Origin of the sequence: Pectobacterium sp. IFB5596 (assembly GCF_021432585.1) — a bacterium.
Taxonomy (GTDB): domain Bacteria; phylum Pseudomonadota; class Gammaproteobacteria; order Enterobacterales; family Enterobacteriaceae; genus Pectobacterium; species Pectobacterium punjabense.
The window spans coordinates 403,701-599,269 of sequence record NZ_LXFY01000012.1; the positions used below are offsets into that span (position 1 = coordinate 403,701).

A 195,569-nucleotide genomic window follows, 5' to 3' on the forward strand; every position below is an offset into this window, starting at 1 on the left:
AATTTGAGGTAGAGGGAGGATTGAGAGTCTTGGAGTCACATCTTTATGCATAATGCATATGCAGGCTCAGAGGCCGTTTCGTGCGCCACAATATCGTTATTCTCATGCTACCTCGTAGCACGCGCCCGACGCAGGGCGCTCAGTCGCCGCCGCCCTGCGAACCCTGGCTTCCGGCTAAATTATGTCGCTACGCGATGCCTTCGTCGGTATCAGGCTTAACGGACCGCTTACGACACGCTCCCTGCGTGGCGCAAGCTTGAGCCGCGTCCATGCGGCTCATCCTAAGCCTGCTATCTCCTCAGCATAATTTCTTACGCCGGATAACGGCAAACCTCACTTACGTCCCTGCATTATGTAAGAGACAGCCCCTGAGAATGGGGCTGCCACACCAAGCAGATATCTTAGTCACGCTGGTCTTAGCGCGCGCGGCCTACAGCCTCACCGAGTTGCCATACGGCCATCGCATAGTGCGTGCTGTGGTTGTAGCGCGTGATGGTGTAGAAATTCGGTAATCCGTACCAATATTGGTATCCCGTGCCGATGTCCAGCCGCAGCAGGCTGGCTTCACTGTATCCCGCCAGCGAATGCTGTGGCGTTAACCCAGCGGCCTGGAGTTCAGTGAGCGAATAGCGGGTATTAAAACCATTCGCAAGCAGCGGTGCCTGACCGTTTGCCTGCACCGCGACAGGCGCACCCTTCACCCAGCCGTGAGCTTTGAAATAATTGGCTACGCTGCCAATTGCGTCCACCGGGTCCCACAGATTGGTATGCCCGTTGCCATCAAAATCCACCGCGTAATTCTTGAAGGATGAAGGCATAAACTGCCCGTAGCCCATTGCGCCAGCATAAGAGCCGCGCAGGCTGAGCGGATCGTTGCCTTCCTTACGCGCCATCAGCAGAAAGGTTTCCAGTTCGCCCGCAAAGTAGTCGGCACGTCGCGGGTAATCAAACGCCAACGTAGCCAGGGCATCAATGATGCGCGTTTTCCCCATGACCCTGCCCCAGCGAGTTTCAACGCCAATAATGCCGACGATGATCTCAGGCGGAACGCCGTAAATGGCCTGGGCACGCTGTAGTGCATCCTGATATTGATTCCAGAACGCCACGCCGTTCTGCACATTATCTGGCGTAATAAACTGATTGCGGTAACGGTTCCAAGCACCGTTCGGCCCCGAAGGGGGACGCGATGTCGGAGCTTGCTTATCCATCAGGCGGATCACCCAATCCAGGCTTTTCGCCTGAACCAGCACATCATGCAGTTGCTGACGATTAAAACCGTGCTCCAGCACCATTTTATCGACAAACCGGGCAGTAGCCGGATTGGTCGCGAAATCGCCACCGAGCGGATGCACATTGTGCGCAGGTTCAAGTAGAAAACCACCGCTGAAAGGATTACCCGAAGGTGCTTCTGCCGGAGGGGAGGACGGCTGACTGCTACAGGCCGAGAGCAAAACAAGCAGAGGGAGAAAACGAACCAGATGACGCATCAGATATCCGTATAGCCAGGTAAGAAATCAATATCAGCTATGGTAAAGGATTGTCTGATGTGAAAAAACCAGCCAGAGGTGAAAAAGTGCCGCGCGCCAACCAGAGAGGAGACTGACGCGCGCGTCATCACATCAGGATCAGTTTTTCTTCACAAACTCAGATTTCAGCTTCATCGGTCCAAACCCGTCGATTTTACAATCAATATTGTGATCGCCTTCCACCAGGCGAATCCCTTTCACACGGGTGCCAATCTTCAATGGCGTCGAACTGCCTTTAACTTTCAGGTCTTTAATGACCGTTACCGTATCGCCGTCCGCCAGCAGGTTGCCGTTGGCATCTTTTACCACTAAAACGTCATCCTGTGCCGCTGCATCACCCGCCGCCGACCACTCATTTCCACATTCAGGGCAGTTAAGCATTTCGCCTTCTTGCCAGGTGTATTCAGAACTGCATTTTGGACAATGAGGTAACTGTTGCATGATAAACTCCTGAAAAATTCACAATAAAAAAGCAATAAATATCATTAGTTAACTACCCTATTCTCGACATTTTACCCTTTCATGCACATTTTTGATAGTGAAGCAGTGTTTATCGTGACTTTACTGCCCGCCTGACGTGGTTTCTCGCCTTGTTGCCAGAAACGCGAGTAACCCCTCTTGGGTGAGCGCTTTGGAATACAGCCAGCCCTGCGCATAGGCAACACCAAGATTTTTCAGATAGGCTTCCTGAATCGGGGTTTCGACGCCTTCGGCAACAATTTGTTGGTTAAGGCAGTGTGCCATGCTGACAATATGCGACAACACAATGTCGGTGGGGGAATGGTTATTAATATTCCAGACAAAAGACTTATCGATTTTGAGCGTATTGGCTTTGACCCGTTCAAGATACGACAGCCCGGCATAGCCAGTACCAAAATCATCAATCGCGACATCAATGCCTTTCTGTTGATACATCTCCACCATCAGCCCAGCTTTTTGTGGCTCGATCATTGATGACTCGGTTAATTCAACATTGATACTCGCCCCTTCAAGATCGTGTGCAGCAATATGCTCCACGAGATAATTGAAAATGGAAATATCTTCAAATTCCGCAGCCTCAAGATTGATGGAGACAAACATCTCAGGGTAAGTTTTCTTCAGTACGCAGGCCGTTTGGATCGCCTCATCAATGACATATAACGTCAGTGCTTTCATCAATCCCGTCTGACGCAGCATAGGGATAAACGAGTCCGGCATAATTACGCGTCCGTCTGAATGATGCCAGCGAATCAACGCTTCACACCCTACAACCTGAGCGGTATTCAGTGCAATAATCGGCTGATAATACAATTCAAACTCTTTTTGCTTCAGCGCCTGATTAAGAACATAGCGCGGGCTCTGAATAGTCAGCGTTCGTCGGGAGATCAACGCGGAAAGCAGCAGGGAAAGGAGAAGAAAAAGAGGCAACGCGGAGAAGAAAATCGTCAGATAACGTGCGGTACTCACAGGTTTATCCGCACTCACTACCAGAGCAAGATCGCTGTTTGATAGCGGTTTCAGGACATAATATTTATTATCAATATAAAATCTATCGGTTCGATTTTCTCCCGTTATCAGGCGAGAAAAAACACCGTCACCGATCGAATCCGACAAGATAACCTGCCCATCCTGTTTTTTTCTTTCCAGCAACGCACTCTGAATATTATGGCTATAGGAGGGAATATCCAGAAATGAGCGCGGATTCAACACCACAAGGTGATGCGTTGCGCCAACATAAATCATTCTCTTATTGCGGTTCAGCGGGCTTTCAACGTTATACCACACCCCATAGGCGTTTTTATAAACAAAATCGGGAGCAGGAAGAAACATCGTATTAATGTCGTTCAGCATCGAAGAACAGCGAGGCCGATTCCCGTCGATATAGACGATATCCTGGATGTAATCATTATCGAAAGCCACTTTGCGGAGCACATTGAGGTGGGGGGTATCGCAATAAGGCAAACGGTATTCTTCTAAATTATCGAGTGCAGAGGTCGCCTGCACCATTATTTCGCCAGCGTGTTCAAGCGTGAGGTCAGAAAACGTCTCCACATCCTCTTCAAACTGTTTGAGGGTGAAAGTCGAATGGAGCTCAAGTACCAACGCAAAAAGCGAAACCAGAATAAAAAATAGGCTGGCTGATAATAAGAAAAAACCTTTCTTAAAATAGAGCGTTTGAAAATAGGCTAACAGGTTTTTTCTCATAGGGAGAGCGACGTATCATCATCACGAGAAATCCAACATAGCACACAACGCTTCCCCACAATGTATGGATATCCTAAATAATTATAATTTCAGGACCTTGATAGCCGTCTGACTTGGCGTGCCTCCACGGCATAAGGCCAACAGACTTATTTGACCCTCCATTTTCTTTAAAAAACAGCAAGTTGCTTTCTACCCCGTTTATCGTGTCGATATCTCGCCGTGATTTAATTGTAATGAGAACCATTATCATATTAACATAGCGTCTATTATTTACCGCCGATATGCGTTTCTACTTTCTGACCATGATGTCTGACCACGCCACCACTTCTGCTGAATTGACGCTCGAATCGCTCTACGGTTCACATCACAGTTGGCTGAAGCACTGGCTGACGGGCAAACTCCAATCTTCTTTTGATGCCGATGATATTGCTCAGGATACCTTCCTGCGTGTGATGAACGGCGAGTCTCTCACTGCAATCCGCGATCCCAAATCCTTCCTGTGTACCGTTGCCAAACGCGTGATGGTCGATTTGTTTCGTCGCAATGCGCTGGAAAAAGCCTATCTGGATAGGCTGGCGCAGTTGCCGGAGGCGCTTGTACCCTCGCCGGAAATCCAGCAACAGCAGCTTGAGACGCTTCAGCAGGTGGATGCCATGCTCGATGGCCTTAACCACAAAGCACGGCAGGCATTTCTACTTTCCCAGCTTGACGGAATGGCCTACGGTGAGATTGCCGCACGGCTGAGCGTCTCCGTCAGCTCAGTTAAAAAGTATGTTGCCAAAGCCACGGAGCATTGCCTGCTGTTTCGTCTGGAGCACGGGCTGTGAGTCTTCCACTGACCGATTCTCAACGTCAGGCGCTGCGCTCTGCCTCGCACTGGTATGCGGTGCTGAGCGACGAACGCGTGAGCCCGCAGCAAACCGAGAAATGGCAACGGTGGTATGAACAAAATCAAGACCATCAATGGGCCTGGCTACAGGTAGAAAGCCTGCGCAGCCAGATGAACGTCGTGCCAGGCAACGTCGCCCACCGCGCGCTTCAGGATACTCAACTCACCCGTCGCCGCGTGATGAAAGGCCTGCTGCTGCTGTTAAGCGTGGGCGGCGGCTGGCAGCTTTGGCGTTCTGACGCCGGAACAGGCCTGCGGGCGGACTATACTACGGCGAAAGGTGCGATCCGCCAGCAGCGTCTGGCAGACGGCACGCTGCTCTCGCTTAATACCGACAGCGCCGTCGATGTTCGTTTCGATCCACAGCAGCGGCGCATTCATCTCTGGTACGGCGAAGTCGCGATAACCACCGGACAGGACTCCAACAATCGCCCTTTCTACGTGCAAACACGACAAGGGCAACTGACCGCACTGGGCACTGAATTTACAGTACGTCAAGAAGAAGGCAGTACGGTACTGAGTGTGCAACAACATGCGGTGAAAGTGGTACTGGCAGACAATCCGACTCAAACACGCATCGTGCGTCAGGGCGAAAGCCTGCGCTTCAGCGCATGGGAACTGGGTGAAACCCAATCCGCAGATGAAGAAGATAACAACTGGACGCAGGGTATTCTCAGCTTCAGCAATAAACCGCTCGGCGAGGTGATGGAAACGCTCTCGCGTTACCGTCACGGCGTACTGCGCTGTAGCCCAGAGGTCGCAACGCTACGGTTAAGCGGCACCTTTCCGCTGAAAAATACCGACACCGTTCTACACGTGATTGAGAAAACCCTTCCGGTTAAAATTCAGTATATTACGCGTTACTGGGTCAACATCCTTCCCGCAAACTAAACGATAACGAAAAAAATTATCATTCTTGATTGTCCTTTTTCTCCCTCCCGTTCGACTTAGGTATATACAACAAAAATGATGATGGAGACGTTATGACGCTCTTACGCGCCTTTCGCAAAGCAACCCCTTTAGCGATGGCGATACAGCTCAGCTTGCTGCCGACAGTCGGTATCACGACAGGGATAGCCTACGCCGCAACGGTGCCTGCCACTGCACGCTACGACATTGCGCCGGGTGATTTAGATAAAGCGCTCAACCACTACGCCGCCCGCAGCGGCATTACGCTGTCAGTGGATGCCAGCCTGACGCAGGGAAAACGTAGCAACGGCCTGCACGGCGACTACACCGTTGACGGCGGTTTGAAAGCCCTACTTACGGGGAGCGGTCTGCAACTGAAAGCGCTGGGCGATAACGCCTGGACGCTTGAACCGATTCCGGCAGCAGCAGAAGAAACGCTGACAGTCGTCGGCGACTGGTTGGGGGAAGCGCGTGAAAATGACGTCTTTGAACATGCAGGCGCGCGTGATGTGATCCGCCGTGAAGATTTCGCCAAGACCGGTGCCACCACCATGCGCGATGTCTTAAATCGCATGCCGGGCGTATATGCGCCAGAAAATAACGGTACGGGTAGTCACGATCTAGCTATGAATTTCGGTATTCGTGGCCTCAGCCCGCGTCTGGCTAGCCGCTCCACCGTTCTAATGGACGGTATTCCGGTGCCGTTTGCACCTTACGGCCAGCCACAACTGTCCCTCGCCCCCATCTCCCTGGGCAATATGGATGCCGTTGACGTGGTACGCGGCGGCGGTGCCGTGCGCTACGGGCCGCAGAGCGTCGGCGGCGTCGTGAACTTCGTCACCCGGGCGATCCCGAAAGCGTTTGGCATTCATGCTGGCGTAGAAGGCCAATACAGCCCGACGTCCTCACAGCACAACCCGAAAGAAACCCACAACCTGTTGGTTGGCGGCACGGCAGATAACGGTTTCGGTTCGGCGTTGCTCTATTCAGGCACACGCGGCAGCGACTGGCGCGAACACAGCGCGACGCGTATTGACGACGTGATGCTAAAAAGCCGCTACGCACCGAACGAGGTACACACCTTTAACAGCCTGCTGCAATATTATGATGGCAGCGCCGATATGCCGGGCGGCCTATCCCGTGCCGATTATAATGCCGACCGCTGGCAATCAACGCGCCCGTACGATCGCTTCTGGGGGCGTCGTCAGCTTGCTAGTGTAGGCTATCAATATCAGCCGGATCAGCAGCACAAATTCAATATTCAGGGTTTCTACACCCGCACGCTACGCAGCGGTTATCTGGAACAGAATTCGATCCTTACCCTGTCTCCGCGCGAATATTGGGTGCGCGGCATAGAGCCCCGCTACAGCCAAAGTTTTACCCTCGGCTCCTCAGCGCATGAAGTCGGCGTAGGCTACCGCTATGTCAGTGAATCCACCCATGAGGTGCGCTATTTCACCAATACCGCGAGCAAGACGCTGCCAAGTACCAATAGCCCCATCGACCGCGAAACCCGGGCGGGGACAGAGGCGCACGCCTGGTACATTGACGATCGCGTTGATATTGGCAACTGGACGATTACGCCGGGAATGCGTTTCGAGCACATCAAATCTCATCAGGACAATACGCTGAAAGGCACAGGCGAAGCGGTCAGCTACAACGCGCCGCTGCCTGCCCTAAACGTGCTCTACCACGTTAACGAAAGCTGGAATCTTTATGCGAACACAGAAGGATCATTCGGCACCGTACAGTACAGCCGAATTGGCAAGGCTGCTCAAAGCGGCAAAGTGGAACCAGAAAAAGCACGTACCTGGGAAGTGGGTACCCGCTACGACGATGGTGCGCTGACCGCAGAAATAGGCGTCTTCCTGGTTAACTTTAATAATCAGTATGATTCCAATCAGACCAACAACACCGTCACCACACGGGGAAAAACTCGCCATTCCGGGCTGGAAACGCAGGCACGCTATAGTCTCGCCGAGCTGTCACCCCGCTTAGAGGCGGTGTCGGTTTATGCGCGCTATGCCTACGTGAATGCTGAAATTCGCGAAGCGGGTGATACCTACGGTAATCAGGTGCCCTTCTCTTCAAAACATCGGGGGGGATTCGGCGTCGATTACCAACCGGGCAACTGGACGTTCAACCTAAACAGTGAGTTCCAGTCCAGCCAATTCGCCAATAACGCTAACACCATTGCCGAAAGCGCCGATGGCAGCGCCGGACGACTCCCCGGCTTTATGCTGTGGGGCATGCGTGCGGCCTATGACTTTGGCCCGCAGCTCTCCGATCTCAATCTGGCCTTTGGTGTGAAAAACCTGTTCGACCATGATTACTACACGCGCTCGAACAGCGATGACAACAACAAAGGGATTTATGCTGGCCAGCCGCGCACTTTCTACATGCAGGGCTCGCTGAAATTCTGACAGTCACACGTTCGCGCTGGGCAAATGCCCGGCCTGACTCTCGTTCACGATAATGACCATTATGGAGTTACGCTATGTCTGCTCTAATTCGCGTTGCACTGATTGCAACACTTTGCCTGTTCGGATTGAGTCGCGCCCATGCCGTCACGGTACAAGATGAACAGGGTTCCTTTACCCTCGACACACCGCCTCAGCGCATTGTGGTGCTGGAACTTTCTTTTGCCGATGCGCTGGCTGCAATAGACGTCAGCCCAGTCGGTATCGCCGATGACAACGATCCTGACCGAATTCTGGCGGAAGTCCGTGAACATCTTAAGCCGTGGCACTCCGTGGGAACGCGCGCCCAGCCGAGTCTGGAAGCTGTCAGCGCGCTGAAGCCTGATTTGATTATCGCCGACAGCAGCCGCCATAGCGGTATTTACGCGGCGCTGAAAGCGATCGCGCCGGTACTGCTGCTGAAATCACGTAACGAAACCTATGAAGAGAACCTGCATTCGGCGGAGATCATCGGCAAGGTGCTGGGGAAAGACAGCGCGATGCAGACCCGCCTTGCCCAGCATCGTGAGACAATGAAAACCTACGCCGACCAGCTTCCAAAAGGAACGAGCGTCGCCTTTGGCACCTCGCGCGAGCAGCAGTTTAACCTGTATTCCAGCGAGGCCTACACCGGCAGCGTGCTGGCTGCCCTCGGCCTGAGCGTACCGAAACCCATCAACAATGCTCCGATGGCCTCCATCAATTTGGAACAACTGCTGGCGATTAACCCACAGTGGCTCATTGTGACGCACTATCGCGAAGAAAGTATTGTGAAACGCTGGCAGCAAGATGCGCTCTGGAACATGTTGGAAGCCCAGCAAAAACAGCAGATTGCGGCCGTCGACAGCAATGCCTGGGCACGGATGCGCGGCATTTTTGCCGCGGAACGCATCGGCAGCGATACAGTGAAGATTTTTAAACATCAGCCCGTTAGCATCAGCAGCGAGCAATGAGGGGAGATTTCCATCCGTTCTGGCGTTGGGGATTGCCGATAGCAGTACTGCTGGGCGTATTCTGGCTCAGCCTGTTCTGTTATTCCGCCATCCCTATTCCCGCATTGGGTGCCATCAAAGTCCTGATGACGGGATCGCCGTCTTCGCTACCGGAGACGCTGGTACTCAACCTGCGCCTGCCACGCAGTCTGGTTGCCGTCTTGATCGGTGCCAGTCTGGCGCTGTCCGGCTCTCTGCTTCAAACCCTGACCCATAATCCTCTGGCCTCTCCTTCTTTACTCGGTATCAACAGCGGCGCAGCGCTAGCGATGGCACTGACCAGCGCCTTCACATCTTCGCTCTCCGGCTACCCTATCGCCTTTGTTGCCGCTATCGGCGGTGGTCTCTGCTGGTTAATGGTGATGGCCGCAGGCGGTGGCTGGCGACAAACGCTTGACCGCAATCGACTGATTCTGGCTGGCGTCGCGCTATCCGCATTGTGCATGGCCTTAACGCGGATTACGCTTCTGCTGGCGGAAGATCACGCCTATGGTATTTTTTACTGGCTGGCGGGCGGTGTCTCCCACGCACGCTGGGTGGAATTCTGGCAACTCTTCCCCTTTGTCATCATCGTCACTCCGGTTGTGCTACTGATGGCGAACCAGCTCAACCTGATGAATATCGGTGACGTGAGCGCCCATACGCTGGGCGTCAACTTAAGCCGTCTGCGCCTGCTCCTCAATCTGGCGGTACTGATACTCGTGGGAGCCTGCGTCAGCGTAGCGGGCCCGGTAGCATTTATCGGTTTGCTAATACCGCATCTGGCACGTTTCTGGATAGGTTATGACCAAAGAAAGATGCTCCCAATGAGCATGCTGATGGGTGCGGCGTTTATGTTATTGGCCGATCTGCTTGCCCGCGCGCTTGCCTGGCCGGGCGAACTCCCTGCCGGTGCCGTGCTGGCACTCATTGGTGCCCCCTGTTTTGTCTGGCTCGCAAGGAAACGAGGATAATGCGCCCCATCACGGTGTTTATTTCGATCGCGCTGATGCTTCTCACCATCTGCATTCTGTCACTACGTATGGGAGCGATTCCGCTACCGTGGTCAGCCTTGATAAACGGCTGGCACAACGCCAATGAACATCATTATGTGCTGACACAGTATCGCTTACCTCGTGTGCTGCTGGCGCTGTTCGTCGGCGCAGCGCTGGCCATTTCCGGCGTACTGGTGCAAGGGATTGTGCGTAATCCACTGGCTTCACCGGATATTCTCGGCGTGAATCATGCGGCAAGCCTGGCGACTGTTGGCGCGCTAATGTTGGTGCCAGCTCTGCCTGTGCTCTGGCTACCGCTTCTCGCGTTCATCGGCGGTATCGCCGGACTGCTGCTGCTTCGGCTTATCGCGGGAGCGTCATCCCCGATGCGGCTGGCGCTTATCGGCGTGGCGCTGTCCGCCACCTGGGCAAGCGTCACTGATTATCTGATCCTCTCCCGGCCACAGGATATCAACAATGCGCTGCTGTGGTTGACGGGTAGCCTATGGGGACGCGACGGGTCATTCGTCATGGTCGCACTGCCCGTCCTCTGTGTGCTGATTCCGCTCAGCTTGCGCTTTTGCCGCGACCTGGATTTACTGGCGCTGGGCGATGACCGCGCCAGCACGCTGGGTGTCAATATCAGACGTATCCAATTCTGGGGATTGGCACTCGCCGTAGCACTCGCCGCGACCAGCGTTGCCGTCTGCGGCCCCATCGGCTTTATCAGCCTCGTGGTGCCGCATTTGATCCGCCATTTGGTGGGAGGACGGCACCGCTGGCTTCTTCCGACTTCCGCCGTTGCTGGTGCGCTGGTGCTACTGCTTGCCGATCTGCTTGCCCGCACGATCAATCCGCCGATGGAATTACCCGCAGGGGTACTCACCGCGATTATCGGTGCGCCTTGGTTTTTCTGGCTTCTTATGAGAATGCGCTAAATGGAACTGACAACACAAAACCTGACGGCGGGCTATGGCGACAAACGCATTCTTGATAGCCTGTCGTTATCGCTCCCCAGCGGAAAAATCACCGCCCTGATCGGCCCTAACGGCTGCGGTAAGTCAACGCTGCTGAAGTGTTTAGCCAGGCTGCTTACCCCGAAATCCGGCGCTATCCTGCTTGATGGAAAACCGCTCTCTGCTTTCTCCGCTCGCCAGCTCTCGCGCCATCTGGCGCTGTTACCACAGCACCACCTCACGCCAGAGGGGATCACCGTACGTGATATGGTGGCCTACGGGCGCAGCCCTTGGCTATCACTATGGGGACGGTTATCACAGGACGATCGTCAGCGCGTGCAGCTCGCGATGGAGAAAACACACATTGTCGATCTGGCAGAAAGACGGCTGACCGATTTGTCCGGCGGGCAGCGCCAACGAGCGTTTCTGGCAATGCTGGTGGCGCAGGATACGCCCGTCGTACTGCTCGATGAACCCACCACCTATCTCGACATCAATCATCAGGTCGAATTAATGAAACTGCTGCGCGAACTCAATCAGGCCGAAAAAACGGTCGTGACCGTCCTGCACGATTTGAATCAGGCCAGCCGCTACTGCGATCATCTGGTCATGCTGGCGGGTGGGCGCGTGATAGCACAGGGGTCACCGCATGAGGTGATGAAACCGGAGCTACTGCAACAGGTATTCAGCATCGATGCGGAGATCCACGCCGAGCCGGTATCAGGCCAACCGATGTGTGTGGTGCGGTAATCGCAGGTCATGTTCTTATCCACCAGAGAAGATACAACCACCTTATAAAAATATTTATGCCCCTACAAAAATAGCCTTGTTAGCCGTGAATCATCGGAATCGCTACCCTACGTGTATTACCTGAAATCAATACACGTAGTAGCTCAAATCATCAGAATTTAAGGAAGCGTAATATGGGATTAAAATTACACCATCTTAATGATTCTCGGTCTGTTCGTATCCTCTGGTTACTTGAAGAAGCCGGGATACCTTATGAACTTGTCAGATATCAGCGAGATGAGAAAACGCATCTGGCACCCGCATCATTGAAAGCGATACATCCTTTAGGTAAATCACCGTTGATTGAAGAAGATGGCAAAGTCATCGCAGAATCCGGCGCGATTGTTGAATACCTGATCAATCGCCACGCAAAACACTTAGCCCCAGATGCAAGCACAGCCGAATATATTGATTATCTTCAGTGGGTACACTTTGCAGAAAGTTCCGCCATGTTGCCGGTTTTATTGAAGATCTTTGGCGAATTTGAAAAGAACACTGGCACCACACTGAATTTCCTTGAACGTTACGCTGACAACGAATTCGATAAAGTCTTTTCATTTTTAGACGACACACTGTCTTCAAGAGAATTTATCGTGGGCGATACGCTAACTGGCGCAGATATTATGTTCGGTTTCGTTATCAATACCGTCGTGGAAAGGCTCGTTCCAGCCGATCGTTTCCCCAATATTCAACGCTATGCACAGCGGCTGAAAAATCTGCCTAGCTGGCGGAAAATCCAGGATATTGAAGCAAACGCAGAATAAGGAATAAGCGCGAGGCATCACACCGATGTCGGGAAAACTTGCGAGCCGCCTCGCGCACTCCAACAATAGTGGAAAAATCGGATACGCATCCTTGTCTCAGTCTGGTAACGTCGCGTTGACGTCAAATAACGGCTATCAATGGTAAGATAGCGCACTCGCAGGTGATGTTTTTCATCTGCCAGCCAGTATACTTCTGGCATTCCATTTCAATGCTCAGGTGACGAGCCATCAGGAAGGTTGACCATCCAACCCTGCGCTATCATCTGAACGAACAAAAGCGTTAAGACTGAGTAAAATCAATATGAATGAAGCCACAGAGAAGGACTTCACCGCCCACACGCCGATGATGCAGCAGTACTTTAGGCTAAAGGCTGAGCATCCAGAAATTCTGCTGTTTTACCGCATGGGCGATTTTTACGAGCTGTTCTATGACGATGCCAAACGGGCTTCTCAACTGTTGGATATCTCGCTGACAAAACGCGGCGCTTCCGCAGGGGAACCGATCCCGATGGCGGGCGTTCCTCATCATGCCGTCGAGAACTACCTTGCCAGACTGGTGCAAATGGGTGAGTCCGTCGCTATCTGCGAACAGATTGGCGATCCCGCCACCAGCAAAGGTCCCGTTGAGCGCAAAGTCGTACGCATCGTCACACCGGGCACCATCAGCGACGAAGCACTGTTGCAGGAAAAGCAGGATAACCTGCTGGCAGCGCTCTGGCAGGACAGCCGGGGATTTGGCTACGCTACGCTGGACATCAGCTCTGGGCGTTTTCGCGTGAGCGAACCGGCAGACCGGGAAACCATGGCAGCCGAGCTACAGCGCACCAATCCAGCAGAATTACTCTACCCAGAATCCTTTGAGTCCATGGATTTAATCGAAAATCGTCATGGACTCCGCCGCCGTCCGCTGTGGGAATTTGAACCCGATACCGCGCGCCAGCAGCTTAACCTGCAATTTGGTACTCGCGATCTAACCGGTTTTGGCGTCGAGCAGGCAAAACTCGCGCTGCGGGCAGCAGGATGCCTGCTGCAATACGCGAAAGACACCCAACGTACTTCGCTGCCACATATTCGTGGCATTACGATGGAGCGCCAACAGGACGGCATCATCATGGATGCGGCGACGCGTCGTAACCTTGAACTGACACAAAATCTGTCTGGTGGTGTGGAAAATACGCTGGCTGCTGTGCTGGACTGCACCGTGACGGCAATGGGCAGCCGGATGCTGAAGCGCTGGATTCATATGCCTAGCCGCGATGTTGATGCGCTCAAACAGCGCCAACAGGCCATCAGCGCGTTGCAGGAGATCACGCCCGATTTACAACCCTATTTGCGGCAGGTCGGCGATCTGGAACGTATTCTGGCACGCCTTGCTTTACGCACAGCACGCCCACGCGATCTCGCGCGTATGCGCCATGCTTTCCAGCAGTTTCCCGATATTCGCGAACAGCTTGCGCCCTTGGAGACCGACTCCGTTCGCCGTTTGGTCAGCCTGATTGGCCAATTTGATGAACTGCGTGATTTGCTGGAACGCGCCGTTGTCGAAGCACCGCCGGTGCTGGTACGCGACGGTGGGGTCATCGCACCGGGCTACCATGCCGAATTGGATGAGTGGCGTGCGCTGGCTGACGGCGCCAGCGATTATCTGGACCGTCTGGAAATTCGCGAGCGTGAAAAACTGGGGCTTGATACGCTGAAAGTCGGCTTCAATGGTGTGCACGGCTATTACATTCAAGTTAGCCGAGGCCAGAGCCATCTGGTGCCGATCCACTATGTCCGTCGCCAGACGCTGAAAAATGCCGAACGCTATATCATTCCCGAGCTGAAAGAATACGAAGACAAGGTTCTGACCTCAAAGGGCAAGGCACTGGCGCTGGAAAAAGCGCTCTATGATGAACTTTTTGATTTGCTGTTGCCTCATTTAGCGGAACTCCAGCAAAGTGCAGCAGCACTGGCCGAGTTGGATGTGTTAGCAAACTTGGCCGAGCGAGCCGATACGCTAAATTACGTCTGCCCGACGCTGAGTGACAAACCCGGCATCAAAATTACAGGCGGTCGTCACCCCGTCGTCGAGCAAGTACTGCGTGAGCCGTTTATTTCGAATCCCCTATCGCTCTCGCCACAGCGTCGTATGTTGATCATTACTGGTCCCAACATGGGGGGGAAAAGTACCTATATGCGTCAGACGGCACTGATTGTGCTGATGGCGCATATCGGCTGCTTTGTGCCAGCGGATCAGGCGGTCATTGGCCCCGTCGACCGTATTTTCACCCGCGTGGGCGCCGCAGACGATCTGGCATCTGGCCGTTCCACTTTCATGGTAGAAATGACGGAAACGGCGAATATTCTGCACAACGCTACGGAAAACAGTCTGGTACTGATGGACGAAATCGGTCGCGGCACCTCAACCTACGACGGTCTGTCGCTGGCATGGGCCTGTGCAGAGAATCTGGCAAACCGCATCAAAGCCATGACGCTGTTTGCAACGCACTACTTTGAACTAACCACCCTACCGGAAAAAATGGAAGGCGTGGTGAATGTCCATCTGGATGCACGCGAGCACGGCGATACCATTGCCTTCATGCACAGCGTACAAGACGGTGCAGCCAGCAAAAGTTACGGTCTAGCCGTCGCCGCACTGGCGGGTGTACCGAAAGAAGTGATTAAACGTGCACGTCAGAAGCTGAAAGAGCTAGAAACGTTATCGAATAACGCGTCATCCAGCCATATCGATGGCGCGCAGCTAGCGCTGCTGAGCAATGATGAGTCGTCACCAGCCATTGAAGCGCTGGAGGCCATTGATCCTGATGCACTCACGCCACGTCAGGCGCTAGATTGGCTTTATCAGCTAAAGAAAATGCTCTAACGCGAGTCAGAACGAAAAAGGCACTGAAAATCAGTGCCTTTTTCTTTTAAATGCCGAATCAGTCTATCTGTGTATCGCAGTTTTCTCGTGCCTTCATACGTACTTTATCGCCCCCGTTAGGGACAACTGCCTTCACCATTTGCCCCTCTTCCATCGACGGAATAACGGCAAAATGCGCAGTGAGAACAAGTAATACCGGTTCCGCAGCTTTCTCTCTCACGCGAAAATATTCTCTTTCCAACTCCGCACTGTCATCCATCACAAAAGTCTTTCCTGTCGCGCAGTCAGAGAAGGTCGCAACATCCGCCATATAGCGGTACATTCCCTTCATTACCATCGGCGTATTTGGCAGCGGCTGCTCGGTTGCTGTCAGTTGACGAGGAAGAGATGAATTGATGGGCAAACCTTGTTGATCCAACATTTCAAGGGCGCTATCAACTGGGCGGAAGTAACGTTTTTCGCCCGCACTATCCGTCAGGACCAGCTTGTCCGCGGTGCGCCGCCATTGCCCATAGGAAGCGAACGTGTTGTTGCCTTCTCTCGTCGTTTGATACTGTTCACGCAGAACAAAAGTCCCGTCTTTTTCCAAAAACAGTGACGTATCAATCCCTCCGCAGTCTGCACAGGGTAAAACGCCACGATAGCTTTGCGCCATTGGTTTAAGGGGCTCTTCCTGAACTTGTGAACGGGTATGACACCCGATCAACCCAGAAATCCCCGCAATCAACAGCACACCGATAGCCAGTTTTTTCATCATTATTTTTCTGTCCCTCTGTCCTGTTTTCCCGTTCTTACTCAATACGCTGTAACGTACCCAACTTGTTATCATCCCTGAGTCTGAGGAATTTTCCACTCAGAAAATGTTATTTCAAGACTATTCTTATCGTCAGACAACCAGATCGTACCATCCTGGATCGTTGCCTGTAGTGACATGGTGCGCTGAACCAGTCCGGCAAGCTGAGCCAGTTGATTGTCATCTAAAAATCGGACAGCCAGATTCTTGTATCCAGAGACCTTATTCGATATCGCATTCCACCAAACCTGTGCCGCACGCTCGCTGTAGGCATACAGCACCACGGCACGGGACTGATTGCAGGCTTTCTTCAGACGTTTTTCGTCCGGCAGGCCTAACTCAATCCACAATTCCAGCTCCATCGTATCATTACGTCGCCAGATTTCTGGTTCGTCATCTGCGCTAAGCCCTTTGGTAAAGCGCAGATTTTCATCAGCGTGGCAGATCCATGCTAAAAGCCGCAGCATCATGCGTTGCTCAGTTTCAGAGGGATGCTGCGCTATCGTCAGGCTCGCATCGTGGAAAAAATTCCGATCCATATCGGCGATATTGATTGCTGCTTTGTAAACCGTTGCTTTTAATGCCATCAGTGACCTCGTTTTTATTCCCTCCTAGTTTACTTGAGTTAGCGCCATCCTCACAGTAAAGGTGATATCTGCCACGTATCCGATAGATTAGGCATCTAAGGACTACTGATATCCTGTTAATCCCTATGCTATAGTCGGTTTGATAAATAGAGTTTATCTTCGTAGGCTTACAACATCGCGCACCACGGCAAGTGATGATGCATGAATATCTACCGAGCTAAGCTTTTAAGGGAGGATATAGTGCAAGAATACTGTGAATTAGTACGTCGCTTATACGCAGAGATCGCCAGTGGCGATCTGGGCTATATACCCGATTCGCTGGGTTGTGTTTTGAAAACCCTGGATGGCATTGCCGCGAATGAGGCGTTGCCATCCTCCGTCAGGGAACAGGCCGCTTTTGCCGCCGCTAACTTATTGGTGAGTGATTATGTCAATGAGTAATGAATATCAACCCATCAACTGTGATGATTACGATAGCCTGGAAGCCACCTGTCAGCAGAATCTGACGCTGACGCTGGAACTACGCAATGGTGAAGTTGTGACCGGTAAAGCCAGTGATATGATCTCACGTAAACAGGTCGAATATCTGGTGATTGAAGCCTCCGGTGCAACGCGCGAACTGCGCCTCGACCACATCGTCAGTTTCAGTCATCCTGAAATCGGGAAAGTCGTTGTCAGCGAATCCTGACGGACCGTCCCTTTCATTGAGCGGCAAACGCTGAAGAAATGCTTCCCAAACGGACAACGCAAGTTGTCCGTTTTTATTTCAATGCTAACCAACATCAGTTTCTTCCCTAGGTTTTTTCCCCCTAGGCTTATTTTTCACAAACTTGTTTTTCCCACATAATGTGCCACACAGGCTGATCTTCTCTAACTTGCCCTTCTCGCGTGACAAATCGCCCCACAGCGGCAATCAGTTGATCGTTATAAAACACCAGCGGCGTCCGGTCACGCCACCAGGGCGGAACATCCAGCTCCTGCCAAAGCTTCTTAATTTGCCGACCGTGTGCTCTGCCAACAATATGCACAGTTCCGCTGGTTGAGAAGCGGATACTCACCGCCTCACCGTTTTCCGGCGCGCGAACCGCGATCCCACCATCAGCCAGCAACAGCGTACCGAGATTGTCAGGGAGAGATAACGGACATGACGTCGGTTGCCACGGCAGAATGCGGTCTTTTAGCGCCGGCATCAGCGGTAGCAGGTAGAGAAATTGGCGAAAACGGCGGATCTGCATCTGATTCAACTGCAATACCGGCTCCGCATCCTGACGGCTGGTCGCCACCTCATCCCAAAGCCGCTGCAACTGTTCACGTGCTGGCATCATCGCCCCTTGCTGCGCTAGCCAGCGGCGCAGCAGCGCAAAGCGACGTACCGGGCTTAGCGGCAGCAGACCACCAATGCTCAGCGCGCCATCCGGCTGGCATAACGCCTGCAATGACTCCTCCAGCAGCTCATCGAGCAGTTGTTCCTGTTCGGCACACAGCTGGGCGCTACGTGCCACGGCGGAGGAGAAATGCGGCCAGCGCTGCGTCAGTCGCGGTAAGATCTGGCGGCGTAGAAAATTGCGGTCAAAACGTTCATCCTGATTGCTGTCGTCTTCAATCCAATGAAGCTGATGCCGCTGCGCATAGGCTTCCAACTGGATACGAGAAAACCCTAACAGCGGACGAATGAGACGATGATGACCCAACATAGTGTTAGCCGCCATCGCAGACAATCCGGCAGGCCCGCTGCCGCGTTTAAGCGCCAGTAAAAAGGTTTCACTCTGGTCATCAAGGTGCTGTGCCGTCAGTAGGGTTTCCCCCTCTTGCAGATGCGTTTGCAGCGCCTGATAGCGCGCGGCTCTGGCTGCGGCTTCGATGCCGCCGTTCTGCGTCTCAACCGTCACAGGCAGCGAGGCAAACGGCACCTGCCAGCGTTCACACTGCTGGCGACAATGTTCGGCCCAGCTATCGGCCAGCGGATTTAAACCGTGATGGACATAAGCCGCACGAACAGTCACCCCAGCACGCTGACGCACGGCCACCAGCAGATGTAATAGTACGCTAGAATCCAGGCCACCGCTGTAGGCTAGCAGGATTGACCCGCATCCAGCCGTCTGCGTCACAATCGTCTGGATCAATCCATCATCAGGTTCAGTGTGGTTCACAGAATCAGATCTCATACAGTTCTAAAGGCAAGCCGTCAGGATCGGAGAAAAACGTGAACCGCTTCTGCGTTTCAGGATCGATCCGCACGGGTTCACAGATGACGCCAGCCTGCCCCAACGAGGCAATGGCTTGTTCAACGTCCGCCACGGCAAAAGCTAGATGACGTAAACCGCACGCTTCCGGCCGACTGACTCGCGATGGGGGATGCGGGAAAGAAAATAGCTCAATGGTGTAACGTCCATTCAGCGAAAGATCGCCTTTCCACGACTGCCGCGCTTCACGGTAAACCTCGTTGTTCAACGTAAACCCCAGCACATCACAATAAAATGCCTTGCTACGTGCATAATCAGCGGCAATCACCGCAATGTGATGGACATCAAGCAGTGTCAGCATGCTCTAACCCCCTATAGCAAAAAATCCGCTGTCATTTCTGACAACGGATTTTCAAAGTAACGCCCGAGTCGCCGGATTGATAACCCATCAATCAGACAATCACCTTGTCAGCAATAACCACAGTACTTAACAGTAACCATAGTTCATCAAACGCTGATAACGGCGGTTCAATAGCTCTTCTTCCGTCAGGCCATCGAGGTCGAGCAGATCGGCCAGCAACTGTGCTTTCAGAGATTCAGCCATCGCCGGAACGTTACGGTGCGCCGAACCCAACGGCTCAGGGATCACGGTATCGATCAGTTTCAGCTCTTTCAGACGCGGCGCAATGATGCCCATGGCTTCAGCCGCCAGCGGCGCTTTATCTGCACTCTTCCACAGGATAGACGCACAGCCTTCCGGTGAAATAACCGAATAGGTGCTGTACTGCAACATATTGACCTTGTCGCCCACGCCAATAGCCAACGCACCACCGGAACCGCCTTCGCCGATAACAGTACAGATAATTGGCACACGCAGCGTCGACATTTCACGCAGATTGCGCGCGATCGCTTCAGACTGACCGCGTTCTTCCGCGCCCACGCCTGGATAAGCGCCCGGCGTGTCGATAAAGGTCACGATCGGCATCTTGAAGCGATCGGCCATTTCCATCAGGCGCAGTGCTTTGCGATACCCTTCCGGCGCAGGCATGCCGAAATTACGGCGAATCTTTTCTTTGGTTTCACGTCCTTTCTGATGACCAATGATCATCACCGGGCGTCCATCCAAACGGGCAATCCCGCCGACAATGGCTTTGTCGTCAGCATAGGCACGATCGCCCGCCAACTCATCAAAGTCGGTAAAGATGTGCTTAATATAATCAAGCGTATAAGGACGTTGCGGATGGCGCGCTAATTGCGCAACCTGCCAGGCACCCAAATCGGCGAAGATTTTGCGCGTCAGTTCAACGCTCTTCTCACGCAGGCGCTGGACTTCTTCGTCCAGGTTAATATCTAATTTTTCGTCTTGACGGCTGACTGCGGTCAGCGAGTCAATTTTCGCTTCCAACTCTGCAATCGGCTGCTCAAAATCAAGAAAATTCAGACTCATAGTATTCCTATATTAGTCAAATTCCAGTTCCACCTGCTCATTACCCACTAATGTGCGCAGCTCGTTCAGTAGCGCATCGGCAGGCGTTACACGCCATGCTGCGCCGAAACGTAGTCGGGCGCGCGCATCTTCACGCTGGTAATAGAGATGCACTGGGATCGTCCCCGATCGATGGGGTTCCAACGATTGGCGGAGACGGTTTAATAGCTGGTCATCAATTTGCCTGTCAGTCAGCGAGATAGCAAGCCCGCGCGCGTATTTTTCCCGCGCTTCACTGATATCCATTAACTCTCGGACGGTCATTTTAAGCCCGCCGCTGAAGTCATCAAAGCTGACCTGTCCACTGGCGATAAGGATACGGTCTTTCTCAAGTAAATGCTGATATTTTTCCAATGCATCGGTAAACAGCATAATCTCAAGCCGACCGGAACGATCGTCCAAGGTACAGACACCAATACGGTTACCCCGTTTGGTGACCATGACGCGAGCCGCCAACACCAGCCCAACGGCAGTGGTCATTTTACCCCGATCCGTCGGGTGCATATCTTTCAAACGTACGCCACCGGCATAGCGTTCAATTTCCTTAATATATTGGGTGATCGGGTGGCCGGTCAGGTACAGCCCCAGCGTCTCCCGCTCACCATCCAGCACCACCTGCTCCGGCCACGGTGGCACAGTGCTGTAGGATTGCTCAACTTGCTCAGGTGCATCAGCCAGCACGCCGAACATATCCACCTGACCAATGGCTTCCGCTTTCGCGTGCTGATCGGCAGCCTTTAGCGCATCAGCCAATGCGTTCATCAGCGCGGCGCGATGCGGCCCCAAACGGTCGAACGCTCCGGACATAATCAGCTTTTCCAGCACGCGGCGGTTCAGCTTTTTAATGTCAGTGCGGGCACAAAGATCAAACAGTTCCCTAAAATAGCCACCCTGATTACGCGCTTCAATAATGGCCTCAATCGGACCTTCACCTACACCTTTAATTGCGCCGATACCGTAAACAATCTCGCCATCGTCGTTAACGTGGAAGTGATACAGACCGCTATTGATATCTGGAGGCAGGATTTTTAACCCCATCCGCCAGCATTCATCAACCAGCCCCACCACTTTGTCCGTGTTGTCCATATCGGCCGTCATCACCGCCGCCATGAACTCCGCAGGATAGTGCGCTTTCAGCCACAGCGTTTGGTACGACACCAGCGCATAAGCAGCGGAGTGTGATTTATTAAAGCCGTAACCGGCGAATTTTTCCACCAGGTCAAAAATCTTAACCGCCAGCTCACCGTTCACGCCGCGCGATTTAGCACCATCTTCAAAGCCACCACGCTGCTTCGCCATCTCGACCGGGTTCTTTTTCCCCATCGCACGACGCAACATATCCGCGCCGCCCAGCGTATAGCCCGCCAGAACCTGCGCAATCTGCATAACCTGTTCCTGATACAGGATAATGCCGTAGGTCGGTTCCAGTACAGGCTTGAGAGACTCGTGCTGCCATTCAATATCAGGATACGAGATCGCTTCACGCCCATGCTTACGGTCAATGAAGTTATCCACCATACCCGATTGCAGCGGACCGGGGCGGAACAACGCCACCAGTGCGATCATATCTTCAAAACAGTCGGGCTTCAGACGCTTAATCAGATCTTTCATGCCACGCGATTCAAGCTGGAATACCGCCGTGGTTTCCGAGCGTTGCAGCATGTCGAAACTTTTCTTATCGTCGAGTGGGATCGCGGCGATATCAATCGGTTCCTGACCTTGCTTCGCACGACGAGCGTTGATCATCTCCAGCGCCCAGTCGATGATGGTCAACGTACGCAAGCCAAGGAAGTCGAACTTCACCAGCCCAGCATATTCCACGTCATTTTTATCAAACTGGGTAACCGGATGATTTCCTTCCGAATCACAATACAGCGGCGCAAAATCGGTTATTTTGGTGGGGGATATTACCACCCCACCTGCGTGTTTACCGGCGTTACGCGTGACTCCTTCGAGCTTGCGCGCCATATCGATGAGGGCTTTAACTTCCTCATCGGCTTCATAAATTTCCGGCAACTGCGGTTCGGCAGCAAACGCCTTTTCCAGCGTCATGCCCGGATCGGGCGGCACCAGTTTTGAAATACGATCGACAAATCCATAAGGGTGCCCAAGCACACGCCCTACGTCACGAATCACCGCTTTCGCCGCCATCGTACCAAAGGTGATAATCTGCGAGACCGCATCACGCCCGTACATTTCCGCAACATGGTCGATAACCTTGTCGCGTTTTTCCATACAGAAATCGACGTCAAAGTCAGGCATGGAGACACGTTCAGGATTGAGGAAGCGTTCAAACAGCAGATCGAATTCCAGCGGGTCCAGATCGGTGATTTTCAGCGCGTAGGCGACCAATGAGCCCGCACCGGAACCACGTCCTGGGCCAACAGGCACATCGTTATCCTTCGACCACTGGATAAACTCCATGACGATCAGGAAGTAGCCGGGGAATCCCATCTGGTTGATAACGCCCAGCTCAATATCCAGACGCTCATCATATTCCGGCCGACGCGCAGCACGCACTTCCGGGTCGGGAAACAGGAATTCGAGGCGATCTTCCAGCCCTTTTTTCGAGCACTCAACCAGAAAATCTTCCGTGGTCATGTCGCCCGTCGGGAACTGCGGCAGAAAATATTCGCCCAGACGAATCGTTACGTTACAGCGTTTGGCAATTTCAACGCTGTTCGCCAGCGCTTCAGGGATATCTGCAAACAGCTCACACATTTCCTCTTCGGAACGCATATATTGCTGCGGGCTGTAATGACGTGGGCGTTTAGGATCGTCAAGCGTATAGCCATCGTGAATGGCCACGCGAATTTCGTGAGCCTCAAAATCATCCGTGCTGATAAAGCACACTTCGTTGGTCGCTACAACGGGCAAACCGTGCTTGGTTGCTAGCTCCACCGCCGCATGCAAATAGCTTTCTTCATCCGGGCGGGACGTACGGGTGAGCTCCAGATAGTAACGCTGAGGGAAGTGTTCCTGATAGAACGCCAGACTCTGCTCGGCCTGCGCCTGATTGCCACGCAGTAAAAACCGCCCCACATCACCTCGGCGACCACCCGATAGAAGAATCAGACCTTCCTGATGCTCAATCAGCCAATCACGGTCAATTGTCGGCCCGGCAGCGCCATAGCCTCGTTGATAAGCATGGGAAATCAGCAGCGTGAGATTCTGGTAGCCTTCATTGTTCATGGCTAACACAGTGAGATGCGCCAATTCATCCCCTAATTCATCGCTTTCGACATAGAAGTCTGCGCCGATGATAGGTTTGACCCCTGCGCCATGCGCGCCGCCATAGAATTTAACCAGCCCACACAGGTTGGTAAAATCGGTAATCGCCAGCGCGGGCATCCCGAGCGCCGCCGCTTTTTTTACCAGCGGACCGACTTTGGCCAGCCCATCGATCATGGAATAGTCACTGTGAACACGCAGGTGAACAAAACGTGGTTCGGCCATATCCAGATCCCAGAATTTATCGATTAGTCAGCATTGCAATAGTCATATCACAACACAGAGAGTGAATGATGATGTTTTACGCCAGGCCTAATGCACGCTTGACCGGCGCGAAGCTCCGACGGTGAAACTCAGTGGCACCCAGTGCAGCCAGTTTCTCCAGATGAAAAGCCGTTGGATAACCTTTGTGTTGGGCAAAGCCATAAGCGGGGAAGCGTTGATCCAATTCAACCATCTCACGATCGCGGGTAACTTTCGCCATAATAGAGGCCGCACTGATTTCTGCCACACGGCTGTCCCCTTTAACCACTGCCTGAGCGGGCATCGACAATGCCGGGCAACGGTTACCGTCAATGAGAACAAAGTCCGGCACAATAGACAACCCTGCCACCGCACGCTGCATCGCTAGCATCGTAGCATGCAGAATATTCAGTTGATCAATCTCTTCCGGTTCGGCACGGCCAAGACTCCACGCCAGCGCCTTTTCTTTGATTTCATCATAGAGCGCCAGCCGACGTTTTTCACTCAGCTTTTTGGAATCCGCCAGCCCGACAATTGGCCGGGTCGGATCAAGAATCACCGCCGCCGTCACAACTGCGCCAACCAAAGGGCCACGACCCACTTCATCAACGCCAGCGATACAGTTCGCCTGAGGGTAAATAAATATTTCGCTCATGGTTTTATTAACATGCTTTTATTAATAAGGCTTTACTAATTCCAGCACCGCCTGAGCCGCTTGCTCATCGGCGTTACAGCGGATCTGCTGATGCAAGTCCACAAATGTTGTGCGTAGCTCAGCCATTTTGTCCGTATCAGCAAACAGCGGCAACAGTGCGGCGGCGAGCTTATCCGGCGTACAGTCAGTCTGTAGCAACTCTGCCACCAGCTCACGCCCTGCCAACAAATTCGGTAACGACACCCATGGCGTTTTGACCAAGCGCTGCGCCAGCCAGAAGGTAAAGGGCTTCATGCGGTAGCCTACAACCATCGGGCATTTTGCCAGCATGCACTCCAGCGCCGCCGTACCGGATGCCAGCAGCGCCGCATCGCTGGCAATCATGGCTTCACGCGCCTGTCCATCCAGCAGATGCACACGCAGATCAGGTGCCACACTGCTTTTTATCCGTTCGAACTGTTCACGCCGTTTGTTGTTCACCAACGGAACCACGATTTCCAGATCGGGAAAATGCTGACGTAGTAGCACAGCTGTATTGAGGAAATCCGCGCTCAGCATTTCAACTTCAGCGCCACGGCTGCCCGGCAGCAGCGCCAGACAATGCACATCGGGCGCAATACCCAACGTCGCGCGTGCTGCCAGCTTATCAGGATGCAACGGCATCGCATCAGCCATCGTATGGCCGATAAAGCGACAAGGTACATTGAAACGATCGTAAAACGCTTTTTCAAAAGGCAAGAAAGCCAGCACCAGATTGGTCGCTTTACCTATTTTGAAAACGCGCTTTTGACGCCACGCCCACACGGATGGGCTGACATAGTGAATAGTATTGATACCGCGCTGTTTGAGGTTGCCCTCCAGCGTGATATTGAAATCAGGTGCATCAATACCCACGAAGACATCGGGCTTGAGATCGCTAAAGCGCTGGGTTAAATCTCGCCGAATTTTCAGCAGGCGAGGAAGGCGTCCGAGAACTTCAACAATCCCCATGACGGCCAGTTCTTCCATTTCGTACCAGGCTTCACAGCCTTCAGCCTGCATACGCGGCCCGGCTACACCAACAAATCGTGCGTTCGGCACCTTTTCTTTTAGCGCCCGGATAAGGCCCGCGCCAAGGATGTCGCCGGAAGTTTCTCCGGCGACCAGCCCAATAGTCAAAGGACGTGATGTCATGGATTAACGAATGATGCCGCGAGTAGAACGGGCAAAGAAATCGGTAAATGCCTGCACCGCGGGGTATTCAGCCGCCAGCGCTTCGATTTCCGGTTTTACCTCATCCAGCGTTTTACCGCTACGGTAAAGGAGTTTGTATGCGTTACGGATCGCATGCAGCGTTTCTTTTTCGAATCCACGACGCTTCAAGCCTTCAATGTTCAGGCCAAACGGCGTAGCGTGGTTACCCTGCGCAATGACATACGGCGGGACGTCTTGCGCCACACCAGAGCACCCACCGACCATAACGTGAGCACCGATAATGCAGAACTGGTGCACAGCCGTCATCCCACCAATAATTGCAAAATCATCGACGGAAACGTGGCCGCCCAGCGTAGCATTATTCGCCAGAATACAACGATTACCCACTACGCAGTCGTGTGCGATATGCGTGTTGATCATCAACAGGTTATCGCTACCGACTTTAGTCAACCCACCGCCCTGCGTCGTACCACGATGAATCGTGACGCTTTCACGGATGCGGTTACGATCGCCAATCTCAACGCGAGTCGGTTCCCCGGCATATTTGAGATCCTGATTCACTTCACCAATTGACGTGAACTGATAGATTTCGTTGTCGCGACCAATTTTAGTGACACCATTGACGACGACATGCGATTTCAGCACCGTCCCTGCACCGATCTCAACCTGAGAACCGATGTAGCAGAAAGGGCCAATATGAACGCCAGCACCAATAATGGCACCGTCTTCAACAATCGAACTAGGGTGAATAAAGGCGGTTTGATCAATCACGTTATCAGGACTCCCGACGACGAGCACACATCATTGACGCTTCACAGGCCACTTCGCCATCAACTTTGGCAACACCTTTAAAGCGCGCAACGCCGCGACGCTCTTTAATGAATTCAACTTCAAGGATCATTTGATCGCCTGGCTGTACCGGGCGCTTAAAACGCGCTTCGTCAACAGCTGCGAAGTAATACAGCTCACCTGGTTCCAGTTTACCCACGCTTTTAAACGCCAGAATACCGGTGGCCTGAGCCATTGCTTCCAGAATCAATACGCCGGGGAAAATCGGTTTGCCCGGGAAATGCCCCTGAAAGAAGGGTTCGTTGAAAGAGACGTTTTTCACCGCCCGCAGAAACTTCCCTTCTTCAAAATCCAGTACCCGATCAACCAGCAAAAATGGGAAACGGTGCGGTAATAATTCTAAAATCTCTTCAATATTCAGAGTATGAGTGTCAGTAGTCAAAATACTCTTCCTGTCCATAAAAAACTGATGCCATCAACAACACGGCCTGCGCAGACCCTAAATTAGGTGTCTTCAGGCAGGCCGCAAATAAAACGCGAGTGATTAAACGTTATCGACTTTTCGTTCAACGGCTTTTAACCGTTTGCTTATCTCATCAATATTCATCACCAGCGCTGCAGTTTTGCGCCATACTTTATTGGGTTGCAAAGGAATACCCGAAGAGTATACCCCAGGTTCAGTGATTGGTCGCATGACCATCCCCATTCCCGTTACCGTCACTTTATCGCAAATCTCCATGTGCCCGTTAATCACGCTAGCACCGCCGATCATGCAATAACGACCAATTTTCAAGCTCCCCGCCATAATGACGCCGCCCGCTACCGCGGTATTGTCGCCAATCACGACGTTGTGCGCAATCTGACATTGGTTATCAATGATAACACCATTGCCAATGACCGTATCATCCAACGCACCGCGATCGATGGTCGTGCTCGCACCAATCTCCACCCGATCGCCAATTCTGACCGTTCCCAACTGCGGGATCTTCACCCAGTTGCCGCGATCGTTGGCATAGCCAAAACCGTCAGAACCGATCACTGTCCCAGACTGGATCAGACAGTGCTCACCCAGCTCAACGCGGTGATAGATCGTTACATTTGCCCACAAACGGGTACCGGCGCCAATGCGGGCATCTTTACCGATAAAACAGCCTGGACCAATAACAACACCATCACCCAACTGTGCGCCAGATTCGATGACGGCATTGGCACCAACAGACACCTGTTGACCCAGCGTCGCATCGGGAGCAATGACTGCACTCGGGGCAATATCGGTTGCTGGTTGCGGTGTGGTATCCAACAGCTGAGCCATGCGAGCGTAGGTCAGATAAGGATTTTTCACTACCAGCGCAGCAACCTGACAGTAAGGTAAATCCGCTTCCGTCAGCACGACCGCAGACGCTTGCGTCCCGGCCAGTTGCTCACGGTAACGACTGTCGGAAAGAAACGTAATTTGCCCAGTTTTTGCAGAATGCATAGAAGCAACACCGGTGATGACGATATCGCCATCACCGTGCAATTGTGCATCCAACTGTTGAGCTAACGCGTCCAGTCGAATTGAATACATGTATTATTTAACCTGTTTCAGCACATCAGCAGTAATGTCTTTAGCATTGGCGACATACGCAACAGCGTTAGCGTCAATCACGACATCATAACCTTCTTTGGTTGCAACGGCTTTCACAGCATCCTGAATGCGGCTCAGGATTTTGTTGCGTTCTTCAGTCTGACGACGACGGTTGTCCTGCTCAAAAGCCTGTGCTTTCGTTGAGAACTGCTCGCGCTGTGCCATGACGTCTTTTTCCATTTTGCTGCGATCGCTCGCTTTCATGGTAGAGCCATCACGCTGCAACTTCTGCATCTTGGTCTGTAAGTCGTTTTCCATCGATTGCAGTTCAGAAGCACGGCCTTTGAACTCGTTTTCCAGTTGCTTGCCAACGGTTTCACGCTGTGGCAATTGTTGGAAGATGCTAGAAACGTTAACAACGGCAATCTTGTCAGCAGCTTGAACGCTGGCTGAAGCAGCCAATGCTAAACCGAGGCCTGCGGCACATAACCACTTTTTCACTATAAACTCCTCAACCTAACCTAATTTGTGTCTTAACACTTTAATGGTGGGCATCGCGCCATGGCGTTAGCTGAATTTCCAGCATTCACACCAATGAACAGCGATGCAACATTCCCTGCATACGACCTACGGACGTCACACTACCAGGTTTTGCCAATGTTAAACTGGAATTGTTCCGACTTGTCTCCATCGTACTTTTTAACCGGCTGGGCATAGGAGAAGACCAATGGCCCAAGCGGAGACATCCATTGTAACGCGATACCGCTGGAAACACGGAAGTTGGTCGCCTTGCTATAATCCGGCACGCCAGCATCAATCGTTGCTTGCGTATTTTTCCAGTTGGTATCCCATACCGTACCACCGTCCACAAAGAAGGACGTCCGTACGGAACTCGCGTATTTGTCACTAATAAACGGCGTCGGTACGATCAATTCCGCACTCAGCACGGCCATCGCGTTACCGCCTACGGCATCGTCCAGATTGGTTTTATCAATTGGGCAATTGGAATAAGACGTTGCGCCCGTAGTACAGTTATAATACGCCGCTTTAGGGCCGATCGTATTCGACTGGAAGCCACGTACCGTGCTGGAGCCACCGGCGTAGAAGTTATCGTAGAACGGCACTTCTTTACTCCCGATGCCATCGGCAAAGCCTGCACGCGTACGGCCCATTACCACCCATTTACCGCTATCAGTTAGCGGATAGTAGCTCGCCGAATCAAACGTCAGTTTGTAGTATTCGTTGTCCGAGCCCGGCACGGCGATCTTGGCATTCGCCGATGCGCGCGTCCCTTTGGTCGGGAAGTAACCGCGATCCAGATTGTTATACGACCATCCGGTATTCAGGAAGAAGTCGTTCGCTTTGAAATCTGCACTAGATTTATTGTTAGTACCCGCCACAACGTCTGGGTTAACCCCCACGGAATCCAGATAACGCCACATTGCCACCTGCGGTCTCATATCCGACAGATCGTTGTGCACATAATCCAAACCGACGCGCAGTGAGTTATTCTCGTTAATCGGGAAACCCAAGGTGCTGCCAACGCCATAACTCACGTTGGTATAGTCAGAGAGATCGGCGTCGGACGCTTCAAATTTGTTATAAAAGACGCGACCACCAAGGCTAACGCCATCGACGGTGAAATACGGGTCAGTCAGCGACAGCTCGACATACGTCTGGTAGTCGTTTTTAGTCCCACTGATACCAACAGAATTCCCCGTTCCCAGCCAGTTATCCTGCTGAACGCCCGCCTGGAAGCTCACGCCACTTTCCGTACCAAAGCCGACACCAAAGTTGAATGTACCCGTATTACGCTCTTTGACTTTATACGTCACATCAACCTGATCGGCCACACCGGGAACGCGCTGCGTTTCTACATCAACGCTTTCAAAGTATCCCAGTCGGTTTAGACGTTCTTTACCCTGCTCAACCAGATCGTTACCTAACCAGGCACCTTCCATCTGGCGCATTTCACGGCGCAAAACAGAATCTTTAGACGTGTCGTTGCCATCAAAGCGCACATGACGCACATAGAAACGGTTACCTGCATCAACGTTGATGTTTAATCTCACCGTCTTGTCTGCGTCATTAATTTCCGGCTGTGTTACTACACGCGGATAGGCATAGCCATAACGACCCAGCAGTTTCTTGATGTCCTCTTCCATGCGGGTCACTTTTGTCCCGTTGTAGAGTTCACCAGGTTCGATTTTCGTCAGCCCTTCGATTTCCGCAGAGTGACCCGCCAAATTACCTTTCACCGAGACGCCAGACAGTTTGTACTGCTCGCCTTCCGTCATATTGACGGTGATATAGATACCTTTTTTATCTGGCGTCAAACTCACCTGAGTGGAATCAATGTTGAAACGTGCATAGCCGCGATCCAGATAGAAACTGCGTAGGGTTTCGAGGTCGCCAGACAATTTTTGTTTCTGGTATTTACGATCGCCGACCACGTTCCACCACGGCACTTCATCACGCAGTTGGAAACGAGAGATCAATTCGTCGGAACTGAATGCTTTGTTACCGACAATATTAATCTGTTGGATTTGGGCAGACACGCCTTCAGTGAAGACCAGCTTCAGGTCTACGCGGTTACGCGGCAGTGGCGTGACAACGGCTTTCACCGACGCACTGTATTTACCCACGCTATAGTAGAAATCTTCCAGTCCTTTTTCGATGCTAGTGAGCGCGGTGCGGTCTAACGCTTCACCAACGCGAACGCCCGAAGCTTCCAGGTTTTCTTTCAGCATGTCGTCTTTGACTGACTTATTGCCGGAAAACGTGACGCTGGCGATTGTCGGACGTTCTTTCACCTGCACAATCAGCGTTTCGCCATCGCGCAGGACACGAACATCTTCAAAATTTCCGGTCGCAAACAAGGCACGGATGGTGTTTCCGATATCATCGTCACCGATGGTATCACCAACGCGGACAGGCATACTAAGTAGTGCCGCCCCGACGGCAACCCTTTGCAGGCCCTCGAAATGAATGTCCTTCACTACGAACCCGTCTGCACCGTATACGGTTGCGCTGCTAAACAGCAGCGACGCTATGAGCAACTTTTTGATCGCCATCGTTGTTATGCGTTTTTCCTAACCTAATCCCGCGCCTAGAGACGAGAGAAATCATTGAAAAGTGCGAGTCCCATTAACAACATCAGCAATACTGTGCCAATACGATAGCTAATGTCCTGCACACGCTCAGAAACCGGCCTACCCTTCAGCTTTTCAACCGCAAGAAAGAGCAGGTGTCCACCATCCAATACCGGCAGAGGAAACAGATTGATGATCCCTAAATTGACGCTGATTAAGGCCAAAAACATCAGGTAATAAATCAATCCATAATCTGCTGACATTCCTGCGCCCTGAGCAATCGAAATGGGACCACTCAGGTTGTTCAGCTTAACATCACCCATAACCAGTTTGCCTAACATACTGACGGTCAACTTCATCAGTTGCCAGGTTTTATCTGTTGCCTGATAGACAGCGCTGAACGGCCCATACTGGCGCACAGTCCTGTATTCTTCGGGCAGCGGCGTCACGCTTGGCATAACACCGGCCAACCCTTCAACTTTGCCATTTCCCACAGATTTGCTGTCTGGCGTTAACGTTAACGGCACTATTGCGCCATTTCGTTCCACCTCCAGAGCGATAGATTGTCCGGGGTTATCACGCACGGCGATGACGAAATCACGCCAATGCGCTAAAGCTTGCCCGTCGACTTTAACGATCCTATCTCTGACTTGCAAACCTGCTTTTTCCGCCGCAGATCCAGCCTGCACCTGATTCAGTACCGGTTCGATTTGCGGACCGCGTGGGATAATCCCGAGCGAGGCCGCTGGATCTTGCTTATCCGGCTCAAACTGCCATTCGCGTAAATCCAGGGTTTTCTGGACGATACGGTCAGAACCTAAAGGAGCGGTTCCGATCACGACATCGCTGTCACCGATTTTACCAATCATTGCCAGACGCGCGGTATCCCAATCAGGCGTTTCGATACCATCAACGGACTTTAGTTCCATTCCTGCCGACATTTCCGCTTGCGCTGCGATGGAGTTGGGCAGTATTTCACCGACGACAGGACGTACGCCCGGCACGCCGAGAATGAACACCAGCCAGTACGCCACAATGGCAAACAGGAAATTGGCAATCGGACCCGCGCTGACGATAGCTGCACGCTGCCAGACCGTTTTGCTGTTAAAGGATTGATGGCGGAATTCTGGCGCTACCGTGTCAACACGCTCATCCAGCATCTTCACATAGCCGCCAAGCGGGATCAGCGCAATCACAAATTCCGTACCGGTACGATCGCGGCGACGCCATAGTGCGCGACCGAAACCGACGGAGAAGCGCTCCACCTTCACACCACAGCGTCGCGCCACCCAAAAATGTCCAAATTCATGGACGGTGACAAGCACACCCAGTGCGATGATAAACGCGGCAAGATTCCAGAAAAAACTCAACATAATAGCTCTACCGCTTTATTCTAAGCCACTTTAAACAGCAGCAGCATCAGGCAAGAGAACACAGGAACCGCAGCTGTCAGGCTGTCGATACGATCGAGCACGCCACCATGCCCCGGAATCAAATGGCTACTGTCTTTGATGCCAGCCTCACGCTTAAACATGCTTTCCGTCAAATCACCCAATACCGAGGCCAGCGCAGCGGCGATAGAACAAATCAACAACGTCGCTGGCGCTACCGTTAACGGCGCATAGAGGCTGAACAGCACAGAGATTAGCGCTGAGGTTGCCAGACCGCCGAGAAAGCCTTCCCAGGTTTTGCCCGGCGAGACTTTTGGTGCGAGCTTGCGCTTGCCAAACAGTTTGCCGAACATATAAGCACCGCTGTCTGCTCCCCACACCAACAGCATCACGTACAGCAGCCACCAGGCACCCGCGAAGGGATTAATCGCGTAATTGTAATGGCGAAGCGCGACCATACCCCAAAAAAACGGCACGATCGTCATGATGCCGAACACAAGCCGCAATGCGCGTGAGTGACGCCAAAATGAGGCTGAGGCCGGATAAAACAGAACCAAAAACAGCGCAACACCCCACCACACCAGTGATGACCAGAGTGCGATACTGATTTGCGGAATATGGACAGAATAATGGTAGGCCGGGAGCGATAACAGCATCAGCGCCAGCAAGAAACCACACAAGATCGCGAGCCACAGGCGTTGACCATAAGAGGCAAAACCCGCCAGTTGCCCCCATTCCCATGCAGCCAGCATACAAACAGCCAGCGTAACAAGCGTGAACCCCAGAGGCGGCAGCAAGAACAGTGCAGCAATAACAATCGGGATCAAAATAAAAGCAGTAATCAGGCGATACTTCAGCAAAAGTTCCCCCTAGGATGCATCAGCATCGATAGGTGTTGTTCCCCCGAAGCGGCGCTCGCGTTGTGCAAAAGCATTCAGCGCACCTTCAAAGACTTGTTCATCGAAATCAGGCCAGAGGACATCAGTAAAGTAAAGTTCAGCATAAGCAATTTGCCACAGAAGAAAATTACTGATGCGGTGTTCTCCACCGGTTCTGATCACCAAATCAACCGGAGCCAGATCATTCAGACAGATGTACTGACATAATGACGCTTCATTAATGCTATCAGGGCGAAGAATGCCTTCCTGCACCTGTTCTGCAAGTTGCCGTACTCCCTGAATAATATCCCAACGGCCGCCATAATTCGCGGCAATATTGAGTGTGAGCCCCTGATTCTTTTCTGTCAGCGTCTCTGAACGACGGATTCGCTCTTGTAAGCGCGGGCTGAAGCGGCCGATATCGCCAATCACCCGCAGGCGGACATTGTGCTTGTGCAGGCTTTTCACTTCACTGTCCAGCGCCCGAACAAACAGTTCCATGAGTGCGGAGACTTCCTGCGCTGGACGGTTCCAGTTTTCACTGCTAAATGCATAAAGTGTCAGTGCGTCAAGCCCTTGGCTCACGGCGAAACTGACAGAACGCCGCACAGCCTTTACACCAGCCTTGTGGCCAAAAATCCGCATTTTCCCCCGGCTTTTCGCCCAGCGACCATTGCCATCCATGATGATAGCAACATGCCGCGGCACGGCGGGTGGCAGATCGTGAGTATTTTTTTGATTATCGGACGGCATAACGCGTACTTATTTCCTCAAGCAAGAAATACAACAGTCCTTCCGTAACATCAGACCCCGTTAGCGCAAAAAAAGCCGTGAACGATCACGGCTTAGCATCACAGTCGATTATACATTCGCATAATCAACCATTGAGTGGCGCAGACTATACCACCTCAACCGCACATGAACAAATCGTGCCACGGGTCTATCCGGGCTATCGCGCGTAATGTGTCAGAGTCTGTGTTGCGACCTGTCTGGCCCAGTTGTCGATGAACAGAACATCATCAACGCTGCCGGGTTCTGGCAATGTAAGCTGTTCAATAACATGACGATTTACCGCCGCAATATCCGTAAAGCGTATCTGCGACTGCAAAAATGCCGCTACCGCAATTTCATTTGCTGCGTTCAATGCCGTGGTGGCCGACTGACCATGATTACAGGCATCAATCGCCAACTGTAAACAAGGATAGCGCGCATAGTCCGGCGCTAAAAATGTCAGCGCACCAATTTGGCAAAAATCTAACGATTTTACGCCCGACGTCACACGTTCAGGATAAGCCATTGCATGGGCAATCGGCGTACGCATATCGGGCGAGCCCAACTGCGCCAGAACGCTGCCATCACGGTAACGCACCATAGAATGAATGACCGACTGCGGATGAATAATCACTTCCATCTGTTCGGCAGAAGCATTAAACAACCAGCGCGCTTCGATATACTCCAGCCCTTTGTTCATCATCGTGGCAGAATCAACCGAAATTTTGCGTCCCATTGACCAGTTTGGATGCGCACACGCCTGATCCGGCGTCATGTCCGCCAGCGCCGACACCGATGTTTCGCGAAAAGGTCCACCAGAACCGGTCAAAATAATACGTTCGACCCCATGCTGCGACAATGAAGCGTAACCTAATTGGCGTTGAATTTGCTCAGGCAAACTCTGAAAAATCGCATTATGTTCACTATCAATCGGTAAAAGCTGTGCGCCACTTTGCGCCACGGCGTCCATAAAGAGGCGTCCACAGGTGACAAGCGATTCTTTATTTGCCAACAGCACCTGTTTTCCAGCATGAATTGCAGCCAATGTTGGCAATAGCCCAGCGGCACCCACAATCGCAGCCATGACCTGATCGACACCATCCAATGCAGCAAGATCACACGCCGCTTGTTCCCCAGCCAAAACCTCTGTTTTGCAACCGTATTCCGCTAACTGCTGGCGCAGGGCAATTGCAGAAGCTTCATCAGCCATTGAGGCATAAGCGGGTTGGAAAGAGAGGCATTGTTCCACCATCAGCTTGACGTTGTATCCAGCAGATAGCGCGCGTACGGCAAATTTATCGGGATTGGCTTTAATCACCGCCAGCGAACTGACGCCAATAGAACCAGTGGAACCAAGAATTGTCAGTTGCTTCATTAAAAATGCTCTGAATAACCGGATTCGATGACAGGAAGGTACACGAGTCTGAGACGATTACCATGATATATCTCTGCGATTGATCACAGTCACGATCGTTGCAGGCATATACATAGCAAAAAATTGTTTACTGCCCAGAGGGGCTAGCCTTCACCCATTCATTGCATAACTACGGTAATAGTTAAAAATAAAGCGCCGCCGGAAAAAAGGGCAAGTCCCCGTTTCCTGCGACGCACTATCTAGCAGGCTGATTAGAACTCCATCAGCTCCGCTTCTTTTTCTGCCAGTGCGGCGTCCACTTTCTTAATGAAGTTGTCAGTCAATTTCTGCACGTCGTCCTGAGCACGACGTTCTTCATCTTCGCTGATCGCCTTGTCTTTCAACAGAGCTTTAAATTTGTCGTTAGCATCACGGCGCACGTTACGTACAGAGATACGCCCCTGTTCTGCTTCGCCACGAACGACTTTGATCAAATCTTTACGACGTTCTTCCGTCAGCGGTGGCAACGGAACACGGATTACGGTACCAGCAGAAGACGGGTTCAGGCCGAGGTCGGAGGCCATGATCGCTTTCTCAACCGCTGGGCCAAGCGTACGATCGAATACCGAAATCGCCAGCGTACGTGAGTCTTCTACCACGACGTTAGCGAGTTGGCGTAATGGCGTTGCACTGCCATAGTATTCAACCTGAATGCCATCAAGAATACTAGGCGATGCACGGCCAGTACGGATTCTGTTGATCTGGTTTTTAAACGCTTCAACACATTTGTCCATGCGCGTTTCAGCATCTTTTCTGATTTCATTAATCACGGTGTGAACCCTTGAAAACTGGTTGCCTGGCAGGCCATGTCAGTGCATGACCCGGTGAATAATTAATACCAGCGCTAGGCTGGCGTATGGCGCAATACTGACAATATATTACCCCATAATTTGAGTTACTGACTGATTAACGTCCCTTCTTTTTCACCCATGACAACACGACGCAGTGCGCCAGGTTTGTTCATGTTGAAAACACGGATCGGCAAATTATGGTCACGTGCCAGCGTAAACGCAGCAAGATCCATCACTTTCAGTTCACGTTCTAACACGTCTTGATAGGTTAGCGTTTCGTACATCGTCGCCGCAGGATCTTTTACCGGATCGGCAGAATAGACACCATCGACCTTGGTCGCTTTCAATACGACATCCGCTTCAATCTCAATGCCGCGCAGGCAAGCCGCGGAATCCGTGGTAAAGAAAGGGTTACCGGTTCCGGCGGAGAAAATCACCACGCGATTATTACGCAGCAGGCTGATCGCTTCCGCCCAGCTGTAGTTGTCACAGACGCCATTCAGGGGAATCGCAGACATCAGGCGAGCGTTCACATAGGCACGGTGCAACGCATCACGCATTGCCAGACCATTCATGACGGTCGCCAGCATTCCCATGTGGTCGCCCACAACGCGGTTCATACCCGCTTTAGCCAGACCCGCGCCACGAAACAGGTTACCACCGCCGATAACCACACCGACTTGAATGCCTAACTCAACCAGTTCTTTCACTTCCTGAGCCATGCGATCCAGAATGCTCGCATCGATACCAAAACCTTCAGTTCCCTGTAAAGCTTCGCCACTGAGCTTCAGCAGGATTCGTTGATAGACGGGTTTTGCGTTGGTTGCCATGGTGTTCTTATCCTACAGGCTGTCGTCGTATTGGGGGGTTGTAAAATCAACACTGTTCCACTTGGCTCCTATCTGAATACAGGAAACCAAGCGGACTAAAACTCTTGGGGCTGGATAAAAAGGAACCGCCAACTGGCGGCTCTTTTTTACTATTAAGACTGCTTACTCATTGCTGCAACTTCAGCGGCAAAATCAGTCTCAACTTTCTCAATACCTTCACCCACTTCGAAACGGATGAAGTTAGTCACGTCAGCGTTATGCTCTTTCAGCAGTTGACCAACAGACTTGGCTGGGTCCATAACGAAAGGCTGGCCAGTCAGAGAAACTTCGCCGGTGAATTTCTTCATACGGCCTTCAACCATTTTCTCTGCGATTTCTTTCGGCTTGCCAGACTGCATCGCGATTTCTAACTGAACCTGGTACTCTTTCTCTACCACTTCAGCAGACACGTCTTCTGGCTTAACGAATTCTGGTTTGCTTGCTGCAACGTGCATAGCCAAGTGTTTAACCAGCTCTTCGTCAGCGCCTTTAGCAGCGACCAGAACACCGATGCGCGCACCGTGTTGGTAGTTACCCAGAACTTCGCCTTCCAGAGCAGAAACACGACGAATATTGATGTTCTCACCGATTTTGGCAACCAGTGCAACACGCTCTTCTTCGAACTGTGCTTTCAACACGTCAACATCAGTGATTTTGCCTGCAACCGCAGCATCCAGCACTTTGTCAGCAAACGCCTGGAAACCACCATCTTTAGCAACAAAGTCGGTCTGGCAGTTAACTTCCAGAATCACAGCGTAGTTACCGTCGATCTTAGTTTTAATCACACCGTCAGCAGCAACGTTGCCTGCTTTCTTAGCAGCTTTGATCGCGCCAGATTTACGCATGTTTTCGATTGCCAGCTCGATATCGCCGTTAGCTTCAACCAGCGCTTTCTTACATTCCATCATGCCTGCAGCGGTACGCTCACGCAGCTCTTTTACCAGGGATGCGGTAATTTCAGCCATTCTAAAATCCTCGGAAGATTTGTCCTGCCCGGTCGTCAAGACCAAACAGCTTTAAAAGTGAAAAAGGGGCCATAAAAAGGCCCCTAACCAAACTAGTACTACCTGGTTAATAAGGGCTCGACGAGCCAGACTTATTATTCAGCTTCGACTAAGCCTTCTTCTGCCTGCACAGCCAGATCTTGAGAACGGCCTTCACGGACAGCAGTAGCAACAGCGCTCAGGTACAGGCTAACTGCACGGATTGCGTCATCGTTACCAGGGATGATGTAGTCAACGCCATCTGGATCGGAGTTGGTATCAACCACTGCGAATACTGGAATGCCCAGGTTGTTAGCTTCTTTGATTGCGATGTGCTCGTGATCGGCGTCGATAACGAACAGCGCGTCTGGCAGACCGCCCATATCTTTGATACCGCCCAGGCTGTTTTCCAGCTTGTCCAGTTCACGAGTGCGCATCAGCGCCTCTTTTTTGGTCAGCTTGTCGAACGTGCCGTCTTGAGATTGGGTTTCCAGATCTTTCAAACGTTTGATGGACTGACGAACGGTTTTCCAGTTAGTCAGCATACCGCCCAACCAACGATGGTTCACGAAGAACTGATCGCAGTTGTTGGCCGCATCTTTTACCGCTTCGCTTGCTGCGCGCTTAGTACCAACGAACAGAATTTTGCCTTTGCGAGAAGCAATTTTGCTCAACTCAGCCAAAGCGTCGTTGAACATTGGTACAGTTTTTTCAAGGTTGATGATGTGAACTTTGTTACGTGCACCGAAGATGAATGGCTTCATTTTCGGGTTCCAGTAACGGGTCTGGTGACCAAAGTGTACGCCAGCCTTGAGCATATCGCGCATGGAAACAGTTGCCATGATTACCTCTATTAATTAAGTATGGGGTTATGCCTCCACATGTCCCATTGCGCCGACCCCATCCGGTGAAACACCTCAGGAGCACCCCGGCGAACGTGCCGACATGTGTGTGTTATTTACACAAAGTGAGTTTAGTCGATGTGGTTGAATACCGTATAACCGCTATCCAGCCGGATCATCGGCGCGCTTTATACCATAAATCCCCCCGCGACACCAACATTTGTTATTCAATGGTCTAGAAATCAGAATGATAATTTGGCAAGCCAGCGGCATGGCTGGTAACATAAGTTATTAGTTATCGCTCTTAATTTTCGTGCTTAACAGGCACCTGCGGACAATTATCAATGGCAATTTCAATCAAAACCCCTGAAGACATCGAAAAAATGCGCGTAGCTGGTCGCCTGGCTGCCGAAGTCCTGGAAATCATCGAGCCTCACGTCGTACCGGGCGTGAGCACCGCCGAATTGGACAGAATCTGTCACGATCACATCACCAACAAGCAGCAGGCCATTTCTGCTTGCCTGGGTTACCACGGCTTCCCGAAATCCGTCTGCATTTCCATCAATGAAGTGGTATGCCACGGCATTCCTAGCGAAGAGCGAATCCTGAAAGACGGCGATATCGTCAACATCGACGTCACCGTAATCAAAGATGGCTTTCACGGTGATACGTCAAAAATGTTTATCGCGGGCAAGCCTACCATTCTGGGCGAGCGTCTCTGTCGCATCACTCAAGAAAGCCTCTATCTGGCGCTGAAGATGGTTAAGCCGGGTATTCGCCTGCGCACGCTGGGTAAAGCGATCCAGCAGTTTGCGGAAGGGAATAACTTCTCCGTAGTACGTGAGTATTGTGGTCACGGCATCGGCAAAGGCTTCCATGAAGAGCCACAGGTTCTGCACTACGATGCAGATGACGGCGGTGTGGTGTTGCAGGCGGGTATGGCATTTACGATCGAGCCCATGCTTAACGCAGGTGATTACCGCATCCGTACGATGAAAGACGGTTGGACAGTAAAAACCAAAGATCGCAGCTTGTCGGCACAGTACGAGCATACTATTGTGGTAACCGATAACGGCTGCGAAATAATGACGTTGCGAAAGGATGACACCATCCCCAACATCATCACGCATGAACAGTAAACACTAAGCCGGCAGATGCCGGCTTTTTTATGGCGTGCAGAAAGCACGCCCCCTTCGGGCCGTCGCAAGCGACGTTGAAAAACGCGCTCTGCGTTTTTTTATGGGCTGCGCTATGACAGATAAACGCTTTTCGCCAGACAATACGCCACCTGATGCGTCCTCACCAGACAGCCCTGTAAACACTATTGCGGCACAGCCCCCCGCTTCACCGCTAACCTACGCAGATGACATGTTGAACTGTCAGGCGTTAAAACAGCAGTTGGAGCTCTTCCAACTCTGGCTCGGTGCAGAATTCCGCTCCGGCGTCAGCGCGGAAAAGCTGATTGATGCCAGAACGTTGTTCATCGATCGCCTGTTGCAGCGGCTGTGGTACTTCCATGGTTTTGAAAATATTGCTCAAACCGCACTCGTCGCCGTCGGTGGATATGGCCGCGGTGAACTGCACCCGCTTTCCGATATCGACGTACTGGTATTGAGCCAGACAGAACTTAGTGAAGAACACTCCCAGCGCGTCGGCCAATTCATTACTCTACTGTGGGATTTAAAGCTGGAAGTTGGCCATAGCGTCAGAACGCTAGAAGAGTGCTTACAAGAAGGGCGTGCGGATATCTCCGTCGCGACCAACCTGATTGAATCCCGCATGATATGCGGCGACGTTGCCCTGTTTCTCACGCTGCAAAAACACGTATTCAGCGATGAATTTTGGCCGTCCTCCACCTTTTTTCCGGCAAAAATTGTCGAACAACAGGAGCGCCATCAACGCTATCACAGCACTAGCTACAATCTGGAGCCCGATATCAAGAGCAGCCCAGGTGGGCTACGTGACATTCACACGCTGCTGTGGGTGGCAAGACGCCACTTTGGCGCGACGTCGCTCAACGAAATGGTAGGTTTCGGCTTTCTGACAGAGGCCGAGCGTAAAGAGCTCAACGAATGCCAAAGCTTTTTGTGGCGCATCCGCTTCGCCCTTCACCTGATCCTGCCGCGTTACGACAACCGACTGCTGTTCGACAGGCAGCTTAACGTCGCACAGCTGTTGCAATATCAGGGCGAAGGCAACACGCCAGTCGAACGCATGATGAAGGATTTCTACCGCATGACGCGTCGCGTCAGCGAGTTGAACCAGATGCTGTTACAGCTCTTTGACGAAGCGATTCTGGCGCTGGATGCAAGTGAAAAACCGCGCCCGCTTGACGATGAGTTTCAGCTACGCGGCAATCTGGTGGATCTGCGTGATGAAAATCTGTTTATCAAAAAGCCGGAAGCCATCATGCGCATGTTCTACCTGATGGTGCGCAACCGTGAGATCAGCGGCATCTATTCCACCACGTTGCGCCAACTGCGCCATGCACGTCGCCATCTCGCCAGCCCGCTTTGCACTATCCCAGAAGCGCGTCAGCTGTTCATGAATATTTTGCGCCACCCACATGCGGTAAGCCGTGCACTCTTGCCGATGCACCGTCATAGCGTGCTGTGGGCGTATATGCCGCTGTGGGGGAACATTGTCGGCCAAATGCAGTTCGACCTGTTTCACGCCTATACGGTGGATGAACACACGATTCGCGTTCTGCTCAAGCTGGAAAGCTTCGCCGACGAGGATACGCGACCACAGCACCCACTGTGCGTAGAGCTCTACCCTCGCCTGCCTCAGCCCGAATTATTGCTGCTGGCTGCGCTGTTCCACGATATCGCCAAAGGCCGTGGGGGCGATCACTCTGAACTCGGCGCGCAGGATGTGTTGGAATTTGCGGCGCTGCACGGGCTGAACTCACGCGAAGCCCAGTTGGTTTCCTGGCTGGTGCGTTGCCACTTGCTGATGTCCGTCACTGCGCAACGCCGCGACATTCAAGATCCCACGGTTATTCAGCAATTTGCTACGGAAGTACAGAGCGAAACCCGCTTACGCTATCTGGTGAGTCTGACGGTTGCAGATATCTGCGCCACCAATGAAACGCTGTGGAACAGTTGGAAACAGAGCCTGTTGCGTGAACTCTATTTCGCTACCGAGAAACAGCTACGCCGCGGCATGCAAAATACGCCGGATTTACGCGAACGCGTCCGGCATCACCGATTACAGGCGCTGGCGCTGCTACGTATGGATAACATTGACGAAGAGGCGTTGCACCATATCTGGAGCCGCTGTCGGGCCGATTATTTTCTGCGCCATTCGCCAAATCAGCTTGCCTGGCATGCACGCCATCTGCTGGAACATGATACCAACAAACCGCTGGTGCTGATCAGCCATCAGGCCAGCCGCGGCGGCACCGAAATTTTCATCTGGAGCCCGGATAGACCTTATCTGTTCGCGGCCGTTGCCGGTGAGCTAGACAGACGCAACCTCAGCGTGCACGACGCGCAGATTTTTACCAGCCGTGACGGTATGGCGATGGACACGTTCATCGTGCTGGAGCCAGATGGCAGCCCGCTGGCACAGGATAGGCATGAAATGATACGCCAGGCGCTGGAGCAGTCGCTGACCCACCGACACTACCAACATCCACGGGTGCGTAGGCCATCGCCTAAACTGCGTCACTTCAGCGTGCCAACCGAAGTCAACTTCCTGCCAACGCATACGGACAGGCGCAGCTATATGGAGCTCAGCGCACTCGATCAACCGGGGCTACTGGCACGAATCGGTGAAATTTTTGCCGATCTCAATCTGTCGCTACACGGTGCACGTATTTCGACAATCGGCGAACGGGTAGAGGATCTTTTCATCCTGGCCGACAGCGACAGGCGAGCATTGAAGCCGGATTTGCGCCTTAAATTGCAAGAACGGTTGACAGAAGCCCTTAACCCAAACGATAAAGTACCATTGAGTTAATTTTTACAATCAGGAAAGAGAAATCAGGATGCACCAACAATTACAGAACATCATTGAAACGGCTTTCGAGCGCCGCGCAGAAATCACTCCGGCAAACGCAGACACCGTCACGCGTGAAGCCGTTAATCAGGCCATCAGCCTGTTAGATAGCGGCGCCCTGCGCGTTGCAGAAAAAATCGACGGCCAGTGGGTTACCCATCAGTGGCTGAAGAAAGCCGTGCTGCTCTCTTTCCGTATTAACGATAACCAACTTATCGAAGGCGGAGAAACGCGCTTTTTCGACAAAGTGCCAATGAAATTCGCTGACTATGATGAAGCGCGTTTCCAACGTGAAGGCGTGCGCGTTGCACCGCCAGCCAGCGTACGTCGCGGTGCTTATATCGCACGTAATACCGTGCTGATGCCGTCTTACGTCAACATCGGTGCTTATGTCGATGAAGGTACGATGGTTGATACCTGGGTAACCGTCGGCTCCTGCGCCCAAATCGGTAAAAATGTTCACCTGTCTGGCGGTGTCGGCATCGGTGGCGTTTTGGAACCGTTACAGGCTAACCCAACTATCATTGAAGACAACTGCTTCATCGGTGCGCGTTCTGAAGTGGTAGAAGGTGTTGTCGTTGAGGAAGGTTCTGTTATCTCCATGGGCGTATTCATCAGCCAAAGCACCCGTATTTACGATCGTGAAACGGGCGAAATTCACTATGGCCGTGTACCAGCGGGTTCCGTTGTGGTTTCCGGCAACCTGCCATCCAAAGATGGTAGTCACAGCATGTACTGTGCCATCATTGTGAAGAAAGTGGATGCAAAAACCCGCGGTAAAGTGGGTATCAATGAGTTATTACGCTCCATCGACTAAACTAGAAACGGCGGGCTAATTAACCCGCCGTTTTTTTACCGAGAAGGTGACGCTATGTATGACAATCTAAAAAGCCTGGGCATTACCAATCCCGATGATATCGATCGCTATAGCCTGCGTCAGGAAGCCAACAACGACATCCTGAAGATCTATTTCCGTAAGGATAAGGGCGAGTTTTTTGCTAAAAGCGTGAAGTTCAAATATCCACGCCAGCGCAAGACTATCGTGGCCGACAACAGCGGACAGGGCTATAAAGAGATCAACGAAATCAGCCCAAACCTGCGCTATGTGATTGATGAACTAGACAAGATTTGTCAGCAGGAGCAAGTTGAAGTCGATCTGAAACGTAAAATCCTCGACGATCTGCGTCATCTGGAAAGCGTCGTGTCCAACAAGATCACCGAAATCGAAGCAGATTTAGAGAAATTGACCAAGAATCGCTAAGCGCGGTCATTTCTAAACTCCACCGCCGCGAGAACACACTGCGATGATGGGCTGCAACGAAAACGGGAGCCTTGTTAGCTCCCGTTTCTTATCTCAGCGTGACATCACTGTGCATCAACCAAATCAGCCCATTCTTCGACCCACGGGCATGAAATCACTTCTGGTTCAGGATGTTCGACGGCATCAATGTCCAAAACATCGCCCAGGCGCTTAGCACCTATTTCCTGCAATAACGTATCGAAAAGATGGCCGCCCGCACAGAAATTCGGGTAGCTGCTGTCGCCCAACGCAATGACGCCATAGCGCAACGTGGGCTGATAGCCGCCTTTGTCCCGCAGAGCCGCGTAAAGCGGAACAATAGAATCTGGCAGTTGGCCTTGCCCCGTCGTCGACGTCACAACTAACACTGCATGTTCACGGTAGTCCAGCCAGGATTCCAGCGTCGCATCTTCAAAGACCTTAACCTCATGGCCACGATCCTTGAGAATATTTTCGGCTTCTTCGGCCACCAGCAATGCATTCCCGTAGACCGTACCAACAAAAATACCAATCTGCGCCATGCTTCTGACTCCCTTTTTAATTCGATGTATTTAATACGGCAGTAAGAGTAATTCGACAGAGATTACTCAACAAAATGCTCGCTATCCTGACCTGACTCGGCAGGAAACTCAACCCCTTCAAACTCAGGGAGAATCCCTTGCCAGCCAAACTGCCTCATCACCCCCTGCCACGGCGCATCCCAGCGTGCCTGCAACGTCAATGGCTGTCCGCTCACGGGATGATTCAACTGTAATTCGCTGGCATGCAGCATGAGCCTGCCGCAGGAGAAGTGCGTATCCATACCTCGATTGTGTCGCAGGTCACCGTGCGCAGTATCACCGATAATCGGATGGTGGAGATGTGACATATGACGGCGTAGCTGGTGTTTACGCCCAGTCTGCGGCTTCAGTTCCATCAAACTGTAGCGCGCCGTAGGGTAACGGCCGATGGCAACCGGCATCTCCGCCTGCGCTAAAGAACGATAATGCGTGACGGCAGGCTGTGGCGCTTTATCAGGATTGGCAAACTTGTCGGCAATCTTGTCCAACTCTTCGGTGAGCGCATAGTCGATTACGCCATCATCCATCACATAGCCGCGCACAACAGCATGGTACATTTTCTGCATCTGGTGCGATTCAAACTGCTGAGATAACGCTCGTGCCACGTCGCTGGACAGCGCGAGCAACAACACGCCGGATGTTGGCCTATCGAGGCGATGAACGGTATACACATGCTGACCAATCTGATCGCGCACGGTTTGCATCACCACGACCTTCTCTTTGCGATCCAACCAACTGCGGTGGACGAGCCAACCGCTGGGTTTGTTGACGGCAACCAGATGCTCATCCTGATAAATAATCTCAAGCATCGTGCACTGCGCCATCCTGTACATCGGGATTGAATAGCTCATCGAGCTGCTTGAGACGCAAAAAAACCGCTGCGGTCTGTTCTGGGGTGCCTTCTAATGCATCTTCAAAATAGGGAAGCAGCGCCAGCTCGGCAGGCAGCGCTAAATCGCTGTCCAACAAAGCGTGCATACGCGGCAAAAAAACCCACTGCAACCATTCTTCAGGACGCATGGTATCAAGGCTGAAGGGCTCAGTGCTGTTAAATGCCTCATCTTCCGGTGGAACAACCTGCCAGAAAGGGCTTTCCCTCAATGCGCGCTCAATATCGAATAATGACTGACGAACCTGATTCTCTCTACTCATGCGGTTTCTCGCCCTTGAAGCCAACAATAATGGCGGCAAGCATAGCATTGATATCAAGCTGACCCAATCGCCAGTAAAAGAAGGCCGCTCGACTACTCACTAGCCCCTGAAACATTATCCATTTCTTGTTCAAACACCCTGCAGAATCCCTCTAAATTGGAGAAAAGCTGCTGCGTTTGTTCCTGGCCCAAAGCCCCGAAAGCACGTTCACTTAATATCTGCGATTGCGTCAAAATCGGCTGAGTGCGTTTTTTCCCCAGTGCAGTTAACGTCAGAACCTTTTCTCGCTTGTCGTGTTCACTTTCAGCGATGTCAATCAGACCTTGTTCTTTGAATAACTTGCAGATGCTAAACACCGTTTGCTTAGGCAAGCTCCATCGCTCACAAATATATTTTTGCGTACATTTTCCATCTGGAGATACCGCCAAAGAATGCAGAACCGCAAAGGCATTTTGATTAAAACCTAGCTTCTTCATCCATTGTTGAAACAAGTTATCGAGGTGATTGAGCTGTCTGCCTAATTCATCTAATCGATGCATGTGAAATATCCTACAAATGGGCTAATCGTTCACAATCGCCAAGGCAATGAAATCCAATCACCGCATACACGACCTACCCGACACATTTCGGGTTACAGGTGCGTTGATATGATTATCCGGCCCATCCATAGGCTTCGTGCTATTGGGGAAATGGCAGCTTCCGGGGAATTCATGCGGTTGCTGCCTTTCCACGCGGCCAAAGTATATTGGATACCGTGTGCCTTAGTACACTTTTTCCCCTTTGAAATAGGTTGCCAACACCTTGGTATTTTTCAATTTTTCCAGGTCTGCACTGCCAATATCGGTATCCACAATAATAAAGTCCGCGTTTTTCCCTTTCTCAAGACTCCCAGTTATCTCACTGATACCAAGCTGCTTCGCCCCATTAATCGTATAAGCCTGCAAGCTTTGAGCGAATGTCATTGCCGCCTCGGTTGGGGGGAGATAGCCAGCATTTGGCTGGCCGCGTTTGATGGCATGATACATCTGGCTGAACGGGTTCACTGCATCAAAGGTATTGGCGGGATAATCTGAACCGAAGGTTACCGCGACACCCTCACGCGCAGCTTGCCCGAGCAGATATTGGTGGTGATAAGCGTCATTACCAATTTTGGATTTGGTCTCATCTTTTTCATTTACCACCGTCCAGTTTGGTGTCGTTTGCAGGAAGAGATTGTCCTTCATTGCGGCAAATTTCTGCACACCCTGTGGCTCAAACACTTGGTTATGGGCAATCACGCGAGCCAAATGCGGGTTAATTTTTTTGTTAGCCTCAAAGGCGTCTAAAATCGACTGCTGCGCTTTATCACCTATCGCGTGTACATGCACTGAGAAACCCGCTTTCAACGCCGCGGCGACATTGTCGTTAATCTGTTTCTGGCTTAAAAAGGGTTCGACGACCTTGCCGTTGGGATAAGGCCGGTACATCGCCCCCGAATCCATTTCAATCGTGCCATCCATAAATAGCTTATACAGATTCATCGACAAATTGCCCTGGTGATATTTTTCACGCAGGACGTTAAGACTGGCAATATTTTGTTCGGTCGATTTGGCAGCATCATAAAAATAGCCGCGCTGATAATAGACTTTCAGTTTCCCCTGCTCGTTTAAGCGGGCAATGGCAGCCACTGTCGTGCTAAACGTATCGCCAACGTCAGTAATCGCCGTAAACCCCAGCGAGTGGTAGGTCTTTAGAATTGGTTGAAGTTTCTCAGCAACGTTTTCTACCACGTTAAATTGCTGCGCGTCGACAACAAGGTGCATCGCGCTTTCGTGCATGAAGCCTGTAGGATTACCTTTGTTATCGCGCTCAAAATAGTGTTTCCCAGGAATAGGGTCAGGCGTAGTCGCATCGACGTGGGCAACCTTCAACGCTGCACTATTCGCCCACCCCGCATGCATGCCGCTGTCATAAACTACGATCGGAACACGCGTGGACACCGTATCTAAATCAGCAGTCGTCGGCAGCACTCCTTGTGGTAAACCAAGTGAAGCAACGTTAAATCCTTGTGCCAACAAATAGTTCGCGTTCGGATGTGCGGTTAAATAATCTTTTAATTGGCTAAGAATCTGCGTCAGCGTTGCCGCACCGTCAACATACACAAAATCGCCCGCCTCCATCACAGCTACCGTTGCTGGATGAGCGTGACTCTCAATAAAACCAGGCAGTACGGTTTTTCCTTCTAAATCAACCGACTCAGCAGCGGTCGCTTTAAATGGCTTCGCACCATCACGTCCACCGACATAGATAATTTTTCCCTGATCCACGACCAGAACTGAGGCCGTTGGCTGTTGATCGTTAACGGTATAAATCCGTGCATTTTCATAGACGGTGTGTGCGAAAGCATGGCTGGTAAACAAGCCAAGCGTGACTGACAGCATTTTTACATTGAATTTCATCACTGCGTTTTCCTTTGCTAAATAGTCCGATAAATTACTAAAAATCTAAATTAGTAAATTTTCAGACTAATTGCAAATTCTGGACGCAGGCTCAACCTTCAGCAGTCCTTCAGGCATGACGTTTTAAACATTTTTTCTTCGTAGCATGGGTGCAACATCAATGCGTTCAGGGAGGGAAAGACTTGTCTTACAGGCAAAAAATTGGGGGTACTGATTGCTCAGTACCCCCCGTTCGTTTTATAGCTATCCCGCTACACATTTGCATCCCTGCTCATCCGTGAAAACTTTTCCTTTTTGGTCTTCCTGACCCACAATCCTTGCTGGCGTCCCACTTTCGTCCTGACGTTTCCATCCTGTATCTTCCGTGATTCAATCCCTTTAGGCTCCTGCCCCACCGACATTCCTAATCGGCTCTCGGTCTCCTTCCTGGAGGTGTCCCTGATTTCATCCTGAAATCGTGTTTCTTCCTGAAATCGTGTTTCTTCCTGAAAACTGTGCTTCTTCCTGAAACGACTGTTTCTTCCTAAAACAATGTCTCTTCCTAAAACAATCTGATTGCGGTAACAGCATTTTGTTACCGATAGTCACTGTTACACACACTGTAACCGGTTACTAACTTAAGTAATAAGATGTATTAATTGTCAGCTTTCGGCAAGGGGTAAGTGACAATCTTTCTCATCACACCCTAAGCAATACTGCTATTTTTTATTATAATTCGCTAATTAATAATGGAAAAATAAAAATGAAACGTATTTTCAACATTAAAGATAAGACATTTCTTACAGCAAATGTAAGAGATCTCTTACAAAGCAGAAAGTGAAATTCGATTAACCATTAGACTGCTAACGGGTTAAGGCTTGAAAGGAACGCCGCCAGCGTCGGGGCTAAGATTTGACGCTTTTTCGTGCCGAACGCTTCCAGAACGATCTCCCCTGAAACATTACACAACGACACCATTGTCATCTCAGAATCCGTCGTTGCCAAAAACAGCGTCGGCGTGAGTTTAAGGCGCTTCTGCGTTAACAAATGACCAATCAGGTTCTCCTGCATACGGGTGAAATCCTCTTCACTCCACACTTGCAGTAGTTGGCAAGATAGTGAATCAAACTGCGCCGCCATATCCCCGGCATACTGCGCGGTGTAGAAAGCGTGAACATCTGGATGCAGACTGATTTCCAGCGCACGCTCCACCCCATCCAATGCGGCTGAAGGAACAAAAGGCTGCGGCGACCAGTAAACCGTATCTTCATGATTTTCGACAATACACGGGGAAGGGACACCGTAAAGTGCTTCACTGGCAGGTAGATGCCCCTTCTCCTGCTGCCAACAGTCAACATAACGCTGGGTAAACGCCGCTAGCGCCGAAACAACTTCATGATCCATAATTTTTCTCATCACTCTTTTAGTCAGGTTACACTATTCGCCATCACGCTTACTTATCACATCAAGGTAACAGCATGTCCGTTTATGACAAGCACCAGGCCCTAAGCGGGCTAACACTGGGCAAACCCACGCCTTATCACGACCACTATGATGCTGCACTTCTGCAACCCGTGCCACGTAGCCTGAACCGCGATCCACTCGGCATTTACCCTGATAGCCTGCCTTTTCATGGCGAGGATATCTGGACACTCTACGAGCTCTCCTGGCTGAACAACCGCGGCGTGCCTCAGGTAGCCGTTGGTGAAATGCACCTTAATGCAGAAAGCCTGAATTTGATTGAGTCAAAAAGTTTTAAACTGTATCTGAACAGCTTTAACCAGACGACATTCGACAGTTGGGAAAGTGTACGCACAACGTTAGCCAACGATCTGGCACATTGTGCACAGGGTGACGTCAGCGTTACGCTTTTCAAACTCAGTGAGCTTGAAGGCCAACCGTTAGCCGGGTTCACGGGTGAGTGCATCGACGATCAAGACATTCAGATCGACAGTTACGACTTCAGCGCAGACTACCTGGCAACAAACGAACAGGATGCCCCTGTCGTTGAAGAAACGCTGGTCAGCCACCTACTGAAATCCAACTGCTTGATCACCCATCAGCCCGACTGGGGTTCAGTACAAATTCACTATCGCGGCAACCGCATTAATCGTGAAGCGCTGCTGCGCTACATTGTTTCATTTCGCCATCATAACGAATTTCACGAACAGTGTGTGGAACGAATTTTTAACGACATCATGCGCTACTACCAGCCGGAAAAACTCAGCGTCTACGCGCGCTATACCCGACGCGGTGGGCTGGATATCAACCCGTGGCGCAGCAATACCCCGTTTAACGCGCCAAATGGCCGCCTGCCGCGCCAGTAACCGACCGATAAATCGCAGCTCCGCACGATAAGATACCCTAAATAATTTGAGTTTCAGGAAGGCGGCAAGCGAAGGAATCCCGATGAGCTTACTCAAGTAAGTGATTCGGGTGACAAATCTGCCGGGAGCAGATTTGAACGCTGCTTGCAGCGGCCCTTCAGGGCGAGGCCCACGACGGGCCGAGTATTTGAACGCAGCCAACGCACATGCAACTTGAAGTATGACGGGTATATGCGTAGCGTCACGCAAGTTAGGGGAGAGACTGGCGTCAACATTGGAAAAAATGATGGCAGCGCGTTAAGGTGGTATACCAGACAACACAAGATCCATAACGTCTGAACGGTGCTCAAGTAGGTTTCATTTAGGTTCGCTGTATTTAACTTATTCGCATAGCGGCTTAAATGAATGACATTCGTGCCATGGTGCTGAAACGTCGAGCGTGCAACAACGGATCGTGCTCTCGGCTGCCAGCATGGCATCGCGATTATATTGCGTTTCAAGGAGCAAAATTGATTACACATATCAGCCCATTGGGATCGATGGATTTGTTATCGCAGTTGGAAGTCGACATGCTGAAAAGCACGGCCAGCAGCGACCTCTACCGTTTGTTTCGCAACTGTTCCCTCGCCGTACTGAATTCAGGTAGCCAGACAGATAACAGCAAAGAGCTGCTGTCTCGTTATGAAGACTTTGATATCAACGTGCTGCGCCGCGAGCGCGGCGTCAAACTGGAGTTGGTGAACCCGCCTGAAGACGCCTTCGTTGACGGCAACATCATTCGAGCCCTGCAAGCTAACCTATTCGCCGTATTGCGCGACATTTTGTTCGTCAACGGCCAAATCGCCAGCGCAGGTCGCTATCAGAATCTGAATCTGGAAAATTCCGCCCATATCACCAATCTGGTATTTTCTATCTTGCGTAATGCCAAGGCGCTGCACGTCGGCGAAGAGCCGAACATGGTGGTCTGCTGGGGGGGACATTCGATTAATGAGATCGAATATCTGTATGCCCGCAAGGTGGGTAGCCAACTCGGCCTGCGTGAACTGAATATCTGTACGGGCTGCGGTCCGGGCGCGATGGAAGCCCCCATGAAAGGTGCCGCCGTCGGCCACGCACAGCAGCGCTACAAAGAAGGGCGCTTCATCGGCATGACCGAACCCTCCATCATCGCCGCCGAACCGCCGAACCCGCTGGTCAATGAACTGATCATCATGCCGGACATCGAAAAGCGCCTGGAAGCCTTTGTTCGCATCGGGCATGGCATCATTATTTTCCCTGGCGGCGTTGGAACAGCGGAAGAGTTCCTCTATCTACTGGGCATCATGATGAACCCAGAAAACAGCGAACAGGTGTTGCCGATTATCCTGACCGGGCCGGAAGAAAGCGCCGACTATTTCCGCGTGTTGGATGAATTCATCGTTGGCACACTAGGCCGTCAGGCACGTCGCTACTATTCGATCATCATTAATGACGCCGCAGAAGTCGCCCGTCAGATGAAGAAAGCCATGCCGCTGGTGAAAGAGAGCCGTCGTCACACAGGTGACGCTTACAGCTTTAACTGGTCACTGCGGATTGCACCCGATCTGCAACTGCCCTTTGAGCCTAGCCACGAAAACATGGCCAATCTCAACCTGCATCCGAATCAGCCCGCAGAAGAGCTTGCTGCCGCGCTACGTCGGGCATTCTCCGGCATTGTGGCCGGTAATGTGAAGGAAGTCGGTATTCAGGCGATAGAGCAACGCGGGCCATACAAAATTCATGGCGACCCACAGATGATGAAAAGCATGGATACCCTGCTACAGGGCTTTGTCGCACAGCAGCGCATGAAGCTGCCCGGCAGCGCCTATATTCCCTGCTACGAAATCTGCTCATAACCGTTCGCTCAACCAACACCTACGTGGGGAAGCTTAGCTTCCCCCCTTCTTTCAGGAATGATGCGATGCCCGTCCATTTGCTGATTGTCGACGCGCTCAATCTGATACGTCGCATTCATGCGGTACAAGGTTCGCCCTGTATCACAGCGTGCCAACATGCGCTGCATCAGCTCATACAAAATAGCCAGCCTACCCACGCGGTGGCCGTCTTTGATGATGAAGATCGCGATACCAGTTGGCGTCACCAACTTTTGCCGGACTACAAGGCGGGACGCACGCCAATGCCGGATAATCTGAAACAGGAACTCCCGCAGATTAAAGCGGCATTTGCCACCATTGGTGTAGCAAGCTGGCATAGCCCCGGTAATGAAGCCGACGATCTCGCCGCTACACTGGCCGTCAAGCTGTCATCCACGGGTCATCAGGCAACGATTGTGTCGACCGATAAAGGCTACTGCCAGTTATTGGCACCACACATTCAGATCAGAGATTACTTTCAGAAACGCTGGCTGGATCTGCCGTTTATCGAACAGGAATTTGGTGTTTCACCACAGCAGCTCACAGACTACTGGGGGCTGGCAGGTATTAGCAGCAGCAAGATTCCGGGCGTTGCGGGTATCGGCCCTAAAAGTGCTACACAGCTCTTACAACAGGCAGGAAGTCTGGAGTCGCTATATCAGCAGTTAGATACGGTGCCAGAGAAGTGGCGTAAGAAGCTGGAGCAACATAAAGAAATGGCGTTAATCAGCCGTCAGGTTGCCACACTGCGTACCGATTTAACGCTTAATGGTAATCTGCAACAGTTGAGGTTACCTGTGCAGAATAACGCTCAACCACACTCCTACTCACGGCAGGATTAATACGGATGCGCACCTGAATAGCTCCAGGTACGCATCAGCACACGACTATCGCTCGTCGCGACGGCCTGGCACCGCGCTCCAAAAACGACGCACATGCACAGTGACTTCTTCACGGTCATGGTATAAATGCTTAGCACGCACTTCCGCGTTAATCCCATTTTCGCTCAGGCGTTCACGCAGCAGCGCCAGATTCTGCGACACTTCTTCGTAACGCTTCTTCATCGGTAACTTCAGGTTGAATATCGCTTCACGACACCAGCCTTTAATTAACCAATCACTCATCAGGCTCGTGACTTTGGCGGGTTTTTCCACCATATCGCACACCAGCCAGTACACATTGTTGCGCGGTGGTTCGAAACGGAAGCCATCCGCCTGATGGTGCATTACCTGCCCTGTCTCCATCAGGCTTGGTGCCATTGGGCCGTTGTCTACCGCATAAACCATCATGCTGCGTTTGACCAACTGATAAGTCCAACCGCCGGGGCATGCACCTAAATCCACTGCGTACATTCCGCTGCCCAGACGCTCATCCCACTCATCAGCAGGAATAAAGACGTGAAACGCCTCTTCTAGCTTAAGTGTCGAACGGCTTGGTGCATCAGAAGGGAACTTCAGTCGTGGAATGCCCATATAAAACGGTGAATGGTTATTGCTATAAGAGTAACCGACATAGCAGCAGCCTGGCGCAATAAACAGTACATGTAGTACCGGCCGATCGGCTTTTTCATAGCCCAGCAGAATGTTATGTTCGCGTAACGCGGCGCGCAATGGCACGGTGAATTTGCGGCAGAACTTCATCAACTCTTTGCTTTCATTGGTGTCAGGGACTTCAACACGCAGCTCCCCGGCACGTTCAATGGCACCGGTCAACATACCCACGATCGGTGTAATACGGTCTTCCGGCGGCAGGTCGCGCAACAGTTCACCGCTGACAAACATCTGACGGACAAAAATCAGCTCATGGAACGGCAGCGTTTTTACCAAACGGTCGGCGTCTTCATGCTGATAGCATTCGAATACGACGTAACCGCTGTTTTCTTTTACCCGCGCAAAGCCGAAGGCATTATGCTGCGTGGCTTTTTCGGTTATCTCTGCCGCACACTCTTTCTCAAATCCAGGGCGGCAATACAAAATGACTTTATTCATGGCGTTCAGCCTTTATCTTCAGACGCAGTGCGCCAATCAACATTAATATCCATCCCACCAGAAAACAGGCTCCGCCAATCGGCGTCACATAAACCCACAGTTTCAGATGAGAAAGCGCCAGACAGTACAAACTTCCACTGAAGAGTACCGTTCCCAACGCCAGAAACACGCTGCTCCAGTAAAACCACAGATTGGTTCGCTGTTGCATCGCAACCGCCAGCGCCAAAATCGCTAGCGTGTGAAATGCTTGATACTCAAGGCCGGTTTTCAACCACCCTAGTTCCGTAACGCCCAGCGTTTTGCTGAGGACATGGGAGCCAAACGCGCCTAGCGCGACAAAAATAAACCCGCTGATAGCAGCAAACATCAGCATGAAACGACTATTCATCGTAGTTACCTATTATCGTAGTGACCTGCGTAAATGATTCGATCCATCAATTTTCGATAGTCAACGATGCGACCTCAGCGCGTACCGCTGTCATAGCGGAAGCGAAATTTTTCCTGCTCGCTGGCCGCCCGCGCCAGAATCCAGTGGCGAAAGGCGGCTATTTTACCCAGTTCTGCCTGACTGTCATGACATACCAGATAAAAAGCATTCCGGCTCACCAATACATCGTTAAACGGACACACCAGTCGCCCGGCTTCGAGTTCCGTCTGCGCCATCACATTATTCGCCAGCGCCACGCCCTGTCCGTGAATCGCCGCCTGCAACACCATCGCGCTATGGCTGAAAATTGGCCCTTGCTGCACATTAATTTGCACGCCAAGCTGGCGCGTGTAGGATTGCCAATCACGGCGCGACGCATCGTGCAGCAGTGTGTGTGCCGCCAAGTCGTCTGGCGTCTTCAACGGGTGCTCCCCTGTCAGTAATACCGGTGAGCAAACCGGCAAGAGATACTCAGCGTAGAGTTTCTCCACCCGCAACCCAGGCCAGTTTCCTCGACCATAAAAAATGGCGACATCCACATCGTCCGCCAGACGATCTTCATCGCGATCAACCGCCTGAATACGAACATCGATCCCCGGATAGTCGGAGTTAAAGCTCGAAAGACGCGGCACCAGCCAATGGATAGCAAAACTGGGCAACAGGCTGACCGTTAATGCCCCCTTCGCGCTGCGAGATTGCAGCTTACGAGTGGCGTCATTCAACGATGAGAAGATCTCTTTGATATCAAGGTAATAACTTTGCCCTTCTTCCGTCAGTAACAGGGAACGATTACGACGGCGGAATAATTTAAGCCCCAGGAAATCTTCCAGGGATTTAATTTGGTGGCTGACGGCAGCCTGCGTGACAAACAATTCCTCTGCCGCTTTGGTAAAACTTAAATGGCGAGCCGCCGCATCAAAAACGCGCAATGCGTTGAGCGGAGGTAGACGTTTTGACATGAATGAAATCTTTTTGTTTACGCTAGGTCAGCGATTTATCAGGCACATTCGTACCCATTAAATCTTAAGATGCAGAAAGGCGATGACGGGAAAGATCGCCAGCCAATTAGCTGGCTAAGCGATGAATACCATCAGCAACAACCAGACTCTCTGCAACAAAAAGATGACGGGTACATCTATTAGTTTTTGTAATCCGAGACATTATAATTTGTCCATTGAGGATGTACCAGCAAATACCTATATTAGCGCAACTTCCTGAGCCGGAACGAAAAGTGCGGATGGGTGACCTGAGGTGCTTTTGGCTTGTGGTTGTGATGTTGTGTTTGCTATTTGTTTGTCTGCCTTTTGCAGATGTGGTAGCGAGTCTACCCTATTCACTTCCTGTACATTTACCCTGTCTGTCCAAAGTGATTTTTTGTGTAGCACCGCAAATTGCGGTGCTTTTTTTTGCTTACGTTTCACACCTTAACGCCACGATAGCCTTATTTAAATCTGGCTCGGCTTGGCAGGTGACGGGCAAACGGTACTACTTCCCTTTCGCCATTTCTTTCACATTATCTCGGTTAATTTGCTGCTGCTGACCGTAAGCGTCGGTATAGCTGATCATACCCGTCTCATCGTCAACCTTCGGTTTCCCCTCAGCCACAATGGTGCGCCCATCATTGGTATGCATGACATAATTACTCGAACAGGCTGCCAGAGAAAACGCCATCACGATGGCGGCAAAAATAGAAATTTTATTCTTCATAGTTAACTCCCAATGAATTTAAATGTTTTCTAGTTAACCCTATGCATCAGGAAATCCTGAAAATTAACACTTTAAAGCGTAGCAATAGTTGCTTTTTTTTCCATAAAATCGGATTAGGCATAGTCCTAAACTTGTCTCTCCTGACAAAATGGGACAGGATCTGCCCTCTATAAGAGGATGCAAATGACACCGTTTAACCCTGCTACTTTTCGCCAACAGTTTCCCGCACTCCAACATTCGACGGTCTATCTTGATAGCGCCGCGACCGCGCTGAAACCGCAGCCTGTTATTGATGCAGTGCAGCAGTTTTATTGCAGCGAGAGTGGCACGGTGCATCGCAGCCAGCATCGCGGCGCACAGGCGCTGACCCAGCGTTTTGAAGGCGCTCGTGAACACGTCGCAGCCTTACTCCATGCAAACGATCCACGTTCAATTGTCTGGACCAGAGGCACAACGGAAGCAATCAACCTTGTCGCACAGAGCTATGCCCGCCCTCGCCTTCAACCGGGCGATGAGATTATCGTTAGCGAAGCGGAGCATCACGCTAACCTTATTCCGTGGCTCATGGTGGCACAGCAAACTGGCGCGAACGTGGTGAAGTTACCGATCGGTTCAGACTTCTTACCGGATATTGAGCTGCTAACCACGTTGATCACGCCAAGAACTCGCCTGTTGGCGCTGGGCCAAATGTCAAATGTGACGGGTGGTCAGCCCGATCTGGCGCGCGCAATTACGTTGGCTCATCGCTATGGCGCGGTAGTGGTGGTTGACGGTGCACAAGGTATCGTCCACTGTCCACCTGATGTACAGACGCTGGATATCGATTTCTACGCGTTTTCCGGGCACAAGCTTTATGCGCCCACCGGAATCGGCGTGCTGTACGGCAAAACCGCCTTGCTGGAAAGCATGATGCCGTGGCAGGGCGGCGGGAAGATGATGACGCAAGTGTCCTTTGACGGCTTCGTGCCACAGGCGATCCCGCAGCGATTTGAAGCGGGAACGCCGCATATTGCTGGCGTGCTCGGTCTGTCTGCGGCCTTAGACTGGCTGACCACGCTGGATTGGCACACCGCAGAGCAGCACAGTCGGCAGTTGGCAGAGCTTGCCGAAACACATCTGGCGCAGTTTCCCGGTTTTCGCAGTTTCCGTAACCCGCATTCCAGCGTATTGTCCTTTGACATTGCCGATGTACACCACAGCGATCTGGTGACACTACTCGCCGAAAGCGGCATCGCACTGCGCGCCGGACACCACTGTGCACAGCCGCTAATGGACGCACTCGGCGTCAGCGGTACGCTCCGCGCCTCGTTTGCCCCGTATAATAACCAACAAGATGTTGCTGCGCTGATCGCTGCGGTGGGCAACGCCCTTGAATTACTGATCGACTAAACCATGACCAAATCAACTGACACGACGCATCCTTTTGGCCACCCCATCTCCGTTGCCGAGTTGCAGGAGCGCTTCGATACCTGCCGCGCATGGGAAGATCGCTATCGGCAGCTCATTTTGCTGGCAAAAGCGCTGCCAGCGCTGCCGGATGCACTAAAAACCGAGGATATTGCGTTATCCGGTTGTGAAAATCGTGTCTGGCTGGGTTATCAACGTCAAGAGGATGGCAGGCTACATTTTTACGGCGACAGCGACGGGCGCATTGTGCGGGGATTACTGGCAGTATTATTAACCGCCGCTGAGGGAAAAACGCCAGAAACGCTATTACAGCACGATCCATTGGCGCTGTTTGATACGCTGGGGTTACGTGCTCAGCTCAGCGCTTCGCGTTCAAGCGGGCTGACAGCGCTGGCCGCAAGAATCAGAGACATTGCCGCACAAGAGGCCGCCGCCAAGTAGAAGCATTCAGGCTATTTCTACATAGCAGAGGCTCTTTAGCACTTACGCCGCAGCTGTCCTGTCCATTTTCGCGATCATCTTCTTCAGCGCATGGGATACCGCAACAAACCCGAAGGTTGCGGTGACCATCGTTGCGGCACCAAAGCCAGACGCACAGTCCATACGCATCACGCCATCAGCCGTACTGCGAGATGCGCAGACGGAACCGTCAGGCTGCGGATAAACCAGTGGCTCACTGGAAAACACACAGTCGATTCCCAGTTTTCCTTTGCTGTTTTTCACCACGTTAAAATCGTGCTTGAGCCGTTCACGCAGCTTAGCGGCGAGCGGGTCCTGGATCGTTTTGGCCAGATCGACGACCTCAATCCGAGTTGGATCGATCTGCCCACCCGCCCCACCGGTTGTCACGACTGGGATCTTATAGCGTCGACAGTATGACAGCAGCGCCGCCTTCGGGCGCACGCTATCGATGGCGTCAATCACATAGCTAAAGTTTTGGTCGAGCAGTTCCGCCACGTTTTCCGCACTGATGAAATCATCCACGCAGGTGACGTTGCATTCCGGGTTGATCGCCAGAATACGTTCCGCCATCACTTCCGTTTTTGACTGCCCGGTATGTTGACGCAAAGCATGAATCTGGCGGTTGGTATTACTGACACACACATCATCCATATCGATCAGCGTGATCGCACCGATGCCGGTACGCGCCAGTGCCTCAGCCGCCCAGGAACCGACGCCACCAATGCCAATGACACAAACGTGAGCTTGAGAAAACAGCGCCAGCGCCTGTTGACCATATAACCGCGCGGTGCCGCCGAAGCGTTGCAAATAGGCTTCGGATAATTGCGTATTCATTCAACCAACCTTACGAAAACAAAATCACAGGAAAATAACACAGCGAAAAAGCGGCTCAGGATAGCGCTAAACCCGCACCACATCCACCAGACAGCTCATGGCATTCGGCCCCTGCGTCAGCGGCGATGTGCCAATATCCAGCGTCAGTACATTCGCATTGCCTGATTGTTCAACCGGATGCCACGTTTTCTGGCCGAAACCGGGCTCAAACCAGGCACCGGTGGACATGATCACTACACCCGGTTTTACGCCATCGGTAATCTGTACGCCAGCCAGAATACGACCACGCGCATTTCTGACTTCCACCTGTGAACGGTCGACGATATCTCGCGCGGCAGCGTCCTGCGGATGCATGTACAACGTCTCTTTTCCTGCGGTCTTATTCGCGGCAACCTGCGGTGTAGCAGCTAACTGGCTGTGCAAACGGTCAGATGGCTGAATGGAAATAAAGTGCAGCGGCCACTCTTCCGTACTTTTTGCTCCCAGCCATTCAACGGGAGGTTGCCACTCAGGATGCGGCGCAAAATCGGCGTATCCATAGCTGGCGATGGCTGAGCTGAACAGTTCAATTTTACCGCTTGGCGTGCTCAAGGCATGCTGCTGTGGATCGCGACGGAAATCCTCAAAGAATACAAACGGCTTTTCATCCATCGGGATTTCCACATAACCCTGCTGCCAGAACGCCTCAAATGACGGCCAACTGTCAGCGATATCTCGCTGCTTTGAGCGACATTCGTCATAGAGATGTTCCAGCCACTGCTGCTCGCTGCGGTTTTGCGTGAACGCGGCGTTATATCCCAAGCGCTCCGCCAGCTCGCTGAAGATATCCACGTCGTTACGCGCCTGATGCTGCGGCGCAATCGCCTGATGCATGGCAAAAATAAAACGATCGCGGGACGACCCACCGATATCATTACGCTCCAGCGTGGTGGTAACGGGCAGCACGATATCGGCCATCTGCGCGGCTGGCGTCCAAACGATATCTTGCACAATCACCGTATCCGGCTTACGCCAACCGTCCACCAGACGGTTCAGTTGCTGATGATGGTGGAACGGGTTACCGCCCGCCCAGTGAATCAGGTGAACATCGGGATAAGTATGGGTTTCACCCTGAAAGGTATAAGGCGTTCCCGGGTGCAGTAACATATCCGCGATACGCGCCACGGGGATAGCCCGTCCTGCGTTCGGCGTGGACGGCGAAGCGGGCGCAGGCGTTGAAATCCGTTCGTTACCGACGCTGTTCATCGAACCGTGTCCAAAGGAGAAGCCACCGCCCGGTAGCCCCACCTGCCCCAGCATGGAAGACAACGCGATCATCATCCAGTACGGCTGTTCACCACGGTGCGCACGCTGCACGGAGTAAGAACAGGTAATAAAGCTGCGTACGCCAATCAGTTGTTGCGCCAGACGCCGGATACGATCGGCAGGAATGCCCGTGATGTCGCTGGCCCATTCGGGGGTTTTCACCACGCCATCGCCGCGGCCGTGCAAATAGTCGCTCAACTGCTCATAACCGACGCAGTAACGTTGCAGGAAATCCTTATCGTCAGCGCCCAAACGCTGAATTTCATAGCCCAGCGCCAGCATCAGTGCGACATCAGTATTCGGGCGGATGGGAATCCACTCGGCATTCACAAATTCAGGGCAGTCGTCGCGCATCGGGCTGATGTTAATAACCGGAATGCCTTTCGCCACCAGCGCTTCCAATGCAGGCTTCAACGTATGGTGCCCGGCACCGCCGGAGGCTACCTGCGCGTTTTTCAGCGCCAAACCGCCAAACGCGAGGAAAATATCACAGTGTTCAGCAACGCTACGCCATTCAGTCACCTTGCCCGTCAGCGGATGGAAGGTGCCTATCACATAAGGCAGGAAGAACTGTGCCGCACCCCAGCTGTAATTTCCCTGTTGGTCGACCGCGCCGCCGCCGGAGAAATAGAAGCGGCGCACCTGAGATCGCGCGTGGTGATAACGCCCGGCTGACGACCAGCCGTAGGAACCGGCAAACAGGCCGTCTGCACCATAGCGATCGCGAATACGGCGATTTTCCTGCGCGACCAAATCGAGCGCCACGTCCCAATCCACCTCAACAAAATCCTCCCGACCGCGCAGCGTTTTATCGCTGTTTTCTCGTTTCTGGAGCCAGGAACGGCGTACAGACGGACGACGAATACGTCGGTCGGAATACACCAGCGGCACGATGGAATCAAGCATGGGGGAAGGAGCCGGATCGCCCGTAAACGGCTCGCATCGAATCAGCCTTCCGTCTTCAACCACAGCGGTAAACGCGCCCCAATGCGCAAGATGTGGATAACGTTTAATCGCCATGACAACCTCAGGATAAGTAATTAGCAGGGTGGATAATAACCTGAATTATCCACCTCCCCAACAGCAAGAAGCGTGAATAGCTTATGCATAATTCGGCATTCGTTATCCATATTTAAACGTTCGTTTAAAACGCATGTTGGGCTAGGGTTTAACCAGAAAATAAAGAGGTGGTTCAGGACAATGCCGATCATTTAAGAACCGAGATACACGGAGCGACCACGGGGCGAGGTGTCCCTGCGGGAATCCCATCCCCGTGTTTCTCCTAAAATGAGGCTTAAGTGACCCACTTTAAAATTCAGGCAATTTTATTCTTTGTTCGTTATTCAAACCAGGAACACAGCATGAAAACCATTACGCCACACAGCAACGGTAATGACGTTATTTCATTACTGCCCCGATGTTGACTTAATTCAGCCTGATTTCTCTTCCTCCTGAAGAGAACGGTTTTTTGTCACCCAAAACACATCATTCAAAACACGCCATTAAAAAAATAAAGGCGGAGCGCACACCTCTGCCCTCTGCATACGGATGGGAAATATGAAAAAAAATTTCTTCTTGTCAGCGCTGATTCTGACCTCTTCGCTCTTCGGCCTTGCCGCACAGGCGGAAACGTTGACGCCCAAGCGCGGCGGCACGCTGAATTTTCTGGCCGAGCCTGAGCCACCGGTGCTAACCAGTCTGGTTAGCACCAGCGGCGCGGTAATGAAGATCAACGCCAAAGTGATTGAAGGGCTACTGAATTACGATTTCGATATGAAACCGACCCCGCAACTTGCGACCAGTTGGTCAGTTAGCCCGGATGGTAAACAATATACGTTCCATTTGCGTAAAGGCGTGAAATGGCATGATGGGCAAGACTTCACGTCTGCGGACGTTGCGTTTTCCATTCTGACCGTCAAAAAATACAATTCACGCGGTCAGGGCACCTTTGCCAACGTCACCGAAGTGAAGACACCCGATCCGTATACCGCGATCCTGGAACTGTCAAAACCCGCGCCTTATCTGCTGAGCGCGTTTTCCGCCAACGAAGCGCCTATCGTGCCGAAGCACTTATACGAAGGTACAGACATTCTGTCTAATCCTCACAATACCGCGCCGATTGGTACTGGCCCGTTTGTGTTCAAGGAATGGGTGCGTGGCAGCCATATCCTTTATGAACGCAACCCGAACTACTGGGACAGCCCCAAGCCATACGTCGATAAACTGGTGGTGAAAATCATCCCTGATGCCGCCACTCGCACGATTGCTCTTGAAACCGGCGCATTGGATCTGGGAAGTGACTCTCCCGTTCCGCTGAGTGAAATTGAACGCATCAAGAAGAACCCCAAATTGGGTATTGAAACGGCTGGCTATGGCTACAGCCCAACGCAAACGCGCATCGAATTCAATCTGGATAATCCTTATCTGAAGAATTTGAAGGTTCGCCAGGCCATTGCGCACAGCATCAATATCGATGTGTTGAAAAACGTGGTGTGGTACGGCTATGCGGTAAGCTCACCAACGCCGATTACGCCGGAGTTGGCGCAGTTCCACGATACAACACCGTCACCTTACAGTTTCGATATTGCCAAAGCGAACACGCTGCTGGACGAAGCAGGCTTCCCACGTCAGGCAAACGGTATCCGCTTCACGCTGGTACATGATTTCATGCCTTATGGCGACAGCTTCAAACGCGTCGCGGAATACCTCAAATCGTCGCTGGCTAAAGTCGGTATTGACGTCACCATTCGCTCTCAGGATTTCGCCACCTTCGTTAAGCGCGTTTATACCGACCGCGACTTTGACTTCAACAATGGTTCCATCTCAAACCTGTTCGATCCTGCCGTGGGCGTCCAGCGCCTGTACTGGTCAAAAACCTATCAACCGGGCGTGCCTTTCGGCAACGGCTCACATTACAGCAACCCGGAAGTCGACCGTCTGCTTGAGCAGGCTGCGGTGGAAACCAATCCTGAAAAACGCGTGGAATTGTACAAACAGTTCCAACGCATCATCGCCACGGATATTCCTGATTTGAACCTGCTCCAGATTAAGCGCCAGACCATTTACAACAAGCGTGTGCATAACGTCGTCACGGATATTCAGGGCGTTAACGGCAGCCTGGCCGACGTGTGGCTGGATCAGTAATCGTAATACAGCATTCCCCTGCACTGGCAGGGGAACTCTCATGAAGGTATGTGATGAATAAAGTAGAACGAATCGGGCACGTACTGTGGCGTACCCTGCTTCATGCGCTGCCAACAGCGATTGGCATTATCATTCTGGTGTTTTTCCTGTTGCAGTTGGTGCCGGGAGACGCCGTTGATGTGCTGGCCGGCGAGTCAGGCAATGCAACCGAAGCGACCATGGCACACCTGCGCGCCCAATTCGGTCTCGATCAGCCCATACTGCAACAACTCTCGGTTTATTTGAGTAACTTGGCGCAGTTCAGCCTCGGTTTTTCTCCCCGCTACAACGCACCGGTGATGGATCTAATCCTATCACGGCTACCGGGCACGCTATTCCTGATGCTGCTATCACAGGTATTCGCCATTGTTATCGGCATAACGTTGGGGACGATAATGGCGGTATGGGCGGGCAAATGGCCCGATCGGCTGCTTTCACTGATCGCGCTGCTGCTCTATTCCACTCCAGGATTTTGGATCGGCCTGATGACGCTGATTGTGTTTTCTGTTCATCTTGATTGGTTGCCAAGCGGCGGCAACATCACCATCGGCGCAAGCCTGACTGGCTGGGCGTATTTCAAGGATATGTTGCAGCATGCCATTCTCCCGGTACTGGCGCTGAGCAGCTTTTTTATCGCCATTTACGCCCGTCTGACCCGCGCGGCCATGTTGGAAATTGCTCAGCAGGATTTCGTTCGCACCGCACATGCCAAAGGACTGTCGCCGCTGTGGGTTACCGTCAGGCACATTCTACGCTGTGCGCTGCTGCCTATCACGACCGTTGCGGGTATGCACTTCGGCAATCTGCTGGGCGGCGCGGCGGTGGTCGAGACGGTCTTTAGCTGGCCGGGACTGGGTCGTCTGGCGCTGGAAGCGGTAATGGCTCGCGACTTCAACGTCTTGTTAGGCGTCCTGCTGCTTTCCGCCTTCTTAGTCATTTTGGCTAACGTGCTGGTGGACTTATTGCAATCCTGGCTCGATCCCCGAATTAAGGCTCGCTGATATGAATAACCTTTCTCCTGAAAACCTGGTGCCGAAGAAAGCCGCAGCAGATAGCGCTCGTTCAACATCAACGCGTCCGTTAAAAGCGCCTTTTCGCCTGTCACCGGAGGTGCGTGCATTTATCCGTAATCCCGCGGGGATGGCTGGTCTGCTGCTGCTGATTACGGTATTTCTGATGGCGACATTCGCGCCGTTACTGTATCCCGGCGATCCGCTGGATATGGTCGCCCAGCCTTTCTTGTGGCCGGGTGAAAATCCTGATTTCCCATTGGGAACCGATTCGATGGGCCGAGATGTTGCTGCTGGCATCGTCCATGGTTCACAGGTTTCCTTGCAAATCGGTTTCTCGGCCGTGATGGTCAGCCTGTTAATTGGCACCGTCGTCGGTGCGCTGGCGGGCTATTTTGGCGGTCGGGTGGATGACCTGCTGGTTCACATCACCGAGCTATTCCAGACCTTCCCGACCTTTTTGCTGGTCGTGGTATTGGTCGCCATCGGTTCCCCTTCGGTTACGCTGATTTCTCTGGCCATCGGTATCGCCGCTTGGCCGACGATTGCACGTCTGGTGCGGGCTGAGTTTCGCTCGCTGCGTGAAAGCGATTTTGTGTTAGCCGCACGCAGTCAGGGATTTTCCAGCCTGCGCATCATCTTTCAGGAAATGCTGCCGAACGCGCTGCCGTCGATCATCGTCACCACGTCAGTCATGGTCGCCTCGGCCATTTTGATTGAATCCGCTTTATCTTTCTTAGGGTTTGGCGATCCGAACCGCGTGAGCTGGGGCAGCATGATCGGTGCTGGCCGAGAATCGCTGCGTACCGCTTGGTTTCTTACTGCCCTACCCGGCACCGCGCTGGTCTTAACCGTACTGTCACTGAATCTGGTGGGTGATGCGCTGAACGATGCCCTGAATCCACGCTTACGAGGGAGAAGCGCATGAAGCCGCTGGTCGATATTCAAGATTTACGCGTCGATTTTCCCGGCCATCAGGCCGTTCGAGGGCTAAACCTGACGATTAACGCCGGAGAAACGCTGGCGCTGGTCGGTGAATCCGGCTGTGGTAAATCCGCAACGGCGCTGTCCCTGATGCGACTGGTCGCCGAACCGGGAAAAATCAGTGGTCGCATTCTGTTTGACGGACACGATCTGCTTACCCTGCCGGATCGCAAGATGCGTCAACTACGTGGCAGCGCGCTGTCGATGATTTTTCAGGAACCGATGACCTCGCTCAATCCGGTGCTCTCTATAGGGCAACAAATTAGTGAAACCCTACGGCTGCATGAAGCGCTAACACCTGCACAGGCAAGGGCTCGCACTATCGAACTGTTAGATCTGGTCAAGATCCCAGAACCGGCCAGACGAGTAGATGACTATCCACATAACCTGTCCGGCGGCCAGCGTCAGCGCGTCATGATTGCCATGGCGGTGGCGTGCCGTCCGCGCTTGCTGATTGCCGATGAACCAACCACCGCGCTGGACGTCACTATTCAGGCACAAATTCTGGCGCTGCTGGATAATTTGCGGCGTGAATTCTCGATGAGCCTGCTGCTGATTACCCACGATCTTGGACTGGTTGCACAGTGGGCCGACCGCGTCGCAGTGATGTATGCCGGGCAAAAGGTAGAAGAAGCACAGGCAGCTGACCTGTTTCAGTCATCCACGCATTACTTTTCCCCCAAACATAACTACACGCGCGGGCTGCTGGCGACATCGCTACATATGGATCAGGACAGGCATTATCGTACGCATCGGCTGGCGGAAATCCATCACGCCCCGACGGACGAAGGCGCCGATTTTACACTGCTGACGCCACCCAGCTTGATTCACCGAGCTACCGACACGGATCAGCAGCCGCTGCTCTCGCTGAAAAATATTCGGACCCGCTATTCAACACCGCAGGGCAAGGTGCTGGCGGTTGACGATGTTTCACTGACTATTTTACCCGGTGAAACGCTCGGTCTGGTGGGGGAATCCGGCTGTGGCAAATCGACCCTGTCCAAAACCATTCTGCGTCTGTTACCACCGTCACACGGGCAGATCGTCTTTGATGGGCAAGACATCACCACGCTAAAAGAATCACGGTTGAAAGCGTTACGTCAGCGGGTACAGATGATCTTTCAGGACCCCTACGCCTCGCTGAACCCACGCCACAGCATTCAGCATATTCTTGAAACACCGCTGATTGTGCACGGCCTTGGCGATCGTCCGCAGCGACAGCAGGCGATCAACACTATCATCGATCGCGTCGGTCTGCCGCAAAGCAGCCTGAATCGCTATCCCCATGAGTTTTCCGGCGGGCAGCGTCAGCGTATCGGCATTGCCCGTGCGCTGGTGGTGCGTCCTTCATTGGTGATTTGCGACGAGCCCGTATCTGCGCTCGATGTCTCTATTCAGGCACAAATTCTCAATCTGCTGGTGGAGTTAAAAAACGAAATGGGTCTGTCGCTGCTGTTTATTTCCCACGACCTTGCAGTGGTGCGTTATATCGCCGACCGGGTCATGGTGATGCAAAACGGGCGCTGCGTGGAAAGCGGCGATCACCACAGCATCTGGCATCAGCCACAGCATCCGTATACCCGCAAACTGATCGATGCCGTCCCCGGCGGCGGGCAGCGCGAAGCGTCTGTGTCCCCACAGCCGATGAGCAGGCAGGCGCATGGATAAGCACAGTGAACGCCAAGTGAGTACCTCGACCTTTATTGACCAAACGGTAATGGAATCGGTCATTCAGGATTTTTTACCTGAGCTGGTTGCGATTCGTCACCATATTCATCAACACCCAGAAATCGGCTTCGAAGAATTTGCTACCGCGCGGTTGGTGGCAGAAAAACTGACCGCATGGGGGCTTGCTGTCACTACAGGCATCGGCGGTACGGGCGTGGTCGCGACCTTACGCGGCCGTTATCCCGGTGAAGATAGCATCGGCCTGCGGGCAGATATGGATGCGCTGTATATCAGTGAAAAAACAGGTCTGCCGTATGCCTCGGTGCATGCTGGAAAAATGCACGCCTGTGGACATGATGGACACACCACCATGCTACTGGGTGCCGCACGCTATTTGTCTCTACACCCCGATTTCGCAGGTACCGTGCACTTTATTTTCCAACCGGCAGAAGAAGGATTAGGCGGCGGGCTTGCAATGTTAAATGATGGCCTGCTGACCGCGTTCCCCTGCAATCGACTGTTTGGCCTGCATAACAAGCCCGGTATCGAGGTCGGTAAGTTCGCGATTCGCAGCGGCCCGATGCTGGCAGCCAGCGACACCTGGCAGGTCACGTTTCACGGCACAGGCGGACACGGCGGTTCAGGCGTCCACCTTTCTATCGACCCAACGCTGCCTGCCGCACAATTTATGCTGGGACTGCAAACGATCGTCAGCCGCAACGTCCCTGCGATGGAGGCGGCAGTGCTCAGCATCGGCCATGTTCAGGGCGGCGATATCCATGCCCCGAACGTTATCCCCGATAGCGTCATCCTTAAAGGAACCGGACGGAGCTACTCGCCGAGCGTTCGCGATCTACTGGAAAAACGCCTGCGAGAACTGGCGCACAGCACCGCACAGGGTTTTGGTGCCACGGCCGACGTGCACTACGAACGGCAATATCCCACGCTAGTTAACGATACACACGCCACGCAGCTCGCCGTTAATGCTGCCGCGCAGGTGGTTGGACTCGAACAGGTGGAAACCGCCATGACGCCGCTGCTGGGCGCAGAAGATTTTGCCTACATGCTGGAGCAGCGCCCCGGTGCCTTCATGATGCTGGGAAACAGCAACAAAGGTGCGGCCAACGTGCATCACCTACACACTCCACACTACGACTTTAATGATGCGCTGATCCCATTAGGTATCCGCTATTGGGCAACCTTGGTTTATCAAGAACTGGTTTATCAAGAGCTAGGGTTATCAAGACAGGGTATAGGCAAGAACGACAGCGCATTACCCCACGATCTAAACATAACAACGCATGGCGGCTGCGCACCCGACGTCGAGCGAGAGTCAAAAGGATGAATCATGGTGGAGTTATTGAAAACCAAAGCGCAAAGCAAAGAAAAAGAAGCGGACATCAAACAGCGCATCCTGCGTGAAGCCATCACGATCTTCGCCTGCAAAGGGAGTGAACTGACGACTATTCGTGAAATCACCGAAGCCACTAACGTAAACGTGGCATCGGTGAATTATTACTTTGGTTCGAAAGAAGGATTGCTGCGTGCCGTGCTGGACCATGTTCTCGGCCCGCTAAATGACGAAAGAACGCGACTGCTGGATGAGGTAGAGAAAACCAATCAGGGTGATGATCTTCCCGTTGCCGCGCTGCTGGATGCGCTACTGCGCCCGCTGGTTAAAACAGCACGCACACCCGATGGGGGTCGCATCGTCGTGCGCCTATTACAGCACCTGCGCGCGACGCCGGGTCTGGAAGTCACCGCCCTGCTTTCGGCGCAGTTCGATCAGGTCGCCCACCGTTTTATTGATGCCTTTACGCGTGCGTTGCCCGCGTTGTCGCGCGCAGAGGTGATCTGGCGCTATGAATTTGCCCGCGGAGCCGCCATGCACGTGCTAACTGATGCCGATCCGCGTTCTGGCCGTCTGGCGCTGCTCTCTAAAGGGCTATGTGACAACCGCGATGACGACCGCGTGCTGTCGCACTTATTACGTTTTGTCGAGGCCGGCTTTACCGCCGAACCGCTGACTGAGGCCTCTTAACTCCGCACTGATAGCGAGTCATCGTTCTGATCTTTATTTATCCGTAGTACGCATAAACCGACAGGAAACAGATATGAGCAGAGAAAAAATTGAAGGGTCTTTTGTTGCCCTCATCACGCCTTTTAATGACGATGGTAGTGTAGATTTCGGCGCATTTGAGGCGCTATTAAAATTCCAGGAAGACAACGGTACGGCTGCCGTTTTGATTATGGGCTCAACCGGGGAAGTTTCTATGCTGTCCCCAGACGAGAGAAAAGCGATCATCCACCGTACCGCACAATACAGCAGCAGCAAAATGAAGCTGTTCTACGGTTGCACCGGTAACAATACCGACACCACCATTGACTATGTTCGCTATGCGCATGACAACGGTGCAGATGGTGCCATTATCGCCGCACCCGCTTATATCTGTGCCAGCGAGAGCGATATCGAAAGCTACTTTCTGGAAATTGCAGACGCGACCGATTTGCCATTGGGGATCTATAACAACCCACCACGCGTGAAAACGGATCTGCACTGGACGTCGCTGCTGCGTATTTTCAAACATCCGAACTACGTCATTCATAAAGAATCCACGACTCGCGTAGGTCAGGTCGCACAGGTTCTGGCGGGGAATCCTGATGTTTCAGTGATGTGCTGCGACTCGCCCAACCTGGGTCTGGTGGTGCCAACGATGTCGCTGGGAGGCCATGGGACCGCCAATATGACGGGCAATATTGCACCGGCAGAACTGGCCGAAATTTCTCGTCCGTGGAAAAACGGCGAGGATGCGGAACGCTTCCGTAAGGCCTATCAGCATTTATTGCCTCTGCTGCATTACACCTACTCGGCTATCAATCCAGTGGCAGTGAAATCATTGATGAAGGCGGTAGGTTTACCGGCAGGTAGCCTGCGTCGTCCACTGCGAGGATTACAGGGTGAGGCGTTGGATTCAGGTGTTCGCATCGTGAACGAATTAGGGCTGAGCAGCAAATATGGCTTTAAAAGCTGATTCTCTTCTGGGCATTAGCGTGTAGAACGCGAGGCGTTTATCTCAGAAGTGGCGTCAATAGAGAGCCACTTCTGAGATGTCAAACGAAAGGGATCGCTACTGCGGGTTACTGACTAACAGCGAACCTGAACCGTTCACCATACTGGTTTGCCCGTTCTTCAACACCCAGACCCGACCATAGTGGTTATAGAAACCCGCCGAGTGCCCCGCATCCGGCCCAATGCCCTGATACATATCGAAGTGCTGGCCTTTAATCGCGCCCCCGACATCCAACGCAATCATCAGGCGCATTTCATACTTGCCGGTAAATTTGCCAACGTTATCCAACAGCGGCACTTCCATTAACAACGCCGTGCCTGCCGGAATCAGCGAGCGATCGGACGCGACGGAAGCCTTCGCCACCAGCGGCACAGCGCTTGCTCCTTTCACAGGTGCAGACATCATCGGTTTAAAGAACACAAAAGACGGGTTCTGCTCAAACAGCTCACGCACTTCATATTCGGAATGCTGCTCTGCCCATTTGCGAATGGCCTGCATAGACATCTCTTCACGTGGCACTTCTCCACGATCGATAAGCACCTTACCAATACTGCGGTAGGCATGACCGTTTTTGCCTGCATAGCCAAAGAACGTCAACGGGCGTCCATCGCCAAAATCAATATAAGCGCTGCCCTGCACTTCCATCATGAAGTTATCAACCAGCGAATTAGTCCACGCGAGAACCAGTCGCACATCCAGCGCACCGGAATAAATTCCGGCACGATCAGGCAGGCGGCGATTATTTTTACCCTTTGATGGCATGGCATATAAAGGATGGCGAAATTCTCCCTGACGGGTGTGGCGCGCCTGCAATACTGGCGTGTAGTAACCGGTGAACTGCACGTTACCAAAATTATCAACGCCTTCCATCTGCCAGGCGTTCAGACCAAATTTACTCAACTCGCGAGTATCCGCCCCTGACATCATCCAGTTTTCGATCGCCTGAAAGATGGTGTTGTTGCGCGCATAAAGATTCGGTGACGCCGACCGAATTTCCGCAACCTGGGTCATGAAATCCCGCGCGTTGACAGGTTTCCCTTTGGCATTCGGCTCATTCACCAATTCCAAAGGCTGGTTGAGGTGACCATCTTTATATTGCTGCCCGCGATCGGTTGGCCTGGATTGGCACCCCGCCAGAATGGCAATGACCACTGCGGTCAGCACATATCTTCCCCACCGTCCCTTCATCTTTTGCGCTCGCTTTTTACATCAAAAATTTACCGTCGAACGATAACAAACGCCTATCGAGAAAGGAATGGGATAGCGCATAAATCAATAAGGTAAGGAAAGAGGTTCGGCATACGGCATCGCAAAAAGCTATTTTCTGTAAATCGCTCAGTACGCTCACAAAACGACCCATCAGGCGGTAAATCAATCACCTAATAGCCAAATGCAGCGCTTTTTACAGAAATAGGTTGCATCAATGTTCATGGAGAGTATAGTGCGCATCCACGGACGCGGGGTGGAGCAGCCTGGTAGCTCGTCGGGCTCATAACCCGAAGGTCGTCGGTTCAAATCCGGCCCCCGCAACCAATTGATGTGAGTCGTCCATCAAAAATAGTGAAGATAAGTCAGTACGGACGCGGGGTGGAGCAGCCTGGTAGCTCGTCGGGCTCATAACCCGAAGGTCGTCGGTTCGAATCCGGCCCCCGCAACCAATTGATGTGAGTCGTCCATCAAAGCAGTGAAGATTAGTTATGACGGACGCGGGGTGGAGCAGCCTGGTAGCTCGTCGGGCTCATAACCCGAAGGTCGTCGGTTCAAATCCGGCCCCCGCAACCAACTAAGACTACATCTAATTAAGAACCAAGCGACAAAGCACCTTAACAGGTGCTTTTTTGTTTTATAAGCCAGATTTTTCTACCTATTTTACTTCAGCACACAACGTTCAGAGAAAATGTGTCTGAACCGCGCCGCCAACGCGCGGTCATTACGTAACAGTTACGATCCCACCATACCGACTACCGTTCAGCCTGGCTGGCAAAATAGGCTTTAATTCCTGAAAAAATGGATTCGGCGATCTGCTGCTGAAAATGGCTGGTGCGCAGCTTGCGTTCCTCTTCCAAATTACTGATAAATGCCGTCTCAACCAGAACAGAAGGGATATCCGGGGCTTTAAGTACTGCAAACCCGGCCTGATCGACGCTATTTTTATGCAGACGATTCACCTTGCCCAGTCGAGTCAGGATCTCTTTACCAAACTTCAGGCTGTCGCCAATCGTCACGGTCTGCACCAGATCGAACATGGTGTGATCTAAATAGCGATCGCCACTCATGCTTACCCCACCGATCAAATCCGATTCATTCTGGGTCTCCGCAAGAAATCTGGCAGCAGTGCTGGTTGCCCCTTTCTTCGAGAGTGCAAAAACCGACGAGCCTCTTGCCGATCGATTGGTAAAGGCATCCGCATGAATCGAAATAAACAGATCGGCACGTTGCTTACGCGCTTTTGCCACACGCACACGTAGCGGAATGAACACATCTTCATTGCGCGTCATATACGCTTTCATGTTGGATTCATTATCGATCAACTTGCGCAGGCGACGGGCAATTTGCAACACGATGTCTTTCTCGCGCGTTTTATTCTTGCCAATCGCGCCGGGATCTTCACCACCGTGACCGGGATCGAGCATAATAATCAGCGGGCGATCCCGCCCCGCTTTCCCGGCTTTCGGCGCTTCTGCTGGCAGCGTGCGCTCCAGTTCGCCTTTGTTATAATCCTCTAACAACGCCAGCAGCGGATCTTCTTCGTTGTCATAGCGCCCTGCCGCAGGATACAAATCCAATACCAGACGGTGCTTAAATTCGGCCACCGGTCCCAGCGTAAAGACTTTAGCCGTCGCCTGCTGCTTGAGCTCCAGCACCAAACGCACCGTACTTTTATCAAACTGGCCGATGCGTGCCTCTTTAATCAGCGGATCGTTATCCTGCTGAAACTGGCTGGCTATCTCCTTCAGTACGCTGTTTAGATGAACATTCTCGATATCCACCACGATGCGTTCAGGATTACTCAAACTAAACTGTTTATATTTCAGCAGGTGGTTGGATTCTAACGTGACGCGGGTGTAGGCGGAGGATGGCCAGACGCGTACGGCGATGACCTGTGTGGTCGCAGCCATTCCTACACCGCTTACGCTTAACAGCCAGGTGGCTGCTGCGCTTTGTAATAGACGCCGCCGAGTCAGATGATGATTCGAATGAGACATGCCACTCCGATCTTATTGCTGTGCGCTATCCTGCATTATCGTGGTGCCACAGTGCTGGATATGCCATCAAAAAATGAATAAAGGTAAAAATTGTCAAAAACTTTAACGAATCAGCTCCGCCCTGTCATGCAAAAATCCTATTCATGCCTTATAACAGGCGGATATCATAAATTTGAAGCATTAACCTCGCTTTTTTGATTAATACTTCCTCTTGCGTTTTATGTCATAAAGAATAAAAATACAGAAATTACGAATAAAAATGCAAAGAGGGCTCGCAGTGAAGGAACGGAGTACAGAACTGGTTCAGGGCTTCCGCCATTCAGTTCCCTATATCAACGCCCACCGTGGCAAAACGTTTGTCATCATGTTAGGTGGCGAAGCCATTGAACATGCCAACTTCTCTAGCATCGTAAATGATATCGGGCTGCTACACAGCCTGGGAATCAAGCTGGTGGTGGTTTATGGCGCTCGCCCCCAGATCGATGCCAACCTGACAACGCACCACTACGAGCCTCACTACCATAAAAATACCCGTATCACCGACAGCGCCACGCTGGAGCTGGTCAAACAGGCGGCGGGTATGCTGCAACTGGATATCACCGCTCGGCTGTCGATGAGCCTGAACAACACGCCGCTGCAAGGTGCCCACATTAATGTCGTCAGCGGTAATTTTATTATCGCGCAGCCGCTTGGCGTTGATGACGGCGTGGACTATTGCCACAGCGGCCGCATTCGCCGCATTGATGAAGAAGCCGTTCACCGCCAGTTGAATAGCGGCGCGATTGTGCTGCTCGGGCCGGTTGCGGTTTCCGTCACGGGTGAAAGTTTCAATTTAACCTCAGAAGAGGTCGCGACCCAGTTAGCGATTAAGCTGAAAGCAGAGAAGATGATCGGCTTCTGCTCATCACAGGGTGTCACTAACGAAGAAGGCAGCATCATTTCTGAACTGTTCCCGGATGATGCGCAGCAGCGTATTGATGCACTGGAACAGTCTGGCGATTACCACTCGGGGACGGTCAGATTTCTACGCGGCGCAGTCAAAGCCTGTCGGAGCGGCGTGCGGCGCAGCCACCTGATCAGCTATCAGGACGACGGAGCCCTGTTGCAAGAGCTGTTCTCACGCGATGGCATCGGCACACAGATCGTGATGGAAAGCGCCGAGCAGGTTCGCCGTGCGACCATCAATGACATTGGCGGCATTCTGGAACTGATCCGCCCACTGGAAGAACAAGGCATTCTGGTCAGACGCTCGCGCGAGCAGTTAGAAATGGAGATCGACAAATTCACCGTCGTCGCACGCGATAATCTGACCATCGCCTGCGCTGCACTTTACCCGTTCCCGGAAGAAAGCATCGGTGAAATGGCCTGCGTCGCGGTTCACCCGGACTACCGCAGTTCATCACGTGGCGATATGCTGTTACAACGCGTTGCCACTCAGGCACGTCAGCAGGGCCTGCAAAAGCTGTTCGTACTGACGACACACAGCATTCACTGGTTCCAAGAACGCGGGTTCTTGCCCGCCGAAGTAGAAATGCTGCCGAAGAAAAAACAAGCGCTGTACAACTACCAGCGGCGCTCGAAGATTCTGGTGCTGGATCTCTGAACGACTTCATTCGATAACGCTTCTCGTGGCCGACCGTAAAATCGGCCACGATCGTTTATCAATTTATGGCTGCTTGCCAAATTCACAGCTCAGCGTCGTCCACTTCCTTGCCTGCTCACTCAGCGTGAACCCTAGCCCCAGACGATCGGAGACCCACATGCGCCCATCGCGCAACTCTAGCTGCTCGTTGAAGAGTGGATTCAGCCACTCGAAATGTTCCAGCCAGGGTTCAATCGGGTAGGCCGCCGCCAGATGCAAATGCACTTCCATCGCAAAATGCGGTGCCAGCTTACGACCGTGTTTCGCTGCCAAATCCATAATTTTCAGGAAAGGAGAAATCCCACCTACTCGCGGCGCATCCGGCTGCACAAAGTCACTGGCGTTACCGAGAATCAGCTGTTCATGCTCGCGGAAACTGGTCAACATCTCGCCCGTGGCAATCGGCGTATCCAGCGCGGCCGTCAGCGCCGCATGACCTTCCACATCGTAGGCATCCAGCGGCTCCTCAATCCAGACCAGATTAAAGGCCTCCATCTTTCTCCCCATCCGAATCGCCGTTTCGCGATCCCACTGCTGATTGGCATCCACCATCAGCGGGAAATCCTCTCCCAACGCTTCTCGCACTGCCGTGAGACGACGGATATCCTCAGCCGTATTCGGCTGCCCGACCTTCAGTTTGATCCCACCGATACCGCTTTCACGGGAGATCACGACATTTTTTAATACCTGATCCAATGGCGTATGCAGGAAACCGCCGGAGGTGTTGTAACACTGCACGGAATCACGGTGTGAGCCGAGCAGCTTAGACAGAGGCAGGCCCGCACGCTTGGCTTTCATGTCCCACAGCGCGATATCGAGCGGAGAAATCGCCTGTACTGCCATTCCGCTGCGGCCAACCGATGCCCCTGCCCACAGCAGTTTGGTATAGATTTTATCGATATCGTTTGGATCTTCGCCCAGCAGATTATCGGCAATCTCTTTCGCATGAGCATAAATGCCCTGTCCACCCGCCCGCTTGGAGTAGCTGAACCCCACCCCTTCAAACCCATCACGACTGCGGATTTCCGCAAAAATAATGGCGACTTCGGTCAGCGGTTTCTGCCTTCCGGTTAGTACTTTCGCATCGCTGACTGGCGTTGCCAGCGGCAAAAACGCCAGAGAGAGTTTTACCCACTCGATTCGATCGCCCGACTCGGCAGCCGTTCTGACGTTCATGACTTTTGCATAGCTAACCGCCGCTGAATTTGCACTGATGGTCATATCTCACCTCGTAAAATGATTGCGCTAACATTCATAAACAGAAGGAAGATAGCGATAAACGAAGAAAAAACATGCCATTTAGATCACATAATAATCATTTCCACGGTAAATCCGTGCATCGAGAGACAAAATTAATGATTGCGCAATCACCACAAAAAGTAAGAGGATACAGCGGAAATACAGCCTGGCCAGCTCTGGCGCCAGCCCGAAAAAGCGAGACAATTCGGCAGGTTGTCAGAAACACAGGCGACTGGAAAACAGATATGTCATCAACGATAATCCCAAAACATGTGAATGTGCGCGCAGCCTCAGAAGGGAACCCGTGATTGAAACGCGATAAGAATGCCAACATTACGCCACCGCGCGCGCCCACGCTGGAAGATGTGGCACGCGCCGCGGGCATTTCACCGATGACTGTCAGCCGCGCGCTGAACAACCCAAAAATTGTTCGTGCAGAAACGGTGAACAAGGTGATGGAAGCGGTCCGCGCCACGGGCTACATCCCCAATATGTTAGCGGGCGGGCTTGCTTCTCGGCGTAGCAAGCTCATTGCCGTCGTGGTGCCGCAAATCAATAACAACATGTTTGTTGATACCGTTCAGGCGATCAGTGATGAGCTGGCCACGCGCGGTTACCACATGCTGCTGTGTGTCGCTGGCTATACTAATGCGTCCGAGGCGGATCTTGTAACCACTTTGCTTTCTCGTCGCCCAGACGGCATCGTCCTCACCGGTATTCACCACACCCCCGAACTCAAACGCCTCCTCCTCAACGCCGCAATCCCCGTTGTCGAAATCTGGGATCTCACCCCAACACCGCTCGATATGCTGGTCGGCTTTTCCCATGAAAACATCGGGAACGCCATCGGAGACTATTTGCTCGGCAAAGGACATCTACGCTTCGGCCTTATCTGGACCGAAGACGCCCGTGCCGGATTGCGTAAAAAAGGCATCTATGACGTGATACAAAAACAGCCGGGAAGCGATGTGCGTGAAGCCATTGCCCCATGGCCTGCCACACTGGCGCTAGGGCGACAAGGGCTGAGCGATCTACTCGCCGATGGAGAGGATTTTGATGCCATTATTTGCAGTTCCGATACGCTGGCGCAGGGGGCGATGATCGAAGCTGTATCCCGAGGGTTCACGGTGCCGAAGACGCTGGCAGTCATGGGATTTGGCGATCTTGATTTCGCCGCACACAACACGCCGAGTATAACCACGGTCAGGATCGACCGCTGGAAAATCGGTACCGATGCAGCAGCAATGTTAGCGGAAAAGATTGAGGGGAAAGACGTGCGAGCCCCCATCATCGATATCGGTTTTTCACTGATTGAGCGGGAATCCGCCTGACGTTCTATTCATTTGACGCTCTATTCATTTGACGTTCTATCCACCTGACGCTCTATCCGCCACACGTCAAACTGCATGTACGTTGGCTGCCTTTATCGACTCGGCCCGCCGTGGGCCTCGTCAGTCTGCAACGCAAATGCGTTAAGGTGTGTCGCCATTCATCAGTGCGCTAATTCTCTCTTTCAAGCCGCTATAGCGCTGCGTTGGCGTTTTCACCGCCCGACAGAGAATACGAACATCGGTATAGAGTGACAAACGCTGGCGCGCACGCGTGATGGCGGTATACACCAGCTCCCGCGTCAGCACGGGTAAGTAATGGTTAGGCAGCACCAGCGCAGTATGATCGAACTCAGATCCCTGCGATTTATGCACCGTCATCGCATAGGCCGTTTCATGTGGCGGCAGGCGACTTGGCGTAACATCCTTGGTTTCGCCATTCGGCAAGGGGAAAAATACGCGCAGTTCCCCATTTTCCCCCATCATAGCGATACCGATATCACCATTGAACAAACCCAATGCGGCATCATTACGTTCAATCATTACCGGTCGGCCAGGATACCAGCGATTAAGCGGATTACGACTGCGCTGAATCAGCCCAGACTGATGCAAAGCCTGCTCGATACGCTGATTCAGACCTGCTACACCAAACGGCCCTTCGCGCAACGCGCACAGCTGGCGATAGCGCTGGAAGGCAAGCAACACGACATCCGGTGTCGCTCCTGAAGCGATAAGCTGTAGATAATCACGATATCCTTCGACGCACTGTGCCAACATCGTCTGATACTCTTCGCCCTCGGCTAATGCGCTACAGGCTACATCGGCAAACTCACCGTTCAGCACCGCACGTACGCGAGCATCATCACCACCGTTCACCGCTAGCGCCAGTTGCCCAATACCAGAATTCAGATCGAAGCGGTAGCTCCGGCGTAACAGGCAGATGCTGTCACCGACCGTCGTCTGCCCTTCGGGACCACTGTCATCCAATATACAGCCTGTCAGGCGTTGCAACTGCTGCGCACGCGCACGACTATAGCCAGCCTCGGCGAAACGGCAGATGTCACCTAACACCGCCCCCGCTTCGACGGACGCGAGTTGATCGCGGTCACCCAGAAAGATAATTCTGGCCGGCACCGGAAGCGCGGCGATCACATTCGCCATCATCGGCAGATCAACCATTGACGCCTCATCCACAATCAGTACATCCAGATGCAGCGGATTTCCCTGATGGTGACGCAGGCGCTGGCTATCCGTCACCGCGCCTAAAAGCCGATGCAGTGTTGTCGCCTCTTGCGGAAACGCCTCTCGCTGCTGCTGATCTACCGCCAGACGGTGCAATGCCAGCCCCAGAGACTCCGTTAGCCGTGCAGCCGCTTTTCCGGTAGGCGCAGCCAACTGAATACGTAACGCATCTCCCGTATTCAGCTCAATCAGCGCCGCCAATAGCTTGGCAACCGTCGTGGTTTTCCCCGTTCCCGGACCACCAGAAATAATCGCAATACGGCGCGTCAAGGCAACAGCAGCGGCTACCTTCTGCCAGTCAATCTCTTCGCCCGAGTCAGGAAACAGCCGATCCAGAACAGAGCGGACCGCAGGTTCATCGACGGGTACCGCATCACGCTCGCTGGCAACAAACTGCGCTACATGCCCCTCACTCTGCCAACTACGCTGTAAATAAAGCTTTTCGCCTTGCAGCACCAGCGGCGTGGGTTTGCTACCGTCGCTAACGGCATTGGACGCCAGCAAACGCTGTTGCCAAGCAGCAACCGTGTTTAGCCCAATTCCTGCGAGCAACTGCTGCGCTAAGTCAGGATCGCGACCATCAAACAGCGTCTGTGCCTGCAAATTTTCCAGCGGTAAACACACGTGTCCCGCCCCCGAATGCGCACTCAGGCAGGCGGCAGCCAGCAGCAGGTCGGGCTGCGCCTCATCCGCCAACATTCTGGCAAACTGTATATCCAGCGGGCGCAGTAACCGCCGCGCCTGCGCCATTTCAAGTAAGGCAATCATGATGAAATTCCTGTGTCAGCATCATCAGGCGTCTTTCCCTCAAACTCATCACCTTTGAACAGCGCATCAAGCCCGAAAACAAATTCGGCGGAGGGGCGACAAGCAAAAATGCCATTACCAGGGTGAGATTCCTCTACGCCGCGTAAAAACAGATAAAACACGCCGCCAAAATGGCGCTCATAGTCATAATCTGCGATCCGGTGGCGTAGATAGCGGTGCAAAGCCAGCGTGTAGAGCTGGTATTGCAAGTCATAACGGTGCTCGGCCATCGACTGCGCCATCGCTGTCTGGGTATAGGCACTGGCATCAGGGCCGAGCCAGTTGGATTTATAGTCCAGCAGGTAATAGCGTCCTTCCCAGCGGAATACCAGATCGATAAACCCTTTCAGCATGCCTTTAACCTGCTGAAAAGACAGCGCGGGACAGCGTGCGGATAGCGGGTCGTAGCGCTTTGCCAACCGATCGAGCTGCGCCGCCTGTATCGGTGCCTTAATCGGGATATAGAACTGTAGTTCAGCCTGCTTATCCTGATTCTCCAGCGCCGATAGTGTCGTCCCTTGCCCGTCAAGCGGCGTGGTCAAAAGCGCATCCATCCACGTCTTCAACACCGGATGCCAGTGCGCTTCAAACCCCTGTAGCTGCAACTGCTCGGCCAGCCAGTCATCATCAACCGGTTGAGTAAAGTCCAGCGTTTCAAACAGGCTATGCAAAAACGTCCCCGGACTCGCGCCGCGCGGGAACGTATGCGGCGTCAACTGGGTTTCCCCCACTTCCTGACGTTCACCTATCGCTTCAATATCCAGACGTGGCACCAGATCCTGCGTGTTTGTGCTGCCATGTTGCTGAAGCCCCGAATAACTGGTCACTCGCCAACTGTCACGCAGTTGGCGTTCAATGTGTCGAGCCCGCAACGCTGTCAATTCCGGGCTATCAGGTAGCCAACGCAGCGCTTCCGTCGCCTGTAGCCGCGTCAACATGATGCCGTCCCCCTCCATCCCTTCCAGCTCGCTGACTAACGTGGCGGCCTCAGCTTCTTTACCCCGCTGGAGCAAGTAGCCCAGTGCGCTGTGGTGCATATCGCTGCTGCCATCTTTCTTACGCGACCGCTGAACGGGCGCAACACCAACGCTACAATGGTAAATAGAACGGGTTAATGCGACATACAACAGACGTAAATCTTCCGCCAACCGCTCTTCTTCCGCCAGCGTCTGGCTTTCCTCATTATTTTGCAAATCCAACACAGCCTGGTAGCTATCACGATCGTGATAAATCCCCTGATCCTGCACACGGAAATTACTGATGAAAGGCAGCCATACCAGCGGATATTCCAGTCCTTTCGATTTATGGATCGTCACGATTTGCACCAGATGGCGGTCGCTTTCCAGACGTAACTGCTGACTCTCTGCCTGCGGATTAGGCTGGACAATCTGTTGCGATAGCCAGCGCACCAGCGCATGCTCGCTATCAAGCGTTGCCGAGGCATCCTGCAATAATTCACCGATATGCAGAATATCGGTAATGCGGCGTTCGCCCTCTGTACTTGCCAGCAAATTCTCAGCCAGTTGATGCTGGCTCATCAACGCTCGCAACATCGGTAAAACGCCCCGCTGACGCCACAAAGCACGGTAGCCAGCAAACTCATCCACCAGCGCATCCCACGCTGATTCACTTTGCCCTAGCGCATCGACCTGCGCGGCATCCAACCCCATTAGAGCCGTCGCCATTGCGCTGCGTAAGGTGCGCTCCTGCTCCGGTGCCAACACCGCCTGTAACAACCACAAGAGATCGCTGGCTTCTGGCGTGCTAAACACGCTATCACGATTGGACAGGTAGACCGAGGGAATGGACAAACGGCTCAGCGCATCGCGAATCAGCGACGCTTCACGTCGACTACGCACCAGCACGCTCATGTCAGATGCTTTGACCAAACGCCGGGAATCGTCGGTTACCAACCAGGCTTCATTGCGCTGGCTGGCAACCAGCCAGTCACGAATCTGCGCCGCACACTGACGCGCCATCTGTTGCTGATAATCTCCCACGCCAATCGGTTCCGCGCCCGTTAGCCAGAATTGCAGTGCAGGCTGAGGCTGCCCGGCAACTTCAAACACCAAACCGCGCTTAGATTCAGCAGGGCTAACCGGCAGGAAAGGGATATTTTGAAAAATAAAAGGATGCTCGAGACGTTCGAACAAGCGATTCACGCCACGTACCATCTGATGAGACGAGCGCCAGTTCGTACCCAGCGTATAATGAGCAGCAACTTCTCCACGCGCGTGCATATAGGTAAAAATATCCGCACCGCGAAATGCATAAATAGCCTGCTTAGGATCGCCGATCAACAATAGTCCGCACTGCGGTTGCCCGACATAAAGCGTGCGGAAAATACGGTATTGTTGAGGATCGGTATCCTGAAACTCATCGATCATCGCCACCGGATAGCGTTCACGAATGGCGTCAGCAAGCCTTTCTCCTGCCGGCTGTTGCAATGCATCATCCAAACGGCTCAGCAGATCGTCAAACCCCAGCTCCGCACGCTGCCGTTTTTCTTCACGCACAGAATCTCGAATTGCCGACAGTGCACGTACAATGACCAAATCACGCAGCGACAGCGGTGCTGCAAGCAGTTGCTCCGTCGCTTCAAACACGGAATGAACCGGTGGATCACCTTTCTTCGTTTTCTCGATTAACGTTTGTTGGGCAAATCTCACCAGATCTTTCGGCAGTTGATAATCCAGCGTTAGCTGCTCCGCCCACAGCGTGACTTTCTGTAGCCAATTGGGGAGATGCTTACTGCTATAGCTGCGTTTATCCACACCAGATGCCACGATCAGCGCTTCCAGTTCCGCTGCTGACGCCAGCCAGTGCTGTTTATAAGAATCAATTGTCGCCACGATTCTCTCATGTCGACTCAGCAGCGTTTCTCCCTCTTCTGGCGGTAAGCGAAACACGGGGGCCTCGCCGTGCAGATAAGGAGCCAGGTCAGCCAGCAAATTCTCTGGCCCTTTCCACTCCAGGCCGACGATACGTGCGACCTCTACCGGCAACGGATAACAATAACGACGCCAAAAATCAGCGCAGGCCTGACGGCGCAGCGGTTGCTCATCCTCTATCAGCATCTGTTCAAACAGCACACCGGATTCAAATGCATTGGTGCTGAGCATGCGCTGGCAAAAGCCATGGATCGTGTAGATCGCTGCGTCGTCCATTTGTCGTTCGGCAGCCAACAACACATCGGCAGCCTCTCGATGATCCACAATCTCCGCCAGCAGTTGCGCTAGTGACGTATCCTTATGTTTTCCCGCCTCCTCACCTTGGGCGCTTTTACGCAGGCAGGCAATGCGCAACGCATGGATTCTTGCACGAATGCGCTCACGCAGCTCTTCGGTCGCGGCCTCCGTAAAGGTCACAACCAGAATCTCCTCGACCAGTAACGGGCGCGGATACGCGGCTTGCTTACCTAGCCCCAGCAACAGGCGCAGGTAAAGCGCAGCCAGCGTATAGGTTTTACCCGTTCCAGCCGACGCCTCAATCAACCGCTCCCCCAAGAGCGGCAACGTCATGACGTCTAATGATTGCGGCGCGATGTTTTTCATTCTGCTGAAACCTTATCGACAGCTTCCGATACCGCTGGCTGTGCGGCAGGAGCTGGAATCATCGCGGGGGCTTTCTCACGCGGTAACGTTTTCTGCAATGACGACGCATCCGCATAGGTATGCCACCCTTTCGGAGCAGCGTAATCGGCTTTACCATGATGGCTACCGGAAACCTGCGACAGTACCGCCAGCCCTTCAGGCTTCAGCGCCTGTTGGAAGAAATCCGCCAGTTGCTTCACCGTCAGCGGCTTGATTTGTTCGAGCAGTTTCTCACGCGAATCAAAAGCAAAGTTTTCACGATCCAGATCGCGGCGCAGTCGGCTGGCCTCTTCACCCAATGTTTGTGGGCGCTGGCTTAGTTCATTCATCACGCCTTGTTTATACTGCGTGAACTCTTCTTCACTCATGTCACGCAGTCTTTTTTGCGCTTTTAGGAAAAAGTCTTCATAACGCTGATACAAATAAGCAGGTTGTTTGCTATTGCTTTGCAGCAGGAAGCCGATACCCATCTGTCTGCCCACGGACGTCGGGAAAGCAAAGACTGCGTAGCCCAATTGCTCTTCCGTTCTTAGTTGGCTGTAGAACCAAGGCTGGACGATCTGTCCCAGAACTGAGCCATAGGCCATGCTCTGCGTTTCCGAGTAGCCAGTTGGTACATACACCGCTGCTAACGCAGAATCCGTGCTGCTGCCCGGACGCTGTAGATTGGCAAGCTGCGGCTTACTGACTTTAACATCATCACTGCGCGACAGATTTTCACCATCGGCCTTCAAATGCGCTTTCAGCGTTCTCGCCAGCTCGGTGACGCGTTCTGGAGCCAGATTGCCGACGACCAGCATTTCCGGCGTAGCTTTTTGCAGCAGATCGTTGCGGTAGTTAACCACATCCTGCAAGCGAATATCCTTCAGCAGCTTACGGCGTTCACCGCGCTCGAAATAAGGCAACTGCGATATCGCCTGAACCGGCTGTAGCGCTTGTTCAAAGGCTTTTGATTTCTCAACGGCATCCAACTGCTGCAAGTACCAGGATTTAGCCTGCTCCAACTGCGCTTCCGTGGAGGTAAAGGAGGCATAGCCATCTGCCAACGTCAGTAGCAACTGTGGCAAATGCTGGGTATAGCCATCTGCGCTAATCACCAGACCATCATTGCTGCGGGTGGAAAAACTGATGCCGCCAATCGATGCCTGATAACTCAGTTCATCCAACGCCAAACCGGCCAGGTAATCGTTTAACGCGAACAACACCTGATTACGTGCGGTACTGCGCGCTTCCTGATTACGCAGAAACAGCGTGATTTCTGCTTTCGGCTCATCGGCAAAATAGTGACTTGGCATATACAGCACGCGCAACCCCGGCTGATTCAGCAGGAGTGTCGGTTTAGTCATCGCCTTATCCGCGTTGATCAGGGAGAAATCATCTGGGATATAAGGGTTGATCGTCGGCAACGACAGCGACATTTTCTGCCCCAGCGCTTTCCATTTAGCAAAGGTAGCTGACGGGATTTTATCCATCTCGTATGGCGCATCGACAAAATAGGCCACTTTATTATGCGGTTCATTCGGGCTGATGACCCAAACGCGCGCATTCTGCGGCGTCATCTCGTCCAGTCGTGCAGCGATAGCCTTCGGATCGTAGCGATCCGCCACATATTGCGCATCCAGCGTATGCTCAACTGGCACGCGCAGCATGGTATCCACCAACCATTCGATGTAATCCATATCCCGACTGATGGACGGATAGCGGAAATCCAGATCCAGAACATGGGCGATCTCATCAAAATAGCGCTGCTGAATTCCCTCGGTACGGATTTGTTGCAGATAACGGAATATTGCAGCGATCACCTCGTCACGCTGCGCTAAGCCTTTATCCGTCAGCGAGGCAGAAATCGCAAACATGCCACCGTTGCGGTCGATTATCGGTGAAGAACCTGCGCCGATAGACTCAACCAGACCTTCTTTTTGCAACCAATCGGAAAGCGTATTCTGGCTACGGTTGCCAAGCAGATAACTGATATAGGTATCCGTCTTGCTACGGAATTCCTGGCTAATATCGCTGACGCGAAACTCAATACGCAGCTGTTTTCTCGGTTGAGCCGGAACATAGTGAATCATCACCCCACGCTGCTTTTCCGTCGTCACGGGAACGGTAACGGCTGGAACACTCGCGTTGTGATTGGCAATACGCCCGAATGTGTCGGTCGCCAGTTTCGCCAAATCAGGCAAAGGCTGATTGCTGTAAATAACCCCCTTCATCAGATTAGCTGAGTAGTATTTCTGGTAGAACTTCACCAGCTCATCATGCAGTTTGCTGCCGGGTTTATCGCTCAGGGTTTCAAGATTGCCCCCCGAGAAGCGCGCACTCGGGTGCGCCGGATTCAACGTTTCCGCTCCGACCTGTGCCATGCGGTGACCGTCACGCGAACGCGCCATCGTTAATTCCGCATTAACCGCATTACGCTCGCGATCGGCATTCACCGGATCGAGCAGCGGTTCTGCAATCGCATCAGCCATCCGATCCACAGCAGGCCGCAGCGCATCGTTTTCCACTTCCAGATAAAATGCCGTGCGGTAAGAGGCCGTGCTGGCGTTGTGACTACCGCCATGCTTTTTCAAAAACTCGGAGAGAGCCTCTGGCTCTGGATAACGTTTCGATCCCATCAGCACCATATGTTCGAGGTAGTGCGCTAAGCCCAGTTGATTATTGGGATCGTCCAACGAGCCAATAGGCAGTGCCAGTGATGCCAACGATTTGGGTGCCTGTGGATCGGAAACCAGCAGAACGGTCATGCCGTTATCCAGTTTGATCGCCTGATATTGCCGCGGATCTTTTTCGCTTTTTCGAATGGTCTGAGCCAGCGGCTGCCAGCCCGTTTCAGCCCAACTCGCCGGAAGCCAGAATGTGAATAAAAGAAACCACCCGGTAATCCAGACCCACTGTTTACGCATGCAATTCTCCAACCTCATATCCATCACTTTTTACGTTGCAGTGCGTTATCTTCTCGCACCTCGAAATCTCTTCCAAACCAGCCTATCAAGCCAGATTAGAGCGGAACGGTGGCAGTAGCCAGATTTGTGCCGCTTCAACCACTTCATTCATTCGTTTTTCATCCAATTCACGAACAATACGTTGTAGGTAATAATCTTCACCTTCGCCCCGCATTCCCATATTGCCCTGCCAGGCTTGCAGCAAACGGGCACGTGCTTTGTTCTGCACCTCTTCATCCGACCGTAGGCTATCGCTTTCACGATCATAGCATTCAGCTAACCACGCACTCCCTGCTTTATTGAGCAGTAATAGCGGCTTACTCATTCCCTGACGATAGCCATCCAACATGACGGCCAGCTGTTCTCTGGCCTGCGCTTCCGATAAGGCAGCAAAGCGCCACGCAGTGTCTTCACGCCCATACAGTCGACTTTCTCCCTGCCCGCCCGCCGCACAGTAAGCCAGATGTTCCAGCCACAGCGTAATACCATCTTTCATGGAAAGCGTACCTGGACGCCAGCGCAACAAACCATCCGGCTGCACCTGATTCAGCCAGCCGCTGATGCGTACACCGTCAAGGATAATGTCGACTTCCCGGCTCCCCGACAGCATTGGCGTTAACTCATCACGCACGCGAGCAGCCAGTTGTGCCATATCCTGCTGTTGTTCCTGCCAGTAAATTTCACCGAATGCGCCATAGGGTAGTTCACCCGCGGCTCTGGCACGACGATACAGTTTTTCCGTATCACCTTCATTAATCAAGGTATTAAGCAGCTCGCTATTCAATTGGTAGCGGTTAAGGCTATCAACCACAAAGGGCTCTTCATCCAACAGTTCGTCACTGTGCAGCATAAAACTCACACCAAGTCGCAGTTGAAAGAAGGCTCGAACAGGGTGACGATAGAAACGTTTCAGATCGTCCAAACTGACATGGTTATCGCCCGCTCTTTCAGAGAGCGCTTCGCGATCAAAATCAGGCTGAGCTTCTCCTTTTCGGTTCGCCGCCGCCAACCATTCTGCCGCAAAGCTCAACGGCTGCGGTGCCGACAGGAAATTATTCGCATCAAAAGGCATACGGGTATGTTCACGGCAGAGGTGCTTCACGACACGTTCTGCACTGCTATCGATATCCAATGCTTCATCACCCGGCAGGACATAACTCTGTGCAATATATTCCGTCAGTTCACTGACCAATACTGAAGGATAGCGGCGCGTATTATCCTGAATCGATCGCCCGATATAGCTGATATAAAGCTTGTTCTGCGCCGACAAGAGCGCCTCAAGAAACAGATAGCGATCGTCGTCACGTCGGCTACGATCACCACGTTTGATTTTTCGCCCCATCAGATCGAACCCAAGCGGCGGGAGCGTTCGTGGGTAAACGCCATCGTTCATGCCCAATAAACACACGACCTTAAACGGGATGGAACGCATCGGCATCAACGTACAGAAATTGATAGATCCGGCCAAAAAGCGCTGGCTAAGTCGCTCCTGATCGAGACGCCGTGACAGTTCATCACGCAATCGGGAAATCGACACTTGCTGCGGATAACGCGCCATCGTGCCCATGCTAATGACGTATTGCCACTGCTTTTCAACCAATGCCAGCGCCGCTTCGGTCTCGCTGTCAGCATCAAAGAAGGTTTCGATCAGCTCTCGACAAAGCGGTAACCAATCGACAAGTACGCGCGATTGAGACAGACGCTGGCGCCATTGATGGATCTGCATCAGCAGTTCAGCCAGTTGGCCGGCCAGCTCCGCAATCAGACCGCTAGACTCATCGTAAGGCAGTACCCCCTGCCAATCACCGACCTGACTGTCCATCGCATAGCCCAACAGCATTCTCGTCAGGCCAAAACGCCACGTATGCTGACCCGTTGGTGGCAGCATCAGATCGCGCACGTTGTCGTCATCCAATCCCCAACGGACGCCCGACTCCACCACCCACAGGCGCAAGCGCCGCAACCCTTCTTCCTGAATACCGAAACGAGCGGCCAGTGCGGGCACTTCAAGCAATGCCAGAACCTGCTCTGCCGTAAAACGGCTTGTGGGTAAATCCAGCAAGCTGATCACCGCTTGCAATGCGGGATGCGCATGTCGCGCGCGCTGATCAGAGATGGCAAAAGGCAGGTAGCGATTATCCGGCGCGTTGCCAAACACCGCCTGAATGAACGGCGTATAGCCATCAATGTCCGCCATCATCACAATGACATCACGCGGCATCAGCTCAGGATCGTCCGCCATCATAGCCAACAGCCGATCGTGAAGCACTTCAACCTCACGCTGCGGACTATGGCAGGTGTGAAAATCAACCGAACGATCGTCAAGCGCCAACCGACGCTTTTTCGTGCTGCTGTTTTGTGTTTCGTGACTAACGGCTACGACCGCGTGGTCTTCCAGTTCAAGAATATCGCGCTGCAACGTTTGCAGCAGATTTTTGCCATCCGACTCAACAAAGGCATCGATCTCCTGCACGTTATCCAGCTCAGCCAACAGATAAAGGTTATCGCGCCCCAGTTTGCCCCACGATGCCAGCAACGGGTTATTAATCGACTGTTTACCGTCGTCATTGAACAGTGCTTCTGCCTGTGAGAGATCGCGAAATAGTGGACGAGTTTCATCCGTCTGCTCGCCGTCAAAGCGATGTAAGCGCCGGTTGCGGGCTTTTAGCTTCGCCAGAAATTTATAATCCTGAATGTCACTCCAATAATGGCGGCAGGGATTGGTAAACAATAGGTGCACATCAATGTGTCGTGCCAGCGCGTTCAACGCCTGTAGATAGATAGGGGGGAGCGCTGAAATACCGCAGATAAAAACGCGTGGCGGCAGGCCCTTCGGACACACTTTTGCCCGATCTAACGCGTTGATAAAGCGTTGGTACAGAATCGCATGGTGCCATTCAGGCTGCGCTAACTCACGTGTGTAGTCCACCAGCGCACGCCACAGCGCCGACTGCCAAAGTTGGTTACCACCGAGATCGTCAACCTGTTTCCCCTCTTGCCATGCTTTGATCCACTCAGGGCGATAAATCAGGTATTGATCGAAAAGGTCCGCCACGCGCCCGGCCAGTTGATGCAGCTTGCGCTGGTTATCATCATCCTGCAAATAGTGATTAAGCGCCGCAAAATCAGGCTGTGCCAGTAAATCAGGCAGCAAATGCATGAGCTTCCACGTCATCGCATCCTTGCTGAAGGCACTTTCTTTTGGAATATCTGACAGCACATGGCGACACATATTCCACAAGAAAACACCGGGCAATGGGAATTGGATATTGGCAGCAATACCAAAATCCCCAGCCAGTTCAATTTGCAGCCACTGCGCCATCCCTGGGCTTTGCACCAAAATCACTTCCTGTTGGAAAGGGTCCGCAAGCGGCTGACGTTTTATCAGCTCAACCATCAGTTCTTTCAAGATATCCAACTGGTTGGAGTGATAGATTCTAAACATTCTGGCTCCTGCTCGCCGCGACTTACGATTTATAATTCATAGTTTACTCACACGCACCGACTAAACGGGCGATAGCGGGCAAAACCAACGGTTCAGTGTAGCCTGATAGCGACGTGGCGTCATGACCCTTACGGTTACCTGGCGGCACTCACCGTACTGTAACTGCTCTGACAGACTAAATTGCCAGTTTTTACTTGAGAAAGACGTAGTATTACCTGGATCGGATGGATGATACGGCACGCCCGCTTCATAAGCCTCCAGTTGCTGCATCGCAAACCGCCAGGCCTGACGCTGCTGCCACTGATACTGAAATGACTGCTGCAAGATCTGGTGATATTGCAATAATCCCATCAGCGAAACGGCAAACAGCAGCGCCGCCACAAGCGTCTCCGGCAGGCTAAAACCGGCTTGATGATTCACGAATCTGTTGTTAACTGCGCTATTCCGTTGCATCACAGCGTGTCACCTCCTTATCAGGGCAAAAGTCCAGCCAGCCGTTACCCCATGGTTGAATCGCAATCTTACCCGACGACAGTGCCGAGAATGACACACGTTGGTATAACCTCAACGGCCGTGCCAAAGTGGGGAATGTCCCTTCACCACGCAATAACCCTTGCGCCCCATCAGAGGCCATACGCAAGCACACCACAAGTTGCTCTGCCGATAATTGCTGACACTGCCAGCTTTCCGTTATCGTATTCCAATGCTGCCCTCTTCCCCAGTTCAACGAAGACAATGCCTGATTGAAGGCTCGCAGATAATGTCTCTCATCGTTTCCCGTTTGAATGGCTGCATCGAGCTGACGTTGCAAACCGGACATCAACAGCAGGCCAATAATAGCGATCAACATCACCATAGCCAGTGTACCGCTTCCCTTTTGCGATCCTTTCTTCATTGGTTACGCCTCAGTATCAGGCGGGTAATATGTTGTCGAACAGCAGGACGCTTGATCCAATAACCGGCCAGTTGCAGTTCATACAACGCCACTCCGTTTTGTGCAGCCAGACGCCGTAGCTGGAACACCGTCAGCGCCACCTCCTGCGGATCAAACAGCTTCTCCCACCTGTCTCCCTGACAGTTATGCGCACCACTCTGAATCTCCAGTGACCGACTACGCAGGCGATAGCCAAAAGATTCCGCATCCTGTTGTTCCCCGCCATCCCAAGCCCCATTCCGATTCAGGTCGTAAGAGATATTCAGACAGCTGTTTTCCACCTCCCCTGGGTAATTCCCAATGCTTATCGCTTTTCCTTGGCACGAACCCGCACAAAAACCTGCCCGACGGATGTCTTTCTCAATTCCCATCGCCACCTGACTGAACAACTGCTCCAGCCGAAAACGCTGTGCGCTATCCTGACTTTGGCTACGCAGCAGCGGGTACAACTGTGCTGCCGATAGCATAATCAGACTACCTAAGCTCAGCGCTAATAGGACTTCCGGCAGTGTGAAACCGCGCTGCTCACACCTTCTCCCAGTAGGCTTCAACGCTGCTTCCCTTAACACGATCTGTTGCAACATGATCTGTTTCAACATAAGGGAATCGCCAAGACAGCTTGCGACTCGCTGCACAGGCGCATGCGTCCCCTCACCGAAATAACAAGACGTAGTCGCCCTGCCGCGTTCGACAACGAAATGTGCCCAGCCTGTGCGGAGTTACGCAAGCCAAAGAACGTAAAAACATGGCTTGTGAACGTTGCCAACACCACATCCTGTGAACGACGAACAAACTGCCTAGGGTGGTTCTCGTGGCACACATCCTCAACCTGTTTTTCACTCTGACCAATCACGATGCACCACAGCCCCCCCTGCTGTTGAAGCTTCACCGTCTGGGTTTCGTTATGCCAATAGGCATTCGCCTGAACCCGACTCAAGAAGTCCAGTAACTGCTGCGCACTCTGCTCCAGACGGATTGCCTGCTGATACTGAACCCAGCCATGCAGGCCACCGCCCGCCATCAGCGCCACAATCGTCAGCACCACCAATAATTCGAGCAAGGTAAATCCCCGCGGTTGTCTATTCCCTGTTTTCATGGCGTCAGGATAGTGAACCCTTTCAATAAAAACAGTGTGTTAACGGCGTTACTCGCGGCAGTTCGCAATGTTTTATTGCAACGATGTAACAACAGAAAAAACGTGCGGGGAGGTAGGGAAAGTACAATGAAAAAACGGCGTCTGCTTGTATGGAAGACGCCGTCTGGTAGGGTATATCGTTAAATCAGTGCTCGATACGCATCCAGTTCTTTTACCGTCATAGGTAACCCCTGGCGCAGGAGACAATCCAGATACTCGTCCACATCAAATGGAGGTTTTCTGAAGGCTGTGCGCGAAGTTCGAACGGCTTTAAGCACCAGTGCAGCATTGAGATCAAATAAGTCAGCGATGAATTCGTCTGGATGCATGGCTTCCACCGCAAACTCGGAAAGTGCCGTTGCTGGAAAGTCTTTCAGATTTGCCGTGACGATAACTTCTGCATTAGCGCGTATCGCCGCAGCCAATACGTGTCGATCATCCGCATCAGGTAAAACCAGAGCAGGGATAAGTTGTTCGAAACCAGTCACATTGGCATCAGGTAATGCCTTATTCATCAGATGCTCAATGTTCCTGAGCTTATCCATCGTTACGTCTGCATTATTTAGCAACAAATTTCGCTGCCACTCATCCTGAATTAGTGCCGTCCACTTTGGCTGATATAGCCCTGTTAAACCAAGATGCATGAGCAAATCCCGTAGCAAAGATGGATAAATGACACACGCATCAAGTACCACGGGATAGGGGGAGTGATTCATTAGTAAAACCCGAGTTCCTGACTTCGGTCTGTCAGCTCCTGCATGGCTTGCATACTTTCATTTTCACGCTGTTCTTTGTATTGCATCAAATCAGCAAAAAGCACGCGGCGATGACGACCTGTTTTATGGAAAGGAAGATGCCCTTCTTCCAAAAGCTTCACCATATGTGGCCGTGAAACATTCAGAATATTTGCCGCTTCTTGTGTCGTTAACTCAGCCTGCACGGGGACAATCTGGACAGCGTTACCCTCTGCCAGTTCGCCAAGGATGCTCATCAAAAGCGTGAGTGCCGAGGTAGGCAACTCGATCCGATGGGCAATGTCGTGCGCATCCTGAATCGAAATTTCCTGTGTTTCCAGCTTCGTAGACAGGTAGGTTGCAAGCTGCCTTTGTCCACGGATAGCGGCCTCCATTTCTTTTGGAGCCGGAAGGCTCAAACTATTTAGAGGAGTATTTTTCATCAAGTATTCCAGCGTTCTGAAGTTCGTGAGTTTCTGAGTTTCTGAGTTTCTGAGTTTCTGAGTTTCTGAGTTTCTGAGTTTCTGAGTTTCTGAGTTTCTGAGTTTCTGAGTTTCTGAGTTTCTGAGTAGCAATATCAGCCCCAAGGGCTGATATCGTTAAAACAAATACTAATCGAAACAAACGAAAATCGCAATATTCGAAACGATCGGTTTTCACACAGGATAGGTTCAGGAATCGATAGGTCCGTTGCACGAAGAGCAATAACAAAAAAGGCCGCATTACGCGGCCCTGAGAAACAGTGAAGGGATTTAGATCGCAACGGGGGCTTTGATGGCGGGATGCGGATCGTATCCCTCGATTTCAAAGTCTTCGAAGCGGTAGTCGAACAGCGTATCCGGGCGGCGCTTAATCACCAGTTTAGGCAGCGCGCGCGGTTCACGGCTCAACTGCAGGTGAGTCTGCTCCATATGGTTGTTGTACAGATGCGTGTCACCCCCTGTCCAGACGAAATCGCCGACCTCCAGATCGCATTGCTGCGCCACCATATGTACCAGCAGCGCATAGCTAGCGATGTTGAACGGCAAGCCGAGGAAGATATCGCATGAACGCTGATAAAGCTGGCAAGAGAGCTTGCCATCTGCCACGTAGAACTGGAAAAACGCGTGGCACGGTGCCAACGCCATTTTGTCCAATTCACCTACGTTCCAGGCAGACACAATAATACGGCGAGAATCTGGATCTTGTCTCAATTGGGTGAGGACATTCTTCAACTGGTCGATCTGGCGGCCGTCTGCGGCTCCCCAAGAACGCCATTGTTTACCATAAACCGGCCCCAAATCACCGTTCTCATCTGCCCATTCGTCCCAAATGCTGACTTTGTTTTCATGCAGATAAGCAACGTTAGTATCGCCATTCAGGAACCAGAGCAGTTCATGGATAATCGAACGCAGGTGGCATTTTTTGGTGGTAACCAGCGGAAATCCGTCCTGCAAGTTGAAACGCATCTGATGGCCGAAAATAGAACGCGTGCCCGTACCGGTACGGTCGGCCTTCGGCGTGCCCTCTTCAAGCACTTTTTTCATCAGATCCAGATACTGTTTCATACTACCTCACCACAAAAATTAAAGAAGGACGACGGATTATTGCTGTGCAGGCTGACGGCGATAAGCCCAGACCATCATCAGAACACCAGCGATCACCATCGGCAGCGACAGGATTTGCCCCATGCTGAAAAGGTCGCCGAATAGCCCCAACTGCGCATCCGGCTGACGGAAGAATTCGGTAATAATTCTGAACGTACCGTAACCAATCAGGAAAAGCCCTGACACGCTGCCCATCGGCCGAGGTTTACGAATAAAGAGATTCAAAATGATAAACAGAGCCACGCCTTCCAGCATCATTTGATACAGTTGAGAAGGATGACGCGGTAGCATACCGTACTGGTTGAAAATCGTCTGCCATTGCGGGTTGCTAACGGCCAGCATCATATCTTCGCTACGCGAGCCAGGAAACAGCATGGCCCACGGGGTATCCGTTGTGACACGCCCCCACAGTTCACCGTTGATAAAGTTGCCCAAACGGCCAGCACCGAGTCCGAAAGGAATCAGAGGTGCAATAAAATCAGCGACCTGGAAGAAATGGCGTTTGCTCCGGTGAGCGAACCACAGCATGACGCAGATAACGCCCATTAAGCCACCGTGGAACGACATGCCGCCATCCCAGACTTTGAACAGATAGAGCGGGTTTTCAAGAAATGACGGGAAAGCATAAAACAGGACATAGCCCAGACGCCCACCAACGAAGACCCCAAGGAACCCCATATACAGCAGGTTTTCGACTTCGTCCTTGGTCCAACCGCTACCCGGTTTATTCGCCCGGCGCACCGCCAACCACATGGCAAATACAAAACCCACCAGATACATCAGCCCATACCAGTGCAGCGCCAGCGGGCCAATTGAGAAAATCACTGGATCAAACTGAGGAAACGCCAGATAGCTTGTCGTCATCATTCACCACATATTTTATTGTGTTATGCCCGCTTGCGGGATCGTCATTGATAGGCAAAAGGCAGGAGAATGAATTCGTTCCTGCGAACCGTGGTGGCGAATCATAGCATACGCACCCGCGCTCGTTGACTTCACACGGGAAAAGTTCTGTAAAACATTTATGCGTCGTTAAACATTTATTCGCAATTAAATAGCGATGTATCCGTAGAGTTCGTCTCGCGACGAATTAGCGCCCGCCACGAATCAGACCACCCAGCCCGCGTTCTTCCATGAAAATCGCCGCCCACTGTCGGACCTCCGTTGCACTCTGCGCGCTCAGTAACTGCTTCACTAACGCCTGCGATTCAGACAAGGTAATTTGGCGCAGCAGGTATTTAATTCGCGCCACGCTGCGTCCGTTCATACTGAGCGAACGATAACCCAGCCCGGTCAACAGCAGTGCACCAAGGGCTTCCCCCGCCATTTCGCCGCACACGGAAAGCGGAATGTTATGTCGTTCGCACTCAACGGCGATCATCTTCATCGCCTGCAACATAGAAGGGTGCAAGCTGTCATAGAGCGACGCGACGTGGGCATTGTTACGATCCACCGCCAGCAAATACTGCGTCAGATCGTTGGTGCCAACCGAAACAAAATCGATACGGGAAGCTAGGTGAGGAAGCAGGAATAGCATCGACGGTACTTCAATCATGATCCCAATACGCGGTTTAGGCTGCGGGAAGCCCAATAGTTCCTCTACCTCGCCTGTAGCCTGATCGATCAGGCGGCGCGCTTCACTGATTTCATCCAGGCTGCTGATCATCGGCAGCAGGATATTGAGATTGCCAATATGCGCATTAGCACGCAGCATGGCACGTACTTGGATCAGAAAGATTTCAGGCTGATCGAGCGTAATACGAATGCCGCGCCAGCCGAGACACGGGTTTTCTTCGCTGATCGGCAAATAAGGCAGCGGCTTATCCGCACCAATATCCAGCGTGCGCAGCATCACAGGGCGTGTAGGATAAAGCGCCAGCATGCTTTGGTATTGCGCCATCTGCTCATCTTCGGACGGAAACCCGCTTTGTAGCATAAAAGGGATTTCAGTACGGTACAGCCCAACACCATCAACCTGATTGATAAAGCGTTTTTCATGTTCGGCGCTTAATCCCGCATTCAACATGACCTGAATGCGTTCACCGCTTTTCAGCACCGCAGGCTGCTCCATTTCACCTTCAGCCAGACGAGTCAGCTCATTTTCTTCCGTCAGCAAACGCTGGTATTCCTGAACCAGAACAGGCTCAGGATCGACCAGTAGCTCGCCGCGATAGCCGTCAATGATCAACTGTCGCTGATGCAGCAAGTCTGGCTGAATGTCCGCGCCAACCAGCGTCGGAATGCCCATGGCTCGCACCAAGATCGCCGCATGCGAATTGGCGGCACCATCATAAACAACGACGCCCGCTAACCGCTCCGGCGGCAATTCTGCCAGCAGCGTAGCCGTTAACTCGTCCGCCACGAGGATGAAACGCTCAGGCCATTGCCCCATGATTTGCGCATTATCGTCGAGGTGAAACAGCAGTCGTTGCCCTAACGCGCGCAGATCGCCCGCACGCTCGCGTAAGTAGGTATCCTGCAAATTGGTGAATTGCGCAGCGAAGCGTTCAATCACCAGTTTAACGGCCCACTCAGCGGCGTTCCCCGCGTCCACTTCCAGAAACAGTTCCCGTTTGAGCCGCGCATCATTCAGCAAGTGTGAATACAAGTCGAAAATCGCCGCGCTCTCTTTCTGCGCGCTGGCGCTGAAGCGTTTGCTAAAACGACGGAATTCCGCCGTCGCCTCTTCTAACGCCTGCGTTAAACGAGAACGCTCGCGTTCGCTATCCAAACTCGATGCGGGAAAAACCTGTTCCAGAGAAGGCTGGGTACAATCCTGCCAGCCGGGAGCAATCGCTACACCGGGTGCAGCCACCAGCGCTTTGACGCGCGTCTGGCGGTATTGACCAAAGAGCGTTTTTATCTGTGAAAGGGAAAGAATCGCAGCCATCTGCGTGGCCAGCGTTACCATGAATGATTCTTCGTTTTTATCAAATTGACGATGTTCGCGCTGTTGAACCACCAGCACGCCCAACAGATGACGACGATAAATAATGGGAACGCCAAGAAAAGAACGAAAATGTTGCTCTTTCACCGCGGGGATGAATTTAAAGCTGGGATGCGCACGCGCGTCGGCCAGATTAATGGGTTCAGCGCGTTGCCCGACCAGCCCAACAATACCTTGCCCAAATGCTAGCGTAACCGTGCGTCCGCGCGGTTTCTTCAACCCGCGCGTCGCCATCAGGTAATAGCATTGACGATCGTGATCGGCCAGATAAATGGAACAGACTTCCGTGTCCATAGCCTGACAGGTCTCATTGACCAGAATGTCCAGCGCATCACTAAGGCGGGCCGTTGCCGCAACATTTTCGACAATTTCTCGCAAGCGCGTGAGCATAATGTGCCTGAATTACCCTCTTTTTCGCCGGGGACCGGGTGGGGGTGCCATCCGAACCGCAGCACTCTCCTGAAGCAGGATCACCGGGTTGATAAATTCCTTCATCACGCGACGATACACATCTCGCTTAAAAGAGACGACCTGACGTACCGGATACCAGTAACTCACCCAGCGCCAACCATCAAACTCAGGTGTGCCGCTGCTCTGCATATTGATATCCGACTCATTACACATCAACTGTAGCAAAAACCATTTTTGCTTTTGGCCGATACAGACCGGTTTTGTATCCCAACGCACCAAACGCTTTGGTAATTTATAGCGTAACCAGTTACGGGTAGATGCCAATACGCGCACATCCTTTTTTCTTAACCCGACTTCTTCAAACAGTTCGCGGTACATCGCCTGCTCGGCACTTTCACCGGGGTTAATTCCCCCCTGCGGAAACTGCCAGGAGTGCTGACCATAGCGCCGGGCCCACATCACCTGCCCCTGCCGATTACAAATTACAATACCAACGTTTGGGCGGTAGCCATCATCATCGATCACCGGACTACCTCAATAAACATCAATGCAAAGATGACCTGATTGTTTCACACTCCCGTCAGGCGGTAAACCACTGCTTAGAAAGCATGTGACACTAATAAAATTAAGATAACCCACAGATAAGATCAAAGTTATAAACATGTGAAGACCATAACCTGCAATTTATTCACTTTTTCTGTGGACATCTTTGTGCAGAACCCATGAAGAAGTGAGTAAAACTCATTTTTCATGAAGAAATAAAATTACTAGAAATTTAAAAATAGTTCTTTTTATTCATTAAATTAAAAGCAACCCAAGCCCAAAGCACGCCCCCTTGCTGTTTGTTCAAATGGCGTCCAATGCAAGATTGGTGAAAGATCGCACTATGCCGATTTTATCCACAGGGAATGCCTCAAACTCAGGCAATAAATAGGCAAACACAGTAAAAAGGCCGGGAGTCAAGGCTGTAAATGGAACCAGTAATTCATGTTTATGTGGGTTATCCAAGATATCTGTGGATAACCTAGTGTAAAATCCTGTTTATTGTCGGTGGTTATACGTGCACAGTTTGCAAAGCTGCATTCAGTGATCGCCATCACACTGAAAAAAAACGCTACGAATCATGCTATTATTGCTTTTCTCCACAATCTTATAGGCTGTGTGTTTGTCTTTTCCATTTGTTGTATTTTTTTTGAGCGAAAAAATATCGAGCGATATCCTATGAATTCACCCTCAGTTCACACAACAGCGCCGCAAAATGAGCAAGCCTTGCAGGAACGTGCGCAGTCCCTCGCAGGTTATAACCTCGCGGAATTGGCCAACCTCGCTCGTCTGCCCCTTCCTGCCAACCTAAAACGTGATAAAGGCTGGATTGGCGTGTTGCTGGAACGTTTTCTGGGTGCAAGCGCAGGCAGCAAGCCCGAGCAGGATTTCCCAGATATTGGCATTGAGCTAAAAACTATCCCTATTGATGAACAAGGCAAACCGCTGGAAACCACCTTCGTTTGCGTCGCACCGTTAACAGGTAATAGCGGCGTAACCTGGGAAAGCAGCCATGTGCGGCATAAGCTCGCCCGAGTTTTGTGGATTCCGGTAGAAGGTTCGCGTCACATCCCTCTTGGGGAACGTCGAATCGGTACACCGTTGATATGGAGCCCCAGTGAAGAAGAAGAAGAGCAACTGCGCTGTGATTGGGAAGAATTGATGGATTTGATCGTGCTTGGCAGGGTAGAAAGTATCACCGCCCGGCATGGTGAAGTGCTGCAACTCCGCCCCAAAGCGGCAAATAGCAGGGCATTAACAGAAGCGATTGGCGAATTTGGTCAGCCGATTTTGACCTTACCGCGCGGGTTCTATCTGAAGAAAACCTTTACTGCGCCATTACTGGCTCGTCATTTTATGCAGGTCGAGTGATACATAATTAATGCCTTCCAAACGCATTTTTTCCATTATTCCTACGTTATCCCCCGCGACCCTTTGCTAGACTCACCTTAAGCGTTAGATTTCTTTATGGATTAATACGATGAAAATACAGATGAAAATGGCGATAACACTGGCCTTACTATTCACCCTTGCGGGCTGTTCCAGTGACTATGTGATGGCAACAAAAGAGGGGCAAATGCTCCTGACGCAGGGGAAACCCGTGTTAGATAAAGATACCGGGCTGCTTAGCTATACCGATGAGCAAGGCAATCAGAAACAAATCAACAGCGATCAAATTTCTCAGATCGTACAGCGCTAAGATCGCTGTCAGCCCGAAACGCCGCACATCGGGCTGCACCATCAAGAATAATCCGAAAAGGATAGCAGAAGAGACTTCCCCACTCGCCACGGCTTCGTTTATAGTCGAATTCAGGTGTGTCTTCCCAAACTCATTGGAATCGCAGCAAATCATGCGGAGATGATGGGAAATACGCCTGCTATTTTCAGACATAAGGAAGCTGGCAATGCAATATCACCGTATTCCCCATAGTTCTTTAGAAGTGAGCGTGCTGGGTCTTGGTACGATGACCTTTGGCGAACAGAACAGCGAAGCAGACGCTCATGCCCAGTTAGATCACGCCATTGCCGCAGGTGTTAACCTGATTGACACAGCAGAAATGTACGCCGTTCCCCCACGCCCGGAAACGCAAGGGTTAACCGAGAGCTATATCGGTTCCTGGCTGAAATCCCGTGGTGGACGCGAGAAATTGATTGTAGCGAGTAAAGTCTCAGGTCCTGTACGCGGAAGCGATCACAGCATTCGCCCACAGCAGGCGCTGGATAGAAAAAACATCCGCGCAGCGCTGGATGCCAGCCTGCAACGCCTGAATACTGATTATATCGATCTCTATCAGTTGCATTGGCCGCAGCGCCAGACCAACTGCTTTGGCAAGCTTAACTATCAATATACTGACGACAAACCCGTAGTGACGCTGCTGGAAACGCTGGAAGCGTTAAATGAACAGGTGCGTGCCGGTAAAATTCGCTATATCGGCGTTTCCAACGAAACCCCATGGGGCGTGATGCGCTACCTGAATTTGGCGGAAAAACACGATCTGCCGCGTATCGTATCGATCCAGAACCCTTACAGTCTGCTGAATCGCAGTTTTGAAGTCGGCCTGGCGGAAATCAGCCAGCATGAAGGCGTCGAACTCCTCGCCTATTCATCGCTGGCGTTCGGTACGCTGACGGGTAAGTACCTGAATGGCGCAAAACCTGCCGACGCACGCAACACGCTATTCAGCCGCTTCACGCGCTATACCGGCCCACAAGCTCAGGCAGCCGTTGCCGAGTACGTCGCGCTGGCACACAAACACGGTTTGAACCCGGCACAAATGGCATTGGCGTTTGTGCGTCAACAGCCGTTCGTCGCCAGTACGCTGCTGGGTGCGACCACGCTGGAGCAGTTACAAATCAACCTCGACAGCCAGAACCTGACGCTGGATGGCGAGATCCTTGACGAATTGGAAACCATCCACCGCCGCTTTACGTTCCCGGCGCCGTAATACATAGCGCTACAGTAATCCCACCCGACCTTTCACTCGTCGAGTGGGATTACCAACTTCACGTCAAAATGTGATGCCAAACTGCATTTTCGCACTGTTTTCGCTCATTTTATCGCTCACTACGCCTTGGTAGCCCAGCAACAGCGTCGTATTCGATTTTATCGCCAACGTGACGCCTGCCTGCAATAGCAGCGCATCACGATCGTCAGCCGCAGAGCGGATCGTATAAGCATCGCCACCTTGCACAAAACTCAGCTGCGTCTGAGTACGATCCGACGTCAGACGTCGCTGGTAGCCCGCATCGGCATAGAGCCGGACAGACGAGAGAGAAGACCAGCGCGCTTCGCCGCGTAAGCCCAGCGTTGAGTACCCCGCCCCACTCCCCTGACGTTCCCAGCGCAGTGCAGCGGCGCTGCCATATTCCTGCCCACCCGCGAGATCGAGCCAGGCATACGAGAGATTGCCATAAGGTTCAATGCTTAGGCTGTCATTGAACGCAAATCGATGACTTCCTTCTGCAAATCCCTGAACAAGGTGCGCATGATAATCCGCCTGAGCGCGGCTCGTGAGTCCGGGCACCTGAATGTCTCGCTCGCTGCCCATATCCAGATAGCTGTAGACCAGACCGGATCGCCATGCGATCCCGCTATAGCTCGTTCCCCAATAGCTGCCAACGTGATAAGCCGTCACATCGTTACTGGCGGCACGTGCATCGGTTTTGATCTTGCTTTTCTCTGCACCGACGACGACACCCAGCGTGCTGCTTTCACCGACTGGGCTACCGTTACCGATTAAGAAGCCATAGCCGCTGTGGTTAACACGTGAGGATTCAGCGGTCTCATTGAACTGCCCCTTGTTCGCCCACGTACTCAACCAAAGCGACTGTGCATTTTCGTCGTGCAGTGCGCTGTTGATCTCGTCTCGCACGTACCGGCTACGCTGGAGCAATGCGGCACGCGAGGCGGCGTAGATCTCGCCATCGAGGTTATCAAATGCAGCCCGTGCGGCTCCTTCACTGCGGCTGTTCGCGATAGCAGAGAAAACCGACCCACTATTCTGGCTCTCGATCGTCTGCGCAACGGCGCGTTGATTACGACTGGTGGCCACGTCGTTAAAGGCGCGATTATTACGCACCACGTCCAGATAAGCCTGTTTGTTGCTATAGCTCAGTGTGTCTTGTAGGAAAGGCTGGGTTGAGTTAGACGTTAATCCATCAAAGCTGCCACTCAGGGTGCCACCGACATTCAACAGGGTAAACCGATCGCCTAATGACTGTGAAGGCGCATCCAGCACCACGGTGCCCGCCAGTGTCGCATCCTGTGTGACATTCAGGCCATCGGCGTTCCCCTGCTCATCAATCTCATAGTGATAAAGACTGCCGGGCTGAAACACCACATTGCCGACCGTTAATGTGCCAACGGATGCGCCGGGTGAAAGCGTTGAGCCGTTCTCAAGCGTGACGGTGCCGGCGATTTTGCCGTGCCCACCTAGCGTGGCCGCAGATTGCACCCAGACATCCCCCGCCAGACTGCCGCCCCCCTGCGCCACTCTGCCCACCACGACGCTGCCGCCTTCGACAATGGTCGGCCCGAGATAGGTATTATTGCCCGTTAGATAAAGCGCCCCTGCGCCCTGTTTGCGTAAACCAACATCCAACTGATACAGGGGACTTCCGCTGGTCGTATTTTTCACCTGAGCGATATCATTGCTCCAGGTGCTGGAATAGCCTTGCGTATCAACCCCGTAGATCGCGTAGTTACCGTTAAACGTTCCACTACTGAGATCGCTATTGCTTAGCCTCTGGGCATTCAATGCGCCCGGCCCTTGCACCGCTTTATACGCATTAATCATCCCCTGACCAAATAGTGACTGGTAATCATCCGTCGTAAGCACATTGATATTTTGCGCGCTGGCGCAGGCACGAATCGCGCTGCGCACCTGTTCATCCGTAAGATTATCGAAGAACGCATCCTCTCTGACCCGCGCCAGAAGTACGGTCATTTCCTCATCGCTAAACGTGACGGCATTACCCGTCGCGTAAACATTGAGTTCACTACTGAGATAGTTTTGATGGTCATCGTAATTCTTGTGGATGAGCAACACCGCACGCGGGGTGTTACTCCCCGTGAGCGGCGTCGCCGTAGACAAAAGAATATCGGCTAGCTGCTTACCGTTCAGATACGGAAACGCCTCAGACGTCAGCGCGGCAACGCCCGAAACATAGGGTGTCGCAAATGATGTACCGCTGAATGTATCAGTCGTGTTGGCATCTCTGGTAGAAACAATGTTCACACCCGGCGCAAGCAGCGTGTACGCGGACGATCCCAATCCCAGATTGCTGAATGATGCAATAAACGCGGCGCTGGAAGGACGTTGGGAAGGATCGTAAGCCACGACATTTAGCCAGTTATTGGCAATTGTATTCTCAATGCCATAGGCATCTAGCAGCGTTGGCAACCCAGAGATAATAGACGGCGTCAGATGGCCTTCGTTTCCGGCAGCAAACACCGTTAACTGCCCTAGTCTTGCCATTTCCGCACCAATCACCATGTTATTGTTGATGATGCCGTCCAGCAATTCAATCTGACGATCGGCGCTGAACGTCTGCACCGTGTCGTTAAATATTCGGTATCCCCAGCTATTATTGACGATCTTGATATCTGGACGGTCGAGCACGTTAAGCTGGGCGTTAACCAAGGTATCCGATGAAAAAGTGGTTCCTAACGGCAGTAGCGTCGCCTGATACGCGATGCCGTGAATACCGCTATCGTTTTTCGCCGCACCAATGACACCCGCCACCGCGTAGCCATGAAACGCGCCATTCCATGGCGATGAGATCCACCCCGCGCCCGCATCCACCCGCCCGGCAAATTCATCACCGCTCAGTTCGCCGGTAGCATCAATGACCGCAACGCTCACTCCTTTGCCCGAAAAGCCGAGACTGTAAGCCTCTGCCGCGTTGATCGAATCCAGCGCAGCACCATTACGCGCATACTCCGCCGTACGAAAATTATCCGCTCCCCATAACGTTACAGGACAAAACAGCAGTAACCCCATCGCAAGCACACGGTAACGAGCACCATCACAACCACCTTTCACACTGGCATGACGCGACATCACCGTGATGCGGATTTCCTTGTTTTTCCAAACCGATAGCATTAACGACACCCTGTTCGAACATAAATGTGATTGTCACTCTATGTTACTAATGCAAATAGTCATAACGCATGAAGGTAACAAGCAATGAATTTCATAAGGCGCACAGTTACAGGTAAAGCGGTCAGACCGAAAAGAAAAATACAGAGGAGAGGGAGAGAGGAAAAGGACGATCAAAAAACGGGCCTCAGCCCGTTTCCTTAAGCGACGCCAGTTTACTTCAGCGTCTGCAACAGACTCTTGCGCTGGTTTTCCAGCGATGTGACGCGGCTACATACGTCATTGCCGAAACGCTGGAACTCCAGTTCCTGATTGTTCCACTCAGCCTGAATCGCTTTCTGCAAACCGCCAAGGTTGCCCATCATCGCCTGTAGCGGATTGCCGCCGCTGGACATCTGTTTCACGCCCATTTCGTTCAGGCTGTCCTGCAAGACGCCGCCCATGCTTTGCTGCACGATCTGCTTGCCATCTTGCTCAACCTGCTTAATCGCCTGATGGTGGAACGTCAAACCGTCGTTGCGATGTTCGATAATTCGGTTCATCTGCTGCTTGAGCTGTTTATCCAGCGTAGTCAGACGGTTGCGCACATTGCTGTCGCTGCCAAGCTCCTGCACGATGACGTTATCCAGCGCGACCCGCGCTTTTTCAAGATGCTGCTGCGCGCCCTGGTCGATCCACGGCAGTTGCTGGCGTAAATCCGCCTGATAGGTTTTGGCCTTTTGGCGCTGTTCGGCATTCAGGGTCAGCGGCGTACCGTTACGGACAATATCGCCCTGCGGAGAAAGCTGTAAATTACCACTGGCACCCACGACCTGTACGTGCTGCGGACTGATAATAATGTCGTCCTGCGGGTTCACGTTGCACTGGTAAGCCGCCTGCGCTTGCCAGGACAGCAACATCAATAAACCCAAGGTCATTTTACGCGACATATTTTCTCCTGAAGAAAACAACGGCAGTGGCGAGAAAGCGGCAATGCGCCCTTTGATGAGGCAGATAACGCCTGAGCCAAAATCAGCTCAGGCATACCTTGATAAGACCAAGGATTACAGCAGGTGTTCTGGCAGATCCCACCAGATATCGAACAGATTGCTAACTTTTACGTCCGTCAGTTTCTGTTCTTCCAACCAGCGACTAACCAGCTGACGATGCTCTTCGGTGCAGTGACCGATCTTTTGCAGGCAGATCAGACCTTCCCAGTGCAAATAACCGCTGCCTTCAAATGCCAGCCCTTGTGGTTCAATGACGTCGTCGACGAACTTATCCATCAGCTTATCGATGTCTTCCACGCTAGTGCCTTCTGGAAAGCGGAAGTTGACCGAAAAACCTAACTCCTGAAACTCATCAATGTGAAGCTTTTTACGTAAACGACGGCTACGAGCTTGTGCCATTTTATTTTATCCTCTCAAACATCAGATCCCACACACCATGCCCCAAACGCTGGCCGCGTGCTTCAAATTTCGTCAGCGGGCGGGACTCCGGCCGCACAACGTACTCATTATTATCGGAAAGATTACGGTACCCAGCGACAGACGTCATCACTTCGAGCATGTGTTGCGCATAAGGTTCCCAATCTGTTGCCATATGGAACACACCGCCAACTTTCAGCTTACTCTGCACCAGTTCGGCGAACGGCACCTGCACGATACGGCGTTTATTATGGCGGGCTTTGTGCCACGGGTCAGGGAAGAAGAGTTGAACCATAGACAGTGAACCATCGGGGATCATTTTTATCAGCACTTCAAGCGCATCGTGACACATCACACGCAGATTGCTGATTCCCGCCTCCTGTGCGGCAGCGAGACACGCCCCCACGCCCGGCAGGTGAACTTCGATACCGAGGAAATTCTGCTCAGGGTGCTGTGCCGCCATCGTCACCAGCGAGGCGCCCATCCCAAACCCAATTTCCAGCACCACCGGCGCATCGCGCCCAAATAGCGCGTTAAAATCTACCTGTTCGGCCTGATATTCCACACCCATCACCGGCCAGTAGTTATCCAGCGCCAGCTGTTGCCCGTTGGTCAAGCGCCCCTGACGGCGGACAAAACTGCGAATACGACGCATCGGGCGCCCGTTTTCATCAAATTCCGGTGAAATGACGTTGTTAATCATAAAGAGTGCTTACTTGCTGTCCGATTACATTAAGGAAACGCGCATTATGCAAGGATACCGCGGTTTAGCAAGCCCACTGCCTCGGAAAGTTCCGGTTTACAGCACATTCACTCTGTGCTGGAATCGCAGTCAAACTTTTTACCTGTCGGATAGTGATCCCATTTTATGATGCAAGCGCAACAGTTCGCCCATCAGGTGCTGGACTGGTATCAACGCTATGGCCGCAAAACCCTGCCATGGCAGCTTGAGAAAACTCCCTATAAAGTATGGCTATCCGAAGTGATGTTGCAACAAACGCAGGTCACCACGGTTATTCCCTATTTCCAACGTTTTATGGAACGTTTTCCCAACGTGACCACACTGGCGGCAGCACCGCTGGATGAAGTGCTCCACTTATGGACCGGGCTGGGCTACTACGCCCGTGCGCGCAATCTACACAAAGCGGCACAGACCATCGTGTCGCACCACGGTGGTGATTTCCCCACCACCTTTGATGAAGTCGCTGCGTTACCGGGCGTCGGACGATCCACCGCGGGCGCAGTGTTGTCGCTCTCTCTCGGCCAGCATTTCCCGATTCTTGATGGCAACGTGAAGCGCGTGCTGGCACGTTGCTATGCCGTTGACGGCTGGCCGGGTAAGAAAGATGTCGAAAAGAAACTGTGGGCGCGGAGTGAAGATGTCACTCCGGCCGAAGGCGTCAGCCAGTTTAATCAGGCGATGATGGACCTCGGCGCGATGGTCTGTACCCGCAGCCGCCCCAAGTGCGAACTGTGCCCGCTGAACACCGGCTGCATTGCTTACGCCAACCACAGTTGGGCGCAATATCCCGGTAAGAAACCGAAGCAGACACTGCCGGAAAAAACGGGCTGGTTCCTGCTGATACAGCAAGGCTCTCAGGTCTGGCTGCAACAGCGCCCTGCCGTCGGCCTGTGGGGCGGGCTATTTTGCTTCCCACAGTTCAGCGAACGTCGGGAATTGGAACTCTGGCTACAACAACGCGGTCTGAATCCTGATGGATTGCAACAGCTTGTCGCGTTTCGCCATACATTTAGCCATTTTCATCTGGATATCGTTCCGCTCTGGCTGAACGTATCGCAGAACGATCGCTCACAAAACCGGTCCTGCATGGATGACGGTGCAGGTCTCTGGTATAACTTAGCGCAGCCGCCGTCTGTCGGACTGGCCGCCCCGGTAGAACGCCTACTAAGGGAGCTGGCTCACCCGCAGTCAACACGTTTGAATGCCTGCGCAATTGATGAGGAAGAAGCATGAGCAGAACGATTTTTTGTACTTTTTTACAACGCGACGCCGAAGGGCAGGATTTCCAGCTCTATCCCGGCGATCTGGGCAAGCGTATCTATAACGAAATTTCTAAAGAAGCCTGGGCGCAGTGGCAAACCAAGCAAACCATGCTGATTAACGAGAAAAAACTCAGCATGATGAATGTTGACGACCGTAAGCTGTTGGAACAGGAAATGATCAAATTCCTGTTTGAAGGGAAGGACGTTCACATCGAAGGCTATACGCCTCCGAGCCACTGAGGTTGCGGGCTTTCGGGCCCGCTTACGTCCCCATTCCGACACGGCTTGTTATATGAAGAAAATGTTAGCTCTGCTGGTGATTGCACCACTGCTGGTTTCCTGTTCAGGAAACAAAGGGAATGCCAACGACGAAGAGTTTCTCAAGGATACCAACGCCTTCGATATTTTGATGGGCCAGTTCGCCAACAACATCGAAAATATCTGGGGGATGAATGAAGTACTGATCGCCGGCCCGAAAGACTACGTCAAATACACCGATCAATATAAGACGCGTAGCCACATCAACTTTGATGCCGGTTCAATCACGATCGAAACCATTTCGGCCACCAATTCCGTTGCCAGCCTGCGCCAGGCGATTATCACTACCCTGCTGATGGGCGATGACGCCAGTAACACCGATCTGTATTCCGACGCTAACGATATCCAAATCAGCCGCGAACCGCTGCTGTACGGACAGGTGTTGGATAACACTGGACAACCGATCCGCTGGGAAGGCCGTGCCGCGAGCTTTGCGGATTACCTGCTCCAGAACCGTCTGCAAAAACGCACCTCCGGTATGCACGTTATCTGGTCGGTCACGATGCAGCTTGTCCCTAACCATCTGGATAAACGTGCGCACAAATACCTGCCGCTAGTGCGTAAAGCCTCCGAGCGTTACGGCATTGAAGAGTCGCTGATTCTGGCGATTATGCAGACAGAATCGAGCTTCAACCCTTACGCCGTCAGCCGTTCCGATGCACTAGGCCTGATGCAGGTGGTGCAGCACAGCGCAGGACGCGACGTCTTCAAGATGAAAGGGAAATGGGGACAGCCAAGCCGCAGCTATCTGTTCGATCCAGAACAAAACATCGACGCGGGTACCGCCTATCTGTCGATTCTGAAGAACAGCTATCTGGCCGGCATTGAGAACCCGACGTCGAAACGCTACGCCGTCATCACCGCGTATAACGGTGGCGCAGGCAGCGTGTTGCGCGTCTTCTCCAGCGATCGCGATCGCGCTGTAGGCATTATCAACAACATGTCACCGAGCGATGTCTACCAAACGCTGACGACGAAGCACCCGTCTGGTGAATCTCGCCGCTACTTGTATAAAGTGAACACGGCGCAGAAAAATTATCGTCGCTAATTCACCTGCTCCACAGAACGCCGCGCTACCGGGTTTATTCCGGCAGCGCGGCCTCATCAGACCAACAATATGACCACGATTCCCTTACCTTTTATCACCGCACTTTTACTGGTTATTTTGTTTTTTCGCATCCAGCTTCTGCATATTCAAAATAAAGAAACGCAAAGGCGTAATACCAAAGCAGAGGCGGTATTCATCAGTGTGAGCTGTCTTGCACTGACGCTGGTGGCATTACGCTGGGGCAGTCATGTTGCCTTACCCGCGTTTATTCAACCCGCGATTGCCGCATTGATTCCGCCGCTGCTATGGCTGTGCCTTTTCACCCACGGCGACAAGGTATCTGAGGACGTAACCCGCAAACGCCGACGATATCTTTGGCATCTGTTACCGCCTTTACTCATCCTTGGCGCAAGCGCTATCCAGAATAGAACGACTATTCCGCTGATCGATATAATGCTGGTAAGTGTTTACTTCGGCTATGGGAGCGCACTGATTTACACTGCTCACGCTCTTCAAACACGATCACCGATGTGGAAAAGCCCACCGTTTATCGCCGGGCTGTATGTCCTTATCTCCGGTGCGACTGATACGGTGATTGCACTGGATATCGCTTTCTACAGCGGTAATAGCGCGGCGACCATCATCACCGCATTCCACCTTGTCATGCTGGCGATATTGACCCTGCTTATCGTCACGCACAGCACAGCACCGCAAGCAGGATTTGCCGCGCCACCCGATCAGAAACCTGAAACGCCCCCCGCTACCGACGATGAGCACCAACTGGCAAAAGTGTTAGATGATTTCATCCGCACTCATGCACTGTATACCGATCCGAGCATGACGCTTCAGCGCCTAAGCAGACGTATGGGAATACCGCTCAGACGCCTGTCCGAAACCATCAACCGCGTTCACGGTCGTAATTTCTCGCAGGTGATGAACGAATACCGCATCGAGGAGGCTAAACGCCTCCTCAGCCAAACGGATGCACGTATCACAGATATCATGCTGGAGAGCGGGTTTCAGACTAAATCAAACTTCAACCGAGAGTTTTTGCGGTTAACGGGTGTCAGTCCCAGCGTCTGGCGTAGTCAGTACCCACTTCAGGAACAGACTACGGCTTCCGCCACGCTGCCTGAAGAAAATCGCTGACATCCTTCGCGACTTCCTGATGAATCCGCTCACGTGAGCGTTCACCGCCGTCGAGACAAATCATGCCATCTCCTGGATTTTCAGCGTTGATGATCTCAACAGCACCCGGTTTACAAAGCTGCATGAAGCTAAAATGCGTTGCATCGGCAATTTCTTTATACGCTGAATGCGCTGGCGACAGCTTCTGCACCAGATCGTAGGATTCCAGCCTGGCGGGTAATTCCTCATTGGGATAACCCGCCGCCATAATCAAGATAGGAATGTTTATCGCCGCCAGACTCTCTGCGGTAAACCCTCTCGCCAGCCCCATATCCAATGAAACCACCGCGCTGATGCGTGGATCTGCGAGTGATTGATCAAGCTGCGCGCGCGATGGGGCGCTTTTTGCGACCCGCATCTTTTCATACACCTTGCAGGACGCCAGCCCAACGTGTGTCAGACAGTCCCGTTCAAATTGATCTGTGCTGAAACGTCCACCTGCAAGCTCAAGCACCGTCCATCCTCCCAGCGAGTGACCGACAGCAGCAATGCGCTTCGCATCAACCTGTCCCGTTTTTTCCGGCGTGATAAGTAATGCCGTAATAACGCGGCTAATGTCCTTAGGCCGTTGCCACAATTCCTGAGCGTTCTCCACCCGCATATCTTTAGTTGTCGTTCCTGGGTGATTAGGCGCGGCAACAATATAACCTTGCTTGACTAAGGCTTGTGCCAGCCAGAGCTGATTAAACCAACTCCCACCGTAACCGTGTGAAACCACAATTAAGGGATGCTCACCAGATTCAGGCACAGCATTTTTGCTCACTGCAATACCGTGAAATACAGGGTTCTCACCAATTATCTCGGTCTGTTGTGATAACGACGCAGGGTAAAATAGGGCGACATCTAGAGGCCTATTATTCACCTCATCAGCCAGCCTTATTTGTTGAAATCCAATCCCCACATCAGCCATAACAGTAAAACTGAGTAGTAAACCTGTTACGAATCCTATCGTGATGCGCCATGTCATAGCTATTTCTCCGAAGTGTCTGCTCTGTGAAAAATAGCATGTATAACAATGGTTTTCTTACCCACGCGACCTAAAACGCTATTTAGTCCCTCTTTTTTCCGCTTGCGCATCAACAGAAAAGCTCGATAGAAGAATCAAAACCGATAATAAACGCTCGATTAACGCCAATAAACATCCCTATTCCTTGCTATTGCACGAATAAAGCGAGTAAAAGCAGGCATTAGGCACAATATTAAATTTTACTTAACTCAATAAATCATCCCGTATTAATTAAAAAAATAAGAATAATTAATTATGAAAATGAACTCATAGCAACGAGTAAAATTAACCGCATCGTCGATTAGCTCTACGCCTAATGTGATTAATGTGGCAATAATGACATAAGATTAGCGCGCTATTAATCATTAAATTAAATTGCCACTATGCGGTATAAAAAAATCATTAAAGGAAAACATTACAAAAAAACGCCACAGTGGCGATAAGGAAATCCAGCCAGTAAAATCGCTACCGAAATTATTTACAGCAATATTATTCACAAGACTAAATAAGGGATCGGTTATGGAAAACACCGTAGGGAAGCAATACTCAAAAAAATGGCAAACCCGTTTCGCGTTTTATAATGAGTTTGGTGGGCCTAAGTCGCCAGCCTTCAAGGATGGATTTAAAAATGCAACATTTGGCACCAAAATGCTGCTGAACTTCAACTTCATCGCGTTCTTTTTTAGCATCATTTATTTCTTTGTGCTGGGACTCTGGCGTAAAAACCTGACGTTATTTGGCATCTCCGTTGCCGTTGGTGCGGTTTTTGCGTGTCTTGAGGTATTTGCCAACATCCCACTTCCCGAATATACGGACAACGCAGTCAGATTCGGTCTCAGTTTAATGTGGGCATCAACGGCTAACTACGCCTACTACCTGAAAGAAACCCAAGACAGCAAAAGCTGGAACCCGTTTGAAGGCATGTTCTAGCCTTCTTTCACATAAAATGTCGGCCAGCTTACGCTGGCCGTATCCCTGATATTGGCACAAAATTTACCCACCTTCTTTCCTGCTTTAGGACATCAGCGGGTATAAGCCAAAAAAGTGTGTTAACGCTTAATTTTTTTGAATTGCTGTGTCGTAGCCGTTAACGCTATTTCTGTTGGTAACCGCTCCATCGAACTGGCACCGTAAAAACCATCACACTGTGGACAGTGATCCATAATAAACTGTGCATCCTGCGGCGTTGAAATCGGCCCGCCGTGGCACAGCACAATCACATCCTTACGCACGGCTTTTGCCGCATCCGCCCAGTGATTAATCAACGGAACGCAATCCGCCAGATTAAGCGAAGTTTCCGCCCCAATGTTGCCACCTGTCGTTAACCCCATATGTGGCACAATAATGTCCGCGCCCGCTTTCGTCATCGCAACTGCATCTTCCGCGCTGAACACATAAGGCGTCGTCAGCATGTCTTTTTCGTGCGCCAAGCGAATCATGTCCACTTCCAGCGCATATCCCATACCGGTTTCTTCCAGATTGGCGCGGAAATTACCGTCGATCAGCCCCACAGTTGGGAAGTTTTGCACGCCAGAGAAACCCAACGCTTTCAAGTCATCCAAAAACTTATCAAACTGGCAAAAAGGATCGGTGCCGTTCACCCCCGCTAATACTGGCGTGTGCTTCACAACAGGCAGCACCTCTTTCGCCATATCCACGACGATTTCATTCGCGTTGCCGTATGCCAACAGGCCCGCCAGCGAACCTCTCCCCGCCATGCGATAGCGACCAGAGTTATAAATCACGATCAGATCGATGCCGCCCGCTTCTTCACATTTTGCGGAAAGCCCCGTTCCCGCACCACCGCCGATAATCGGCTCACGGCGGGCAATCATTGCGCGGAATTTTGCCAGCAGTTCCTGACGATTTATGCCTGACATCATGTTTTCTCCCTTTTTACTTCACTAATGCCCGGAACGCATCAACAGCGGCATGGGCAAATAAAGGATCGTTAATATGGAAAGGCAGACGAATAATCTGTCGTCTTACCGTTTGCTGGACGACGCTCTCCAGCGTGTTGATAAACGCGTCACGCGCTTCTGGGTGCCAGAATGCTTGATCGGGCGCATCCAGCGCGGAGAAACCGCCTTCGGGGATCAGGAAACGCACCTCGCCCTCGCAGCGATTGAGCTTCTCTCCAATCCAACGTGCCATTGCAATATTTTCGTCTATCGTGGTACGCATCAGGGTGACCTGTGCGTTGTGGTTGTAGAACAGGCGATGCGCGTATTTCTCCGGAATGCTAGCGGGAGCACCAAAATTAACCATGTCCAGCGCACCACAGGACACCACGTAAGGCACCTGCGTTTTAGCTATCGCATCAAACCGTTCCGGTCCGCAGGCCAGCACGCCATCGAACAGTAAATCGCACACTTCAGTCGTCGTGAGATCGAGCACGCCAGTGAGCAAGTGGCTATCCACCAGCTTTTCCATCGCTTTGCCGCCGCTGCCCGTCGCGTGGAAGACCAGACAATCAAACTCCGCTTCCAGCAATTTGCTGGCTTCCTGAATACATGGCGTCGTGACACCAAACATGGTCAGGCCAATAGCGGGTTTATCTTCACGATGTTCCTGAATATGAAACTTCACCGCCCCCGCGATCTGGTGCGCCGCGTTGCCGAGAACCTGACGGGAAATGCGGTTAAGACCCGCCACATCAGTAACGGAATACATCATGCTGATATCGCTGGCGCCGATGTAGCCGGAAATATCGCCAGAAGCCATGGTCGAGACCATCAGTTTCGGCATTCCAATCGGTAAAGCCTGCATGGCGGGAGTGATTAACGCGGTTCCACCGGAACCGCCAAGACCAAGCACACCGCCAATATCCTCGCGGGACAGCATGAAGCGCTCAAATGCAACGGCCATAGCGCTAATCGCCTGCCCTCTGTCATGGCAAAATACCGCTGATGCGCCCTGAGGATGGTAAGATGCCACCGTTTCTGCGCTGATATCTGTTGCATTCGCCATGTGTGAATGTGTTGATAGATCGACCGTGACGGTTTTCAAGCCTGTCGCAGCAATCAAATCGCGGACATAAATCTGTTCTTTCCCTTTAGTATCCGCTGTACTTGCAATATAAACGCTGCCAATTTCACTTCCCACTTGGTATCCCTCCCACCGTTAGCGAAACAATTAACAGATTGATATAAATAACAATTACAATAAACCAAAAACAGACAAGATTAATTTATCGCCATATTGAGACTTTAGTATCAAAAAGACAAATCATTAAATACCCAAATGAGATGAAAGTCTCAAAATGTTATGTATGACATTACACTAACAGTAAAGAAAGCTTGACGTGGCACAAGAATCACTCAATTTGCTATAGTTCAGACGATAACGCCGTGCTGCCCGATAGCGTCCGGCCCGAAAATTCAATGAGGTCTATGTGATTGAACGGGATGAAAAACTGACATCAACACGGGCGAAAACCCGTCGTTTACTGATCGATACCGCTATGAATATGTTCGACCAGGGCATATTCCCTTCCATTACCGATGTTGCCGCTGCGGCTCAGCTTTCACGCGCGACGGCTTACCGCTATTTTCCGACGCAAAGTGCGTTAGTTTCTGCCGTTGTCGGCGAAAGTCTTGGCCCGATTTTGGCGTGGCACCCAACACAACCGGACGCCAGTGAACGCGTTGCCGAACTGCTACGTTTTGCTTATCCAAGGATGCTGGAACATGAAGGCGCGCTGCGAGCAGCCTTACATCTTTCGCTTCAACAGTGGGCCGATCGCCGTTCCAATCGACTGCATACCGATACGCTGACGCGCGGCAATCGCAAACGCCTGCTCAAGATTGCCACCGAACCGCTGGAAGGAAAAATCACGCCGGAAGCACAGCAGCGGGTGATTTATGCCTTATCACTCATTTACGGTTCTGAGGTTTTTCTGGTGCTGAAAGATATCTGGCATCTGGAAGAAGACAGCATTCAGGATGTCACGCAGTGGGTCGCCAAAGCTATTTTGCGACAGGCGGAAGAAGACGCCGCGCAGGCCAATTCACCCAAAACCTGATGAACATATTCATGCTGCATCCGGCCACGTGGCCGGATGCGCAGCAATGGAAGAACACTCGTTACCAAGGGAACACATGATGCTGAAAGGTAAACGCGCAATTGTCACTGGCGGTGGTCGCGACTTTGGGCAAGCAGTCTCCGTCTGGCTGGCTCGCGAAGGGGTGAAGGTCGATCTCTGCGCCCGCAAACTGGCTGATGCACAGGCCAGCATCGACATCATTCATCAGGAAGGCGGCACAGCACGCGCCTATCGGTGCGATATTGCCAACCCTGATTCGGTCAGGGATTTTTCCGCACTGCTGCTGGAAGACAACACGCCCGTCGATATTCTAGTCCTCAGCGCCGCACAATGGCTGGAAGGCGCATTGGGGGAAGAAGACACCGATGCGGATATCGTCAGCACCATCAACTCCGGCCTGACCGGTTCTATCCTACTCACCAAAGCGCTATTGCCAAGCTTACGCCGTTCACAAGGTGCCGACATTCTGGCGATGGTTTCCGTCTGCGGCATCCCGCAGTTCCACGACTCTATCGCCCACCCCGCCTTCTTCGCCGCCAAGCACGGCATGAGCGGTTTTAGCCAGAATCTGGCGCATTATGTCGCGCAGGAAAACATTCGCGTGACGGGGTTTTATCCGCCAGATTTTGAGGTCACCAGCCTTGATGACAATCCCACTAGCGGAGAAAAAATGGGCGAACATTTGCTGAATGCCCGCTCGATATGGGAAGCCATGCGTTTTGTGCTTACGCAACCGCGTAGTTGCCATATCAACGCCATCCATTTTCAAGGGCCAACGCGCGCGGATATCAGCGCGTAAGTCATCGCCTTTTTGCTTTTCCCGTCCCGGTCTTGATCGCCTAACTGGGGCGGTAGAGTTTCCCGTCTAGTACCCCGTCCCCACACCATCACGCTCTGACACACTTTCCCTTTATCCATTTTTTGCCACAGCACACAGGAAAAGGTAGCATCGCTGCCGTTGTTTTCTGCCATGCGGCGGACAGAAATGTCCGACATAAAAAAACGCCACAGGAAAAAACATAACCAGTTGAATTAGAAATAATAATAGCGAACGCGTCGCCAAGAGATGCGTGATAGACAGGAAAGCACGGACATCAATGACACAACATTCCTCCCCCCATGGCGAGCGTCATGCCGCCGAGCAACGTCTCCACGAAAAGGGTTATCACCAAAGTCTCGGCAATCGCCATGTGCAGATGATCGCCATTGGCGGTTCCATCGGCACCGGGCTGTTTCTTGGTGCTGGTGCGCGTCTGCAAATGGCAGGGCCAGCGCTGGCGTTGGTCTACCTGGTTTGCGGTATCTTCTCCTTTTTCATCCTGCGTGCACTGGGCGAACTGATCGTGCATCGCCCCACCAGCGGCAGCTTCGTGTCGTACTCGCGTGAGTTTCTGGGTGAAAAGGCCTCCTACGTGGCAGGCTGGATGTACTTCCTCAATTGGGCGATGACCGGGATTGTCGACATCACCGCCGTCGCGCTCTATATGCACTACTGGGGCACCTTTGCCGATGTGCCGCAGTGGCTATTCGCACTAGGTGCGCTATCCATCGTCACGCTAATGAACCTGATTGGCGTGAAGTGGTTTGCCGAAATGGAGTTCTGGTTCGCACTAATTAAGGTCGCGGCCATCGCCATTTTTCTGGTGGTCGGCACGGTCTATCTCGGCACGGGCAGCCCGCTGGATGGCAACACGCCCGGCCTGCACCTGATTACCGATAACGGCGGCCTGTTCCCGCACGGCATTCTGCCTGCGCTGGTTCTGGTTCAAGGGGTGATATTTGCCTTTGCCGGTATCGAGATCATTGGGACAACCGCAGGCGAATGTAAGAACCCAGAGCAGGTGCTGCCGAAAGCGGTCAATAGCGTCATCTGGCGCATTGGTCTGTTCTACGTCGGATCTGTCGCGCTGTTGGTCTGCCTGCTGCCGTGGAACGCCTATCAAGCAGGGCAAAGCCCGTTCGTGACCTTCTTCAGTAAACTGGGCGTTCCCTATATCGGCACGATCATGAATATCGTGGTGCTGTCCGCCGCGCTGTCCAGCCTGAACTCTGGCTTGTACTCAACGGGGCGTATCCTGCGCTCTCTGTCGCTGGGTGGCTCTGCGCCCGCCTTCCTGTCGAAAATGAGCAGCCAATCTGTACCCTACACCGGTATTTTGGTGACGGTCGGCATCCACATTATCGGCGTGGTGCTGAACTACGTGGTGCCGTCGCAGGTGTTTGAGATCGTCCTGAATATTGCCTCACTCGGCATTATCTGTTCCTGGGCGTTCATCATTCTGTGCCAAATGCAGTTGCGTAAAGCGATTCGTCAGGGGAAAGCCAAACCGGTTGCCTTCAGAATGCCCGGTGCGCCGGTAACATCATGGCTGACGCTGGCTTTTCTGGTAAGCGTGCTGGGATTGATGGCGTTTGATTACCCGAACGGCACGTGGACGATTGCGACAGTTCCGGTGCTGGCGATCATGCTAATCATCGGCTGGCGCGGGCTGAAAAAGCAGCGAGAAGCGGTGAAACTCGCCAACCAGCAGGAATCCAGCCTGCGTTAAGATAGAAAAAACTCAGGCTCGTTTCCGAGCCTGAGTGTCTTAGCTTATAGGTATTCGTAATTACTGTTCTACTACGTAACCGTACAGGCGCTTGCTGCCATCTTCTTCTGCGACGCTGTAAACGCCCTGCAATTCCGGCGAGAAGCCCGGCAGCAGGTTAATGCCCGCTTCCAGCGCCAGAAAATAGCGCTGTACCGCCCCGCCCCAGGTTTCCCCCGGCACGACACACAGCACGCCCGGTGGATACGGCAACGCCCCTTCCGCCGCGATACGCCCTTCCGCTTCATCGATAGGAATCAGCTCGATATTCCCGCGTACAAATTCCCTGTTGGCATCCTGCGGCAACATCACCACGGACGGAAATTCGGTTTTGCGGAACATCGCTTTTTGCAAATCTTTCACGTTGTGCTGAGCGTAAAAATCATGCATTTCCTGACACAGCCGACGCAGCCGGTAACCACGGTAGCGCTCTTTGTATTTCTGATACAGGCTGGGCAGCACTTCACTCAGCGGCGCATCGCGGGCAATCAGCGTCTCGAAATGCACCAGCGCATTCACCAACTCCTGCATTTTTGCCGCGTCTTCCGCTGGCGTAAGCAGGAACAGGATCGAGTTCATGTCGCATTTTTCAGGGATGATGCCGTGCTCGCGCAGGTAGTTGGCAAGGATCGTCGCCGGAATACCAAATTCGGTATAATCGCCGCTAATCGCATCAATACCCGGCGTAGTCAGCAATAATTTGCAGGGATCGATAAAGTACTGATCCTCTGCATACCCTTCGAACGCATGCCATTTCTCGCCCGGTTCAAAGTTGAAGAAACGCACGTCCTGCGCGATCGTTTCCGTATCGTGATCCTGCCAGAGCGCACCACCCACCATCACAGGCACGAACGGCTTGATGAGCGAACAACGCGTCAGCAGTTGCTTACGCGCTTCAATGCCCAGCTTCACGCAGTCCATCCACATACGACGCCCGCTTGCTCCTTCGTGCATTTTGGCATTGACGTCTAGCGCGGCGAACAGCGGATAAAACGGACTGGTCGAGGCATGCAGCATAAAGGCGTTATTCAGCTGTTTGTGGTTACAGAAACGACGTTGCCCTTTGATGTGCGTATCTTTTTTGTGGATCTGCGAGGTCTGAGAGAAGCCCGCCTGCTGCTTATGCACCGACTGGGTGACGAAAATGCCCGGATCGTTCTCATTTAGATCCAGCAACAGCGGCGAGCACTGCTCCATCATCGGGATAAACTGCTCGTAGCCCACCCAGGCGGAGTCAAACAGAATGTAATCACACAGGTGCCCGATGCTATCGACGACCTGACGCGCATTATAAATGGTGCCATCATAGGTGCCGAGCTGGATGACGGCCAAACGGAACGGACGCTGCTCGTTGGCGCGCTCCGGCGCGACTTCCGCAATCAGCTTGCGCAGATAAGCTTCATCAAAACAGTGCGCATCCACGCCGCCGATAAAGCCGAAAGGGTTGCGCACGGTTTCCAGATAGACTGGCGTCGCCCCCGCTTGAATCAGCGCACCGTGATGATTGGATTTATGGTTGTTACGGTCAAACAGTACCAAATCGCCGCGCGCCAACAACGCGTTCGTCACCACTTTGTTGGCGGAGGACGTACCGTTCAATACGAAATAGGTTTTATCGGCGTTAAACACACGTGCAGCGTGCTTCTGCGCCTTCTTCGCCGCCCCTTCATGGATCAGCAAATCACCCAACTTGACGTCAGCGTTACAGATATCCGAACGGAACACATTCTCACCGTAAAACTCAAAAAACTGACGTCCCGCCGGGTGCTTGCGAAAGAACTGACCGCCCTGATGCCCCGGACAGGCAAACGTCGTGTTTTTCATGTTGACGTATTTAGTTAGCGTATCGAAAAACGGCGGCAGCAGTGTATCCTGATAGGCTTTCGCCGCTCGCTCCAACACATTGGCGTGCTCGCCGTCGTCATCAAGAACCAGCCATTCGCTGCCCACAGGCAGAACATCCAGCTCTTTATCTTCATCAGGCTCTTCGACAAACGCCGGAATGCTAAAACCGGTGTGCTGCAATATCGACAGAATGCCGCTACGGGCTTCCTCAATAGAAACCACGACCGCCGCCACATCCGTGAAGTCGGTCTGACTCAACGCGACAATCTCGCGCGTTGTGATTAAACGGGTGGCAACCGCTGCATTCGCCGCAATTTTTAACTGTTTCATGTAACCAAACCCAAACGGTTAAAGGTAAGTGTACGTGCCTGGAAGACACCGTTCAGGGATAACAATCCCGACCAATCACAATGCCAATCAATAACGACAAGCGTATGATCCCTACAGGTAAACTGTAGGCTAAGAATGGAAAAACTGGAGCCAGCACCATCCGATAGACATCAGTAAAAGCAGAGGCGTACTCTATTTTTACTCATGCCTAACAGCGAGCGAACGAACGCCTCACCGCATGGTGAAGGAGGATAATCGACGGGAAGAAAAGTAAAGCACGCAGTGGTGGGAAGAAGATACGCGCAGTGACGTCATCAACGAACTGGCGCGAGCATGCGACACCATGAGCAATGAATCTGACATATCGGCGATCCTCTTTAGCTAACGCTAACTACGCTTAAAGGGGCGTTCAGGTGAACGAGACGTTAAAAACCGCGCAATAGTGGCATTATTCTTCATCAAATTCAACAATCCAGCCCATACTCAACGCGGTAAAAAGTGCAACGAAACATGCCGCGCGCATCAAGAAGAAACATTACCGTGCTAAGCATGCTGAAAGGATCGCCAGAAATTGGCTAGCAAATAATACGATTGCCTGAAAATAGCGCAGACGCTCCGCTTTGTGACAGAAACCCGTTGACGCCACGCGGCCAATACGGTTTAATGCGCCCCGTTGCCCGGATAGCTCAGTCGGTAGAGCAGAGGATTGAAAATCCTCGTGTCCTTGGTTCGATTCCGAGTCCGGGCACCATATTTTTGTTTTGGGACGTTCCATACGTCCGGGAACATAGAAAAATCAGTAAGTTGATGAAAATCTGGAGTACCTCAAGGTACTACCAGATTTTTTGACATCCGTAGTTTTTGGGGGCTTAATTGGGGGCCTGTCGGTTCGATAAACTACGGAGCCCCCGCCATGCCTCTGACTGATACCGCCATCCGCAACGCCAAGCCGCTCGATAAACCTTACAAACTCAGCGACGCGCAGGGTCTGTACCTGCTGATTAAACCTAACGGTTCCAAGCTCTGGCATCTTAAGTACCGCTTCGGCGGCAAGGAGAAGAAGCTAGCGTTTGGCGCTTACCCGACTGTCTCGCTTGCCAGTGCCCGTAAACTGCGTGAAGAAGCCCGAACTATTCTCAGCGCAGGGGACGATCCCGGCGTAAAAAAACAGCACGACAAACAGGCGAAGAAAAACGGCAATACCTTTGAAACCATCGCTCGTCAATGGGTGACCGCGAACATTCGCTGGAGTGAGGCTCACGCCGCCAAAGTCCTGCGTTCACTGGAACTGCACGTTTTCCCGCTCATCGGCAATGTCCTTGTCACCGACCTGAAAACCGCCAACCTGCTGCTCCCGCTGCGGGTAGCGGAGAAAAAGGGTTGTCTGGAAACGGCTGCACGGATACAGCAACGCACGACAGTCATCATGCGTTACGCCGTACAGAAAGGACTGATTGCCAGCAATCCGGCCAATGACCTCTGCGGCGCAATCACCCCGCCGCCGAAAAACCATTACCCTGCCCTACCGCTGGAAAAGTTGCCGGAATTGCTGGAAAGAATAGAAGGCTATTCAGGCAGACTGCTAACAAGGTTGGCCGTACAGCTTAATTTGCTGATCTTTATCCGCTCCAGCGAATTGCGTTTTGCCCGTTGGACGGAGATCGATCTGGATAACGCCATGTGGACACTTCCTGCACAGCGGGAGCCCATAGCTGGCGTGCGTCACTCAGAGCGCGGCGCAAAAATGAAAACGCCACATCTGGTGCCGCTGTCAAAACAGGCGGTCACAGTGTTGAAACAGCTAAAACTGTTGTCCGGCAACGGGGATTTACTTTTCCCCGGCGATCACGATGCCCGTAAGCCAATGAGTGAGAACACCATCAACAAGGCGCTGCGCACAATGGGTTATGACACACAGGTGGATATCTGCGGACATGGCTTCCGCACGATAGCGTGTAGTGCGTTGATCGAATCAGGTCGCTGGTCAAAAGATGCTGTGGAGCGGCAGATGAGCCATCAGGAACGCAATCACGTTCGTGCCGCCTATATTCACAAAGCGGAACACCTCGAGGAACGGACTCAGATGATGCAATGGTGGTCAGATTATCTCGATGCCTGCCAGCATCAATTCATCCCGGCTTATCGCTTTGAGAAGTCGATTAAGGTTGCCTGAGCCAGACTGATATACCTATGGAATAAGTCGCTTCTAATCGAACAGAGGCGGCTTATCTTGTTTCTCTACGCCGCTGTTGTATCAGGGCTGAGGCGGAGCGCAGCAGAGCGAGCACCGAACATCCCTGATACAACAGCGGGATTCTGTCATCATCAAAATTACACGTGTTTACAGGGACAAGCGATATGACAGGCCGCCCTTGTATGGCTTTTTAATGGATGCGAACAGCAGAAATTAAAAAGTGGCGTGAGGCGAGTAAATTCCATTTCGTAGAAATGGCTAATTTGCGTCGCCCGAACCCACCCGCGAGCGTTTCCCCCAACGGAAACCGAGCAGGCCGGGGGAGCCGAATAAATTTTGCCGCCCCAGCGAGCAAAAAGACGCGCCCACGCGTCGGTTTATTTGGGGGCTTGCCCCGCACACCGTCGCAGCTAAGTCTCCGGCCAAAAGCCGGTAGCGAGGCGCGACCAACCCATTTAAAGCAGCGTTTCCCGTTATTTCGCACCGAGCTTGCGAGAAAGAGAAATAACAGGCTAAAACGCGCGTCTTAAAGGGGTTGGTCGCGCGTAGCGCGCGACGGTGTGCCGCGGTTGACCTTGGGGGTTTTGGCGTGGCGTCCAGCCGCGACATTACCCCCATGCGACAGGCAATAAGGGCGTCCAGCCCGCATGAACTGGCGCACGCCGTTTTGTGCCGGGAAATGTATTTTCCGGCACAGGGCTGCATTGCTGCCACCGCATTCGCCTCATGCGCTCGCCGCATATACTTGCCCCATACCATGGGGCGAAGTCACGGGGTGAGAGCATGGGGCGAACAACAAAAGTAAACTGTCGCGCTTCGCTTGCCTTCTCCCGAACCGTTACCAACCTAGGTCGATAACGGTTAGGGAGATCCTGTTTTACTTTAACGATCTTCTGATTTGCGGTAACGGGAAGGCCAGATTTCCGCAGGTGAAACCCCCAGCGCTTCCGCAATCAGCTTTTCCCCTTTCGGCCAGTGTTTTGTCAGTGCATTCGCCAGCGTGGAAGACGCTAACCCCGCTTCTCGGGAAACGGCCGCCAATGTTGTTCCCTTCTTTCTTAACCCGGCGATGATATCTGCCGGGTGCCAATCCTTATCAATCATCTCCATGATCCTTATTTTGTGGCCTCACATTAAACATCATTTGTTCAGATAGTCTAAACAACTACAATGTTAAGTAATGCTAAACACTAAGTCAATGTATGATCATTGATGGTGTAATGGATGCTGCCTACTCGTCTCAAAGCCGCCCGACTACGGGCTAATCTAACTCAGGAAAAATTGGGAGTTCTTGCTGGCATTGAAGAAGAAACTGCGCGTTCTCGCGTGTCTCAATATGAAGGTGGGATACATCGTCCAACATTTGAAATGATGTGCGCATTTGCAAAGGTACTTAATGTGCCGGAATGCTACTTTTACACCGTTAACGATGATTTTGCTGAGATGATTCTGGAGCTTTACCTTAAACATCAGCCCCATTCCTGATGAATGCAAGTAAGTCCCCCCTCTCTATTGTTCAGGAAGTCTAAGCAACCCTCATGTAAAGTAGTGCTAAACATGCTATCAATATTCTTATTGATGGTGTCATCATGTTGCCCATTCGCCTTAAAACGGCTCGTTTACAAGCCAATCTCACTCAAGAAAAGCTAGGCGTACTAGCTGGCATTGAAGAAGCCACTGCACGATCACGCATATCCCAATATGAAAGCGGTATACATCGCCCAACATTTGAAATGATGTGCGCGTTTGCTAAAGTGCTTAATGTGCCGGAGTGTTATTTTTATACGGTTGATGATGATTTTGCTGAAATAATTTTAAAATTACATAATGGTGAAATAGTTCAGTGTGGAAAATAAATCATTCCATATAATAATTTTTAAAATTAAATTCATTTATTGGCAAGAGCAACCTTGTAGGTTGTAAACAGGATGTATTTTCCTATCTTACTGGGAAATGATTAGTATTACTATTTTCCCACTCAACCATAATTCAATTGCCATGCTGGGTTTCATAGGCATGAAAAACACTAAATTCACCATATGCAAAATATGCTTCATTAAAAAAATAATAACTAGCTAGAATATTATTTCCTATCAGTATAGCTATATTACCGGCACCTTAATTTACAAGTGCCGGAGTGGGTCGTTATCGTAAAAAGGCGACCAATAATTTTAATAAAATAGGAACTTATTATCAGATAGCACCTATTTAACCTTCCAGTTCCCATCTAAATAATTATTTTTTAAAGAATAAACCCCATATATCTCCAGCCATTTATCACCATCGAGATCGATTGGATGCATTGAATGAACATTTTTCTCACCAGTAACAACCCAAATTATATTTAAATTATTTTTTGAAAGAAATTGTTCTATTTTATTTTTATCAACAATGAGTGCCGATTCATTTTCATACTGAATAGAGGGATCCAAAAATATAATTTCCCCATCGCAATTCAACCATTCCCCGGTATTTTTAGAATAGTCCAATTTCATTCCATGATACATAAATTCGCAAGGTGCCAGATATGATAGCCCATTATCACCCGACGAATCAGATTCCCAATAATGTCTTTCTGCTGTTAAACAAATATTTGCAATAGGTTTTCCTCTTCTTCGCCAATTAGTATGAATATCCTGCCATCCCTTATCCCCATAATACGGGTCGTCAAAAAATTTATATGCTGGCGACCAGTAGTACTCTCGACTAAATACTCGGTATTGCTCATGCGTTTCTGGTAAGTTTTGGATTAATGACAGATCTTTATTCAACTTGCTTATTAACTTTGTAAATTCAACTTCTTTGACTAAATAACTTCTAACTTTATACCAAAGGTGCTTAGTCGAATGTCCATATTTATCCGCACCAAGAGGAAGTGGTTCATCCCATGTAAAATAGCCATCAAGCAAAAAATACTTTTTATTATCAGAAGAAAAAGCTGATATCATTTCAATTGGGTCAGGTAGATTACTCTCTCTTTTCAACCAATCTTTAATAGATCCATCCCAATCATTATAGGTTTTTTCATTATTCCAAAATTTTTTTTGTTTTATAATCTCTTTACTATAAGGCATCGTGGTAGGATCTATATTCCTAACAAATATTTCCCATGGCCCCTGAAACCAGACATAATCTTTCGGCTCTGACCATCGACTTCTCCCATCTGCCTGCTTATGATTATCTGCAATACGAGCCAGAACCTCATATAATGCAATCCATTGGTATTTTTTACCTATTCTTTCTTTCCTGTTCCTACTTCTATTTCCTTCACCAGCATATCGATCAAACTTTCCATGCTTCTCTACATCATAGCCATATTTCTCAAAGATCAGCTTACAAGCATAGTTACTTAAATCATTAGGATCAAATTGATCCCATCCTGATAAGGCACTTTCAAATGTATAGCGCCCAAAATCACCATACCCGCCTGTACCACGACCATATTCAGTTACCATTGAGCTTAATATGGCATTCTGACTCCAGTAATATTTTTTAAAATCCGTAGCATTATAGTCATATTTATACGCATCAATCTCTTCATTGGTAGGGAAAGTCGTCGGAAAATAACTACGATATGGAGGTCGAATGATATCAATGTTATTGAGTTGATATATATTCTTATATACTGCATATTCGATTATATTTCTCGCATAATCCCTGACAAGAACATTAGGATATACCTCTTCAGCTTCAAAAATAGTAGCAGCAATATTTTCAGAAAGTTTATCCAGCCCTTCCAGAGTAACAGAGTTTAAAACCGCGCCATAAGAAGCTGCTAGAATTCGCTCAATTACATAAGGATCATTAACATCTTTAAAGCTATCTATGAGCGCCGCAATCGTTTTAATATTATTTTTTAATAAATTGGCTAACGATTTCGTTGCACTATCTCGTAATTTTATATTTGTGCTCGTCAGTAACCATGACAGTGCCTTAGCGGCCAGTAATCTTGAGTCATCCGATAAATAAAATTTATCCTCTTCCGATCCAGCCCAGTCAATTAAGCGCTGCATCGAAGAAATTTCATAATCATCTAAATTATGGAGATACTTCGTCCAGAATGAATCTCTATTTGCCATTGAATGTTTTGAAAGGAATTTATGCAAACTATCTGCATTATAAAAATGCTCAGGATCGGAGGATACTGTATAAACCATCTGCATAAAGGCATCAAATCCATTGTCAAATGGAATGATATATTCATTAATATACTTTAGAGTCTTTTTCTCAATATTATCGGCCTTACGCCAGATAAGGCATGAAATGAATGCACGTATAATTCCATCATGCTTCTTATATTTATCATCAACTAGCTCATAAAGCTCTTTACCAAATCTTTCAGGCAACTGAATAGAAAGTGACTCAACAACCCCCTGATAAAGATAAATTTGTTTTATATATTTATATAACTCACCATTATCTTTAAAAATATAAACCAGTGCATCACTATTATTTTCTAAATATTTATTCAAAAGAAAAGATACTGTCAGATGATCTTCAAATCGTTCATAAGCAAGATAGACACCTTCTTCATAATTATCTTTCTCATCCCAATAAATATTCTTTGATAATATTCCTTCGGAAATTAATTCATCAAGAAAACGACGTCGATCACTATATCGCCTAATGTTTTTCTCTGCTATATCAAATGCAGTTTCATACGGAATAAAAACCAAGTCATTACTTAGCTTATATTCTATTAACTCATTAATAGTTTTCTTTATAAGCTTAGAATTTTCAGGGTAATTAAAATAGGAAGGCCTCGATAATTTAGCCTCAACGCTGTTTATAAAAAAAGCAATGATATTACTTATCCCGGAATATCCTTTAGGAATTTTACTGAATCCAGAACGATGTAAACCTTCGCAAAAAATTTTAAGAAAAAGTGGGTTACTGAACTCCGGATGTAATATCGGGATCTCTGGTTGTTCTATGTTATATTGAGAAAAGAAGAACTTAGACGCCTGATATTCGACATTTCTAAAACCAGAATGGGTAATCCGTGTTATTTTATTTTCATTGAAAAAGTCTTTTGGGACAATTAATTTATCATATGAACTTCTGATACTCAAAACAAGTCCGAGCCAAGGGTATTTAGAAAACTGATTAATCATACCGACTAAATAATCAGGCCAAAAATACCGCCCTTTCCCTTCATTGATTGCATCAATAATAAATAGCAGACGCTCTCCCTGAGCCTCTGCTCTGGCATTCAATGCCCCTAATAAGACATTTTCTTTACCATCAACACGAAGAATATTTCTTAGTATTTGTGTCCATGGTGACTCTTCTGATACAAAGTTCTGCCCCAAAAGCAATAGGCAGGGAACCCTACTCTTTATTCGATGGTTTGCTATATCCGCTAATAAATGAGATTTTCCAATCCCGGCCTCTCCTGACAGAATCATTAGAGGGTTATTTGCCAATTTCAACATTGGGCCATTTATAAAGTCTGAAAAGTCAGAAATTGCCTGCCACGTATTACTAACCTGATACCTCAGATCGTCATTTTTCTTATCGCTATTATCAATAAATTCATGTTCAAAATCAGATAAATACTTACTAATATTATCTATGTAACTCAACAATAAATTTATATCAAACTGTTCCAATCCACGGACTTCGGAAACAAAGCAGCCTTTAACATCAGAAATCCATCGTTTAAATTCCTCAGAAGTATTATTACCAGAATGATGAATGGACCGTTCTGCAAACTTGTTAAGTTTTGCAAGGAAGTCATGGAAATTTCTATGTACTACCTTATAAAAATCACTATTTCTGCTGATTGCAGCAAAATTTCTGGCAATATCTAGTTCGACATTCAATTCAGGTGTATATCGTTTACCAAGGTTTTTAGTACTCTCTTCTACCTGTTCGCAAAACCAACGCTCTGTCAGTTCTTCCGTTGAAAACCAAAAATGCAACCGACCAGCGTTATTTTCCTGCGATAAGCGATGAATTAGCTCTGAACTTCCCCAATACTCAATGCTGATATCTCTTCCCAGCCCCTTAGCATATTGTATCCATTCAGCAACCTTTTTATTCCATTTATCCATAAACCAATCCTGATCTTTTCTACGAGGATCCTGACGGTCTAATGGAATACAGATATAATATTTAGTAAGGCTTGGATGTGTTTTTAAAGCAGTTTCAAATGACTCCTTTATCTGTTTCCACTGAGCATCCCCCATACAAAAAAAATACTTTGCCTGCCAGCCATATTCAGAACCATCATCAAGTATACAGTAAGCTTCAACACCGCCATCAGGCGCTGCCACACGGCGAAAATCCACTTTGTTTTTAATAGGTTCTTCTCTTGCTAACTGACAAATTAGTTCTTCAAAAGCATTATTCTGAGAATTGTTGAACGTCCTAATGTCTTCCCATCTTATCGACATATTGATTCCTTGCGGTGTATGTTCAAACCAAACGGCACATGGTACTGATTTATTGAATATAAAATATTGTACGAATGATACAGACCAGATACAGCATTAAGCAGCGTTAACCGAGAAAACAACTGTGTTTCATGACAAAAATCACAAAAACAAAGCGATTTTTTATGGGGGCTTTCGTGGGGGCGCTGTTTACGATAAATATCAACAAAATAGATAATTAACAGCAGGTTAATCGTGGATATGGTTCCGAGTCCGGCACCACTAATTTAAAAAAACCAGCCTAACGGCTGGTTTTTTGCTTTTGGGGATTCGGACTCCCGAACTCCATTCGATTATTCGTCGCAAGCGGCTCATACTTTCGAGGCCAGCGCGACAAGCGCGCTTCTCAACGCCTCCAGCGTTTGTCCGAGTCCAGCACTCCTTTCTTTTTTATGCCCCCTTATCAATAAACATATTATTTATATTCAATAGCTTGCCTTGAAAATCTTTTCCAATGCGTTTTGATTTATCCCTTCGTATCGGAGAATTTGTGGGTCAGATTGCGGGTCATTCAGTTCGATGACCGGGAGTGACCCTCATAGGCTAACTGACAGCAAAGTCCGATCCGCGAAACCTCTCGCACAATCTTATAAGCTCATTGATTCGCAAGGTCTCAATCTGTAAGCCCCCGTTTGAGCTCAACATGGGTCGGCCTACGAATACTGATAGTAGCCAGGGTTAATATTTATGCTACATTTCAACTTAATAGAGAGTGAATGCACCCACGCTTTGCACCCACTTACTTAATCAGCTTTACGTTAAACCGCTGCCAGTAATGTTCCTCGCTTTTTCAACACCGCAATAACGTCGGTGGGATAACGGCCTTGCTCGTTCATGCGGCCACCCACACCGTCTGCGGCGCTGAGTCCAGCGTGGCACCAGAGCTTATGTTGGCAAACACGTAGATGAAAATGTCAGGGAAGATGTTGGTTTCTTCATCCCAGGATTGTACGTTGAGAGGCTAGGACATATGAAAATTGAGCAATTGAGTACGCTGTCAGAAAGCTATGATGAGTTAGTTGTCTTATTAAACGATTGTGTGGAAAGTGGAGCGTCCATCGGTTTTCTTGCGCCACTGGAAACCGGTGAATCAGAACGCTATTGGCAGGGGGTTGCCGCCGATCTGGCTGAAGGTGGTCGTACGTTATTGGTCGCGCGTGAGGCGGGACGCATCACGGGGGCAGTGCAAATTAGCTATTGTCCAAAGAAAAACGGCAGCCACCGTGCTGAAGTAGAAAAACTGATGGTGCATACGGCATTTCGTCAACGCGGCATTGCTCAGCAGTTAATGGCAGAAGTGGAACGTCAGGCACAAGCCAATCAGCGTACCCTGCTCGTCCTTGATACCCGAACTAACGACACAGCCTCTATTTTGTATCGCAAATCAGGCTATCAGGAAGCAGGTCAAATCCCACAGTTTGCTCGTAGCTCCGCAGGTACTCTCGATGGCACAACTTTCTTTTATAAATTGCTATAAGGGCTGCTTTAAGTAGGTTGATCGAATATATGCCAATGGTTTCAATAAATAATTACCCTGCACAAAAAGAAAGCATGAAAATTAACGTACTGTCAGCTGAAAAAGTGACTCTCTGATCGTTAGATATAAAATGATAAAAGCCCTGACTGCGTAGCCAGGGCTTTTAAGGTACTACAGACTTAATATTTAACATTCATTGACTTAGTAACGTCTTACTACTATTGATACTGCCTCAAATGTACGCGTTTATCACAGATAATATTGGGTATTAAAAAAATAGCTAAAACCTCCCATATATTTGCTGGTTTAAACACCCCACCAACCTTACCAAATACCCAAAGGTAGGCGGTTAGCAGGTACATCCCCCATCGCGATATATACTCTTTGATGCGTGGCCTTACTCTCGTTGCGATATTTTACACATAACTCAATCACGACCTATCGCAAACAATAACGCTAAATCATAGCCTTACATCATCGCGCTCTCGCCCCATTTTTTTGCGATTGTCGGTACTGACTACGTGGCCTAAAAGCATCATCGAGTGATGAATATAAATTTCCCTCAACACCGATGTCCCATACAAAAATACTTCGTGGCCTTTATCGCAAAAATACTTATTAAAGAACATGTTCGTTGTCTTTAATATAACAGTAAACTGAAACCTTACTGCTATTGATAACCAATTTACGGGTTTTAAAAACCATGTCAATACTGTTATTAATAACATGTTTTTAATAACAGTATTAACGAAATCTAGCCACGCGCACTGTGTTTGATCTAATTACAAAGACAGAATAGCGGGTTTTTACTTTATTCATACCCATGGTGATTAACCTGCTTAAGTTAAGCGTATCGTTCATACTTTCAACATTCTGCACCATGTTCCATTCTGATAGATAACTGATTGAAAGATGTATTCATTAATAACCTTCTTCATGCTCCAGCATGGATTATCAAATAGCAGATAGAAATTTTTCCACACGCATAGCATGGCATGCCCTTGTCAATTCAGCGATGATACGAAACGTAGGCTCAATGAAAAAATTACCGAAAAACATTTTCGCCAATATGGCGAGCGGCATCGATACACGCTTCCGGTGTTCCCAGTTCCGGCATCAACAGCATTTCAGACGTCAAAACTGGCGCACCGCAGTAGTCAAAAATCCCATGTGCGATCTGCGCCTGAAAGGCATCTGCGTAGCCACGTTTTTTGAATGTTCTCTGGTTGGCAGCGCCCAGAGCCACAAGGTGCACCGGTAAATGCCCCAGTTTCTTTATCACACGCCCATCAGCCGTTTCTTCATAGGCCCAGCCGTTTGCAAAAACACGGTCGATCCAACCTTTCAACAACCCCGGCATGGACCACCAATAAATCGGGAAGACCAGCACCAGCGCATCGGCGTTATCAATACGGGACTGCTGCGCAATAACGTCAGGCGGTGTTGCACCTGTGCGCTGAAAAGCCGCCATATCAGACACAGAAAACACCGGGTTAAAGCCTTCCTGGGTAAGATCTGCGATTTCAAACGTATTTGTCGGATTTACCCCAACAATCCCTTCCGCAATGGCGGTCGCGACACTATGGGTCAGCGAGGCATTAACAGGATGAGAAACGACAAGTAATGCATGCATTCTGGATACTCCCTATTGCCATAAAACGACGTCAGATATAGTCTTATATACTAACAGTAACCTACTACTGGTAAGTTACTTTTGGTATATAAGAATGTCAACAGGATAATATCGGTGATGCCCAGACCACAGACACGACAGCGTTTATCAAGAGAAGAGCGCCATAGACAACTGATACAAGCCGCCTGGCAGATTATTCGGAAGGAAGGTACGGAGGCGCTGACGCTTGGGCATTTGGCAGAACAGGCGGGCGTAACGAAACCGGTAGTTTACGATCACTTTACTAACCGTTCGGGGCTGTTAGCTGCACTTTACAAGGAATACGATGCTCGCCAGACGGCGATTATGGATGACATTATCCGTAAGACCGAACCTGTACTCGATAAGTTGGCGACGGTGATTGCCACCTCATACATTGATTGCGTGCTGCTTCAGGGGCGCGAAATGCCTAACGTCATGGCAGCACTCACTGGCACTCCCGAACTGGAACACATCAGGCACGAGTACGATGCTATTTTCACGGAAAAATGCCGCGCTCTTTTTGCTCCATTCTGTGCAGGTCAACCACTGCATGATGCCTCACTACGGGCTATGCTCGGTTCCGCAGAAGGATTATCTTATGCCGCAGTTAAAGGGATTATTACGGAACAACAGGCTAAGAATGAGCTATTCCATGTGATCATTTCTATGGTGCAAAGATACAGTGCAAACGAGCGCCATAACGTTTCCCTGCAAAATAGCTGAAGTGGTCTAATACCGGATTAGTAAGAAAACACCCTACATCAAAAAACATCTAGCGACTCGCCTCATCCCTGAGGCAGACCATCTCAGGGTTGGCGCTTACGCAGACCAATACCGTGCCAGTACGCAGGCCAGTTGTTTTCCTCTGCGTAGTTATTGATCACAGCGGCGATCGCCACCAGCACAATGCTCCCCAGTAGAACCGGTGTGACTAAGAACTCAAACCCCACGGCGCTTTTCCCTGCCAGAATAATGACCAGTGGGTTAGCGCCAGCTGGTGGATGAACCGCACGAAAATATTGCATCAACATCGTCGCCACACCAACCGCGAGTGACAAAACAACGATCGTGTCACCGAATCCATATAAAGCAATAAGACCTACTGCTGACGTGATGAAATGACCTCCAATTACGTTTCTTGGCTGCGCGAAAGGCGACGCTGGCGCAGCAAATAAAATGACGCACGTTGCGCCAAAAGGTGCCATCAACCAGGGTGCGCCAGTGGATTGCCCTAAGTAGCTTAGGAATAGAATCCCTACACTTCCGCCAATTAACCCTTTCATCAACTGCATAAACGTTGGTTTTGGTGGCAAAGCACCGCCGCCCCTGAGTCTCTTCATTGTCATCCCCGATAAAAAATGTGAGTTTTATGAAATTGCCGTGCTATATTGAGTGTACAGATCTGTACACACAAGGAAATAGTACAGATCTGTACACACAAAAACAACCCATTACTGATGAAGAAAAACGATGAAAGAGAGCGTGGGTAAGAAAGAACACATTCTAGATATCGCAGAAGCGCTATTTAATGAATTTGGCTATACCGCCGTTGGCGTAGATTTAATTCGAGATAAGGCGGAAGTCTCCAAGACCTCCATGTATCGCCATTTCGGTTCAAAAAACAAGCTGATTGAAGCCGTATTGATTCGTCGGCATACGCATTTTGAGGAAGGACTCACTCACGTAGTATCAGGAAGTAAAGACGCGGAAAGTCGCCTGGATGCCGTGATGGATTGGCATTTTTCCTGGTTCCGAACCGCAAGCTTTAAAGGATGTATGTTCATGCATGCGCTGGCTGAATTTAAAGGGCAAGATGAAACCATTACCGCTCTGGCGCTGCGCCATAAAATCTGGCTCAAGTCATTTTTACTATCAATCTTCACGCCCGAAGAATCAGACAAGGAGTATAAAGCCGAAGCTATCATGACGTTTCTTGAAGGGATGATTGTGAGAGCGGAATTTATCGGCGTAGCCAGCAGCGAGGATGTTTATCGCCGACACGCGAAGCTCTTAGCATTATCTCATCCTTCTCTCAGCCAGTAACAACGTGGTGCCTACCGCACATCGGCAAAGCAAACCGACGAACGAGTAGTCACCATAGGTTTTGTCTTTAATTAAGGAAGTAACGATGAATTCACCAGTAACGCAAGGCGCTCACCATATTGGTTTGACGGTATCAGCATTGGAAGAAAGCGCACATTTCTTCACCGAACTGCTGGGTTGGCAAGAGGTGAAACGAAGAGAGGATTACCCTGCTATTTTTGTCAGCGACGGCACGGTGATGCTAACGCTTTGGCAGGTACAAGCCAGCGAACCTGTCCAGTTCGATCGAAAAAACAATGTCGGTTTGCATCATCTTGCGATTAAGGTTGATAACAAAGCCGCGCTGTTTGAGATCTTTGAGAAATTATCCGCCCATAAGATCAACATTGAGTTCGCGCCTTCTCTGATTAATGATGGTCCGGCAATGCATATGATGTGCTATGAACCGAGTGGAATCCGCATCGAGTTTTACTGGTCAGGTCAGTAAGCACGGATTAATAAAACCCGACTCATGACCTACATCAATAACGGCTCAGAGATCACCATCACTTAGCATGGTTTGAAATTGATCAAAATCAATAAAAAACCAGCAAATACATTAATTTACCTTTCTATACGCTCAAGCTTTTGACCTTCCCGTAGGGGGAAGGTGTAACGTCATAGCATCTTATTTCAAGGTAATGACGCTATTAAGGGGAAAGTAATAATGAAGATAAAGATGATGGCGGTACTACTCGACCTGACATTAAGCAGCCATGGTTTCGCAGCGACAGCTGATGCCAACGCTTTTCTAGCCAAGCAAGGGCTGGCGGGGAAAACTGTCGAGCAGATCGTCGATGCTATCGATCGGTCGCCGCAAGCGAGGCCTTTGCCTTACAGCGCTTCCATCACCAGCAAAGAACTGAAATTATCGGATGGGCAACAGCAATACAGCTATGCGCTGGGAGATAAATTTTATCTCTCATTCGCCCCTTATATTCAGCAAACGCATCCCTGCTTTAACCACAGCTTGTCTGGGTGCCAGGGCGAGCTCGCCAATACGGCATTTGATGTAAAAATCACGGATAAAGCCGGTAACGTTATCGTGCAGAAAACCCTAAACAGCCACCAGAACGGTTTTGTTGGCGTATGGTTACCACGCAATATTGAAGGAACGATTAATGTCACCTATCAAGGACGCGTGGCCAGCTCACCATTTGCGACCTATAGCGACAGCCAAACCTGCATGACGACATTGCCATTGAAAGAACAGGCATAGTGAAAGGTACTAACCTACTGCACGATAGGAAACACACCAACGGCCATGCTTATTTTCGCCGGGGATGCCCCCGGCAGTAAAATAGCTCTCGCTTCTTATTTACACACCAGAAGACATGATGTAGCGAGATTAAAAATACAGGTTACACAGACAATAATCGGCGCTCTTACTTTTGCGTCCATTTCTTTTCTGGTGGCTGATAAGCATGAAAGAATGTTAATAACGCTTCAGGGCTGTCAGAAAAAAGTAGCATGTCCGCATAATCGCGACGTAAGAATCCTGCATCAACCATGCGGCTAATCATGTCTTGCAAGGGATCAAAATAACCGGCAATGTTCAGAAAAGCACAGGGTTTATCATGAATTCCAAGCTGTGCCCATGTCCATTGTTCGAATATTTCTTCAAATGTTCCCGCACCGCCGGGAAGTGCAATAAACGCATCAGACAGTTCTGCCATCTTGCTCTTGCGCTCATGCATATTTTCAACAACATGCAATTCTGTCAGCCCCTGATGCACAATTTCTTTTTCAACGAGCGCTCTGGGCATCACGCCGATCGCGGTGCCAGCGTGGGATAGCACGGAATTCGCAATCTCCCCCATCAGCCCAACTTTACCGCCACCATAGACAATCTCTACACCAGAATCGGCAAGGAAATGCCCCATCTGTTTAGTTTTCTCAATATAGATAGGTGAATTACCCGATGCCGAACCACAAAAAACGCCAACTCTCATCACAAGCTCCCTGTAACAAATTGTACTAACCATTCTACTACTACATACTAAAGACGATATTGCGTTATCGCATATAAGGCTATCGGACATCTGGAATCAACCAGTCACCACGCGACTCACTCACACCACGCCAGTATCCACACGCTTACCGATATCTTTGAGCTGCGAGTATTTTTCTAACAATCCGGGCGCATCGTCCAGACTCATTGCAAACATCCACATGTAGGTCATCACTGAATAGATATGCCCCGCATTGGTTCCACCGTTAAGCGCCATATACACAATCGTCAGTGAAAACAGGACGGCAGCAGCGGCACCGATAGCAAGGTAGCCTAATGCTTCACGATCCGACAGACGAATGCGCAGCCCAGCCAGCACGTGGTAATGCTTGGTCAGTGAAGCGGCGGTCGCGCTACTGACAAAGCCAACCTCTTTTTCCAGACGATTATTTAATTTACCGAACAGAACTTCATTCTTGCGAGTGTAACCCGGCAGAAAAAAAGCAAAAAACAGCAAAATTACGATGCAGGCAGCACCTGCCCAGAATTCAATCACCAGCAGCATCACCGCCGCACCGGTGATCGATGCCAGCGACGTGATCAGCACCGGGAGGTGAATTTCAAAAAAGTCGACGAATTCGCGTGAAAGCGCTACGCGCGCTGCGATGGTTGAGTGGTTATGGTTTTCTTTTCTCTGCGCCAGAATCACCGGTACGGCCAGTGCAGCATAAATACGGGTGAATGTGCGAGTATCCACACTGCGCCGCGCCGCACCAATCGCCCACATAATAAAGACCATCAGCGCATACAGCACCGCATGCCAGGGTTGAGCATTCAGAATGGCGTTAATGGCGAAGCCCGCCATCAGGGGATAAAGCAGATAAGTCACATTCTCCGCTACTACCAGCAGCAGAGTGAGAATCAGTTTTTTGCCATGCAGTTTGCCAAGTTTTTTAAGGGTGACAACGGCACTATGCGAAACCTTGACTGGTTCGCTGATATTATGGGTTTGCATGAGAATAGCATCTAACAGAGTTATACTTGAGCGGTTGCTCAAGTGCAAAAAATTGTATTTGAGCAACCGCTCAAAGTCAACGTGGGGACGGTAATGAAAGAGACGACGAAAGCGCTAAAAGACAAAATCCTTGATGGCGCAATCGAGCTGTTTATTGAGAAAGGTATAGAGAAAGTGACAACGCGCGAACTGGCGGAACACGTTGGTATTTCGCGCAGTCATCTTTACCACTACTTTCCTGACTGGCAGACATTATCCATTGAGGCGCTAACGGCGTTCATGCAGGCGGATTTGGAAGAGGTCGCGGCAGAAATCGCCACATTACCACCAAAAGAGAAGCTATATGAGTTGGTGAAGAATTACCTGCCGGATACCACTGACGTCATCTGGAATCTCTATGGATCACTATGGCAGTTGGCCGTTCACAATACCGCTTACGAAGAACTCGCCCATGTAATGACAGAGAAATGGTCTGCTTTACTGGAAGAGATTATTGCATCGGGCATCGCATCCGGCGCCTTTAAAAATACCGATACCCAGCGAGTTTCCCGCCAGCTAGATGCGCTGCTAAACGGCTACTCCGATCATCTGATTATTAACCCTACTCCCGCTGATTTTAAGCAAGCAATTGAAGATATTGAAGATTTTATAAAATGCGTGTTGTTAAGCGCATAAGCCACACGCCAAAAATAGCGATAACATCCTGAATTGCGATTAATGTGTAGTTCCCACATCCATTAATCGCGGATATTACATGCCATCTTTGACTGGACGGTGCTAATCAGATAGGCATGCTTCGTCAGCATTTCGAACTGGATAACATCATTTTCAGCCAGGATGGGAATCGCCTCATCGGGCGCATTATCATTGGTATTCTTACTCATCCCGATATTGTTCACCACCAGTCGATTCCCCTCCCACACGGAATCAAAGCTGAACGTGCGCCGAATCGTCAACGGTACGCCATCCTCGCCAATGTAAAGACCATTGACTAAAACCAGCGCTCTATTTTGTTTATTGAGATAAAAATAGACGTCATATTCCTTTCTAACCTTCTGATCTTCTTCGTAGAGCTTTACTTCGCCCTGACATATCAGCGGCTTTCTGTATAAATTGCTGGTTAAATAAAAAATAACCCCAAGAGAAAGTGAAATAAAAAGCACCAACATGGTGCAAAAAAATTTCTTTCTGACTTTAATTATTAACATAAGTGATACATCCATGCCCATCTTTATTGCAGGAAATAACGATTTCACTTTTCCGGTCCAACACTCCAGATATAACAATCTTTTTCGATAGGAAGAATAATGCGTTATCTGAGCACAGATTTTTATAGTCGGTCGGGAGAGGATAGCCCACACTGTTATATAAATAGAAAAGATCGCACTTCCCATTCATCTTTACATCAACAAGATGTCGATACGGAAAACGATTTACGCTCCCCAAAACGATCAGGAAAACCCCAACTATCATTATCCATATGAGAAGAAACCGGACATATTGCTGTTTTTTTACTGGCTCAGGTATGGCGTGATGTTTTATAGAAAATGGCTTTTCTTCTTCATAAACATCTTCTTTAACTTTCTCGTCTTCCCTTTGATTTAACGTTTCTTTTTCTCTCCCCTCTGACATCGGATAGGAAACAATACTCGCGGCGTTAAAAACAACTCCCAGTTTAGGGATAGTCACAATCGAGTCCGAAAGATCAAACTCACGCAACACCTTCCTGAGTAGAGAGAGATAATTGTTGAGATTATTGAGAGAAGGGCAAAGTGCATGCTTTTCCAGTGCCTCCTTTAACAAAAAATCACGGCTTAACGTTACCCCTTGATTCTCAATTAACAAACAGAGCAATCGTGAAATAGGAAAATTCACAGAGGTTGCTTCATTTTCACGTTCTATCCATGCCAGCGTTCCCTCTCCCTCGTTGAAAATGATTAAATCATTAATCAAATAAACCATTCGACCTTTTTCCATCAAGATTAGAGGCACTATTCATTTGTTACAGTAAGATTATAGATACGCTTTTTTATGGGCATAAAACCTACGGAATAGTCTGAAAAACCACAAAAACCAAACAAAAAAACGTTATCAACAAAAGATAAAATCAATTATATACATAGCCTTATCAAGGCTATCCTTGGCAAGGATAAAAATTTACCTATATATTGTCAAAGATTATTTAATTTTCATTTAATCATTGTATAAATAAAAAGACATTTCATTATTTTTATAAATAAAAAGATATCCAGCCTTATCAGCACCACAAGAAGAGGAATGACAAATAACACACTGAATTAAAATAACTTATCTAGAAAATGATATTTACATCACACCATTCGACATTGTCCACCACACGCAGCAACCAGAATAAAAACCTAAATAAACATAAATTTAAAACATTTAATCTAAATAAATGTAATTAAATTAATATATTTGACCATAAAACTACCTAGCACTACTATTTCACCAGATCCAGGGCAGCCGACTGGGCAAGTCAGCCAATATATTCACCATGTGAGTAAGGCTGCAAATCGTTAAGCAACCACAAAAGCAAAGGCACAACTCACCATGTAGGAATATGGCGAGTACTCATGATTCGCGTTCACGCTTTTAATAGAGTAACCAACAGAGAGAGCATCATATGAAATTATCAAAATTCACCCTGGCATCACTCATCTCCGTGATATTTTCTGTCGGTGCACAGGCAGCAGATTCACACAATGGATCGGTGACGTTTAAAGGAAAAATTATTGATACGCCTTGCTCGGTGTCTCCCGAAGATCTGCACCAAACTATCGATTTTGGTGAAATCAGTAAAACTGTATTGGAAAACGGTGGTACCTCAGAAATTAAGCCTTTTGATATCACATTAAAAGATTGCAGTTTGGACACAGCAACCAGCGCCAAAATTGTTTTCTCTGGCGGTGTTGCATCTGGCACCAATAATGAGCTGTTAGCGTTAAATGGCAGTGCCAGCGGTGCAGGTATTGCCGTAGAACGAGTCGGCGAAAAAATTAAATTCGACGGAACGACGCTGGCCGTAGCGGCCACGCCGTTATCAAATGGGGACAATATTTTCTCCTTCACCTCTTATGTCGAAAAACTGCCAACACCAGAGGCAGGCCAAGCCCCAGTAGTCACAACGGGTAGCTTCTCTAGCACAGCTAATTTTGTTGTTTCTTATCAATAAAAGGCAGCTATGCCAACAGCAGGTTTGAACGGGTATACCCAATAAAAAGGGGAGGATTCCTCCCCTATACCCTCTTTATTCCACACGTTATTGACGTGCGTGGATACCTACAACGCGGCATCTGCTTAAGCATATATTCCCTATGGCAATGAAAAATATTACGTTCAAAGAAAAAATAAAAACCATGTTAGCCCGCTATAGTATTTTTATTTTTTCTTTGGGCACGACATCGATCAGTGCAACGGAATTTAACGTCAATGTACTTGATGTCGACGATCGCAATGACATTGATCTTAGCCATTTTTCCGATCCCGAATATGTCACACCAGGTGCCTACCTTTTATCCCTAAAAGTAAACTCACGTGAAATACAGCAGCAGATAATAAACTATCTACCAGAAGGCAATAAGAGCGCCCGGCCTACAGCCTGCCTTCCACCTGAACTTGTCGATAAACTGGCACTCAAAAAAGAAGCTCGCGATAAAATCGAATCCTGGAATAACGGAACGTGCGTCGATCTAACCCCCATTGCCGGCGTCAAAGTCTCTAATCAAATAGGCATGGGAACGCTGAATATTACCATCCCCCAAGCGTGGTTGATGTACAGCGATCGCAACTGGGTTCCACCAGAACAATGGGACCACGGGATCGGCGGTGCGCTGCTGGACTATAACCTCGTTGGGAACATGCGTCGTGATACTAACGGCAGAGGCACATCGCACTATCTCAGTAGTTACGGCACAACCGGATTCAATCTGGGAGCCTGGCGCTACCGTGCCGATTATCGCTATTTTCTGCAAAAATCACGCAATTCGAATCGCGATAGCTTTTCGTGGGATCAGTTTTACGCCTACCGCCCGCTTCCCACCCTGTCAGCCGATCTCAAACTGGGTGAAATGTATTTCAGCAGTAATTTATTTGATAGCTACCGCTTTACCGGTGTGTCATTAGCCAATAACGACAATATGCTTCCCCCTTCTCTGCGTGGTTATGCGCCAGAAATTCGCGGTGTCGCCAAATCAAATGCGACGGTGACCGTGATGCAAAATGGCAGGCTGATCTATGAAACGACCGTGCCTGCGGGTCCTTTTGCGATTCAAGATATGAAAAATGGCGTCAGTGGTACGCTGGATGTCCGCGTAACAGAAGAAGATGGCACGGTAACCACGTTCCAGACCGAGTCGGCCAATCTGCCTTACCTGACACGACCAGGCCACGTCCAGTACAAACTCGCCGCGGGTAAACCGTCGAATACCAATCACCGCCTGCAAGGGCCTGCCTTTTCTGCCGCGGAAGCCTCATGGGGATTATCCAATGCCTGGTCGGTGTACGGCGGCACGATTTTGTCCGATAGCTATCAGTCTTGGTCGGCGGGCATCGGGAAAAATCTTTATCTCTTTGGCGCGCTGTCCGCTGACGTCACCCAGTCACGCGCAACACTACCGGCGCCATCCACGTCGCAAATGGGGCATGCTTTTTCACTTAACTGGTCTAAATATTTCAATTCGATCGATAGCCAAGTCAGCTTTGCGGGCTACCGCTTCTCAGAAAAAACCTACATGAGCATGGCGCAGTATCTCTACGCCCTGAATCTTGATAGCCGTTATCGCAATGAAAAAGAACGCTACACCATTACGGTCTCAAAAAACTTCGCGACACAAGAGACAGCCTCACTGCTGAGCGGACTATCAACTTACGTTACCTATACGCGCCAAACCTACTGGAATGAAGCCGAGCAGGATCGCTATGGGATTTCACTGAACAAATATTTTGATATCGGCGAGATTAAAGGTATTTCTGCGAATTTATCGGCCTATCGTACCGAATTCAACCAACGTACTGATGACAGTCTGTACCTCAGCTTTTCCATTCCCCTCAGGGAAAAGGATCGTCTGAGCTACAGCGTGGGGCACTATAACAACAGCAGTAATCAGACGCTGACTTACTCCAATAACGCCGATCCGAGCCGAACCTGGAACCTAAGCACCCGGCATGACAGCAGGGAGAACACGTACCTGAGCGGCAACTATACCCGTCTGGCACCAATGACCGATGCCTCCGTGGGTGTCGCCTGGCAGCAGGATCGTTATACCTATCTGAACGGTTCGCTACGCGGCGGTATCACCGCAACCCGCCACGGCGTTGCAGCACATCCGAAAGGCAACCAAGGTGGTACTCGCATTATGGTCGATACGGATCAGGCAGGCGTCGCATTCGCCGGCAGCCAAGTCGAGACTAACCGCTATGGCCTGGCTGTAATTGCTGGCAGCAGTAGCTACTACGATGTCTCGACCCGCATCGATATGCAGAAATTACCGCAAAACATCGAAGCGATGACGACCGTGGTTCAAGGAACCCTGACTGAAGGTGCAATTGGCTACCGCAAATTTGATGTGGTCAGCGGGGCAAAAATCATGGGACACATCATGCTGGCTGATGGCAAATATCCCCCCTTCGCGGCTCAGATAAAAAACAAGAAAGGCCGCGATATAGCCATGATCACCAACAGTGGACAGGCCTATATCACGGGCGTGTCGCCTGACGAAACGCTATCCGTTATCTGGGAGGGGAAGGCGCAGTGCTCCATCACCCTACCCGCTACCTTAAACCACCTTGATACATTGCTGCTGCCCTGCAAATAAGCGGCAAGAAATAGAAAATCCCGGAGAGTACGTATGAAATACCCATCTTATCGGCGAACAGCAGGAATCCTTATCGGCTGCCTGCTTTTGATACCCTCAGCCTATAGTGCGCTGAGCCTCGATCGCACCCGCGTTATTTTTAACGATGATGAACAGTCAGCAACGGTAATGCTGATGAACCAAAACGCGGAAAATCCGTTTCTGGCACAGTCTTGGCTGACGGACGAGCGACGCAATAAAGTAACAAGTCCGCTGATGGTGTTACCGCCATTGCAGCGCATCGAAGCAAAAGGATATAGCCTGATCCGTCTGGTTAAGACGGAACAAATCACACAGTTGCCAACCGATCGCGAATCGTTGTTTTATCTTAATGTACGGGAAATTCCGCCCAAAACGGAAAAGGCTAACGTATTGCAGATCGCCATTCAGTCTGAAATCAAGGTGTTCTTCCGCCCACGCGGTGTGAAACCCGCAAAAGATGAGATATGGCAGAAAAAACTGCTGATTAAAAAAACGGGCAACGTTTTTCAGGTGGAAAATCCGACCCCGTACTACATCACCGTAAGCAGCATCCTGAAGCAACCCAAAGTCGCCAATGCCAACCCTGCCAATCTGTTAAAAGGCAACGCCTTTATGGTGGCACCGCGCTCAACGCTGCCTGTTGAAATCAATGACGGCGCGATCAATCGCTTCTATCTGTACTACGTCAACGACTACGGCGGCCATGTTGCATTGCCTTTTACTTGCGCACAAAACCAGTGCCAGCCCATTACCGATGAATAAGCTACAGGGATATCCACCATGCATTGGTTAGCCATTCGTAAAAATCGCTATGTTGTCTTCTGTGCAGCACTTTGTCTCAGCTTAACGGCGTTTAACGCCAGTGCGCTGGAATGTCGATTGGGCACCGTGACGGGTCCGGTAGCAGACTATGAAGATATCGGTACGCTCAAGATCCCGGCGACATTACCGATCGGCAGCCGTCTCTGGACGTCGAAAAGCTATACCCGCAGTTTGGCCTGCTGGGCATATTATTCCGTCCGTCCGCAGGGTGAGATGTCCTATTTCTATCCCAATCCCGAAGGAAAGATCATCGGACAGGGCATCGGAATCGGTATCATCTATAACGGGCAAGATCTCGGCGTGATCACAAATGGCGGCTCCACCTCTTCCCGCGTGCCCACAGGACAGTGGGTCATCGCAGGCCCCAGCGGCTCAAGCCCGCCGGCCTCACCAACCATGCTAAATGTCACGGTACAGCTCTATCTCGAAAAAACGGGGAACATTACCGACACCACAGCAGGCGCGGACTCCCTGAGAGTCTTCCAGATTGATGGTGAAGGGGGCATCAATAATAAACCCGACAGTAACTATGGCTTGAGCCTGTCAGGGCTACACGGCATCGACATTATGCAGTGCGCCGCGACGATCAACGTTTCACCCGATAGCTATGTCGATTTTGGTACGGTCAGGGCGTGGTCAGGAACGGAGGCCGGTCCACTAGCACAGTCAGAATTTAACATTGATGTGTCCACCGACGGTGGCGAAGACTGCGGTAAGGGATTCGATCTGGACATCAATTTTGATGCCACTTCACGGGGGAATTCACTCGTCGGGATAGACGGCATGAATATGGGGAACGGCGCCACGCTGAAAATCGAAGATATGCGCAGCGGTAATAACGTGACGTTTAATCAGTTCATTACTCTGGTTGAAGGACTAACGACAGCAAGTGGCGTAGTTGAGCGACGCTATAAAGCCCAACTCTATGCCGCAGGCCCCGCAACCGTCGGCGATACCGAAAAAAATATTATTCTGCGATTTAATTATCACTAATCCGCGCGCCTGCATGAGATAGCAACGATGATAAAAAATGACAATACAGTACTAAGCATCACGTCTCGCCGCGTCCTGCTCACCGTAGCGGCCGGTATGATGACACTACAATCAAGTTCACCTCTTGCACAACAGCCCCCTCTTTTGAGCGATCGTGAAGTGACGTTCCGCGTCTCCGTCGTCAACGCAGCCTGTAATGTCAGTACGGAAAGCAAAGCGATTGTGGTGAACATGAGTGAAATCTCTGAGCGCTATTTAAAAATCAATAGCTACGGCAGTTGGCATGATTTCACGATTAACCTCACGGACTGCAATCTGGATACTTACCAAAACGTTACCGTCCGCTTTTCAGGGAAAGAAGAGCCGCTACTGCCCAAGCGTCTGGCGCTGGATACGCCATCCGGTGCCAAAGGTATCGCGATTGGCATTTATCATGCCAATCAACTGATCGGCATCAACAGCAGCACAGATAGCATTGTGCTGCAAAGTGGGGACAACGCCATTCCCTTTTCAGCCCGTATCGAAAAGATACGCGACGACCTGATTAAGTCCGGTGATTTTGTGGCAACGGCAAACTTCACGTTGAGCTATTTATAACGAACCTATTTACTCGCGGCTAAAAACCTGCGGAACTCTTTTCGAGAACAAGAAATACGGAATCCAGACGATAATGCCGACAACAACGCCAGAAAGCATACTCAATGCATTATCGTCCAGCGCGACACCAAACAGCAGTGAAGGCAATAACGTTAAGCAACATACGCAAACGGCATTAATGACATAGTAAGCGACCATTACCACCTTCGTCCGCCGCTTGCGGCGAAAAAACGTTAGCGCAGTAAAAATCGACATGCCGAATAAAGCAATTACGCAAAATATAGCGAACAGACTGTAATAACTAACAAATCCAGTTTTTTTGAAATGCGCCAGCACGACACTGACCAGTTCATACAGTGAGAACGGCGCCATAATGACAGAGAGAATAATTCCCAGCGCCGGAAGGTAGAGAATACCGTTAATCTTCTGCTGCTCTTTTCCTTCACACGCTGTACACAAGCCCGACTCTTTTTGCGCATCGTTCTCGCAGTTCAAGCACTTCATTTTTTAATCCCTGTAAAAATGTTCCAACAGGAAAAACACTTCCCCGCCTGAATATAATACGCAATTGTCTCCGATCCCCGAATCAATGTTAACCCCCTATTCCACTATCCATTCATGTAACCAATGCTTCAGGTGATGAAGGGAAACATTTCAACATCGCGGTAAAAGAAAAAGCGCCCGAGTCATTGAGACAACGGGCGCTACGATTATTCGCGATAGCAGGTCACCGAACCATCGGGCAAGTTACTTGCATCAATTTAGAGCAGCGGACTAGAACGCATAGTTAACGGTCATCGAGACGCTACGAGGCGCACCATACACGGCATAAGGTGCAAGGAAATCGCTGTACTCTTTATCAAACAGGTTGTTGATATTCGCCTGCACCGCCAGCTGCTTCGTTACCTGATAACGGCTAAACAGATTAACCAGCGCGTAGCTGCCCTGCTCGGCGCGCAGCGTAGTGTTTTGCGGGCCAGAGCCTTCTTGCCAGATACCATTTTGCCAGTTCACACCGCCGCCAACGGTTAAGTCCGGCAGCATTGGCAACTGATAGCGGGTAAACAGCTTAAGTGACGTACGCGGCAGATATGAGTTGATCGACTTACCATCTTTATCGTCGGCAACGAAGCGAGAGCCACCAAACGTCATTTGCAAGTTATCTGTCACCGCACCATTGACTTCAAACTCGATGCCTTTGCTCACCGTACCATCAACAGACCGGTAATAGGTTTCAGGTGCGCCAGAAGGGGGCAGTGCCTCTGCCAAGTTATCCTGTTCAATACGGAACACGGCAACTGAAGCAGTTAGACGGCTGTTGTACCAATCTCCTTTCAGACCTGCTTCATAGTTTTTACCCGTTACAGGAGCCAGATACGTGTTAGGCCCCTCTTTCTTTGTTTGCGGCTGGAAGATATCGGTGTAGCTGGCATACGTCGACCAGGTATCGTTAATGTCATAAACCAGACCGACATAAGGCGTCACCCGACTCTTACTGGTATCCCCCGTCGAACCGATGATGCTCCAGTCGGTATAACGCGCACCAGCGATTAAGTGCAGCGGATCGGCCAGAGAGAAACGCGCTGAGGTATAGAGCGATTTTTGGCGTAACGTAGAATGCTCATAATCCGCCCAGGCTCCCCATACCGGATCGGCAATATTGCCATTCCAGTTGTAGTAATTGCCCATATCTGCCGGACCGATCGTCGATTGGGAATTATAGAACTGGTTACGTTGTCGGCTGTAGCTGCCGCCTACCACCAGCTCATGCTGGCGTCCCAGTAACTCGAACGGGCCAGAGGCGTAGGTATCGATAGAATCGACCTTACGTGTTCCTTTATTCCATCCACCGTAAGCACCCACATTAGCCCCAAACGGATCAACAAGTATTCCGGTATCTTTATCCGGGAAACCATTGGCATACATCAGCTTGGAATCGAAGTTGGTTTCGGCATGCGTTCCGTTCATACGCAGTTGCCAGCCGTTATCAAAACGCTGAGTCAGATCGGCAAACACTTTTCTCGACGTTTTATCGGAGTAGCTCCAGTTTGGTGCAGTATTAAAGCTACGACCAAAATGTGTAGGGCTACCGTCAGTAAACCACGTCGGCAGCCCGCCCCAGGTTGGGCTGTCTGTATTACTTTCCTGATAATCATAACCCAGGGAGATCGTCGTCGAGTCGGTCACATCGGCATCGACCACACCGTAGAGGAATTTTTTTCGTTTATGATAACGATCGAGCCATGTGTCATTATCCTGATAGCCCGCGACGACTCGCCCGCGTACGTTGCCGGACTCCGTCAGCGGCGCAGACAGATCGGTCACCATACGCTGGTTATTCCATGAACCGTAACTGCCAGACACCGAACCTTTGAATTCACGGCTGTCCGCATGCTTACGCACCATGTTCACCGCAGCAGAAGGATTACCCGTTCCCGTCATCAGCCCTGTCGCGCCACGCACCACTTCAATACGGTCATAGATTGCCGTATCGGAACCTGAGTCACCAAAATCCCAGATATCATCCACTACGGTTGGAATACCGTCGAATAAGTAATTATTGATCAGAAAACCACGAGAATAGTAACTAGAGCGGTCGGAATCGATATTGTTGGCAAAGACTCCCGTCGTGTTTGCCATCACCTCACCAATCGTTTGCAAGTTCTGATCTTCGATACGCTGCTTACTGATGACACTCACCGACTGCGGAATATCACGCGGCGTCAACGTCATCTTAGTTCCAGCGTTAGTGACTTTCACGCTGTAATCCTGCGGGTCGCTAACTTCTGCGTTAGCGTTAGCATTCGCGCTGACGACAAGCGTATCACCGGAAGTTGGTTTTTCTTCGGTAGCGGCCTGAGCAGGCAGGAAAGAAGCGGAAATCAATAGGGCGAGAAGAGAGACTCCGAATGGTTTTACTCCGGCCAACGAAGAATCACAAACGCGCATTTTTCCGGCGCGAGTAACTCCAAAAGACATGGTATATCCTCGGTTAACTGATGGTAATGTTGGCGAGATGCTGAGGCGTTTTTTGTCAACATTTGCACAGAAAGGTAAATGATAACTATACGCATTATTAATACTTCAATAAAATGATTAATTTCATTAAAATACAAATAGATATAAAAGAACAAATCACCATATCGTTAACGCGGCATTGTTAAAAAAGAAACATTTGAGAGATTCATAACAGTCCACTCAGCCCAAGGACTGCCAGCGGCAACGCGACGCCTGCCATCAAGGTTTGAATCGCAATGATACCTGCCATCAATGGCGCATCACCGCCAAGCTGACGAGCCATAATGTAAGACGACGATGCCGTCGGCAGTGCCTGAAACAGCAGTGCAGCAACCGCCGCCGCACCAGACAGATTAAAGAGGTAGCAGGCGACAATCGTCACCAGCGGCATGGCAATGAATTTTGCACATGATGCAATCACTACCGGGCGCAACCAGCTACGAGCGGCGGAAAAATCCAGCGCCGCACCGACACACAACAACCCCAGCGGCAGTGACGCTTGCCCTAGCGATTTTAGAACCGGTTCAATCCCCGGCGGCAGACCTAAAGCGGCAATCTGCAAAGTAATGCCGATAGCGCAGGCCACCACCAACGGGTTCAACACCAACAATCGGGCAATATTCTTGAATGAAGGCGTCCCAGCATTGCCGTAGCGGGCGAAGACCAATACACAAAGAATATTGACCGTCGGCACAATCGCCGCATTCGCGACGGCAGCAAGCGCCACACCGTGTGCGCCAAATAACCCAGCGGCAGCAGACACGCCAACGTAGTTATTAAAACGGACGCCTCCCTGAAAGATTGAAGTAAACGCCGAATCATCAACGGGAAAGAAGCGGCGCACCGCAACCAGCACGACGGCCACCGCCAGCGTCGAGCACACCAGTGTCAGGATCATCGCCGTTATCGGCACGCCATCCAAACGCGCTGTCGCCAGTCCATGCAGAAACAGTGCAGGAAGCAGAATGTAATAACCCAGCTTTTCAGCCTGCGGCCAGAATGCCGCCGCCAAAAAAGCACGTTGGCGTAACCACGATCCCAGAATAATCAGCAGAGCAATCGGCAATAATGCCAACAGGAGAGAGACGATCATAGGCTGCCACGTAAGGGGGAAGACGGTGAAAGTGGGGAGAATTGCGAATGGAACACCATAGTTCAATACCTGAAAGTGACGAAACAGGTACTACCATAGCGGGACTTTCGATGAGAAAAAAACGAGATTAAATCAACATTAACTCAATTATTTCTCATGGATTGCAGCCTTACCCGCCTGCGTCCGTATAGCTTCGGCCAGCACCGTGGCAAAACGCCCCGCCGGGCGATCTTCTCGCTCCAGCAGCACAACACGCCGCTGTTGTTGGGGAGCCCCAAATGGGAGACAGGTCAGATTATCCAAACGCTCCCTCTCCCGTTCGGACAGCGGAATAACTGCCACGCCAAGCCCGCAGGTAACCATCTGGATAATGGCATCCTGACTGTCCAACTCCATATCGGTTTGTACCCGCAGTCGCTGACGACGCAGCTCACGATCGATGGTTCGCCCAGCCCAGGCGCGGCGATCGAAACGAATAAAGGGATAGTGCTGTAAGAGCGAGCTGGCATCCAGAGACGCCAGATCTGACGGCGCAATAATCCAGAATCCTTCCTGATACAGTGGCGTACTCACCAAACCGGTTGGATAGGGTTTTACCGGTTCGGTAGTCACGGCGGCATCCAGCTCCCCGGCGTCAATACGGATAGCCAGCTCCGCCGACATCCCAGAATTCACCTGAACACGCAAACGTGGATGAGCACGACGCAACGCAGCCAGTGCGGCGGGCAAAACGCCGGCCAGAGCAGTTTGGATCGCACCAACTCGCAGGCGTCCGGCTAGTTCACCGCCCTCGCCTAGCTCGGTGGCAATCGCGTCATATTGCGCAAGAATTTCCCGCGCTTGCTCCACCGCACGGAGTCCCGCTTCAGTCAGAACCGGAACGCGACGTGAGCGATCGAAAAGTGACGTATTGAAATCCTCCTCCAAAGCACGAACGTGCAGGCTAACGGCTGATTGCGTCAGGCATACCGCTTCAGCCGCACGGGAAAAAGATCCATACTGGGCAATCGCAACCAGCGTGCGTAAGGCTTTTAACGACATTCAGTCCACTCTCCGGCCTCTATATATGAACGGTAAAAAATGGTGCGCTATCGAGCGTTACACCAGAGCAATGCGATAGAAAGCCGTAACAATTCCATGGGGCAATAACAATGTCGTCTTTTTGCCTATGTTGCAACATACGTTATGTGATGGGGATCGGTCGGGAGAGGAGGTGCCAGCGAAGAAATAGTGCTACATTTCGCTGGCATAAACCGGGCGCTACAAGTGTGTTGCTAGAAAAAACGAGCAGTTGATTACAAAAGATGTGCTTCCGATACAACTTGAATTTTATTATAATTTGTTGAGTGTTTTCCCTGGTGAGGCAAACACATGTTTAGTTTATATTTTTTATCAAAAGACGTTCAAAAAATATCAGATGATGTGTTTATCATAGCGTGGCGCGACAACTTAATAACGAGTGAAATCCACTCTTGCTTAAATATATTTAATATGATAAAGAAATGCTGGGAATATAATTTAGCATGCTAATAATGAGGTTTTATTGTAATGAATCTGAATATTACTGGCACACCAGAGCAGGATGAAGAAGAATTTGTAATAGCAAGCCTGTGGAAACACAACGCACAGTATGACGCGGTTGATATTTCTCCCCTTTTTTTAAATTTCAAAGACGATGAAAATAATATCATCGCAGGATTAATATCCAGAACCTGGTGGGGAGCATTAGAAGTTCAATACCTTTGGGTTAGTGATAAGCATCGTAAAAGTGGTCTTGGTCGTCAACTTATGCAAGCTGCTGAAAAAGAAGCACTAAAACGAGACTGCCATCTAGCTTATGTAGACACATTCGACTTTCAAGCCAAAGGATTCTACGAAAAATTAGGATACAAAGAGTATGGTAATTTGCCGGGTTATGCACACAAGCATACTCGACACTATTTAGCTAAATTGATCCGTTGAATTAATCCCGACCTATAAGGAGGGCAGGATGCCATCATCACAAGAAAACATGACTGATTATATTCGCAATCTGATTATTATGATGGAGTGTTTAAATGAACCATGGGGTATTAAAGATTTATCATCACGCCATGTTTACATGAATAAAGCCGCTTACCTTTATACCAATACGCCAATACGTTTTGATATTGAAGGGCGATTAGATGATGAATTTCCTGCCAGCTGGGCGGAACTTTCTGACGATTTAAAAGAACATGACCGGTTAACAGAAAATAGCGAGCAACGCGTAACCGTGATCGAAACACACTATTGGTATGGAAAGAAAACGCTAACTCCTTTTGTCAGCGAAAAGATTCCTATCTTTGATGAAAATAAAGTGTGCATTGGTACGATGTGGAACGCCAGAGCTCTGGATACGCGTTCTCCGCTCATTTATATAGACCAAAAAAAGCCGACTACGTTGCAAACTGAGTTAACTACCAGCATTTTCACCCAGTCAGAACTTGACACTATATTCTTGATGTTACAACGTTTTTCAAACAAGGAAATTGCAAGAAAAATGAATGTATCGCCTAAAACCATCGAGAACAGAATATATAGTATTTACCAAAAAGCGGAGACTCATTCATTACCTCAATTTGAGGAATTTTGTCGTCACCTTGGGATAGATGGTTATATTCCCAATTCCCTCATCGAAAAAGGCATTCAATTTATATAAGCGAATATACCCACATGGAAAAAATAGATGATTATCCGGTCAGTCGCGTTCCGCTAAATGTTCGACTGCCTTTTTTAAATGTCGCTTTAGTGCACATCGGGATGTTAACCGCGCTAGACCAATTTATGCTAGGCGCAGTGCTCGGCCATTCAATGACGCTAAGCCAGGCATTTATCGCCATCTTTATTGGCAGCGCCATTTTTGGCGTAGTGACCGTGGGATTAGGCTATGCAGGGATGAAAGAAGGCATGTCCGGCAGTCTTCTGGCACGCTGGTGCGGTTTCGGCCGTATTGGATCAGTCCTGATTGGATTGGTTATCGCCATTAGCCTTATTGGCTGGTTTGGTGTCCAAAATGCCGTATTCGCCAAAGCACTCAACTTCGCAATGGAAAACAAACTCGGCTTTGGCTGGTCTGCTGCCCTTTCCGGCATTGCGCTGACACTGCTGGTTGCCTTTGGCTTCAGAGCATTACGCTTCACCGCTAAAATTGCCGTACCGATGTTTGTTCTCGTCGTCGGCTATATTTCGATCATGACGCTCTCCGGCCACAATATTGCTGAACTGCTTGCCTCAGCCCCCAACGGCGAGGTTATTTCCATTAGCGCAGGCGCGACGATGGTGGTAGGCGGCTGTATTGTCGCCAGCTTAATTACCCCAGATATGACGCGTTATTCCCAAAAAGGAAAACACGTTTTCTGGATGACAATGCTGTCGATTATCGTCGGGGAATTTATTGTGAATGGCCTTGCCATCATTATTGCCCGCGCACTCAATACCGCAGACGTCGTAACGATCATGTCCCAGGCTGCGGGCGGACTTGGGCTCATTGCCGTTATATTTTCGACATTGAGGGTGAATGATATCAATCTTTATTCTTCCTCTTTAGGCATCGCCAATGCGATAGAAGGCGTAACGGGGAAAAAACTGCGTTATGTATCAATAACACTGGTGATTGGCCTCATCGGTACCGCGCTATCCGTGGCTGGTATTTTGGACCGCTTTATCGATTTCCTGACGCTATTGGGCGTATTATTCCCACCAATTATCGGCGTGATGCTGGTTGATTATTATATTCTACGCACTCACAGAACGCTGCTCGACACCAGTCGTGCTGAAGGCCAATTACCTGACAGCACGCAAACGCCACTGATTGGCTGGCCAGCAATTATCGCCAGCGTTGTTGGAGCCATCGTCGGATTAGCCTTTGAGTGGGGTGTACCTGCCTTTAATTCGTTACTGGCTGCCAGCTTGCTTTATTGGTTAATAAAGCACTACACCAACAATCACATTATTTTAGGAAACCAGGACATAACCAAAACTTAAAATGAAATAGTTAACACGGTAAAATTAACCTATACTCCAATCGACCTCTTTCTACAGAGGTCGATATATTTTCACTTAAGCAAAATAGCTCCTGAATAATTCCAACTGAATGGGCATTCACGCACAGGCAGTTTGAAGTATGACGGGTATAGGCCATGATGGCCTTGGGATGAAGTCTTATATATTAACGAGGAATCTATTCTCGCGAAATAATAAGTCTAATTAGCAATATTCATGCTAGGAAAAGGATTTATGCCAAAAATAAAAACACGTCTCACGCCCCTAAACTGTCTACTCGTTTTAAGTGGCGCATTAATGGTCAATACGGCAAACGCCGCTGAGGCTTGTGTCGCAGGCAGTTGGCAGGTGGATAATTCCATCACTGATATGCCTTCCGTGAAATACCAAACGGAGCACTTTGCCTTCCGCTGGAATAATAACGACGTTAACCGTAATGATGCGGTTGCCGCAGGGCAGAAACTGGAACAAATTTGGGATAAGTTCATTAACCAAATTCAGTATCCCGAACCTTACTGCAAACAAACCGTGAAATATAAAGCCAATATCCACATCGATCCCACTTTTGGCCTCAGCGGCGGTATTGCTGGCGGTGGCAGTATGGGGATGTGGATCGGGCCAGCCTCACTCAAGGATAACTGGGGGCTGGCGCACGAATTTACCCATGCACTGCAAGGGCAAACTGGCGGTTTTCAGAGCACGGGAGATAACTACGTGGGCTGGATTTGGGAATCCCACGCGAACTGGATGACGCACCAGATGGATGAATTCCGCGGTACGTCAGCACACTGTTCAGAAATGCAGGTCAACTATTCGCATATTTATTTGGGTTCAACGCGTAACCGCTACTGCAACTGGCAGTTTATGGAATACCTGAAGAACCGTTTTGGTTATGGTGCTATCAACGATATGTGGGCAAAAGCGCCGAAATGGGGCGAAAGCGGCCAGTCTACCGCCGATCCGCTATCCGTTTTGCGCACCAACATGGGCTGGAGCCAGTCTGAATTCAACGACGTCTTCGGCGACTGGGCGATGCACAACGTCAACTGGGATTACATCGATCCCGATGGTTTCGATCGTGGTCGTTTCTATCGTTCAACCTATGGCGGCTATGGTGCGGTACAACCTAACCAGAGTAACGCCGACCGTCTGTTGAGAACCACAGCGCTTGAGCCGGTGGTCGGTGCCAGCGCCAGCCTCAGACGTTTCTCTGTACCGTTCGATCAGGCTCCGCAGCAGTTGGGCTACAACATCGTCCGATTAATCCCTGAAAATGGTGCGACGAAAATCACCGTCAAATTCCGTGGCATGGTGCAAAGTAAATCGGCCATTACCCGCTTCCCTGGACTGAAAAACGATCCGGCAACCATGCCGCAGCCTAATTCAGACTGGCGCTGGGGTCTTGTTGCGATTGGCGCAGACGGTGTTTCACGTTATAGCGAATTGCAGCGCGGTGCATCGGCAACGGTGAAAAATTTCACTATTCGACAGGACGATCGCGGCATTTACATGGTCGTGATGGGCACACCGTCGCAAATGCAGAAGATCAAGTGGGATCAGGCTTACTACTCCCTTTACCGCTATCCGTGGATGGCTGATTTCACTGGCGTTTGGCCAGAGGGCAGCCAGCCCGGTGCGCCAAATCCAACCGCTAACGGCTCTCGCCATCCAAACGGCGGCGGCTGGGTGTCTAATTCCGCGAATGTCGCCCCTACCGCATACGTCGGGCCTTACGCTCGCGTCATCGGTGGTACGGTGAGGGATAACGCCAGAATTGAAGATCGTGCAACGATTCTGAGCGGAACAGTAGAAGGGCGTGCCGTTGTGAGCGGCCTCACCGTTATGCAGGGCGATACTGTCGTACGTGATAACGCGCGGCTACATACGGTCTTCATGGGGCCGGGAGCCTATGAACGCGGTATTGTGTTATCAGGCAATGCGCAAATGCGCGGGGATGCAGAAATTCGCGGCGTTTCCGCGTCGCAGGGCGTGTTCTATGGCTTTATTGATGAGAATGAAGTCAAAAGCAGCGCAGCCGGTGCTTACTTGACCGAGGCCGTGCCAGAAGTGACAGCGGTTCCGGTCTACAGTACGAAGTAATATCACGATGAAAATGGGAACGGACTGAGAACCACGTTACGTTGATTCTCAAAATAAGTCGGCCCCATCAATAAACAGGCCGCCAATATGGCGGCCTGCTTGCATAGCACAGATTCTTAGAACAGTGCGCCAGGCGGCACGTCTTTATAAGTATTCAGGTAAGCCGCCAGCATTTTTTTAAAGAAGTTACGCACTTTTTTCACCTTGGTTTTACTTAACTTATTGTTTAATTAAGCAATAGTTTTAATCACGCGATGGAATAACTTTTCTCTTAATGGCGATGCTTTGCCTTATGTCGGTGAATTGTACAACGGCAGCCTAGCAAAAGCACATTTTTTGTGACGTGAATCACAAAATTATATTAACCCACGCTATCCCCTACTGATGCTGATTTTCTTTTGTTGCGAATCATTACCCTCAGTAACCAATACGCTGCGGGCTATGCTATGCTCATGATGAAAGACGAAATTTTAGTCACTCTCCGTTATTAATTGAGCGCTATTCGCTAGCAGTTAGCCCACTTTTTACGCACGGTAACCACAATTTCGCCATTGGTTATTCGCTGATGAAGGCCCCTTCCGCCCACATGGAAACCTGGAAACTTAACCTCTTCTCTGCCTGGCTGGGATGCTTTTTCACCGGGCTGGCCATGAGCCAGATACTGCCCTTCTTGCCACTGTACATTGAGCAGCTTGGTGTGAATTCACACGAATCGCTGAGCCTGTGGTCTGGTTTGATCTTCAGCTCGTCTTTTCTCATCTCTGCTGCCGTGGCACCGCTATGGGGAAGCCTCGCCGACCGTAAGGGGCGCAAGCTCATGCTGCTGCGCGCTGCGCTCGGCATGGCGATCGTGATGTCGCTGCAAGGGTTAGCGACCAACGTGTGGCAGTTGTTCATCCTGCGTTCGTTAATGGGGCTGACCTCCGGCTACATTCCCAACGCGATGGCACTGATCGCCTCACAGGTTCCGCGTGAAAAAAGCGGCTGGGCGCTGGGCATGCTATCGACCGGACAGATCGCCGGCGTCATTCTCGGCCCCTTATTCGGCGGCTTTATGGCCGACTACATCGGGCTACGCATCGTCTTTTTCATCACGGGAGGCATGCTGTTTACCAGCTTCCTGATTACGCTTTTCGCGATTAAAGAGAGTGTGGTTAAGGTCACCAAAGAGAATCGACTCAGCGGGAAAGCGGTCTTTGCTTCGCTTCCCTATCCAGCACTTATCATCTGTCTGTTCATTACGACAATGATGATCCAGATGGCAAACGGCTCCATCAGCCCTATTCTCACCTTATTCATCCGCGATCTGGCTCCCGGCACGGACAATATTGCTTTTATCAGCGGCGTGATTGCGGCCATTCCTGGCGTTTCCGCTCTGCTATCGGCACCACGCCTTGGCCGTTTAGGTGACCGCATCGGCGCACATCGCGTCCTGATCGCCGCGCTGGCGATCAGCGTACTGCTATTCCTGGTCATGGCAGTGGTACAAAGCCCGACACAGCTTGGCATTCTGCGTTTCATGCTGGGCTTTGCCGATGGTGCACTGATGCCAACCGTGCAGGCGCTGTTGGTCAAATACAGCAGTCAGCAGGTGACAGGCCGCATCTTCGGCTATAACCAGTCATTCATGTATTTAGGCAACGTGCTGGGGCCACTGATGGGTTCCGGTGTCTCCGCCCTGATGGGGTTCCGCTGGGTGTTCGTTGTCACCGCTTTTCTGGTGCTATGCAACACGCTGCAACTCTTTTTCGCTTTCAGGAAACCACGCGGAAAAGGATAGCTCTCAAGTTAAAGAATCCCTCCTCCGGCCAGTGGCTTCACTGGCTATTGCTTTTCTGCTGTTCTCACTCGACTGGCGTACTTTTCCTTTCTCAGGGGATTCTCCCGCTGCTGTTAATTCATGATGTAAAAACATCAAAAAACTTATTTTTTGACAAAAAATTACCAAAAAAACGTATCCACATGAAAAAATAATCACATAAATGTAAAAAAAATTAAACAAACCCTACCTATATTGGCTGCTTTGTTTCGGCGCCACGCGAATTGCCCTGCTCAGATATTCAGGCATTCGCGCCTGTAGGGAAATGAGTAATGAGAAACTGGAACGAACCTAAAAAGCAGAAAGCCCACATCGATTTAGTTCCCATGATCGATGTGATGATGTTCCTGTTGGTCTTCTTTGTCCTGATCAGCATGAACGTTATTCCAGCGCTAGGCCTGAAAACACAGCTCCCCGCCGCAGGCAGCGCACAGCAACTTAAACCGCAGAAGAAAGCGATCATCACACTGGGCGCACAGGATCATCTTGAGCTGGACGGACAGCCGATGGCACTGAGCGATCTCGTTACGACGCTGCAACAGCAGCAACAAGACCAGCAAACCACCATCATTATCAACAGCGATAAAAGCGTCGAGGTTGAGCGTCTGGTCGCCGTCATGGATACCCTGCGTCAAGGGGGCTTTTCGTCCATTTCTATCGCAACCCGGAAATCGTGACATGTATCTGCTCTATCGCTCACGCCACACCATCAGTTGGTTACCATTACCGGTCTTTGCCACCTGCCTGTTCTTCGCCAGCCAACAACCACCGCTGAAAGTTCAGCAGCAATACGACGAAACGGTCATGGCACTCACGCTGGCTGAACCGGAGTCAGTTCCCCAGCCCGAACCGATCCCAGAACCTGTGCCACAGCCGGAACCAGAACCAGAGCCGATTCCGGTTAATGAACCCGATCCGATCATAGAAGCTCCGCCGGTTACGCCTCCGAAACCGGAAGTGAAGCCTAAGCCTAAATCAGAGGCTAAACCCAAGGCAGAAACCAAACCTAAACCGACACCTGCTCAGGCTAAACCGACTACACCACGCCCGGAAGCCCTAGCCAAGCCTCCAACACCGGCAGCCCCTTCCACGCCGCCGGTGAATGTCGCCGCGCTGGAAAATAGCTATGCGCAGGCGCTGCGCGCGCAGCTTGAACAAATCAAACGCTACCCAACTGGAAGACAGGCATCGCTTGAGCGTCCCGAAGGCCGCGTTGAAGTCTGGCTGGAAGTGGATCGCACAGGACGCGTTATCAGCTCAGGGATCAACAGCAAAGCGCCAAGCATGTTGCTGAACCGTGCTGCGCAAGCCAGCTTACAGGGCATCAAACAGGTTCGGGCTTTCCCTGCCGACGCCTTTGCAGGACAAAGCACAAAACGCTTTTTAGCCACGTTCGATTATCAGGCGCAATAGCATGTCGCGCCTGAGCAAGAGGGTGAATAAGCAAAAGTAACGTCAACAATACCTTATTGATAAAACTAGGATTATTAAATGAAACCGTTCAAACTTTCTGGGGTATGTTTGTCCGTCGTCGGCGCCTTATTGGCAGGTTCCGCACTGGCAGAGGAAGCGACAAATGTCGGCACGATCAACGTACAGGGGCAACCGCTCGGCGCAGGGCTAATGGTTCAGGAAGACAGCGCCAAATCACGCTCGACCGTGACGAAAGACGCGCTGGACAAGATGCCAGCAGCAGGCAACGCCATTGATAAACTGAAATACACGGCGGGTTTGAATGTCAGCAGTAACGACGCCAGCGGCTTGAGCGGCGTCAGCTATACCATGCGCGGCATGAGTGCGGATCAGGTCGGCCTGTCATCAGACGGTATCCCCGTTAATGACTCCGGTGACTACGCCGTGTACCCGAACGGCATGGGTGACCCGGAAAACCTGGAGCAAATTTTCGTTACCCAAGGCTCGTCAGAAATGGATGGCCCGCACATCGGTGCCAGCGGCGGCAATATCGGGCTGGTTTCCCACCGTCCGGCGAAAGAGTTTGGCGGCTTCGTTAAGCAGACGTTCGGCAGTAACAATCTCAGCAAGACCTTCGCCCGTCTGGAAACCGGTAAACACAACGGTTTTAGCAGTTGGCTTTCTTACTCGTATACCGACTCCGACAAATGGCGTGGCGCAGGCTATTCCCGCGCCGATAAAGTCGAGTGGAATGGCCTGTATGAACATGAAAATGGCCACAGCAGTAGCCTGATTGTGAAATATAATCAGCAAGATGCCATCAACTATTCGACGTTGAGCAAACGGCAGTTCGAGCAAAACGGGCGTAAGATGGATTACGCTACAACGCCGGTTTACAACAACCGTGGACAGATTTCTCAATACTACAAAATCAACCGCAATAACTTTGAAACGCTGAATGTCACCTTCACTCAGAAATTGCAGCTACGCGACAATCTGGCATTGACCTTACAGCCTTACTATTTCTCGACGAACGGCGGCAGCTTTGGTGGCGGAAGCGCCAGCGTGTTATCCGCGACGTCAGACCGCGCGGGTAACTACGATCTCAGTAATCTGACCTCCAACACCTACTACCGCCCGTCGTGGACGGAAACCTGGCGACCGGGTATCACCACCAAGCTGAAATGGGATCTTAACGACGAGCATAGCCTGGATATCGGCTACTGGTTTGAACGTGCCCGCCAGCGCCAAACGCAGCCATTCATTCCGCTCCAAAGCGACGGCAACCCGGTTAACATCTCAGGCAAACCCGGCGATGCGAATCAGATCACTGACGCCAACGGGAAGGTGGTTCAAGGGCGTAACCAGTTTACCGTCACGCCAGCACATAAAATCTGGGTACAGGACACCTGGTTCTTCTCACCGGAATGGACGTTCACTGGCGGTCTGGCCTATCAGCACGTAGAACGTGACGGCACTAACCTCGGCAGCTTGTATAACGTTGCAGAGAAAAAGAACAAGAAGTACCACGAATTCCTGCCCAGCTTTAACGCGGCTTACCGCATCAATACCGAAAATCAGGTGTTCTATAACATCACGCGCAACATGCGTACCCCGCCCAACTACATCTTGTACAACGTTGGCGACTCCATCAACACCAAACCAGAGCTGAGCTGGAATCAGGAACTCGGCTGGCGCTTCCAGGATGAGAACATGCTGCTGAGCGCTTCGCTGTTCTTTATCCGCTTTACCGATCGTCAGATCTCCAGCCGTGACGCCAACGGCGATTACGAAATGATCAATGCCGGGAAAGTAGAAAACAAAGGTCTGGAGTTGGAATGGAGCGGCAAACTGCCTCATAACTTCAACTACTTTGCGGCTTACACCTATACCGACACCGAGCAGAAAAACAATCTCGCCACCAGCGGTAGCCAGCTCCCTACCACGGGCAAGCAGGTCGCTAATGCGCCGAAAAATATGCTCAACCTCGGACTGGGCTATGACGACGGCCTTTACTACGCTGGCGTGAACAGCCGCTACGTTGGCTCGTTCTACGGCGACATGACCAATGACGAGAAGATCGGTGGACGTACCGTTTTCGATCTCAGCGCCGGCGTCTATCTGCCAGTGGATAAGAAGATCGTGAAAAGCGCCACCTTACGCTTTGGCGTCAACAACCTGTTCGACAAAGCGTATCTCGACTCTGCGCGCTCAGTAAGCTTCAACTCAAGATCGTACAACGGCGTATCGGCAGGCACACCGTTTTACAACGTCGGAGAAGAACGCACCTTCAGCGCCTCACTGGAAGCCACGTTCTAATCCAATAATGTCATACGCCAGCGCGGTTTCCCGCGCTGGCGCTCATCACAAACAACGCCCAACAAGGCAATAGAAGGATCAGGCCATGAACGCCGATATGCTGCACGAGATTATTTTCTACGTCATGTACGCCTCACTGGTGATCGCCCTGATGATCATCATCGAACGCAGCCTCTACTTTTCCTATACGCGTCGGCAGGCCAAACGGCTGGAGCGCGCGCTAACGGCGGATATTCGCCACGTCCACGATCTGCCGGACGCGCTGACCCAGCGCCCTAGTCTGCCCATTAGTGTCGTTACGCCCGTACTGGCGCAGTCACATCAGGCAGAAAACCGCGATGCGCTGAACGACCTGATCGACGCACAATACCTGCAAAGTAAGCCACAGCTGTCGCGCGGACTATGGATTCTGGAAACCGTCGTCACCGCAGCGCCACTACTGGGGCTGCTCGGCACCATCATGGGGATCATCGAAACCTTCAAAGCCCTGTCTGCCGCCGGAATTTCCGACCCGAGTCAGGTTTCTGCCGGAATGGGAACGGCGCTGTACGCCACCGGGCTGGGGATCGCCATCGCGCTGATTTGCCTGCTGGGGAACAATTTCCTGCAAAGCCGGATGGAACACATCAACGAAATGCTGAAAGTCCTGCTGATTCGCGCCGGAATGCCGCATACTCGCCAACAGAAAGTGGGCCCTGCTGTGGCGCATCATTCCGTGACAGACAGTGCCATGACAGAAAAAGCGATGGCGGAGAAACGCTATGCTTAATTGTTGTGGTTTCACCCATCCGGGGCGACGCTGGAAACATTGCATCAACACACTGCTGACAGGAGGCGTATTGTTTATTGTAAGTGTGTCAGCCTATGCCGACACCAGCACGAGCGGCTATCGCATTCCCGGCTATGAACTCGTGTATGACGCCCCGGTCGAAACCACGCTGACCGCCCCCGACTTACGCCCTAGCGATGCAGTATGGATATCGCTGTTTGATAACGCCCAATACACCATTGAACTAGGCCAATTCTACGTCGCGAATCAGGCAGGAACGCGCTTTGATAACGTCTTACAGCATCTGCGTGCCGCCGGAGAGCGCGGCGTGCGAATCCGACTGCTGCTTGAAGAAAAAGGGCTAAAAATTTCTACGCAGGACACGCTGGAACAGCTCAAAACGATTCCTAATTTGGAGCTACGCGTGATTCCTTTTGAACGTCTGAGCGGCGGGATTGTGCATGCCAAATACCTGCTGGTTGATGGCAAACAGGCCTACATGGGCAGCCAGAATCTTGACTGGCGAGCGCTGGAACACATTCACGAAACGGGGTTATTGATCGACGATCCGCGCGTAGTGAATCAAATTAGCGCCATTTTTGAACAAGACTGGCAGGCACAGGCGCGACTAGCCAACGGAGAAACCGTTCCGCCGTTGCCCACATCGACAGACGCCGTTGACCGTTCGGGCAACTATCTGGTTGCCAGCCCCAAAGCGTTTAATCCTCCCGGAGTGATAGATTCCGAAGAAGAGCTTCCCCGTTTGCTAGCCGAAGCTCAGCAGCAGGTTCGCATTCAGGTGATGGATTACGTCCCGCTTTCCTACGGCTCGGATAACACACGCCCTTACTACGAGGTTATCGATAACGCCATTCGCACCGCCGCCGCACGCGGTGTACAGGTAGAGTTGATGGTGTCCGAATGGAGCACCAAAATGCCGAACATCGCCTACCTGAAAAGCCTGGCGGTGCTACCCAACATCCAGATCAAAACGGTGTCGATCCCTCAAGCCAGCAGCGGCTTCATCCCGTTTGCCCGCGTGATTCACAGTAAAATCATGACAATCGATGGCAAAAAAGCCTGGATCGGCACGAGCAACTGGAGCGGCGGCTATCTGGACAACTCGCGCAATCTGGAAATGGTGATCCAGAACCCGGCAATGGCACAGCGGGTGGACATGCTTTATACACAACTGTGGAACAGCGCCTATGCACATCCCCTGCGCATTGATTATGATTACCCCCGGCCCGATCCAGGTGGAATGAAAGAAAAAGATAAGGAGAAGGAGAACAGCCCTTCGTCTACCACAGGCGGCACGGTCAACGCACCGTAGCCACGACCACAATGACATTTGATGGGGAATAGCATGAAACACACGTTGTTAGCACTGCTGGTTGCCGGATTTTTGCCGTTCAGCGTTCAGGCCGAAGGAGAAAAAGTGACGCGTTATGTCGTCACCTTCCCGGCCAGCGATCATGTTTCATATCAGGGCAAATTCGCCAAAAATTTTCCCAACGGTCTGCCTGTCGGTATCGGCTCTGGTCTTTACTTCACGGGCAAACAAGGCGATGACCTAATGTTCACTACCATCACCGATCGTGGCCCGAACGCCGATGCGCCGTTGGTCGGAGAGAAAGAGGCTAAAATCTTCGCTAGCCCCGATTATGCACCGCTAATTATGGATATTCGGGTGAGCGCGAAAGCTGCCGAAGCCATAAACCCACGCTCGCTGCACGATGCCGAGGGCAACATCACCGGCCTGCCACTGCCTGCGGATTTTATCGGTACCACCAACGAAGTGGCGCTGAATGACGCGTTACAGCCGCTCAGCACCAGCCAGCGCGGGCTGGACACCGAAGGGATCACGCCGGATGGTAAAGGTGGATTCTGGCTGTGTGACGAATACGGCCCGTTCCTGATCCATATTGATGCCAGCGGGAAAATTCTGCAAAAATTTGGGCCAACACCTACGGGCAATGAGCACTCCGTTGCCAGCGGCTTACCAAACATCATCAAGTGGCGTCAGCCAAATCGGGGCTTTGAAGGGCTGACTCGCCTGCCGGACGGTACGATTGTCATGGCCGTGCAAAGTACGCTGGATATCGACGGCAAAACCAAAAACAAAGCGCAGTTTACGCGTCTGGTGATGTTTAACCCGGAAACGCAAACCAGCCGCATGGTGGGCTACCCCATCAACATCGACAGCTATAAGAAAGCGAAAGATGCCAAGATTGGCGATATCGTCGCTCTGGATAATCAACGCATCCTGCTGGTCGAGCAAGGAGCGGATAAAGACAAGCAGATGCAGAATCGCATCTATCTGGTCGATCTCAGTAAAGCAAGTGACCTGACGCCATTCGATGCCAACGGTAAATCGCCAGAATTTGACGACCTCGCGCAGTTGGAAAAACGCGGTATAACGCTAGCGCACAAGCAGGAGTTGGTGGATCTGCGTAAGCTCGGCTGGCAGCAGGAGAAAGTAGAAGGTCTGGCGCTGGTGGATAAACAAACGCTGGCCGTCATTAACGACAACGACTTTGGCCTGCAATCCGAGCTGAAATCCCCCGTGAAGGCGAAAGATAAAGCGGACGACTACCAGGTTACTGCCGATGGCAAACTGACGCGAGATGGCAAGGCGGTCGAGACGACGTTAGCCATCAAACCGTTGGAGAAGCCAGAAGCCGATAACGAGCTGTGGTTGATTCATCTGGCACAGCCGCTGAAGTCACGTTTTCAATAAGGTCTTATTTTCAACCAGATAATGCCTGGAGCCTGACATTCACCAAAGCGCAGCGCCAGAGAAGAGGCTGACATAACGCTTTATGCTCATTGATTTTCATCAAAAAAATCAATGAGCGCTTCCTATGCTTATCCGCCAAGAGAGCAAAATTCTTCCAGCACGATTTCCCTCGACACTTCAATAAAGAAAGTCTTATTTTCAGCACACGGTATGCACCACAGATCAAAAAATACAGATACAGAGCAACAAGGGAATCACACAGCCTTTTTCCGTTGCTTGATAATCGACAGGTTATGGAAAACCGGCACGGTGTTGGTAATCGATGAAGTGATTCAACACACATGTTAAATAGGGAAGTTAAACTGCCATGAAAAAAATACTGCAACAGCGACACAACGAGAATTCAAACACATCTATTGATTCACACGCTAAAGCAGAAAAGCTGGGGTCATTGCCTCGCCGCCGCTTTTTACAAGCCGGAGCAGGTGCGGCTGTCAGTGGATTATTAGGTCAATTCAAAGGTAATTTTCTCACTCGAGCCATCGCCGCAGTGGCAACAGGCGCTATTGCGCCCTCAATTTATGCCGAAGATCGTACCTTCTCGCACCCAGGTCTCTTGCATACCGAAGAGGATTTTTCTCGTATCCGAGAAAAGCTCGCCAGAAAAGAGAGCCCGTGGACAGAAGCCTGGGCCCCCTTTATTGCCGATGTGTATTCACAAATAGGTGCCAATCCTCGGGCGACAGAAACGCTTGTCCGCGGGGGCGACGGGCAAAATTTTCCCGTGCTGTATATCGATGTACAACGATCTTATCGTCTGGCGGTACGCTGGAAAATCACTCAGGATACGTCCTATGCCGATGAGGCACTGCGTTATCTCAACGCCTGGTCTTCTACCCTGAAAACCATCACGGGGAATGCAGACCGCTGGCTAGCCGCGGGTATCTACGGTTACCAGTTTGCTAACGTCGCAGAGATTATGCGCACCTACTCCGGCTGGGCCAAGGTTGACCTTGAGCGTTTCCAGAACATGATGCTGACCATTTTCTACCCGATGTCGCGTAATTTTTTAGACGTTCACAACGGCGCGGATATCACCAACTATTGGGCTAACTGGGACCAGTGTGCGATTGCCAACATTTTGGCGATTGGCGTGCTGTGCGACCGCCCTGACATTTATCAGGAAGCACTTGATTACTACAAGTATGGTCAGGGCAACGGCGCGGGCATGCAGGCCGTGGTTCATTTACACCCCGGCTATCTGGGTCAGTGGCAAGAAAGCGGCCGCGATCAGGGGCATACCACGCTAGGAATGAGCTTAGGTGTGGCATTTTGTGAAATGGCGTGGAATCAGGGAGACGATATTTACGGCTATGCCAACAACCGTTTTCTCGCGGGTGCCGAATATGTCGCGAAATCGAATCTTGCCGACACAAGCGGTGCCTATCATTCCGTGCCGTGGAAAACCTATCGTAACCGACACGGCTGGATGGAAGGGCTAGGCACGGTGAGTCAAGGGAACAACCGACCCTGCTGGGAAACCATCTATAACCACTACGCCAAACGCAAAGGGATTGATACGCCCTACGTCTATAAACAAGTGCAGAGACTTTCACCAGAAAACGGCGGCGGCGGCGATGGTACGGGCTACGGCACGTTGCTGTATACCCGCGAACAGGCCGTCGAGAACGCGGCCCTTAAGCCCACGGGGTTAACCGCTTATCGCCGTGGACAACGTATTGAGCTTTCATGGTGGGGTGTCGTCGGCGCAACCAGCTATACACTTGAGCGTTCAGCCTCGGTGAATGGCACATTTAGCGTCATCGCTTACGACATTACCGATGTTCTGACCTACACCGATCAAGACATCGCTACCAGCGCAACCCGCTATGACTATCGCGTTAAGGCTATTGTAAATGGCGCGGAAACCTCAGCGTCTAATACAGTCAGTGTCGCGATCAAAGCAGAAGAAATTTTCCATCTGGCGTTCAATGAAGGTTCGGGAACCATGCTGGCTGACAGCACAGGAAAATGGGGAAACAGCACTTTACACGGCGGAGCCACTTGGGGAACGGGGCCAGACGGCTCCGGCGTTGCATTGGTTTTAGACGGCATCGATGGCTATGTCAGCCTGCCCGGAAAAGTGATGGAGAATTTGGGAGATTTCACCGTCGTTACCCGCTTTTGTGCTGACGACAGGCGGGTCTGGGCGCGCATTTTCGACATGGGTTCCGGCACCCGTCGCTGGATCGCGCTGTTGCCGTTTAGCAATGCCGGAAAAATGTCCTTCCGAATGTCGATTCTCCATGGCTATATGATGGAGGCCTTTGAAAGCACGACGGATACCTTCCCACTTGGTCGCTGGGTCACTGCCGCAATGACAATGTCAGACAATGTCGCCGTTCTTTATATTGACGGTACCGAAGTGGCACGCAGCGACACGTTCACTCAGGCACCTTATCAACTCGGTGAGCTGAATGCCGCGTATCTTGGGCGTTCGCAATACCCGACCGATCCTTATATGAAAGGCCGGTATGATTATTTCAAAATTTATGATGGTGCCTTAAGCGGCAGTGAAATTGCGGCGTTATCGCGCTGAGGTAGTAAACCATGACAACCGGGCGCGTAAAACGCCAATGCAGTGAGAGCGGTAACAGGATAGGATGACGTCCCGCACTCGCTGAGGACAATGGCTTCAGCGAGTGTTTCCCATGAGATCATTTAACGCGGCAGCTACTCAGGCGTGCTCGAACCAATCGCTATTCTGTTGCGCAATCGGCGTGATCGAATAGATCATTTCCTGCAAATGCTCACGAATCGCTTTTTCCGCCGCATCGGGATCGCGCGCTTTCAGGGCGCTAAAAATCAGGTAGTGCTGTTGGATCAGGCTTGGCGGAGGAGATACCTGACTCAGGCTGAGAAAACGCACGCGATCCATCGTTGCTTTGATCGATTCGATGGTTTCCCACGCCAGCGGACAGTTGGCAATCTGTGTCAGAAGCTGATGGAAGCTGTCATCGAGGCTAAGGAACTCGCGCACCTGTTCATTCTGCGCGGCCAGTTCCTGACGGCGTAAGTTGTGCTCCAACGTTAGCAGTTGCTCATCTGTCACCATTTCGGCTGCCCGACGCACAATGGCACATTCCAGCGCCTGACGGATAAAGCGAGCATCCGCCACGCGCTGCTCGGAGATCTTCATCACAAACGTACCGCGCTGCGGCATGATCTGCACCAGCCCGGCTTCGGCCAGCTTGATAAAAGCCTCTCTAACCGGCTGGCGGGAAACATCAAAACGCACAGAGATTTCTTTTTCAGACAGCAACTTACCCGGCGGAATATTGCATTCCACAATGTCTTTACGCAGTACGCGATAAATTTGCTGGTTGACTGGTTCGCTGTTGTTAATCTGAAAAGAGGTGTCCATGCCGCTGTGCTTAGCCAAGAAATTTAGCGCTTATGATACACGCTTAGCGCAGCGAGTGTCAGTGTTACCGAACTCGCTGCGCTTTTCGGTCTACCAGACTATCTTCTGCAACGTTTCTTTCACGCCCTTCGCTAACAATGACAGATAGTGCTGCGTCACCGACGCTACAAAAGCGGGGTTCTTCGGTAGATCCTCACCAAAAATCGCCGTCAGCGTCAGCAATGCCGCGACTCGGCTTTCACCCTCTACGCTGTGTTGCACGGTTTCAGCAATCACCTCTTTCAACGGATCGCTGATTTCAATCGGTTGCCCTTGCTCATCTATACCACCGACATAACGCATCCACCCCGCCACACCGAGCGCCAACGCATCAAAACGGCTGCCGTTCGCCAGATGCCAGCGGATCGAATCCAGCATCCGCTGCGGCAGTTTTTGCGAGCCGTCCATCGCAATCTGCCAGGTGCGGTGTTTTAGCGCCCGGTTGCGATAGCGATCCAGCAGCGCATCCGCATAGGCGGCGAGATCGACCCCCTGCGTACGCAGCGTCGGTGCCTGCTCACGCAGCATCAGATGGTGTGCCGCCACGACCAGCGCACCGTCCTGCATACACTCGCTGATGTGCTGGTAGCCAGCAAGATAGCCCAGATACGCGAGAAACGAGTGGCTACCGTTGAGCATACGCAGCTTCATTTCCTCAAACGGCAGCACGTCCTGTACCAACTCCGCGCCCGCTTTTTCCCATGCGGGGCGGCCGTTAACAAAGTTATCTTCAATCACCCACTGGAAGAACGGCTCGCAGGCGACCCCAGCCGGATCGGCGACGCCCAGTTGCCCTTGGATCGTTTCCAGCGTTTCCTCGGTGATAGCGGGAACAATCCTGTCAACCATCGTGGAAGGAAAGGTGACGTGCTGTTCAATCCAGTGCGCCAGTTCGACATCCTGCTGTTCGGCCAACTGCACGATAACGTTGCGCGTAACGTGTCCGTTCTCTGGCATGTTGTCGCAGGACATCACGCTGAATGCCGGTAACTGACGTTCCCGTCTGCGTTTGATCGCAGCCAGAATCACGCCGGGCAGGGAGCGTGGTTCTGCGGGTAACGCTAGATCGTGGCAAATCAGCGGATGTTCACTATTCAATTGCCCGGTAGCCGGATGGTGACAATAGCCTTTCTCCGTCACGGTAATCGAGACGATGGCGATATCCGGCGCACTTAGCGCTTCCAGCACGGCCTCAATGCCCTCGACTTCCGCGTGCAGCGCACGGGTCGCTATACCGATGACCCGACTATGCCAGCCGCTGTCCGCCATTTCGGAAACCGACCACAGTAAATCTTGCTGGCGAATGGCTTCGATCTGCTGCTCGCCGCCGATCAGGTTAATCTCGCAATAGCCCCAGTCGCTACCGTGCTCCGCCGCCAGCTTATCGGCACAGACCGCCTGATGCGCCCGGTGAAATGCGCCAAAGCCAATATGCGCAATACGTGTTTTTAGCAGGCGTCGGTCGTAACGCGGTACCACAACCTGCGGCTTAAGCGTAGAAAACTCATTAATACTCATCGTTATCCCTGATAGTTGATTCAAAAATATGGCGACACCCTAAATAATTCGAGTTGCAGAAAGATCGACTCATCTGCAACTCGAATAATGGCAAGCTGAACGTTATGCTGCGTCGTCTAATTCATCTAAATCGCGATCTTTGACTTCCGGCATGCTGATAGCCGCGAATAAACCAATCAGTGAATAGACAATCAGCATCACGACAATTGGCCACCAGGAACCGGTCATGTTGCAGAAAATACCGGCTAATACCGGACCAAAACCAACAGCAACCAAACCACCGGTTTCTTTAGCAATCGCCATTTGCGTAAAGCGGCTGCGTCCACCGAACATTTCCGCCAGAGTGATATTCTCTAGTGCAAATAACCCCAGCACCGCGAAGTTATGAATAATGATAATACTGACGATAATGACATTAACGCTATTCTCTTTATCAACGATAAGAGAGAGCATTGGATAAGCTAACAATATCGCCGAGATATTCAGAATAATATAAGGCACACGACGACCAATTTTATCTGACAGCCATCCTAATAGTGGAATGGTAATAAAACCGATAATAGAGCTAATCATCAAAGCGTCAGTCGGAATATATTTCTCAAACAACAGTGTTTGAACCAAATACCCTGCTAGGAAGGTTTGAATGAGTCCTGAATTTCCCGCCTGACCGAAACGCAACCCGACTGCCAGCCAAAACGCTTTGCCTTTGAACATCGACAATATGGATTTTTGCTCGCTTTGCTCAACCACCAGAGCAGAGGACGGCTCTTCAGTACCGGAGACATCATTGCTGACTTTTTCAAAGACCGGACTTTCTTTCAGGTTCATACGCAGCCAGATCGCAAATATCATCACGACGACGCTGGCCAGGAACGGTACACGCCAACCCCACGCCAATAACTCTTCTCTGGAGAGGGCAAAAAACATCACAGCCCAGATAGCCGTGGCGCTGAGCGTACCGCAGTTGGTCCCCATGGCAACCAGTGAGGAAATAATCCCTCGCTTCCCTTTCGGTGCGTATTCGGCCAGCATGGTGCCTGCACCGGAAATCTCCGCACCTGCACCCAGCCCTTGCACAATACGTAAGGTCACCAGCAAGATCGGCGCGAAAATACCAATCTGTGCATAGGTCAGCAGCACGCCGATTAAGGTGGTACAGATCCCCATCATGGTGATGGTAATAAAGAGCACTTTCTTTCTACCGATGGAGTCACCCATTCGGCCAAAAATAAAGGCACCGACAATACGCGCAATATAACCTGCGCCATAGGTGCCCATTGCCAGAATCAGCGCCATCGCCGCCGATTGTTCAGGAAAGAATATTTCATGAAAGACCAGTGCTGCCCCGAGCGAATACAGCTGAAAATCCATAAATTCCAATGCGGTACCCAACCAACCGGATACCGCTGCTTTAACTAAGTCAGAGGTACTTCTTGCAGGTTTATCTTGTCCAGATGCTATTTTATGCTTATTCATATATATACTCTCGACGATTTGTAATTATGGTAGAGCACAGGCACAGTAAATAAAATTACCGTTCATCATGGTGTCGTAATCCACTCCAGTCCGTTATTTATGGTCTGGAGTGATTAAGAGAGAAATAATTACTTCAAAGGAATCATTATAGTTTTCTGTAATCGATAGTGTGTTTCCCTTTTATATATCCCCTGTTGCCAATAGCGTGTCATGCATCATTAAACGTCAGCAGGACTTTACAGCAGCGTTTTTGGTCTTTTTCAAAGACCTCAATCGCCTGTACTACCTGCTGATAATCAAATCGGTGTGTAATCAGCTTTGTCGGATCGATACGTTTTTCCTTAAGCCACTCAATCACGATAGGGAATTTATTGGCATTCAAGCGCGATGAGAAAATAGAGAGCTCTTTGCTGGTGATCCCCTGCTGGCTGATCTGGCAAGGTTCGCTAGAAAAGCCCATGATGGCGATGCGTGCCGCAGGAGAAGCGATCGTAATCGCTTCCTGCAAAATAGACGGATGGCAGGCCGCGTCAACAATCAGCGTAGGCTTGATATTGAGCGTCTCCAATTCGTCTTTTAATGACAGTGATGCGTTGTTGATGACTCTGTCTGCCCCGCTGCGCAATGCCATGTCCAGACGTTCGGGAATACGGTCAACGACGATCGCTTCTTTCACGTTGAACACACCTTTCAGTACTTGAACCGAGGTCAAACCCATCGGTCCTGCGCCATAAATCAGAGCAACATCCTGTTCCGTTGGTTTCACCTGTGCCGTCACGTTGGCGGAAATCGTGAAGGGTTCTACCATCACGGCAAATTCATCGGGAATCTCATCGGGAATGACGTGCGCATTCTTCGCCGGTACGGCAGCGTACTCGCTGAATCCGCCATCACGATGCACACCCAACACCACCAGAGAAGTACAGACGTTCGGCTTGCCGATTGAGCAAGGGTAGCAGTGGCCGCAGCTCACTACCGGATCAACCGAGACACGCTCGCCCAGCCGAGACACTTCTACGCCGTCGCCAACGGCTTCAATCACGCCGAAGAATTCATGTCCGATTACACGTGGGTACTTAGCAAACGGGTTATGTCCGCGGTAGATGTGGCTATCTGAACCACAGATACCCGCCAGCTTCACTTTCACCCGAACTTCACCTGCCGCCGGCTGTGGAATACTGCGTTCCTCAATTACCAGCGAATTTGGCTGCTGTATCACAATGCTTTTCATGTTTTGGCCTCTGATTACCAATTCCACAACGTACCGTCTTCCAGACGGGCAACCGGCAAATAAGCGGGGTCATAGGGATATTTAGCCGCCAGCTTTTCATCAAACTCAATGCCCAACCCCGGTTTTTCGCCTGGGTGCATATAGCCGTTATCGAATGTCCAGCTATGTGGGAACACTTCCAGCATTTGCTCCGAATAGCCCATGTATTCCTGCACGCCGAAATTTGGCACCCAGAGATCAAAATGCAGCGCCGCCGCCATGCAGATTGGTGACAGGTCCGACGGCCCGTGCGAACCGGTGCGTACCTGATAGAGCGACGCAAAGTCGGCGATACGACGCATACCGGTAATCCCGCCCGCGTGGGTAATCGTGGTGCGGATGTAGTCGATAAGCTGTTCTTCAATCAGCTGTTTACAATCCCAAATGCTGTTAAAGACTTCACCGACGGCAATCGGCGTGACGGTGTGCTGACGGATTAAACGGAAGCACGCCTGATTTTCCGCCGGCGTCGGGTCTTCCATCCAGAAGAGACGATGATCTTCAACGCTTTTACCAAAGCGCGCCGCTTCAATCGGCGTCAGACGATGATGCATGTCGTGTAACAGGTGCTCGTTGAAGCCAAACTTATCGCGCACCGCTTCAAACAGCTTCGGCGTGAAATCGAGATATTTTTCTGTGGACCACAGCTGCTCTTCCGGCCAATTGCCTTTCGTCGCGGGCTCATACGCCAGCCCTTTTCCTTTCGCCATGCCATAGGTGGTTTTCATGCCCGGCACGCCGCACTGCACGCGAATCGCCTTGAAACCCTGATCGCGATGCTTAGCGTAATCATCCAACACTTCATCAATCGAGTGGCCTGTCGTGTGGCAATACACCATGACGCCCGTGCGCGATGCGCCGCCCAGCAGTTGATAAAGTGGCATGTTGGCGGCTTTAGCCTTGATATCCCACAGCGCCATGTCGACCGCCGAAATCGCGGACATGGTCACGGGTCCACGACGCCAGTACGCGCCTTTGTAGAAATACTGCCAAATGTCTTCAATCTGGTGCGCGTCACGCCCGATAAGCTGCGGACACACATGATCTTTGAGGTAAGAGGCGACCGGCAGCTCACGCCCATTGAGCGTCGCATCGCCGAGGCCGGTTAATCCGCTATCTGTCGTAATTTTCAGGGTGACAAAGTTCCGTCCCGGGCAGGTGACAAACACTTCAGCGCTGACAATCTTCACGTTACTTATCCTTCTATGCATGTAATCATTCGTTTATGCTGACTACCATACAAGTATATTAATAACGATAATTTGAATTGCCTCACATTTATTCACATTTGCAACATTCATCTAAAACCCGTGAATAGTGGAGAAAAGGAACTGGAATGAATTGCGGGGGGAGTAAAACGCGCTACCGATCGGGCTCGCGGTAACCTTTCAGAAAATCCAAAAACAGGCGCACCATGGGAATATTCACGCTGCGCTTCAGGTAGCTAATGGCGAACGTCCTTTTCAACTTTTCTTCCAGCGGAATCACGGCAACATCGTAGGCAGTCAGGCTTTTGGCGACGGACGAACACAGGAAAACGACGCCAGACAGATTGATCACCAGATCCATAATGATGTCCATGTTGCTGCATTCACGGAAGTAGCTGGGATTGATCCCCTGTCTGGCGAAGGATTCAGAAACAGCGGCATGCTCCCCGGTTCCTTTCTGCGGAACGATCAGCTTTTCTTTTACCAGCTGCGGCAGACTTAGCATTTTATTGTCAGCAAGGGGATGCGACGTCGCCATCACGGCAACAATGTCATCAATCTGACAAATGGTGTGATGAAATAAAGGATCGCTCAGATATTCATCAAAAGGCGTCGAGAAAGACAGATGGATCTCGCCGTTGCGCACCCTTTCCAGTAAATCGGTGCTCACGCCGTCAATGAAAGAGATATCGATATTGGGATAGGCTTTCTGAAACAGGTTAAACACATTGTAGTGCGCCAGACGATTAAAAATCGGGATCACGCCAACCAGTAGCGCACCGTCCGAGCTTTCCTCATAGCTGCTGACAAACTGCTCCAACTCATAGTGTTCTTTAATCATCCCCTGAATTTTGTCAGCAAAGATCTTCCCAAATGGCGTCAGAGAAAACTGTCGAGTGGTTCTGTTGATCAGTTTTCTTTCCGTTTCAATCTCTAGGCGTGCGATCTCCTGTGACAAAAAAGCCTGAGAAATATTCAGCGCCTTCGCCGCTTTAGTGAAACTCCCAACTCGAATGAGTTCCTGATAATAAATCACACGCTTTATACTCAACATTGTTTTATATTACGCATCAACTGTCTCGTTTATAACCACCCATAATGACAATTATAGGGGTTTGTAAATAATCAAATGTGATTAGATGCACATTTAATTCATGAGAAATAGCGTTAATAGCAGATATAGTCAACTTATTATCAACGAGGAAATAATTTATTAGCTCAAGACGTCCCACTTATAAGGTTAAAGATTTTTTAATATTATTTTTACAAATACAACATTACTTATCACAAGTTGAAAAAATTCACATACCCCTAACAAAAGGATTTAAGATATGGATTATTCGAAAACAACAAAAATAGGGTTGGCGACCTTGGCAATGATGAGCGCTACCGCAATCAATGCAGCACAGAATCAACATGAAATCACCGTCAAGCAGGAAACGACATCGGTGAAGTTAATCTCCGATGTCGTTTATTCTCAGGTATCAATGCGGGGCTATCCAAATGTTGCATTAAAAATGGATATTCTTCAGCCTGAGGCGAAGAAAGCCCTCCCCGTCGTATTATTCATTACCGGCGGCGGCTTCATTAACGCCAATAAAGATAATTATCTGCAACAGCGTCTTAGCCTTGCCGAAGCGGGTTACGTCGTTGCCAGCATGGAATATCGTGTCGCTCCTACCGTACTTTTCCCTTCGCCGCTGGAAGATGTAAAGTCCGCGATTCGCTATCTGCGAGCAAACGCGAAAAGATTCGGTATTGATGGTCAGCACGCTGCTGTTTTCGGTGCCTCGGCGGGAGGCTATCTGGCAGCGTTTGCCGGGACGACGAATGGTTCAAAAACCTACGATAAAGGCGATAATCTCGATCAAAGTAGTGATGTCCAGGCCGTTATCGATTTCTATGGATTATCCGACCTGACGCTCGTCGGTGAAGGCTTCCCTGACGATGTCGTGCAGAAACACGCATCACCTTCTGCGACTGAAGCTATCTGGGTCAACGGCACTGCGGTGTTTAATGAAGGAGGTGCAATCACCCGTTATCCAGACAAAGCGGCAGCGGCTAACCCGATTAACTTTATCAGCAATGCCACGCCTCCATTTCTCATCATGCATGGCACGAACGATACGATAGTTTCTCCACGCCAGACCGAGCGACTGCATCAGGCTCTGACGGCAAAAAATATCGAATCGACCTACTACAGCGTTAAGGGCGCAGAGCACGGCGGGCCACACTGGTTACAACCGGAAATCATGCAAATTACCGTCCGCTTTCTTGATAAACACCTAAAACCCTGACATCAATCTGCACACTGAATGACGCATACTACATAAACGTTAGTGCTATTAAGCACTAACGTTTTTTATTTGTTACAAAAAAGGTCATCATCCATTTATCTCTCCCTACATTCCTCATATAAAAAACAAGTAATCTGACACACATCAATTATTCACTTTTATCACGAGAATAAAAATAACAGCGTACGTCTATACAATAGAAACACGATTTCTTAAATGAACGAGAGGAATAAATAAAATCAAAACTCACTTATAACAAATCCATATTTGTCATATACGATTCTACAAAAAAACAAATGTGCGCTTGGTCACATTTAGCCTTTTATCGCCATGCTCCAATAAAGCCACAATAACAACATGGCCTATTTATTATTTTCATCGTAATGATGAATCACTGTTTTTTATTCGCGTCAACGTGCGAAATATTAGCGCTATTGCTGGATTAATAACATCCATGAAAAATTGGGTGTTCACGAAAATTTCACCTCACTGTGAAGATTTATAATATGGAAGAATTATCTCGCCGTCGTTTTATTGCCTATATGGGAAGTGCGATTGCTGTTAGCGGAAATGTCGGCCTCGCTCAAGCGCAAAATGAACCAGAAAAAACGCAGGGTAAATTAGCCGTTAAATATGGTTTATTACATAACGAAATGCGTTGTATCGGATGTAAAGCCTGTATCAAGGCCTGCAAAGAAACGAATAACGTCCCTGATGGCGTCACGCGCTTGGATATATTGCAAACCGTCGATATTCCCGCTGTCGAGAAAACACGTGCGATTAAGCAATTTTTCCGTAAGTCCTGTCAGCACTGTGAGAATCCGCCCTGCGTTGCCGTCTGTCCAACGGGGGCGTCCTTCAAGGATGCGCTCACCGGTATTGTCGACGTCAACGATAAACGTTGCGTGGGCTGCCGCTATTGTATTGCCGCGTGTCCTTACCATGTGCGCTTCATCAACCCCGTCACGAAAACGGCCGACAAATGCAATTTTTGTCGCGAATCCAATCTAGCCGCCGGGAAACAGCCCGCCTGCGTCGAGATTTGCCCGACCAAAGCGTTGGTATTTGGCGATCTTAACGATCCTGAAAGCAACATTGCCAAGATGATTGAGAGCAACGCGACCTACCGCTCCAAGGTTTATCTGGGCACCGAACCCCAACTCTATCGTATTCCAGGGAAACGAGGAGCCATCGACAATGCATAACGCCTTCACGTTCGACACGCTGGTGTGGGACTGGCCCATCGCCGTTTACCTTCTTCTGGTCGGCATTTCAGCGGGGATGGTCACGCTCTCTATGCTCCTCAGGCGCTATGTTCCCAGCGAATATCACGGCAGTAATCGCGTGATCAAAGCCACCGCCATCGTGGCACCGCTTGCCGTCATCCTCGGGCTAGTGATTCTGATTTTTCACCTGACTCAACCGCTGACCTTTTGGTATTTGATGATCTTTTACAATCCCACTTCCATCATGTCGCTTGGGGTGATGCTCTTTCAGGTGTATTTCGTCGTGATGCTGTTATGGCTCATCACGCTTTACCATGACGGATGGCTGACGCAGCTTGAGGCCGTCTGGCACCGTCCCGCACTGGCTGCACTAGCGCGTAAGGTGGCGGCGACAATCGTCAACAAGGCCGCACTGATTGAAAACTTGCTGCTGGTGTTGGCCATCCTGCTCGGCTGCTATACCGGCTTTCTGCTGTCCGCCCTGAAATCGTTCCCGCTCTTGAATAACCCCGTTCTGCCCGTCCTGTTTTTAGTATCCGGTACCACATCCGGTATTGCCGTCATGCTGCTGGCCAGCGCGTGGGGGCGTCAGACCTCTGGAGATTCACGCTCCCTGCACTTCATCCATCGTGTAGAAACCCCGGTGGTGTATGCCGAGCTGTTCCTACTGCTGGCGTTTTTTGTCGGGCTGCTGCTTGGCGGCGGGCAAAAAGTTGTCGCCGCTCAGACCGCACTGTCAGGCTTCTGGGGAAGCGTATTCTGGATTGGCGTTATCGGCATCGGCATTGTGATCCCCTCGATTATCAATCGGGTACGCAAATCTTCTGCTCATTCCGGCAAAGGGCAAGTGATTACCTTAGCCGTCATGAGCCTGTTCGGCGTGTTCCTGCTACGACTGTTCGTGCTTTACGCCGGACAAATGACGGTGGCCTAAAATGAATACGTCATGGGTTTTATTCTGGATTGCCTCAACCACCTTTTTCATGCAATCCGTGGATACCACCATGGTGTATACCGCTATTCCAGCTATCGCGCAGTCGCTGCGTCAACCGGTGTTGCATATGGAAACGATCGTGATTTCTTATATTGTCACAGTCGTCGCGTTTACACCGGCCAATAGCTGGCTGGCGGAACGACTCGGAGAAAGGAAAACCTACCAGATAGCGATCGCCACTTTCACACTCGGTTCGCTACTGTGCATGACGGCTACCACACTCGGCAGCTTAAGCGTGTACCGCTTTATTCAAGGCATTGGCGGTGCGCTTATGTTACCCATCATCAGAACCGTGATATTGCGTACCACACCGCAGAGCCTGAAGTTACGCTTTCTTAATCGGGTGACCTTGTTGGGATTGCTTGGCACCCTGCTCGGCCCCGTGCTCGGTAATATTCTGGTTAGCTTTCTCTCGTGGCAGGCTATTTTCCTCGTCAATATTCCACTGGCTTTCATCTGCTTTTTTCTGGCAAGCAAATATATACCAGTTGCAGCAATAAACGAGACGTCACGCACGGGTGCCTATGAAGTGGCCTTTCCTATTTTGATGTTATTTCTTATCGCTTTCATGTTAACCAGCGCCACGAAAAATATATTGCCAACGTTCGTCATGTTATTTCTGTCTTGCAGCACGCTGGGGCTGGTTTTTCTTTACTACCGACAACACCTCATTGCAGAAACAGCCTTATTCCCGCGCGCCCTGTTTAGCATTAGAACCTTTTCTGTCGGTATTATTGGCGGCATCGCGACGCGCACGCTACTGGCGTCAACGCCAGTCGTCCTTTCATTAACGCTACAAACGACGCTGGCCTGCCAACCCGCAGAAACCAGCCTGATTTTACTGATTTTTTCCAGTGGCGCACTGCTGTCAAAGTTGCTGTTCGAGCCGCTGGTCAAGCGTATTGGCTACCGGCGGCTGTTGATGCTGTCAACCAGTGTAACGTCGCTGTGCGTTCTCGCCCTGAGTGCCGCCGTACAAGAGAGAGCAATGCCCTTCATCGGCATTATCGTCATGCTGTTGGGTGTGCTGATTTCGACCTTATATTCAGCAGAAAGCACGCTGGCTTTTAGCAACCTGAATAACAGCACGTACCATAGCGGTAATAATCTACTGACTATTAGCCAATTGCTTTCCGTCATGCTCAGTATGACGCTAACGTTCCCAATCTTGCGTTTTCTTTCCCAGTTTGAAGTCCTCTTCAATCTTAATCCTTTTAGCCTGTTGTTTTTATTACTCGGCCTTGGCTTACCGATGTGCTGCCTGATATTCAGGCCACTCAATAACAATGACGGCTATCACTTTATTCATGGGAGATAACGTGGCTATTCACCGTATTCATTCAAAAACTCATGGAACTATTGATATGAAAATATGCTCAGGAATCCTTCCGCTTTGCTTGTTATTCGTAATGGGAACCGCCGTTGCACAAGAAGGGAATTTTAAAGCCGGGACTTATTCCGCCGCCAGACAGGGGATCGGTGGAGACGTCACCGTTACGTTAGATATCGATGCGCAAGGGAAAGTCCTCAAATCGACGATTGATGCCCCGGAAGAGACCCCCGAAGTCGGTGGGGAAGCCGCCATTGAACTCGCAAAAACCATGACCGAAAAACAGAGCATACAGGTTGATGGGATATCTGGCGCCACGATGACCAGCGAGGCGGTAAAAGAGGCGTCGGAAGACGCGTATTCACAGGCCAAAGCGAATTAATACCGCCCGGTTCTCCACGCGCAACGCTCTCCATACGCGAAACACGGCAGCGGGAACGCGGCGGTCACACACCGTGTTGTAAGAATATTAATCACATCAAGGAAAACATCATGAAACGCTTCAGAAAACGTGTACTCGCGACGCTCTGTCTCTCGATGATGAGCTGGTCTACCGCACAAGCGGCGGACGCAGCAAAGCCGGAAATCCCGAAAAGCGCCGATATCGTGATCATCGGGGCAGGTGCGGCTGGCACCTCGGCAACCATGGCTTCCGCGGAAAAAGGGGCAAAAATCGTCTTACTGGAAAAACAGCCTGTTGTCGGTGGCACAGGTAATTTTGCCGAAGGCATCTTCGCGGCCAACAGCAGCATGCAGAAACGTCAGGGAATTGTGGTAACGCCCGATATGGCCTTTAAGACCATCATGGAGTACAGCCACTGGATGGCCAATCCCTTCGTGGTTCGCGCCTTCGTAAACCGTTCCGCAGACACCATTGAGTGGGTGAAGTCGAAAGGCATCAAATTTGAATACATCGGCCCCGGTGGCCCCGGCGGTATGTTGACCTGGCATGTGATTGACGGCCCCGGCCACGGACGCCACCTGATCAAGACATTCCACGAGCAGTTTAAAAGTATGGATGTCACCACGCTGGTAAAAACGGCGGGTAAAGATCTGGTCGTGAAAGACGGTAAAGTCACGGGCGTCATCGCACAAGATAGCGAAGGCAATACCTTCCAGATAGACGCCAAGGCTGTCATCATCGCAACCGGTGGCTACGCCAACAATAAAGAGATGCTGCAAAAATACGCCGCGTTCCCCGACACCATTATGGTTGGCAACGTCGGTAAAGACGGCGACGGGATTAATATGGCCTGGAAAGCCGGTGCCAAACCGGACGGCCTCGGGCTGCTGCAAGCCTATCGCCCCGGCCTACCAGACTACGCCCCCAACTCTCACCTGCTGGCCGCCGCGCGTCAGCCCTATCTGTGGGTTGACCAACACGGCCGCCGCTTTACCGATGAATCCAATGTCATTATCTGGCCACACTCCGGCAACGCGCTGTCAAAGGCGGGCGGCATCATGTACTCCATTTTCGACGAAACCTCCCGTAAGCATTACGTCGAAGATGGCATTGACGTGCCGATTGGCGAATGGGTGATCGCCAATACCAAGCTGACAAAATTTGATAGCGAATTTACGAAAGAAAGTCAGAAAAATCGCGGCTTCGTCTTCAAATCCGCCACCGTCGACGGGCTGGCAAAAGAGATGGGGGTTGATGCCAGCGTGCTGAAGCATACGTTGGAAGAAAACAACACGTTTGCGGCGCAGAAACGGGATGAGGTGTTTAACAAGAACATGGATTACCTACGTCCGGTAAAAACTGGGCCATTCTATGCGGTGAGAATGCAGCCCGCCGCGCTGGGTACACTCGGCGGCGTGAAGATCGACGAGAAAATGCAGGCGATAGATAAATCCGGCGAGGTCATTCCGGGTTTGTACGTCACGGGTAACGATGCGGCAGGTATGTATGGCGATACCTACGATCTGCTGTTAGGCGGCGGCACGTTTGGCTTTGCGCTCAACTCAGGTCGAATCGCGGCAGAAAGCGCCCTTGATTACATGAAATTCAGCAAAAAATAAGCCCGACCCTTAAACCTAGTCTCGATCGTTTGAGCATCGAGAGACACCGGGGAACTACAGGGGAAGCCTCCCTGTGCTTCCCCTTATCCCGCTTTACGAAACGTCAGATTAAAACGGCATTCATCGGTCATTCCTTCCGGCACGCTGCCATTTTTCAACGGCAGAATACCGTGAAAATAGAGCCGCGATTCGCCGCCCCAGACCACCACATCGCCGTGTGTCAGCGGAACTCGTTTTGCTCTATCGCTACGCACCATACCGCCAAACAGGAACGTCGCACTAAGCCCCAGCGAGACGGACACAATTGGCTGGCGAAAATCCTGTTCGTTTTTATCCTGATGCAGAGACATACGCGTGCCAACATCATAGCGGTTGATCAGACAGGCATCCGGTTCAAAATCTGCAAAACCAGCGTCGCTCGCCGCCTGCTTCGCCAATCGGAAAAAAATCTCCGGCATCGCAGGCCACGCTTCCCCGTTCAGCGGATCGCGTGAGGTGTAACGATAGCCGCGTTCATCCGTCACCCAGCCGAGCCGACCGCAGTTACTCATTGCCACCGACATCGCAAAGCCGCCCGGCGTGATCATATTACGCAGTGGCGCACGTGCAATGACGGTTTTCAGTGCCGCAAACAACGCCGGGGCGTCGTCATAGGCGCGACCACGCTGGATGACCGCACCCGGCGCCAGCGTTTCTGTCCAGCGACGTGGCGTTTCGTCGGCAAATAAATCAAAATTCACGGTATTTAGCCTATCTCACTAGGGAACCAACGGTGTCCCACCAATGTGTTTCATCACAAGCGTAGTCGACGTTTCTGCGACACAAGGTATCCCCTGAAGCTCGGTAGTGACAAAATCCGCCAGCGTGTCCATGCTTTTTACCCATACTCTCAGCATGTAATCACTTTCTCCTGTCACAAGCATACATTCTGTGACTTCTTCCATGCCTTTCACCGCGTTAACAAACTCTCGATGCGCTCCAGGATTAGGGCGAGACAATTTAACTGAAATCAGAACACAAATCCCCAGACCAAGTGCATTGGGATTCAGCTTTACGGAATACCCCTCAATCACCCCAGCCATTTCCATCTGCCGGATACGTCTCCCACAAGGCGTAGGCGAAAGCCCGATGCGTTCTGCCACCTCTGCTGTAGTCATTCTGCCGTTGCTGACCAAGGCAGCAAGGATACGACGATCGATAGCGTCTAATTTCATACTTAGCCGTTTCCTTCAAAAAAGAAAATATCTTGCCGCTTTACGTCAATTTAAATGCATTACATGAAGATGTTTGCACACATCCACCACCATGTCATTGGTAAAATTTACCGCGCTAACGATACCAATGATGGTGGCAAAACCGTTTTTCTAAATATTTGCCAACTTGTTCTTTTTTAACCAAGAAATATCGACACCATAATGAATAAATCCGTTCACCTGCCATTACTGGCTGTTTTCGTTTCGCTTATTTCTATCCAGGTGGGGGCTGCTTTTGCCAAAAGTGCCTTTTCCGTGGTGGGGCCATTTGGTATGTCTGCGCTAAGAGTGGGTATCGCCATGCTGTTGCTCGCTGCCGTATTTAAACCCTGGCAATTACGAACGGACAAAAAGGGATGGAAAACTCTCGCCGTCTACGGTGTGATGATGGGGGCAATGAACATCCTCATCTATATGTCATTCAAATACATTCCCGTGGGCATCGCCATTTCCATTGAAGTATTGGGGCCACTCACCGTTGCAATGCTCGCTTCGCGCCAAAAATCCGATTTGGTATGGATCAGTTTTGCCATTCTTGGACTTCTACTACTACCGTTAGGCAACCAGAATGGTTCCCTAGATCCACGCGGGATCGCCTACGTCATAGCCGCCGCTTTTTGCTGGGGAATGTACGTACGAGTTGGCAGCAAAGCGGCAGAGTTTGGTAGTCGTGGCGTTGCTATTGGCACTGTTTTTGCCTCACTGTTTATCGTACCAATCGGTATTTATCAGAGCGGCTTTGCACTTCTTATTCCCGATATTTTCATGCTCGGTTTCTTGATTGCGATTATGTCGAGTGCGCTACCTTTTTTACTGGATATCTATGCGCTGCGCCGCTTATCTAGCAATACCTTTGGAATTCTGATGAGTGCATCGCCCGCCGTCAGTGCATTATCTGGTTTTTTTATATTGGGAGAAAAACTTAGCTTCGCTCAATCTAGCGGCATACTGGCAATTACCGTTGCCTGTATGGGAGCAACGTATTGTGCAAAATCAAAGACGGTGAAAAATAAATGAGCAAAGAGAAAAACGAAAAACTCACCATGCCATTGAATAATTCCAGGGCTGCGTTACGTTTATAATTTGCAGGAGATGCCGAAGCCACACGAGTTGCAGACGCTTAGCTCGCCCTGTCAGCCTTACCGCACGGTGGCGTTTCATCGGCAAATAAACCACGATTCACGGCAGCGAGTCCTCTGAATGATGTGCGGCTTGTTCTTTCTCCATCTGCTCTTTCTCCAGCAGAGCACGCTTACGCTCAATACCCCAGCGATAGCCGGACAGCGTCCCATCATGCCGCACCACACGATGACAAGGAATCACAACCGCCAGCCGGTTCGCCGCACAGGCACCCGCGACAGCGCGCACGGCAGCGGGCGTTCCAATCCGATGAGCAACCTCACTGTAGCTCAGTGTTTCTCCTGTCGGGATCGCCCGTAGTGCTTGCCAAACACGCTGCTGGAATGCCGTACCGCGAATATCAAGCGGCAGCGTCAGCCCGATGGTCGGATCGTCGACAAATCCGACAACCTGCGCCATCCGTTGTTCAAACGTCGCATCACCACCGACCAAATGCGCATTAGCAAACATCTCCTGAAGCGAGTTGAGCAGAGGTTCAGGTTCGTCTCCCAGCAGGATCGCACAGATCCCTTTCTCGCTTTCCGCCACCAAAATCTCACCAAGTGAGCAGCGGCCAACGGCAAAGTGGATCGTCATCCCCTTTCCCTTGTGCTGAAACACCGTCGGCGTCATCCCTAAATGCGCACCAGCCTCGGCATAAAAGCGCCCGCTGGTGTCATAGCCCACCGCGACAATCGCTGCGGTCACCTCGCCGTTGTCTGCCAATTTTTCACGTAACTGCTGGTGACGGTGGGCGCTGGCGTACTGTTTGGGTGTCAGACCGGTTGTGGTTTTGAATAGGCGATGAAAATGGAACGCGCTTATCCCCACGGCCTGAGCCAGCATCGCCAGCGTTGGCGAACGCTCCGACTGTTCAATCATCCGACACGCGCGGGCAATCTGCTGTGCCTGCTGTTCTTGCCGTGACATGATTCCTTGCCGACACCGTTTACACGGGCGATACCCCGCCGCCTGCGCTTCATCAGCCGTCGTGAAGAACAGCACATTTTCACGCCGAGGCTGACGTGATGCGCAAGACGGTGCACAGTAGATGCCCGTCGTCTTTACTGCGTAGATAAACCAGCCATCAGCCGCTTTATTGCGCGTCACTATCGCCTGCCAGCGAGAATCTGCATTCTGAAACGGCATATCGTTAAGCATCGTGTCGTTACGCATGTACACACCCCATTCCGGTTTCAGTATTACTGCCAATCTTACTATTACGGAAAGTCACACCCTGCGCTAACGCTAAACCAAAGCCGCCTAGTGCACACGTCCAACTCTTGCTTTTTCATTCGGATTTTCTTTCTCATACGAATAGTGCTTCCCACATAGCGCACCACGCGACAATCACCTATGCTCGTTTCCTGTCCTTTGCGTTCTCACATTGGAAACCACTTATGCCATCCCACTCGCCGTCGGATTTAACGCAGCGCGCCAAAACACATCTCAGCGCCATTAACACACGCTGGGCCAGCGTGATCGATCAGGTTGGCGACTGTCGCCATCAGACTGCGCCGCATCGTGAACCTTATGAAGCACTGATGCGCGCCGTCGCCTATCAGCAGCTGACGACGCGTGCTGGGGATGCGATGGTTGCAAAGCTGCTGAGAGTACATGGCGATGTCTTTCCCAGTCCGAAACAGATGCTGGCCTGCTCCACCGACACGCTACGGCAGTGCGGCTTTTCCGCCCGCAAAGCGGATACGCTACACGACATCGCACAGGGTACGCTGAGCGGGCTGGTGCCCAGCCTCGAGCAGGCGGCAAATATGGACGACGACACGCTCATTCAGCAGCTCACGTCGCTAAAAGGAATCGGACGCTGGACGGTGGAAATGTTTTTGATTTATTCGCTGGAACGCACCGACATCATGCCACTCGACGATTTGGGAATTCGTCAAGGATTACGCTACGTCTATGATTTATCGGATATGCCGAAGCCGCGCGAATTGCAGGCGCTCAGCCTGCCCTGTCAACCTTACCGCACGATGGCATCCTGGTATTTATGGCGATCGCTTGAGCTACCGGCGTATCAGCGTTTTAAACTGACACACCGGTGAAACCCAGGGTTAGCGCAGACGGGAGTTGGTCGACACGTGCTGGACATGATTGCGGCGGTTCACAATACGTTCACGCAAAGTGTCGTAGGCCCAGTTATACGCCACAGTGTAAGGCAGGAAGAACAGGAAGAAGCCAATCTCCACCATTAGCGCTTGCCACAGCGTGATATTCAGCATCCACGCCGCCAGCGGCAGACCAATCAGGATAAATCCGCCTTCAAACCCCAGTGCGTGAGCGACACGGATCGGCAGCCGACGCTTAACGCGATCCGCTGGCCATAGGCGATCGAATATCGCGTTGTAGATCATATTCCAGATCATTGCGACGCTGGACAGCATAATCGCCAACGCGCCCATGTCGAAAAGCGGTTTATTCAGCAGCCAGGCACCCGCTGGCGCACAGATCATTAACGCAATCAGCTCAAAGCCCACCGCATGGTACAAGCGTTCACGTAAGGTTTTGCTGGTCTTGTTCTGCATAGCACATTCACTTTTATTTATTGCACGTTACTGGTCAATTTTTGCCATGACCATGGATGGCATCGTATTACCACCTTATTTTCATCGTATAAGATGGTAGAGTAAAGTTAGATTCCATCGACAAAAACGATAGATAGGTTATGCGATATTCACCAGAATCCTTGCTGGCTTTTATAACTACCGTTGATGCAGGCTCGTTTTCTGCCGCCGCCCGGCGATTACATAAAAGCCAGTCCACCATCAGCGCCGCGATAGCGAATTTGGAGACCGATCTGGGGCTGACGCTGTTTGATCGATCCGGCCACCAGCCCGTTCTGACGCTGGCAGGTAGAAAAGTGCTTTCTCACGTACAGGCCATCTTATCCGCCAGTGAGGAACTGGATGAGTTAGCGATTCGTCTGGCCAACCATATCGAACCCCGTCTGACATTTGTGCTGTCCGATATCTGGCAGGCCACCCATTACGAACCCGTTATTCAGCGTTTCGCACACAACTTTCCCGATATTGAATTTGAATGTCTGGTTGCGGAAGGCGATGACGTCATCGATCTACTGCAAACCGATCGCGCGCATGTTGGACTAGTACGCGCCCAAACGGATTACCCACCCGATATCGCCGCCGCGCGTTTGCAGGTTAAGACTGAAATGGCTGTCTTCGTGTCGGCAGCCCATCCGCTCGCGACTGAGAACACCGTAACCCGTAGTCAACTGGCGACGATCCGTCAGCTCTATCTCAATACCTATAAACGCAGTGACCGACCGCAGCCGGAAGGGATCGTTTGGTCTGCGCCGTCCTACCTTATGCTGTTGGAAATGGCGCAGCAGGGGCACGGCTGGAGCATTCTGCCGCGCTGGCTGGTGGCGCAATACGATCGGAAAAAACTGGTGGAGTTGCCTGTGGCGGGTTGGCCACAGTGGATTGACGTCGATGTCGTCTGGTCCAAACCCCATCCACCCGGACCGGCTGGGCTGTGGATGATCGACAATCTCCTTGCTCAACAAGAGAGTACGCTACACTATGGTGACATTCGCTGATTTATCTACGGAACAATCATGACGTTTTCCCCACAGGAGCGTGAGACGCTGCTGGCCGTAAAAGGCGTTGGCCCTGCGGTAGTCGCCCGTCTGGAGCAAATGGGCTTCACCACGCTGGCGCAGTTGAGCGAAGCCGACGTTAGCGATATTGTGGCAAACGCCGCCGCACTGACGGGCTCAACCTGTTGGAAAAACAGCCCGCAGGCACGTGCCGCCATCACCGCCGCGATTACGCTGGCAAAATCACATAAGTGATCACATCAGCCACAGCATTGTGGCTTTTGTGGCGATCTCGTTTTTCGTCAAGCGATAAAAAGCCAATAACGATTTCTTTATATCGCCATCAAATAACATTAAAGAATAAATGGTTATTGTTTTTAATTTCACCATTTACTTTACTTAATTAAGCCAATTAAAAGAGGAATATTTTCACGCTCAATCTCGTATTGTTTCCTGTATCCCCGCACACAGGAAACCTATGCTGTGCCGCCGTTCCGCATCTCCGCCTCAGGGAAAAAATAACCCGCTACATCATTATTATTGTGATGTACCAAAGTAGTACTTCCCGGCAGAAAACCATACTATTATGGCGTTTATACCCTAAATAATTCGAGTTTCAGGAAGGCGGCAAGAGAAGGAATCCCGATGAGCTTACTCAGGTAAGTGATTCGGGTGACTGACAAATCTGCTAAAAGCAGATTTGAACGCTGCTTGCAGCGGCCCCTACGGGGCGAGGCTCACGCCAGTGTGCCGAGTAACGCGGCCAACGCACATGCAACTTGAAGTATGACGGGTATACTACTTTTGTATTCGAGACATTCCTGTCGTGCTGCGGTAATACGCCTTAATAATAAGATGCTGAATCCTATAAGGTGAAAATTTACTAATTGATGCAATTGCAAGTGAGAAAAAAATGTCGAATAAACCCTTCTATTACCAAGATCCGTTTCCACTCCGTAAAGATGACACCGAATATCGCCTGCTAAGCAGCGACTTTGTTTCTGTCTCACAATTTGAAGGTCAGGACATCCTGAAAGTCGAGCCAGCGGCGCTGACTCTTCTGGCCCAACAAGCCTTCCATGACGCTTCTTTCATGCTCCGCCCCGCTCACCAGCAGCAAGTTGCCGATATTCTTAGCGATCCAGAGGCTAGCGAAAACGATAAATACGTTGCCCTGCAATTCCTGCGCAACTCAGAAATTTCCGCCAAGGGCATTCTGCCGACCTGTCAGGATACTGGCACCGCGATCATCGTGGGTAAAAAAGGTCAGAACGTCTGGACTGGCGGCAACGATGCCGAAGCGCTGTCCAAGGGCGTATACAACACATTCATTGAAGACAATCTGCGTTACTCACAGAACGCCGCGCTGGATATGTATAAAGAGGTCAATACCGGCACCAACCTGCCCGCGCAGATCGATCTCTACAGCACCGAGGGCGAAGACTATAAATTCCTGTTCGTCACCAAAGGCGGCGGCTCTGCCAACAAAACCTACCTGTATCAGGAAACCAAAGCGCTACTGACGCCGGGTAAACTGAAGAGCTTTCTGATCGAGAAAATGCGTTCACTAGGCACCGCAGCCTGCCCGCCGTACCACATCGCCTTTGTCATTGGCGGCACCTCGGCAGAAACCACGCTGAAAACCGTGAAGCTGGCCTCAACCAAGTACTATGACGAACTGCCGACCGAAGGTAATGAACACGGTCAGGCGTTCCGCGATGTGGCACTGGAACAGGAAATTCTGGAAGCGGCGCGCGATCTGGGTCTGGGCGCACAGTTCGGCGGCAAATATTTTGCACACGACGTGCGGATTATCCGCCTGCCGCGCCACGGCGCATCGTGCCCGGTCGGTATGGGCGTATCCTGTTCCGCTGACCGTAACATCAAAGGCAAGATCAACCGCAAGGGCATCTGGCTGGAGCAGTTAGAGCAGAATCCGGGCAAATATATCCCTGAACACCTGCGTGAAACGGGCGAAGGCGATGCGGTTAAAATCGATCTGAACCGTCCGATGGCCGAGATCCTGAAGACGCTGTCGCAGTATCCGGTTTCCACCCGCCTTTCCCTGACTGGCACCATCATCGTGGGTCGTGATATTGCTCATGCCAAGCTGAAGGAACGTCTGGATAACGGCGAAGGCCTGCCGCAGTACATCAAAGATCACCCGATTTACTACGCGGGACCGGCAAAAACGCCAGAAGGTTACCCATCAGGTTCATTAGGCCCCACCACCGCAGGCCGCATGGATTCCTACGTTGATTTGCTGCAAGCCAACGGCGGCAGCATGATCATGCTGGCAAAAGGTAACCGTAGCCAGCAGGTGACCGACGCGTGCCATAAACACGGCGGGTTCTACCTCGGCAGCATCGGCGGCCCGGCAGCGATTTTGGCGCAGAACAGCATCAAGAGTCTGACCTGCGTGGAATACCCGGAACTGGGAATGGAAGCCATCTGGAAAATCGAAGTTGAAGATTTCCCAGCCTTTATTCTGGTCGATGATAAAGGAAACGATTTCTTCCAGGTGATTCAGAGTGCCAAGTGCGTGAAATGCGGTTAACTCACTCCTACCGTGATTAGAGGTTAGCCGCTAACGCCAGCCGAGCGGGAAATAGGTTTGTTAACGGTCTGCAACGCCCCGACTATCGGGGCGTTTTTTATTTGATACCCAGCCGTTTCGCCAGACGGTGCAGGTTGCCGCTGTCCATTTCCAGTTCTCTTGCGCAGGATGACCAGTTACCCTCATGGCGCGCCAGCGTTTGTTGGATGATCCGGCGCTGATAGTCGTCCGTTGCCTCCCGCAGGCCGCCGCTGATGAAATACGCGGGTGCCGTGTCGATAGCGCTCGATGAACCGGAGGTCGCATGAACAGGCTGGGAGGGAAGTTCAAGATTGAAATGCTCAGGGCCTAGAAGCACCTCGCCCGATTCCTGCCCCGCTCTCGCCAACACGGTGGCACGGTAAATAGCATGTTCCAGTTCACGTACATTCCCCGGCCAGTCATACCGCTCCAGTAACGTACCCGCTTCCACTGTCAGCGCCAAACGCGCCAATCCCAGTTGCACACGACTGCGTTCACAGAAGAATCCTGCCAACAGCGCCACATCCTGACTGCGCTCGCGCAGCGGTGGTACGGAGAGCGGGAACACGCTCAGCCGGTGGAACAAGTCGGCACGGAAAGCACCATCCAGCACCGCCTGCCGCAGATCGCGGTTAGTCGCGGCCAGCACGCGCACGTTCACTTTCAGGCTGCTGTCATCCCCCACGCGTTGGAGATCGCCATACTGCAATACGCGCAGCAGCTTCGCCTGTAACGTCAGCGACAGTTCGCCAATCTCATCCAGAAACAGCGTGCCGTTATCCGCCATTTCAAACTTACCGGTGCGATGGTGGATCGCCCCGGTAAACGCCCCTTTTACATGACCAAACAGTTCGCTCTCCGCCACCGATTCGGGCAGTGCGGCGCAGTTCAGGTACACCAGAGGATGCGCTGCCCGGCTGGAGCCATGATGAATCGCCCGCGCCACCAGTTCTTTGCCGACGCCGGTTTCTCCCATAATCAGCACGTTCAGATCGGAGCCCGCGACGATATCCACTTCTTTCTTCAAACGCTGCATCGGTTCCGATAGCCCAACCATTTCTTCGACGCTTTCCGCCGCCGGACTTTCCGCCCGCACTGGCGCGGGCAATTGCCGTTCAAGACGCTCCATCAATAGCGCGTTACTCAGCGCCGCCGCCGCCATCGCGCCCACCAGCCGCAGTTCTTCATCACTAAAATGGTCGAACTGACACGGGTCCATGCCGTCTACGGTCAGTGCCCCGATCAGGTTTTGATTAGCAAATAGCGGCAGCCCAACACAAGCGTGCACCTTAAGATCCTCCTGGCTGGGGATTAGACCGTCATACGGATCGGGCAGCTGACTATCTGCCGGAAAACGCACCACGTCGCCCGCACGCGCAATCGCCTCTAGCCGGGGATGATCGGACAGGCGAAAGCGTCGCCCCAGTACGTCCGGCGCAAGGCCGTCAATCGCCAATGGGCGGAACAGCTGATTTTCGTAACGCAGCAGCGCCGACGCATCACAGCGCAGCAACTGGCGCAGGCTGTTGATCAAGCGCTGAAAACGATCCTGATTCGATAGCCCCATTTGCAGTTCGATAGCGATACGGGCAAGGGCGTTAATAGAGAGCGTCATGGTGTGTCCTAATGACAGAGCCTGTGTCATTAAGACAATAGATAAAGTATGTCATTTTGACAATCAATATTTATTAAATACTTATAAATCAATGCATTAAAAATTGGCACGCTTCCTGCAATCTCTACAGCATATTCCCGTATACGACTATTGAGGTTTCAGAACATGACGATTCACGTTAAGAACAATATCCACTGGGTTGGGCAGCGCGATTGGGAAGTCCGTGATTTTCACGGTACAGAATACAAAACGCTGCAAGGCAGCAGCTACAACAGTTACCTGATCCGCGAAGAGAAAACCGTGCTGATCGATACCGTCGATCACAAATTCAGCCGCGAGTTTGTGCAGAATCTGATGGCAGAAATCGATCTCAACACGATTGATTATATCGTGATTAACCACGCCGAAGAGGATCACGCTGGCGCACTGAGCGAACTGATGGCGCGTATTCCCAACACGCCGATTTACTGCACCTACAATGCGATCGATTCCATTACTGGGCATCACCATCACCCCGAGTGGAATTTCCACACGGTCAAAACCGGCGACACGCTGGATATTGGTAATGGCAAGCAGTTGATCTTTATCGAAACGCCGATGCTGCACTGGCCGGACAGTATGATGACCTACATGACCGAAGATGCTGTGCTGTTCAGTAACGATGCATTCGGCCAGCACTACTGCGATGAACACCTGTTTAATGACGAAGTGGATCAAACCGAGCTGTTCGAGCAGTGCCAGCGCTATTTCGCCAATATCCTGACGCCATTCAGTCGCTTAGTGACCGCCAAGATCCACGAAGTGCTGGGTTTCAACCTGCCGCTGTCGATGGTTGCCACTTCACATGGCGTGGTATGGCGTGACGATCCTGCCCAAATCATCCACTTATATCTGAAATGGGCAGACAGCTATCAGGAAGATCGCATCACGCTTTTCTACGATACCATGTCCAATAATACCCGCATGATGGCCGACGCGATTGCGCAAGGCATCAACGATGTCGATCCGGGCGTTGCAGTAAAAATTTACAACGTCGCCCGCCACGACAAAAACGAAATTCTGACGCAGGTCTTCCGCTCGAAAGGCGTGCTCGTCGGTTCATCCACCATGAATAACGTGATGATGCCAAAGGTCGCTGCCATGCTGGAAGAGATCACCGGCCTGCGCTTCCAAAACAAGAAAGCCTCGGCGTTCGGCAGCTACGGCTGGAACGGCGGCGCGGTAGATCGCGTTCAAACTCGTCTGATGGACGCCGGTTTTGAAACCACACTGGCGCTGAAAACTAAGTGGCGTCCTGACGGTTCCGCGCTGGAAATTTGCCGCGAACACGGCCGAGAAATCGCCCGCCAGTGGGCGCTGCATCCGCTGGATGATACGCCTGCCCGTCGCGTCATCTCTCCCGCAAAACAGGTCGCCGCACCGCAAACCTCAGCCGCTGTAAGTGCCCCTGTCGAAAGCGCCTGTGGGTGCAATGAAGTTACTGCGCCACAATCGACAGCACAGCCAACGGCACAGTCAGAAAACGGATGTATGCAGTGCAGCGTCTGCCAGTGGATCTACGATCCGGCACTTGGCGAGCCGATGCAGGACGTTACCCCCGGCACCATGTGGTCGGACGTACCCGACAGCTTCCTCTGCCCGGAATGTGGGCTGGGTAAAGACGTTTTCAATCCGATTCGCTAAGGAGAGGATGATGAAAGATATCGTGATTATTGGCGCGGGCTTTGCCGCCCGCCAGCTCATCCGGCAGTTGCGCAAGCTGGATGCTCACTGCCCTATCCGCCTGATCGCCGCCGACAGCGGCGATGAATACAACAAGCCGGATTTAAGTCATGTGATGAGCCAGCAGCAGCATGCCGACGATCTGACCAAGATGCACGCCACCGCGTTTGCCGAAGAAAACCGTATCACACTGTTGGCCAATACGCGCGTTACTGCGATTGACCGCAACGTACAGCAGGTTGTCTGCGGCACGGATCGTTACGATTACCACAAACTGGTATTCGCAACTGGAGCCAGCGCCATCGTGCCACCGATTCCGGGGCGCGAACACATGCTGACGCTCAATAGTCAGCAGGAATATCGCACTCACGAAAGCCGGCTCTGGCAGGCCGAACGCATACTGGTGCTCGGTGCCGGGCTCATCGGCACCGAACTGGCGATGGATTTAGGTCGAGCGGGAAAACATGTCACGTTGGTTGACTGTGCCAGCAGCATTCTGCCCGCGTTGATGCCACCCGAAGTCAGCGCACGCCTGCAATTCACGCTGACGCAACAGGGCATTTCGCTGCTGCTGAATACGACAGTCCAGCAGCTAGAGAAAACTGAAACCGGTATACAGGCTACGTTTACCGACGGGCGAGCTGTCGAGGTGGACGACGTCCTCTCTGCTATCGGTTTGCAGGCCAATACATCATTGGCACAAGCGGCAGATTTGGCGGTGCGGAAAGGCATCCAGACCAATCAACAGTTACAGACTACCGATCCACAGATTTATGCGCTGGGCGACTGTGCGGAAATTGGCGGTAAGTTGCTACCTTTCCTGCAACCGATTCAACTCAGCGCCATCACGCTGGCGAAAAATTTGCTGGGGGGTAATGAGACGCTGGCACTGCCACCGATGCTGGTTAAAATCAAGACGCCGCTGTTTCCCTTACAAATGGCTGGTGATACTACCGGCGACGATTTGCACTGGCAGCAGGAATGGAACGAACAGGGGATGGTGGCGAAAGCGCTGGACGGTCAGCAGAAACTGCGTGCCTTTGTGGTCGGCGGTGAACGGATGAAAGAGGCGTTTCCACTGCTGCGACAGCTTTCCATTACCGTTTGACACTGAAAAACAAATAATGCATTTAAAATACATATTTTATAGCCAGCCTGCGCGCAGATTTATAGAATACGGTCATAGTTATTTGAAATTTACACACCGAGGTGAAGATGCAAGATCTCATTTGTTATAAGAAGATGCCGCAGTGGAACAGCCAAACGTTGCCCGCCGCGTTTCAGGAAAAGCACAACACGCAGGAAGGCACGTGGGCAAAATTGACCGTGTTGAAAGGAGAAATGACCTTTTCCATGCTGACTGAAGACGGTGAGACGCTGGAGACATTCCATTTTTCTGAGCAGAACCAGCCACCGTTTGTGGAACCGCAGGCGTGGCACCGCATTGTTTCGTTCTCTGACGATCTGGAATGCCAGCTCAGCTTTTTCTGCTCAGCGGAAGATTTCTACCATAAAAAATACGGTCTGACGCGAACCCATTCCGAAGTCATCAACGCCGTACAGCACATCAAACCGGGCAAAACGCTGGATTTAGGTTGCGGCGGCGGGCGTAACTCGCTGTATCTTAACCTGCGCGGGTTTGACGTGACCGCCTGTGACAAGCATGAGCAGAGCATTGAGTCGCTGAATAACATCATCCAGAGCGAAGCGCTGGACAACATCCGCGCTGGCGTTTACAACATCAATCTGGCGGAAATAAAAGAGCAGTACGACTTTATCCTATCAACCGTCGTGCTGATGTTTTTGGAGCGTGACCGCATTCCGCACATCATCAGCAATATGCAAGACAGCACGGTTGCGGGTGGCTATAACCTGATTATTGCCGCGATGTCGACAGAAGATTGTCCGTGCCCGATGCCCTTCTCATTTACCTTTAAAGAAGGCGAGCTGAAGAACTATTACGCCGGCTGGGAGATCCTCAAATATAACGAGGATATGGGCGAACTACACAAGACAGATGCGCAGGGTAATCGCATCAAACTACGCTTCGCTACGCTGCTGGCAAGAAAGCCGTAAGCACCGGCTAGCCGTTAAAAAACCTGACTCCATAAAATACAAAAGGGCCGATTACTCGGCCCTTATTATTTCTCT

167 protein-coding genes and 4 tRNA genes are annotated in these 195,569 nt (G+C 51.1%); 84 read left to right on the forward strand and 87 right to left on the reverse strand.

Annotation, left to right across the window (positions count from 1 at the left end):
* Positions 1-416 precede the first annotated feature (416 nt).
* From mltB to A6301_RS11530, 3 genes are all read right to left on the reverse strand, one after another.
* Positions 417-1,487: a lytic murein transglycosylase B gene (mltB, locus tag A6301_RS11520; protein ID WP_107168791.1), complete on the reverse strand. Its 1,071-nt coding sequence runs from the start codon at positions 1,485-1,487 to the stop codon at positions 417-419.
* Between the two features lie 138 nt (positions 1,488-1,625).
* Entirely contained in the window at positions 1,626-1,967 is a 342-nt protein-coding gene (locus A6301_RS11525) for a zinc ribbon domain-containing protein YjdM (protein ID WP_010285776.1), read from the reverse strand.
* A 120-nt stretch (positions 1,968-2,087) separates the two neighbouring features.
* The gene (locus A6301_RS11530) at positions 2,088-3,710 is read right to left on the reverse strand and encodes an EAL domain-containing protein (protein ID WP_234257808.1); all 1,623 of its coding nucleotides are present in this window, start codon (positions 3,708-3,710) and stop codon (positions 2,088-2,090) included.
* Positions 3,711-4,015: 305 nt separating this feature from the next.
* On the opposite strand from A6301_RS11530, the gene fecI reads away from it, so the two are divergent.
* From fecI to mutS, 9 genes are all read left to right on the forward strand, one after another.
* Entirely contained in the window at positions 4,016-4,537 is a 522-nt protein-coding gene (gene fecI, locus A6301_RS11535) for a ferric citrate uptake sigma factor FecI (protein ID WP_107168789.1), read from the forward strand.
* Positions 4,534-5,490 (forward strand): ferric citrate uptake sigma factor regulator FecR, encoded by a 957-nt coding sequence (fecR, locus tag A6301_RS11540; protein ID WP_234257809.1) that lies wholly within the window; start codon positions 4,534-4,536, stop codon positions 5,488-5,490. Before fecI ends, fecR begins: the two co-directional genes overlap by 4 nt.
* A gap of 92 nt (positions 5,491-5,582) precedes the next feature.
* Positions 5,583-7,931: a TonB-dependent Fe(3+) dicitrate receptor FecA gene (fecA, locus tag A6301_RS11545; RefSeq protein WP_234257810.1), complete on the forward strand. Its 2,349-nt coding sequence runs from the start codon at positions 5,583-5,585 to the stop codon at positions 7,929-7,931.
* A gap of 74 nt (positions 7,932-8,005) precedes the next feature.
* Positions 8,006-8,920: a Fe(3+) dicitrate ABC transporter substrate-binding protein FecB gene (locus tag A6301_RS11550; protein WP_234257811.1), complete on the forward strand. Its 915-nt coding sequence runs from the start codon at positions 8,006-8,008 to the stop codon at positions 8,918-8,920.
* Positions 8,917-9,912: an iron-dicitrate ABC transporter permease FecC gene (gene fecC / locus A6301_RS11555; RefSeq protein ID WP_234257812.1), complete on the forward strand. Its 996-nt coding sequence runs from the start codon at positions 8,917-8,919 to the stop codon at positions 9,910-9,912. The genes A6301_RS11550 and fecC overlap by 4 nt, the downstream gene beginning before the upstream one ends.
* The gene (gene fecD / locus A6301_RS11560; protein WP_234257813.1) at positions 9,912-10,871 is read left to right on the forward strand and encodes a Fe(3+) dicitrate ABC transporter permease subunit FecD; all 960 of its coding nucleotides are present in this window, start codon (positions 9,912-9,914) and stop codon (positions 10,869-10,871) included. The genes fecC and fecD overlap by 1 nt, the downstream gene beginning before the upstream one ends.
* Positions 10,872-11,639 carry a Fe(3+) dicitrate ABC transporter ATP-binding protein FecE gene (gene fecE, locus A6301_RS11565; protein ID WP_234257815.1) on the forward strand — a complete coding sequence of 256 codons (768 nt, stop codon included), beginning with the start codon at positions 10,872-10,874 and terminating at the stop codon, positions 11,637-11,639.
* A 173-nt stretch (positions 11,640-11,812) separates the two neighbouring features.
* Positions 11,813-12,442, forward strand: a complete 630-nt coding sequence (locus tag A6301_RS11570) for a glutathione S-transferase family protein (protein WP_234257816.1) — start codon at positions 11,813-11,815, stop codon at positions 12,440-12,442.
* Between the two features lie 301 nt (positions 12,443-12,743).
* Complete coding sequence (gene mutS / locus A6301_RS11575; protein WP_234257818.1) at positions 12,744-15,308, forward strand: DNA mismatch repair protein MutS; 2,565 nt, start codon at positions 12,744-12,746, stop codon at positions 15,306-15,308.
* A gap of 58 nt (positions 15,309-15,366) precedes the next feature.
* On the opposite strand, the gene nlpE is transcribed toward mutS, so the two are convergent.
* Together nlpE and A6301_RS11585 are read right to left on the reverse strand one after the other, a co-directional pair.
* Positions 15,367-16,062, reverse strand: coding sequence for an envelope stress response activation lipoprotein NlpE (nlpE, locus tag A6301_RS11580; protein ID WP_205942469.1), 696 nt, complete (start codon positions 16,060-16,062; stop codon positions 15,367-15,369).
* 71 nt (positions 16,063-16,133) lie between these two features.
* Positions 16,134-16,688, reverse strand: coding sequence for a YaeQ family protein (locus tag A6301_RS11585; RefSeq protein ID WP_107168779.1), 555 nt, complete (start codon positions 16,686-16,688; stop codon positions 16,134-16,136).
* A 240-nt stretch (positions 16,689-16,928) separates the two neighbouring features.
* Between A6301_RS11585 and A6301_RS11590 the strand changes: the two genes are divergently transcribed.
* On the forward strand, positions 16,929-17,129 hold the full coding sequence (locus tag A6301_RS11590; protein WP_015731006.1) for a YaeP family protein: 201 nt from the start codon (positions 16,929-16,931) through the stop codon (positions 17,127-17,129).
* Positions 17,116-17,376, forward strand: coding sequence for a Rho-binding antiterminator (rof, locus tag A6301_RS11595; RefSeq protein WP_012773648.1), 261 nt, complete (start codon positions 17,116-17,118; stop codon positions 17,374-17,376). Before A6301_RS11590 ends, rof begins: the two co-directional genes overlap by 14 nt.
* A 127-nt stretch (positions 17,377-17,503) precedes the next feature.
* Here rof and tilS read toward each other — a convergent pair whose 3' ends face one another.
* The 19 genes from tilS to rpsB form a co-directional block, all read right to left on the reverse strand.
* The gene (gene tilS, locus A6301_RS11600; RefSeq protein ID WP_234257819.1) at positions 17,504-18,853 is read right to left on the reverse strand and encodes a tRNA lysidine(34) synthetase TilS; all 1,350 of its coding nucleotides are present in this window, start codon (positions 18,851-18,853) and stop codon (positions 17,504-17,506) included.
* Complete coding sequence (locus A6301_RS11605; protein WP_205541419.1) at positions 18,843-19,232, reverse strand: VOC family protein; 390 nt, start codon at positions 19,230-19,232, stop codon at positions 18,843-18,845. Before A6301_RS11605 ends, tilS begins: the two co-directional genes overlap by 11 nt.
* A 126-nt stretch (positions 19,233-19,358) precedes the next feature.
* The gene (gene accA, locus A6301_RS11610; protein ID WP_107168776.1) at positions 19,359-20,318 is read right to left on the reverse strand and encodes an acetyl-CoA carboxylase carboxyl transferase subunit alpha; all 960 of its coding nucleotides are present in this window, start codon (positions 20,316-20,318) and stop codon (positions 19,359-19,361) included.
* A gap of 12 nt (positions 20,319-20,330) precedes the next feature.
* On the reverse strand, positions 20,331-23,813 hold the full coding sequence (gene dnaE, locus A6301_RS11615) for a DNA polymerase III subunit alpha (protein ID WP_107168775.1): 3,483 nt from the start codon (positions 23,811-23,813) through the stop codon (positions 20,331-20,333).
* A 76-nt stretch (positions 23,814-23,889) separates the two neighbouring features.
* Positions 23,890-24,486, reverse strand: a complete 597-nt coding sequence (rnhB, locus tag A6301_RS11620) for a ribonuclease HII (protein ID WP_107168774.1) — start codon at positions 24,484-24,486, stop codon at positions 23,890-23,892.
* Between the two features lie 21 nt (positions 24,487-24,507).
* The gene (gene lpxB, locus A6301_RS11625) at positions 24,508-25,659 is read right to left on the reverse strand and encodes a lipid-A-disaccharide synthase (RefSeq protein ID WP_205541418.1); all 1,152 of its coding nucleotides are present in this window, start codon (positions 25,657-25,659) and stop codon (positions 24,508-24,510) included.
* Positions 25,660-25,662: 3 nt separating this feature from the next.
* Complete coding sequence (gene lpxA / locus A6301_RS11630) at positions 25,663-26,451, reverse strand: acyl-ACP--UDP-N-acetylglucosamine O-acyltransferase (RefSeq protein ID WP_107168772.1); 789 nt, start codon at positions 26,449-26,451, stop codon at positions 25,663-25,665.
* Between the two features lie 4 nt (positions 26,452-26,455).
* The gene (gene fabZ, locus A6301_RS11635) at positions 26,456-26,911 is read right to left on the reverse strand and encodes a 3-hydroxyacyl-ACP dehydratase FabZ (RefSeq protein ID WP_005975923.1); all 456 of its coding nucleotides are present in this window, start codon (positions 26,909-26,911) and stop codon (positions 26,456-26,458) included.
* A 102-nt stretch (positions 26,912-27,013) separates the two neighbouring features.
* Positions 27,014-28,036, reverse strand: coding sequence for a UDP-3-O-(3-hydroxymyristoyl)glucosamine N-acyltransferase (lpxD, locus tag A6301_RS11640; RefSeq protein WP_012773639.1), 1,023 nt, complete (start codon positions 28,034-28,036; stop codon positions 27,014-27,016).
* Between the two features lie 3 nt (positions 28,037-28,039).
* Entirely contained in the window at positions 28,040-28,537 is a 498-nt protein-coding gene (skp, locus tag A6301_RS11645; RefSeq protein WP_010296419.1) for a molecular chaperone Skp, read from the reverse strand.
* A gap of 140 nt (positions 28,538-28,677) precedes the next feature.
* Positions 28,678-31,110, reverse strand: a complete 2,433-nt coding sequence (gene bamA / locus A6301_RS11650) for an outer membrane protein assembly factor BamA (protein ID WP_205541416.1) — start codon at positions 31,108-31,110, stop codon at positions 28,678-28,680.
* Positions 31,111-31,145: 35 nt separating this feature from the next.
* Positions 31,146-32,501 (reverse strand): sigma E protease regulator RseP, encoded by a 1,356-nt coding sequence (gene rseP / locus A6301_RS11655; protein ID WP_205541414.1) that lies wholly within the window; start codon positions 32,499-32,501, stop codon positions 31,146-31,148.
* Between the two features lie 20 nt (positions 32,502-32,521).
* Complete coding sequence (gene cdsA / locus A6301_RS11660) at positions 32,522-33,379, reverse strand: phosphatidate cytidylyltransferase (RefSeq protein ID WP_107168768.1); 858 nt, start codon at positions 33,377-33,379, stop codon at positions 32,522-32,524.
* 9 nt (positions 33,380-33,388) lie between these two features.
* Entirely contained in the window at positions 33,389-34,150 is a 762-nt protein-coding gene (gene ispU, locus A6301_RS11665; RefSeq protein ID WP_107168767.1) for a (2E,6E)-farnesyl-diphosphate-specific ditrans,polycis-undecaprenyl-diphosphate synthase, read from the reverse strand.
* A gap of 196 nt (positions 34,151-34,346) precedes the next feature.
* Positions 34,347-35,543 carry a 1-deoxy-D-xylulose-5-phosphate reductoisomerase gene (ispC, locus tag A6301_RS11670; protein WP_205541412.1) on the reverse strand — a complete coding sequence of 399 codons (1,197 nt, stop codon included), beginning with the start codon at positions 35,541-35,543 and terminating at the stop codon, positions 34,347-34,349.
* Positions 35,544-35,794: 251 nt separating this feature from the next.
* Entirely contained in the window at positions 35,795-36,352 is a 558-nt protein-coding gene (frr, locus tag A6301_RS11675; RefSeq protein WP_107168765.1) for a ribosome recycling factor, read from the reverse strand.
* Positions 36,353-36,477: 125 nt separating this feature from the next.
* A complete protein-coding gene (pyrH, locus tag A6301_RS11680; RefSeq protein WP_107168764.1) occupies positions 36,478-37,203 on the reverse strand; it encodes a UMP kinase in 726 nt (241 codons plus the stop codon).
* A gap of 152 nt (positions 37,204-37,355) precedes the next feature.
* Complete coding sequence (gene tsf / locus A6301_RS11685; protein WP_010296401.1) at positions 37,356-38,207, reverse strand: translation elongation factor Ts; 852 nt, start codon at positions 38,205-38,207, stop codon at positions 37,356-37,358.
* Between the two features lie 134 nt (positions 38,208-38,341).
* Positions 38,342-39,067 (reverse strand): 30S ribosomal protein S2, encoded by a 726-nt coding sequence (rpsB, locus tag A6301_RS11690; protein ID WP_010284816.1) that lies wholly within the window; start codon positions 39,065-39,067, stop codon positions 38,342-38,344.
* Positions 39,068-39,411: 344 nt separating this feature from the next.
* Between rpsB and map the strand changes: the two genes are divergently transcribed.
* From map to A6301_RS11710, 4 genes are all read left to right on the forward strand, one after another.
* The gene (gene map, locus A6301_RS11695) at positions 39,412-40,206 is read left to right on the forward strand and encodes a type I methionyl aminopeptidase (protein ID WP_107168763.1); all 795 of its coding nucleotides are present in this window, start codon (positions 39,412-39,414) and stop codon (positions 40,204-40,206) included.
* Between the two features lie 112 nt (positions 40,207-40,318).
* Positions 40,319-43,030 (forward strand): bifunctional uridylyltransferase/uridylyl-removing protein GlnD, encoded by a 2,712-nt coding sequence (gene glnD, locus A6301_RS11700; protein ID WP_205541410.1) that lies wholly within the window; start codon positions 40,319-40,321, stop codon positions 43,028-43,030.
* 28 nt (positions 43,031-43,058) lie between these two features.
* Positions 43,059-43,886, forward strand: coding sequence for a 2,3,4,5-tetrahydropyridine-2,6-dicarboxylate N-succinyltransferase (gene dapD, locus A6301_RS11705; protein ID WP_107168762.1), 828 nt, complete (start codon positions 43,059-43,061; stop codon positions 43,884-43,886).
* 54 nt (positions 43,887-43,940) lie between these two features.
* Positions 43,941-44,330, forward strand: a complete 390-nt coding sequence (locus A6301_RS11710; protein WP_010284811.1) for a DUF3461 family protein — start codon at positions 43,941-43,943, stop codon at positions 44,328-44,330.
* A gap of 104 nt (positions 44,331-44,434) precedes the next feature.
* On the opposite strand, the gene A6301_RS11715 is transcribed toward A6301_RS11710, so the two are convergent.
* From A6301_RS11715 to syd, 6 genes are all read right to left on the reverse strand, one after another.
* Positions 44,435-44,890 carry a flavodoxin gene (locus A6301_RS11715; RefSeq protein ID WP_107168761.1) on the reverse strand — a complete coding sequence of 152 codons (456 nt, stop codon included), beginning with the start codon at positions 44,888-44,890 and terminating at the stop codon, positions 44,435-44,437.
* Between the two features lie 62 nt (positions 44,891-44,952).
* The gene (truC, locus tag A6301_RS11720) at positions 44,953-45,738 is read right to left on the reverse strand and encodes a tRNA pseudouridine(65) synthase TruC (protein WP_205541406.1); all 786 of its coding nucleotides are present in this window, start codon (positions 45,736-45,738) and stop codon (positions 44,953-44,955) included.
* Positions 45,731-46,081 (reverse strand): YqcC family protein, encoded by a 351-nt coding sequence (locus tag A6301_RS11725; protein ID WP_107168759.1) that lies wholly within the window; start codon positions 46,079-46,081, stop codon positions 45,731-45,733. Before A6301_RS11725 ends, truC begins: the two co-directional genes overlap by 8 nt.
* Positions 46,082-46,173: 92 nt before the next feature.
* On the reverse strand, positions 46,174-46,620 hold the full coding sequence (locus A6301_RS11730) for a MarR family winged helix-turn-helix transcriptional regulator (protein ID WP_234257821.1): 447 nt from the start codon (positions 46,618-46,620) through the stop codon (positions 46,174-46,176).
* A 222-nt stretch (positions 46,621-46,842) separates the two neighbouring features.
* Positions 46,843-48,519 carry an amidohydrolase gene (locus A6301_RS11735; RefSeq protein ID WP_234257897.1) on the reverse strand — a complete coding sequence of 559 codons (1,677 nt, stop codon included), beginning with the start codon at positions 48,517-48,519 and terminating at the stop codon, positions 46,843-46,845.
* Positions 48,520-49,353: 834 nt separating this feature from the next.
* The gene (syd, locus tag A6301_RS11740) at positions 49,354-49,902 is read right to left on the reverse strand and encodes a SecY-interacting protein (RefSeq protein ID WP_205541401.1); all 549 of its coding nucleotides are present in this window, start codon (positions 49,900-49,902) and stop codon (positions 49,354-49,356) included.
* A 74-nt stretch (positions 49,903-49,976) separates the two neighbouring features.
* On the opposite strand from syd, the gene queF reads away from it, so the two are divergent.
* The 3 genes from queF (at position 49,977) to xni (ending at position 53,559) form a co-directional block, all read left to right on the forward strand.
* The gene (gene queF, locus A6301_RS11745) at positions 49,977-50,825 is read left to right on the forward strand and encodes an NADPH-dependent 7-cyano-7-deazaguanine reductase QueF (protein ID WP_234257822.1); all 849 of its coding nucleotides are present in this window, start codon (positions 49,977-49,979) and stop codon (positions 50,823-50,825) included.
* A gap of 509 nt (positions 50,826-51,334) precedes the next feature.
* Positions 51,335-52,699, forward strand: a complete 1,365-nt coding sequence (gene ppnN, locus A6301_RS11750) for a nucleotide 5'-monophosphate nucleosidase PpnN (protein WP_234257823.1) — start codon at positions 51,335-51,337, stop codon at positions 52,697-52,699.
* Positions 52,700-52,764: 65 nt separating this feature from the next.
* Positions 52,765-53,559, forward strand: a complete 795-nt coding sequence (gene xni / locus A6301_RS11755; RefSeq protein ID WP_234257825.1) for a flap endonuclease Xni — start codon at positions 52,765-52,767, stop codon at positions 53,557-53,559.
* A gap of 45 nt (positions 53,560-53,604) precedes the next feature.
* Here the strand turns inward: xni and rlmM are convergent, their stop codons facing one another.
* From rlmM to A6301_RS11775, 4 genes are all read right to left on the reverse strand, one after another.
* A complete protein-coding gene (rlmM, locus tag A6301_RS11760; protein WP_107171137.1) occupies positions 53,605-54,705 on the reverse strand; it encodes a 23S rRNA (cytidine(2498)-2'-O)-methyltransferase RlmM in 1,101 nt (366 codons plus the stop codon).
* Positions 54,698-55,093, reverse strand: coding sequence for a DUF423 domain-containing protein (locus A6301_RS11765; protein ID WP_107171138.1), 396 nt, complete (start codon positions 55,091-55,093; stop codon positions 54,698-54,700). The genes rlmM and A6301_RS11765 overlap by 8 nt, the downstream gene beginning before the upstream one ends.
* A 74-nt stretch (positions 55,094-55,167) precedes the next feature.
* Positions 55,168-56,091 carry a transcriptional regulator GcvA gene (locus A6301_RS11770; RefSeq protein WP_234257826.1) on the reverse strand — a complete coding sequence of 308 codons (924 nt, stop codon included), beginning with the start codon at positions 56,089-56,091 and terminating at the stop codon, positions 55,168-55,170.
* Between the two features lie 526 nt (positions 56,092-56,617).
* Complete coding sequence (locus tag A6301_RS11775) at positions 56,618-56,839, reverse strand: YgdI/YgdR family lipoprotein (protein ID WP_005975888.1); 222 nt, start codon at positions 56,837-56,839, stop codon at positions 56,618-56,620.
* A gap of 183 nt (positions 56,840-57,022) precedes the next feature.
* On the opposite strand from A6301_RS11775, the gene csdA reads away from it, so the two are divergent.
* The gene (csdA, locus tag A6301_RS11780) at positions 57,023-58,228 is read left to right on the forward strand and encodes a cysteine desulfurase CsdA (protein ID WP_234257827.1); all 1,206 of its coding nucleotides are present in this window, start codon (positions 57,023-57,025) and stop codon (positions 58,226-58,228) included.
* 3 nt (positions 58,229-58,231) lie between these two features.
* Entirely contained in the window at positions 58,232-58,687 is a 456-nt protein-coding gene (csdE, locus tag A6301_RS11785) for a cysteine desulfurase sulfur acceptor subunit CsdE (protein WP_234257828.1), read from the forward strand.
* Between the two features lie 42 nt (positions 58,688-58,729).
* Here the strand turns inward: csdE and tcdA are convergent, their stop codons facing one another.
* Both tcdA and A6301_RS11795 read right to left on the reverse strand, forming a co-directional pair.
* Positions 58,730-59,542: a tRNA cyclic N6-threonylcarbamoyladenosine(37) synthase TcdA gene (gene tcdA / locus A6301_RS11790; RefSeq protein ID WP_107171142.1), complete on the reverse strand. Its 813-nt coding sequence runs from the start codon at positions 59,540-59,542 to the stop codon at positions 58,730-58,732.
* Between the two features lie 66 nt (positions 59,543-59,608).
* Positions 59,609-61,867, reverse strand: a complete 2,259-nt coding sequence (locus tag A6301_RS11795) for a molybdopterin-dependent oxidoreductase (protein ID WP_234257829.1) — start codon at positions 61,865-61,867, stop codon at positions 59,609-59,611.
* A 537-nt stretch (positions 61,868-62,404) separates the two neighbouring features.
* Between A6301_RS11795 and A6301_RS11800 the strand changes: the two genes are divergently transcribed.
* The 7 genes from A6301_RS11800 (at position 62,405) to A6301_RS11830 (ending at position 70,724) form a co-directional block, all read left to right on the forward strand.
* A complete protein-coding gene (locus A6301_RS11800) occupies positions 62,405-63,991 on the forward strand; it encodes an ABC transporter substrate-binding protein (RefSeq protein WP_234257830.1) in 1,587 nt (528 codons plus the stop codon).
* Positions 63,992-64,044: 53 nt separating this feature from the next.
* Positions 64,045-65,031 (forward strand): ABC transporter permease, encoded by a 987-nt coding sequence (locus A6301_RS11805; RefSeq protein WP_234257831.1) that lies wholly within the window; start codon positions 64,045-64,047, stop codon positions 65,029-65,031.
* Between the two features lies 1 nt (position 65,032).
* Entirely contained in the window at positions 65,033-65,968 is a 936-nt protein-coding gene (locus tag A6301_RS11810; protein WP_107171146.1) for an ABC transporter permease, read from the forward strand.
* Positions 65,965-67,692 carry an ABC transporter ATP-binding protein gene (locus tag A6301_RS11815; protein ID WP_234257832.1) on the forward strand — a complete coding sequence of 576 codons (1,728 nt, stop codon included), beginning with the start codon at positions 65,965-65,967 and terminating at the stop codon, positions 67,690-67,692. The genes A6301_RS11810 and A6301_RS11815 overlap by 4 nt, the downstream gene beginning before the upstream one ends.
* Positions 67,685-69,037 (forward strand): M20 aminoacylase family protein, encoded by a 1,353-nt coding sequence (locus A6301_RS11820; protein WP_234257833.1) that lies wholly within the window; start codon positions 67,685-67,687, stop codon positions 69,035-69,037. The genes A6301_RS11815 and A6301_RS11820 overlap by 8 nt, the downstream gene beginning before the upstream one ends.
* A 3-nt stretch (positions 69,038-69,040) precedes the next feature.
* Positions 69,041-69,733 (forward strand): TetR family transcriptional regulator, encoded by a 693-nt coding sequence (locus A6301_RS11825; RefSeq protein ID WP_234257834.1) that lies wholly within the window; start codon positions 69,041-69,043, stop codon positions 69,731-69,733.
* A gap of 73 nt (positions 69,734-69,806) precedes the next feature.
* Positions 69,807-70,724, forward strand: coding sequence for a 4-hydroxy-tetrahydrodipicolinate synthase (locus A6301_RS11830; RefSeq protein ID WP_107171150.1), 918 nt, complete (start codon positions 69,807-69,809; stop codon positions 70,722-70,724).
* A gap of 96 nt (positions 70,725-70,820) precedes the next feature.
* Here A6301_RS11830 and mltA read toward each other — a convergent pair whose 3' ends face one another.
* The gene (mltA, locus tag A6301_RS11835) at positions 70,821-71,951 is read right to left on the reverse strand and encodes a murein transglycosylase A (protein WP_234257835.1); all 1,131 of its coding nucleotides are present in this window, start codon (positions 71,949-71,951) and stop codon (positions 70,821-70,823) included.
* Positions 71,952-72,219: 268 nt separating this feature from the next.
* Between mltA and A6301_RS11840 the strand changes: the two genes are divergently transcribed.
* The 3 genes from A6301_RS11840 to A6301_RS11850 all read left to right on the forward strand — a co-directional run bounded on the left by A6301_RS11840 (position 72,220) and on the right by A6301_RS11850 (position 72,545).
* A tRNA-Met gene (locus tag A6301_RS11840) sits at positions 72,220-72,296 on the forward strand.
* A gap of 48 nt (positions 72,297-72,344) precedes the next feature.
* A tRNA-Met gene (locus A6301_RS11845) sits at positions 72,345-72,421 on the forward strand.
* Positions 72,422-72,468: 47 nt separating this feature from the next.
* A tRNA-Met gene (locus tag A6301_RS11850) sits at positions 72,469-72,545 on the forward strand.
* A 179-nt stretch (positions 72,546-72,724) separates the two neighbouring features.
* On the opposite strand, the gene amiC is transcribed toward A6301_RS11850, so the two are convergent.
* Entirely contained in the window at positions 72,725-73,969 is a 1,245-nt protein-coding gene (amiC, locus tag A6301_RS11855; RefSeq protein ID WP_107168116.1) for an N-acetylmuramoyl-L-alanine amidase AmiC, read from the reverse strand.
* A 259-nt stretch (positions 73,970-74,228) separates the two neighbouring features.
* On the opposite strand from amiC, the gene argA reads away from it, so the two are divergent.
* Positions 74,229-75,572: an amino-acid N-acetyltransferase gene (argA, locus tag A6301_RS11860; RefSeq protein WP_168444496.1), complete on the forward strand. Its 1,344-nt coding sequence runs from the start codon at positions 74,229-74,231 to the stop codon at positions 75,570-75,572.
* A 63-nt stretch (positions 75,573-75,635) separates the two neighbouring features.
* Here argA and A6301_RS11865 read toward each other — a convergent pair whose 3' ends face one another.
* Complete coding sequence (locus A6301_RS11865) at positions 75,636-76,832, reverse strand: mandelate racemase/muconate lactonizing enzyme family protein (protein WP_234257836.1); 1,197 nt, start codon at positions 76,830-76,832, stop codon at positions 75,636-75,638.
* A gap of 326 nt (positions 76,833-77,158) precedes the next feature.
* Here A6301_RS11865 and A6301_RS11870 point away from each other — a divergent pair, with 326 nt between their 5' ends.
* Complete coding sequence (locus A6301_RS11870; protein WP_234257837.1) at positions 77,159-78,181, forward strand: LacI family DNA-binding transcriptional regulator; 1,023 nt, start codon at positions 77,159-77,161, stop codon at positions 78,179-78,181.
* A gap of 141 nt (positions 78,182-78,322) precedes the next feature.
* Here the strand turns inward: A6301_RS11870 and recD are convergent, their stop codons facing one another.
* The 14 genes from recD to rppH form a co-directional block, all read right to left on the reverse strand.
* Positions 78,323-80,188 carry an exodeoxyribonuclease V subunit alpha gene (gene recD / locus A6301_RS11875; protein ID WP_107168120.1) on the reverse strand — a complete coding sequence of 622 codons (1,866 nt, stop codon included), beginning with the start codon at positions 80,186-80,188 and terminating at the stop codon, positions 78,323-78,325.
* Positions 80,185-83,781 (reverse strand): exodeoxyribonuclease V subunit beta, encoded by a 3,597-nt coding sequence (gene recB / locus A6301_RS11880; RefSeq protein ID WP_234257838.1) that lies wholly within the window; start codon positions 83,779-83,781, stop codon positions 80,185-80,187. Before recB ends, recD begins: the two co-directional genes overlap by 4 nt.
* Positions 83,778-86,726 (reverse strand): pitrilysin, encoded by a 2,949-nt coding sequence (ptrA, locus tag A6301_RS11885; protein WP_215482742.1) that lies wholly within the window; start codon positions 86,724-86,726, stop codon positions 83,778-83,780. Before ptrA ends, recB begins: the two co-directional genes overlap by 4 nt.
* Positions 86,727-86,811: 85 nt before the next feature.
* Entirely contained in the window at positions 86,812-90,210 is a 3,399-nt protein-coding gene (gene recC / locus A6301_RS11890) for an exodeoxyribonuclease V subunit gamma (RefSeq protein ID WP_234257839.1), read from the reverse strand.
* Positions 90,211-90,270: 60 nt separating this feature from the next.
* The gene (locus A6301_RS11895; protein ID WP_234257898.1) at positions 90,271-90,663 is read right to left on the reverse strand and encodes a prepilin-type N-terminal cleavage/methylation domain-containing protein; all 393 of its coding nucleotides are present in this window, start codon (positions 90,661-90,663) and stop codon (positions 90,271-90,273) included.
* The gene (locus A6301_RS11900) at positions 90,650-91,105 is read right to left on the reverse strand and encodes a YgdB family protein (protein WP_234257840.1); all 456 of its coding nucleotides are present in this window, start codon (positions 91,103-91,105) and stop codon (positions 90,650-90,652) included. Before A6301_RS11900 ends, A6301_RS11895 begins: the two co-directional genes overlap by 14 nt.
* Positions 91,102-91,728, reverse strand: coding sequence for a prepilin peptidase-dependent protein (locus tag A6301_RS11905; RefSeq protein ID WP_234257899.1), 627 nt, complete (start codon positions 91,726-91,728; stop codon positions 91,102-91,104). Before A6301_RS11905 ends, A6301_RS11900 begins: the two co-directional genes overlap by 4 nt.
* 8 nt (positions 91,729-91,736) lie before the next feature.
* Positions 91,737-92,240, reverse strand: a complete 504-nt coding sequence (locus tag A6301_RS11910; protein ID WP_234257841.1) for a prepilin peptidase-dependent protein — start codon at positions 92,238-92,240, stop codon at positions 91,737-91,739.
* A 179-nt stretch (positions 92,241-92,419) separates the two neighbouring features.
* Entirely contained in the window at positions 92,420-92,995 is a 576-nt protein-coding gene (locus A6301_RS11915; protein ID WP_205541365.1) for a PIN domain-containing protein, read from the reverse strand.
* Positions 92,995-93,456: a helix-turn-helix domain-containing protein gene (locus A6301_RS11920; RefSeq protein ID WP_234257844.1), complete on the reverse strand. Its 462-nt coding sequence runs from the start codon at positions 93,454-93,456 to the stop codon at positions 92,995-92,997. The genes A6301_RS11915 and A6301_RS11920 overlap by 1 nt, the downstream gene beginning before the upstream one ends.
* Positions 93,457-93,765: 309 nt before the next feature.
* The gene (thyA, locus tag A6301_RS11925) at positions 93,766-94,560 is read right to left on the reverse strand and encodes a thymidylate synthase (protein WP_107168126.1); all 795 of its coding nucleotides are present in this window, start codon (positions 94,558-94,560) and stop codon (positions 93,766-93,768) included.
* Positions 94,561-94,596: 36 nt separating this feature from the next.
* A complete protein-coding gene (gene lgt, locus A6301_RS11930; protein ID WP_107168127.1) occupies positions 94,597-95,463 on the reverse strand; it encodes a prolipoprotein diacylglyceryl transferase in 867 nt (288 codons plus the stop codon).
* Positions 95,464-95,689: 226 nt separating this feature from the next.
* Positions 95,690-97,936, reverse strand: a complete 2,247-nt coding sequence (ptsP, locus tag A6301_RS11935; protein WP_107168128.1) for a phosphoenolpyruvate--protein phosphotransferase — start codon at positions 97,934-97,936, stop codon at positions 95,690-95,692.
* Positions 97,937-97,948: 12 nt separating this feature from the next.
* On the reverse strand, positions 97,949-98,482 hold the full coding sequence (rppH, locus tag A6301_RS11940) for an RNA pyrophosphohydrolase (protein WP_107168129.1): 534 nt from the start codon (positions 98,480-98,482) through the stop codon (positions 97,949-97,951).
* Between the two features lie 696 nt (positions 98,483-99,178).
* Between rppH and mutH the strand changes: the two genes are divergently transcribed.
* From mutH to A6301_RS11955, 3 genes are all read left to right on the forward strand, one after another.
* Positions 99,179-99,871, forward strand: a complete 693-nt coding sequence (gene mutH / locus A6301_RS11945) for a DNA mismatch repair endonuclease MutH (RefSeq protein WP_107168224.1) — start codon at positions 99,179-99,181, stop codon at positions 99,869-99,871.
* Positions 99,872-99,980: 109 nt separating this feature from the next.
* On the forward strand, positions 99,981-100,199 hold the full coding sequence (locus tag A6301_RS11950; RefSeq protein WP_205541359.1) for a YgdI/YgdR family lipoprotein: 219 nt from the start codon (positions 99,981-99,983) through the stop codon (positions 100,197-100,199).
* A 205-nt stretch (positions 100,200-100,404) separates the two neighbouring features.
* Positions 100,405-101,445: an NADP(H)-dependent aldo-keto reductase gene (locus A6301_RS11955; RefSeq protein WP_107168131.1), complete on the forward strand. Its 1,041-nt coding sequence runs from the start codon at positions 100,405-100,407 to the stop codon at positions 101,443-101,445.
* Positions 101,446-101,508: 63 nt separating this feature from the next.
* Here A6301_RS11955 and A6301_RS11960 read toward each other — a convergent pair whose 3' ends face one another.
* The 4 genes from A6301_RS11960 to trmB form a co-directional block, all read right to left on the reverse strand.
* Positions 101,509-104,604 (reverse strand): autotransporter domain-containing protein, encoded by a 3,096-nt coding sequence (locus A6301_RS11960; protein WP_234257845.1) that lies wholly within the window; start codon positions 104,602-104,604, stop codon positions 101,509-101,511.
* A gap of 212 nt (positions 104,605-104,816) precedes the next feature.
* A complete protein-coding gene (locus tag A6301_RS11965; protein WP_205541353.1) occupies positions 104,817-105,530 on the reverse strand; it encodes a DUF2884 domain-containing protein in 714 nt (237 codons plus the stop codon).
* Between the two features lie 114 nt (positions 105,531-105,644).
* A complete protein-coding gene (locus A6301_RS11970) occupies positions 105,645-105,989 on the reverse strand; it encodes a YggL family protein (RefSeq protein WP_107168133.1) in 345 nt (114 codons plus the stop codon).
* Position 105,990: 1 nt separating this feature from the next.
* Entirely contained in the window at positions 105,991-106,710 is a 720-nt protein-coding gene (gene trmB, locus A6301_RS11975; RefSeq protein WP_234257846.1) for a tRNA (guanosine(46)-N7)-methyltransferase TrmB, read from the reverse strand.
* Positions 106,711-106,875: 165 nt separating this feature from the next.
* Between trmB and mutY the strand changes: the two genes are divergently transcribed.
* The 4 genes from mutY to A6301_RS11995 all read left to right on the forward strand — a co-directional run bounded on the left by mutY (position 106,876) and on the right by A6301_RS11995 (position 110,526).
* On the forward strand, positions 106,876-107,982 hold the full coding sequence (mutY, locus tag A6301_RS11980) for an A/G-specific adenine glycosylase (protein ID WP_205541347.1): 1,107 nt from the start codon (positions 106,876-106,878) through the stop codon (positions 107,980-107,982).
* On the forward strand, positions 107,979-108,251 hold the full coding sequence (locus A6301_RS11985; RefSeq protein WP_005975842.1) for an oxidative damage protection protein: 273 nt from the start codon (positions 107,979-107,981) through the stop codon (positions 108,249-108,251). The genes mutY and A6301_RS11985 overlap by 4 nt, the downstream gene beginning before the upstream one ends.
* A gap of 52 nt (positions 108,252-108,303) precedes the next feature.
* On the forward strand, positions 108,304-109,377 hold the full coding sequence (gene mltC / locus A6301_RS11990; protein ID WP_010282844.1) for a membrane-bound lytic murein transglycosylase MltC: 1,074 nt from the start codon (positions 108,304-108,306) through the stop codon (positions 109,375-109,377).
* 69 nt (positions 109,378-109,446) lie between these two features.
* Positions 109,447-110,526 (forward strand): AraC family transcriptional regulator, encoded by a 1,080-nt coding sequence (locus A6301_RS11995; protein ID WP_234257847.1) that lies wholly within the window; start codon positions 109,447-109,449, stop codon positions 110,524-110,526.
* On the opposite strand, the gene A6301_RS12000 is transcribed toward A6301_RS11995, so the two are convergent.
* A complete protein-coding gene (locus A6301_RS12000; protein WP_234257848.1) occupies positions 110,489-111,532 on the reverse strand; it encodes an alpha/beta fold hydrolase in 1,044 nt (347 codons plus the stop codon). The genes A6301_RS11995 and A6301_RS12000 overlap by 38 nt on opposite strands.
* 558 nt (positions 111,533-112,090) lie before the next feature.
* Here A6301_RS12000 and A6301_RS12005 point away from each other — a divergent pair.
* Entirely contained in the window at positions 112,091-112,501 is a 411-nt protein-coding gene (locus A6301_RS12005; protein WP_107168136.1) for a DUF2628 domain-containing protein, read from the forward strand.
* 119 nt (positions 112,502-112,620) lie between these two features.
* Here the strand turns inward: A6301_RS12005 and A6301_RS12010 are convergent, their stop codons facing one another.
* Positions 112,621-113,451 (reverse strand): phosphoenolpyruvate hydrolase family protein, encoded by an 831-nt coding sequence (locus A6301_RS12010; RefSeq protein ID WP_137739247.1) that lies wholly within the window; start codon positions 113,449-113,451, stop codon positions 112,621-112,623.
* Positions 113,452-113,467: 16 nt separating this feature from the next.
* On the reverse strand, positions 113,468-114,676 hold the full coding sequence (locus tag A6301_RS12015; protein ID WP_205541341.1) for a Tm-1-like ATP-binding domain-containing protein: 1,209 nt from the start codon (positions 114,674-114,676) through the stop codon (positions 113,468-113,470).
* Positions 114,677-114,965: 289 nt separating this feature from the next.
* Between A6301_RS12015 and A6301_RS12020 the strand changes: the two genes are divergently transcribed.
* Entirely contained in the window at positions 114,966-115,595 is a 630-nt protein-coding gene (locus A6301_RS12020; RefSeq protein ID WP_107168138.1) for a TetR/AcrR family transcriptional regulator, read from the forward strand.
* A gap of 79 nt (positions 115,596-115,674) precedes the next feature.
* On the forward strand, positions 115,675-116,415 hold the full coding sequence (locus A6301_RS12025; RefSeq protein WP_234257900.1) for an SDR family oxidoreductase: 741 nt from the start codon (positions 115,675-115,677) through the stop codon (positions 116,413-116,415).
* Here the strand turns inward: A6301_RS12025 and A6301_RS12030 are convergent.
* The gene (locus A6301_RS12030; RefSeq protein WP_234257849.1) at positions 116,382-116,612 is read right to left on the reverse strand and encodes a hypothetical protein; all 231 of its coding nucleotides are present in this window, start codon (positions 116,610-116,612) and stop codon (positions 116,382-116,384) included. The two genes, A6301_RS12025 and A6301_RS12030, sit on opposite strands and share 34 nt — an antisense overlap.
* A 101-nt stretch (positions 116,613-116,713) precedes the next feature.
* On the opposite strand from A6301_RS12030, the gene ansP reads away from it, so the two are divergent.
* Entirely contained in the window at positions 116,714-118,165 is a 1,452-nt protein-coding gene (gene ansP, locus A6301_RS12035; protein WP_205541337.1) for an L-asparagine permease, read from the forward strand.
* 60 nt (positions 118,166-118,225) lie between these two features.
* On the opposite strand, the gene A6301_RS12040 is transcribed toward ansP, so the two are convergent.
* Positions 118,226-120,379 (reverse strand): ornithine decarboxylase, encoded by a 2,154-nt coding sequence (locus tag A6301_RS12040; protein WP_234257850.1) that lies wholly within the window; start codon positions 120,377-120,379, stop codon positions 118,226-118,228.
* A 231-nt stretch (positions 120,380-120,610) separates the two neighbouring features.
* The gene (locus A6301_RS22410; RefSeq protein WP_255764532.1) at positions 120,611-120,742 is read right to left on the reverse strand and encodes a hypothetical protein; all 132 of its coding nucleotides are present in this window, start codon (positions 120,740-120,742) and stop codon (positions 120,611-120,613) included.
* A gap of 312 nt (positions 120,743-121,054) precedes the next feature.
* On the opposite strand from A6301_RS22410, the gene A6301_RS12045 reads away from it, so the two are divergent.
* A tRNA-Phe gene (locus A6301_RS12045) sits at positions 121,055-121,130 on the forward strand.
* 162 nt (positions 121,131-121,292) lie between these two features.
* Complete coding sequence (locus tag A6301_RS12050; protein WP_234257851.1) at positions 121,293-122,552, forward strand: integrase arm-type DNA-binding domain-containing protein; 1,260 nt, start codon at positions 121,293-121,295, stop codon at positions 122,550-122,552.
* A 903-nt stretch (positions 122,553-123,455) separates the two neighbouring features.
* Here the strand turns inward: A6301_RS12050 and A6301_RS12055 are convergent.
* A complete protein-coding gene (locus A6301_RS12055; protein ID WP_010301503.1) occupies positions 123,456-123,677 on the reverse strand; it encodes a helix-turn-helix transcriptional regulator in 222 nt (73 codons plus the stop codon).
* Between the two features lie 120 nt (positions 123,678-123,797).
* On the opposite strand from A6301_RS12055, the gene A6301_RS12060 reads away from it, so the two are divergent.
* Entirely contained in the window at positions 123,798-124,058 is a 261-nt protein-coding gene (locus A6301_RS12060) for a helix-turn-helix transcriptional regulator (protein WP_039308919.1), read from the forward strand.
* Between the two features lie 104 nt (positions 124,059-124,162).
* The gene (locus A6301_RS12065) at positions 124,163-124,429 is read left to right on the forward strand and encodes a helix-turn-helix domain-containing protein (protein WP_039308916.1); all 267 of its coding nucleotides are present in this window, start codon (positions 124,163-124,165) and stop codon (positions 124,427-124,429) included.
* A 348-nt stretch (positions 124,430-124,777) separates the two neighbouring features.
* Here A6301_RS12065 and A6301_RS12070 read toward each other — a convergent pair whose 3' ends face one another.
* The gene (locus A6301_RS12070) at positions 124,778-128,971 is read right to left on the reverse strand and encodes an ATP-binding protein (protein ID WP_234257852.1); all 4,194 of its coding nucleotides are present in this window, start codon (positions 128,969-128,971) and stop codon (positions 124,778-124,780) included.
* Positions 128,972-129,980: 1,009 nt separating this feature from the next.
* Here A6301_RS12070 and A6301_RS12075 point away from each other — a divergent pair.
* Positions 129,981-130,487 carry a GNAT family N-acetyltransferase gene (locus A6301_RS12075; RefSeq protein WP_234257854.1) on the forward strand — a complete coding sequence of 169 codons (507 nt, stop codon included), beginning with the start codon at positions 129,981-129,983 and terminating at the stop codon, positions 130,485-130,487.
* 1,045 nt (positions 130,488-131,532) lie between these two features.
* On the opposite strand, the gene A6301_RS12080 is transcribed toward A6301_RS12075, so the two are convergent.
* Positions 131,533-132,120: an NAD(P)H-dependent oxidoreductase gene (locus A6301_RS12080; protein ID WP_234257855.1), complete on the reverse strand. Its 588-nt coding sequence runs from the start codon at positions 132,118-132,120 to the stop codon at positions 131,533-131,535.
* A 117-nt stretch (positions 132,121-132,237) separates the two neighbouring features.
* Here A6301_RS12080 and A6301_RS12085 point away from each other — a divergent pair, with 117 nt between their 5' ends.
* Positions 132,238-132,864: a TetR/AcrR family transcriptional regulator gene (locus A6301_RS12085; protein ID WP_234257901.1), complete on the forward strand. Its 627-nt coding sequence runs from the start codon at positions 132,238-132,240 to the stop codon at positions 132,862-132,864.
* An 83-nt stretch (positions 132,865-132,947) separates the two neighbouring features.
* On the opposite strand, the gene A6301_RS12090 is transcribed toward A6301_RS12085, so the two are convergent.
* A complete protein-coding gene (locus A6301_RS12090) occupies positions 132,948-133,481 on the reverse strand; it encodes an HPP family protein (protein ID WP_234257856.1) in 534 nt (177 codons plus the stop codon).
* A gap of 142 nt (positions 133,482-133,623) precedes the next feature.
* Between A6301_RS12090 and A6301_RS12095 the strand changes: the two genes are divergently transcribed.
* From A6301_RS12095 to cueP, 3 genes are all read left to right on the forward strand, one after another.
* Positions 133,624-134,184 carry a TetR/AcrR family transcriptional regulator gene (locus A6301_RS12095; protein WP_233671870.1) on the forward strand — a complete coding sequence of 187 codons (561 nt, stop codon included), beginning with the start codon at positions 133,624-133,626 and terminating at the stop codon, positions 134,182-134,184.
* 85 nt (positions 134,185-134,269) lie between these two features.
* On the forward strand, positions 134,270-134,671 hold the full coding sequence (locus A6301_RS12100) for a VOC family protein (protein ID WP_107168180.1): 402 nt from the start codon (positions 134,270-134,272) through the stop codon (positions 134,669-134,671).
* A gap of 219 nt (positions 134,672-134,890) precedes the next feature.
* Positions 134,891-135,442, forward strand: coding sequence for a copper-binding periplasmic metallochaperone CueP (gene cueP, locus A6301_RS12105; RefSeq protein ID WP_234257857.1), 552 nt, complete (start codon positions 134,891-134,893; stop codon positions 135,440-135,442).
* 166 nt (positions 135,443-135,608) lie between these two features.
* Here the strand turns inward: cueP and A6301_RS12110 are convergent, their stop codons facing one another.
* Together A6301_RS12110 and A6301_RS12115 are read right to left on the reverse strand one after the other, a co-directional pair.
* Positions 135,609-136,178, reverse strand: a complete 570-nt coding sequence (locus A6301_RS12110) for a TIGR00730 family Rossman fold protein (RefSeq protein ID WP_234257858.1) — start codon at positions 136,176-136,178, stop codon at positions 135,609-135,611.
* Between the two features lie 117 nt (positions 136,179-136,295).
* Positions 136,296-137,189 (reverse strand): ABC transporter six-transmembrane domain-containing protein, encoded by an 894-nt coding sequence (locus A6301_RS12115; RefSeq protein WP_234257860.1) that lies wholly within the window; start codon positions 137,187-137,189, stop codon positions 136,296-136,298.
* Between the two features lie 93 nt (positions 137,190-137,282).
* Here A6301_RS12115 and A6301_RS12120 point away from each other — a divergent pair, with 93 nt between their 5' ends.
* Positions 137,283-137,864: a TetR/AcrR family transcriptional regulator gene (locus A6301_RS12120; RefSeq protein ID WP_234257902.1), complete on the forward strand. Its 582-nt coding sequence runs from the start codon at positions 137,283-137,285 to the stop codon at positions 137,862-137,864.
* A 62-nt stretch (positions 137,865-137,926) separates the two neighbouring features.
* On the opposite strand, the gene A6301_RS12125 is transcribed toward A6301_RS12120, so the two are convergent.
* Positions 137,927-138,397, reverse strand: coding sequence for a FidL (locus A6301_RS12125; RefSeq protein WP_205541305.1), 471 nt, complete (start codon positions 138,395-138,397; stop codon positions 137,927-137,929).
* A complete protein-coding gene (locus A6301_RS12130; protein ID WP_205541303.1) occupies positions 138,384-139,151 on the reverse strand; it encodes a winged helix-turn-helix domain-containing protein in 768 nt (255 codons plus the stop codon). The genes A6301_RS12125 and A6301_RS12130 overlap by 14 nt, the downstream gene beginning before the upstream one ends.
* 682 nt (positions 139,152-139,833) lie before the next feature.
* On the opposite strand from A6301_RS12130, the gene A6301_RS12135 reads away from it, so the two are divergent.
* The 5 genes from A6301_RS12135 (at position 139,834) to A6301_RS12155 (ending at position 145,456) form a co-directional block, all read left to right on the forward strand.
* Positions 139,834-140,382, forward strand: coding sequence for a fimbrial protein (locus tag A6301_RS12135; protein ID WP_107168186.1), 549 nt, complete (start codon positions 139,834-139,836; stop codon positions 140,380-140,382).
* A 142-nt stretch (positions 140,383-140,524) separates the two neighbouring features.
* A complete protein-coding gene (locus tag A6301_RS12140) occupies positions 140,525-143,023 on the forward strand; it encodes a fimbria/pilus outer membrane usher protein (RefSeq protein WP_234257861.1) in 2,499 nt (832 codons plus the stop codon).
* A 33-nt stretch (positions 143,024-143,056) separates the two neighbouring features.
* A complete protein-coding gene (locus A6301_RS12145; protein WP_234257862.1) occupies positions 143,057-143,806 on the forward strand; it encodes a molecular chaperone in 750 nt (249 codons plus the stop codon).
* 18 nt (positions 143,807-143,824) lie between these two features.
* Complete coding sequence (locus A6301_RS12150; protein ID WP_234257863.1) at positions 143,825-144,859, forward strand: hypothetical protein; 1,035 nt, start codon at positions 143,825-143,827, stop codon at positions 144,857-144,859.
* Positions 144,860-144,955: 96 nt separating this feature from the next.
* Complete coding sequence (locus A6301_RS12155) at positions 144,956-145,456, forward strand: fimbrial protein (protein WP_234257864.1); 501 nt, start codon at positions 144,956-144,958, stop codon at positions 145,454-145,456.
* A 9-nt stretch (positions 145,457-145,465) separates the two neighbouring features.
* On the opposite strand, the gene A6301_RS12160 is transcribed toward A6301_RS12155, so the two are convergent.
* From A6301_RS12160 to A6301_RS12175, 4 genes are all read right to left on the reverse strand, one after another.
* Complete coding sequence (locus tag A6301_RS12160; protein ID WP_107168191.1) at positions 145,466-145,960, reverse strand: DUF2569 domain-containing protein; 495 nt, start codon at positions 145,958-145,960, stop codon at positions 145,466-145,468.
* A 270-nt stretch (positions 145,961-146,230) separates the two neighbouring features.
* Positions 146,231-148,435: a ferric-rhodotorulic acid/ferric-coprogen receptor FhuE gene (gene fhuE, locus A6301_RS12165; protein WP_234257865.1), complete on the reverse strand. Its 2,205-nt coding sequence runs from the start codon at positions 148,433-148,435 to the stop codon at positions 146,231-146,233.
* Between the two features lie 205 nt (positions 148,436-148,640).
* Positions 148,641-149,567, reverse strand: a complete 927-nt coding sequence (locus A6301_RS12170; protein WP_234257866.1) for an AEC family transporter — start codon at positions 149,565-149,567, stop codon at positions 148,641-148,643.
* A 147-nt stretch (positions 149,568-149,714) separates the two neighbouring features.
* Positions 149,715-150,608 (reverse strand): LysR family transcriptional regulator, encoded by an 894-nt coding sequence (locus tag A6301_RS12175; protein WP_234257867.1) that lies wholly within the window; start codon positions 150,606-150,608, stop codon positions 149,715-149,717.
* 507 nt (positions 150,609-151,115) lie between these two features.
* Here A6301_RS12175 and A6301_RS12180 point away from each other — a divergent pair.
* The 4 genes from A6301_RS12180 (at position 151,116) to A6301_RS12195 (ending at position 155,690) form a co-directional block, all read left to right on the forward strand.
* Complete coding sequence (locus A6301_RS12180; protein ID WP_215482782.1) at positions 151,116-151,529, forward strand: N-acetyltransferase; 414 nt, start codon at positions 151,116-151,118, stop codon at positions 151,527-151,529.
* 28 nt (positions 151,530-151,557) lie between these two features.
* Positions 151,558-152,247 (forward strand): LuxR C-terminal-related transcriptional regulator, encoded by a 690-nt coding sequence (locus A6301_RS12185; RefSeq protein WP_234257868.1) that lies wholly within the window; start codon positions 151,558-151,560, stop codon positions 152,245-152,247.
* A gap of 14 nt (positions 152,248-152,261) precedes the next feature.
* Positions 152,262-153,572, forward strand: coding sequence for a cytosine permease (locus A6301_RS12190; RefSeq protein ID WP_107168196.1), 1,311 nt, complete (start codon positions 152,262-152,264; stop codon positions 153,570-153,572).
* Between the two features lie 252 nt (positions 153,573-153,824).
* Complete coding sequence (locus tag A6301_RS12195; RefSeq protein WP_234257870.1) at positions 153,825-155,690, forward strand: Svx/AvrXca family virulence/avirulence protein; 1,866 nt, start codon at positions 153,825-153,827, stop codon at positions 155,688-155,690.
* A gap of 116 nt (positions 155,691-155,806) precedes the next feature.
* Here A6301_RS12195 and azuC read toward each other — a convergent pair whose 3' ends face one another.
* Complete coding sequence (gene azuC / locus A6301_RS22485; protein ID WP_085996941.1) at positions 155,807-155,893, reverse strand: stress response protein AzuC; 87 nt, start codon at positions 155,891-155,893, stop codon at positions 155,807-155,809.
* A 383-nt stretch (positions 155,894-156,276) separates the two neighbouring features.
* On the opposite strand from azuC, the gene A6301_RS12200 reads away from it, so the two are divergent.
* The 8 genes from A6301_RS12200 to A6301_RS12235 all read left to right on the forward strand — a co-directional run bounded on the left by A6301_RS12200 (position 156,277) and on the right by A6301_RS12235 (position 167,349).
* Positions 156,277-157,470 (forward strand): multidrug efflux MFS transporter, encoded by a 1,194-nt coding sequence (locus A6301_RS12200; protein ID WP_107168198.1) that lies wholly within the window; start codon positions 156,277-156,279, stop codon positions 157,468-157,470.
* Between the two features lie 311 nt (positions 157,471-157,781).
* Positions 157,782-158,186: a biopolymer transporter ExbD gene (locus A6301_RS12205; protein WP_107168199.1), complete on the forward strand. Its 405-nt coding sequence runs from the start codon at positions 157,782-157,784 to the stop codon at positions 158,184-158,186.
* 1 nt (position 158,187) lies between these two features.
* Positions 158,188-158,922, forward strand: a complete 735-nt coding sequence (locus A6301_RS12210) for an energy transducer TonB (RefSeq protein WP_234257871.1) — start codon at positions 158,188-158,190, stop codon at positions 158,920-158,922.
* 78 nt (positions 158,923-159,000) lie between these two features.
* Positions 159,001-161,241 (forward strand): TonB-dependent receptor, encoded by a 2,241-nt coding sequence (locus A6301_RS12215; protein ID WP_234257872.1) that lies wholly within the window; start codon positions 159,001-159,003, stop codon positions 161,239-161,241.
* Between the two features lie 85 nt (positions 161,242-161,326).
* Positions 161,327-162,010 carry a MotA/TolQ/ExbB proton channel family protein gene (locus tag A6301_RS12220; protein ID WP_234257873.1) on the forward strand — a complete coding sequence of 228 codons (684 nt, stop codon included), beginning with the start codon at positions 161,327-161,329 and terminating at the stop codon, positions 162,008-162,010.
* Complete coding sequence (locus A6301_RS12225; protein ID WP_234257874.1) at positions 162,003-163,343, forward strand: phospholipase D-like domain-containing protein; 1,341 nt, start codon at positions 162,003-162,005, stop codon at positions 163,341-163,343. The genes A6301_RS12220 and A6301_RS12225 overlap by 8 nt, the downstream gene beginning before the upstream one ends.
* A gap of 33 nt (positions 163,344-163,376) precedes the next feature.
* Positions 163,377-164,750, forward strand: a complete 1,374-nt coding sequence (locus A6301_RS12230) for an esterase-like activity of phytase family protein (protein ID WP_234257875.1) — start codon at positions 163,377-163,379, stop codon at positions 164,748-164,750.
* Between the two features lie 367 nt (positions 164,751-165,117).
* Positions 165,118-167,349 carry a LamG-like jellyroll fold domain-containing protein gene (locus A6301_RS12235; protein ID WP_234257876.1) on the forward strand — a complete coding sequence of 744 codons (2,232 nt, stop codon included), beginning with the start codon at positions 165,118-165,120 and terminating at the stop codon, positions 167,347-167,349.
* A 138-nt stretch (positions 167,350-167,487) separates the two neighbouring features.
* Here A6301_RS12235 and A6301_RS12240 read toward each other — a convergent pair whose 3' ends face one another.
* The 6 genes from A6301_RS12240 to A6301_RS12265 form a co-directional block, all read right to left on the reverse strand.
* Positions 167,488-168,174: a GntR family transcriptional regulator gene (locus A6301_RS12240; protein ID WP_011092523.1), complete on the reverse strand. Its 687-nt coding sequence runs from the start codon at positions 168,172-168,174 to the stop codon at positions 167,488-167,490.
* 90 nt (positions 168,175-168,264) lie between these two features.
* Positions 168,265-169,731, reverse strand: a complete 1,467-nt coding sequence (locus tag A6301_RS12245; protein ID WP_234257877.1) for a mannitol dehydrogenase family protein — start codon at positions 169,729-169,731, stop codon at positions 168,265-168,267.
* 102 nt (positions 169,732-169,833) lie between these two features.
* Positions 169,834-171,207: an MFS transporter gene (locus tag A6301_RS12250; protein WP_234257878.1), complete on the reverse strand. Its 1,374-nt coding sequence runs from the start codon at positions 171,205-171,207 to the stop codon at positions 169,834-169,836.
* Between the two features lie 208 nt (positions 171,208-171,415).
* Positions 171,416-172,438 (reverse strand): Zn-dependent oxidoreductase, encoded by a 1,023-nt coding sequence (locus tag A6301_RS12255; protein WP_234257879.1) that lies wholly within the window; start codon positions 172,436-172,438, stop codon positions 171,416-171,418.
* 14 nt (positions 172,439-172,452) lie between these two features.
* The gene (manD, locus tag A6301_RS12260; protein WP_107168207.1) at positions 172,453-173,667 is read right to left on the reverse strand and encodes a D-mannonate dehydratase ManD; all 1,215 of its coding nucleotides are present in this window, start codon (positions 173,665-173,667) and stop codon (positions 172,453-172,455) included.
* Between the two features lie 172 nt (positions 173,668-173,839).
* A complete protein-coding gene (locus A6301_RS12265; protein ID WP_234257881.1) occupies positions 173,840-174,739 on the reverse strand; it encodes a LysR family transcriptional regulator in 900 nt (299 codons plus the stop codon).
* Positions 174,740-175,016: 277 nt separating this feature from the next.
* On the opposite strand from A6301_RS12265, the gene A6301_RS12270 reads away from it, so the two are divergent.
* The 6 genes from A6301_RS12270 to A6301_RS12295 all read left to right on the forward strand — a co-directional run bounded on the left by A6301_RS12270 (position 175,017) and on the right by A6301_RS12295 (position 181,554).
* Positions 175,017-175,982 carry an alpha/beta hydrolase gene (locus A6301_RS12270; RefSeq protein WP_107168209.1) on the forward strand — a complete coding sequence of 322 codons (966 nt, stop codon included), beginning with the start codon at positions 175,017-175,019 and terminating at the stop codon, positions 175,980-175,982.
* A gap of 506 nt (positions 175,983-176,488) precedes the next feature.
* Entirely contained in the window at positions 176,489-177,187 is a 699-nt protein-coding gene (locus tag A6301_RS12275) for a 4Fe-4S dicluster domain-containing protein (protein WP_107168210.1), read from the forward strand.
* The gene (gene nrfD / locus A6301_RS12280) at positions 177,180-178,142 is read left to right on the forward strand and encodes a cytochrome c nitrite reductase subunit NrfD (protein WP_234257882.1); all 963 of its coding nucleotides are present in this window, start codon (positions 177,180-177,182) and stop codon (positions 178,140-178,142) included. The genes A6301_RS12275 and nrfD overlap by 8 nt, the downstream gene beginning before the upstream one ends.
* A 1-nt stretch (position 178,143) precedes the next feature.
* Positions 178,144-179,520 (forward strand): MFS transporter, encoded by a 1,377-nt coding sequence (locus tag A6301_RS12285; RefSeq protein ID WP_205541267.1) that lies wholly within the window; start codon positions 178,144-178,146, stop codon positions 179,518-179,520.
* Between the two features lie 46 nt (positions 179,521-179,566).
* Complete coding sequence (locus A6301_RS12290) at positions 179,567-179,914, forward strand: FMN-binding protein (RefSeq protein WP_107168213.1); 348 nt, start codon at positions 179,567-179,569, stop codon at positions 179,912-179,914.
* Between the two features lie 110 nt (positions 179,915-180,024).
* Complete coding sequence (locus A6301_RS12295) at positions 180,025-181,554, forward strand: FAD-dependent oxidoreductase (protein WP_234257883.1); 1,530 nt, start codon at positions 180,025-180,027, stop codon at positions 181,552-181,554.
* An 83-nt stretch (positions 181,555-181,637) separates the two neighbouring features.
* Here A6301_RS12295 and alkB read toward each other — a convergent pair whose 3' ends face one another.
* A complete protein-coding gene (alkB, locus tag A6301_RS12300) occupies positions 181,638-182,294 on the reverse strand; it encodes a DNA oxidative demethylase AlkB (protein ID WP_234257884.1) in 657 nt (218 codons plus the stop codon).
* A gap of 18 nt (positions 182,295-182,312) precedes the next feature.
* Entirely contained in the window at positions 182,313-182,768 is a 456-nt protein-coding gene (locus A6301_RS12305) for an Lrp/AsnC family transcriptional regulator (protein ID WP_094432061.1), read from the reverse strand.
* Between the two features lie 201 nt (positions 182,769-182,969).
* Between A6301_RS12305 and A6301_RS12310 the strand changes: the two genes are divergently transcribed.
* Positions 182,970-183,824: a DMT family transporter gene (locus A6301_RS12310; protein WP_107168216.1), complete on the forward strand. Its 855-nt coding sequence runs from the start codon at positions 182,970-182,972 to the stop codon at positions 183,822-183,824.
* Positions 183,825-183,986: 162 nt separating this feature from the next.
* Here A6301_RS12310 and ada read toward each other — a convergent pair whose 3' ends face one another.
* Positions 183,987-185,102 carry a bifunctional DNA-binding transcriptional regulator/O6-methylguanine-DNA methyltransferase Ada gene (gene ada / locus A6301_RS12315; RefSeq protein WP_234257885.1) on the reverse strand — a complete coding sequence of 372 codons (1,116 nt, stop codon included), beginning with the start codon at positions 185,100-185,102 and terminating at the stop codon, positions 183,987-183,989.
* A gap of 224 nt (positions 185,103-185,326) precedes the next feature.
* Here ada and A6301_RS12320 point away from each other — a divergent pair, with 224 nt between their 5' ends.
* Positions 185,327-185,989: a DNA-3-methyladenine glycosylase gene (locus tag A6301_RS12320; protein WP_234257886.1), complete on the forward strand. Its 663-nt coding sequence runs from the start codon at positions 185,327-185,329 to the stop codon at positions 185,987-185,989.
* Positions 185,990-185,998: 9 nt separating this feature from the next.
* On the opposite strand, the gene A6301_RS12325 is transcribed toward A6301_RS12320, so the two are convergent.
* Complete coding sequence (locus A6301_RS12325; RefSeq protein WP_107168219.1) at positions 185,999-186,469, reverse strand: multidrug/biocide efflux PACE transporter; 471 nt, start codon at positions 186,467-186,469, stop codon at positions 185,999-186,001.
* 140 nt (positions 186,470-186,609) lie between these two features.
* Here A6301_RS12325 and A6301_RS12330 point away from each other — a divergent pair, with 140 nt between their 5' ends.
* The 3 genes from A6301_RS12330 (at position 186,610) to fumA (ending at position 190,060) form a co-directional block, all read left to right on the forward strand.
* Complete coding sequence (locus A6301_RS12330; RefSeq protein WP_107168220.1) at positions 186,610-187,503, forward strand: LysR family transcriptional regulator; 894 nt, start codon at positions 186,610-186,612, stop codon at positions 187,501-187,503.
* Between the two features lie 18 nt (positions 187,504-187,521).
* Positions 187,522-187,758, forward strand: coding sequence for a helix-hairpin-helix domain-containing protein (locus A6301_RS12335; protein WP_234257887.1), 237 nt, complete (start codon positions 187,522-187,524; stop codon positions 187,756-187,758).
* A 658-nt stretch (positions 187,759-188,416) separates the two neighbouring features.
* The gene (gene fumA / locus A6301_RS12340) at positions 188,417-190,060 is read left to right on the forward strand and encodes a class I fumarate hydratase FumA (RefSeq protein WP_107171056.1); all 1,644 of its coding nucleotides are present in this window, start codon (positions 188,417-188,419) and stop codon (positions 190,058-190,060) included.
* A 97-nt stretch (positions 190,061-190,157) separates the two neighbouring features.
* Here fumA and norR read toward each other — a convergent pair whose 3' ends face one another.
* The gene (norR, locus tag A6301_RS12345; RefSeq protein WP_234257888.1) at positions 190,158-191,696 is read right to left on the reverse strand and encodes a nitric oxide reductase transcriptional regulator NorR; all 1,539 of its coding nucleotides are present in this window, start codon (positions 191,694-191,696) and stop codon (positions 190,158-190,160) included.
* Between the two features lie 165 nt (positions 191,697-191,861).
* Here norR and norV point away from each other — a divergent pair, with 165 nt between their 5' ends.
* The 3 genes from norV to tehB all read left to right on the forward strand — a co-directional run bounded on the left by norV (position 191,862) and on the right by tehB (position 195,494).
* Positions 191,862-193,379, forward strand: a complete 1,518-nt coding sequence (gene norV / locus A6301_RS12350; RefSeq protein WP_234257889.1) for an anaerobic nitric oxide reductase flavorubredoxin — start codon at positions 191,862-191,864, stop codon at positions 193,377-193,379.
* Between the two features lie 7 nt (positions 193,380-193,386).
* Positions 193,387-194,526: an NADH:flavorubredoxin reductase NorW gene (norW, locus tag A6301_RS12355; protein WP_234257890.1), complete on the forward strand. Its 1,140-nt coding sequence runs from the start codon at positions 193,387-193,389 to the stop codon at positions 194,524-194,526.
* A gap of 107 nt (positions 194,527-194,633) precedes the next feature.
* The gene (gene tehB / locus A6301_RS12360; RefSeq protein ID WP_234257891.1) at positions 194,634-195,494 is read left to right on the forward strand and encodes an SAM-dependent methyltransferase TehB; all 861 of its coding nucleotides are present in this window, start codon (positions 194,634-194,636) and stop codon (positions 195,492-195,494) included.
* Positions 195,495-195,569: the final 75 nt, after the last annotated feature.

Excerpts from the sequence above, each read along its gene's own strand:
- A6301_RS12140 (WP_234257861.1), top strand. The coding sequence starts at position 140,525 with ATGGCAATGAAAAATATTACGTTCAAAGAAAAAATAAAAACCATGTTA.
- A6301_RS11970 (WP_107168133.1), bottom strand. The coding sequence starts at position 105,989 with ATGGCACAAGCTCGTAGCCGTCGTTTACGTAAAAAGCTTCACATTGAT.
- amiC (WP_107168116.1), bottom strand. The coding sequence starts at position 73,969 with ATGTCTCATTCGAATCATCATCTGACTCGGCGGCGTCTATTACAAAGC.
- A6301_RS12290 (WP_107168213.1), top strand. The coding sequence starts at position 179,567 with ATGAAAATATGCTCAGGAATCCTTCCGCTTTGCTTGTTATTCGTAATG.
- A6301_RS11530 (WP_234257808.1), bottom strand. The coding sequence starts at position 3,710 with ATGAGAAAAAACCTGTTAGCCTATTTTCAAACGCTCTATTTTAAGAAA.
- A6301_RS11585 (WP_107168779.1), bottom strand. The coding sequence starts at position 16,688 with ATGGCATTAAAAGCAACGGTTTACAAAGCAGCAATCAATATCGCCGAT.
- xni (WP_234257825.1), top strand. The coding sequence starts at position 52,765 with ATGCCCGTCCATTTGCTGATTGTCGACGCGCTCAATCTGATACGTCGC.
- A6301_RS12230 (WP_234257875.1), top strand. The coding sequence starts at position 163,377 with ATGAAACACACGTTGTTAGCACTGCTGGTTGCCGGATTTTTGCCGTTC.
- A6301_RS12135 (WP_107168186.1), top strand. The coding sequence starts at position 139,834 with ATGAAATTATCAAAATTCACCCTGGCATCACTCATCTCCGTGATATTT.
- A6301_RS12160 (WP_107168191.1), bottom strand. The coding sequence starts at position 145,960 with ATGAAGTGCTTGAACTGCGAGAACGATGCGCAAAAAGAGTCGGGCTTG.
- A6301_RS11795 (WP_234257829.1), bottom strand. The coding sequence starts at position 61,867 with ATGGCGATTAAACGTTATCCACATCTTGCGCATTGGGGCGCGTTTACC.
- A6301_RS11955 (WP_107168131.1), top strand. The coding sequence starts at position 100,405 with ATGCAATATCACCGTATTCCCCATAGTTCTTTAGAAGTGAGCGTGCTG.
- cueP (WP_234257857.1), top strand. The coding sequence starts at position 134,891 with ATGAAGATAAAGATGATGGCGGTACTACTCGACCTGACATTAAGCAGC.
- A6301_RS12025 (WP_234257900.1), top strand. The coding sequence starts at position 115,675 with ATGCTGAAAGGTAAACGCGCAATTGTCACTGGCGGTGGTCGCGACTTT.
- A6301_RS12090 (WP_234257856.1), bottom strand. The coding sequence starts at position 133,481 with ATGAAGAGACTCAGGGGCGGCGGTGCTTTGCCACCAAAACCAACGTTT.
- A6301_RS12170 (WP_234257866.1), bottom strand. The coding sequence starts at position 149,567 with ATGATCGTCTCTCTCCTGTTGGCATTATTGCCGATTGCTCTGCTGATT.
- A6301_RS12310 (WP_107168216.1), top strand. The coding sequence starts at position 182,970 with ATGAATAAATCCGTTCACCTGCCATTACTGGCTGTTTTCGTTTCGCTT.
- lpxB (WP_205541418.1), bottom strand. The coding sequence starts at position 25,659 with ATGACATCACGTCCTTTGACTATTGGGCTGGTCGCCGGAGAAACTTCC.
- A6301_RS11820 (WP_234257833.1), top strand. The coding sequence starts at position 67,685 with ATGGATAAGCACAGTGAACGCCAAGTGAGTACCTCGACCTTTATTGAC.
- A6301_RS12305 (WP_094432061.1), bottom strand. The coding sequence starts at position 182,768 with ATGAAATTAGACGCTATCGATCGTCGTATCCTTGCTGCCTTGGTCAGC.
- A6301_RS12200 (WP_107168198.1), top strand. The coding sequence starts at position 156,277 with ATGGAAACCTGGAAACTTAACCTCTTCTCTGCCTGGCTGGGATGCTTT.
- rseP (WP_205541414.1), bottom strand. The coding sequence starts at position 32,501 with ATGTTGAGTTTTTTCTGGAATCTTGCCGCGTTTATCATCGCACTGGGT.
- A6301_RS12050 (WP_234257851.1), top strand. The coding sequence starts at position 121,293 with ATGCCTCTGACTGATACCGCCATCCGCAACGCCAAGCCGCTCGATAAA.
- tsf (WP_010296401.1), bottom strand. The coding sequence starts at position 38,207 with ATGGCTGAAATTACCGCATCCCTGGTAAAAGAGCTGCGTGAGCGTACC.
- accA (WP_107168776.1), bottom strand. The coding sequence starts at position 20,318 with ATGAGTCTGAATTTTCTTGATTTTGAGCAGCCGATTGCAGAGTTGGAA.
- rpsB (WP_010284816.1), bottom strand. The coding sequence starts at position 39,067 with ATGGCAACTGTTTCCATGCGCGATATGCTCAAGGCTGGCGTACACTTT.
- tehB (WP_234257891.1), top strand. The coding sequence starts at position 194,634 with ATGCAAGATCTCATTTGTTATAAGAAGATGCCGCAGTGGAACAGCCAA.
- A6301_RS12210 (WP_234257871.1), top strand. The coding sequence starts at position 158,188 with ATGTATCTGCTCTATCGCTCACGCCACACCATCAGTTGGTTACCATTA.
- A6301_RS11800 (WP_234257830.1), top strand. The coding sequence starts at position 62,405 with ATGAAAAAAAATTTCTTCTTGTCAGCGCTGATTCTGACCTCTTCGCTC.
- recC (WP_234257839.1), bottom strand. The coding sequence starts at position 90,210 with ATGTTTAGAATCTATCACTCCAACCAGTTGGATATCTTGAAAGAACTG.
- fecI (WP_107168789.1), top strand. The coding sequence starts at position 4,016 with ATGTCTGACCACGCCACCACTTCTGCTGAATTGACGCTCGAATCGCTC.
- A6301_RS12195 (WP_234257870.1), top strand. The coding sequence starts at position 153,825 with ATGCCAAAAATAAAAACACGTCTCACGCCCCTAAACTGTCTACTCGTT.
- A6301_RS11735 (WP_234257897.1), bottom strand. The coding sequence starts at position 48,519 with ATGAAATTCAATGTAAAAATGCTGTCAGTCACGCTTGGCTTGTTTACC.
- A6301_RS11895 (WP_234257898.1), bottom strand. The coding sequence starts at position 90,663 with ATGCAACGGAATAGCGCAGTTAACAACAGATTCGTGAATCATCAAGCC.
- truC (WP_205541406.1), bottom strand. The coding sequence starts at position 45,738 with ATGCTTGAGATTATTTATCAGGATGAGCATCTGGTTGCCGTCAACAAA.
- A6301_RS12125 (WP_205541305.1), bottom strand. The coding sequence starts at position 138,397 with ATGTTAATAATTAAAGTCAGAAAGAAATTTTTTTGCACCATGTTGGTG.
- A6301_RS11910 (WP_234257841.1), bottom strand. The coding sequence starts at position 92,240 with ATGAAAACAGGGAATAGACAACCGCGGGGATTTACCTTGCTCGAATTA.
- ptsP (WP_107168128.1), bottom strand. The coding sequence starts at position 97,936 with ATGCTCACGCGCTTGCGAGAAATTGTCGAAAATGTTGCGGCAACGGCC.
- A6301_RS11765 (WP_107171138.1), bottom strand. The coding sequence starts at position 55,093 with ATGAATAGTCGTTTCATGCTGATGTTTGCTGCTATCAGCGGGTTTATT.
- A6301_RS12130 (WP_205541303.1), bottom strand. The coding sequence starts at position 139,151 with ATGGTTTATTTGATTAATGATTTAATCATTTTCAACGAGGGAGAGGGA.
- norV (WP_234257889.1), top strand. The coding sequence starts at position 191,862 with ATGACGATTCACGTTAAGAACAATATCCACTGGGTTGGGCAGCGCGAT.
- A6301_RS12335 (WP_234257887.1), top strand. The coding sequence starts at position 187,522 with ATGACGTTTTCCCCACAGGAGCGTGAGACGCTGCTGGCCGTAAAAGGC.
- A6301_RS12205 (WP_107168199.1), top strand. The coding sequence starts at position 157,782 with ATGAGAAACTGGAACGAACCTAAAAAGCAGAAAGCCCACATCGATTTA.
- A6301_RS12060 (WP_039308919.1), top strand. The coding sequence starts at position 123,798 with ATGCTGCCTACTCGTCTCAAAGCCGCCCGACTACGGGCTAATCTAACT.
- recB (WP_234257838.1), bottom strand. The coding sequence starts at position 83,781 with ATGAAAAACATCGCGCCGCAATCATTAGACGTCATGACGTTGCCGCTC.
- fhuE (WP_234257865.1), bottom strand. The coding sequence starts at position 148,435 with ATGTCTTTTGGAGTTACTCGCGCCGGAAAAATGCGCGTTTGTGATTCT.
- A6301_RS11995 (WP_234257847.1), top strand. The coding sequence starts at position 109,447 with ATGACCACGATTCCCTTACCTTTTATCACCGCACTTTTACTGGTTATT.
- mutH (WP_107168224.1), top strand. The coding sequence starts at position 99,179 with ATGAATTCACCCTCAGTTCACACAACAGCGCCGCAAAATGAGCAAGCC.
- queF (WP_234257822.1), top strand. The coding sequence starts at position 49,977 with ATGTCCGTTTATGACAAGCACCAGGCCCTAAGCGGGCTAACACTGGGC.
- A6301_RS12330 (WP_107168220.1), top strand. The coding sequence starts at position 186,610 with ATGCGATATTCACCAGAATCCTTGCTGGCTTTTATAACTACCGTTGAT.
- A6301_RS12270 (WP_107168209.1), top strand. The coding sequence starts at position 175,017 with ATGGATTATTCGAAAACAACAAAAATAGGGTTGGCGACCTTGGCAATG.
- fecC (WP_234257812.1), top strand. The coding sequence starts at position 8,917 with ATGAGGGGAGATTTCCATCCGTTCTGGCGTTGGGGATTGCCGATAGCA.
- A6301_RS12245 (WP_234257877.1), bottom strand. The coding sequence starts at position 169,731 with ATGAGTATTAATGAGTTTTCTACGCTTAAGCCGCAGGTTGTGGTACCG.
- dnaE (WP_107168775.1), bottom strand. The coding sequence starts at position 23,813 with ATGGCCGAACCACGTTTTGTTCACCTGCGTGTTCACAGTGACTATTCC.
- A6301_RS11900 (WP_234257840.1), bottom strand. The coding sequence starts at position 91,105 with ATGAAGAAAGGATCGCAAAAGGGAAGCGGTACACTGGCTATGGTGATG.
- lpxD (WP_012773639.1), bottom strand. The coding sequence starts at position 28,036 with ATGTATTCAATTCGACTGGACGCGTTAGCTCAACAGTTGGATGCACAA.
- A6301_RS12285 (WP_205541267.1), top strand. The coding sequence starts at position 178,144 with ATGAATACGTCATGGGTTTTATTCTGGATTGCCTCAACCACCTTTTTC.
- A6301_RS12295 (WP_234257883.1), top strand. The coding sequence starts at position 180,025 with ATGAAACGCTTCAGAAAACGTGTACTCGCGACGCTCTGTCTCTCGATG.
- pyrH (WP_107168764.1), bottom strand. The coding sequence starts at position 37,203 with ATGGCAACCAACGCAAAACCCGTCTATCAACGAATCCTGCTGAAGCTC.
- A6301_RS12185 (WP_234257868.1), top strand. The coding sequence starts at position 151,558 with ATGCCATCATCACAAGAAAACATGACTGATTATATTCGCAATCTGATT.
- rlmM (WP_107171137.1), bottom strand. The coding sequence starts at position 54,705 with ATGAATAAAGTCATTTTGTATTGCCGCCCTGGATTTGAGAAAGAGTGT.
- A6301_RS11815 (WP_234257832.1), top strand. The coding sequence starts at position 65,965 with ATGAAGCCGCTGGTCGATATTCAAGATTTACGCGTCGATTTTCCCGGC.
- glnD (WP_205541410.1), top strand. The coding sequence starts at position 40,319 with ATGACAGATAAACGCTTTTCGCCAGACAATACGCCACCTGATGCGTCC.
- A6301_RS11550 (WP_234257811.1), top strand. The coding sequence starts at position 8,006 with ATGTCTGCTCTAATTCGCGTTGCACTGATTGCAACACTTTGCCTGTTC.
- ptrA (WP_215482742.1), bottom strand. The coding sequence starts at position 86,726 with ATGCGTAAACAGTGGGTCTGGATTACCGGGTGGTTTCTTTTATTCACA.
- A6301_RS12250 (WP_234257878.1), bottom strand. The coding sequence starts at position 171,207 with ATGAATAAGCATAAAATAGCATCTGGACAAGATAAACCTGCAAGAAGT.
- csdA (WP_234257827.1), top strand. The coding sequence starts at position 57,023 with ATGACACCGTTTAACCCTGCTACTTTTCGCCAACAGTTTCCCGCACTC.
- mutS (WP_234257818.1), top strand. The coding sequence starts at position 12,744 with ATGAATGAAGCCACAGAGAAGGACTTCACCGCCCACACGCCGATGATG.
- nrfD (WP_234257882.1), top strand. The coding sequence starts at position 177,180 with ATGCATAACGCCTTCACGTTCGACACGCTGGTGTGGGACTGGCCCATC.
- A6301_RS11770 (WP_234257826.1), bottom strand. The coding sequence starts at position 56,091 with ATGTCAAAACGTCTACCTCCGCTCAACGCATTGCGCGTTTTTGATGCG.
- lgt (WP_107168127.1), bottom strand. The coding sequence starts at position 95,463 with ATGACGACAAGCTATCTGGCGTTTCCTCAGTTTGATCCAGTGATTTTC.
- A6301_RS12085 (WP_234257901.1), top strand. The coding sequence starts at position 132,238 with ATGCCCAGACCACAGACACGACAGCGTTTATCAAGAGAAGAGCGCCAT.
- mltC (WP_010282844.1), top strand. The coding sequence starts at position 108,304 with ATGAAGAAAATGTTAGCTCTGCTGGTGATTGCACCACTGCTGGTTTCC.
- A6301_RS11985 (WP_005975842.1), top strand. The coding sequence starts at position 107,979 with ATGAGCAGAACGATTTTTTGTACTTTTTTACAACGCGACGCCGAAGGG.
- A6301_RS12215 (WP_234257872.1), top strand. The coding sequence starts at position 159,001 with ATGAAACCGTTCAAACTTTCTGGGGTATGTTTGTCCGTCGTCGGCGCC.
- A6301_RS12065 (WP_039308916.1), top strand. The coding sequence starts at position 124,163 with ATGTTGCCCATTCGCCTTAAAACGGCTCGTTTACAAGCCAATCTCACT.
- A6301_RS12255 (WP_234257879.1), bottom strand. The coding sequence starts at position 172,438 with ATGAAAAGCATTGTGATACAGCAGCCAAATTCGCTGGTAATTGAGGAA.
- A6301_RS12275 (WP_107168210.1), top strand. The coding sequence starts at position 176,489 with ATGGAAGAATTATCTCGCCGTCGTTTTATTGCCTATATGGGAAGTGCG.
- A6301_RS11915 (WP_205541365.1), bottom strand. The coding sequence starts at position 92,995 with ATGAATCACTCCCCCTATCCCGTGGTACTTGATGCGTGTGTCATTTAT.
- ispU (WP_107168767.1), bottom strand. The coding sequence starts at position 34,150 with ATGCCGTCCGATAATCAAAAAAATACTCACGATCTGCCACCCGCCGTG.
- A6301_RS11525 (WP_010285776.1), bottom strand. The coding sequence starts at position 1,967 with ATGCAACAGTTACCTCATTGTCCAAAATGCAGTTCTGAATACACCTGG.
- A6301_RS12040 (WP_234257850.1), bottom strand. The coding sequence starts at position 120,379 with ATGAAACAGTTAAAAATTGCGGCGAATGCAGCGGTTGCCACCCGTTTA.
- A6301_RS12000 (WP_234257848.1), bottom strand. The coding sequence starts at position 111,532 with ATGACATGGCGCATCACGATAGGATTCGTAACAGGTTTACTACTCAGT.
- rof (WP_012773648.1), top strand. The coding sequence starts at position 17,116 with ATGTCAATGAGTAATGAATATCAACCCATCAACTGTGATGATTACGAT.
- fumA (WP_107171056.1), top strand. The coding sequence starts at position 188,417 with ATGTCGAATAAACCCTTCTATTACCAAGATCCGTTTCCACTCCGTAAA.
- A6301_RS11920 (WP_234257844.1), bottom strand. The coding sequence starts at position 93,456 with ATGAAAAATACTCCTCTAAATAGTTTGAGCCTTCCGGCTCCAAAAGAA.
- nlpE (WP_205942469.1), bottom strand. The coding sequence starts at position 16,062 with ATGAAAAAACTGGCTATCGGTGTGCTGTTGATTGCGGGGATTTCTGGG.
- argA (WP_168444496.1), top strand. The coding sequence starts at position 74,229 with ATGCAAAGAGGGCTCGCAGTGAAGGAACGGAGTACAGAACTGGTTCAG.
- A6301_RS11905 (WP_234257899.1), bottom strand. The coding sequence starts at position 91,728 with ATGTTGCAACAGATCGTGTTAAGGGAAGCAGCGTTGAAGCCTACTGGG.
- A6301_RS12320 (WP_234257886.1), top strand. The coding sequence starts at position 185,327 with ATGCCATCCCACTCGCCGTCGGATTTAACGCAGCGCGCCAAAACACAT.
- A6301_RS12155 (WP_234257864.1), top strand. The coding sequence starts at position 144,956 with ATGATGACACTACAATCAAGTTCACCTCTTGCACAACAGCCCCCTCTT.
- trmB (WP_234257846.1), bottom strand. The coding sequence starts at position 106,710 with ATGATTAACAACGTCATTTCACCGGAATTTGATGAAAACGGGCGCCCG.
- A6301_RS11825 (WP_234257834.1), top strand. The coding sequence starts at position 69,041 with ATGGTGGAGTTATTGAAAACCAAAGCGCAAAGCAAAGAAAAAGAAGCG.
- norR (WP_234257888.1), bottom strand. The coding sequence starts at position 191,696 with ATGACGCTCTCTATTAACGCCCTTGCCCGTATCGCTATCGAACTGCAA.
- A6301_RS11730 (WP_234257821.1), bottom strand. The coding sequence starts at position 46,620 with ATGCATCGATTAGATGAATTAGGCAGACAGCTCAATCACCTCGATAAC.
- A6301_RS12220 (WP_234257873.1), top strand. The coding sequence starts at position 161,327 with ATGAACGCCGATATGCTGCACGAGATTATTTTCTACGTCATGTACGCC.
- A6301_RS11775 (WP_005975888.1), bottom strand. The coding sequence starts at position 56,839 with ATGAAGAATAAAATTTCTATTTTTGCCGCCATCGTGATGGCGTTTTCT.
- thyA (WP_107168126.1), bottom strand. The coding sequence starts at position 94,560 with ATGAAACAGTATCTGGATCTGATGAAAAAAGTGCTTGAAGAGGGCACG.
- syd (WP_205541401.1), bottom strand. The coding sequence starts at position 49,902 with ATGGATCATGAAGTTGTTTCGGCGCTAGCGGCGTTTACCCAGCGTTAT.
- A6301_RS12240 (WP_011092523.1), bottom strand. The coding sequence starts at position 168,174 with ATGGACACCTCTTTTCAGATTAACAACAGCGAACCAGTCAACCAGCAA.
- A6301_RS12010 (WP_137739247.1), bottom strand. The coding sequence starts at position 113,451 with ATGTCAGGCATAAATCGTCAGGAACTGCTGGCAAAATTCCGCGCAATG.
- ada (WP_234257885.1), bottom strand. The coding sequence starts at position 185,102 with ATGCGTAACGACACGATGCTTAACGATATGCCGTTTCAGAATGCAGAT.
- A6301_RS11725 (WP_107168759.1), bottom strand. The coding sequence starts at position 46,081 with ATGAGTAGAGAGAATCAGGTTCGTCAGTCATTATTCGATATTGAGCGC.
- A6301_RS12070 (WP_234257852.1), bottom strand. The coding sequence starts at position 128,971 with ATGTCGATAAGATGGGAAGACATTAGGACGTTCAACAATTCTCAGAAT.
- A6301_RS11960 (WP_234257845.1), bottom strand. The coding sequence starts at position 104,604 with ATGCTATCGGTTTGGAAAAACAAGGAAATCCGCATCACGGTGATGTCG.
- A6301_RS12325 (WP_107168219.1), bottom strand. The coding sequence starts at position 186,469 with ATGCAGAACAAGACCAGCAAAACCTTACGTGAACGCTTGTACCATGCG.
- A6301_RS11950 (WP_205541359.1), top strand. The coding sequence starts at position 99,981 with ATGAAAATACAGATGAAAATGGCGATAACACTGGCCTTACTATTCACC.
- A6301_RS12005 (WP_107168136.1), top strand. The coding sequence starts at position 112,091 with ATGGAAAACACCGTAGGGAAGCAATACTCAAAAAAATGGCAAACCCGT.
- A6301_RS12080 (WP_234257855.1), bottom strand. The coding sequence starts at position 132,120 with ATGCATGCATTACTTGTCGTTTCTCATCCTGTTAATGCCTCGCTGACC.
- A6301_RS11570 (WP_234257816.1), top strand. The coding sequence starts at position 11,813 with ATGGGATTAAAATTACACCATCTTAATGATTCTCGGTCTGTTCGTATC.
- A6301_RS12175 (WP_234257867.1), bottom strand. The coding sequence starts at position 150,608 with ATGTCGTTAAAAGCCTTACGCACGCTGGTTGCGATTGCCCAGTATGGA.
- A6301_RS12100 (WP_107168180.1), top strand. The coding sequence starts at position 134,270 with ATGAATTCACCAGTAACGCAAGGCGCTCACCATATTGGTTTGACGGTA.
- A6301_RS11605 (WP_205541419.1), bottom strand. The coding sequence starts at position 19,232 with ATGCTGACACTGCTTGATGTCCATCACATTGCGGTGATTGCCGCTGAT.
- A6301_RS12225 (WP_234257874.1), top strand. The coding sequence starts at position 162,003 with ATGCTTAATTGTTGTGGTTTCACCCATCCGGGGCGACGCTGGAAACAT.
- A6301_RS11965 (WP_205541353.1), bottom strand. The coding sequence starts at position 105,530 with ATGTCGCGTAAAATGACCTTGGGTTTATTGATGTTGCTGTCCTGGCAA.
- A6301_RS12265 (WP_234257881.1), bottom strand. The coding sequence starts at position 174,739 with ATGTTGAGTATAAAGCGTGTGATTTATTATCAGGAACTCATTCGAGTT.
- A6301_RS12075 (WP_234257854.1), top strand. The coding sequence starts at position 129,981 with ATGAAAATTGAGCAATTGAGTACGCTGTCAGAAAGCTATGATGAGTTA.
- A6301_RS12150 (WP_234257863.1), top strand. The coding sequence starts at position 143,825 with ATGCATTGGTTAGCCATTCGTAAAAATCGCTATGTTGTCTTCTGTGCA.
- A6301_RS11865 (WP_234257836.1), bottom strand. The coding sequence starts at position 76,832 with ATGACCATCAGTGCAAATTCAGCGGCGGTTAGCTATGCAAAAGTCATG.
- A6301_RS12190 (WP_107168196.1), top strand. The coding sequence starts at position 152,262 with ATGGAAAAAATAGATGATTATCCGGTCAGTCGCGTTCCGCTAAATGTT.
- map (WP_107168763.1), top strand. The coding sequence starts at position 39,412 with ATGGCAATTTCAATCAAAACCCCTGAAGACATCGAAAAAATGCGCGTA.
- A6301_RS11715 (WP_107168761.1), bottom strand. The coding sequence starts at position 44,890 with ATGGCGCAGATTGGTATTTTTGTTGGTACGGTCTACGGGAATGCATTG.
- norW (WP_234257890.1), top strand. The coding sequence starts at position 193,387 with ATGATGAAAGATATCGTGATTATTGGCGCGGGCTTTGCCGCCCGCCAG.
- A6301_RS11710 (WP_010284811.1), top strand. The coding sequence starts at position 43,941 with ATGTATGACAATCTAAAAAGCCTGGGCATTACCAATCCCGATGATATC.
- tcdA (WP_107171142.1), bottom strand. The coding sequence starts at position 59,542 with ATGAATACGCAATTATCCGAAGCCTATTTGCAACGCTTCGGCGGCACC.
- mutY (WP_205541347.1), top strand. The coding sequence starts at position 106,876 with ATGATGCAAGCGCAACAGTTCGCCCATCAGGTGCTGGACTGGTATCAA.
- mltA (WP_234257835.1), bottom strand. The coding sequence starts at position 71,951 with ATGAAGGGACGGTGGGGAAGATATGTGCTGACCGCAGTGGTCATTGCC.
- bamA (WP_205541416.1), bottom strand. The coding sequence starts at position 31,110 with ATGGCGATCAAAAAGTTGCTCATAGCGTCGCTGCTGTTTAGCAGCGCA.
- rnhB (WP_107168774.1), bottom strand. The coding sequence starts at position 24,486 with ATGAGCGAAATATTTATTTACCCTCAGGCGAACTGTATCGCTGGCGTT.
- fecA (WP_234257810.1), top strand. The coding sequence starts at position 5,583 with ATGACGCTCTTACGCGCCTTTCGCAAAGCAACCCCTTTAGCGATGGCG.
- fecE (WP_234257815.1), top strand. The coding sequence starts at position 10,872 with ATGGAACTGACAACACAAAACCTGACGGCGGGCTATGGCGACAAACGC.
- ansP (WP_205541337.1), top strand. The coding sequence starts at position 116,714 with ATGACACAACATTCCTCCCCCCATGGCGAGCGTCATGCCGCCGAGCAA.
- A6301_RS12180 (WP_215482782.1), top strand. The coding sequence starts at position 151,116 with ATGAATCTGAATATTACTGGCACACCAGAGCAGGATGAAGAAGAATTT.
- recD (WP_107168120.1), bottom strand. The coding sequence starts at position 80,188 with ATGATTGCCTTACTTGAAATGGCGCAGGCGCGGCGGTTACTGCGCCCG.
- A6301_RS12235 (WP_234257876.1), top strand. The coding sequence starts at position 165,118 with ATGAAAAAAATACTGCAACAGCGACACAACGAGAATTCAAACACATCT.
- mltB (WP_107168791.1), bottom strand. The coding sequence starts at position 1,487 with ATGCGTCATCTGGTTCGTTTTCTCCCTCTGCTTGTTTTGCTCTCGGCC.
- A6301_RS12055 (WP_010301503.1), bottom strand. The coding sequence starts at position 123,677 with ATGATTGATAAGGATTGGCACCCGGCAGATATCATCGCCGGGTTAAGA.
- dapD (WP_107168762.1), top strand. The coding sequence starts at position 43,059 with ATGCACCAACAATTACAGAACATCATTGAAACGGCTTTCGAGCGCCGC.
- A6301_RS12120 (WP_234257902.1), top strand. The coding sequence starts at position 137,283 with ATGAAAGAGACGACGAAAGCGCTAAAAGACAAAATCCTTGATGGCGCA.
- A6301_RS11805 (WP_234257831.1), top strand. The coding sequence starts at position 64,045 with ATGAATAAAGTAGAACGAATCGGGCACGTACTGTGGCGTACCCTGCTT.
- csdE (WP_234257828.1), top strand. The coding sequence starts at position 58,232 with ATGACCAAATCAACTGACACGACGCATCCTTTTGGCCACCCCATCTCC.
- A6301_RS11830 (WP_107171150.1), top strand. The coding sequence starts at position 69,807 with ATGAGCAGAGAAAAAATTGAAGGGTCTTTTGTTGCCCTCATCACGCCT.
- tilS (WP_234257819.1), bottom strand. The coding sequence starts at position 18,853 with ATGAGATCTGATTCTGTGAACCACACTGAACCTGATGATGGATTGATC.
- A6301_RS12030 (WP_234257849.1), bottom strand. The coding sequence starts at position 116,612 with ATGTCGGACATTTCTGTCCGCCGCATGGCAGAAAACAACGGCAGCGAT.
- A6301_RS11810 (WP_107171146.1), top strand. The coding sequence starts at position 65,033 with ATGAATAACCTTTCTCCTGAAAACCTGGTGCCGAAGAAAGCCGCAGCA.
- fecD (WP_234257813.1), top strand. The coding sequence starts at position 9,912 with ATGCGCCCCATCACGGTGTTTATTTCGATCGCGCTGATGCTTCTCACC.
- A6301_RS22410 (WP_255764532.1), bottom strand. The coding sequence starts at position 120,742 with ATGTCAGATTCATTGCTCATGGTGTCGCATGCTCGCGCCAGTTCGTTG.
- A6301_RS12115 (WP_234257860.1), bottom strand. The coding sequence starts at position 137,189 with ATGCAAACCCATAATATCAGCGAACCAGTCAAGGTTTCGCATAGTGCC.
- ispC (WP_205541412.1), bottom strand. The coding sequence starts at position 35,543 with ATGAAGCAACTGACAATTCTTGGTTCCACTGGTTCTATTGGCGTCAGT.
- A6301_RS12145 (WP_234257862.1), top strand. The coding sequence starts at position 143,057 with ATGAAATACCCATCTTATCGGCGAACAGCAGGAATCCTTATCGGCTGC.